Origin of the sequence: Clostridium sp. HMP27 (genome assembly GCF_000765165.1) — a bacterium.
In the GTDB taxonomy this organism is placed as follows: domain Bacteria; phylum Bacillota; class Clostridia; order Clostridiales; family Clostridiaceae; genus Clostridium_AK.
In genome coordinates this window covers 1-230686 of sequence record NZ_JMFY01000014.1, presented here as the reverse complement: position 1 = coordinate 230686, position 230686 = coordinate 1, and the positions used below count along the sequence as shown (strand labels likewise).

Sequence of the window (230686 nt, the reverse complement as noted above, 5' to 3'; positions counted from 1 at the left end):
TCTGGAGTAGATCGAGGAAAAAGTTATGGAATAAAGGTGAAACTTCAGGTCACTTTCAATATGTGAAAAATATTAGCTATGATTGTGATGGTGACACTTTGCTTATTAAAGTAGAGCAGATAGGTCCTGCTTGTCATACAGGAAGTAGAAGCTGCTTTTATAGAGAAATTGATATAAAGGGGGTTAATCATGAATAAAGAAAATGTCATAAAAGAATTATATAAAGTAATAGAGAGTAGAAAAGAAAATTCTATAGAAAATTCATATACCAGCTACCTTTTTGAAAAAGGATTAGATAAAGTACTTAAAAAGGTTGGAGAAGAATGCTCTGAGGTAATAATAGGAAGTAAAAACAACAATAAAAATGAAATGATAAATGAGATATCTGATTTAGTATATCATTTGCTTGTGCTAATGGCCATACAGGGTGTAAAGGTAGAGGATGTTGAAGAAGAGCTTATAAAGAGAACAGAAAAAATAGGTAATAAAAAACCTGAAAGAAGTGGTGAAAATACTTAAACAAGCATAAGTGTTTTCAGGAGGAGCTACTATGAACTATTCAAATTATCACACACACTGTTTTTTTTGCGATGGGAAGGGTGGGCCAGAAGATTATATAAAGAGGGCTATTAGTCTAAATTTTCATTCCCTAGGTTTTTCTAGCCATGCTCCTGTTCATGTACCGAGTTCATGGACTATGAAAGAAGAAAATCTAAATAATTATGTTGAAACAATAAAAAGACTCAAAGAAAGATATAAAAATCAGATTCAAATTTATTGTGGATTAGAAATAGATTACTTTCCAGGTGTTTCGGGACCAGATTCTGAAAAATTTAAGGGATTAGAGCTTGATTATACTATAGGCTCTATACACTTTATGAAAAATAAAGATACAGGCGAATATTTAACTGTAGATGGTGACGAAGAGGAATATACAAGAATTATTGAAGTGTTTTTTAAAGGAGATGTACAGGCTTTTGTTGCTGAATATTATGGCCTTATTCGGGGAATGTTATCTATACACAACCCGCATATAGTTGGACACTTAGATTTAATTAGAAAAAATAATAAGAATGAAAGATATTTTAATGAAACTGAAGATTGGTATAAGGAAGAAGTTATTAAAACCTTAAGAGCTATAAAAAACTCTGGAGCTATCTTAGAAGTAAATACTGGAGCTATATCAAGGGGATATTTGACTACTCCATACCCAAGTCCTTGGATACTTGAAGAATGTTATGAATTAGACATACCAATAACCCTTAACTCTGATGGGCATTCACCGGAAAATCTTGATGCATTCTTTGATGAATCATTGAATATGCTTAGATATGCTGGCTATAGACAGATTTATTTTATGAACAATAAAAGGTGGATAACAAGAAGTATTTAATTGTAAAAGGTAAATCAAATATAGAACATTAAGTTGCATATCAATATGATATGCAACTTAATACCACAGAAGCGGATAAACACCGCTCTTTTTTGTCTTATGAATATCAGTATTGCGTAAAATGAAAAAATATAGTATATTATCAGTATACCCCTATGGGGTAAATGATGATTTGTATAAAATAGTTAGCTTATTATTAATTTAATCAAATAAAGGAGAATTATTAATGACTAAAAGTTTTAAGTCCGTAAATGTCGTCTGTTTAATATCTGTCATTCTTTTAATGGGATTATTTTCAGGATGCAGCAGTAAGAACGCTAAAATTAACAAAGAAGGCTCAACCTCCTCAGAAAAAACTAGCTTTAATAATATAACTCCAGAAGAAGCCAATAAGAGGCTGGGTAGTGAAAAGGGGATTATACTTTTAGATGTAAGGACAAAAGAAGAATATGATACTGGACATATAAAAGGCTCTATGCTTATTCCTGTAGATAATTTGAACGCGGAGGCAGATAATAAGCTTAAAGATAAGAACTCACCCATATTTGTATATTGCAGAAGTGGAAATAGAAGTGTTACTGCTGCTAAAATATTGACCAATCTAGGATATACTAATGTATATAATTTGGGGGGAATAAATAACTGGCCATATGAAGTTGTAAAATAACAACAACTAGAGGCTAGAAAATGGGGCAGGAAACATTAATGTGTAATACTAACTATAATTTAATAAATATCTTAAAGAAATAATTTTAAAATAGATCATAAAAGGAGGTAAAATAAAATGATAAAAGTAACTGAAATGGCAGCAGAAAAAATTAAACAAAATATTTCAAAACAGAAAAATCCTGAAAAAGTTATGCTTAGAATTTCATTTGGAGGATATGGCTGAGGAGGCCCAAGGCTTCAATTAACTCTGGATGAGTTAAAGAATCAAGATGATGTTGTTATAGAATCACAGGGAATTACAGTTATATATAATTCTGATATAGAAGAATATGTACAAGACTCTATTGTTGATTATTCAAAAAACTGGTTCCAACGTGGCTTAGTTATTAGAGGAGCTAAAACTTCCACTTGCTAGTACTTACTACAGCAGAGAATAGAACTATTAGGGTAAGGGGATATTTACCTAAAATACATTTCTATTAAAAACAAAAGAGGCTGTCCCGCAATGCACATAATATGTATTGCGGGACAGCCTCTTTTTTTCTATTGTGCGAGTATCTTTCTCAAAACATCTTTTCCGTGTATGATATCAAGCAGTTCATCTTCTGTTCTTATTACATCCGTCCTTGTTTTGAAGTACTTATTTGCTTTTTTTGCAAGCTCCTTAGAATCTCCGTCAATGGAGGAGATAAAATCCATTACGCTTTTACCTTCATACACTGTATAAAGGTATGGAGCTACGATGTATTTTAAATCATAGAGCATGGAGTCTTCTATCCAGTAGTCTATATGAGGGAGGTCAATCTTTTTCTCCATAAGCTTTGTGTAAAATATCAAACCATCTTCTGTAGATTCCCAGAAGTCCACATACACATAGTCAAATTGATTCAGGAATTCTTCGTTATAAAAATCGAAGGCGTCTCCGTGAATGATTTTAAGTTTCTTATCAGTTTTAAACTGAGGTCTGATGTGCTTTTCAAACAAATCGATGACGTCCTTGTTGAATTCAACTATCGTTACACTTTCCACATCATCTTTCAGCAGCCAAAGATAAGGTAGAACTCCAATTCCTAGTCCCATAGTCATACATTTCCCATGGCCTTTTTCAATTCCATCTCTCATACTTTCTATTTCGCTAATGGCTGGGGACATCCACACTTTGCTGCTACCCTCTTTTAATACTGGCAAGTCAATGTCTGTTTCAAAGTAACCTATGGGATGATAGTGAAACAAGTATTTCCCCAAGGGCTGATGAAAGTTCATATTCATTAAAGTTCTTTTCTTGATGTTGGCTTTCTCATACCTTACGGTTTCGGAACACACGTTGTCAAGTTTGATATCCCTATAATACTGATTCTCGATTAGGATTCTCGAGTCGTATTTCAAACCATCATGAGGAACGTTATATTTTTTCAGTATTTCTATCAGCTTTTTTTCCATTTTTGGAGTAAGAACTCTCTCTGTATAATCTAGAATATTGGTGATGTAGTCATTCACATCTACCATGGATAGTATGAGATTCTTCATTGCTATATCCAGTTCTGTATTTCTTTCAAATCTAATCATTTATTACCTCGAATCTATGCAAATTATAATTATATTTTTTTTGATAATATCATATTTTCCACATCTTTTACAAGTATGAAATTTATAAGGAACTATTAACCCTCCTTTAAAACCCAAAATGCATCATTACAAAAAAATATAAAAAATAAACTAAAAATAATATAACTTAGAAAAATCATAGGTGTTGAAAAAAATTTGCAGATGAGAAATAAGTAAATGCTACGAAATATTTCCTGGAAAATATATACATAGGAAAAGGCGAAGATAGGTCAATATGTTTAGGAATGAACAAAAATATATCATATGTTAAAAGTTTTGCTTACATCAACCCATTTTTATGTGTTAAAATACAAAAAGTACTCTTGCTGCTTTAGCTTTATTAGAGAGTGTTAAGGAATATGTCGACACATAGATTGCTAGATTTGAGTAAATTTCCAGATTGCAGTGGGTTAATCAGCGGTTATCCAACCTTGACAGCTCAACACAAAAACATATCGCCGAAAAATATTATGGAGGTTCCATGCCGTGGAACGGAAAAATGTCTCTTCGTTCATATAGCGGATATAAGAGGTTAAAATCTTCCAAATATAAAATAAAAATTAACATATAACAAAAGGTTGCATTAAATTAATTTGAAGGAATACATGTAAACGTTTACTTAAGGTGATTATTGATTTGCATCTGAAATTACTTAAAAGGGGTAGAAATATAAAAGATTATTTTGAATAGTCCGGAGGCTATTATAAAACAGTTGTAAATAATTAATACCCTATATAAAATCTGAATAAATTTAGAGGAGGTAAATTATGAACGTAGTAAACGAGAAAGGGGAACACATAATCTTTGGAACGGGAGTTATTACAGAAGTAAAGGACAATAGGATATATGTGAAGTTTCAGGATGAGATTGGAATAAAAGTATTTTTATATCCAGAAGTATTTGAAAGAATAATGAAAGTGTTTAATCCAGCAGTTCACGAAGAAGTTTTAGAAGAACTAAATAGAAAAAAAGAGCAGATAGCAATTGAGCGAATAGAAAAGCAACGTGAAGCCGCTGAATTAGAAGAGAGAAAGGCAGAATTACAACTTGTAAAGAAAAAATCATCGTCAAAATCAACAAAAAAGAAATGATTTAAAAGGTATTTAAATCATCTCAGTAATGAAGTCATATTCGATAAAGTAATGTCATTATAATAAAAATTTACAATTTTGAGCAAAGGAGCATATAAATTAAAAGGAAATCGCAGGGAGATTGCTAACATAGCCAATACTTTGATGAGAAAAAAGAATGAAACTAAAAAATACAGAAGAAAATTTCAAGAAAGAGATGACAAGCTTTTAACCTTTATTCAAAATATATTGTTTGAAGAGTTAGCATTAGATACTACTTCTGAAGTAATATATAAAAAGATCACTAAGTTTATAATTGAAAATGAATATTAAATATTTATTAAGCAAGGCGTGGTTGTGATTGACAAAAGCTTTGCAAAGGGGATGGTGTTAATAAATGAATATAAACAATGATAAAATAACAGCAATAGAAACTGTTATGAAGCAGATAGAAAAACAATTCGGAAAAGGTTCTGTTATGAAACTTGGTGAAAGTACAGCAATGGATATAGAAGTTATATCAACAGGATGCCTGGAACTAGACATAGCGCTTGGGTCTGGTGGAGTTCCTAGAGGAAGAATAGTAGAAATATATGGGCCTGAATCTTCAGGTAAGACAACTGTTTCGTTACATATAGTTGCAGAAGCGCAAAAAAAAGGCGGCGCAGCAGCTTTTGTTGATGCAGAACATGCTCTTGACCCATCTTATGCAAAGAGATTGGGAGTTAATGTTGAAGACTTGATAGTTAGTCAACCAGATACTGGAGAACAAGCGCTGGAAATAGTAGAAGCACTTGTAAGGTCAAATGCCATAGATGTAATTGTTGTTGATTCTGTAGCAGCACTTGTTCCAAAAGCTGAAATAGAAGGGGAAATGGGTGACTCGCATATTGGATTACAAGCAAGACTGATGTCTCAGGCATTAAGGAAGCTTACTGCAGCAATCAACAAATCTAAATGCACCGTAATATTCATAAATCAATTAAGAGAAAAAATAGGTATTATGTTTGGTAATCCTGAAACTACAACAGGTGGTCGTGCACTTAAGTTTTATTCATCAGTACGATTAGATATAAGAAAAATTGATACTATAAAAACAGGTGAAGATGTTCTTGGAAGTAGAACTAGGGTAAAAGTAACAAAAAATAAAATTGCTCCTCCATTCAAACGAGCTGAATTTGACATAATGTACAATGAGGGTATTTCGAAAAAAGGTAATTTGATAGATATAGCAGTTAATGAAGAATTAGTTCAAAAAAGCGGAGCATGGTTTTCATATAAAGATATAAGACTGGGTCAGGGAAGAGAAAATTCCAAGTTATATTTGAAAGAAAATCCTGACTTAGCTCTTGAAATAGAAAATCTGATCAGAGAAAAACATAATCTTCCGTTAACGGAGATGGTTATAAAGGAAGAGCTAGCGAAAAATGAAGAATAATTCATCAGTGTAATGATGAATTAAGGAGTGAAATTGCTCCAATAAATAAAGAAAAAGAATTTGCTATATCATGGTTTGAAACTCAAATTAAAGGCTTAAGTAATTTATAAGATTAATAAGACCGCATGGTTAGCATTACGGTCTTACTATATAATTGTAATGTATGATGAAATCATACATTTTTTTTACGGCAGGGGACATACATTCTGTGTTTAGTGCAGATATACCAATAACCCTGCTAGCATCAGGTTTGATAGGATAGGTGTCTACAGGATATGAAATATCTTGCATGATCAATTTAGGTAATAAGCAAATTCCAAATCCATGACTTACCAAAGCTACGGTTGATAAATCATCTACAACATGATAAGCGGATTTTATTTTTAAATTATGAGCGGCGAAGTAGTTCTGAATGTCAGCATCACAGGTTATATGCTGAATTACAAAGGATTCATCCTTTATTTCATCTAAGGTAATGTAATCTGGTTGAGAAACTGAATAACCTTTTGGAACAATGCAAACAAGTTGATCATTATATAGAGGATAAATTGGAAGTTTTCCTGCACTTGAAACAGACAAAAAACCAAGATCAACTACTCCTGATTTAATCCATTCGATGATATCAACATAGGTGCCTTGAAAGATTTCTATAGAAATACCTGGGTATATAGCATTAAAATCACGAGTTAATGCTGGAATCCAGTTGGTGCAAACACTATTGAAGCAGCCAATCCTCACTGTACCTTTTTCTAACCCATTGATTTCTAAAATAGCTTGTTTTAAAGATTCATCGCTATTTACAACATTTCGAAAAGCAGGTAGTAGATTTTCTCCATAAGAGGTTAGAGTAACGCCATTTTTGCTTCTAATGAATAGGGAGAATCCTAATTCTTGTTCTAACTTAGAAACTGCATGGCTGACTGCAGATGGTGTCATGTGCAGAAGTTCCGATGCCTTTTGAAAACTTTTTTGTTCATAAACAGTTATGATAATTTTATACGAAGCAAGTTGCATATATTTTCTCCTTTAGTTGAATAAAATTCATTTATAACATGAAAAAAATGAATTTTACTAATGTATATAAGTATATTATAATAAGTGAAATGAATCAAGGCATTATCAAAATGTGGAAACAGAAACATTGTAGTGAAAAGATTGGCGAAAACTTTCACAATATTAGAACGTTAGAGGAGGGCTATAATGAAAGAAAAACTAAGTTTTCAGCAAAATTTGTTGATAGGCTCATTGCTATTTGGATTATTTTTTGGTGCAGGCAATTTAATTTTTCCAGTTCAAATGGGACAAGAAGCAGGAAATCATGCTTTTACAGCCACTATTGGATTTTTAATTACAGGAGTAGGGCTGCCTATGGTTGGGATTGTTGCATCAGCCATTTCAAAAAGTGAAAGTTTATTTGATATGGCTAAACCCATTAGTTCACGTTATGCAAGCATATTTACTTGTTTGTTATATTTAACAATTGGTCCGCTATTTGCAATTCCGCGTACGGCGACAGTTGCATTTGAGGTAGGAATTCATCCTTTTATTTCTGATGAATATTTGAAGTTAGGATTAATTATTTTCTCATTTATATTTTTTGCCATTACCATTTATTTTTCACTGCGACCAGGGCAAATCTTGGATTGGGTAGGTAAATATCTTACACCTATTTTTTTGGCACTTTTATCAATTTTATTAATTGCAACATTTATAAATCCAATGGGACAAGTAAGTACATATGCTGCTCTCGGGAATTATGCTGATAAGCCTTTGTTTACTGGTTTATTGGACGGGTATAATACTATGGATGCCTTAGCTTCTGTAGCTTTTGCAATCATTATTATTTCGAATATACAAAAGTTAGGTGTTAAAAATTCTAATTCAATTGCTATTGAAACATGTAAATCAGGTTTAGTTAGTGTTCTTGGTATGACTGTTATTTATGCTTCATTATCGTATATGGGAGCTACAAGCTTGGGCAGTGTGAATCGTGCTGATAATGGAGGCACCATTTTATTCATGGTAAGTAATCATTATTTTGGTTTCATTGGTACGCTATTGTTAGCAGCTATTGTAGGAATTGCATGTATAAAAACAGCGATTGGTTTAATAACTTCCTGTTCTGAAATGTTCAGTGAAATGTTTCCAAAATCAGTTTCTTATAAAAATTATGCTATTTTATTTACAGCTTTTTCTTTCGTTATTGCTAACTTTGGATTAAGTAATATCATTCAGCTATCTGTACCAGTACTTATGTTTCTTTATCCATTAACAATTACGTTAATCTTATTGTCTTTATTAACTCCAGTTATTAATAAACAAAGTGATGTTTATAAATGGACAACTGGTTTAACAATTATGGCAGCATTTTTTGATTTATTCAAATCATTACCACAGTCCCTACAAGAAAATACTGTAGTTTCACAGATTGTTAATTTTGCGCATTTATATTTACCAGGATTTGATTATGGATTTGGATGGATAGTACCAGCATTTTGTGGCTTCTTCATCGGATTAATCATTTGGATTACACGCATGAAAAATGTTGTGAATTCAAATGGTGTTTTGGATAATAAGAGATGCAAGTAGTAGATATACTTTATAAATTAAAAGGCAAGAGATTTTAATAATACATAATTAAAATAGATTAGCACTTATGGGTAATTTCACCTTTTATAGAACACATCAATGGATTGATTTTAGACTTAGAAGGTAGAAATGATATTTGCAAAATCTATATTTATATGAAACATATTTCTTAATTATAAATAGAAAAATTAATATACATAATAAATATTATGTATATTAATTTTAATTGTAAACCATAACCCATACAACTATTAAATAATAGTACAGATACTTTATCTCATAAAAAATAACAATATAAAAAAATTAGGTGTATAACTTTAGTTATTATTACTAATGATTTAAATATATATTAATACTTTAAACCACAGGCAATAATAACGTTATAGAAGATAGAAAGGAAAATTTTTATGTCAGAGATATTAGATAAAGTTAAATCGATTGAAGAATATATCATTAATTTTAGAAGAGATTTACATGAAAATCCTGAACTTAGTAATCAGGAATTTAAAACTCAAGAAAAAATTATGAAAGAATTAGATAAACTTGGAATGCCATATAAGAAAATAGGAAACACTTCGTTAATAGCTATATTAAATGGTAGAAAAAGTGGAAAAACTATAGCTTTAAGGGGAGATATAGATGCACTTCCAGTAAAAGAAGAAACAGATGTTGAATTTAAATCTAAAACTCATGGGCTAATGCATGCTTGTGGTCATGATGCTCACGCTGCTATGCTTCTTGGTGCTGCAAAAATCTTATCTGAAATGAAAGATGAAATAGAAGGCGAGATTAGATTCTTCTTTCAAGAAGGTGAAGAGACATTCTCCGGTGCAAAAAAAATAATAGAAGCAGGAGGAATGGATGGAGTTAATGCTTGTTTTGGTATGCATGGGATGCCAGAGCTAGATACAGGACATGTAAATATTGAATCAGGTTATAGAATGGCAGGTTGTGATACGATTTATGTTAAGTTTGAAGGAGTATCAGGTCATGGTTCAGTCCCACATCTTGCAAAGGATACAATTCATCCTGCCTGTATTTTTGTTACAGACCTTCAAGGAATAGTTGCTAAAAATATTAATGCTCAAGATCCAATAGTTCTTTCAGTAGGAAAGTTCATTGGAGGTACAAAAGCAAACATAGTTTCAAAATATACAGAAATTGATATTTCTATGAGATACTTTAGCCTAAAGGTCAGAGAGACAGTCCATGAAGCGATTAAAAGACATGCGAAAGCTATAGCAGATTCTTATGAACTTAAGGTTGATATTAGAATAGAAGAAAGTGCCCCAAGTCTTTATAATGATGAAGAGTTAGTAGCACTAGCAGATAAGTCTGCGATAAAAGTCTTTGGAGAAGGTAAAAATAAAACTTTACCTAGATATATGGGATCAGAGGATATGCCTTATTATTTCCAACATGCTAAGGGTGTATATGCATTTCTTGGATATAGAAATGAGGAAAAAGAAGCTATATATTTCCCACACCATGAGAGATTCAAAATTGATGAAGACTATATGAAATATGGCACAGCACTTCATATACAATTTGCTCTTGATTTCTTAAATAAATAGAGTATAAATCTTAAAAACTCGATGAATCTAGTGTTAATTTCATATAATGCCAGTCTTGTATTCACCAGGCATCTATGTTGAGTTATAGGATCCAACCACCTAACCAGTGAGATTACTATTAAATTAATTATAGTAATCTTTTTTATTTAGGGAATAATACTTAAGAGTGCAATATGAAAGATGGTGGTGTTATGCCTAATAATAAAACAGCTAATAGATTAATCAATGAAAAATCTCCTTATTTATTACAACATGCGCATAATCCAGTGGATTGGTATCCTTGGGGAAATGAAGCTTTTGAAAAAGCCTTAAAAGAAGATAAACCTATATTTTTAAGTATAGGCTATAGTACATGTCATTGGTGCCATGTTAGATTCGTGAACTCGTCCAAATGTATTAAAATATAATCTTTAGTCAACTCCCCAAGAATAATACATATAATTTTACACCTCAAGTCCCTATAGAAAATTTATATCTATAACAATATGGTTATCATTTCTCTCCCAAACAATATGCGATATTATGGATTTATACCAATCATTAATTTCCTCAGCAGAAAGACCTTCTTTTGCTATATTTTTCTTGAATTTTTCAATAAGGTTAAGTCTTTCCTGATTGGTTACATTTTTAGAGTTATCTAGCTTTATTTTTAGAAGATTTAACCTTCTTTCCGCTTCATCTATAAGAGTTTTTAATTTCATCTTTCTCTCTTTAGCTTCTAATAATGTATAGTAATCATCTTCTACAAGCTCATCTATTTTACATATCTTTCTTTCTAGATTCTGTAAATCGTCTAAAGTCATATTCATATCTTGTAGAATCTTTTCATCCTCGCTGTTTTTGCCGAATAAAGATTGCTTTAATTCTTGTTCATATAGAAATAATTGATTCATAATTTCTGTATGTATAATATCTGTTCCAGAACCCCTATTGCCACACTTATTGCCAGCTTCATCTATATACCAGCAAGGCTTAATGTATTCAGCGCCGGTCTTATCTGATCTGTATCCAACAACCATGGTATGTCCACATTTTGCGCATTTTATCAACCCAGATAACGGATAAGTTCTGCTACCTTTACGTTTTGGTGTCTTTGTTGTTCTATCAAAGAACATAAGAATCTTATTATGCTCATCTTGTGTCTTAATAGCTTCATGACAATTGTCAACTACTATCCATTCATCCTTTGAGAACTTTATGACACCCTTACTATCTTTGCTTCTTTTGACTTTATGACCATCGCCACAAGTTTTATTTGAGATTATTTTTCCTAAGTGGGTTTCATCAATCAATATCCTATGAATAGTATGTCCATGCCATATTCCACCTCTTGGAGATAATATTCCTCTCTTATTTAACTCCCATGCTATCTGGCTAGGAGGGGCACAATCTATAGTTATCTTATCTATCATATAACGATATACATTGTATTTATCCTTGTTAACAACAAGACCCTTTTCATTGTAATGCATTTTACCATTATTTTCGTCGAACCATTGCTGATACACATATGGGAACGGTGGAGTACCATTAGTCCAGTCACCTCTCCTTGATCCTTGCTTCTTTCCTCTTCTAAGTCTTTTCTTTATTTGTTTGTACTCAACTCTTGCCATAAGTCCTTCAAAGTCGGAGTACATATCATCACTGTCATCATTTAAATCATATATCTTATTAGGAGTCACGATAAGTGTATTTGAACGTCTTAGAGTATTCTTGATTCTTGCTTGCTCCTCTCCATCACCTCTGCTCAGCCTATCCATATCCATTACAACTACTGCGTCATAAAGTTCATTCCCTACGTCAGTTAGTAGTTCTATCATTTTGGGTCTTAAATCAATACTGTCCGAAGTACCTATTTCTGAGTATTCAGTATACCTCCATCTCTTTATCTTACAAAGTTCTTCTAGCATCATTCTATGCTTTGCTAAATCTCCTTCCTCTCCTCTAGATTTTCTGAGGTAGATAGCAACATCTTTTATATTACTTTTATTTTGTACATAATTACATACCGTAATTGATTCCATAGAGTATTACAACCTCTCGTATTAAATTTAAGTACGGGAATTCATTCCTCAATATTTCATGTAGTGTTTTTTATTAAATTGTGACATTTATTTATTGTTTAATATAAGTTAGTGTTATATGATAGGCATATAATAGTCATAAATAATCTCATGTCGCCCTATGTCGCCCTAAATAGATTATACTTAATTTCAATAGGAATATCAATTGTGAGGTAATATATATGTCATATAATTATTTATTTTCAAAGTTAATAAAGTGTTACTGTGGTAGTAATTACAGAGGTAAAATGGAGAGAAAAGTTCCAGCCTATGTTTGCTCAAATTATAGCAATTATGGTAAATGTACAAGAAGAAAGGTTAAAGAGGATATGCTTCTATATTATGTTGAAAAATTTTGTAGAGAACACAGCTTGGCTTTTGAAAAGAACATTTATTTTTTTCAGGAAATTATAGATATTATAATAATTGATGAGGAAGGTGTTACAACTATTAAATATAAAAATGGAGAAGAACAGAAAATTAGATAATCTAGAGTTTTAATGTCAGTTATACAGCTGATCATTTTCCTATTATTTTATATATTTACATTAATTAGTACCATATTGTTATGTTCAATTCTTTTACCTTAAAGCTGACTTTCTAGAATGATTTGAAGTCTAATGTAGTTTCAATGCTTTAACGTTTAGAAATTTAAAAGTAGTGATAACACTGATAGCCGTTTTCCTTTTTTAATCTTTAATATATTGATACATATAAAAATAACACTTTTAATATAGATATATGTCTGTATTGAAGGTGTTTTTTCTATCTTATTGGCAGATGTTATAAAGGAATTAAAGTTTTGTATGTAGGCTAAGAAATTCAGTGAGCGTACAACTAAGGAAGCGGTTAATAAAATATAGAGAAGGATTATTATTTATATATCTATGAGGTTAAAAAATTTATAGTCCAAAATATAGTGAGGGTAATTAAAAGCAGATGGGTATACCTCAATCTGCAACTAAATGACATCGAAAAACACGGAGAATTACAGGGCTGTATTTTCTATTGGGTCAATTGAACCACTGCAAATAAGTCGACTATAGGTACATTAAACGCTGTACCATTCTTCAGTGGTGACTGTGCAGGGCGAGAACAGACGTAAAAGGTTCGGAGGTTACTTGGCGATCAGTCATCGGGTAGGCACTAATAAGCCTGTATAGGCACTTGTAGGACAAGTATTACACGTTAAGGTTAGTGTTGCATTAACAGTAAATAAGAATGGTATTGATGGGGCATAGTGAGGCTTTAAACCAACTATGTAATTAAGAGTTTATCTACTTATGTAGTATTAAAGACTAGTACCTATTTATAAGTCTTTTTTATTGTATCAGGTAGATAAATTATTTCTAAAACAAAAGCAGACATTACCCAACTATATAAGACTAAAACCTAAAGTTAAGCTAATTATAAATAAGAATTTAAGAATATTATGGTGGAATGTAGCGGATCCCGATGGTTATAAATCGAATCGAGTTTAATCTTTTATATGAGATTCTAAGTGAAATAGTATTTCAATATGCAAAGGTCCAAGATTTTTGTCGAAATATACTTGTTACGGACCGTAAGTTATGTTAAAATGGTCCTAAAATACACGTACAATTCGAAAAATACGGACCATGTGGAAAGGATATAACTAAAAATGGAAAAAACAAGTTTTGTAAGTAAATGTTTAAAAATGCCTCATTCTCAAGCAGTTGGATACTATAATGTAGATGGAGAAAAAATATATTGTGCACTTGCGCAACATAATGAACGTTATTTTGATATAGATCAGAAAGACATAGTTGAAGATAATTATAACAAGCTGACCTTAGATAAGTTTGTAGAGCTTCCGAGAGCAGTTGTAAATGAATCAGAGTTTATAATTGGAGATTCGGTTTTAGTATGCAGTGTTTTAAATGATGGAAGAAGAGTTGTAAAAGATAAAAGCCTTTTTGGAGCTTTAGCACGTATAAGAAAAGGTGAGGTTAGAATAGATGGATTCCCACCAATAATAGGTTCTAAAACACTTGCAAACCTTTTTAATGAACTGTATCCAGAAAACATTCACGTTATTACACCATTTGATGTTGCACAATTTAATGGGAAAACAGGTAAGTGGTACGACGCAAATGCAATTCCTGTTATATGTGATTTGTATATGGCAGCTGAAGAAAAAGGCTATATAACTCCACAACAGGATCATGTGCTTAAACAAGCTAAAATTCTCTTGCGGTCTCTAGCAAAAGTAGGTATAACAGCTCTTATAGATGAAGCTACAAATTACCAGGATATAAGAGGGAAAGATGAGTTGCAACTACTACTTGCCAAATTTATTTCCGAAGAACTTCGCCCATATTCAAAGGAATTTCATAAAGAATATTTCGAGAACTTATTTAGAATTTATGGATTACCTTATGATCCTACTTCACAGAAAAGACCACGTTTTTTCGCTTTGTTTAATATAAAATACGTATATGAAATGCTTCCACCGAAAGTATGGTCAAGGCTTGATGAAATAAACCCAACCGTATGGAATGAAGAAAGACAGCGTGCAGATAGAAAACATCACATACATAGAAATCTTACAGATGAAGGTTTAAGATATCTCAGGGAGCATTTACAGCAACTTATTCCTGTTATGAAACTTTCAAGCAATAAAGAGGATTTTGTTGAAAAGTTCAATTTGGTCTTTTCTGATAAATTAAGATCACTAGAAGAAATGAAAAAAGAAGGAAAGCGAATAGAAGAAGGTATTAATCAAATGACTATATTTAACAATAATTAACATCAAAGTAATTTAAATATATTTTACAAATAAAATAAGTACAGTAAAAAGTTAATTTAGTTTGCTTTTACAGAAAGTATTTAGAAATAATTTCAAAGGAAGGTGTAATTGTCTTCCTTTGATTTTTACTTATTAATTAAACTGTTCTGAAGATATAGTGTTTTCATACCTTTTAACCAAATTATAAAATGTATTCTTTTTTAGGCTTAAATCTGCCATAGCTTCTACTGCTGTAATATTTCCAGCTTTCCATTGTGTGTAGACCTTTTCAAACTCTTTGGGATATTCTGCTTTTGGTCTACCAATACCTTTACCATTATTTCTTAGTTTTAGAGCTGCAATTCCTTCTGCTTGTCTTTGCCTGATTTTTAAACGTTCTTTTTCTGCCATATATGATAATAACTCAAAGACAATGTTGCTTATTAAGTTCTTCTCAAGGTCTGATTTATTTGCTGTATTTAATATAGGGGTGTCAATTACGATAACGTTTATTCCTGATTTAATCATATCCTGCCATTCTTCTTTTATATGCTCCATGTTTCTTCCTAATCTATCTAGTTCTTTGATTATAAGAGTATCCCCCTGTCTTAAATTAAGCTTTAATGCTTGATACTGAGGTCTATTAAAGTTTTTGCCACTTGCCTTATCTATGTAAATATCTCTGTCATTAATTTCAATATTATTTGATAGACAATAATCACTAATTGCCTGAGATTGCCTATCAGTATTTTGCTCCTTAGTGCTGACTCTTATGTAAGCAAATATTTTAGTATTCAAGTTATCCGCCCCTTAATTACTTTATAGCAATATTATATATTTATGGTTTGTAAAGGTCAATAGTATTTTACAAACGTTTATTAAGTGTTTATTATATATTTTCAAACGCTAAGTAATAGTGTTTTTATATATCTTTAAAGGTACACCTTTATAAACTATAGCACTAAGTTCAGTATATATTACGATACGTAATTGGTAATATACATTTTCAGTTAACTATTTAAAAGAAACCCCAGCAACGGAGGATCCACCCTCTTACTATCTTAAACTTAGCTATTTAAAATATATATCATAAAAAATAACTTTCAATGAGATTGACGTACGTATTACACGTGTTGTATAATATATAAGTATTAACATTACGATATTAGGAGGAAAAAAGTATGTATGAAAGTAATTATATTTTTCCAGCAATAATTGAGTACTTAGGAGAGAAGGACTATAATGTTTCTTTCGTTGACTTAAATATAATGACATATGGGCAGTCATTAGCAGAAGCTTTTGATATGGCAGAGGACGCTTTGAAGCTAGAGATTTTTGATTTGTATTCAGATAAGTTAGAGATTCCAAAAGCAACAGATGTGAAGGATATTACAGTAAAAGAAGGTCAAACATTAATACTTGTTAAGGTTAAACTGATGGATATACTAAAAGAATATGATAACAAAGCAGTGAAGAAAACTTTAACTATACCATCGTGGCTTGATAAACTAGGTGATGAGCATAAGGTTAATTATTCTCAAATATTACAAGAAGCTTTAAAAGAAAAATTTAAAGTAAATTAAGGGGACTGAAAAGTTCTCTTATTTTTTTTATCTTTTTTTAATTTTATATGTCACAAGTCTTGGGGTACTCCTACATGACTACTGAGCAACAATTTAAATTTTAGGAGGAGTTACTAATGAAAAATACATTTGATACTATTGAGAACATGGAGTTAAGAGAAGAATTAATAATGAATATAGAGGTGCTTGATAAGGTTAAAGACTTATTATTACTACCTAATACTGAACTGATGACAACTAAGATGGTGGCTGATTACTATGAAGTAGATAAAGACGCTATTACTAAAGTTATTATAAGACATGAAGAAGAATTACTTTCAGATGGAGCAGTAAAAATAAAGGGTAAACAGTTCTATGAACAGTACGGACAAGATGTCCCTTCTGTAAAAATCATTCAAACAGGAATAATGATAGATGGTTTTGATAAAATAACTTTCAGAGGTCAGTGGTTTTTTCCAAAGAGAGCAGTACTAAGAATAGGAATGCTACTTAGAGATTCTGAAGTACCCAAAGAAGTAAGAACTCAATTATTAAATATTGTAGAAAAAGTTGATGATAAAGTTAAGGTAGCAGATATAGATGAGGAAACAGATTTAATGCTTGCAATAATAAAGGCACAGACTGACGAGGATAGACTATTCGCAGTATCAAGATTAGATGGTTTCCGTAAAAGACACATCCAGCAGTTAGAAGAAACTATAGCTAAGAAGGAAGATGAGATACAGGCTCTTGTAGGTGAAAGGGTAGAATTAAATAACTCAGATAAATTTAAAAAGTAGCATCGATCAAAACATGTCATTTTATTATTTTGAAGTTTACCATAGATTGAATGATAAGTTAAACATTAATCTTTGGACTAGAAGAGGAAAGGATACTAGTAGTAAAAAGAAATCTCTACTTGCATATATCAAAGATGAAGAATGGGCAGACGTTATCGGAGCTGCAGTAGCAGTTGCAAATTATTACGGTGTAGATATTACGCACATCATAAATGAATAATCAGTAAGACAGGGAGGAATTAATTTTCTCTCTTTTTTTATACCATAAATAGAAATCACACTTACATAACATATGAAGTAAAATAAACTGTTACAGAGATTAAATAAAGAAAAAGTTATTGCTTTTAAAAAACTAAGAATTAACATAAATGAACATATTTCATATTCATAGGCAGTATCATGCAAGTATAAAGAGATACTACTGTGAAGACTGTTTTACCTTTATCTCTTCGCTACGCTACGAGTAGTCCTGTCACTAACGTTCCAGCCCTACTATAAAAAACTAATATAATCCTTATAGCGATAGTTCCATATCAATAATTTTATGACATAGAGCGATAGCGAAATGTTTAAAATTTTGATGTGCTATCTTATACTTATTCTGTTTATATACATATCTACTTCTCTTTAAGGGACAATCTCTGAAACCCAGATATATAGCCATTCCTCATATATTTTGGAACTTTTTATCCTGCAAAGGTGTCAAAGCTAATTTTAAATTATGAAGTTTTGGATGTTCTGCAATATTGTAATTGATATACTGTCACAATTTAAACTATTCCCCTACATGAATAATGAAGTAAAATTCGCAGTATAAAGTGGGAGGTAATAATCGTGAGAAGAAAAATTATTACTGTTATTGATAGTTTAATGGGAACAGGAAAGACAAGTTATGCAATTCAGATGATGAAAGAAGCGCCAGAGATTGAGAAATTTATCTTTATTACTCCATTCTTAGCAGAAGTGGATAGGATAAGGGAAGAATTACCTAATAGACACTTTAAAACTCCTTCTGTTAAAAATAAAAAAGGTAGTAAATTGGAAGGACTAAAACAATTGCTGACTAATGGAGATAACATTGTAAGCACACATGCATTATTTAAAAGATGTGATGACGAAGTAAGAAATTTATTGAAATCTAATGGATATATTTTAATACTAGATGAATGTATGGATGTAGTAGAACAGTTTGATATAGTAGAAGAAGATATTCAGATTCTATTTAAAAGTCAAACTATTTTAGAAGATAACAAAAGGTGGATTAGATGGGTGGGTACCAACAAAGAATATACAGGAGCTTTCAAAGACTTAATGGAAAGTTGTTTCAATAATAATATTTACCACTATGGGGAGCGACTTTATCTATGGACATTCCCAGTAGATATATTTGATAGTTTTAACAAAGTTTACATATTAACTTATATGTTTGATGGGCAGTTACAAAAATATTACTTTGATATCTTCAATATAAAATATGAATATAAATCTGTAATAAAAGTGGAAGATAAATATAAACTTACAGAATATAAAAAAGTTTTGGATATGAAGGCTATTGAAAACCTACTCAACATCTATGAGGGAAAATTAAATGAAATAGGCAATGCTGAATACACCTTCTCGGCAAATAATTTGAAAAATTTAAAGAAGAAACCAGCATTAATAAAGTTGTTAAAAAATAATATATCAAATTATTTTAAACATATAACAAATAGCAAATCAAGCGAAATAATGTGGACAACCTTTAAGGATATGAAAAGTTTACTAAAGGGCAAAGGATATACAAAAGGTTTTGTACCTTGTAATTCAAGAGCAACAAACGAATTTAAGGATAGAACTACAATGGCATATATTGCGAATAGGTTTACTAATCCTTGCGTAAAACAATTCTTTAAAGCTAATGGTGTTGAAATAAATGAAGACGCTATAGCCTTATCTGAATTAGTACAGTGGATTTTTAGAAGTGCTATTAGAGAAGGAAAAGAAGTCAATCTTTATATTCCAAGTAGGAGAATGAGAACATTGCTACAAAATTGGTTAAAAGGTGTATCAATTTAATATTATACTAGGTGTTTGAATTGTATTATTTAGGGCAGAAGAAAGACCAACTTAATGAAACATTTATTTTTAATATATTATAATTAAAACTATTGGTATACTAGTAAGCACAAGTATTCTGACATTTCCGAATTCCAAATAATTCAAGTAGTGTTGCATAGTTATAACTAATAGGTAACTGCTGAAATTTAATTATTAATTGTAAAATTTAAGAGGCTCGCAATGTCACAACAAAGATCTACTTCCTACATGAATCAATGAAGGGAGTTGGTTTAGTTGAACAATGTAAATGCTTATGAAAAAATAGAAATAGTGAAAGAACAGATGATAAATAGACAGATGTTTAAAATAATCGTAAGAACAAATAGACCGTCACCAGAAGCTATAAAAAGATGTGCTGAAATAATGTTGAAATTAAATCAACAAGTAGACGAAAGAGCAAAAGATTAATCCCGTTTTTATCGAGATAACACTTAAAACTATATCAATTAGTTGAGAACTACCTCTATGATTTATGCGGTTCTTTTAATGCCTGTTGGTTTACCTGACATAGATTGCTTTATATTGGTAACTTTAAGAAGTATAATATAATTGCTACCAAATTTATAGATAAGCTTTATATTAAAGTTCTATATATACTGTAGAAAGGGTGACTATAAATGAATGAGAAACAAAATGAAATTAATAATATTAAAGATTATAAATTTAGTATAAATAATGCCAAAAGTTTTGAAGATGCGATGAGGATTTATGGACTTATGAAAGAACAATGTATAAATCCCGATATTGGTGTTATAAATAGCATTCTAAGCAAGATAAAAACTATTGATGAAGCTAGAGTAATTTTAGAAGAGGCTATTAATGAAAAGGTAGATTTAAAAAGACTTAAATATAATAATTTTTTTAGAAATAATCCTTTTGAAACCGAAACATTGCTATCAGAACTAGGAACGAACAATGAAAGCTATTCTATCTACAGAAAGTTACGAAACAATACACGTAATTTAAGTAGCGAAGATAAAGTAATTAAAAAATATATAGAGATTTTAAAACAAGAAGCTGATATAAAAAATAGCGCTAAACTCTTAAAATTTATTATGGAATCCCAATTAGAGCCTAATGAAAATCTTATATATTATATTCTTAACAAAGCCACAAATTTTGAAAAATTGTTATTTATATTGAATGAGCTTATAAAAAGCCAAATAAATATTTCTCAAAATATATATTATCAAATAAGAGATACAATAAGGGATGAAGAACAATTAGAGAAATTAGTTGAATTCCAAAATAAATATAGTAAAGAAGAACATTTAATGGTATTGGGAAACTTCTCAAATATATATAAAAAATCTAACCTGCTTGATATAAGAAATAGAGAAGAAATTCAAACTAATGTTAAAGATTCGTCTGAAGAAGCACAGTTAAAGGCTGTAAGAGAGAATGAAGAGGCTATTAAATATATTAAAGAACCATCAATAAATGTCCAATTAGAATCAGTTAAACACAACCTGATATCAATCAAATATATAGATAACCCTTTTCCAGAAGTAGAACAAGAGGTTAGAAATCAACTAATGAATGTTAATCCTTATTTATCAGTTCAGGAACAATTAGAACTAATAAGGAATAATAGTATTCTTATAAAGTATATTACAAAACCAAGTGAAGCAATTAGTTTGGAAGCTGTAAGACAAAATGGATTATTAATAAAATATGTTGATACACCTTCATTGGACGTTCAATTAGAGGCTGTAAGACACAATAGCGAAGCAATTCAGTTTATAGATAATCCTGATATTGATGTACAAATTGAAGCAGTTAGATTAGATGGATGTGCTATTAGATTTATAAACAACCCGTCTTTGATAACACAACTAGAAGCTGTAATGGTAGATGGTTATGCAATAAAATATATAGAAAATCCTTATAATAGAGTTCAAATAGAAGTAGCTAAACAAGGATCTGATGTATTTCAATTGATAAAGAAACCTTCAGTTGATGCCCAAAAGGAATTTATAAAATACCACCCAGAGGAAATATTATCAGTAAATAATTTGAGTCAGGAGGTAATAAATTACTATCATAATACTAATATAAAAAATGCTGTACAAACAGATGTAACTTCATTTGATGAAAAAAATAATTCTAATCAATTTATTAAAAATGCAATATTAACTGATAAATTTGATATAACAAATCAAAACACAAACATAAATTCACATGAGTCTAAAAAAAATTATAACATTGAAATGCTACACGAGGAATTAAAAAGCAGATATGTTAACTTATTTAATAATGAAGAAAAACTAGATTGCCAATTTACAATAATAAATAATGTAGAGCCGCTAAATGAGCATATTAAATTTTTAAGTAATAAAATTGACATCCAAAATTTATATGTGGCATCAGGTTTTGTCTATAAAAGTGGTCTTAAACTAATTGAATCAGTTATAAACAATGTAAAAAAAATAAATGGAAAAATAAGGTTAATAGTTGGAAGTCTGCAAAACTATAATGAAATATGCAAAAGCAATGATAATAGAGTAGCTGGAATGAATAAGGAGACAGCTATTTATATTAACGATTTATTAAGAAAAAATTCTATAGTAATTAGGACGTTTGAAAGACAATTTTATCATGGAAAATATTACTTCTTAGAAGGATATACGAAAAGTTGTGTTATAATTGGATCATCAAATTTGAGTATATCTGGATTAGTGAATAATAGAGAATTGAATATGCTATATGTAATTGATAATAATTCAAAAACATATAACTTTTTTAAGAAGTGGTTTAATAAATTTTGGGATGAATGTATAGAAATAAACGAATTAACTGTAGATATATTCAATGATATCAATACAAATTATGATACCAATTTTGATGATGAATGTATTAAAAAATTACAAAATCAAGATGTTAAAGAATACATTAATGAACTTACAGATGAAGAAATTAAAATGAGATTAAATCTATGGATGAATAAAGAACCTGACAATATTTATACGGATCTAAACATAGATAGCTTAAAAGATTATGTACTAATTGAATATAAGAAATATAATTTAATTGTTCTTGAATCATTTAAAGCAGGAAATAGCTATTACTATTTTAAAAATAAAACAATAGAAACGCTATTAGACACAATAAGATATATGTCTAAAAGTGAGATTTTTAATTTAGCTAATATGTCAAAACGAGGATACCATACTCATAACTCTAATAAGCTTGAAGTTAATATTAATAGTTTATTTGTTAAAAAACATAAAAATACATGAAAATTATATTATTATCTGGCAAAGCTATAAATAAAGAAAAATAATAAAATAAACTCTATTAAGCATAGATAAATTAGACAAGTTTCAAAACTTATTAAACAAAAATTAGGTTACATGAAATAAAATAGTATTATTTTAGTTATTATAAAAGGCTTTTATGAAGTATGTAAACAAAGATGATTTAGTAAATATAATGTGAAGCGTATTATAATATAAATTTTACATTAATAGTATAAAGGTATAAAAGTATATGCTGAAACTATATCAAGAATTGTGCACGAGGTAGAAGCAAGAGACGAGTAGAAGTTTATTTAAGCATGGTAGAATGATTATAGGATAGATAGCATACTAGACTATCTACCTTATATTTTATTTTAAATAGTTGCTATCTAGATACTTTTAGCATTTCCCTTTGACTGTATTCTTTCATATGCTGATTCTATAGACTGTATTGTAAATAATGGATTATGGCCATTATTAATTAAATCTTTATTCTTATTTACCATATCACATATTGTGACAGAGGAATCATCCCAAATGCTTTTTAACAAAGGTGAATATCCGTATAATGCATGTGGTGCAACTGTATATAGCCGTTCAAGTATTAAATCCAAATCTTTCTTTAAATGATTGGCTGTATATATGGTTGTTTTATCCTTTAAGTGAAGAGAAATATAAAAGTTATCATACTCTCTTCCTTTAAATATGTGGAAAGGGTCTCCATAGACGTCCGTATGCTCATTACTAGTGTATACCCATACTATTTCTTCAGTTGATATTACATGAAACCCATTAAGTCCATTAAGAAAAATCCAGTTAGGAGTAATTTTAACTTTTTTTCCATTGTATAAGACTGAATACAGTAATTCATAGTTTATATTTCCGATTAGTGTAAATGGTTTTCCTGTCTTTTCTAAACGCTTAAATGCTGGATGCGTTTTATAAAAAAAAGTTCTTGTGATAAGTAAACAAAAGAGGTAAATTGGATAGAGAAACACAAAACCAATCAATGCAATAGGAGATGGATATCCTTCAATAGCAATAAATAATGGTATTGAAAATAATATAGAATAAGTAATAAACTTAATGAACAGAAAAAAATTATCCTTATATACAGCTTTAATAAAAAAATTAATCATAACAATGCTCCTTAAAAAATATTTCTTACTACATCAGATAAATTTATCTTTCTTGATATTATCCAGTCAAATTTCCATTTTGCAGTGTTCCCAATATACCTTCCTTTATTTTCCTTAACTGTGACTTCCGTAGAATATAGATTTTTTTCAGAGAGGTTTAATTGAGTAACGTCCTTACTTGTATTATTAGTACCTACATCTGGTATTTTATCAAGTTCTTCAGCTTTTACATTAAAGTTAAGTTTATCAGTTGGATTAACCAATACTTGTACAGATTCGTCCTGTTTCACTTTAATGCCATTAATATCTGCCTCGAATTTCCAATCATCTCCTACACTATCATTCTCTATTAAAGATATATTATCTAGTCTGACTGTAAATAATATTTGCTTATCCTTTGGTAAGTTATTTATAGCTTGTTTCTTCCCATGTAAGTATAAAACTATTAATACTACAATACATATAGATGTAATAATAAACATTTTCTTATATTTCTTAGTGAACTTTATTCTTAACCCCTCCTAGTAGTGTTTTTTCATAAATACGAGATAAATACATTTCAGTATATTAATATTATACTATATTTCCAATAAAGTTACAGTTGAGGATTTATTAAGATATATTGTCATTTTTATAATTAAAATGTTTATAAAAGGAATTTTACGATTAATTTAGAATAATATTATACATTACTAAATATTGGGAGGGATATAATTGAAATTTAAAAAAGCTATATTAACTTTACTAATAATCTGGTTTTCAGTTAGTTTAATAGGCTGTAGTAATAGAAATGCAACAAATAATAGTTATAAGGAAGAGACTAGTGAACAAGAGAAATTTAATGAAAAAGTTAAAAATAGTGTTACAGCAATAGCTAAATCAGAAGGAGCTATTGACGTTGAAATGTTTGAAGAAATGTCTAAGAACAATAAACTTTATTCGTTTGAATTTCAAGACTTAATTGATAATAGCAAAAATAAAACAATAGTGCTATTTTCAACGCTAAAGGATATTGAAAAAATTAACAATGGCTATTATGCTCATTTTACATATTTTGTGGATAACACAACAATACTTTTTAGATTAAAATGTAATAAAGAGCAGCTAGATAAGTTTGTAGAAGATAAAAAAAAATATAAATCTAAGGATGAATTTGGTTATATATATCCCTTAGATTATATAATTGTTGGAAAAATAAACAGAAGTTTTAAAACAAAATTAAATTTAACTTCGTATGTAACTGAAAATGATCCAGAGTTTCCAATATCTGATGTGTTTGTTGATTTTGACAATGTGCTAATAATGGAGGGAGAATTAGCAAAAGCTATTTATCATGAAAGTAAAAAGTAATATAAAATACTAATAAAGTAATAGAAAATATTAAAAGAGAAGAGATATACTGTATAAACACATATATCTCTTCCTCTTTTTTATTTTTTAGGGACTTAAAGCAGTTACCTTGGTTAATACTATAAATATTAAATATTAAATTATAGAGGAGGTGTTGCTATGAACAATTCAACAAAAATACCTAATAGATTAATAAATGAGAAATCGCCATACTTACTTCAACACGCATATAATCCTGTTGACTGGTACGCATGGAGTGAAGAAGCATTTATGAAGGCAGAATCCGAAGATAAACCTGTCTTTTTATCTATTGGGTATAGCTGAGTGGTTCACTAAAAACACTTGTCATTGGTGTCATGTAATGGAGAGAGAAAGTTTTGAAGATAAGGACGTAGCAGAACTTTTAAATTATAACTTTATATCTATTAAGGTAGATAGGGAAGAAAGACCGGATATAGATAGTATATATATGAGCTTTTGCCAAGCATATACCGGAAGAGGCGGATGGCCGATGACCATAATAATGACTCCTGATAAAAAGCCATTTTTTGCAGGGACTTATTTTCCTAAGCAAGGGAGAGGAAATATGCCAGGGATTTTAGAAGTTTTGAGTTCTGTTATATCCACATGGCAGGCAGAAAGAGAAAATATATCTTCTATGACAGAAAGGTTGGAACGAGATGTAAAAAAATATATATTATCTCATGAAAGTGGGACTATAAATTCTCATATAGCAGAAAAAACCTTTTTAAAATTTAAGATGAGATATCAAGAGGAGTATGGAGGATTTGGAAGTGAGCCTAAGTTTCCAACACCTCACAATTTACTATTTTTATTAAGATATTACTATACTACTAAAAAGAAAGAAGCCCTTGAAATGGTGGAGCATACATTAGTATCTATGTATAAGGGTGGAATTTTTGATCACATTGGTTTCGGCTTCTCAAGATATTCTACAGATAAGTATTGGTTAGTTCCTCATTTTGAAAAGATGTTATATGACAATGCAATGTTATCTTATGTGTATGTAGAAACTTATAGAGTTACAAGAAATAAATTATATAAAGAAGTAGCAGATAAGATATATACATATATTTTGAGGGATATGACAGACAGTTTAGGAGGATTTTATTCTGCAGAAGATGCAGATTCTGAAGGTGTAGAGGGTAAATTTTATGTTTGGTCTCCTGAAGAAATAATAAGTTTACTTGGTAAGGAGGCAGGAGAAAAATTTTGTGCATTATTTGATGTTACATCAAAGGGAAATTTTGAAGGAAAAAATATATTAAATTTGATATCTAAGAATTTAGAAGATATAGATTATGAAATAGAAAAAAGTAGAGAAATATTATTTGAAGAAAGAGAAAAAAGAATACACCCTTATAAAGATGATAAGATATTAACTTCCTGGAATGGTCTTATGATAGCATCTTTAGCCTATGCCGGTAGAATATTTGAAAATAATGATTATATAGATGCTGCTAAAAAATGTGCTAAATTTATAAAAAATAATTTAACAAATAAAAATGGAAGACTTCTTGGAAGATTCAGAGAAGGTGAAGCAGCAAATTTAGGTCTTTTAGATGATTATGCTTATTATGTTTGGGGGCTTATTGAATTATACGAGAGTACCTTCCAAGCAGAATACTTAAAAGAAGCTGTAAAATTAAATAAGGATATGATGAGCCTATTTTTAGATAAAGAGCATGGAGGATTTTATTTATATGGAGAAGATGCGGAAGAACTTATATTAAGGCCTAAGGAAATATATGATGGCGCACTACCTTCTGGAAACTCTATAGCTATATTTAATATGGCTAAGATTGCAAACATCTTAGAAGATTATGATATGTCAGAAGATACAAGAAGACAATTTAGTACCTTTGGAGAAACAATAAATAAAAATTCTTCTTTTTATAGTCATCTTGTAGACGCATGGCAATATGTAAGTAACTCCTATAAAAATTTAATCCTGGTTGGTAAAAAGGATGATATTTTGATGTTACAAATGTTAAAGGAAATAAACAGTATATATCTTCCTTATACTCAAGTAGTTGTTAAAGACGAAGAATATAGCATAGAAGATATCATTCCATCCTTAAAAGATAAAAAAGCATTAAACAACAATGTTACAGCTTATATATGCGAAAATTATACTTGCAAAGAACCTGTAATAGATTTACAATCTTTTAAAAAGAATATTGAATAAATTTTACCAGATAAAATAAAGGAGTGAAGTGGTATGAAGGAGATTATTTTTGCAGGAGGATGTTTTTGGGGCATAGAAGCATATATGTCTAAACACAATGGAGTTATAGAAACTAGAGTTGGATATGCAAATGGTATGAAACCGGATCCATGCTATGAAGATGTATGTACAGGAGCTACAGGTCATGCAGAGGCTTGCTACATTAAATATGATGAAAACAAAATAACTCTTGAAGAATTATTAAATAAATTTTGGAACATAATAGATCCTACTATATTAGATAGACAAGGAAATGATATTGGCAATCAATATAGAACAGGTATATATTATACAGATCCTAAAGATTTAGAACTAATAACAAAAACAAAGAACGAGCAGCAAGAAAAATATGATGAGCCAATAATAACAGAAATAGAACCACTCAAAGTTTTTCATGATGCAGAAGAATATCATCAAAAGTATTTAGAAAAAAATCCAAATGGATACTGTCATATACCATTGGATAAAATGAAATAGTTTTTATTAAAATATAAATTATCCCAAATTAATAGGCAATATAAAATCATTTCCCATATTATATATAAGAAACAAATATGGGAGATGATTTTTATGCATTATAAAGACTTGATAGTTGGGAAAGACACTCTGGTAAAAACAGCTAGAGGCAAAGTTGTTAAATATGTAAATTTTGATAATGCTGCTACAACACCAGCTTTTATTAAAGTTGCTAATGATATAAATAAGTTTTTACCTTACTATTCGTCTGTGCACAGGGGAATGGGAATAAAGTCACAGCTAACAACAAAAGCTTATGAAAGAGGAAGAGAACTGGTAGGGGAATTTTTAAATTTCAATTTAAGTGAATATGATGTCATATTTGTAAAAAATACTACAGAGGCTATAAATAAACTATCAAATATGCTGTTGCAAAAGTATAGTGATAAAATAGTACTTTCTACATTTATGGAGCATCATTCCAACGACCTTCCTTGGAGAAAATTTAAAATAGACTATATAAGAGTTGATAGTAAAGGAATGTTAATACTTGAAGACTTAGAAAAAAAACTTAAAGATTATAATGGAAAAGTAGGTATAGTTGCTGTTACAGGAGCTTCTAATGTAACTGGATACAAAAACCCTGCACACAAAATAGCAAAACTTGTTCATAGCTATGGAGCAAAGTTACTTGTAGATGGAGCACAGCTTATACCACACTGTCCTTTTGATATTAATGGAATAGCCAAAGATGAGTATATAGATTTTGCAGCTTTTTCAGCACACAAAATGTATGCTCCATTTGGTACAGGTGTGCTTATAGTTAGAAAGGATGAATTAAAAGATATTGAACCGGATTACAAGGGAGGGGGAACTGTGGACATGGTTACCCATGACTTTGTAAAATGGAGTGATACTCCAGAAAAGGATGAAGCAGGAAGCCCTAATGTTTTAGGAGTAGTTGCATTATCTTCCTCCATAGAAATGCTTAGAGCTCTTGGAATGAAAAATATAGAAAACTATGAAAAAAATCTTCAAATGTATATTTGTAAAAAAATATCAAAGATCCCTGGTATCCAAATATACTCTGAGTATTGTTCTAATTCTGTATCAATAATTACTTTTAATGTAGAAGGAATGTATCATGAAACTGTATCAAAGGCTTTGTCTTATGAATATGGGATAGGTGTTAGAAGCGGATGTTTTTGTGCTCATCCTTATATACAAGAACTTTTGAAAGTACCAAAAGAAGAGGTTATGGAGAATATAAACAATAAATTTTGGAGAAAGCCGGGAATGATAAGAGTAAGTTTTGCACTTTATAATACCTTTGATGAAATTGATTATTTTATATATGCCCTCGAAAATATATTAAAAAGAAAAGAATATTTTATAAATAAATATGATTAAATTAAAAAAGTGTTGCTTAGATAAAGTAACACTTTTTTAATTTGATGACTTTAATGAATATTTTAATTTTTCTATATATTCAGAAGGAATTTTTGTAAAATTATAGAATAAGTAATTATAATATAGATTTGCAAAAGAAGGGGAGATATACTATGAATTATAATTACCAGCAGGATAAGAGTAATCTTTTGTATGCCTTTGATAAGAGATTGATATTAAGTGAAATGTCCAAAAAATTACTAAGTGATTTACTGCTGGTTCGAAGAATTTTGCTTTTATCCATTAACAAAAGAAGTTACGATATATATAGAAAAAATCAAGATCAGTTAATTATGATACTAGCTCTATTAAGTATTAAAGATGAAGAATTAAATATAGAAAACTTTAATATAGAAGTTACAACAAGAATGAGCATAATAAAAAAATATTTTAACGTGAATAATCCAAATATATCCAAAAACACTGTATATTTTAAACCTAATTTTAAAAAAATAGAGATGTTAATAAAAAATTTTAATTATTAAAAAAATAGAAACAAATACGTATTGTATTAACAAACTGTGAATTATCTGTAAAAGGAATAACTTGCAGTTTTTATTATTTACACAATATTAACAAAAAGATAACAAGTAAGGCTAAAATTTATGAAACTTAAATGGATAATCAGTAATTACCAGTGTATTCATTATATTTTGTAAATTTAAAAAGTTGAATAAATATTAAAAAATATAGACGGATATACTGAAAATTTGATAAGATATAATAAATGGAGGAAATAATACTAGAAAGGAGGAAGTTGCAATGAAATATGGATTGCTTGTTATTTATGTGGTATTTTGGCTAATTTTGGCCGAAAACTTAAACATAGATAGGATTGCAATAGGGACCTTAATATGCATAGGTGTGTTTATATTTAACAAAGATTTATTAGGTAAATATAATATTCATAAAAAAAGTAAGAACTTATTAATATCAAATATAAAATATGCAGTTTTATATATTTTGATTTTAATTAAAGAAATATTCAAATCTAATTTTCATGTAGCAAAAATAGTCTTAAGTCCTAAGTTAAATATTTCACCAACTATAGTTACTATCACTACTAATCTCAAAAGTGATTTTGATAAAACAATTCTTGCAAATTCCATAACACTCACTCCTGGAACATTAACACTGGACATGACTGAAGAAAAGTTAATTATACATTGTCTCGAAGAAAATTCTATAAAGGATCTGCAAAATTCTATTTTTGAAAACATTCTTTTAAAGAAAGAGGAATTAAATAATGGCTAAAATTTTAACTTTTTCAATTTTGTTTTTATCTATAACCATTATGGGATGTATGTATAGAGCAATTAAGGGACCGAGTGCTGCAGATAGACTTGTGGCCATCAATGTAATTAGCACTAAAACTATAGTACTTATACTTATGATATCCTTTATACTTAAAGAAACTTATTTTATAGATGTAGCTTTAGTATACGCATTGATAAGCTTTGTTGCTTCCGTAGTCATAGCAAATTACATTGAAAAGTCAGGAGGGAAATAATATGTTAAGCGTCTTAATAGGAAGCGTGTTTGTATTTGGCGGATTATTTTTCTTTTTAGTTGGGACTGTAGGTATTTTAAGATTCCCAGATGTTTTGACAAGGGTACATAGTGCAGCTAAATGTGATACTTTAGGGGCGCTACTTTGCTTAATAGGACTAATAATTTTTAATGGATTTAATATACTATCATTAAAACTATTATTAGTGCTCATATTTATATGGATAACAAATCCAACAGCTACTCATTTAATAGGTAAGGCTGAGTATTTTAAAAACAAATTATACAATAAACAGGATGGAGGATTAAAATGAAGATATTTAGCATAATAATGCTTATATTTTTAATATTTTCCGCTATATCTGTATCTGCTATGAAAAGTCTGCTTGGAGCAATTATAGTTTTTACAGTTTATAGTTTGATTATGGCTATATTATGGCAACAGTTAAACGCTCCAGATGTAGCCATTACAGAAGCAGCAGTAGGAGCTGGTATTACAACTGTATTATTCATATTGACTTTAAAAAGAATAAGAGGGACAAAGAAATGAAAAAACTATTAGCAGTTTTGATTACTTTGGGTTTAACAATAATATTATTAACAGGTGTAAAGGATTTACCACAGTTTGGAATTGAAGATACTCCTATGAACAATAATGTGTCAAAGTATTATATAGAAAATGCTACGAAGGAAACAGGTGCTACTAATATAATTACAGGAATCATATTAGATTACAGAGCATTTGATACTTTTGTAGAAGCAAGTGTACTATTTACGTCTGCAATAACAGTAATAATAGTACTTAAAAACGAAAAAGCTAAGCAGTAATTTGAAGGGATAGATAAATATGAAGGATAAAATATTAGAAGAAATTGTCGGAATACTCACACCTTTCATTCAGATTTTTGGAATTTATGTTATTTTTCATGGACATTTAAGTCCAGGTGGAGGTTTTTCTGGGGGAACCATAATTGGTGTTAGTTTTATTCTTTACAGAATGGTATATGGAAAAGAATTTGCACAAAATAAACTAAGGTTTTCTTCATTACTTTATTTTGTAACTATTGGAATATTCATATATGGAGCTATGAAAGGGTACAGCTTCATATCAGGGGGCAGTCATCTTAATTTGCCTGGACCACCACTAGGAAATCCAGGAGATATAATAAGTGGAGGTTTTTTGCTACCGCTTAATATAATAGTTGGAACTGTAGTAGCAATAACTATGTATTTTTTCTATAGCTTATTTGAAGAAGGTGAAATCTAAAATGGAGAGGCTTTTAACTAATTATTATGAAACAGCATCTGTTATATTATTTGGAATAGGTTTTGCAACGCTTTTACTGCACAATAACCTAATAAAAAAAATAATAGGATTAAATATAATGGATACATCAATATTTTTATTTTTTATAGCTAAAGGTTATATAGAAGGAAAGGAAGCTCCTATATTAGTTAATGGGTTTAAAGGAGTCGATGGGTATGTCAATCCTATCCCTACGTCACTTATGCTTACTGGTATAGTTGTGGCAGTGAGTACTACGGCGTTTGCACTAGCGCTTACTATAAAAATGTACGAAAAGTATGGAACTATAGAATTAAATGAGATATTGGAAAAGGGGGCTGAATAGTTTTGCCGATAATTCAAAGTTTTCCCTTGATGGGTATTTTAATCCTATTCTTGGTATCATTTACCATGCCACTTATTAAAAAAAATAATATAATTAAATTCTTAAGCATTATTTCTTTTATAACCTGTCTAGTGTTATTTGGTATTTCATTAATATACACTATAGATAACGGAAGTTATTTTTATAGAATAGGACATTTTGATGCACCTTTTGGTATTGAGTTTAGGGTAGGAATTATAGAATGTATTATATCAGTGTTATTTGCATTTGTAGCACTGATGGTTACTTGGTATTCTTGTTACAGTATAGAACATGATATAGATGAAAACAAGGTTTCTATGTATTATCTTTTAGTAAATATTCTTGTAGCATCTCTTTTAGGTATTGTTTTTTCTAATGATATGTTTAATGTATATGTATTTATAGAAATAGGAAACCTAGCTTCTTGTGGGATAGTAATAGTTAAAGATAAAAAAGAAAATATAAAAGCAGGAATCAAATATATTATTATGAGTTGTCTTGGTTCAGGACTAGTACTTATGGGAATTGCATACCTGTATTCGATGACTGGACAACTTAATATGACATATATGCATGAAAGTTTAGTAAACAGTTATGCTAATTACCCCCAAGCAATTCTTATAACACTAGGATTATTTACTATAGGACTAGGAGTTAAGAGCGCTATGTTTCCTCTTCATACATGGCTTCCAGATGCACATTCCAATGCACCAACATCTTCAAGTGCACTATTATCTTCACTTGTACTAAAAGCTTATGTAATATTTTTACTTAAAGTGCTTTATAGAGTAATGGGTAAAGATATAATATCGAACTTTTCTATACTTAATATAATATTAGTTCTTGGATGCTTAGGCATGATAATGGGATCTGTATTGGCAATATTTCAAAAGAATTTAAAAAGAGTTATTGCTTATTCAAGCGTAGCTCAAATGGGTTATATATTTTTTTCCATAGGTTTAGGTACGGAACTAGGAGTTATAATGAGTATATTTCATATTATAGGTCATGCTGTGACAAAATCTGCATTATTTTTGTGTGCAGGAGCAATTATAGAAAAGTCAGGGCAAAAAGAGTTACCTAATCTTAAGGGCATAGGAAAAGAAATGCCATATACATTAGGATTATTTTTTATAGCATCTTTATCAATGCTTGGAATACCTTTGCTTCCGGGATTTGTAAGCAAGTGGTATTTAGCACTTGGCAGTATAGAAGTGGATAAACTAATACTTATAGGTGTAATACTAATAAGTAGTCTTTTGAATGCTATATACTACTTGCCAATAGCAATAAATGGATTTTTTGGTGAAGAAAATTTAAATGGCAAGATATACAGAAGTAAAGATAAGTCTATAAAAGAATTAATACCAATTATAATACTTGTTATAGCCATGTTATATGTTGGAATAGCTTCTGAAGAAATAATCAATTTGATAAGGACAGGATTAGTATAGGAGGAAATGGCTTTGAACAATATAATTATTTTACTTCCAATCATTTTCCCCTTTTTAGCTGCTATTGTAGTAGCCACATTTGGGCTTAGTGAAAAGAGAAGAAATATATTTGCAGGCTCTGTTGTATTAATAAATTTAATCTTTGTAATATATATAGCTAAAAAATTAGGAGAAGTTAGTCTGCATATTTTGAAAATAAATGAATTCTTAGATATATATTTTAAGATTGATAAGCTAAGTATGTTTTTTTCATTGTTAGTATCAGTATTATGGATGTTTACAACTGTATATGCTATGGAGTATATGAAGCGTGAGGGAAAAGAAAAACGGTTCTTTTCATATTTCATTGCTACGCTAGGAATAACACTAGGGATAGCCTTTGCAGGCAACTTAATTACATTATATTTCTTTTATGAATTTTTGACACTAGCTACCTTTCCTTTAGTAATACATTCTGGAACTAAGGGGGCATTAGAAAGCGGTAAAAAATATTTGATATATTCTTTTGGTGGAGCAACTTTAGCACTACTTGGAATGATTATTTTATTTAGTTTTACAAATAGCCTTGAATTTATTCCAGGTGGGATTATAGAAAAAAATATACTAATAAATAAAAATTACTATTTTATAAGCTATTTGGTTATGTTTATGGGTTTCGGAGTAAAGGCTGCGCTAGTACCATTTCACTCCTGGCTCCCTAAGGCTATGGTAGCTCCAACTCCTGTAAGTTCACTACTTCATGCAGTGGCAGTAGTTAAATCTGGAGTATTTGCATTAACTAGAATCACTTATTATGTATTTGGCTCAGATGTTGTAAGAGCTACAGGAGCTAATAGATACTTAATTGTATTTGTAATAATTTCAATACTTATGGGATCCTTTCTTGCATTGCATCAAGAAAATCTTAAGAAGAGATTGGCCTATTCCACAATAAGTCAGTTAGGATATATTTTACTGGGAATACTTCTTTTGAATAGAAACTCTTTTATAGGAGCAATGCTGCATTTATTAAATCACGCAGTAATAAAAATAACTTTATTCTTTTGTGTAGGAGCAATAATGTATACCACAGGTAAAACAGAAATAGGTCAAATAAAGGGAATAGGAAAAGCGATGCCATTAACTATGTGGTGTTTTACAATATCATCCATTTCACTTATAGGGATTCCTCCAACTAATGGATTTGTAAGCAAGTGGTATTTAGCTCTAGGAGGACTTTCGGAAGGTAGGGCAGCTTTTCCTGTAATACTTTTATTAAGTGCACTACTTACGGCAATGTATCTTATACCCGTTGTAACTGTTGCTTTTTTTAAAAAAGAGGAAAGTGTAGTTACAGTAAAAAAAGAGGCTCCTTTAAAGATGTTGATTCCAATAATGGTTATAACTATAATTACAACGTTTTTAGGGCTTTTTCCTAATCCAGTAATAGACTTCTTGACAAGTATGGCTCTTGAAGTTACAAATTAAATTTAAGTGAGGTGAATTATTTGAATCCAAGAATAGTACTGCTTTATATAATACTTATACCATTTATAGGGTCGTTTATTGGATTCATTATTGGTAGAAAAGAAGAAAAGTGGAGAGATGTATTTAACATTGTAATGACCGGTTTCAACTTTTTACTAATAACTTCTCTATATAAAAATGTTATGAATGGAAAAATAGAAATTTTTATACCTAATATAATGGGTACAGGGCTGCAATTTAAGTTAGATATGTTTAGGTATATATTTGTATGGTTAACTGCTTTAATTTGGTTTTTAGTAACTATATATTCTACACAATATCTTATAAGTTATAAGAATAGAAATCGATATTATTTATTTTTTATGCTTACTTACTGGAGTACCCTTGGGATATTTATATCACAAAACTTTCTAAATTTATTTACTTTCTTTGAAATAATGTCGTTAACATCTTATCCATTAATTATTCATGATGAAGATAAGTATTCTCATGAAGCAGGAGAAACATATATAATAATGGCAGTAACAGGTGGACTTGTTCTTTTAATGGGATTATTTTTGCTTTACAATTACACTCAAACTTTAGATATATACGAGCTCAGATATTTATTAAAAGATATGGGAAATATAAAATATGTTATTACTGGGCTGATAATATTTGGATTTGGTATAAAAGCAGGGATGATGCCTTTACACATATGGCTTCCTAAAGCCCATCCAGCTGCTCCAGCTCCAGCTAGTGCTATATTATCTGGGGTATTACTTAAAACAGGAATATTTGGTATTTTAATTACTGCAGAGATAATAGTTCCTGGAGACATATATGTATCATTAGTATTACTTGTTTTGGGGTTTTTAACAATGTTTATAGGTGGATTTTTAGCAATGTTCCAGAGGAATATAAAGAGGATACTTGCCTATAGTAGCATGAGCCAAATGGGATATATTATAGTTGGTATAGCACTTGTAGGAATGTTACAGGAGCACAAAGGGCTGGCGCTATATGCAACACTTTATCATATTATAAATCATATGATATTCAAGGTATTACTATTTATGGGCGCAGGTATAATATATATGGCATTACATGAATTAAGCATAAATGGCATAGGTGGATTTGGGCGTAATAAAAAGATTTTAAAAATAGCATTCCTTATTGGACTTTGCGGAATAATAGGTATGCCAGGCTTTAATGGATTTATTAGTAAGAATATGCTTCATCATGCCTTAGCAGAAGCAGTTCATTTGTACGGAGGATTTTGGCTACATTTTGGAGAAGTAATATTTACAATAAGTAGTGCGTTTACCACAGCATATCTTTTAAAGTTATTCATAGCAGTATTTATTGAAAAGAGTAATCAAGAAATAGATAATGTAAAAATGAAGATAACCGGGAGAGCTTTGGCACCTATGGCAATGTTAGCACTTATGACGGTTTTTATAGGAATTTATCCCCAATTTGTAATGAAAGTACTTGATAAAGCTGTAGAAACCTTTAATATTTATCATAAAATAGATGTTCATTTTTATACTGTTGAAAATATAAAATCCTCTTTTATTTCAATAGGGCTAGGAGTTCTAATATACGTATTTTTTATAAGAAAGGTACTAAAAAAGGGAAACGGAGAAAACTGGTGGTACGAAAATACAGTTCTCAATTGGTTTAGTTTAGAAAAAAATGTATATATACCAGTATTCAAAGTATTATTCAAGGTAAGTTCTTTTGTTCTAAAGCTATGCGATGAAGGATTATTAAAATTTATTGAATTTATAAGGAATATATTGCGTAGCTTAGGAAAAATGCCATTGGAATATAATGTAAATCCCTCGGAAATGTTTATAGAGAAAATAAATCCTATGAATTATATAAATAAATCGAAAGTTACTACTACTACAAATTTAAATAAAGAAATGGGTAAGGCTGGCTATAAAATGAATAGTATAACCTATTCTATATATATTTTTGGTGTAGTTCTTCTCATATGTTTAATAATACTTATATATTAGTAAATAAGCCCTTAATGAATGAGTTCATTAAGGGCTTATTACTTATTCTTAGTAAGTAATAATTATTATTTATTTAAATTATAAAATATGATATTATATTAAAAGAATATAGACAAGTTAGATGATGGATGGTAAGGAGTAATATATGAATATAGAAGAAAATTTAAATATTATACAAAAAGACCCATATTTTATAAAAAATATAGATAATCCCACAGACGAAATGTGCTTATGTGCTGTAAGAAATGCATGGAATGCAGTAAAATTTATAAAAAATCCTTCAATGGAGGTTATGGAAGAAGCAGTGAAGAATAGGGGATGGGCATTACAGTTTATAAAACTACCTCCTTATGAAATTCAAAAATTAGCAATACAGCGAGATGCAGATTCTATAAGATATCTAAGGGAACCATCTCTAGAACTACAACTTATGGCAGTGCAGAGAGATTGGAGTGTATTAAAATATATTGAAAATCCATTTTTAGAGGTTGAAAAAGTAGCAATAAATAAAAATGAAGAAGCAATGAGATACATTACTAACTTAAATGAGGAAAAGCTAAGAGTATTTGTAGTGGAAAATATAAAAATAGTTAAGTATATAGATGAATATAATAAAAAGCAGTTATTAGATACTATACAGTTTAAACTCGGAGAAGAGAATGTAGATAATAAGTATGTAATAGACTTTATAGAATGTGAAGCATTGAAGTTTAATAGAGTAAAATTTATTCATAAGCATGGAAGCAAGAAAGCTAAGCAAATATTAGTAGATTATAAACTTGGAACATAAGGAGAGATAAAAATGAATTTTAATGATGCACTTTTAACAGTAAAACTTACATTAGAAAGCGGTGCAGTACCACTTTTAATAGGAGAGAGCGGTATAGGAAAGACTTCACTGATAAAAAAATTAGGTACTCATGAAAATTATTATGTAGTAAATATAGATGCTAATCTTTTAAAAGAAGGAGAAATAGGGGGTCTTCCTACAGTAGAAGATTATATAATAAGTAAAGATGGTAATACAATTAAAAGCAAGAGAACAATATATGCCATACATATAAAGCTTTTGCAAGTTGAGGAATATTTGAGAGAAAATAATAATGGAAAGGTATTATTATTTATAGATGAATTAAACAGATGTGAACATACAGTCCAACAAGAGCTTATGAACTTAATATTAAACAGAGAAATAAATGGGTACATGTTACCTAAAAATGTATATGTTATTGCTGCTATGAATCCTTCTAATAAGTACAATAAGTATCATCAAAGCGAATACCAAGTAGTAGATATGGATCCGGCGCAGGAGAATAGATTTGTTTGGATTGATATTGATTCAGATACAAAATCTTGGATTACATGGGCCATGAGCGAAGAAGGAAATATACATGCAGATATTATTGAATTTATTGGAACCTTTCCAGATTATCTTCATACACCGTATATAGAGGAAAGTATTAAAGCAACGCCACGAAGTTGGGAAAGGGTTTCGAAAGCCTATGGAGTTTATTTAAGTAATAAAAATAAATACCCTAGTAAAATTTTTTATAATCTTGTAAAAGGAAATGTAGGGGGAAGCATAGCACAGGACTTTTTAAATTTTTTAGAAGAAAATAAAAATCCAATTATTAAACCTAAGGATATATTTGAAAAGGGATATTTGAGTGATGAATTATACCTAAAGGTAAAGACCGAAAGTCATTCAAGACTTTATATTGCAGCTAAAAATGCTCTCTTATATTTAAAGCACTCAGAACATGGAGAAAATGAAATAAACTTATTTTCTGAGTTTATCCAGATGTATCCTAAGGATTTAAAAGTAGGTATAATGCAAGAGATTAAATTTAATTATAGTGAGTCTTTATACAAGGAATTTTTAGATAATGATATATTTATTGAAGGGTACTTTAGTCTATATGAAGATTTGGATGATTAAGGGAGGCATTGATGAATAATAGTAGTTTTGAGGAATTAAGAAAAGAACTTTTAAAAGAAGTTTATGCTTTAGGAGAAGAGATCACCAAAAGCGAAGGCTTTGCAGTGAAGTTTAATAAGCTAATAGAATATTGTACTTTTTCGTTAATGGAGGGAGAAGATAACTTCTTTGGCTTATTTACTATGCAAATGAAAAGAAATATAAATTATAATACCCTTAGTCCGCTGGCAACCACCGTATCCCTGTCTCATTTTATATTACATTTTAATCCCACAATATTTTTACAGTGCTCATTAAAGGAAATGAGAGCTCTTATAAAACATGAAATATATCATATAATGTTTGGACATCTTAAAAGACATAGAGAACTTAGAAAGAAATATAGTGAATCTGTAGTAAATTTAGCTCTAGATATTTCTATAAATCAATATATTGAAAATTTACCATCATGGAGTTGCAGTATAAAGGAAGTAAGTTTATCCTATAATGTTGATTTAGAATATGAAGAATCGGCAGAATACTATGCTGAAAAAATTCAAAATGCCATCGAGAAATTGATTAAGGATTCAGGCACAGAAATATCAAAAGAAGTATTTAATAAAAGTGAACCTGAAACTGAATATGTATTAGATATAGAAAAAGCCCATGATATATGGACGCAAGAAAATTATGATTTTAATATGGAGCATATAAGTGAACTAACTAAAAAAACAGTTGAAAATGCAAAAAGGGGTAAAGTCCCTATATCAATAGAAAAAGCTATAAATTTATTAAATAAAAGAGCAGAAATATCTTGGAATGATTATCTGAAAAGGGCCTTAGGCACAATGCCTTCAGGATATAAGAAAACAATAACTAGAAAGGATAGAAGGCAGCCAAACAGACTTGATCTAAGAGGAAGGCTTTCCAATCATTTAGTACAAATAATAATAGCAATAGATATAAGTGGTAGTATAACAGATAAGGAAATAGACAAAATAATGATTGAAGTTTTAAATATAGTTAAAAATTATAAATCAGAAATTACAATAATAGAATGTGATAATATAATCAGAAGAGTTTACAAAGTTAAAAATAAAAAAGATGTGAAAGCAAAGTTGGAAACAAAAGGTGGAACTGCTTTTTCTCCCGTTTTCGAATATATACATAATAACAAGCTAGCAAATTATCTTCTAATATATTTTACAGATGGAGTAGGAGAAGACGAGCTTACTGTAAAGCCTATAAACTATAAAACACTATGGGTTCTTACAGGAAAGGAAGAAAATTTATCTCTTAAAAATCCTCATGGTGAAATAAAAAAATTATCTAATAAACCTACTATAAAAAATGATGTAAACATTGCAATAGAAGCAATGAAAGAAATAACTAAGGATTGGGCAGCAGCTGCAAATCAGTATATTTGATAAACTATATAATAAAATAAATTTAAAAGGAAATTATAATATATGATATTGTATTTGTAGGGAAGGATGTATACTATATGAATTTAAAAATAATAGATAAGCCTATAGCATGGCATTTGAAAAATTTAATATTTATAATTATAGGTACGTTAATATCAGCTTTAGGTATTAATTTATTTATAGTAAATGCTAATCTTTTGAGTGGAGGAGTTTCAGGTATAGCTCTTATATTACAATATGTATTTAATATACCAGCAGGATATTCTACTCTTGCAATAAATATACCTCTTCTTTATTTAAGCTACAAAAAAATGGATTTAAGGTTTACCTTGTATACTATCATAGCTACTATTTCCTTTTCTGTAATGCTTATAGTAACAAATTCACTACAAAATATAATTTCTATAGATGATACTTTGCTGTTATCCCTGTATGGTGGAATATTAAATGGAGTAGGAGTAGGTATAGCTTTCACTTATTATGGTTCTACTGGAGGACTTGACATAATATCTTCAGTTTTAAAAAGAAAAAATGAGAACTTTAATATAGGGACTACTAGTTTTATAGTAAATGCTGTAATAGTTCTAATAGGTGCGTTTATATTCGGAATTACTAGTGCATTGTATACATTAGTATCTATATATATAACAGCTTATATGATAGATATGGTTATTAAAGGCTTCGACAGAAAAAATAAGTTAATTTTTATAATAACTGAAAAAGAAAAAGAAGTTAGTGAAGCTATAATGCAAAGTTTAGGTAGAGGCGTTACCTTTTTGTATGGAGAAGGTGCATATACTAATCTTGAAAGGAAAGTATTATACTGTGTAGTACAACTTTCTCAAGTGCCGCTTTTAAAACAAATGGTAAAAGAAATAGATGAAAATTCATTTATTTCTATATTGGATGTAGCTGAAGTGGAAGGAAAAGGCTTTAGAAAAGATTCTATATAATACAAAAAAATTCTATATTTAATTTGAAAAACTATAGTTTTAGTTTATAATATAATAGAATAAGTTAGGAAGGTGATGATTACATGAATAATGTAGACAATTTAGCTGTAAATACTATAAGATTTTTATCTGCAGAAGCTATAGAGAAAGCTAATTCTGGCCACCCAGGATTACCATTAGGTGCAGCACCTATGGCATATGCATTATGGTCAAAAAATATGAAGCATAATCCTAAAAACCCTAATTGGATAGATAGAGATAGATTTGTACTATCAGCAGGACATGGTTCAATGCTCATATACTCATTACTTCATTTGTTTGGATATGGACTAACAATTGAAGATCTTAAAAACTTTAGACAGTGGGGAAGTAAAACACCAGGTCACCCTGAATATAAGCATACTGTTGGAGTAGAAACTACTACAGGACCACTTGGACAGGGATTCTGCAATGCAGTAGGTATGGCTATAAGTGAAAGTTATTTAGCTGAAAAATTTAATAAACCTGATTTTAAAATGATAAATCATTATACATATACACTTGTAGGAGATGGATGCCTAATGGAAGGTATTACTTCAGAAGCAGCATCTCTTGCAGGAACTTTAGGTCTTGGAAAACTTATTGCATTATATGATTCAAATAATATATCTATAGAAGGACATACAGATATAGCCTTCAGAGAAAATGTAGGTAAGAGATTCGAAGCTTACAATTGGCAAGTTATTAATGTAGAAGATGGAAACGATATAGAAGCTATAGATAAGGCAATTAAAGAAGCTAAGAATGAGGAAAACAAACCTTCACTTATCATAGTGAAAACACATATTGGATACGGATGTCCAGCAAAGCAAGGTAAGTCTTCTGCTCATGGTGAACCATTGGGATTAGAGAATATAGGAGCTTCAAAGGAATTCTTAAAATGGGCTTATAAAGATGAATTTTATGTTCCAGATGAAGTCAGAGACCACATGGGAAATCTTCAAAATGATTTTTCAAAAGAAGAAGGAAATTGGAATGAATTAAAGAAGAAATATGATGAAAACTATCCTGAACTTGCTAAAGAATGGGATTTATGGTTTGGTAACCAATTAAACGTAGATTTATTAAATGATGAGTCATTTTGGAGCTTTGAAAAGAAGATGGCAACACGTGCATCTTCAGGAGAACTAATAAATAGATTAACTAAAGTTATTCCTAACTTAATTGGAGGTTCTGCAGACCTTGCTCCATCCAATAAAACTTACATGAAAGATAAAGGCGATTTTTCAAAGGAAGATAGAAGCGGAGCAAATTTACATTATGGAGTTAGAGAACATGCTATGGCTGCGATAGGTAATGGTATTGCACTTCATGGAGGACTTAAAACATTTGTATCAACATTCTTTGTGTTCTCAGATTATATGAAAGCATCTATGAGATTATCAGCCCTTATGGGACTTCCTGTAACTTATGTTCTTACTCATGATAGTATAGGAGTAGGGGAAGATGGTCCTACTCATGAACCTATAGAACAATTAGCTGCACTTAGAAGTATACCTAATATGACAGTATACAGACCAGCAGATTCTAAGGAAACTGCTGCAGCATGGTATCATGCAATAACTCATGAAGAAGGTCCAACAGCATTAGTGTTAACAAGACAAAACCTTCCTTTATACGATGAAACAGGTAAGGAAGCTTTAAAGGGTGCTTATATACTTAAGGATTCTGAAAAAGGTACTCCTGATGTAATACTTATGGCTACAGGTTCTGAAGTAGAGTTAATATATGAAGCATCAAAAGTATTAAAAGAAAAAGGAATTGATGCTAGAGTAGTAAGTATGCCTTCTTTAGAAGTATTTGAAGCACAAGGAGAAGAGTATAAGGAAAAGATTCTTCCAATGAATATAAGAAAAAGAGTAGCAGTTGAAGCAGCTTCCTCATTTGGTTGGCATAAATATGTTGGATTAGATGGAGAAATAATTTCAATTGATACATTTGGTGCTTCTGCTCCAGCAGAAATACTATTTAGAGAATTTGGATTTACCGTAGAAAACGTAGTTGAAAAGGTTGAAAAGTTAATGAGTAAATAATAAAGTTTAAAAAATAGAGCATGCTCGATGACATGCTCTATTTTTTTAGCTTATAATAATATTCTTCTGTATTGTTATCTATTACTTTGAATTCATATCCTAACCCTTTATAATATCTTATTATGTGTGGAAGAGCTTTTACAGTGTTTTTATTATTAGAATTACAATGAAGCAGTACTATAAGTCTGCTATAGCTTTGCTTGTATTTTTTTGCATTTTGAACAAGTTTATTAGTGGTTAAGTTTGGATTTACCCCATCTGAAAGGTCTACATTCCAATCATAAACTTTAAAATTATGCTCATGTAAACTTACCAAAAAATCTTGAGTAAGATGATTAGAACTTCCTCCTGGAAATCTTATTACGGAAGGTGAAACATTAATAATATCCTTAACTTTACTACGCACTTTTTCCATTTCTTCTATAAATATTTCTTTACTAGAATATATACTTTTAAAATTATGAGAGTAAGTATGAAGCCCTATACTATGGCCTTCATTGTGTATTCTTTTCAGTATATCTTCTCGTCCTTCAATTTCTTTGCCTACTACAAAGAATGTAGCCTTTACATTATTTTCTTTTAAAACATCTAATAGCTTATCGGTAATTATATAAGTAGGACCATCATCAAAAGTAAGATATACAGTTTTATTATAATTTGGATCACCAGCATCGTATGTGGTTAGAGGATTTGATTTATCCTTTGCATATAATACATTTAAATCTTGAAGCTTAGTGCTAATTATAGCTACAAACACTATAATGAAACATAGTGTATATACTCTAGTTTTTTTAAGTTTAATCATTCTAATCAACTACTTTCATTATATAATTTATAATTAGTATTTCACTAAACACCATTTTTATTAAACCATAATTTTCAATTAAGATATATTTAACCTTTTATATCATAAGATAAAGTCGTTTTTAATATAATATTAAAAATAAAATCTTTATAAATTGACTTAAAAGTGATAAAAAAGTATAATAAGATATATCCCTTTTGTTGGTAATTTAAACGAGCAAAAGAGATAATATATTTTAATAGGCCTAATTGCAAGGAAATACTAAGCAAAAGGGGGAAAGACATGAATAGTGTATTTAAACCTTCTAGGGCTTTACTAGAAGGTTTTTTTATTATGCAAAGGAGGAAAGATATGGATAAAAGAATAGGTGTAGTAGGGATAGTTGTAGAGGAGCTTGAAAGTGCAGAAAAGGTTAATAGTACATTACATGAGTTCTCATCTATAATAGTTGGAAGGTTAGGTATTCCTTATAGAGAAAGAGGAATCAGTGTTATTTCACTTATAGTAGATGGTACATCAGATGAAATAAGTGCCATGACAGGTAAAATTGGTAAAATAAAAGGCGTAAATGTAAAGTCAGCTATGACAAAAAAATAATTTTATAAGGGGAATATAAATGAATACAGTGCAAAAATTAGTAAGATCATCTTTATTATTAGCTTTAGCTATTGCAGCGCAAGCTATAGGAAGAAGTTTTCCTCAAATAAGTCAATTATTCGTTGGGTCTATAGTAAATGCTGTACTTATAATTGCAGCCATAAGCTCAGGAATGCAATGGGGAATACTAGTAGGAGGACTAACACCTCTTTTAGCATGGTCTATTGGGCAATTACCGGCACCCTTTGGTCCTTTTGTACCTTTTATAATGATGGGTAACATTATATTTGTAGTAGCGTTTTCTATTATAAATAAAATGGGGGATAAAGCTGGTATTTTTGGAGTGATAATAAGTTCGTTATTAAAATTTGGCTTCCTATCTTTAGCATCATCTAAACTTATAACTATATTTAACTTAGGTATTCCAAAAAAGGTTGCAGACAAGTTAATAATTAGCATGGGAACTCTTCAGCTTATTACTGCACTTTTAGGAGGGATTATAGCACTTATGCTAACAAATTTATTAAAAAAGAGAAGAATATTATAAGAGGATAGAAATTTCTATCCTCTTATTTTTTTATAGCGTCATTTCATTATTATCGCAATGTAATTTTGTAAATGTATTGGTTAGGTTATATGCCCTTAATAGAGATTTTGCTAAATTGTTAGCCATAGAATATACATAAAATAATCTTGTTTGTTGAAGCATGTATAAATTAGCATATTTTATATTATGATATTTATTTACAACAGCTTTAATAGATACATTTCCCATGCAAAATGTACTATCACATAAGGCAGAAGCAGGAATTAACGGAGTATCTTCTATTATAAATTTCCCAATACTTTTTTTATCTCCTAAACAGGCATCTAATGCAATTATAAAATGATCTTTGTACTTATTTTTAATTATATCATTATTAGATTTAATAAAACCTAAGTCAATAATGTTTTCAAGATCTCCTAGTACATCATAAGAGCAATTGTTTTCCTTTAGAAGTGTACCGGTTAGGGGACCAAAAGAATCTCCTAAGCAATTATCAGTACCTATACAAAGTATTAATATCTTTTTTTTATCTTTAATTTTAGGGTATATAAAGTTAGAAACATTAATAATTGAATCATCACTTAAAGCATCACAGCAATACTTTTCTCCCATGATTTTGGCCCCCTTTTATACTTTGCCCAATATAACATTAAATAATATATATTATAACATATATTACCTATATATTGAATAAATTGGAATAAAAAAGAGCAGTATGTAACTACTGCTCCTAATAAGCTTTAGCATTTTTTACAAAACAAAGCTACTAAAACTAAAGGTAATAAATAACTATTGTTGTTTCCTAAAAATGAGTTGTTTCCGCAACATTGATTGCATCCACAACCTTGGCTACATTGATGGCTTTGATTACAACAGCAGCTTGACTTCTTAACATATTCATATTCACAACAACAATCTTTGTGTTTATGCTTGTGACTCATATCCTATCCCTCCTTTTTATAATATGTTTATTGTCGTAGATAGGACTACTAGTCTTAATTTATTATATTCCATTAGTGTAATTATGATAATGAATTTATTGCATATATATTAACAATTATGTTAACGAACAAAAGTAAACTTTTTTAAATATAGCATTTGGTTTATAATAATATAAAAAGAAATATAATTGCTTATAGTAATCTAAAATTTTCTATAAGTCATTCAAGGAGGTATGACAAAATGTATGTAATAGCATCTATTGGACCTAGGGTAAACAATATTGATAGTATAATAAATATTATAGAACATGGAGCAAATGTATTAAGATTTAATTTTTCTCATATAGATTATAAAAATTCTGAGAGTTTAATTAAATATGTTAAATCAAATTATCCTCATATACTTATTATGGGTGATATACAGGGAAGTAAAATACGTATAAGTGATAAGTTTAAATTTGAAATAAAAGTTTATCCAGATCAAAAGGTAGATTTCTATAATGAACGGACTAATTTGTTTGTAAAAAACGATAGACATAGAGATATGATTCCTTTAATACCATTAAACTTTAATGGTATCTCCATCGAAAATTTTAGTGGCAAAAAGCTTTTGATGAAGGATGGAACCATGGAATTTGATATTATACAAAATAAAAATTCTATATTGCATACTATAGTAAGAAAAGGTGGAATACTAAGAAGAGAAAAGGGTATAAACATTCCAGGGGTTAAAAGAAAACATTTAAAATTAAACTATAAAGATAAAGAAGATATAAAATGGGCATTAACTAATAAGGTAGATATAATATGCCTATCATATTGCTCGGTAGCAGAGCAAATTGTGGAATTAAAAAACTTTATAAAAGTCCACAAGACCAAATCGAACCTTAATACATTAATTTGGGCTAAATTAGAAGAAGAAGAAGGTATTAAGAATAGTAAAGATATATTAAAAGCAACTGATGGCGTGTTAATAGGCAGAGGAGACTTAATAAGTGAAGTGGATATAATTAAAATACCGTTACTTCAAGAAAGGATTATTAAGGAGGCAGCACTAGAAAAGAAGGACGTAATAATAGCAACTTATATATTAAATTCAATGAAAAATTCATCTACTCCCAATATAAGTGAAGTAAATGATATATATAATTTTCTTGATAAAGGAGTCAAGGGCTTTTTACTTGCAAGCGAAGTATCAATTGGTAAGTATCCTATAGAAGCTATAAAGTTTTTGAATAAAATGATTAATTTTTATAAGAATAATATTAAATAGTATTATTGGATAAATAAGTATACATAATATTTATTATGTATATACAAAAAATGTTATCCACAAATCAAATTTACTATAAAACTTATACAAAGGAGGGTAACAAATGAATAAGCACTATAAAAAAGTATTAAAAAACAATAAAAGTGTATCTACTAATTGGGGAGCATATCAAGACACTACGGATCCATTATTATTTGCTTCTAAAGAACATAATATAGACCCTTATGGAGACACAAATCAACCTTTAGGAGAGGATTCTCATACAATACCTTTAGATATGACAGTAGAGAATGATAGAATAAATCCTTCTGTAGCTCGTGAAGCTATAAATACTATAACTGGAGATCCTTATATGTATACTGGTGGTTTAAATAGCAAGATGAACGCAAATATTGCCGACTTAGGACCAGATACTATACCAGGCACCTATAAAATGCCTTATGAAAGCAGTCGAACTATAAATAAAGGTGTTAAAACTCCAATATTTGACGATACTGATGATCCTATTATTGCTTATGATGATATAAATAAAGATGTTGGAGAGGCAATATCGCAAAACGGCTTTCAATTAAATGATAGATTAGATCCAAGTTTAAATACTGAAAAAGTAAATTATAATCTTCATAATAGACAAGATCCCACTATAGAAACTCTGCAGCATACAAGATTAAATCATCTTTTAACTGAACAAAAGAAGGGCAGTGCAAATGAAGAATATAAAAATACTCGAAGTAATCGTGGCTTATTTTATAATTTAGATTCAAGGCTTAATGAAAGTATTGAAAATAGAGTAGATGTGAATATAAATCCAAAAAAACCTTGACCATTTGCAATTTTCCTGTTATTATTAATAAAAATTGAATAATATCATCCATATAATTCTGATAATACGGTTCAGAAGTTTCTACGGGAGACCACAAATTTCCTGCTATGGGTGAATCTGTTGCATCTGGTTTTAAATTTATTAAATGAACCAATATATGCTGGTAACGGGTTTACTCAAAATCCCTTACCAGCTTTTTTATTTTAATATACTAAAATTTAGGAGGTTTATTATGAATAATATTTATTCAAACAGCAATAAAAAATCATTATTTGAGTCAATTTTTAAGTTATCTCAAAATAAAACTGATGTAAAGACTGAAGTTCTTGCAGGATTTACTACTTTTGTTACTATGGCCTATGCTCTTTTAGTTATTCCTAATATATTGAAGTTTTCAGGAATGAACTCATTAGGGTTAATAGGGGACAAGGCTGCCGCTCTTTCTACTGCAAATGATCCTGTTATTGCAGCTGCATTTGTAGGCATGTGTATTACTTCAGCTATTGGCACAATTCTTATGGGATTATATGCTAATTTACCTTTTGCTGTTGCCCCTGGTATAGGACTTACAGCATTCTTTACTTATAGTGTATGTTTAACACTAGGTTATACTTGGCAGCAAGCGTTAGCTGCAGTATTTCTTTCAGGACTACTTTTTATTTTAATAACTATTACTTCCATAAGAGAAAAAATTGTGGAAGCACTACCTGAAAATTTAAAAATAGCTATTACTGGTGGTATAGGACTTTTCATAGCGTTAATAGGATTGAAAAGTGGTAGTATAATAATTGCTAACCCATCTACTCTTGTAGGTTTCGGAAGCTTTACAAATCCTAGTACAGTATTAACCTTAATAGGAATTATCTTAATGGCAGTTTTAATGGCAAGAAATATAAAAGGTGCAATGCTATTATCTATAATTATTACTACTATAATAGGAATACCTATGGGAATCACAAATATAAAAGATATAAGTTTTTTAAGTATGCCCGCAAATCCGGGACCTGTATTTATGGCATTTGACTTTAAGGGACTTATGCATCATGATGGAACAGGAGTTCTAGGCGCATTTATAAGTATATTTATGGTAGTATTAACATTTAGTTTAGTAGATCTTTTTGATACTATAGGAACACTTGTGGGAACTGCTCAAAAGGCAAATATGATTGAAGAAGACGGTAAAATTAAAAATATGAAAAAAGCGCTTTTAACTGATGCTATATCTACAACTATAAGCGCAATGTTTGGGACTACCACTACTGCAACTTATGTAGAATCCACTGCAGGAATTGCAGAAGGTGGACGAACAGGACTTACTTCTGTTGTTACAGGGATTCTCTTTATACTTGCATTATTTTTAGGTAGTTTAGTAGGTATAGTTCCATCTGAGGCAACTGCTCCAGCACTAGTAATAGTAGGAGTACTTATGATGAGCTCTGTTAAAGAAATTAACTTTGATGACTTTACAGAGGCAGTGCCTGCTTTCTTTACAATAGCTATTATGCCATTTAGTTATAGTATTGCTAATGGAATAGCTGCTGGAATAATATTTTATCCAATCATGAAAGTAGCTACAGGCAAGCATAAAGATGTACATCCTATAATATATATATTGGCTGTATTATTTGTACTAAGGTTCTTATTACTTCCACAATAATATAAGTATTAAAAGCTCAGCATAATTAATTTGTGCTGAGCTTTAACATTTATTGTTTAGTTGTATATAAATGTATTATAATAAATATTGGTTATTTTATGAAGTAATTAGTAGGAGGATGCATTAATGTCAAATATATTAGTTGGTACTTTAGCTAGCATATTTACAGGTTTAGCAACAGGTATAGGAGCCCTACCTATATTTTTTACCAAAAAGGTATCTCATAAGTATTTAGATGCAATGCTTGGATTTGCTGCAGGAGTCATGCTTGCCGCTACATGTTTTAGCCTTATAATTCCTTCGATTAACTATGGGGGCGGCAATATAAAAGCAGTGCTTATAACATCTGCTGGAATATTAAGTGGAGGAATAATGCTGGATTTAATAGATAAGTATGCACCCCATCAGCATTATTTATTTAATAAAAAGTCTGAAGGGAGAGCGTCTAATCTAACAAAAGTATGGCTGTTTATCATTGCCATAACGATACACAATTTTCCTGAAGGATTAGCAGTAGGAGTTGGATTTGGTGGTAATAATATAAATGACGGAATATCTCTTGCTATAGGAATCGCACTACAAAATATGCCTGAAGGCCTTGCAGTAGGTTTGGCCTTGATAAGAGAAAACTACTCCGCTAAAAAAGCTTTTTTAATAGCACTTCTTACGGGTCTAGTTGAACCTGTTGGAGGAGTTATAGGTGTGTCTTTAGTAAGCATAGCACAACCTATACTTCCTTTTATATTAGCCCTAGCTGCAGGAGCAATGCTATTTGTAATAAGTGATGAAATAATACCTGAGACTCACGAACATGGCTATGAGAGAATAGCAACCTATGGACTATTAATAGGATTTATAATAATGATGATTATGGATGTTACTCTAGGATAAAGGAGCGAAATAAAATACATGGAAAGATTACAAAAGTTTATGGCTAGATGCGGTATAGCTTCAAGAAGAAAATGTGAAGAAATAATACTAAGTGGGAAAGTTAAAGTAAATGATGAGGTAGTAAAAGAATTAGGAGCAAAGATAGATCCTTTAAGAGATACTGTTATAGTCAATGATAAACTTATCAAGCCCGAGGAAAAAAAGCTATATATAGCTTTAAATAAACCTGAAGGATATCTTTCAACTGTTAAAGATGATAGAGGAAGAAAAACACTATTAGATTTAGTAAAGGTAGATGAAAGAATATATCCAATAGGTAGACTTGACTATGATACATCAGGACTTATACTTCTTACTAATGATGGCGATATCTATAATAATATAATGCATCCAAGAGTAGAAAAAAATAAAAGATATATTGCAGTAATTAAAGGGTGTCCTGATGAATCAAAACTAAATAAATTTAAAAGTGGGATTGATATTGGTGGATATATTACTGCTCCATCAGATATAAAAGTACTAAAGATGGAAAATAATAATACTGAGGTATTAATAACAATACACGAGGGGAAAAATAGGCAAATAAGAAAAATGTGTGAAAAAATAGGTCACCCTGTGTTAAAATTAAAAAGAGTAGCTATTGGAAATATCAAACTTGATAATCTAGAAAAGGGGCATTGGAGATTTTTGACGGATGATGAAGTAAAATATCTTAAGGAATAATAGGAGGATGCTTATGAAAAATGAATTACAATTAATCGCCGTGAAGGAATTAAATCATTATGATGACATGTATAAAATAGTAGACTTTCTTAATAAAAATTTAAGTAATATGAATTTAGTCTTTGGATTAACAGAAAAAGAAGGTAAAGATATACTCTCCATATATAAAGAATCTTAGCAGAAATTGAAAGATATATTGATTATGTGTTCATTAGATGGTAAAATGAAATAAATGTTGCAATATTTTAGGGGATGTGGAGAAAGGATTGAATTAATATGGATGTTGGAAAACAGGATTTAATGAGAATTATTCAAAGTAGATTCCCAAGACTTAGTAAAGGTCAAAAGCTTATAGCTGAATATATATTAAAGCACTATGATAAAGCTGCTTTTATGACTGCTGCAAAACTTGGAGTTAGTGTTGGGGTTAGTGAGTCTACCGTAGTAAGATTTGCCAACGAGTTAGGCTTTAGTGGATATCCAAAACTTCAAAAAGCGCTGCAGGAATTAATTAAGAATAAATTAACTACTGTTCAAAGAATTGAACTTTCTAATGATTTTATAAGTCAAGAGTCTGCATTGAAAAGTGTTTTGAAATCAGATATGGAAAATATAAGATCTACTTTAGAAAAAATAAATCATAAAACCTTTGATGATGTAGTAAATAGCATATTTAGAGCCAGAAAGATATATATTGTAGGTCTTAGAAGCTCTACCGCTATGGCTGAATTTTTAGGATTTTACTTAAACCTTATATTAGATAATGTAAAGGTTATTGGCTTTGGAGTTAGTGATATATTTGAACATATGCTAAATATAAATGAAGAAGATTTAGTTATAGGAATTGGGTTCCCAAGATATGCAGCTCGCACTATAGAAGCTTTAGATTATGCAAAAGGTAAATATGCTAATGTGGTAGCTATTACTGATAGTTTATTATCCCCTTTAGCAGCAAGAGCAGATTATACCTTAATTGCTCAAAGCAATATGGCTTCATTTGTAGATTCTCTAGTAGCTCCTCTAAGTGTAATAAATGCACTTATAATTGCAGTAGGCCTTAGAGAAAAGGATAAGATATCTTCTACTTTTGAAAAACTAGAAAAAATTTGGGAAGACTATGAAGTTTATGCTTATAAAGAAAAGAGATCAGAATAAATGAGAGCGAACCTTTAATGGTTCGTTTTCTTAATTATAGGAGGTTTTGCAAGTGTCAAAGGTTATTGTTATAGGTGGTGGGCCTGCAGGTATAATGAGTGCAATTACTGCAGCTGAAAACCATGATGTTATTTTAATAGAAAAGAATGAAAAACTAGGTAAAAAACTTTTCATAACTGGAAAAGGAAGATGTAATGTTACTAATGCTAAGGACATAGGTGAATTTTTTGATTATATTCCTGGTAATCCTGAATTTTTGTATAGTTCACTTTATACATATACAAACGAAAATGTAATGAATTTTTTTGAAAGCCTAGGGGTAAAACTGAAAGTAGAAAGAGGCGATAGAGTTTTTCCTGAATCTGATAAGTCTTCTGACATAATAAGAGGTTTAGAACAAGAACTTATTAAAAGAAATGTTAATGTGAAATTAAATGCTAAGGTGAAGGATGTAATACTAGATGAAGGTAAAATTGCGGAATTAGTTTTACAGGATGATTCTCATATTAAAGGTGACTATTTTATATTAGCTACAGGTGGTGCTTCATACCCTCAAACTGGATCAAGCGGCGAAGGATTCAATTTTGCAAAAAAAGCAGGTCATAAGATAGTACCATTGAAGCCTTCATTAGTCCCTATAGAACTTGAAGATGAATGGGTTAAAGAACTTCAGGGATTGTCTCTTAAAAATGTAGAAGTAAAAATTAAAAAAGGTACTAAAGTTGTATATAAAGAGTTTGGAGAAATGTTATTTACTCATTTTGGCATTTCAGGGCCAATAGTGTTAAGCAGCAGTCGGTTTGTGGAATCAAATTCATCTATGCAAGCTGTAATAGATTTAAAACCAGCTTTGTCTGAAGAAGAGCTTGATAAGAGAATACAAAAGGATTTTACTAAATATATAAATAAAGATTTTAAAAATTCCTTAGATGATTTATTACCTAAAAAGTTAATAAGTATAATTATAAAACTATCTTCTATACCCGAAGATAAAAAAGTAAATTCAATAACAAAAGAAGAAAGAAAATCATTAGTTTATTTAATCAAAAATCTAACATCTAACATAAAAGGGTTAAGGCCTTTAGCAGAAGCAATAGTAACTGCTGGAGGAGTAAATGTAAAAGAGATAGACCCTTCTACAATGAAATCTAAATTAGTAGATAACTTATACTTTGCAGGAGAAGTGATAGATGTAGATGCCTATACAGGAGGATATAATATACAAATAGCATTTTCCACAGGCTATTTAGCAGGTAAAATGATAGGTGATAAATAATGTATAGCATGTCTATTACTATAGAATAAAAACGCTTACCTAAATAAAGGAAAATCGTTCTTACTATAGAATATATAAATTAAAAGTAAAAAAGAAAGGAAGTTTGCAATTGAAAGTAGCTATAGCAATTGATGGTCCTGCAGGGGCAGGGAAGAGTACCATTGCAAAAATACTCGCAACTAAATTTAACTTAATGTATATAGATACAGGTGCAATGTATCGTGCAGTAACTTTACTGGCCAAAACAAATGATATATCTCCAGATAATATATCAGCATTATGTACATTACTTGAAAATACAAACATGCATTTTGAAAATAATAGACTTATCTTAAATAATAATGATGTAAGTGAAGCTATTAGAACTCCAGAAATAAGCAATAGTGTATCCCTATATGCAGCTATTTCAGAGGTAAGAACTCTTTTAGTTAAACAGCAGCAAAAAATGTCTGAAAAGTATGATGTTATCATGGATGGCCGAGACATTGGTACTGTAGTTTTAAAGGATGCTCCTTTTAAGTTTTATCTTGTTGCATCTCCAGAGCTGCGTGCTAAAAGAAGATATGAAGAGCTCTTAGCTAAGAATATAACTGTAAAATATGATGAAATTCTCAGTGATATTATAAAAAGGGATTATATAGATTCTAATAGAGATGTAACTCCTTTAAGAAAAGCAGAAGATGCTATTGAAATAGATACTTCATATTTGACTATAGATGAAGTAGTTGAGAAAATTTCTAATATAATATTAAATACTTTAAAAGATAAAGAAAGGTGATATATTGTGGAAGTTATACTTTCAAAAAACGCAGGCTTTTGCTATGGAGTTAAAAGAGCCGTTGACATGGCCGTAAGTGTTCAAGAAAAATACAACAAAAAAATATATACATTAGGCCCATTAATTCATAATAATGATGTTGTAAGTTACTTAAAAACATTAAATATATTCCCTATAGAAATAGAAGATATAGAAAATTTAAAAAAGGATGATATAGTAATAATACGTTCACATGGTATTCCACTTGAAATATTTAATAAACTCAAGGAAAAAGAAGTTATTACAATAGATGCTACCTGTACATATGTTTCTAATATACAACAGAAGGTAAAAAAGTACTATGATTCTGGATACTCTATATTAATAGTAGGGGATAAAAATCATCCTGAAGTTATAGGTATAAATGGATGGTGTAATAATTCCGCTATAATTACAAATGATAGTGATGAACTACAGCATCTTCCAAGAAAAATATGCGTAGTTTCTCAAACTACTGAAAAACAATCTCGTTGGGAAAATGTACTTGAAAAGGTAGTTAAGTTTAGTAAAGAAATAGTTGCCTTTAATACCATATGCAGCGCCACTGAAGTAAGGCAAAAGGCTGCTTATGATCTATCAGAACATGTAGACTGTATGATAGTAATAGGAGGTAAAAATAGCTCAAATACAACTAAACTATATGAAATATGTACTAAAAATTGCAACAACACAATTCACATAGAAAATTTCAAAGAAATTCCTTTAGAGTTGTTAAATAATAAAAATATAAAAAAAATAGGAATAACCGCTGGTGCATCTACTCCGGATTGGGTTATAAATGAAACTATAAATAAACTAAGTAATAGGTAATATAGTATAATTTTATAAAATGCGTGTATGCTATTATAGTACACGCATTTTATAAGTCAATATAAAAACCATTAAACATAGTAGGAATTAAGAGAAAAATAGAACAATTACTAGTTTAAATGAAAATATTTTATAAAAACAAGGAAATATATTGACATTTCTCGTATATTTGATAAAATTTACTTGTTAATAAATTATAAAATATACTGTATCAAGGAGGAGTTTTTATAGAATGAACACTTTAGGACGCCACATTTTGGCTGAAATATATGGTTGTGATGGTGATATATTAGATAATAAAGAAATGATAGAAAGAATAATGGTAGATTCTGCACTAAAGTCAGGAGCTGAAGTTAGAGAAGTAGCATTTCATAAATTTAGTCCAATGGGAGTTAGTGGAGTAGTTATAATATCAGAATCTCACCTTACTATACATACTTGGCCTGAGCTTGGATATGCCGCTGTTGATGTATTTACATGTGGAGACAAGATAAATCCATGGGATGCATGTAACTATATGACTGAAAAATTTCAGGCTAAGAATATGACAGCTACAGAAGTAAAAAGAGGTATATTTGAACAGCCTGTATCCGTTAAGGTTTCCAATATTTAAAAGGTCATCGCTTATAGATGTCCTTTTTTTATTTGTAATAATTTCTCCTATAATTAATATAATTTAATAGATACTAATAGGAGGGTAATTATGGGAGATAGGAAGTTAATACAGTATGTAGATGAACTTACTGATAAAGAAAAATCGATGATAAAAAAAGTTCTAGAAAACTATAATTTCTCCGTAATAGATATTAGCAAAGTAAGAAGCAGCTATAAAATAGATACTAATATAGGAGCTGTATGTTTAAAAAGAGTGAAACATAATAAAACTAAAACTCTTAATAGCAATTATTTAGCTGAAGAATTAAATAAAAATGATTTTCCTTATACATCTAAATTTTTTAGAACAAAAGATAACTATTTATTTGCAGCACATAAAAAAATGTATTTTTATGTTGTTGAATGGATTGATGGAGATGAATGTGACTTAAATGATATAGAGGAAGCATGTAACTGCGTTCGTCTTTTAGCGAGGTTTCATTTATCTAGCCAATATATTGATACAAAAGTACTAAAAATTAAAAACAATTTAAAAAATTGGCCAAGAATATTTAAAAAAAATTTAGGCGATTTGGACAAAATTAAAAAACATATTGAAAAGAAACGATTAAGATCTGAATTTGATAAAGTTTATAAAAGTTACTTAGATAGTTTTTATAATATGGGAAGTATGTGTTTACAAGTTTTGAATACCTCTGATTATTATGCACTATCTAAAAAAGCTAATGAACAAAAATTTGTTTGTCATGATAGTTTTTACTATCAAAATATAATAAAAAAGGACGATACTTATTATATAGTAAATTTAGATAATATATTAATAGATCTTCATATAAACGATTTAAGTAAATTTATACGAAGGCTTATGTTTAAAAAAGAGTATCAGTGGGACTTTGAAAAAGCTAAAACAATGATAGAAGCTTATAATAGTATAAATAAGTTATCTAGATCTGAATTAGAATCTATGCTTTCTATGATTATTTTTCCACATAAATTTTGCAGGTTAGGTAAGAAAAGATATATAAAACATAAGGATTGGAGCGAAAGTAAGTATATTCGTAAACTTAACAAACTTCTTCGATATAACGAGGCTCAACAAAAATTCTTAAATGATTATCTATGTTACTTGGGGAGTTTTGATGACTTTAAGGAAAATATTGACTAAGTTTTTTTAAAGTTTTATACTTATTTATATAATATTAGGCTTATGAGGAATGTTATGTGCAAATATGTTAAGTTAAGTAAGAGTTTAATGCCACAATTTAAAGAATTAAATGCTGCTAGAAAATCATTTAACTCTTTAAACGAAGATTTTTTTCAATATTATAGCACTACAACTTTACCGCAAAAATTATTTTTGCGTAGAAATATAAGCATACTTCAGGATAATAAAAACTTATGCGGATATATTTGGACTTCTATAGATAACAAAAATTTCTATAATATAAGGGCTTTAAGTGTAGATTTATCTAGTAAAAGTGCAGACTATTTAAGACTACTTTTAAAAACTTTAAAGCCAGGTTTTACAGCAGATTTTTTATGTGAAACCAATGAATTCAATATACAACTACTAAAAGAAGCAGGTTTTAGTAAAAAAGTAGGCACAATTGAAATGGGTTTGGATTTAAAAAAGGAAATAAAATCTGTATCAGTAGAAACTATAAGTTTTGAAGTATTTAGAAAAGGATTAGATGAAAAAATAAGATGTGACATTCAAAATGAGGTATTTAAAGATAAAAATAGAGTTCCTATTTCTACAAAGGATATCTACTTTGATGAAAATCAATATTATTATTTTAGTCCCGGTGCTATATTCATAAAAGAGAATAATAAATATATTGGATATGGTCAAGTTATAATAGAAGGAGATATACCTATTATTGTAAATGTAGGTATTTTGCCTGATTATAGAGGTAAGGGTTACGGTAAACTGCTTATAAATTACCTTTTAAAAATAATAGACAATTATAGTTATAATACGGCAATTATAAATGTGGACACAAATAATACCGTTGCATTTAATTTATATAAGGATTGCGGATTTAATGTTTTAAAAGAATATGTGAAATTAGAAATAAAGACATAGTCTCACGCTGTGTCTTTTATTTATTTCTTATAATTCTACAAATTTCAATAAAAAATAGATAAACACTATAAAATATAGTATAATGTTTAATGTTACTTATGAAAACTTTAATATGAGGTGAAATAATTATGGATAATCAAAAATACTTTTATATAGAAACCTGGGGCTGCCAGATGAATGAAGAGGATTCCGAAAAGCTTTCAGGAATGCTAAAAAATATGGGTTATGCTAAAACTGAAGAAAAGAAAAAATCAAGTATTATAATTTTTAATACATGTTGTGTAAGAGAAAACGCAGAACTTAAAGTATATGGTAATCTTGGAGCGTTAAAAGCATTAAAAGAAAAAAATTCTGATTTAATTATTGCTGTATGTGGATGTATGATGCAGCAGGAGGGTATGGCTGAAGCTATAATAAAGAAATATCCTTTTGTAGATATAATATTCGGAACCCATAATGCCCATATGTTCCCTGAGTATTTAAATAGAACAAGACAAGAAAACAAATCAATAATAGAAGTATGGGATAAGGAAAAGGGTATTGTGGAAGGACTTCCTATAGATAGAGAAAGCAATACTAAAGCTTTTGTAACTATTATGTATGGCTGCAATAACTTCTGCACTTACTGTATAGTTCCTTATGTTAGAGGTAGAGAAAGAAGCAGAACTCCTGAAGAAATTGAAAAAGAAATAATGGCTCTTGTTGATAAAGGATATAAAGAAGTAACTCTACTTGGACAAAACGTAAATTCTTATGGAAAAGATTTAGTTCCAAGTCTTAGCTTTGCAAATCTTTTAAAAAGACTTAATAATATAAATGGTATAGAAAGAATAAGATTTATGACTTCTCATCCAAAGGATTTAACTGATGATGTTATAGATGCTGTAGCTGAATGTAGTAAATTATGTGATCACATTCATTTACCTGTCCAATCAGGTTCAAGTAAGATACTAAAAGAAATGAATAGAAAATATACAAGAGAAGAGTATTTAAATTTAGTAAATAAAATAAAGGCAAAAATTCCTGGAGTAGCTTTAACCACAGATATAATAGTTGGTTTCCCTGGAGAAACAGAAGAAGATTTTAGCGAGACTCTAAGCTTAGTTAGCGAAGTAGAGTATGATTCTGCTTTCACTTTCCTTTATTCTACAAGAAAAGGAACTCCCGCTTGTGAATTTGAAACTCAGGTAAGCGAAGAAGTTAAGCGCGAAAGATTTAATAGATTAGTAGAAGAAGTAAATAAAGCCTGTGCAAAGAAAAACAAGGAATATGAAGGCCGTACAGTGAAAGTTTTAGTAGAAGGTACAAGTAAAAGTGATGATGAAAAGCTTATGGGAAGAACTGAAACAAGTAAACTTGTAAACTTTGCTGGAAATAAAGATAATATAGGTAAAATAGTTAATGTAAAAATAACTAAAGCACAAACTTTTTCACTATTAGGCGAAGAAATATAAATTTGAAAGAGCATATAATGCACTAGTACGGCATTATATGCCTTTAATACTATTTAAGGAGGTTTTGTAAAATTGGCACTCACTCCAATGATGCAGCAATATCTTGAAATAAAAGAAAAATGTAAAGATTGTATATTATTTTTTAGATTAGGAGACTTTTACGAAATGTTCTTTGAAGATGCTGAAGTTGCATCTAAAGAATTAGAGTTAGTTCTTACAGGCAGAGATTGTGGTCTTGATAAAAGAGCTCCTATGTGTGGAATTCCTTATCACTCAGCAAGCTCCTATATAAGCAGACTTATATCTAAAGGTTATAAAGTGGCAATAGGTGAACAATTGGAAGATCCTTCAGTTGCCAAAGGAATTGTAAAAAGAGATATAACAAAAATAATAACTCCAGGTACATATACAGATTCCTCATTTCTAGAAGAAAATAAAAATAACTTTATAATGAGTATACATACTGATAAGGACAATGCAGGACTAAGTTTTTGTGATGTTTCTACTGGTGAATTTATCTCTACTTATACTAAAATGGAAATTTCAGTAATATTGAATGAAATTTCTAAATTTAATCCTAGCGAAATATTGGTAAATAGTAATATAAGTGAAAGCATCACTTTAGAAATTAAAGAAAGATTTAAAACTTCTCTTACTTTTATAGATGATACATATTATAACAATGAAAATGCGCTTAAAGAGCAATTTTTAGATTTTAATCCTGCTTCCTTTAGTAAATGTGTAATAAAAAGCAGCGCGGCACTGCTTACGTATATAATCGAAACCCAAAACACCTCTCTTTCTCACATAGATAAATTTGAATATTATCATATATTGGACTTTTTATCTATGGATATTAATTCACGAAAAAATCTTGAGCTTACGGAAACTTTAAGAGAAAAAAGTAAAAAAGGATCTCTTTTATGGGTATTAGATAAAACCAGTACATCTATGGGAGGGAGACAACTAAGAAAGTGGGTTGAGCAGCCGCTTGTAAATAAGGAATTAATAAATAATAGATTAGATGCAATAGAAGACATTATATCTAATATTTCTCTTCATGAAGATATAAAAGAATCTTTAAAAAGCATATACGACATAGAGAGAATAGTTGGGAAGATATCTTCTAAAAATGTAAATGCAAAAGAACTTATAGCACTTAAAAATTCCATTGGAAATATCCCTGCTATAAAGCAAATACTTAGCAACTTTAATAGTGGTCTATTAAAAGATATGTACTTAAATATTGATGGATTAAGTGATATTTATAATTTACTAGAAGAATCAATCGTAGATAATCCATCTTTATCCATAAAAGAAGGAAATATAATAAAATCAGGATATAATAATGATATAGACAGCTTAAGAGATGCTAAGGCCCATGGTAAGGAGTGGATTTCTAAGCTTGAGGCACAGGAAAAGGATTTTACAGGTATAAAGTCTTTAAAAGTAGGATATAATAAAGTTTTTGGTTACTTTATAGAAATAACCAAAAGTAATATTGCTTCAATCCCAGAAGGACGTTACATACGAAAACAAACCTTATCAAATGCCGAAAGATATATTACTCCTGAACTAAAAGAAATGGAAGAAAAGATCTTAGGAGCAGAGGAAAAATTAACTGCTTTAGAATATGATATATTTTTACAAATAAGAAGTACTATCGAAAATGAAATAGATAGAATGAAAAAATCCGGCCATATAATTTCAGAACTAGATTGTTTAAGTTCATTAGCTACTGTGGCATTGGAAAATAATTACTGCAAGCCTTCTATATCTGATGATAATGATTTATCCATTACAGAAGGCCGTCATCCTGTAGTAGAAAAGATGATACCTACGGGATGCTTTATATCCAATGATACACTTATGGATACAAAAGAAAATCAAATGATTTTGATTACAGGCCCTAATATGGCTGGAAAATCAACTTATATGAGGCAAGTTGCCCTTATTACTATTATGGCTCAAATAGGAAGCTTTGTTCCTGCAAAATCAGCTAAAATATCAATATGTGATAAAATATTTACAAGAATAGGTGCATCAGATGATTTAGCAGCAGGTAAAAGTACATTTATGGTTGAAATGTGGGAAGTTGCAAATATACTTCAAAATGCCACTAATAAGAGCTTAGTGCTATTAGATGAAGTCGGAAGGGGTACCAGTACCTTTGATGGATTAAGCATCGCTTGGTCTGTTATAGAGCATATGTGTGGAGATGAAGATTTAAAATGCAAAACGCTATTTGCTACTCATTATCACGAACTAATAGTATTGGAAAATAAACTTAAGGGCGTTAAAAACTTTTCAGTTTCTATTAAAAAAATAGATAATGAATTAGTATTTTTAAGAAAAATAGTACAGGGCGGTGCTGATGAGTCTTACGGAATAGAAGTTGCAAAGCTTGCTGGCTTACCTGACAAAGTTATAGAAAGAGCTAAAGAAATACTTAATACAATTGAAAAAAATAAAAATGTTGTAACAAATATAGATGAACTATCATGCAATACATCTGAAGTTGCAATAAGTAAAACTTTAAGCGAGCCAAAAACCAATGCTATACCTTCTAAAAATCATGAAATTAAAGAGGAAAGCCTGCAATTAAACTTTACTGACATTGAAAAAAGTAATCTTTTAGATGAGATTGCATCCATAGACATCATGAATGTAACGCCTATAGAAGGATTTAATAAACTTTATGAAATAATTAGAAAAGCTAAAACTATCTCAAAGGTGTGATGAGTTTGGTTAGAATAAATGTATTAGATAAAAATACTTCTAATAAAATAGCTGCTGGCGAAGTGGTAGAAAGACCTTTTTCCGTTGTAAAGGAGCTTTTAGAAAACAGCTTGGATGCTGGTGCTAAAAACATTGTTATGGAAATAATAGAAGGTGGCCAAAAGCTTATAAAAATCACAGATGATGGAGTAGGTATACATCCTGATGATATAGAAAAGGCATTTTTACCACATGCAACAAGCAAAATTTCGAGTATTGATGATATATTCAAATTGAGTACCATGGGTTTTAGAGGAGAAGCGCTAGCTAGCATCTCCTCAGTATCTAAGGTTACTCTCAAAAGCAAAATTAAAGATTTGGATTTTGGTAGGGAAATTCATATTGAAGGTGGTAACATACATTACCTAAAAGATACAGGAAGTAATAATGGTACAACAATTGAAGTACAGGATTTGTTTTATAATGTACCTGCAAGACTTAAATTTTTAAAATCTTCTTCTCGTGAAGCATCATTAATATCTGATATTGTACAAAGACTGGCACTTGCTCATCCAGATGTATCTTTTAAACTAATAAATAACGAAAAAGTAGTGCTTCATTCTTTTGGGACAGGAGATATAAAAGACGTTATTCGAAATGTATATGGGAAAACCGTTTTAGAAAATGTGATATATTTTGAGTCGCATAAGGATATAATTTCTGTACATGGTTTTATAGGAAATAGCGAAATAAGTCGCGGTAGCAGAAACCATCAAAGCATATTTGTAAATAAAAGATATATAAAGAGCAGGGTTATTACTACAGCTGTAGAAAATGCCTTTAAATCCTTCTTAACTATAAATAAATATCCCTTCTTTATATTATTTATAGATATATTTCCAGAGTATGTGGATGTAAATGTGCATCCTACTAAAACTGAAGTTAAATTTAAAGATGAACGTGAATTATTTGGAACTGTATTTCATTCTGTTCATGAAGCAATAAAAAATAGTGTTATAAATTCATTTAATATAGAAGAGGAAGTAAAAGAAGCAGAAAAAGAAATTAAGTCTATAGAAACATTGCAGCTACCTATAGATTTTCTAAATTCCTCAAATTCAGTTGTATCATCTGGAAACTTCAGTGAAAAAACCAATGAGAAAACTAACGATATTAATATAAACTCAAATTTAAACAATGAATATACTTCAGAACATAAAGTTATAATTACTGAGACTCATAATGATAACTTTGAAGAAAAGCCATCATTATATATAAAAGAAGATCCAGCTAAAAAAGAACAAATTCTAGAAGCCCAAAAGCTTGCAAAATTACCAGAAATAAATATAATAGGTCAGTTTAATAAAACTTATATATTAGGGGAGATGAGTGACGATCTTTATATAATAGACCAACATGCAGCTCATGAAAAGATATTATTTGAAACATATTCTAAAAACATATCACATCAGGAAGTGATTTCTCAGCTACTCATAAGCCCAGTTATAATAGAACTTCTACCTGAAGACTACTGCTATTATATAGAAAATAAAGATATATTTAATAAAGCAGGGTTTAATATTGAGATTTTTGGAGAAAATACTATAAGTATACGAGAAGTTCCTTTAATACTCGGAAAACCTGAGATAAATAAATTGTTTTTGGAAATATTAGATAATCTTAAAAATATGAGAAGCGGTAATACACCTGATGTTAAATATAATACCATAGCAAAACTTGCTTGTAAGTCTGCAGTAAAGGCAAATAATAAGTTATCTCTTGAGGAAATGAAATCCTTAATAAATGAACTTAGGTTTATCGACAATCCATTTACCTGTCCTCATGGTAGACCTACTATAATTAAACTAACCTTATATGAATTAGAAAAAAGATTTAAAAGAGTTCAGTAGAAAGGGAGATAATTTTGAAAAAGGATTTATTTATACTAGCAGGCCCTACTGGTGTTGGAAAAACCGATATATCTATTAAGCTTGCAAAAAAATTAAATGGCGAAATAATATCAGCTGATTCTATGCAAATATATAAGTACATGAATATAGGTTCTGCTAAAATTACTAATGATGAAATGAATAATATTAATCACTATTTAATTGACATAGTAGAGCCACATGAAAGTTTTAATGTAGCCCAGTTTAAAGAAGTAGCTGAAGAGTGTATAAACAAGATACATAGTGAAAAAAAGCTGCCAATGGTAGTTGGTGGAACTGGATTATATATAAACTCACTTATATATGACTATAATTTTACGGAAGCAGATAAAGATGAAGAATATAGAGTGTATATAGAAAACCTTGCAGCAGAAAAAGGAAATGATTATGTCCATGAAATGCTTAAGGATATAGATAGTGAATCTTATAATAAAATACATGCTAATAATCTAAAAAGAGTGATAAGAGCATTGGAAGTATATAAATTAACCGGAAAAACCATAGGAGAATATAGTATGGATAAAGAATGTTATGAAATCCCGTATAACCTTCATTATTTTGTACTTACTATGGACAGAGAAAAGCTTTATAACAGGATAGATAAAAGAGTAGACATCATGCTTGAAAAGGGTCTTATAGATGAAGTAGAGCGCTTAAGAGCTATGGGGTATACAGAAGAAATGCAATCTATGCAGGGAATAGGATATAAGGAAATTCTTTATTACTTAGAAGGTAAGATATCCTTAGATGAAGCTATTTATTTAATTAAAAAGGGTAGTAGAAATTATGCTAAGAGGCAGCTAACTTGGTTTAGACGCGAGAAACATGCTCATTGGATAAATAAAGATGATTTTTCTAGCGAAAATGATATAGTAAATGAAATTTTAGGTCAAGTAAATGGCAGTGCTTAGTATTTTTCATGAAAAATTAAAGGATTTTAGTATATCATATAGAATAATAATATATAAGCTATAATGGAGGGTGAGTTATATGAATAAAACAGTGAACAATTTGCAAGATATATTTTTAAATGGTGCAAGAAAAAATAAAACTGATGTTACTATACATCTTGTAAATGGATTCAAACTAACTGGTTATGTAAAGGGATTTGATAGCTTTACGGTTATATTAGATTGTTTAGGAAAGCAAATGCTTGTTTATAAACATGCCATTTCAACTATAACTCCAGCGAAAGCAATTTTATTTACACCTAATCCTCAAGATACGCAATTTAATGGCTAAGGAAATAATAGGCAAAATTTTTGCCTATTATTTTTTTATGTGGTAATATATTAAGTTGTATGTATTTTAAAAACTATATTATGAATTGTTAGGTTGGAGGATGTAATTATAATGATTAAATTAACTAAAGATTATCTTAAGAATGTCTATCACATAAAAGATAATGTACTAGATTTATATGAAAAAGCTCTAAAAGATGTAGAAGAAGAGTTTAAAAGGTATGATGAAATAAGGGAATTCAACCAATTAAAGGTCTTAAATGCGCTTCAAGAAGAAAGAATAAGCGAGTCTCACTTTACTAATTCCACAGGATATGGTTATGGAGATATCGGAAGGGATTCTTTAGATAAAGTATATGCAAGAATATTTAATACAGAAAGCGCACTAGTGAGACCTCATTTTGTAAATGGAACTCATGCCATTGGTGCAGCACTATTTGGGAATTTAAGACCTGGTGATACTATGTTATCAATAGTAGGTTCTCCTTATGATACATTACACGGAATCATTGGAATTGGAGAGCAAAAGAACATAGGTTCACTTAAGGAATACGGAGTAAATTATAAACAAATAGACTTAGATAACGGAAAAGTAAATTTAAAAGAAGTAGAAGCAGCATTAAAAGAAGATAACTCTATAAAAATCGTACATATTCAAAGATCTACTGGCTATGGTTGGAGAAATTCATTACTTGTATCTGAAATAAGCGAGATTATAAAATTTGTTAAAAACATAAGAGAAGATGTTATTTGTTTTGTGGACAATTGTTATGGAGAATTCATAGATACTCTAGAACCTACGGATGTAGGTGCAGATTTAGTAGCAGGGTCCCTTATTAAAAACATAGGGGGAGGAATTGCTCCTACAGGCGGATACATAGCAGGTAAAGAAGAGTATGTAACTCAAGCCTCATATAGGCTTACAATTCCGGGAATAGGTGGAGAATGCGGTTCTACCTTTGGTGTGATGAGAACTTTATTCCAAGGACTTTTCTTAGCACCTCATATTGCTATGGAAGCGGTAAAAGGAGCTATATTTTGTTCAAGAATAATGGAGCTTGCCGGCTTTGAGGTACTTCCAAAGTTTAATGAAAAAAGAAGTGATATTATTCAAGCAATCAAGTTTAACGATAAAGAAAAGCTTATAAATTTTTGCAAGGGTATTCAGCTAGGTTCTCCTATAGACTCCTTTGTACAATGCGAACCATGGGATATGCCAGGATATGAAGATCAAGTTATAATGGCCGCTGGAGCCTTTATACAAGGATCATCTATAGAACTTTCAGCTGATGCTCCAATTAGAGAGCCTTATATAGCATACCTGCAAGGCGGTCTTACTTTTGATCATGCAAAAACTGGAATAATCATAGCTCTTAATAAAATATTAAACTAGAAACTTAATATATAAATAAAAAACCAAGCATGATGTTATGCTTGGTTTAATATTTTCTATAAAGTCCTATAAGTTTCCCTATAATGGTACATTCTTTTACTATTATAGGCTCCATAGTCTTATTTTCAGGTTGTAGTCTTATGAAATCACTTTCTTTGAAAAATCTTTTTATAGTAGCTTCATTTTCGATAAGCGCTACTACAATGTCTCCATTTTCAGCTGAATTAGTTTTTTCTATTATAACTAAATCCTCATTCATTATTCCTACATCAATCATGCTTTCTCCATGAACTTTAAGCATAAACATTTCTTTATTGCTTCTTATAAAGTTAACAGGCAAAGCAAAGGTATCTTCTATATTTTCAACTGCTAGTATAGGCACACCTGCAGTAACTGTACCTATTACAGGAATACTAACTAGCTCTCTTTTAAATGATTCATCCATAACTTCAATAGCACGAGGTTTTGTAGGATCCCTTTTTATAAGACCTTTTTTTTCTAATCTTTGAAGATGACCGTGAACAGTGGAAGTGGATTTAAGGCCTACTGCATTACAAATTTCTCTTACGGAAGGTGGGTAACCCTTATCATGTATTTGCTGCTTTATATATTCGTATATTTCCTTTTGCTTATCCTGCCTAGACATAAGAACACCTCTTACATATAATTTTAATAAAATTATATCATAATATAAACAAAATATCAAACTTATGTTCTCGAAACTTGTGTTCTCATATGCTATAATTTCTAATAAAATTAGTTTTTATGAATACTTTCATTGAATATAGAATCATAATTTGTTATAATAAAATATTGTAAATAAAACTTAAATATCAAGTGATTCTTAGACTCAGGTGGAGTTTACTTATGAAGAATACTTATCTCCAGCTGAGTCTTAGAAAAACTTATCCAAGGGCGTATCATCCGTTACCTCCAACCTAAAAGGATGGAAGTATTACGGATGGTTGCCATCGAACAAATTTATTAGAAAAAGAGGGGTATATATGGCTAGATATACATATTGTATTTTTGAGGAAACCAAATCTTGTAATGACTGTGGAAAATGTGATATATGCGATTTAAATCCAAATAAAATATGTAATAATTGCGGGAAATGTTTAGAAAAAGATGGTTTTGATATGCGTTCTGTAACTATAGATGGCATAGCACAAGAAGAAGAAGATATCACAGATTTTGACATGCCAGATTCAACTGAGGACTCTTTTGTAGGGGATGACGACTATGATTCAACTGATAACACCGAAAAGATAGAGCTTATAGATGATATAGAAGGACTAAGAGATCTTTTAGAGGACGAAGAAAAGGCTTCTCAATATATATCTGAAGAATACCCAGGTCTTATAAGACTTAGAAAGAGAAACTAATAGGTTAGGGGAGAGGTATGAGGATTATTCCTCATACTCATCACTTAATGGATTTGATTTAACAGCTTCCCTTAATCTTTCATTATCTACATGCGTATAAATTTGAGTAGTGGAAATATTCTCATGGCCCAATATCTGCTGAAGACTTCTTATATCTACATTGCCATGTTTATACATAAGCGTAGCAGCTGTATGCCTCAATTTGTGAGGGGTGTATTTATCCGTATCCAAACCAGCTTTTCCTATATATTTTTTCACCATTACTTCTATGGAACGTTTGCTTATTCCTTTTTTATCCTTATTTAAAAACAATATATCCCTATGTTCAGGTGGAATCTTATCTAGGTACTCATTTCTAATCTTCAAATAATTATCAATTGCTTTCATGCACGCTTTATTTAAATAAACCGTTCTTTCCTTATTTCCTTTACCGATAATAGTTAATATATCACCTTTTATTTTAGAAATGTTTATACTGCAAAGTTCCGATATTCTTAATCCACAATTTAGAAATAAGGTAATTACACAATAATCTCTTGCTTGATTAGAACCATCTATAACACTTAATAGTTTTTTGCTTTCTTCTAATGTCAAATATGCTGGATTTCTCTTATCTATTTTGGGTTTCTCTAATTCTAAGGCTAAATTTTCATCTAAAATTTTAGCTTTACCATGTAAATATTTGAAAAACGATCTTAATGTAGCTACTTTTCTAGCTCTTGCATAAGCGCTATTATCTCTGTATTTTTCTAAGAAAGACATGAATGCATATAAATCAGTCAACTTTATGTTTCTTAAAAAATCATTATCAATATCATTTATAGTTATTTCTTCAAATTCCATAGAATCATCTTTATGTATTCCCTTATATAATTTCAAAAATCTAAAAAACATAGTTAAGTCAACTTTATATCCCTTTATAGTATTAGGGGATTTTCCTTTTATAGTTTCTAGATAATTTAAAAAATCCACCATACATTCTGGTAAGGTATTGCTATTTTCTCTTATTGATCCAAAATCTAATTTCATGTTTATTTTATACTCCTTTTATACTACATATTAACTTTGGCATATTAAGTTATATTAATTTTTCTCAGCATACTAGAGTACACTAATGATTTTAAGTATACTAATATCAAAATTATATATAACACCACTTATACAGTTAATCCGTTATAATTTTCATCAAATTTTTAATCTTTCTCTCCAATTCTTTGGAATAATTTAATTTAATATTATTATCTTCATCTATTATTTTATAATCATTGAGCACTTGAATTAATAAGTCATCAATTTTGCTTCTAACATATTCCTTTGATAACGAACGAGGCGATTCTCCGGATAAAAGTTTATTTTTAGGTGTTTTATTAACAGTTTTTTTACCTCTTCCTTTTGGAGATTGATTAATTCCAAGTTCTTTTAACCATACTTGTATAGTTCTTATACTTACATCGTATATTTTGGATATATCTATAGTGCTCATATTTTTCTTAATCATAAGTATGTATAAGTCCCTTATGATATATTTATAACCTCTGTCAATATTTAGAGATTCGTAATGATTATAAATTTTTTCGAGTTCATGATTATCTTTAGAATCAAGTATAGCAGAGGAGAGTGTATTTTTAATTTCATCAGTATATTTAAAGTTCTTATACTTGTATGTTATAGTTCGACCACGCATATATTACAAGACCTCCTAAAATCGTTATAACCGTTGATTTTACTGACTTATATGTATTCGCATTAAAATTATAACGCAGTTTAATAAATGTATATTTAGCGAATATGTATATTCTGCAAAAGAGGGGGGGAAATCCTATTTTTTTGACTATTTTCTTATCCCCATTTATACAAAAATTTAAGTAAATATTTAAACCTAATAATACAAATTTACATTTGAAAAAATTTAAAATTTATTTTTCGGTCAAAATTCATGTATAGATATATGGAATTATTGGTATAATATATAATAATAACTGAATAAATTTTTATTAAAATTCCCCTTCTCTTTCCAACTTCTATATCAATTGATATAGATTATCATTTAGAAGGGTATATATCTGTATTAGCAGTTATGATAATAAAATGTGTACAGATTATAAAAGTCGCTAGTTTTTATTAGCCAATTTCCAAGAGATTAGCTAGAGAATAGACGGAGGCTAAAATTACTAGCCATATATATTCATACATTATTGATTCTATATGAAAAACTAATCCAGAATCATTACATTTTGGTTTTCGCGACGGAGGAACATATGTTCTTTACACTGATAATTCTAACACATTTACAATTATAATAGTTTCTTTATTACTGTTTACTATTGTATCTTGATTCCAATGTTATAAAATTTCTTTTATATAGTGTATATCATGCATTTTAAAGGCTTAGCTGGCAATTCATTGCTTCACAGCATTGCCTGAAAATATTAAAAATGTAGTTATATTTTGTTTTGAATTCTTCATATAATTCTCTTCTTTTGCATTATAATGCCATTTTTGCGTTCAAGGAACATATGTTCGTTGACGCAAAATATTGCGGTTTATATATTATCAATAATATACCTATAAACTGAATTTAATCATTAATATTTGGCCTTATTACCTCCTTTACTCTTTATTAAAGATGCAAAAGGTCATCTGGAAGGTAGAAACTCTGGTTATTAACAAATATCTCTTGTATCTCATGATCTGAGTCGCCAGATTCTTTGAACTTACTTACCTCTTTGTTTATCCTTTCCATTTTTTTATCTAATTGAGAAACAGTATCTGCTGCTTCTTTAAGTCCTTCTATTAACTGTTGTGGAACATCTTTATTGTATTTATAATAAATTTTATGCTCTAAACTGGCCCAAAAATCCATCCCAATGGTTCTAATTTGAACTTCCACACAAACATCTTCAGTTCTATCAGACATAAAAACAGGTACTTGTAAAATCAAATGTAAACTTTGATATCCATTTGGTTTTGGATTTTTTATATAATCCTTGCATTCAATTGTTTTTATATCCTTTTGATTTTGCAGCATCTCACTAATCTTATAAATATCAGAGGAAAATGAGCATACTATGCGAATTCCAGCAATATCTTTGATATTTTCTTTTATAGAAGGTAGCGATAGCTCATATCCTTTTCTGTAGATTTTTCTCAAAATGCTTTCTGGACTCTTTATTCTAGATTTCACATGTTCAATAGGATTATAATCATGAATGTATTGAAATTCTTGCTTTAAAATATCAATTTTAGTATTTAATTCATCCAAACCAAATTTATAATACATTAGAAACCTTGTAAACTCCGCTTTAGATGCCTTTAATTGCTTTAAACCTGCCGTCGTATTTGCTTCCATTTTACACTTGCTCCCTTTCTTAATCAATATCTATACACAAGCTCACATCAGCCCATTTTCTTGCGAATAAGAGGCCTTCGGAAAGTCCCTTCAATTTATTTCGAACGTATAAGTAACTCATTATATTTATTTTTCATTTCCGCTAACTCTACTTTAGCTTCAGCCAGGGAAAGCTTTCTTTCCGCTTCCATTTTTGTTATAATTCCATCTCTAACTTCTTCTATTTCCTTTGTTTTAGCATCATCATAGGACTTAATTTTATCATTTAATTGAGAAATAATAGATCCATACCTTTCCTCCATAGCAGAAATCTCAGCTTTTTTTAATACCTCTATATTATTTATAGTGGATTGGAAATTTACATTTACAACTTCAAGGGATTTGATTTTAATTTCATTACTAGATACTTGTTCTAATAGCTTTTTATTCTCCAATTGTAACTTAGTATTTTCTTTTTCCAAAGCACTATTTTGTCTTTCTAGTTCCTTATTTTTTCTATATTGCTCCTTTATCAAGTCTTCATGCTCTTTAATTTCAATGTTTTTCTTCTCAATTACACCATTTAATTCAGCTATTTTAGAATCTAATCCATTTTTAACATCATCAAATATTTGATTAGTACGCTCTAGTTCTAAGTTTCTTTTTCTAACCTCTTCAATTTTCTTTGAAAGCGTATCCAGCTCAAGATTTAAGTTCTTTTCTGTTTGCTCTGAATTTGATTTAAATGTCATAACTGTATTTTGCGCCTTTTCAGTGATACTTTTAATATGAGATAGCACATTATTTAAATCAGAAGATATTAAACTTAACTCACTTTCATAACTTATAGCTTCTTCTTTCTTTTTCTTTTCCTCACCATTGATAAAATTCCAAAACATATATTCAAACATCTCAGTTTGGCTTAATTTTTTATCAGCAGCCATCTTTTTAAATTCACTTTCTACATAATCATCAGGTCTAATTGCTCCAAGTCCAGCTTTTTGTTTCTTTGGTTCATTATATTGTTCTTTTATCATATATACTTCACTCCTATTATATCATTATTTATATTATATCAGCGAATTTCACAATAGTATATGGTTTTTCTTATTAGCGCTCTAAAATTATATAAGTATACAATTATATACTATATAAAATTAAGATTATTAGCTGTATCAAATAGCATGCTAGTTATTTATAAAGCGATATTTAAGAGTACTTTAAAGAGTTACAAATCTCGATAGGTTAAAACAAATCATGTGGATAATTATAGAAACATAAATAGTTTATAAAAGTCCACATAAATAAAAGAATGCCTATTAGGGATTATTAAGAAATTAAAGTAATGTAATGTATAGCAAATATACGGTCTATTTGTAATACATTTACAATAGATAGAGTTTCTTTCTTTTATTACAGAACAAGACCAGCAAATTAATTTGCTGGTCTTCAGATTGATTGTATATTATACATATATAATTTGTATATATAATTTGTATAAAAGTAATATTTATATTTTTTATATTAGATTTATATTTAAGCTAGCTCTTTTAATAATCTTAGTATTAATCTTTCTTGTGTGTCTTTTTCTTATGTTTAGTTCCAGCATTATTTTCCTTCTTTTCTTTTTCTTGTTGACTAGCAACAGAAGCGTCGTGTTTTTCACCCATAGTATTTATTCCTCCTTTATAGAAATTTATTCAGAGTATTACTCTACTATTCTGTGCTAAATTATACATCTTCATTCATAGTTGCATTATGCCAAATCCTGCCGTGTTACTATGTCTAAATAATAGGATCTGTAGAAGTAATATGACCAAAGTCTATACCCATAGGTAAAGATTTTGGTCATATTTTTAATAATTCTACTTTAACAGCTTTTCTATATCACTCTTAAGCTTTAATGGTGATGTTGTAGGAGCATATCTTTTTATTACATTTCCATTAGTATCTATTAAAAACTTTGTAAAGTTCCATTTTATTTCCTTGCTGAATACTCCTTTTGATTCGTTCTTTAAATATTTATATAAAGGGTGAGCATTTTCTCCATTCACATCTATTTTTTCAAACATCTTAAATGTAACCCCATAATTCAATTGACAAAACTCATTTATTTCATCGTTTCTGCCTGAATCTTGATTTGCAAATTGGTTACAAGGGAATCCTAATATTTCAAGCCCGCTATCTTTATATTCTTGGTACAGTTCCTCTAAACCTTTAAACTGAGGAGTTAATCCACATTTACTTGCTGTGTTAACAATCAAAACTACCTTTCCCTTGTAATTGTTCATGTCTACTTCCTTACCATTCATACCTTTTGCTGAAAAATCATAAAAACTCATATCTTATTTCTCCTCTCAATTTTAACTAGTTTGTATAAATTTAATTTCATCAAATCAATTATTTTAAAAATATGGTTGAACTCCCTGAGGAATTCAACTTATTCTTCTGATACATTAAGTAACTCATCTAAGTACTTTTTTAACATAATAAGCGTTTCTTCATTGCCTTTAAATTTACAGAACATTTTATCTGGTACTTCAAGTATATCTTCTTTTAGTACTCTTCCTTCTTCTGTTAATTCTACTATTACAACTCTATCATCTTCCTTACTTCTGTATTTAATAATCAATCCCATAGACTCTAATTTCTTTATTACAGGAGTAAGGGTTCCTGAATCTAAATGTAACCTTTTCCCTAATTCTTTAAAGATAATCTTTTCTTCTTCCCATATAACTAGCATAGTTATATACTGGGTATATGTTAAATTGTATTTATCAAGTATTGGCTTATATAGCTTTATAATTTCTCTTGATAAAGCATATAGCGGAAAACATATTTGATTTTCTAATTTAATTTTATCATACTTATCCATTTTATTTACCCCGTAACATGATTTATACCAATTTAATTTAATACAATCAAACTTTAATTTTATTATATTATATACTTTTTATATTGTCAACATTAGCATGCTTCCAATATCCTTATTTAATACTTTTGATCCTATCTAAATCAGAGCTGCAAAGTATTTCAAGATTAGAGAAAATTTTTTCAGCTGAACAATCCCACCATTTTAAATCTAATAGATATTGAATTAAATCATCATCAAAACGTTTTTTAATAATTTTAATAGGATTGCCACCGGCAATATGATATGGCGGAATATCTTTTGTAACTACCGAATTTGCCGCAATAATTGCACCATCACCTATGTGAATTCCCGGCATAACAGTAACGTTTTGACCAATCCAAACATCATTACCAACAACAGTATCTCCCTTAAACGGTAAATCCTTAAGGGACGGCATTGCCTTTTCCCAACCGCTTCCCATGATATTAAAGGGATAGGTTGTCACAGAGTTCATTCGATGGTTTGCACCATTCATAATAAATTCTATTCCCTTTGCAATTGCACAAAACTTGCCGATAATAAGCTTATCACCAATAAAATCATAGTGATGTGTAACATGCTTTTCAAAGTATTCAGCGCCATTGATATCATCATAGTAAGTATAGTCTCCAACTTTAATATTGGGGTTTTTTATAACATTCTTGATATAGCAAATTTGCTTTATGTTTTCATTTGGATAAATGCTATCTGGATTTGGTCCTATTTTATTCATAAATTACACCTCATTAGTTCACATAATTATATTATCTTTTATTCTTTAATATATATTCTTTAATATATATTCTTTTAAAATTCTATTTCACACTCTACTGGACAATGATCAGATCCCATTATATTGCTATGTATTGATGCAGAAACAAGTTTTTCATCTAGTCTTTTAGAAGTGCAGAAATAATCAATACGCCATCCAGCATTCTTTTCTCTAGCTTTAAATCTATAAGACCACCAAGAATAAGCACCTTCCTTATCCGGATAAAAATATCTAAATGTATCTGTAAAACCCGCTTCTAAAAATCTACTAAACTTTGATCTTTCTTCATCTGTAAAACCAGCATTATTACGATTTGTTTTTGGATTCTTCAAATCAATTTCTTTATGTGCAACATTCAAATCCCCACACACTATAACAGGCTTATTCTTATCTAAGGCTAATAAATACTCTCTAAAATCATCTTCCCATTTCATACGATAGTCTAGCCTTGCTAATTCACTTTGAGAATTGGGTGTATACACTGTAACAATATAGAACTTGTCATACTCTAGTGTAATTACGCGCCCTTCCTTGTCATGTTCTTCAATTCCTATTCCATAGGATGCAGATAATGGAGTATGTTTCGTGAAAATTGCTGTGCCAGAGTACCCCTTCTTCTCAGCATAATTCCAATACTGTTCATATCCATCAAATGAAAGCTGTATCTGTCCTTCTTGTAATTTACTTTCCTGAATACAAAAGAAATCCGCATCTGCCTTCTTAAAAAAATCTTCAAATCCCTTTTGTACACAAGCACGTAACCCATTTACATTCCATGAGATAAATTTCATATTCTTATCCTCCAATTTCTTGATATCTATTTTACTACTATAATACAAAATTCTTATATAAATTCAAATGACTCCGCTGCTATTTTTATAAATAACGAATGTATGTTCTTTTGCCCTAAAATGGCCATTTTTATAAATTGTATCAAATAGATTATATCATTTAACACCGTAAAATCAAATGAAGTGTATTAATTGGTAATTTGGTAATAACGTAACTTTTTTCCTAGTAAACTATGGTCATGCTAGACATAAATTATAAAATTGATTAAAATAATAAGTAAACTAAAAAGAACTAGTATAAACCTGTGATTGGAGAAACAACCATGACAATTAAAAATAGTATTCGTAATATTGGAATAGTCGCTCACGTAGATGCTGGTAAAACTACTTTGACAGAGCAGCTACTTTATCAAAGCGGCTCTAGTAGAACCTTAGGAAGCGTTGATAAAGGAACAACTCATACAGATTCTTTAGATATTGAAAAGCAAAGAGGAATTTCAGTAAAAGCTTCCGAAACCGATCTTTATTGGAAAAAAACTAGTATTTATATCATCGATACTCCTGGGCATATTGATTTCAGTGCCGAAGTAGAAAGAAGCATAGCCGTTTTAGATGGTGCCGTGGTGGTACTTTCCTCTGTAGAAGGTGTTCAGCCTCAAACAGAAGTATACTTCAATGCTTTAAAACAACTTAATACTCCCACAATATTTTTTATAAATAAGCTTGATCGTATTGGTTCTTCTCCTGATAGGATTCTTGAGGATATGAAGAAGTTACTTTCAAATAAGCTTGTGCCCATACAGTTGGTTTCCAAAACAGATGATGGTTTTAGTGTAGAAAACTTATTTGATAAATTTCATAATATAAAAACCATAAAAGACATAGATAATGAAATTCATAAATTATTAGTAGAAGACATTGTTAGCATATTATGTGATAACAACGAAGATCTTCTTCAGCAATACTTAGAAGATTCTTTAGCTATAGATACTATAAAATATCAGATAGAAATTCAAGCAAAAGAAGGCAAGATTTATCCTGTTTTATTTGGAACTACGCTAAGAGGTGAAGGAGTTACTGAATTACTTGATAGTATTATAAATTATCTACCAGGTCCAGTTGATTTAGATGATAGTGAATTATCCGCACTGGTATATAAAATTTCTCATCATAAAACTTTAGGGAAAACAGCTCACTTAAAATTATTTAGTGGAAAAATGGAAAGTAGAGATGAAATATTTAATATAAACAAGGATAAAAAAGAGAAAGTTACCGTGATAAAAAAGATAGTAAGTCAAAAGCAGATAGATATAAAATCAGCTGCTAGCGGCGATTTAGTAATGGTAAGTGGACTAGATTGCAGTACCTACGATATATTAGGAAGTAAAACTCATATTCCAAAACTCCCTTCTCTTGCCTCCCCTCTTTTAACTTTAAAAATATATGCAAAAAAAGAAGAGGATTATATACCCCTAGTAGAAGCATTAAATATATTGCAAGCGGAAGATCCCCTATTAAATATGGAATGGATAAAGGAAAAGAAAGAAATTCATATTCAAATTATGGGTAAAATTCAATTAGAGATAATCCAATCTATACTAATGGAAAGATTTAATATAGAAGTTGCCTTTGATTCACCTTCTGTTATCTACAAAGAAACGCCTGTGTCTAGTGGCTATGGAGAAGAGTCCTATACTATGCCTAAGCCATGCTGGGCTGTAGTAGATTTCTTAATAGAACCCCTGCCACGAGGAAGTGGTATCATATATGAATCCAAGGTCAGAACTGAAAAGGTAAAATTAAAATATCAAAGAGAAATAGAAAATAACTTAGATAAAATATTGCAGCAAGGAATTTATGGCTGGAATGTTACTGACTTAAGGATAACCTTTGTGGAAGGCGAAGATCATGTTTTACATTCACGTTCAGGAGATTTTGCTACAGCTACTGCCATGGCACTTATGAAAGGCCTTACTAAAATAGGTACCACTTTATTAGAGCCAATGATTAATTTTAGAATTACTGTACCTGAAGATATCTGTGGAAAAGTTTTAAATGATATAATTCAGATGAGAGGAGTCTTTGAAAACCCTACCATTCATAATAATGCCGCTACTATAGAAGGAGTTCTACCTGTGGCCACCTCCTTAGAATATTCCATTACTCTAAGCATAATTTCTTCTGGAAAGGCAGTAATTAGTACTAAATTTGCTGGCTATGAGCCCTGCAGCTTAGAATTAGGGGCAAAAAGAGAACGATTTGGTGTTAATCCTTTAGATAGAGCTAAATATATACTTTACGCACGTAATGCGCTATAAATCAAAAGCCCATTTACGCTGTGCTTATTTACTTTAGTATGTCTATTACCCTATTAGAATGAGCAAAAGGAGATGATTCAGATGAATAATAAAAGATTACGTGCTAATATGATTTTATTACTTACTTCAGCTATATGGGGATTTGCATTTGTTGCACAAAGAGTAGGTTCTCAATATGTAGGAGCTTTTACGTTCAATGGAATAAGATTTGCCCTTGGAAGTATTTCTCTCCTACCCTTAATTATATACTTCGATAAGAAAAAGAAAAATGACAGCAGTAATGAAAATAATATTGAAGTAAGTGTAAAGAAAATAATTGTACCTGGAGTGCTCATTGGTGCCATTCTTTTCGCGGGTTCAACCCTTCAACAAATTGGCCTTACCTATACAACCGCTGGGAAAGCAAGCTTTATTACAGGTCTTTACATGGTGGTCGTACCGATAATTGAAATATTTTTAGGGCACAAAATTGGGAAAAACTCCTGGATTGGAGTAGGACTTGCAGTTGCTGGACTCTATCTGTTAAGCGTAAATGAAAATTTCAGTATAAGCTATGGGGATTTCCTTGAAGTTATAGGTTCCGTGTTCTGGGCTGCTCATATCTTGGTAATAGATTATTTTTCTAATAAGGTGGATTCTTTAAAATTATCATGTATTCAATGTGCAACATGCTCATTTTTAAGCCTTATATCCGCTTTAATATTGGAACAGATTACTATGAGCAGCATATCAAGTGCTTTGATTCCAATACTTTATGGTGGCTTTTTATCCGTTGGTGTAGCATACACCCTACAAGTGGTAGCTCAAAAGGATGCCAAACCATCTCATGCAGCAATTATTCTAAGTATGGAATCAGTATTTGGTGCTGTAGGCGGTGCAGTTCTACTTGGAGAAATTATGAGTACCAGGGGATATATAGGCTGTATTCTTATACTTGGAGGAATTCTGTTATCACAGATTAAATTTTCTCCAAATCAGATTATATCCCAAGGAATCATAAGAGATGAATAGTAAAAGGTAAATGCCCCAATAGGTATTTATCCCTTTACTATAGAAATTCAAGAATATCTATATAGCGTTAATATTTATTTTTTCTTTTATCCCAGTTAAATCTATACTCGCCATAATTAGGGGTATGCCCTTTTTTATCAGTATGTTTATTCTTTATCCATACTCAATAAATCTTTAATCTCTCTTGAAAATTAAAAATGAACCTTAAAAAATAATACAATAAAATATTGTAAATCATTGAAAATAAAAATATTATTGCTACCTGAATCATCATTGCACCTGGAATCTTACCTCCGAAAACAGGGATTCCTATGCCATAATTCATTATACTTAACGTAATTGTTAGTATGAAAGAACTTAAAATCCAAATAATAGGTTTCTTTTTTGTATAATAGCTGCATACTCCAAGTGAAATACCAACAATTCCGTTAGTACATAAGAAAAATAGTCCTTCATGTATGCTTAATAATAAGATAAGCATGCCAGCTACAAAATATGATAAAATACCTGCCTTTGGATTTATTCTTGAAACAATATAAATAGGCAGTGCACTAAATATAGTTAAAAATACAAACACTTCAGAAAGCAACGTAGGGATTAATTGAAACAAAGCCGCCATCACTGCAAATAGTGCCCCAATTACAATAGTCTTGGCATTCATCATTTATTCCTCCGACATTTAACTCTTAATACACATATAACCTATATATTATATGACTTTAAATTATTTTCTGTTACTGTTTCATTTATATTTTTAGTCTAATAAGTAACCAATAACCTGGTTTCAAAATATAATATTATGTATATATTAATTTTGAGGAGCTTTTAATGGAAAAAATAAATCAATCAGTTTCTAATATAAACACACCATCTAGTAAATACAAAGAGCAATATAAAAGAAAACTTGATCCTTCAGATATAAAATTACCATTAGGATATGGCATTGACGTATTTGCACAAGGATTAGATACCCCTATAAACATGATCTTTACAAATGATGGGCAAATACTGGTAGCTGATGCTGGAGTTATCTCTGGAAGTGGTAAAGTTCTTCGTCTTTTGAACAATGGATTCGAAATAGTTGCAGAAGGATTTAATCCTCCTTTAACAGGTATTAATTATTTTAATGGAAACATTTATGTATCTCACAGGGGATATATAACTATAGTTAAACCTGATGGGTCCAAACAAGATATAATTTCTGGTCTACCTAGCCTCGGTGACCATCATAACAACCGAGTAGTTTTTGGTCCCGATGGAAAAATGTATTTTGGGCAAGGAACAGCTACCAATTCCGGTGTAGTTGGATTAGATAATGGTTGGGTCGAAAATCATCCATTTTTTCATGATTATGCCGGGTGTAACATAGTTTTGAATGGGCAAAACTTTTTGACTGAGGATATTCAAACATCATCACCAAATGATTATCCCTGCACTGGTGCATATTCTCCTTTTGGTATTCAAAATGTACCTTATGAAATAAAAAAAGGAATTGTACGTGCTAGCGGAAGTATACTTAGAGCAAATCCTGATGGATCAAATCTTGAATTAGTTGCATGGGGACTTAGAAATCCCTTTAGATTAAAATTTGATAGATTTAATAGGTTATTTAGTACCAATCATGGTGCAGATGTTAGAGGTAGTAGGCCTATTGATAATTCTCCAGATGAGTTTCAGCTAATTATGCCTGGAATATGGTATGGCTGGCCAGATTATACCGGTGGACTACCAGTAACACTTCCAAGATTTAAAGCTGAAGGTAGACCTCAACCTAAATTTTTAATTGCTAATCATCCAATGTTTCCTCCAAAACCATTTAGCATCTTTACCCCACATTCTGCTATAATGGGTTTTGATTTTAATTATGATAGTAATTTTGGTCCATATGGAGATGCCTATATTGCTGAATTTGGTAGTGAAGCTCCAGAAACCACAGGAGGAAAGCCTTTACCAGGAGTAGGTCATAGAATATCAAAAATTAATATGAAGACAGGGAAAATAACTAACTTCGCTATCAACAAATCTGGTTTTGCAGCTTCTTACACTGGTGATGGAGGCTTCGAAAGACCTATTGATGTAGTCTTTGGGCCCGATAAAGCCATGTATATATTAGATTTTGCAGTTACTCCTGAGGGTGAGCCTGATGAATATTATCCAAAGACAGGGGTAATATGGAGAATTACTAGAAAATAAATTAATAGTATTCATTATACCCCCTAGAATTTAGGGGGTATTTTTATAAAAAATATCTATGAAGTGTCTGTAGCTTTTATTAAATACTGTTTTTAATGGTCTTATATTTAATTATGACATGCCTTCCTACTATTTATGAAATTTTCTACGTTTCCCAAGGAAGGAAGAGCGCTTATAGCACCTCTATTCATAGTAGTTAACGCTGCAACTGCATTAGAAAATTCGAGAATATCTTTTATATCTTTGCATGATATATTATTTATGTCTATGCAATTGCTTGAAACTTTATATAAAAAAGCTCCTATAAAAGCATCTCCTGCCCCAGTAGTATCTACCGCTTTAACCTTGAATCCCTCATCCTTTATTTGATAACCACCAAAGTAAGCTGAAGCGCCTTTACTTCCCCTTGTAATAATAAGGACTTTAATATCAAAGGATAATACCCATTGAATTGCTTTTTCTTCATCATGAATTCCTGTAATAAACTCTATCTCATCCTCACTTATTTTTAATATATCAGCGTATTTTATAAATTCACGAATTATACTTTTATATTCCTCATGATCTTGCCATAAGGGAAGCCTTATATTGGGATCAAAGGATATGAATCCTTTAGCTTTTTTAACCGCTTCAATAGCAGCTATATGAGCTTTTCTAACTGGTGCATCTATAAGACTTACAGAACAAAAGTGAAGAATATCTCCTGCTTCAAACCAGTCACTGCATATTTCACTTTCTTCCAAAAGCATATCAGCACTTGGGTTCCTATAAAAAGAAAAGTCTCTTTCTCCATCCTCCTTTAAGGAAACAAATGCAAGAGCGGTATTAGCTTTATTAGTTCTAAATATATACTCCGTTCCTACTCCAGCATTCTTTAAAGTTTCAACAAGAAAATCTCCAAAGGCATCTTGTCCTAATTTCCCTATAAAGTGGCTTCTACCGCCTAATATTGATACTGCAGCCGCTACATTAGCTGGAGCACCACCTGGAGCCTTTTGAAAGGAATTAACCTTTTTTAATTCAACGCCGCTTTGTTCAGAAATAAAATCAATCAGCGCTTCCCCAATTGTAAATATCTTTACCATTATTGAACCTCCTGCTTATTTTATATCATTACATTCAAAAATACTCAAAATCCGTCCCATCACTATAATATTTTTGTGGAAAATGATACGAAAATGCATTGAAGCTAATGTAAGAGGACTAAAAATAATCTGTTTTTGTATATATTTAAATATTATTAACCTCCAATGCCTGCTTTGCCATCTGGTCATATTCAGCAACACCAGATACGAGGGCAAATTCAGCAATCGCCACTGGATAAGCTGCAACCAATTCAATGATATGCTCTTGCATTCTAGGCCAATAGTATCCCCCTGCTTCTTTATAAGCCTTAATAAGAGATTCAAGACCTTTTTCCCCAAAGGCTTTATAATGAAATACAAAATCATCAGATACATCTGTGATCTTTGCTTCAGTCCAGTCAATTAAACCTGTTACATTTGCATCTTTATCTATTAAAATATGGCCTGCATGTATATCCCCATGAATAAAACCTGTTTCCTTAGGCCACAGCTCATCATCATTTAACCATGTCTGCCATCTATTCCATAAGGATTCTCCTACTCCAAATTTGGCCTTCACTGCATCCATACGCTCTTTCATTGACTGTCTTACCTCTTCTGATGTTTGAAATGTAAGTCCAGCATCTACTACTCTATCCTTTGGGATACCATGTAATTCTGCCAATACCTTTCCAAGTGTCTTATGAAAGCAGTCTGGCACATTATTAATATCAATTTCCCAAACATAATTTTGTATTTCATGGTCTATTGTCCCTGCTGGCACACCACCTAATTTCTTATATGCAATCAATTCATCTGTATAAATAGTCCAGTTTGGCGCTTGAAATTTAGTAATATACCCATTCACCAAATCTAATGCCTGCTTTTCAACCTTCGTTCTTGGCATGACATCCTCACGTCTAGGCAAACGAAGAACCCACTCATTTCCTTGTTTGTCTTCGGCAAATACCGCTAAAAAATCAAGCCCTGACTCATTAAATACTAAAGTATCTTCCTTTAGAGCTAACCCATGTCTTGTTGCAATTTCAATAACTTCTCTTTTACTTTTACTCATTCTTGTCACATCCTAATCATTATTATTTTATTGCCAATAAATTTCTTTTATAACGTACATGTATCTATTATAATCTTTTAAGTATCCTGTACTTTTAACATGGAAACTACAATTACTATAGAGGCTAGTATTGTCAGCAAAGTAATTTATTACTTTCTTTTCAGTTTCCATTGGCCTAGTACCTCAATTCTATTATTGCGAAAATCCTCTTGTAAGTTCATTAGCTACAGCATCAAATAGAATTTCTTGCACTCTTGGGTAAATATTCTCCCCAAGATCCTTCTTATGAAGAACCATGGCTAAAGCAGCACGAATAACGCCAGCAATAACTTGAATATCTTCATTTATTAATTTATCTGACCCCTTATTTTTCTTGATAAATTCCATAAGAGGCACAATGCTTCTTAAAGTTTTTGTTGCTGAATATTCATTATTTATCTTTCTAGTTACCATGTTGTATTCTTCAATATTTGTTATTAATCTTTGTGTTAGTATATTGGATTCTAAGGCTGAAGACATCTCCTGTAGATAAATCTTTATTGCCTTACATATATCCTTTTCTCCTTCCACCTTAGGCCAAACTCGTCTTTCAATTTCCTCACCTTCAAAAGCTAATAACTCAAGATAAAGCATTTCCTTTGATTCAAAAAAAACATAAAAACTGCTTTTTGCTATAGATACTGAAGAAGTTATTTCTTCAATAGATGTATTTTTTAACCCTTTAGCGATAAAACACTGATGAGCATTCCTCATCATTTCTAATCTAATTTTTTCTTTTTCTGCTTCTGTAAATTTCGGCATTATATTTTCACCTCTAGCTAATTAAAGTAATTAAAATATAAAAACAACTTATTTATTTGTTTTTATTATAGTAAATCCTAATTGCCTTGTCAATCAAAAATATTATTCTCTAAAAATAAAAAAACCTATACCATTATGGGTACAGATTTTATCTGTGCACTTCAAATTCCACTATTCAGCCATAAGTATATCCAAAATTTTTTTAGGATTTCCAATAAAAGATTTCATAATTTTATAATGCTCCGTATCCTGATAATTTACTACCTTAAAGTCATCATTTAATTCATAAAGTATTGAATCTGGATAAGCCATCACTATTGGAGAATGAGTAGCAATTATAAATTGAGAATTATTTTGAACCAAATCGTGAATCCTTGAAATCAGGGACATTTGTCTATATGGTGATAATGCTGCTTCTGGTTCGTCTAAGATATATAATCCATTTCCTTTAAATCTATTCATAATAACAGATAAAAAGGATTCCCCGTGAGATTGTGAGTGCAACGAAATCCCTCCATAGGAACCTATTGCATCTATTTCATCAATATTTGTAGCTACATTATAGAAACTTTCTGCTCTTAAGAAAAAACCATCCTCGGGTTTTCTTACTCCTTTAACTAGTTTTAAGTTTTCCCATAACTCTGAATGAGTGTTATTCGTTGAAAAGTTAAAGTTCTTACTTCCACCTTCTGGATTAAAACCATATGCTATTGCAATTGCTTCAAGTATGGTTGATTTACCGGTACCATTTTCACCTACAATATATGTTACTTTAGGATGAAACTCCAAAGTTGATAGATTTTTTATCGCTGATAAGCAATATGGATATCTAGAGAAAGAATCTACTTTTTCTCTACACAATTCAATTTTTCTCAAATACTGATTAAAGTTTGTAGGACTCATTATTTACACCTCTAACAGTTCATTATTAATTCAAATTTTAATTACGGTTTTTATATAGGTTGTTAATTGTTATAATTCCAACCCTATATTATAAATTATACCATAACAAAATATAAAAGCAGTTCAATATGGTAATTAGAGACAATTAATTAAAACTTAAAATAGAAGCCACTTTTATAGTTGCTCCTATTTTTATTAAATAAGATGTATTGAGATTTTATAAATTTTATTTAATAGACTCAGCAATTTTTATTAATTCATCTTTTGTAAATTCTCCTCTACCTGACAAACTATAAAGTACACCATTTGCTTCCCAATCAATATATCTATCATCAATTATTACAGCATCTACACCATTAACTTTTACTTTTTCCATTTTACCATCTGTTCCAGTTGCATATTTAGTTTCTTCATCAGCAAATCTTTGCTGCATATAAATGAATTTTCCTGTTTTTTCATTAGTGAAGAATAAATCAATATATTTTTTACTTATATCCCCTTTTTCACCTTTATAAAATTCTGCCCTGTCAAACTTATAATCTTTTGGCAAATATGAAGGTAGTTTAACATTAAAACAAGTATATTTATTTAAACTACTAGCATCTTTAACTATTAAATTATTTTCGTCCATTTTTTTCGCTTCAGCTACTGTTATTATTTTTCCGTCTACACAACTCTCAATTTCTTCCCCTGCAGCTGTATATATTTTCCCAGTATCTCTTGTAACTACTGTAAGAGGTTTTTTATTCTTATCAAAAATCTTACCTTTTAGGTTATCTGGAACTGCAACCTCTTTTACTTCAGAAGGCTCTGTTTGTACAGCTGTTATGTGTCCAAGGGATATTTTTTTGATTACCTTTTCTGCTAAATCTTTAGCAAAGGAGGTTTGACTAAAAACTCCACATACTATCACAAAGGATGCTGCTGCAATAACAACCTTTTTAAGTTTATTTGATTTTTTCATAACATTCTCTCCTTTATCTTCACTTATGTTTCCTACGGTTTTATTAAAAACAGATTGTTTGTTACTATTTTCACTGAAATCTTTATTGGCTAAGGCTTTACCAATTTCTAAAAGTTCGTTGTATTCCTCAACGTTTGATTCATTCACATTCTCTATACCATTAAAATAAGCATCTATATCTATAGAAAATTTATCTTCAATACCTTTTTTATTCATGACTATACCTCTCTTTCCATTTCAGTTTTAAGCTTTTTCATTATTCTATAAAGTATTACCCCTACATTACTTTCTGTAATATCTATAATTTCTGCAATTTCCTTATTTCTCAAGTTTCCACCAAATTTAAGCGCCACAATATTTCTTTCTCTACTACTTAAAATATTTAAAGCCTTTAAAAGTTCATCATTAGTTTCTGCTTTTACTACTATATCCTCTGGATTCTTTTCCACTGATGTGAGTTTATTAATTTTATCAATAGAGAAGAATTTATATCTTTTTAAGCTTCTGAAATAATCATTTATTACGTTTCTTGCTATAGCAAATAACCATACTTCAAAAGGTGATCTACCTTCAGAATATGTTTCTATTTTAACCATTACTTTTTCAAAAACTTGGCTTGTCAGGTCTTCTGCTTCCGCATTACAGTTAACCCTGTAATATATATAGTTGTAAACTCTTTTATAGTAGGTTTCAAAAATATAAGTAAAGCCCTTTTCTTTAATTTCTTCTTTGTCTAAAGAATTAATCAAGGCAATCTGCTCCATATTTTCAAAGACCTCCTTTCTTTAACTTTTTTACTTAGCTAAGTAATTCATATGTTAATACGTATATTCCTTTATTTCATTACATAAATTTTCAAGTTTTTTTACTCTACTAGGAGTTTTTTATATTATATAGATATCCAAGTTGGAAGCTTAACTTATACTTCGTGATATATTTCAATGTTTGAATCCGATTCTGTATTTATTTTAAAAATAAAAAAGCCTATACCATTATAAGTACAGGCCTTGTTTGATTAAATCATTTTAATTTTTATCCTTTTTCAAAAATAGTATATCAGTAAAATAAGTACCAGAGCTTAACCCAAATGAATAGGAAGACCTCTAAATAAATCTACTTTTGATGGTCTAAAAATCCAATCAAAAGCATACCCTAAAGCCCATAATGTTATAAAGGAAATAATAGATTTAAAAAATCTTTCTCTTATATTAACCCATTTTAATTTTCTTGCATTTAAAATAGTAATGATAGGAACATATAAAATTAAAAAGAAAGTTAAAAATAGATATCCCATTCCAAATTTAAAAGCTATACTACTATGTACATCTTTACAAATCATCCATAATACAACTATAGTTCCAATTATAAATAGGCTATAAAGAACTCTTGTAAAAATTAGTAATTTATTCTTTTTCAAGTTATCCCCCCATTTTGCATTACATTATGTTAAAAAACAAGAAATTTAGGATTCAAATACAGCGCAATAAAAATTATCTCCTAATGAAAATTTCTCTATAGTTTTTAGTTGGTTATCATTACAAATTTCTTCAATGTACTCTTCTGACAGCCTATGATCGATTGGTGGCCCCATTGGTGTTTTTCTCTTATGAAACTCTATTATCATAAGCCTTCCTTTTTCTTTTAAAACTCGCTTTATCTCATTTAGCATGTATTCTTTATCTTCTATCTCATGTAATACAGTTACCATTATAGCCATATCACAGCTGTTATTACCTAATGGTAGTACGTTGGAGTCAACCTTTTTAATTATAAGATTTTTAGTATTTTGTTCAGTAGTTCTATTATTTAGCAATTCAATCATACTATCTGATATTTCAAGAGCATAAATATCATTACTACTGATTTTCGCAGCTGGAAAAGAAAATATTCCCGTACCAGCACCAATATCACTTAGTATCATATTCTCTTTAAATCCTGCTTTTATTAATGTATTTCTTGGATTAAGTTCAGCTATCCTTATTGGATTTTCAAATTTGTCAATTTTACTATCATTCATTTAACTCATCTCCTGCATGTATGGTTATTAAATAGTTACCTTATACACCATATAGTACAACATAAGTATAAATTCATCTACATATTTATAAATAACATTTAATTTTTGCATATGCAAATTTACAATGTTACACAATCTTTTACTACTTATGAATAAATTATGTCATTATACTAACTATTTACATATATAATACCATGATATTATATTACATATATATATAAACTTATGGAGGTACTATTAATGTCAACCAAACATGCTATTTTAGATTTACTAAGTCAAAGACCAATGCATGGCTATGAGCTTAAATTTGAAAATGATGTTCCCGGAAAAGGTAATGGAGGAAGATGCAAAGAAAGGATTGAGTTATAATGAAAAAAATTATTATTTTCGGATTAAAGATCATTTTATTAACTATAATAATGTTTATAGGACTGGCGGTTTCTTCCGCACTTGTTGGAATTCAACATGCTTCTAAATCTTCAAGTGTTTCAATTACACCAATATTAATTTATTCCTTTATAAATACATTGATATTAACCTTGTTTATTGTTAAATCTAGATTAAGAGGCTTTAAACTTGTAGCAGCTAACTTTACGATTTTCTGGGGAATACAATATTTTATGACCCAAATAGAAACTCTATATTTTAACTATGCTGTGAAGATGCCTGTAGCAGAAATAGCAAAAGTTGTAGCTTCAGGTACTATAAATGCAATTATATTTTCACTATTAGCAGTTTTGATTATGGGTAAATTTAAGAGAGAAGTCCATTCTTATTACATTAATACTAATGTAAAAGTATCAGTTGCCAAATCATTACCTAATATTGTGATTTTATCATCTATTTATGTTATAATTTACTTTATTTTTGGATATTTCGTTGCATGGCAATTTGCCGATTTAAGATATTTTTATACCGGAAGTACAACTATTGTTAATGTATTTCAACATCTTTCAAATCAATTTAACCAAGATCCCATATTGATTTTATTTCAATTATTTAGAGGGTTTTTATGGTCCGCTTTAGCCATTACAATAATTAATTCATTAGGTAATATTAATTGGATGACTTATATAACATCAGGCCTGCTTTTTAGTATACTAATAACTACTCCATTAATATTTACTAATCCTTACATGCCAGCACCAGTTCGTTTAGGACATTCCATTGAACTATTAACTTCAATGTTAACATTTGGAGTTATATCAGTCCTTGTTTTTAAAAACAAGTTAGCTGTAAATACATTAAGTTATAATAGTGAAAAATATAATAGTTAAGGCAGCTCAAAGGCTGCCTTTTAAATTAAAAATTATATACTTGCAACATGTACGCAAGAAAATTTATCGGCCCATAGACCAACTACTCTAACTGGAAGTCTCCATGATTTTACTATATTCGTGGATGCTACTATATCATAAAAATGCTTGCAGTCACTAACATGGTTTGAAGCACAATCATAATGTCCTACTACGGCAACTACATTAGATTTACGAGCTGTTATTGAAACTATAACTTTCTCCCTTAACCTTTCAATTTCAAGCCATTTAACTTGAGATAATACTTCATATATTCCAGTTCATGCAATTAATTAATCCTTATATAATTCTAAGATTTTTAAGCAACAATTTATGCACATTGGAAAAAAGAAGTCTAGCTAATATTCTCCCAAAAATTCACTGCACCCTTGGGGATGCCTTGCTTTCATTTAAATATAAGGTGATTACCTCACTCTTATTACAAACACGTTTGGAGTCAATCCACCACTTTCAATCTTTATAGTATCAATAATCTTAAGTTTCTCATTACCTATCAAATTTTCCTTAAGTAAATTCTTTTCTACTGTATAAAGGAAGGCCATTCCTCCTGGTCTTACAAGACTAGGAATTCTATTTACAAATTCACTATATAATTTTTTATTTAAGCCACCAGCTCCTGACTTACTTTCAAAAGGCATATTTGATATCATCTCATCAAATAACTCTTCTGGGGAAAATTCCAATATGTCTTCAGCTACTAATTTTATTTTCGTATTAGCTAAGCTAGAATTTACCTCTGCATATGTAATACCTGTTTTAAATATATCCACTCCTGTTAGGCTTTGATACTCTTTTAATTTAGCCCTTTCAATTAGCATAGTTCCTACACCACAAAATGGGTCTATAACTTTAGCATTAGGTCTTAGCCATTTTTCTATAGATTTCATTGCAATAGCGGCAATTGCAGGATTTATAGATGTAGGCAAAGCTTTTTCTCTATAGTCAAATCTATTATCCTTTAATGTATATAACTTTATAAATACGCTGCATAAATTATTTTTTTCAACTACTCTAATTTCAACTTCATAAGAAGATGGGCTGTTCTTTAAATTTCCCCCTGAAGTTTCATCTAATTCTCTAGATAAGTTTTTTACAAACTCTGATTTTTTACTATTATCATTCATAGTTTTAAACTCAACTCTATACCAAAATGGAGCCTTACTATCTCCTGCATGACACTGATTTAAAAACTTTACAATATCCGCATTTACAATTGCAGCTGCTATAACCTTATAATCAAGTTCTAAATTAGTACAAGACTCTAAAGGGAAAAGAATTTCATAAAAGGTTCTACATTTATAAATCTTTTCAAAGTCCTTTTCTTTAATATATACTCCTTCACTAATAAGCTGCCCTTTAATTGATTTTTCATTAAGATCCATTAAAGTAGTTTGAAAATGATTATTCATTGTTGTTAGTATCATAGGCACAGGATTTTTAAAGCCTATAAACTTATGTTGTATAGGTGGAGATAGTTTAGATATAGCCCTTGTAAGTGCACGTTTTTCTTCATTAATATGCTTCTCATCTTTTAAGTTACTGTTTTTGTCATCAGAAGCCTTTTCTTTTATTATTAAATCTTCAAGTATTTTCGTAAGTCTTTCCGCATCCAAAGCTCCTCCACAGTTTCCTATTGCAAGTATATATGAAGATTTTACAAATAGCTGTTCTTCAGAAGCGTAGGCATCATATAAAGGCTCTAAGTACTCGGAATCTCCTATTTCACCAATAATACCACATGCATTCTTTCTAACTTTTGGATCTGAATGCTTTAGGAAATCACCAAGCTTTTGCTTAGAACTTCCCATAGCTCTTTTGAATATACCTCTAGGTTTTTCTTTTTTAATAATATCCCTTATAACGGAAAGTATTGATCTTGGATTCTCCTGGTTTAAAGCTTCCCTCCATAATAGTGGCATTGTACTATTATAATCCTTTGAAAGTTTATCTATTATTTCAGCTCTCTGTTTATCATCAGAAGTTTTTAAAGCTTCTATTAAATTCGTATAATTTATATCTTTCATTTCATTCACCTCTTATGCTTTAATTTAACAGCTTTCATTATACCCTATATTTAGAAATACTTGCAACGTTACCTTTAATCACCTAACAAATTGTCACTATTGATTTTCTTTTAATTTGAGACATTTTTATAGTTAAATTTTACATAGTATTATTTTTATAATAACCCTTACTATCTTAGCTTTTTTCAATTTGCAGCGTTAGTTGAAAAAACTATAACATCCATCATTATAAATATAAAAAAAGCCTCTACCATATAGGTAAAGACTCTAATCCTGTGGGTTCATTAGTCAATAAGTAATCCATTAACTACACCATCCATATAATTTATATATTTAATAGTCTACTCATCAAATGCTTGTAATGCTATGGGAAGCACCTTTAGAACAGTATTACCAGCAGCAGGGAGGCCAATTAAAACTGCACTCTTGATTTCATCCCTCGTTGCTCCTTGCTCTTTTGCCACTTTCACATGAAATGGTATACCGCTTTCAAGTCCTACTGCCGCCATAACTGCTATATATGCAATCTCTTCTGTCTTTTTGTTTAGGCTACTTGCCACGTCCAGTTTTTGAACTGCTTCCATCCATGCTTTCGAATGTTCTGGAGCTTCCTGTAAAAAAACTTGAAACGTATCGCTTACATTTTTTGTATTCATAAAATCAACTCCTTATTTTTATCTAATTACTATTTCCACGCTGGGAGCTTGGCCAGCAGCCCCTTTGCTGACTTTAGTGCCACGTTCTCATCCAATCCTTGAGTCTTAATAATGAATCTACTCATTGAATCCAGCTTTTCCTCATATGACTGCATTGTGCCATCTGGCCTTGCACAATGGATGCAATACTCTTTTTTCTCATCGCCCATAGCAAAATCAGTCTTAGTTTTCATTGGCATTCCGCAAGCTATACACATCTTCATCTTATTTTTCCCCTTTCTTTAACATAATTAAATTCATATAATGTTCTACTAGTTGCTGACTATACCTCTTCAAAACCGAATCTCCAGGTGCAAACAAATCTCCATTAATTAAATAGTAATGAATTAAACCAATCCAAGTATTAAACAGTAAATCAACTGGCATTTTACGTATTTTGCAAGCTTCAATCTCATGCTCTGCGATTTCAATAATATGAAATGAAATAGTCGATTGGATCATAATTAAAGAATTCCGTGCACTTTCGTGCAGTAAACGGCTTTCCGAAACCAATCGAGTATAAAAGTCCTCATATTCACTGATTCCTTTCAGATGTGCTTCAAGAGCCTCTTTCATATCACAATGACTATTAACTAGTTCATGCAATCGACTAGTAATACGTCTGCCAAATTCCTCAATTGCTTCATCCAAAAGAATCTCACGTGTTGGAAAATGTGCAAATACAGTTCCATGGGATACTTTTGCTAAATGTGCAATATCCAATGTACGCGTTGTAGTTAAGCCATATTTTGCAAATTGTTCCAATGCTGCATCAATAATATTTTTCTTTGTTTGAATTTTCTGCTTCTGCCTTTGTGACTCTGACATCCAATCGACTCCTCACTCATTGAGTTTATACTCAGTGTAATTCTTTTCTTATGATTTGTCAACTAAAATATTACATAATTCTCCAGAAAAATTAGTATCATAATTAATAGTAAGACTTATTCTACTACTTTTGCATATAAAAAAGGCTAGCCATCTATATCCGGCTAGCCCATAAATTTTAAATATCAGTTTTCATAGCTCTCATAGCATTTAGAACTGCAAGCAATGCCACTCCAACATCACCAAATACTGCTTCCCACATGGTTCCCATTCCCAATGCCACAAGGACTAATAAAATAAGTTTAATTCCTAAGGCAAAGACTATATTTTGCATCACTATAGTTCTAGTTTTCTTTGCTATTTTTATAGCAGAGGCAATTTTTGACGGCTCGTCAGTCATTATAACTACATCAGCAGCTTCAATTGCAGCATCAGAACCTACTCCCCCCATTGCTATTCCTATATCAGCTCTAGCTAAAACTGGAGCATCATTTATTCCATCACCTACAAATATTAATTTTCCTCTTAGTGATTTGCCTTTGTCTAGTAATTCCAGCTTCTCAACCTTTTGATCTGGTAGCAGCTCAGCATAAACTTCATCTAATCCTAGCTCTTTTGCAACCTTAGTTCCCACTGTGTTATTATCGCCTGTTAGCATTACTGTTTTCTTAATCCCAAGCGCTTTTAATGCCTTAATTGCTTTTGCTGAATCTTCTTTAACTTCATCAGATATAACTATATATCCTGCATATTGTTTATCTATAGCAACATGAACTACTGTACCAATAGTTTCAACCTGCTCATATGGTATATTTTCTTCATCCATTAATTTATAGTTTCCAGCTAAAATCTCTTTTCCGAGAGCTTTAACTTTAACACCATGGCCTGATAGCTCTTCGTAGTTATCAACTGAATCTTTATCAATTTGCTTACCATAAGCTCTTAATATAGAAGTAGCTATTGGGTGATTAGAATAACTTTCTGCATAAGCCGCAAAAGCAATAAGTTCCTCTTTAGTAATATTATTTTGTGGCTTTACATCTGTTACCTTAAACACACCTTTTGTAAGTGTTCCAGTTTTATCGAAAACAACAACTTCAACATTATTTAAAGCTTCTAGATAATTTCCGCCCTTAACAAGTATTCCATTCTTTGATGCTCCACCTATACCTCCAAAGAAACTAAGTGGTATGGATACAACCAAAGCACAAGGACAGGATACTACGAGGAATGATAAAGCTCTATATAACCACTGTGAAAATGTCGCTCCTTCTATAACTAGCGGTGGTATTACAGCTAATGCTATTGCTGAAAAAACAACAGCCGGTGTATAGTATCTAGCGAATTTTGTTATAAAGTTCTCTGTAGGAGCTTTCTTACTACTTGCATTTTGAACTAAGTCCAGTATCTTGGCAACAGTAGAGTCTCCAAATTCTTTTTCTACTTCAATTGTTAAAAGTCCATTTTTATTTATAACTCCACCTAAAATATTATCTCCTATTCCTACTTCCCTAGGTACTGATTCACCAGTTAAAGCGGAAGTATCTATCATAGATCTTCCCTCGATTATTTTTCCATCTAGCGGAACCTTCTCTCCTGGTTTTACAACAATAACATCACCTATTGTAACTTCTTCTGGTGTTACTTTTTTAATATCATTTCCTATTTTTAAATTAGCAAAATCCGGTCTTATATCCATTAAAGCTGTAATTGATTTTCTTGAACGATTAACAGCCATGTCTTGGAACATCTCTCCTAGCTGATAAAAAAGCATAACTGCTACACCTTCTGGATATTGTCCAATAGCAAAAGCTCCAACAGTTGCTATACTCATAAGAAAGTTTTCATCAAATAATTGTCCATTTCTTATATTTTTTATCGCCCTTAAAACTACTTCTCCACCTACAAGTACATAACTTATAAGAAATAGAATTAGTTCAATAGCATTGGAAAAATTCATGGCAGTTGCGATTCCAAATATTACGGCACCAACAGCGAACCTTATTATTTCTGTTTTATTAATTCCTTCATGTTCTTGCTCATGAGTTTTATTTTGTGATATCCTGCTTTTATTTTCAATTTCAATAACTTTAACATCAGGCTCTATTCTATGAACTATATTTGTTACCTTATCCATAATTTCATTTGTTTTAGAAGGATGGTCAATCTCCATAATAAGTTTGGTAGACACAAAATCCACAACTGCAGATTTTACACCACCTATATTACTAGCTTCTCTTTCAATTTTTCCAGCACAGTTTGCACAACAAAGTCCTTCAAGCAATATTTCTTTTTTTAAAACTGTATTTGATTGTTTTTCCTTTACTTTAACATGAGATTCAATCTTATGAACCATCTCATTAGTTGCTGCGATTAATTCTTGTGCTTTATTCATTTCTTCAATCTCTATGGTTAAAGTTTTAGTTATGAAGTTAACATTAGCTAAATTAATTCCTTTTATTTTACTAACATTTTCTTCTATCTTAGATGCACAATGGGCACAATCTAGACCCTCTAGAAGAAATTCCTTTTTAATATTATTGTTATTTGCTACATTTTTTTTCAGCCTATTGTCATTTTTGTTAATATTCTTAGCTGATAACTTTAAATTATTATTATCAGATTTTTTAACTATTTTTTTCATAATCTTGCCCCTCCAATATTAATTAGTGCTTTCATCTATATGAATTAAATCTTATACTACATCTAATCTACTTAAGTAACTTATGTAAATAATAAAGTATGTTCATTGCATCGAATGAACATATGAATAACCATTCATATAATATATTATATTCCCTATACCCATATATGTCAATAAAACTTAGTAAATATTTAAAACAAATAAAATAGAAATGATTGAAGTTATGTCGCTTATATCTTTTATATATTCGTTAATAATTAAGGACCTATAAAATTAGATAAAAGTTTTATAGGTCTTTTTATATAAATATTACATCTTGCTATTAAATTTCATAAGATTTTAGATAATTAGAAATCATATGTTTTGCTTCATAAATAATATCTGACTTTCCTTCACAGACGCACCAATGATAAAGGATTCCTCTTGAAATAATCAAAATTTCCTGTGCTAACTCAACCGCAAAAACATTATTTCGAAGCTCCCCCTTGTCCTGTGCACATTGAATCAAATAACAAAGACCACTTGGCAATCCCCTGTCCATGGATAAAAAAAATTCATTACCATCTGTAACCTGTGCTTTATATAATTGTGTAATGCAGTCGCAGCCAATATCAATTGCATACTGCATTTGATGAATAATATAATCCATGATTTTGTCACAGTAAGGATTGGAAAGCTTCAATAAAGATGGAAGAATATTTTCCGAAAAATAAGCATCACATATTGAATATAGCTCAATAATAATTCCCGCTTTATTTTTAAAATGATGATAAAAGGTACCAACAGAAACTCCTGACTTTTCACAAATGTGAATTATTTTAACATTATCATATCCGTGTTCTTTAATTAATTTTACTGAAATATTATATATTCTCTCTTTTGTTTTAATAGCTTGTTTTTGACGATTTGTCATTTTTTCCACAATATCAGTCCTTTTTTATAGATTCGTTTAATTATATCATATCAAATGTTTTTCTGACATTATAAACAGAATTCCAACACTATACTAAATATTATGATAATATTGGAAATAAGAGATATTTCAAGCTTAAGATATCTATTCTATTTGAAGAAAGGTATTTTACGATGTTTATATTTGATTAGTGAAAGTAATATTGTTATGATTTTAACATAATCAATTCATAGAATCGATTCAATTAAAATTTTAAGGAGGAATTTTCATGAATAAATATCAAAAACTTTTTGAGCCTATTACAATTGGTAAGCTAAAAGTAAAAAATAGAATTTCCATGGCTCCAATGGGATTGGTTTTCTATGCTGATCCAAATGGCGGATTTAATGAAAATGCCCAAAACTACTATATAGAACGTGCTAAAGGCGGTACGGGTTTAATTATTACAGGTATCTGCAACATAGATTATAACGAAATGACGGATTTGATAATGCCATGTCCAACTTACAGGCCAGCTTTATTTGGACAATCTGTTGGATCCATGATTGAAAGAATTCATACCTATGATTCTAAAATAATTATGCAGCTCACTGGTGGTTTGGGACGTTCCGCAATTCCAGGACTGGTAAAGACACATATCGCTCCTTCGGTTAATGAAAATCGCTTTGAACCAAAGATCATTCATCGTGAAATGACAATTGATGAAATCCATACTTTGATTAATAATTTTATAAAATCTGCAGCAATTGCAAAAAAGAGTGGTTTTGATGGAGTTGAAATTCATGCAGTACATGAAGGTTACTTGCTTGATCAATTTGCTATCAGTTTTTACAATAAACGCACTGATGAATACGGCGGAGATTTAAGAGCAAGATTAAAAGTTGCAACTGATATTGTAAAAGGCATCAAACAAGTCTGTGGTAAAGATTTTCCAGTATCTTTACGTTTCAGCGTCAAATCTTTTATCAAGGCTCTTCGTCAAGGTATTCTTCCAGGAGAAGAATGCGAAGAACAAGGAAAGGATTTAGAAGAAGGCTTGGCTGCTGCTAAGATTTTAGCTGAAGCTGGTTATGATATGTTTAATGTTGATGCAGGAACCTATGATTCCTGGTATTGGAATCATCCACCAATGTATTTTGAAAAAGGAATGTACCGTGAATTCGGACGAGCTATGAAAAAAGCTGTTGATGTTCCCATCATTCTTGCAGGTCGAATGGATGACCCTGATATTGCATTAGATGCATTGAATGGATGTTGCGATATCGTTTCTTATGGACGTCCATTACTTGCTGATCCTTACCTTCCAGAAAAAATTCGTACCGGTAATTTTGAAGATATTCGTCCTTGCCTTTCCTGTCATGATGGATGTATGGGAAGAATCGCCACAGGCTCACCTTTATCCTGCGCAGTAAATCCTGCTTGTGGAAGAGAGAAAAGTTATGGCTTGAGCAAAACGGATGCACTGAAAAAAGTGTTGATAATTGGTGGTGGTTTAGCTGGTATGGAATGTGCACGTGTCTGCAGCATTCGTGGCCATAAAGTAACCTTAGTTGAAAAATGTTGTCAATTGGGTGGCAATATTATTCCAGGTAGTGTTCCAAATTTCAAAGTAGACGATAGATCACTTATCAAATGGTATGAAACTCAGCTAGAAAAGCTTAATATCAACGTTGTTATGAATACTTCAGTTGACAAAACATATGTAGATGAATTTGATGCAGATATAATAGTAGTTGCAACTGGTGCTCATCCAATCAACATTGATTTTGGAAGTGAAAATAACGTATATACCGCAAGTGATGTGCTAATGGATGTATCCAAAGCAGGCAAAGAAGTAGTGGTTGTTGGCGGTGGACTAGTAGGCTGTGAAACAGCTTTATGGCTAGCACAAATGGGCAAAAAAGTAAGTATTGTTGAAATGCAAAGTGACATTCTTGGTGGGCCTCACGGAATGCCGATGATGAATTACTCTATGTTAGTGGAACTACTAGCATTCCATAATGTAGATGTATATAAAAATACTAAAGTTGAAAAAGTAACCAAGAGTGTAGTTATTATTACCAATACAGAAGGACAAAAAGAAATCCCTGCGGATACTGTTATAACCTCTGTGGGCTATAGTCAAAACAATGCGTTATACAACAGTCTAAACGATAGTGATAAAGTCCTCTATAACATTGGTGATTCTAGAGAGGTACACAATATCATGAATGCTATTTGGAATGGTTATGAAGTAGGTAGGGGTATTTAATTTATAAACTTAAAGATCATAAGTATATAATAGAATGTACTCTATTATTAAGAATAATTTTAAAAAGACTATTAATGATTAAGAAGATGATTCCTGTGTTGAATGGGAGTCATCTTCTTTAATCCCTATCAATCAAGAAATAAAATAAGGGGTCCTCTATCTATATTACTATATTTTGAATATGCATAAGGTTAATTTAATAATATACCCCTTCATTTTAATCCATAACATCAAACGTTACATATCATATCATATATTAATTCTGCAGGATCAAGAATAGGAATAGATGCATATTTTTTCAACTCACTATGCAGATAAGGAAAATGAGTACATCCAAGAAGAACTACATCTGCATTTATAGAGTTAAAAAACTCCATTACATTTCTAAGTGCAAACTTTTCAACTATTTTTTCAGCAGATACACCCTTTTCTATTTCCATAACTACAGGAAGTATTCCTATTCCAATAACATTACAATCAGAGTTTACGCTTTGTACAATCTTTTCAATACCTGCAGAACTTTGATTATTAGCTGTAAGCACTCCAATACTTTTATATTCAGAAGCAATATTTTTGTAAACAGTAAGTGGAGTAATTATTCTTATGTTTTCTTCTATAGATAACTTGTCCATATCGACTGCTGCACTTAAAGAATTACAATATATAATTATTGTATCAATACCTTCATGCTTTATTTTACTTATTATTTCTCTAATAATATTAGTAAGTTCAATTGGAGATAATATTTGAAGTTTAGACTGTTCTTCCGAACATAAAGATACAGGATATCCTAGTGCATTAATCCCTTTTGAATTTAAAAATTCCACTCCCATTTGAGTGTCTACAGGAGTTCCTGCAATTACTCCAACCTTTATACTATTCAAAGATATCACTCCTTCATAAACTTATTTAAGATATTTTATTTTTACTTCATTTGAATATCTTCATTAATTATATTCTTTATAATGTTGTAATATGTTTACTCTCATAGCTTCGTATTGCTTGAATTTTTAAGTTATAAGAAGTATATTTCTAAATTTTATGTTTTTATTGTATATCTATTTTTTTTAGTTTACTATTAACTTTATTTACATAATATTTATTATGTCTTATTATTTCTGCAAATATCGTTTATTATTATATTTGATTGCTAAAAATTATTATATAATATTTTGGGTTTACATTTGAACTTCATTTACATAATATTTATTATGACTACTCAACTCTGCCAATGATCTATTTTATGAAAAAATAAATAGGTTCTCATTAAAGAGAACCTAAAAAACTTGATTATTTTGTTATTTAAACTTGTATATCAGCTTGTAATCCTAATAACTTTTCATTATCTTTTAATATTGGTTTAACTACTTCTTCAACAAAGTCTATTACCTGAGAAGGCGCCCTTCCAACAAACTTATTAGGATCTACTGAGCTTAATATTTCTTCCTTAGTCAAATTAAAAAACGAATCATTTGCTATTCTGTCTAAAAGATCGTTGTTTAATCCTTCAGATTTTACTCTATGCGCAGCTTCCATAGAATGTGTTCTTATTTTTTCATGTAATTCTTGTCTGTCTCCACCTTTTTTCACACATTCCATTATTATATTTTCAGTTGCCATAAATGGTAGTTCATCATTAACATGTTTAGCTATAACTTTTTCATATACCACCATGTTGCTGCTTACATTTAAGTATAAGTTAAGCACTCCATCTAAAGCTAAAAATGCTTCTGGAACAGATATTCTTTTATTTGCAGAATCATCTAAAGTTCTTTCGAACCACTGAGTAGATGCAGTAATAGCAGGATTTAGAGCATCTACTATTATATATCTTGCAAGTGCCCCTATTCTTTCACATCTCATTGGATTTCTCTTATATGCCATTGCTGAAGATCCTATTTGATTTTTTTCAAATGGTTCTTCTACTTCTTTCATACTTTGAAGAAGTCTTATATCATTACTAAATTTATAAGCACTTTGGGCAACTTCTGACAAAGTGTTTAATACTATTGAATCCAATTTCCTTGGATAAGTTTGACCTGTAACTTTAAAAGCATCCTCAAATCCCATTTTCTCTGAAACCATCTTATCCAATGCTTTTACCTTATCTTCATTTTCATTAAATAACTCCATAAAACTTGCTTGAGTTCCTGTAGTACCTTTAACTCCTCTAAATCTCATCTTTTCAAGCACAAATTCTATGTTCTCCAAATCTAAAACCAAATCTTGAATCCATAAAGTTGCTCTTTTTCCTACTGTTGTTAACTGAGCAGGCTGAAGGTGAGTAAATCCTAATGTAGGCACATCTTTATATTTAACAGCAAACTTAGATAACTCATTAATTACATTTATTATTTTATTTTTTACTACTTTTAATGCTTCTTTCATTATGATTATATCAGTGTTATCACCAACATAGCAGCTGGTAGCCCCTAAATGTATAATCCCCTTTGCTGCAGGACATTGTACTCCATAGGCATATACATGACTCATAACATCGTGTCTTACTTCCTTTTCTCTTTTTTCAGCAACCTCATAATTTATATTATCAATATTTTTCTTTAATTCTTCTACTTGCTCATCGGTGATATTTAATCCTAGCTCCTTCTCGCTTTCTGCTAAAGCAACCCATAATTTTCTCCAAGTTTTAAATTTCATTTCATCTGAAAACAAATAACTCATTTCTTTAGATGAATATCTAGAGTTTAAGGGTGTATTATATGTATTTCTCATCTGTTAACCTCCGAATATAAAAAGTTATTTTTCGCTCTTTATTCATATTATAACATAATATTTATCCTTTTAACACTATATAGTTCGTATTTATTAATATAAAAATATGTTCTATTAAATAGTTCCTAATAATATAATCTATTAGGAACAAAAATTATATTTATTATAAGGAGGCAATTATGTACAAGTTTAATCTTTTTGACAAAATTGCATTTATATTAGTTATTATCGGCGCTCTTAATTGGGGACTATTAGGATTATTAAACTTTAACTTAGTTAGTGCAATCTTTGGAGAACCTGCAAACCTTTTATCTAGAATACTCTATATAATTGTTGGAGCCGCAGGCGTGTATCTAATATTATTACTAGTAAAAATAAAAAAATACTCAAGAACATAAATAAAAGGCGTAAAAACGCCTTTTATTATTTATTATTCCATTGTTTCTATTAATTTACTCACTTCTTCTACAGCTAAAGTTTCATCGTCACCAGATGCAGAAACAGTAATGTTTGCACCACTGGTAACAGCCAAAGAAAGTACTCCTATTAAACTTTTAACATTAGCTTTCTTGCCATTAAATTCAATGTACACATCAGATTTAAATGATGATGCCTTTTTTACGAGTAGTGTAGCTGGTCTAGCATGAAGTCCTGTAGAACTTTTTACAATTATATCTCTTGTTATCATTAGTATCACCTCTATATAAATTATAACCAATTCATACGCCAATTTCTACTTAGTATTCCATTAATTTAATAATTTATAAGTTTTATATACATATTTTTATAAAGTTTTCTATTCTATTCAATCCTTCTTGTATATTTTCCATAGATGTTGCATAAGAAATTCGTATAAAGCCGTCTATTCCAAACGCTTCTCCTGGAACAGCCGCCACCTTTCCTTTTTCTAAAAGCTTGCTGCAAAAATCTAAAGAACTTTCTATAGTTTCTTCTTCAATAGCTTTTCCTATGACTTTTGATATATCTATAAATACATAAAAAGCACCTTTAGGCTCAATACAACTTATATTGTCAATGCCATTTATTCTCGTAACTATATAGTCTCTTCTATTTTTGAATTCTTGCTTCATAACTTGTATAAACTCTTGAGTTCCTGCAAGCGCTTCTAATGACGCATATTGAGCTATAGAATTAGGATTAGATGTAGTATGGCTTTGTATATTTGACATAAGTTTTACTATTTCTTCACTTGCTGCTGCATATCCTATTCTCCATCCGGTCATAGAATATGTCTTAGAAACTCCGTTGATAACTATAGTTCTTTTATAAGCATCCTCACTTAGAGAAGCTATGCTCACATGTTCGTCGTCACCATATATAAGTTTTTCATATATTTCATCAGAAATTATAATCAAATCATGCTCTTTTGCAAATTCAGCTAATTTAATTAACTCTTCCTTTGTATAAATACTTCCTGTTGGATTATTAGGACTGTTAATTATTATAGCTTTTGTTTTATGTGTTATATATTGTTTTAATGATTCGATATCATACTTATAACTATTTTCCCTACTTGTTTTTACAAATACAGGTACTCCATCAGAAAGTTTTATAAGCTCAGGATAACTTACCCAATAAGGTGTAGCTATTAGCACTTCATCTCCAGGATTTAAGATTGCAAAAAATGCATTTGATAAGCATTGTTTAGCTCCTGTTGATATTATTATTTGAGAAGATTTATAATTTAAGTTATTATCATTTTTAAACTTATTTATTATAGCTTCCTTTAGCTCAATAATTCCTGATGCTGGAGTATATTTGGTATATCCCTTTTCCATAGCCTCTATGGACGCATTTCTAATATTAGCTGGAGTATTGAAATCTGGTTCCCCTGCACCAAATCCTATTATATCTATACCTTGAGATTTTAATTCCTTAGCCTTAGCTGTTATAGCCAAAGTTATTGATGGTTCTATATTACTTGCTTTTTTTGATAAAATCATTTGAGCACCCCCACTATTTATATAATATATATAATATATAAAATTTCAACCAATTGCAATTTTATTTTATTAAAATTCTCAAAAAAACAATAAAGGGATTAAATTTAATCCCTTTACATAATAAATATATTAACTATCTTGGTTGAATTATAAGCTTAATTGCTGTTCTTTCTTCACCATCAATTTCTATATCAGTAAAAGCTGGTATACATACTAAATCTATTCCGCTTGGTGCTACAAATCCTCTGGCAATAGCTACAGATTTAATAGCTTGATTTAACGCTCCAGCTCCAATAGCCTGTATTTCTGCCCCTCCCTTTTCTCTTAAAACCCCTGCTAATGCTCCTGCAACTTTATTTGGACTTGATTTTGCTGAAACTTTTAATACTTCCATAATAAACCTCCTATATATATAACTTTATTTATTATTGCTTTATTTATAATATTCTACATATAATGAAAAAATCCTTTTAATTTTGCAAAATTTCTAGTATTTACAAAATTAAAAGGATCTATTATTTACTTTGCATATTCTATTGCTCGGGTTTCTCTGATAACATTAACTTTAATTTGACCTGGATATTCTAATTCGCCTTCAATTTTCTTGACAATATTTCTTGCCATTTCAACTGATCCGGCATCATCTATTTCTTCTGGTTTAACTATTATTCTCACTTCTCTACCCGCTTGAATGGCATATGACTTTTCTACGCCTTCATATGAATTTGCTATTTCCTCAAGTTTTTCTAACCTTTTGATGTACGCTTCTAAAGTTTCCCTTCTGGCAGCTGGTCTTGCTGCAGAAATAGCATCTGCTGCTTGAACTAATATTCCTTCAAGGGATTGGAACTCTACATCACCATGATGAGCTGCTATGGCATTTACTATTACAGAAGATTCATGACATTTCTTAGCTATTTCCGCACCTATTAACGCATGCGGACCTTCTACTTCATGATCTACAGCTTTACCAATATCATGGAGTAAACCAGCTCTTTTAGCAAGCGTAGGATCCATTCCTAACTCAGATGCCATTAAACCGGCTAAGTAAGATACTTCTATAGAATGCTTTAATACATTTTGACCATAACTAGTTCTGTATTTCAACCTTCCAAGTAATCTTATTAATTCTGAATGAAGACCATGTACCCCAGTTTCAAAAGTAGCCTGTTCGCCTTCTTCTCTAATATTATTTTCCACTTCTTTTTTGGCCTTTTCAACCATTTCTTCTATTCTTGCAGGATGAATTCTGCCATCCATTATAAGCTTTTCAAGGGCTATTCTAGCCACTTCTCGTCTTATAGGATCAAAGCTTGAAAGAATTACAGCTTCTGGAGTATCATCTATAATTAAATCCACTCCGGTAAGAGTTTCCAAGGTACGTATATTTCTACCTTCTCTACCTATTATACGTCCTTTCATCTCATCATTAGGAAGATTCACCACATGTACTGTTGTTTCTGCAACATGATCTGCAGCACATCTTTGAATAGCATATGTTATAATTTCTCTTGCCTTTTTATCGGCTTCTTCTTTAGCTCGCGTTTCAACTTCTTTAATCATCATAGCGGTTTCGTGTTTTATTTCCTTGCTAACTTCTTCAAGCAATATTTCCTTTGCTTGATCTGAAGTTAGACCCGATAGTCTTTCTAACTCTTCTCTTTGCTTAGTGTAAACTTCTTCGATACTTGCTTCTAAGTCAGCTAATTCCTGCTGCTTTTTATTTAAATTTTCTTCTCTTTTTTCAAGCATATCACTTTTCTTATCAAGCAATTCTTCTCTCTGAAGTATTCTTCTTTCTAGACGCTGTATTTCATTACGTCTATCTCTAGATTCTCTTTCAAGATCATTTCTTAGTTTGTGGACTTCTTCCTTTGCCTCAAGAATTGCTTCTTTCTTTTGAGATTCGGCATTTTTTTCGGCCTCACCTATTATTCTCTTGGCTTCTTCCTCAGCATTTGAAATTTTTGCTATGGAAACGTTTTTTCTTATATAAAAATCCACATATATAGCAACGACTGCTATTACAACAGTTATTACTATAGCATAAACTGGATTCACATGAACACCTCCTCTGCTTCTCTTCTCTATCTATTTTTAGTAAATATAAAAGCATAGAAAGGTGTCATAGTATTCAAATGGATGTTTTCGCTAAACCAGATTTTGTATTTATTTTATATTAATTTTGTCATTATGTCAAGTTATATATGTGGAACAGCTAGTTAATTAATCATTATTTTTCTTTTATACTATTATTTATCATTTTTCGACTGTTTATTGTCTTCACTAGCTTTTTTCTCTTCTTGCGCTAAAGGCAGTTCATATTTTTGTCTTATCTTAGTTTCAACTTCCTTAAGTAATTCTGGGTTTTCCTTAAAGAATTGTTTAGCATTTTCTCTTCCTTGGCCAAGTCTTATATCATTATATGAAAACCATGCTCCACTTTTTTGAACTATTTCTTCCTTTACTCCTATATCTAAGACATCACCTGTTCTTGATATTCCTTCATTATACATTATATCAAATTCAGCATTTTTAAATGGAGGAGCTACCTTATTTTTAGTTAGTTTTACTCTCGTTCTATTTCCAACAACCTCATCACCTTGTTTTATGGAATCTATTCTTCTGATATCCATTCTTACACTGGAATAAAACTTTAAAGCTCTACCACCTGTAGTAGTTTCAGGATTTCCGAACATAACTCCTACTTTTTCTCTAAGCTGATTTATAAAGATTGCTACACATTTAGATTTATTAATAGAACCTGCCAATTTTCTTAGGGCTTGAGACATAAGTCTTGCCTGTAATCCTACATGAGAATCTCCCATTTCACCTTCAATTTCTGCTCTTGGAACTAGTGCTGCTACAGAATCCACTACTATTACATCTATGGCATTTGATCTTACTAATGCTTCTGTAATTTCAAGTCCTTGTTCACCTGTATCTGGTTGGGAAACTATTAAATTGTCGATGTCTACTCCTAATTTTTTAGCATAAGATGGATCTAGTGCATGTTCTGCATCCACATAAGCAGCACTTCCTCCAAGCTTTTGAGCTTCAGCTACTATATGAAGTGCTACAGTAGTTTTACCTGAAGATTCTGGTCCATATATTTCTATTATTCTTCCTCTTGGTACCCCGCCTATACCTAATGCTATATCTAATCCTAAACATCCAGTAGAAATAGAATCTAAATTTAATACACTGTGTTCTCCAAGTTTCATTATAGATCCTTTTCCAAATTGTTTTTCTATTTGTCCCATAGCTGCTTCAATTGCTTTTAATTTATCATTATTCATGTTATCCCCTTAAAGGGAGTCACCATCCTTTCATACTTTTCATCATTCGAACATTTGTTCTACACAATTAATTATATAATAAATTTATTACACGGTCAACATAAGAATATAGTTCCTAGAAAATCTAGGAACTATAGCCATTTAATTACCGCAGTAATTATTATATACAAATTTATATTTTCTAATCAATCCTAATCTCTATCTATCAGGTTTTATAGCTTCTTTATTTTTAACAAAATAATCTACCCCAGACACAATAGTTATTATTATAGCAAGTGCCATAGATATTTGAGCAAGTAACTCTAAATAGCTATATGGTATAACAGTAAATACTGACAAAGTACTTAAACTATCTTTGTTTAAGTTAATTAGTGCTGCTATTATAGCTACTATTTGGGTAACTGTCTTAGCTTTCCCCCATCCGCTAGCTGCTATAACTACACCTTCCGCTGCTGCTACACTGCGAAGTCCTGTTACAGCAAATTCCCTTGCTATTATTATCATAGCTGCCCAAGCAGGAAGCACTTGAAACTCTACTAATGATACCAGAGCTGCTGTAACTAAAAGTTTATCTGCTAAAGGATCCATAAACTTTCCAAAACGAGTTATTTGATTTCTACTTCTTGCTATGTAGCCATCTAGCTTATCTGTAAGAGCTGCCAGGATGAAAATAACAGTTGCTATACTTTTTCCATAAGGCATTCCTTTTATTGCCAAAAACACCAGAAATACCGGAACCAAAATCATCCTGATAATAGTTAGTTTATTTGCTAGATTCATAATATACAACTCCCATTAAATCATATTCTAAATTTTGCTCAATTTTAACTTTAACAAAATCGCCTATATTTAATATTTTATCACATTTAAAATAAATTGCACCATCTATTTCGGGAGTCATTTCATAATTTCTTCCAATATAATATTCAGAATCAAAATTTTCTACAACAACTTCGTATATCTTACCTACTTTATTTTTATTTATTTCGTAAGAATTTTCTTGCTGGATAACCATGATTTCCTTTTCTCTTTTTTCTTTTATTTCTTCATCTATTTGATTTTCCATTTCTGCCGCTGGAGTTCCTTCTTCTTGAGAGTATCTAAATACTCCTAGTTTATCAATCTTAGTATCTCTAACAAATTCTTTTAATTCCTCAAAATCGCTTTCACTTTCACCAGGGAACCCTACAATCAATGAAGTTCTTATAGCCATACCTGGTATTTCTTGTCTAAGTCTTTGTATTACATTTACTATTTCTTCTTTTCTTCCTCTTCTTCCCATAAGCTTCAGCACATTGTTACTTATATGCTGCACTGGTATATCTAAATACTTACATACCTTATCATTAACTTTTATTTCATTTATAAGTTCATCTGTTATTTCTTCTGGGTAACAATAAAGTACTCTTATCCATTTTATATCATCTATCTTAGATATTTCTCTTATAAGCTCTGGAAGCATCTTTTTATTATATAGGTCTATCCCATATCTAGTTGTATCTTGTGCAACTAATATTATTTCTTTTACTCCTTGTGCTCCTAAAGATTTAACTTCTTCTAATACACTTTCTATCTTTCTACTTCTATATTTCCCTCTTATACGTGGAATTGCGCAGTAAGTACAGAAATTGCTGCATCCCTCTCCTATTCTTACATATGCATAATGCTTAGAAGTTGTAAGTACTCTTTGACCTTCGTTTATATTTACATCACTATAATTACAATAAACTGACTTTTCATTATTTACTAAGGCCCTATCTATAGCTTCCTCTAGTTTATCATAGTCATTTACTCCAAGTATTACATCAGCTTCAGGTAAAAGTTCTTGCAATTCTTTTCCATATCTTTGAGTTAAACATCCTGTTACAACTATAACCTTACATTTACCTTTACCTTTTTTATATTCACTCATTTCTATAATTGTGTTTATTGATTCTTGCTTAGATGACTCTATAAATCCACAAGTATTTACTAGAATTATATCTGAATCCTTAGGATTATTGGTGATAGTATAGCTTCTACCTAATTTATCTAATACTATCTCACTATCTACCCTATTTTTATCGCACCCTAAGCTTATTATTCCTACCTTTAATTTTTCCATATTTGTCCTCCTACTCCATATTATCTTTATCTACTAGTATTTGCCTTGGCTTACTTCCGTCTCTACCGGAAATAATTCCTCTTTCTTCTAATTGTTCTATTATTCTAGCTGCTCTATTATAACCTATTCTAAGCCTTCTTTGCAAAAGAGATGTTGAAGCTTGACTAGTTTCTATTACTATTCTCATTGCTTCATCTAATAATTCATCCTTATCATCTTCATTTACCTTTGTAACTGTATTTATTTCTTCTATAATACTATTTTCATATTCTACTTCTTCTTGAGCGTTTTTTATAAATTCCACTACCTTTTCTACTTCTTCCTCTGAAATAAATGCACCTTGTATTCTAAGCGGCTTTGCTTCACCTGTAGGATAAAAAAGCATATCACCTTTTCCTAAAAGTTTTTCTGCACCTGCCATATCGAGTATTGTTCTCGAATCTATCTGACTGGAAACTGCAAAAGATATTCTAGATGGTATATTTGCTTTAATAACCCCAGTAATTACATCGACAGAAGGCCTTTGAGTTGCTATCACAAGATGCATACCTGCTGCTCTTGCCATTTGTGCAAGACGTCCTATATAGTCTTCTATATCATTTGGGCACACCATCATTAAGTCAGCTAATTCATCTATTATCATAACTATCAATGGTAACTTTTTATCTATTTTCCCTTTTTCATATAAGTCATTATAGCTTTCTATATTTCTTACATTATTTTCTGCAAATATTTTATATCTTCTTGTCATCTCATTAACTGCCCAATTAAGAGCTCCTGCGGCCTTTTTAGGTTCTGTAACTACAGGTATTAAAAGATGTGGAATCCCATTATATATACTAAGTTCTACCACCTTAGGATCTATCATAAGCAGTTTTACATTTTCAGGTGAATATTTAAAAAGCAAGCTCATTATAAGTGTATTTATACATACGCTTTTACCCGAACCTGTAGCTCCTGCTATAAGTAAATGTGGCATTTTAGCTAAGTCTGTAACTACACAATTTCCACCTATATCTTTTCCAAGTGCAAATGCTAAATTCTTATTAAAATTTTTATACTCATCAGATTCTAACACTTCCCTAAGATAAACAGAAGTTAGTTCTTTATTAGGCACTTCTATGCCTACAGCAGACTTACCTGGTATAGGGGCTTCTATTCTCACTCCTGAAGCTGCTAAACTAAGTGCTATATCATCAGAAAGATTTACTATTTTACTTACCTTTACCCCAGAATTTGGTTGAAGCTCAAATCTTGTAACAGATGGTCCTTTGGTTACTTGTATTACTTTAGCTTCTACTCCAAAACTAGATAAGGTTTCTTCAAGTTTGTTAGCATTATCTATAAGTTCCTTTTTATCTTCCTTATTTAACTTAGAAGCTATATTAGCATTTAAAAGATTTAATTGAGGATAAGAATATTCATAGTCCGCTTGAAAATCATCTTCTCTATTCATTTCATTTTCTAATTGTTTATGTATATCTTCATCCACAGCCTTAGTATTATTTTCACTACTAAATTTAATATTTATTTGCCTTTCTTTTTCCACCAGATTTTTTTCTGGGCTTTCATCTTTATCTCCTTCTATAGTGGAACTTTTAAATAAGTTTATAACTTTTAGTTTATTTTCCTTTTTCTCAACTTCCTCATCGCTATCATAAGCTACTAATTCTTCAGGTTTTTCCTCTATCAATTTCTTTATGTTCTTTTGTTCTCTCTTTTTATTTCTTAATTCCTCTATTACATTATATAAAGATATTTGGCTTACCATTATAAAAGATATAATATATATAGCAATAAATATTACAATACTTCCAAGCTTACCAAACAAATTATATAAAGGTATATCAATTATATGACAAAGTACTCCCCCGTGCATTATAGAATTAGAATAATATAATCTTTGCATACTAGAAATTATTCCGTTTTCTAAAGCAGGTTTATCAATAGATGCCATATGTATCAGCAAAAGAGTATTGGATATAAAAAGGACTATACCATAAAACTTACTATTAAAGTTTATTTTCCCTCTTCTAAGTATTAAACAAATGCCTATGAAAACTATTAAAAACGGGAAAACAAATGCACCCAATCCAAATATAAAAATAAGAACGTTTTTTATAAATCTTCCTATTGCACCAGATTCTCCTGGAGAAAACACACTTATTATCATCAATATTCCAATAGTAATAGAAATTATACCTTTAATTTCTTTATTGTCTTTATTATCTTTAGCTTTTCTTTTAGTTTTTTTTCTTGCCAAATAACTCACCTCCCTGTATTCCTATAACCTATTTTAATTATTATAAAGAAGCTTGTCTATACAAAAATTAACCATAGGAAGATCCTATGGTGTTGATTTCTTTTCATTTATTAATGTTTTAAGCTTATCTATTGCTTCTTTTATTCCCCCAACTTCATCTATGAGGCCTGATTGTACCGCTTCTTTACCAATAAGTATAGTACCCATATCATTTAATAAATTATCTGTTTTAGTTAATAATTCTTGCAGAGTATCTTTTTCTATCTTAGAAGTTCTTACTATGAAATCATTTATTCTTTCCTGCATTTTTTTAAAATATTCAAAAGTTTGAGGCACTCCTATCACCAGGCCATTCATTCTTATAGGATGAATTATCATAGTTGCTGTAGGAGAAATAAATGAATAATCCGAAGATGTCGCAAGCGGAACTCCGATAGAGTGGCCTCCTCCTATTACAAGTGATACTGTAGGTTTACTTAAACTATTTATCATTTCTGAAATAGCAAGCCCAGCCTCTACATCACCACCTACAGTATTTAATACTACAAGTATTCCTTCAACGTTACTGTTCATTTCTATATTAACTAATTGAGGAATAACATGTTCGTATTTAGTAGCTTTACTTTGCGGAGGAACCATGTTATGCCCCTCTATCTGCCCTATAATAGGCAATACGTATATTTTATCATCTTTTACAGGAATATTTGTTACACCTAATTCCCTTATATTCTCTAACTCTTCATTTCTTATATCTTCTCTGTGGTCTTTTTCATTAATCATTTTGTTCCCCTCCTGACACAAATTATTTTGTGCATACGGGGAAAGATTATACTATAAATTTATTTTATTTCTCCTAGTTTAAATCCTCTATGCAGAGCATTTATAGCTTGTTTAGTATATTCACTTTCTACTAAGCACCAAATAGTTGTATGAGAATCGGCTGTTTGTAATATTTTTATATTTTCCTTATTCAAATAGTTTAAAATTTTAGCCATTACTCCTGGAATTCCTCTCATACGACTTCCTATAATAGCAATCTTACTGCAATTTTCTGTATAGGTATATAAAAGATTTAGATTTTTCATTATGTGGTCAAATTTACTTATATCTTTTCCATCTATGGTAAAGACACTTTCCTCTGGAAACACATTAATTAAATCTATACTTATTCCATTCTGTGCTAGTACATTTAAAAGTTCATAGTAGTTTTCATTTTCATTATTTTCTTTTAAGCTAACTCTCACTTGAGTTCTATCACTCATATGAGTAATACCGGTTATAATATTATCTACCTTTAAATCTCCATTGTTATTTATAGTAGTTCCCTTTGAGGTACTTAAAGTATTTTTAATTACCAGAGGAATATTGGATTTCATGGCAACTTCTACTGCCCTAGGATGTATAACCTTAGCTCCTTGATCTGCAAATTGGAATACTTCATTATAACTTATTTCTTTGATTAAAGAGGCATCTGAAACTATTCTAGGATCTGCTGTCATTATACCATCAACATCAGTATAAATCTCTACTTGTTCAGCATTAAGAGCTACTCCAAGTAATGCTGCAGTTACATCACTTCCACCTCTACCTAAAGTCGTAATATATCCCTTTTTACTTATACCTTGGAAACCTGCTACTACAGGAATGTTACCTTCCTTTAAAACCTCTAATATATTTTCAGGATTTACATTTAATACATTGGCATTCCCATAATTATCATCAGTTAAAATGCCAGCCTGTCCTCCTGTTAATGGAATAGCTTTTTCCTTATGATTTAATAAGTCATCTGTCATAACAACAGTACTTATAATTTCACCACAACCCATAAGCAAATCTATACAAAGTTTATTTTCATCCTTTAGCTTATCACTTACTAACGAAAGAAGTGTATCTGTAGCGTAGGGCTCTCCCTTTCTTCCCATAGCTGAAACTACCACTACAGGAAAAAAGCCTTCCTTTTTTGCTTCACATATTTTTTCTATTACCATTTCTCTTCTTTCTTTAGTTGAAACAGATGTTCCCCCAAACTTTTGCACAACTATTTTCATCTACATCCCTCCAATTATACACGTGTCTTTTTTAAGGTTTTTTCATCCACATCTAGTATTATAGTCCTTGAACCTATCTTTTTTACATTTTCCCAAGGTACTTCTATAAATTCACTTTTGCCAAATAAGCTAAATTTGGTTTTAACATCGTTTAAAATAAGCAATTTAAAATTTCCATTTTCATCAATTACTACATCATTATTAGATAAATAGCTATATTTATCCCCATCATTAATATTTATTATTTCGTATCTTTCTATTTGACTATATAGCTTCATATCGTCATCCATACTATAAGCCCTCCTTAATATATTTCATAAAATAATATGAAATATATTAAGGAATTATTACTTCAATACTAAATACTACACAATTATATCATTATTGTCACTTTTGAATAAGGTTATATCCCCTTCTAATAATGATTTAATCCCATCTAAATCCAATTTATCTCCTACATAAGCAGAATTTAATATACCATTTTTAAAGGTATACTCCATTACTCTTTGTATTTTTTCCATGTCTATAGAATCAATTTTTTTAATTATATCTTCAGGTTTATTTATTTTATTTAAAAATAATGTGGATTTCCCATTGTTAAACATTCTGCTGCTGGTACTTTCCAGTCCTAAAATGTAATTACCCTTCATTTGTTCCTTGCCCTTTATAAGTCTTTCATTTGAAATAGTGGTTTTAGAAAATTTGATTACCTCTTCTTTGATAAGTTCTACTACTTCTAAGGAATACTTAGGATTTAATCCAGTATAAATCGATATTATTCCTGTATTACTAAAAGAACTTAAATAAGAATATATAGAATAACATCTTCCTTTTTCTTCCCTTATCTTTTGAAATAAAATAGAAGAAGCTCCACCACCTAAAATATTATTTAATAATATAAGAGCATAAGCATCCTCGTGTCCCATTTCTATTCCATTAAGCCCTAAACTTAAATGTAATTGTTCAATTTTCTTTTCTTGGAATAAATGATTATGAAGAATATTAGGTTTATTATGATTTATAGCTTCATTTTCATTGTACTTCCAATTGCCAAAATATTTTTCCACTAAACTTTCTATTTTATCTATATCAAACTTACCTGCAATAGAAAGAACACAATTTTCTGGAACATAACGAGCGTTAATATATTCCAATATTTGTTCTTTGGTAAATGATGAAACTGTCTTTATAGATCCTAAAATAGGAAGAGCAATTGCTTCTTCTCCCCAAATAGCTTTACTATGAAGATCCATAAGTACATCCTCTGGCGAATCTTCATTCATATTTATTTCTTCTATTATAACGCCCTTTTCCTTTTCTATATCTTCTTTGTCAAATTTGCTATTAAAAAGCATATCTGATATAACATCTAGAGCCAATTCAATATGACTATCTAATATTTTAATATAATAGCAGGTACTTTCCTTTCCGGTGAAAGCATTAATTTGACCACCTACATCTTCTATAGATTCCGCTATTTGTTTAGCATTTCTATTATATGTACCTTTAAAAAACATATGTTCTATAAAATGTGAAATACCATTGCTATAAGTGTTTTCATTTCTTGACCCATTTTTTACCCATAGTCCTACACTAACAGAATTTACATAATCTATCTTTTCTAATGCAATCTTTAACCCATTATTAAGCGTAACTAAATTATACATTGTTAGCCTCCCACAATTCTATAAATTATAAAAAATAAAAAGGCACAAAGCCCTTCTATTTTTTATTTATCAATTGTTTTTTCTGGTTGTTGTTGCTGATCATCTACTTCAGGTTTCATAGCATCTTTTCTTGAAAGATTTACTCTTCCTTGATCATCTATCTCTGTTACTTTTACGAGTATTTCATCGCCTACTGAAACTACATCTTCTACTTTATTAACTCTTGTGAAATCTAATTTAGATATATGCACTAATCCTTCTTTACCTGGAAGAATTTCAACAAAGGCTCCAAAATTAGTTGTTCTTGTTACCTTACCTAAATATATTTCTCCTACTTCCACAACTTTTGTTAAATCATTTATTATCTTAAGAGCTTTATTCGCTCCTATGCTATCATCAGATAAGATGTATATCTTTCCGTCTTCCTTAATGTCAATCTTTACTCCTGTTTCTGCTATTATCTTGTTTATAGTCTTACCGCCTGCTCCTATAACATCTCTTATCTTTTCTGGATCGATAGTCATAGTATATACTCTTGGAGCATAAGGAGACATTTCTTTTCTTGGCTCAGCAATACATTCGTTCATCTTTCCTAGTATAAATAAACGCGCTGTTCTTGCATCTTCTATGGACTTTCTTATACATTCATTAGATAATCCCTTGATTTTAGTATCTACTTGTATAGCAGTTATTCCTTTTTCTGTTCCTGCTACTTTAAAGTCCATATCTCCAAAGAAGTCTTCAATACCTTGTATATCAGTTAATACTTCTTCTTCTGATAAATCATCGCTAGTTACAAGTCCCATAGCAATACCCGCTGCTGGTCTTTTAATTGGTACTCCTGCATCTAATAATGCTAAAGTACTAGCACATACACTTGCTTGAGAAGTAGATCCATTAGAACTTAATACTTCAGAAACTAATCTAACTGCATATGGGAAATCTTCTTCAGACGGAATAAGAGGTTCTAATGCTTTTTCAGCTAAAGCACCGTGACCAATTTCTCTTCTACCTGGTCCTCTAAGAGGTCTAACTTCTCCAACACTATAAGATGGGAAATTATAATGATGCATATATCTTTTAGATTCTGCTTCACCAATTCCATCTAATATTTGAACATCACCTAATGGTCCAATGGTAGCTGCGGTCATAACTTGAGTAAGCCCTCTTGTAAATAAACCTGTACCATGAGTTCTTGGGAAAAGTCCTACTTCACAACTTATAGGTCTTACTTGATCGAATCCTCTTCCATCTGGTCTTCTTCCTTCTTTTAAAATCATAGTTCTAACAGTTTCTTTTTGAAGTTTATATACTACATCAGCTATATCAGCACCATTTTCAGGATACTTTTCTCCAAATTGTTCTGAAACCTTGCTGCGCACTTCATCTATAGCAACATTTCTTTGATCTTTATCTGTTATATACATTGCATCTTTTACCATTTGGAAAGCATAATCTCTAACTTCCTGTTCTAAATTTTCATCTACCTTATGTAAGACAGGTTCAATTTTTTCCTTTCCAAACTTCTGCATAGCTTCTTCCTGAAAAGCTACTATTTTCTTACATTCTTCGAAACCAAACATAATAGCATTGTACATAGTTTCTTCATCAACTTCATCTGCACCTGCTTCTATCATGGTAACTCTTTCTTTAGTAGCACAAACAGTTAAATTTAAAATACTCTTTTCTCTTTCACTTTGAATTGGATTTAGTACAAATTTTCCGTCAACTAACCCTACAGAAACTGTTCCAACTGGTGTAGTAAAAGGAATTGAAGATAGGCATAAAGCTAAAGAAGCACCATTCATAGCTAATATATTAGGTGAGTTATCTTGTTCAACTGATACAACCGTACATACTATTTGTACATCATTTCTATATCCCTTAGGAAATAGCGGTCTTAAAGGTCTGTCTATAGCTCTAGCAGTTAGTATAGCATCCTCTGAAGGTCTACCCTCTCTTTTTATAAAACCTCCTGGTATTTTACCTACTGCATAAAGTCTTTCTTCATATTCTACACTTAACGGAAAGAAGTCAATTCCCGCTCTAGGTTCTTTAGATGCATTTGCGTTTACAAGTACTACTGTTTCACCATAACTTACAAGTATAGCACAATCAGAAAGCATTCCTACCTTCCCAAACTCTACTTTAAGTTTTCTTCCGGCTAAAGTAGTTTCAAGCATATGATTCATAATTTACCTCCCTTCGATATTTACACTATTATTATCGTTTTTTTTGGTATTTTTTATACAAATTTAATTACTTAATTCAAAATAATAGAGCGGCTGAGCCGCTCTTAGTGATATTATTTTCTTAATCCTAATTCTTTAATAATAGCACGATATCTTTCAATATCTTTCTTTTCTAAGTAATTTAAAAGTCCTCTTCTCTTACCAACCATCATTAGAAGACCTCTTCTTGAATGATGATCCTTCTTGTGAAGCTTTAAATGAGCATTTAAGTGATTGATTCTTTCAGTTAAAAGTGCTATCTGCACTTCTGGTGAACCAGTGTCTCCCTCATGTCTTGCGTGTTTAGTTAATAATTCTTCTTTTCTTGCCTTTTCCATTAAAATACACCTCCAATTGTTAAATCCCCTTTCTCCAAGAATACCGACGGCAATCCAGTAATCATAGAGTAAGGTTCACTTGAATAAGTATATCAAATAAGCTTATAAAAGTAAATTGTTTTTTGAAATTAATTGTAAATTTTGCTTTTCCACGTATTCCTTATCTTTTTCTATCCTACAAGCTAATTCTTCTAGAGAATCAAATTTCTTTTCATCTCTTATTCTTCCTGTAAAATAGACTCTAATGGTTTCATCATATATATTGTTATTAAAATCTAATATATGGGTTTCTATGCTAAGTTTTTGGTTTTCAACAGTTGGGTTATACCCTATATTGGTCACCCCTTTATAAAACTTATCCTTATATTTTACAATAGTAGAATACACTCCACCCTTAGGTATAACATAATCTTTATTATAGTCTAAATTTATAGTTGGAAAGCCAATTTCTCTTCCAATTTGCCTTCCTCTTACTACTTTACCCTCTATAGAAAATGGTACATACAGCATGGAATTAGCTTTTTTAATATCTCCCTGTTCGGATATTATATTTCGTATTCGTGAACTAGATATTAATTCATTATTTTGTTTTATGGGATTTATCACATAAAGCTTAAAATTATATTTAACACTTAATTTCTTAAGAAGTGTTATATCTCCTAAGTTCTTATATCCAAATCTATAGTTAAATCCCACTATAATACCCTTTGCATTATAATTTTCAACTATATTAGAAATAAAATCTTCAGGAGAAATTTCCATAAACTCCCTACTGAAATTTATTAAGCTTAAATAATCCACTCCTATGTGATCCAAAACCCTTATTTTCATATCATTATCCATTAGTAATTTAGGCATTATCTCTTTATTTATAATAGACAAAGGATGATTTTTAAATGTATATATCATACTTTTGCCTTTATTTTTCTTTGCCACTTCTATGGCCTTTTGCACTAATGCCCTATGTCCTAAATGTAAGCCATCAAAACTTCCTAATGCTATATAAGTATCATAAGGTATTTTTTTATTTATTTCTTCTCCCAATAAATCCATATTATTACCTCTAAATCAGTAATTTTTCTACTTTAAAACCTTTTTCAGTCTTTTTTCCTATTCCTATAAATCTATCTTCTATATATACCTTATATAATATATTTTCCTCTATATCCTTAATTATAAAAGGATTTTGTATAGTAACTCCATTCAAAAGGAGCTTTTCAAATTTATTGCTAAACACCATAGATTTATACGTTAAAGCCTCATCTATAGGTATAATAAAATTCTCAATATTTTCTTCATTTAAATCTTCTAAAGCTATGGAATTTTCTATAGAAAAAGTCCCCGTCTCAACTCTCTCTAAATCCCACATAGCTCCTCCAACTTTTAAAACATCTCCTATATCATAGCATAGACTTCTTATATAAGTTCCTTTAGAACATTTAACAGTAAATTCAACATATGGGATATCTATATTTTCTATATTTATGTCATATATAGTTATCTTTCTTTTTTGTCTCTCTATCTCAATGCCTTTTCGTGCTAGTTCATAAAGTCTTTTTCCATTAACCTTTAATGCTGAATACATAGGAGGCATTTGTTCTATATCTCCAACAAAACCTTTAATAACTTCTTCTATGTCTTTATCACTTATATTATTAAGTTCACTTTCAGAAAGTATCTTTCCTTCTCTATCATAAGTATCTGTTGTAACCCCTAACTTTAAGGTAGCTTTATATACTTTATGGTTTTGCATTATGTAATCTACAATTTTTGTAGCATTATTTATGCATACTGGAAGTACTCCCGAAGCCATAGGGTCTAAAGTTCCGGTATGACCTACTTTCTTGGTTTTAGAAAGCCTTTTTATAGTTCTTACCACATCAAAAGAAGTAATACCTGAAGGTTTATATACGTTTATTACTCCATTCATCATATCAACTCTTTTTGTATAATTTTTAGTAATTCTTCCTTAGCTTCCTTTAGAGATTTGCCCTTAATAACAGCCCCCGCTGCTCTTATATGGCCACCGCCCCCAAAATTTTCAGCTATTTTTCTTACATCTACTTTTGATTTGGATCTAATACTTAATTTAACTTCATTTTGCTTTTCCTTAAATAAAACAGTTACCTCTACGCCCTCAATTTGATTACCAAAGGAAACTACATCTGAAGTATCTGTACATGGATCTATATTATATTTTTCAAACATTTCTTGAGTTACTTCCATAAAGCAAATGCTACTATTAATAAGCTCCATTTTATTAAATACTTCCCCATAAAGCTTAAATCTTACAAATTCCTTATTATCAAATATAATTCTATGTATAGCACTAAAATCTATCCCTGTATTTACCAAATCACCAGCTATAGCATGAGTAACAGAGGTAGTATTAGAGTATCTAAATGCTCCTGTATCTGTTAATATAGATGTATAAAGACACTTAGCTATATCTTGATCTATTTCTACTCCAAGTGATCTTAACATTTGATATACTATTTCAGCCATACAAGAGGAATTAGTATCTACAAAATTTAAATCTCCATATAGGCCGTTAGATATATGATGATCTATATTAATTAATGTATAATTTTTATTTTTCATATCTAAGATTGCATTTACTCTTTCAAAGTTTCCGCAATCCAACACTATAACAAGATCTGTTCCCTCTTTTACGGTACTAACATTTCCATTTATCTCAGTGCTATAAGGCAAGAAACTAAAAGTATTTTCAATTTCCTCTTTACATATAATATAAGCATTTTTATTAAGTCTTCTTAATGCTTGCAACAAGCCTAAAGAACTCCCTAATGAATCACCATCTGGAGAAGTATGAAAAGTAATACCTATTGTATTACTTTTCTTAATAAGGGATAGAATATTATTCATTATCATTTCTATCCCGCTCCTTTTTTATTTTAGATAAAATTTCATCTATATGCATTCCCTGCTCTATAGTATTATCTAGTTCTATTAGTATCTGCGGAGTAACTCTTAATTTTATTCTATGCCCTACTTCTCTTCTAATAAATCCTGAGGAGTTTTTTAGAGCTTGAAGCGTAATATTTTTAGACTCTTCATCCCCAAAAATACTTACATACACTTTAGCATAACTTAAATCCTTTGTAACATCTACCTTAGTTACACTTACCATGGTGTTTACTCTAGGATCTTTTAATTCACGCTGTATTATATCTGATACTTCTCGTCTAACTTCCTCATTAATTCTCCCTGCTCTATGCTTTGCCATATAATATCACCTCAAATTCTATAGCTTATCTTTTTTGATTTCCTCCATTGTATATGCTTCAATTATGTCTCCTTCTTTTAGATCATTGAATTTTTCTACCATAATACCACATTCATATCCAGTAGCTACTTCTTTTGCATCATCTTTAAATCTTTTTAAGGAGTCAAGTGCTGATTCACATACAACTATTCCATCTCTTACTATTCTTACACTAGCATTTCTTGTTATCTTTCCGTTTAAAACATAACAACCAGCTATTGTTCCTACATTAGATATCTTATAAAGCTGTCTAACTTCGGCTCTTCCAAGTATTACTTCTTTATAATCAGGCTCTAGCATTCCAACCATAGCTGATTTTATATCTTCTATAGCAGTATATATAACTCTATATGTCTTTACATCTACGCTTTCTTTTTCAGCGAGTGCAGTAGCATTGTTATCAGGTCTTACATTAAATCCAATAATAATTGCATTTGAAGCATTTGCAAGTGATACATCTGTTTCTGTTATAGCGCCTACTCCACCGTGTATTACTCTTACTTTAACTTCATCTGTAGACAACTTCTCAAATGATTGTTTTACTGCTTCTACAGAACCCTGTACATCAGCCTTTACTATTATATTTAATTCTTTTATTTTTCCCTCTTTTATTTGACTATAAAGATCTTCCAAGGATACCTTGTGAGATTGTAAATATTCATTTCTATCCTTTTCTTTTCTCTTTTCAGCCATTTCTCTTGCAGTTTTTTCATCCTTAACTACATGGAATCTATCACCTGCTGATGGAACTTCAGAAAGTCCAAGTATTTCAACTGGTATTGATGGTCCAGCTGATTTTATCTTTTTACCCTTATCATCAAACATTGCTCTTATTCTACCATAAGTACTTCCAACAATTATTGAATCTCCTACTTGTAAAGTACCATTTTGTACTAATAGAGATGCAACTGCTCCTCTACCTTTATCTAGTTTTGCTTCAATTACAGTTCCTTTTGCTTTTCTTTGTGCATTAGCTTTAAGTTCTAACATCTCTGAAGTTAATACTACCATTTCAAGTAAGCTATCTATACCTTCTCTTGTATGTGCAGAAACAGGAACAGTTACTGTATCTCCGCCCCAATCTTCAGCAAGTAAATTTCTTTCCGCTAACTGTTGCTTTACTCTTTCAGGGTTTGCTCCAGGTCTATCCATTTTATTTATAGCTACTATTATTGGAACATTAGCTGCTTTACAATGGTTTATAGCTTCTTCTGTCTGAGGCATTATACCATCATCTGCTGCTACTACAAGTATTACTATGTCTGTTATTTGAGCACCACGTGCTCTCATTGAAGTAAATGCTTCATGTCCTGGAGTATCTAAAAATGTTATCTTCTCATCACCTATGTTTACAGTGTAAGCTCCTATATGCTGAGTTATTCCACCAGCTTCTGAAGCTGCAACTTTAGATTTCTTTATTGCATCTAGAAGTGAAGTCTTACCATGGTCAACGTGACCCATAACTGTTACTACTGGAGGTCTCTTTTCATTTAATGTTTCCTCTTCTTCATCTTCTTCAGGTTCTACTACTTCTAAAGTTAAATCTTTTTCCTTTTGAACAACAAAAGCATTAAACTTTTCTCCTAACTTTTCTGCTGTTTGAAAATCTATCTCTTGGTTCAATGAAGCCATAACTCCTATAAATATAAGCTGTTTTATAACTTCTGTATAAGGTTTCTTTAGCTTATCTGCAAGTTCTTTTACAGTAATAGTATCTTCCATCTCTATTACTATTTCTTCACTTTCTTCTGCTAATAAATCCTGTTGCGCTTTTTCTTCCTTACCCTTTTTACCTTTAATCTTTGTAACTTTTATTTCTTCTTCTATTTTTTCTTCCTGAAGAACTCCATATTTTTCTTCTATATCGTCTTCAATCTTTACAGAACTTTTTTCACCCTTAGTATTCTCCATATACAGCTCTTTTATAAGTTGAGCATCCTCATCTTCTATTACACTCATATGGTTTTTTACTTCTACATTAAATTCTTCTTGTAGTAAGGTTATAAGTTCCTTACTTGAAATATTTAATTCTTTAGCCAATTCATAAACTCTTATTTTTGACAAAATGTTCACCCCCGAAACTAAATATTATTACCTTGTTTCCATAATTCCAAAATCTTATTTGCCATTGAACTGTCACTTATACCAATTATTCCAATACCTTCTCTTCCAATGGCGCTAGATAGCTCCTCTGTGGAATAATGATTAATTATAAAAATATCTTTTTTTTCTGATATTCTTAAGAATTTTTCTATGGTATTTGGTGCACAGGTTGATGAAACTATAAGTAAAAAACATCTGTTTTTTAATGCAGCTTCTTCACATTTGTTATAACCTTCTATAACTTTTCCAGCTTTTTTAGCAATTCCTAAAAAACTTAATAATTTATCTTTCATCCCTTATCTCTTCCTTTAACTTCTCATGAACTTCCTGGCTAAGGGTGGTTTCTAGATTTCTTTCTAGTTTTCTCGTTTTAAAAGCCTTCTCTAAACATTCTACACTTTTACAGATATATGCACCTCTTCCAGGTTTTTTTCCTGTCAAGTCTATAGAAACTTCTCCCTCTTTACTTTTTACTACTCTTATAAGTTCTTTTTTGGGTTTCATCTCCATGCATCCTGTGCACATTCTTTGAGGAACCTTTTTTACCTTCATATTAAACCACCTTCCTTCTCCAGTTTTATTCCGTTACTTGTGACTTGCTCTTTATATCTATTTTCCATCCTGTAAGTTTTGCAGCAAGTCTTACATTTTGGCCTTCTTTACCAATAGCAAGAGATAGTTGATTATCATCTACTACAACTTTTGCAGATTTATTTTGTTCATCTATAGTTACATCTAAAACATTAGCTGGACTTAAAGCATTTCCAATGTACTCTTCTGGAAGTTTACTCCACTTTATTATATCAATCTTTTCATTTTTAAGTTCATTTACTATGTTTTGAACTCTAGTTCCCTTAGGTCCTACACAAGCTCCCATAGGGTCTATATCCTCATCATTTGAATATACAGCTATCTTTGTTCTAGACCCTGCTTCTCTTGATATACTCTTGATTTCTACTACACCACTGTATATCTCTGGAACCTCTAATTCAAATAATCTTTTTACAAGACCTGGATGTGTTCTGGAAACTACAACTTGAGCTCCTTTAGTAGTATTTTTTACTTCTACTATATAAAGCTTAAGTCTTTCGTTGAAGTTATACTGTTCTCCATGCATTTGTTCATTTGGTCCTAAAACAGCTTCAACTTTCCCAAGATTTACAAAAACATTACCTTTATCTTTTCTAATAACAGTTCCTGTAATTATATCTGAAGCTTTTTCTAAAAACTCATTATATACAATTCGTCTTTCTTCTTCCTTAATTCTTTGAATAACAACTTGCTTTGCAGCTTGAGCTGCTACTCTACCAAATTTTTTAGGAGTTACTTCTATATTCACTACTTCATCTATTTCATATCTTGGATCTAACTCTTTGGCATCTGTTAATGATATTTCATTGAATTCATCTTCGACTTCTTCAACTACTATTTTTCTAGAGAATACATTTATTTCTCCAGTTTCCCTATTCATATTTACTATTACATTTTGAATATTTGCCCCTTGCTTAGCATAATTCTTTTTATACGCTGCAACCAACGCGTCTTCTATAGTACTAAATATAAGATCTTCGCTTATGCCCTTTTCTTTAACTATTTCTTTCAAAGCTTCTATGAATTCCTCATTCATTTTCTTATGAACCCTCCTTATTAAAACTCAACCCTTAAGTTTACTTTAGAAACCTTATCCCTTGGTATAACTATTTCTTTGTTTTTATCTAATAAAGTAATATCTTCATCAGTAAAGGATTTTAAAGTTCCTTCTAACTTTTTCTTACCATTAAATGCAGAAGCTAACCTTATTGTAATAGAATTATCAATGTATTTCTCCAAGTGTGCATCTGTATGTAATTCTCTTTCTATTCCTGGAGAAGAAACTTCTAAATAATAGCTATCAGTAATAGGATCTTCTACATCTAGCATTTCACTTACTTCCCTGCTTACCTTTTCACAATCATCTAAGTTTATTCCATCTTCACTATCTATGTATATTCTTAAATAATTCTCTCCATTTTCCTTTACAAATTCAACATGATATAGTTCATACCCTAATCTTTGAGTTATAGGAAAAACTAAAACTTCTATATTATTTACAATACCTTCTTTTTTCATTGTAATCCCTCCTTATGTATATATTTTGCAGTAACCTGCAATAAAATACTAAGTATCCAGTTAATTTAAAAACGCAACAATATAGTTGCGTTTCAAATAAATAGAAAGAGCGGGTTTAGACCCACTCTTCTCAGCTAATGTATTATCAGTAACTTTACACCTTTTCCATTGTATCATACAACATTTGTTATTTCAAGCAAAACTTGAATTTATAAATTAAATATAGGAGTCATGCGTTTCTGCCCTACATCTTATTTATTTCTTTTAATAGCTCTTCAACCAAATCTTCTTCTTTTACTTTTTTAAACATTTCACCTTTTTTAAATATAAGTCCTACACCTTTTCCCCCTGCTATACCTATATCTGCTTCCCTTGCCTCACCAGGCCCATTTACTACACATCCCATTATAGCTACTTTAATATCTTTATCTAAATCTTTTATCTTTTCTTCTACTTCATTAGCTATATTTATTAACCCTATTTCAGTTCTTCCGCAGGTTGGGCAAGATATTATTTCAATACCTTGCTTTTTAATTTGTAGAGCCTTTAATATTTCAATGCCCACCTTTACCTCTTCTACAGGATCTCCTGTGAGTGAAACTCTTATAGTATCTCCTATACCTTCAGATAGTAAAGCTCCAATTCCTATGCTAGATTTTATAGTTCCCCTCCAAGGGGTGCCAGCTTCTGTTACTCCTAAATGTAGAGGGTAATTTGATTTTTCCGAAATTAATCTATAGCTTTCAATCATATCCAAAACATTAGAAGATTTTATCGAGACCACTATATCTTTAAAATTTATATTCTCTAATATTTTTACATGTTTTAATGCACTTTCAACTAAAGCTTCAGAACATACTTTTCCATACTTGTTTAGTAAATCTTTATCTAAGGATCCGGAATTCACACCAATCCTTATAGGAATTTCCTTTTCCTTCGCCCTTTCAGCTACCATTTTAACTCTTTCTATACTTCCTATGTTTCCCGGATTTATTCTTAATGCAGAAACCCCACAGTCAATAGAAGTTAATGCCAACTTATAATCAAAGTGTATATCCGCTACTACAGGTATAGTCACTTCCTTTATAATATGCTTCAACGCCTCTGCGGCTTCCATATCTGGTACCGCACACCTTACAATTTCACAACCTGCCTTTTGCAGGCTATTTATTTGACTTATTGTTTCTTTTATATTCCTTGTATCAGTATTTGTCATGGATTGCACTGAGATAGGTGCATCTCCTCCAACAAATACACTTCCTACTTTTACTTTTCTTGTGTTTATTCTATTTATCATATCAATCAACTCCTAGAATTTTACGGGATATAATATATCTTTTATTGTAACTACGATCATCAGTGTTATGAGTATAACAAATCCAATATAATTTAATACCCCTACCTTGTTACTGTCAATTTTCTTTCTTGTAATAAACTCAATTAAGAATAATATTATCCATCCTCCATCTAATGCTGGGAAAGGAATTATATTAAATATGGCTAATTGAACACTTAAATACGCCGCAAAGGATAGCAAACTTAAAAATCCTGCCTTAGCAGCTTCTCCAGATACTCTCATAATGGTTACAGGTCCTCCAAAATCATCTACAGAAGCTCCTCCCGTAAATAATGTTTTAAAGAATCCAAAGGTTTGCTTGACTAATGACGTAGTTTCAATAAATCCATATTTTATAGATTCACTTACCCCTGGATTTTCTACAAGTGTTGGATAAACTCCCACTACAAATCTGTTTTCCTTTTCATCTTTAACAGGAGTAATGGTAGAGGACTTAGTTTCTTCCCCTCTTTTATAAATTACACTTATAGTACTTCCATTTGCATTATAAACTTGAGTTACAAAGTCTTCCCATGTGGTTATAGCCTTTTCATTTACTTGAATTATTTTATCACCTTTTCTTATACCCGCTAAGTCTGCTGGATTACCTGGAACCACATTATCTACTACAGGGACTAAGAACCCTCTGCTACCTGCTATTATTGAATATAAAATCACAGCAAGTATAATGTTCATGATAGGCCCCGCTGATACTACACTGAGTTTTCTTAAAGGGGATTTATTTTGAAAAGCTCTTTCATCCGATGTTACTTCTCCATCTTCTCCTAACATTTTTACATATCCACCTATAGGAAGAAGCTTAATAGAATACTCTGTTTCTCCTCTTCTTACTCCAAAAAGCTTAGGACCCATTCCTATAGAAAATTCCTCTACTTTTACTCCATTTAATTTTGCCATCATAAAATGCCCAAATTCATGCACTATTACTAAAAGACTAAAGGCAAATAATGCGCCTAGTATATAAATTATGTTCACTATATATTCCTCCTTAAAATTTATGTATGAATTATCGATATGTACTATATACGAATTCTTTAACACATCTGTCTAAATTTATTATATCTTCTAACTCATAGGAATAACTAATATCAAACTTATTCATACTTTCTTCTAATATGTCTCCGATTTTTAAAAACTTTATATGACCTTTTATAAATAAATCAACCGCTGCCTCATTTGCTGCATTTAAAACAGCTGGCATAGTTCCTCCAATTTTTCCTGCTTCATAAGCAAGTTTTAGAGGCTTAAAAGTATCTATATCTGGCTTTTCAAAAGTTAACATTGATGTCTTGAAAAGATCCAACTTATCAATGATAGATTTTTTTCTAAGTGGGTAGTTTAAAGCATATTGTATAGGAAGTCTCATATCTGCTACTGATAATTGTGCTATAATACTTCCATCCTTATACTGAACCATGGAATGTATTATGCTTTCAGGATGAACTACTACCTCAATATTATTATAATCTAAATCAAATAGAAAATGAGCCTCTATTACTTCTAATCCCTTATTCATCAAAGTAGCTGAATCTATAGATATCTTTTTCCCCATACTCCAACGAGGATGATTTAAGGCTTCTTTTACTGTTACATTTCTTAATTCATCACTTCTTTTCCCTCTGAATGGTCCCCCTGAAGCAGTAAGTATTATTTTTTCTACATCCTCTCCCTTATTTCCTCTTAAACATTGAAAAATGGCACCATGTTCTGAATCCACAGGAAGTATATTAACATTATATTTTTTGGCTTCTCTTGTTATCAATTCTCCCGCAACTACTAATGTTTCCTTATTTGCTAAGGCTATATCCTTCTTCGCTCTTATAGCCTTTAAAGTCGGCTCAAGTCCTATCATTCCAACCACTGAAGTTAAAACTATATCAACCTTTTGTAAAGAGGCTATTTCATTTGATCCATCAATCCCATATAATACATTTGTTTTCAAGCCCTTTTCTCTGCAGTATTCATCTACCTTTTCGTAAGCTGTTTGATCCATCATAGCCACATATTCTAAATTAAATTCCTGTAATATTAATAGGATTTTTTGCCAACTTGTATTCGCTGATACAGCTATTAAATTTAGTTCATCATCATTTCTTATCACATCTAAAGCTTGAGTTCCGATGGAACCAGTAGCTCCAAGTATACATATGTTTTTCACCTTTAATCTCTCCTTTTATGTCTTGCTCTCTAATATACTCTTGCATATTATAACACAAACCGGTGCCATAAATATTCCAATTAATCCAAAAGTTTTTAATCCTAAATAAAGAGATAATATTGCAATTAACGGATGTATTTTAAATTTACTGCTCATAAACCTCGCTTCCATTACTTGCCTCATTATTATCAGTAATATATATAAGCAAATAAGTCCAAATGCAATTATATAATTTTTACAAACTATTTTATAAATTACAATTGGAAAAAATACAATAATAGTTCCTACATAAGGCAGGAAATCCAGTATGCCACAGATAATTCCTAGTATAAAAAAGTTCTCTATATTAAGCGCCCATAATCCTAATATTGTTTCTACAGTAGTAACAAGTATTAATATCATCTCTATTTTTACAAACATCTTCATGTCTTTCCATTTTTCTTCTAAGATTTCATTCATATTTAATGGAAAAAACTTCTTAATAGCATTTAATATAACATATCTATCTACTAAAATAAAGTAGGCAGTTATATTACCTATGAAATAATTCAAAATACTATCGGTAGTATAAGCTGCCCCTCTTTTAAGAAAACTACTATCTAATAAACTTAAATAATAGCTTTCCATTTTTTCATTTAGTTCTTGTACATTTAAATTAAAAGTTATACTTATGTTTTCTATGGATTTTAAAAGCGAATAATAAGTATCAATAATTATACTTCTTATACTATAAATCCATCTTCCTATAAAAAATAGAGATACCATAAATAATATGTTTATAACAACTATAGTGATTACTGCACTTATTTTCTTACTTATAAAATTTGACTTAATTAATATATTATAAATTGGATAACAAAATAATAATAGCATAGCAGTTATTAAAAATGGCCTAAAGTATTTCTTGAAAATCAAAGTTAAAAATATAACTACTATTATAGATATTGCACAATATATTAATTTTAAATACATTGAGTTATTTTGATTTTTGTTTTTATATATCAATATTACAACCTCATTATAAATGTTATATAATAATATACTACCAATGAGGCAAAAAGTATGCTATCAAATCTATCTAATATTCCCCCATGTCCTGGAATTAAGTTACTATAATCTTTTACTCCTACATATCTCTTTATAGAAGATGCTGTTAAATCTCCAAACTGAGTAATGATTCCACATAGTGCTCCTAGTAAAAAGAAATGTACTAAAGGAACATTAACTCCTTTACTAATTACAAACATCCCGAATACTCCACAAGCAATGGTACTTCCTAAAAAGCCTCCTATGGATCCTTCTACTGTCTTTTTAGGGCTTACTTCTGGACATAGTTTTCTTTTCCCAAAAAATTTACCAGAGTAATACGCTGCGGTATCGCAAACCCAAGAAGATATAAAAATAAACCATACAAATAAATTTCCATATTCCTTGCTATTTGTCATTACTATAAAGCTAAAGAAAACCCCTATATATAAAAATCCTAAAAATGTAACCGATATATCAATAAAATTATGACTTTTATTTAATACAGGAATACACAGTGAAATCAAAACTCCAAATATTATTATAAAAAACAAACTATCAAAATCCATATTATTTGGATATAAATAATATATGATACAAATTACATACCCTATCCAAGAAATAGGATTTATATTCTTTTCTTTAGATACCTTATAGAACTCATACATACCACATAATGATAAAATCAAAACTAAATATTTTAAAAACATACCTCCTATAAATAAAAATATAATAAATGGAGATATTATTAGGGCTCCTATATATCTACTATTCATACAATCAGCTCCTTAAATAATTATTTTATACCTCCAAATCTTCTATCTCTATTTTGGAAATCATATATAGCCTTATGAAGATGTTGTTTTTTAAAATCCGGCCACTTTATATCAGAATACCAAAATTCAGAATAAGCACATTGCCATAATAAAAAATTGCTTATTCTTTGCTCTCCGCTTGGTCTTATAATTAAATCTGGATCACAAATATCTTTTGTATAAAGATATTTAGAAAACACTTCCGAGTTTATATCTTCTAGTATTATCTTTTCCGTATTTAAATCTTCATATAAAAGTTTTATCCCTCTTAAAATTTCATCTCTTCCGCCATAATTTAATGCTAAATTTAGTACTAAGCCTGTATTGTTTTTAGTTTTTTCATAAGCATTTTTAAGTTCTTCCCTGCAAATGCTAGGCAAACTCTCTATTTCCCCTATAGATTTAACAACAACTTTATTTTTGTGCAGTTCCTCTACTTCTTTTTTCAAGTATTCTACTAAAAGTTTCATAAGTGCATTTACTTCTTCTGCTGGCCTCTTCCAATTTTCTGTTGAAAATGCATATAAAGTTAAATATTTTACACCTAAGTTACTGCACTCTTTTACTATTTCTCTAATATTTTCTACACCTGCTTTATGTCCCATAGAACGTGGAAGATTTCTTTGCTTAGCCCATCTCCCATTCCCATCCATTATAATAGCAATATGTCTAGGTATATTATTTTCATCTAAAGAAATATCTTCACTCTCTTGATTTCTATTACTAAATAACTTCCACACAAATCATCACTCCATGTTCTCCTTATTAATAAAACCTGCGATTTCGCAGGTTTTTAATAAAATACTATACAGTCATAATTTCTTTTTCTTTTGCTTCTAATATCTTATCAATTTCCTTTATAAAGTTATCAGTTTTCTTCTGGATATCTTCTTCTGCTTTCTTAATTTCATCTTCAGATATTTCTGATCCCTTTTTTAAGTTCTTAATTTTTTCATTACAGTCTCTTCTTATAGATCTTATAGCAATTTTAGTTTCTTCAGCAGTTTTCTTAACTGTTTTTACAAGATTCTTTCTTGTTTCTTCAGTTAATTCAGGTATCATTAATCTTATTATTGTTCCATCATTAGAAGGATTTAATCCTAAATCAGACTTTAAAATAGCTTTTTCTATAGCTTTTATAGCAGTTTTATCCCAAGGCTGTATTTGTAATATTCTTGCTTCCGGTATAGTAATACTTCCAACTTGGCTTATTGGTGTCATAGTTCCATAGTATTCAATTTCAATTTTGTCAAGCATAGCTGGATTTGCTCTGCCAGCTTTCATTGAACTTAACTCTTTTTTTAATACTGCAATTGTTTTTTGCATTTTTTCATCAGCTGCTTTAAGTATGTCTTTAATCATAAAAATACCTCTCCTTATTATTTATATATTATAGTACCTATCTTTTCTCCCATTATAGCTTTTTTAATATTGCCAGGAGACTCAAGGCCAAATACTAATATAGGAATATTATTATCCATACATAAAGAAGTAGCAGTAGAATCCATAACCTGTAACCCTTTTTCTAGTACATCTATATAAGTTAGCTTATCAAATTTTACAGCATCACTATACTTATGAGGGTCTTTATCATAAACTCCATCTACCTTTTTAGCAAGTAATATAACATCTGCTTCTATTTCTGCTGCTCTAAGTGCAGCAGTAGTATCTGTAGAAAAATAAGGATTTCCTGTTCCAGCAGCAAATATAACTACTCTTCCTTTTTCTAAATGTCTCATAGCTCTTCTTCTTATAAAAGGCTCAGCTATTTCTTTCATTTCAATAGCAGTTTGAACTCTTGTGTTAACGCCCATTTGCTCCAATGAGTCTTGAAGAGCTAATGCATTTATACATGTAGCCATCATTCCCATATAGTCAGCGGTAGTTCTATCCATTCCATTGCCATTTCTACCTCTCCAGATGTTTCCTCCTCCAACTACAGCTCCTACTTCTATTCCCATATTTACTAAGTCTTTAATTTCTTGCGCTATTCTTTGGGCTACTTCAAAATCTATACCATAACCCTTTTCTCCTGCCAATGCTTCTCCTGAAAGCTTTAACATGATTCTTTTATACTTAACATTACACATATATTATACCTCCAAGTTGTTAAAAATTACATAGTAATTTTTAAAATACAGCATTTTGGTTTCAAAAAAAGAGAACACCGGGTGTTCTCTTTTAAATTATTACTTAATCTGCTTCATAACTTCTTCAACGAAGTTTTCTTCTTTCTTTTCTATACCTTCTCCTCTTTCATATCTAACGAAAGCAGAAATTTTCATTTCAGCTCCTACTTCCTTAGATTTTTCTTGAAGGTATTTTGTAATAGTATAATCAGGATTCTTTACCCAAACCTGTTCAACTAAGCAAACTTCTTTAAGATATTTTTGAACTCTTCCTTCAACCATTTTATCAACGATTTTTTCTGGTTTTCCTTCATTTAAAGCTTGAACTCTGTATATTTCTCTTTCTTTATCTAAAGTTTCGTGATCTACAAAGTCTTTGTTTAGGAATAAAGGATTTGCTGCTGCTACATGCATAGCTACATCTTTTGCTACTTCTGCAAGTACTGGACTTTCATTTTCACATTCAAGTTTAACTAAAACTCCAATTCTTCCGCCGCCATGAATATAGCTCTGGATTGCTCCACTTTCAACTGCAAATTTGTCGAATCTTCTTATAGACATGTTTTCTCCAAGTTTTGCAATTAAGTTAGTTAAAGTATCTTTAACTGTAGTATTTTCATCACCTATGTATTTTTGTTCTAGTAATTCTTCAACTGTAGCTACATTTGAATTAGCAACTTGCTTAGCAATATTTTCTGTAAGAGTCTTAAACTCTTCATTAGCAGCAACGAAGTCAGTTTCACAGTTTACTTCAACTATAGCACCGTTTTTCTTATCTTCAGAAATATAAGTATAAACTAATCCTTCTGCAGCAACTCTGCCTGCTTTTTTAGCAGCAGCAGATAGTCCCTTTTCTCTAAGAACTTCTATAGCCTTTTCTACATCTCCATTAGCTTCTGATAAAGCCTTTTTGCAGTCCATCATTCCTGCTCCAGTTATTTCTCTTAACTCTTTTACCATCTGTGCAGTTATCATAAATATTTCCTCCCGTTTTGTAGTTATTTGTAGTTATTTAAAAGGTACATGAAGCCTAAGCTTCATCTACCTTTACATTTACTAGCCTTCTAATTGTTCGCCTTGTCTTCCTTCCATGATAGCATCAGCCATTTTAGCAGTTATTAATTTTACCGCTCTTATAGCATCATCATTTCCTGGAATTACATAGTCAACTTCATCTGGATCACAATTAGTATCTACTATAGCTACTACTGGTATACCTAAAGTTTTAGCTTCAGATATAGCATTCTTTTCTTTTCTTGGATCAACTACAAATAAAGCTCCAATGTTTCTTACGTCTAATTTCTTTATTCCACCTAGATTCTTTTCTAGCTTTTCTTCTTCTAATCTTAGCTTTATAACTTCTTTCTTTGGTAAAACTTCAAACGTTCCATCTTGCTCCATTTGCTCTAATTCTTCTAATGTCTTAATTCTTCCCTTAATAGTTGAGAAGTTTGTTAACATTCCACCTAACCATCTATTGTTTACAAAATACATGTTAGATCTGATTGCTTCTTCTTGAATAGCTTCTTGAGCTTGTTTCTTAGTACCTACAAATAGAATATCTTTTCCTTCTGCTGCAACTTCTCTTATGAAGTTATAAGCTTCTTCTACTTTTCTTACAGTTTTCTGTAAGTCAATGATATAGATACCATTTCTTTCTGTAAATATGTATGGAGCCATCTTAGGGTTCCATCTTCTTGTCTGATGTCCAAAGTGTACACCAGCTTCTAATAATTGTTTCATTGAAATAACTGACATAATTTTATACCTCCTGGTTTTTTCCTCCACTACCTTCATATTATATAAACTACCTTTGCGGCACCATTTATAAAATTAGGTAATGTGTGTATTTTTTCTCACCTTTGATAGTATATCATATGAATTTCTGCTATTCAACATTATTTTAAAAATAATTGTGATAGATTGGTGAATTTTATAGCATAAAAAAACAGAGCAAGGGTTGCTCTGTTCTTTATAACTATTTTATTTTCTTTAATTCTTCCAATAACTTATCGTTTAATATCTTTATATGAGTTCCCTTCATACCTAACGATCTAGATTCTATTACTCCAGCACTTTCAAATTTTCTTAATGCATTAACTATAACTGATCTAGTAATTCCAACTTTATCTGCTATTTTAGATGCAACTAAAAGCCCTTCGCTTCCGTCTAATTCATTAAATATATGTTCTACTGCTTCTAATTCGGAATAGGATAAAGTTCCTATAGCTAATTGAACAACAGCTTTCTTTCTAACTTCTTCTTCTATTTCATCATGCTTAGATCTTAATATTTCAAGTCCAATTATAGTTGCTGCATATTCAGCAAGTACTAAATCATCATCTGTAAAAGTATCATCAAATCTGGCAATTAGAAGTGTTCCTAATCTTTCTCTATTCCCATTAATAGGTACTATAGTAGTTAGCTTATTTTCTATTCCACATTCAATGTTGTCTCCAAATACGCATTTCCCATTGTTAGTTAAATTAGATAATGATTCATGAACGTTTAATAACTTATTATTATAAAATTCAGGAAAACGCATTTCTGTCATTACCTTTTCCTTTACTTCATCACATTCAAATCCAGTAGAAAAATCATATCCCAATATTTTACCTTTTTTACTTAATATATATACGTTACAAGTTAAGACTTCACTTAAAAGCTTACATATATCATCAAATACTACCGGCTCAGTTCCTGATTTCTGAAGAATTTTGTTTAATCTTCTTGTTTTATTTAAAAGAGATGACATTTGATTACTCCTCCTCTGTTTCATCTAGGATTTTATTCTTTTCGTCTTTTCCTAAGGCTACATATATCATATATATATTATAAATCATTATTTAGAATTTATATAGCATTTTTAAGACTTTTTTAAATTTTTAGAATTGTTTTGTACATTACAATATTCATCATAGCATACACTTTAACAAAATTCAACATCATTTTTATAATTTGCATGTGTTTTTTTAGTTTTTCGACATTTATTGCAAATTATTCATTTTTCTTCTCTTCTTTATACACTTTATTTTTGCATTCTTCATTTATACATTCTAAGTAATTACCCTTAGTCTTACTATACTTTTTGACCATATGCCCTCCACAACTAGGACATTTTTCATTTGAAGGTTCAAACCAACTTACAAAGTTACACTCTGGATAATTACTACATCCATAAAATTTCCTGCCCTTTTTACTCTTTTTAGCTACAATATTACCGGAACACTTAGGACATTTTGCATCTATTTCTTCTACAATTGGTTTAGTGTTCTTACATTCAGGGTAACCAGGACAAGCTAAAAACTCTCCAAATCTTCCATGTTTTATAACCATATTTTTGCCGCATTTATCACATTTTATATCAGTAACTTTATCTTCTATTGTAATTTTCTCTACTTCTTTTTCGGCTTTTTCTATCAATTCTTTAAGTGGTTCAAAGAAATCATTCACTACCTTTTTCCAGTTTTCTTTACCACCTTCTATATTATCTAGTTTATCTTCCATTTCAGCAGTAAATTCTGCATCCACGATAGGTTTGAAATACTCTACTAATATATTGTCTACTATAAATCCTAATTCCGTTGGTTTTAGTGTTTTCTTTTCTCTTTCTATGTACTTTCTCTCTAAAATAGTAGATATAGTAGGAGCATATGTACTTGGACGCCCTATACCGTTCTCCTCTAAGATTTTTACTAAAGTCGCTTCGGAAAATCTAGCTGGCGGTTGCGTGAAATGCTGCTTACTATCTACATCTTTACATACTAATTTATCATTATCCTCAAGATTAGGAAGCTTTGTACTTTCATTTTCGTCTTCTGTTGAATACTCATAAAGCTTCATGAATCCATCAAATTTAACAATAGATCCGCTAGCTTTAAAAGAATATACTCCATTTACAATGTCTATTGCTGTAACATCAAGTACACAGGAAGACATTTGGCTAGCCATAAATCTATTCCATATCAATGTATATAACTTATATTGCTCTGGACTCAGATTTTCTTTAGCTATATCTGGAGTAATTTCCACATTAGTAGGTCTTATAGCTTCATGAGCATCTTGAATATTTTTTTTGCCTTTAAATTCCCTAAATGATTCTGGAACATATTCTTTTCCATACTTATCTATTATAAATTGTTTAGCCATTTCTTGAGCTTCTACAGAAATTCTTACAGAGTCAGTTCTCATATAGGTTATTAAACCTATAGTACCATAACCTTTAATGTCAATTCCTTCATATAACTGTTGCGCTACGGACATAGTTCTTTTTGTAGCAAAGTTCAGCTTTTTATATGCATCCTGTTGAAGCGTACTAGTGGTAAATGGCGCAAGAGGATTTTTATTCTTTTTGCTTTTCTTTACACTTTTTACTATAAATTCACCTATTTTTAAATCGTTACTTATATTATCTGCTTCTTCTTTATTGTTTATTTCTATTTTTTTATTGTCTTTAGAATGCAATCTTATTGGAAAAGTTTGCTTATCCTTTTCTTTATGTACTATACCTTCAATTGTCCAATATTCCTTAGGTATAAATTTTTCTATTTCAAGTTCTCTATCGCATATTAATTTTAATGCTACAGACTGAACCCTACCCGCACTTAATCCCCATCTTACTTTTTTCCAAAGAATAGGACTAATTTGATAACCTACTAATCTATCTAATACTCTACGTGCTTGTTGTGCATTTACTAGATTTATATTTACTTCTCTAGGAGACTTAATAGCACTTTTTACTGCTCCCTTAGTTATTTCATGAAAAACTACTCTACATTTTTTACTTTCATCTATTTTTAATGCCTGAAGTAAATGCCAGGAAATAGCTTCTCCTTCTCTATCAGGGTCCGTTGCTAAATATACTTCATCACTTTTCTTTGCTTCCTTCTTTAACTTTTCTAAAAGTTCTCCTTTACCCCTTATAGTAATATACTTAGGATTATAGTTATTTTCTATATCAACGCCTAACTGACTTTTAGGCAAATCCCTTATATGTCCCATAGATGCTTCTACTATATAATTCTTTCCCAAATACTTTCTAATGGTTTTAGCCTTTGCTGGTGATTCTACTATTATAAGTTTTTGTCCCATGCTTCCCTCTGATAACTTTTTTTATCAGAGTTGACACCCCCCTTAAATTCTAATTGCTTTCTTAATTTAAAATTTTCTTATATTAAATACTATTTGCAATTTTAACATAATAATTGCCAGAAAGGCAAGTTATTCTATTTTTTAATTGCAATTCAAATAATACCTCATATAACTGCTTTATGTCAATATTGCTATATTTTAATATATCATCAATATACATAGGTGTTTCATTTATAATTGAATATACTTTATTTTCAATCTTATCTAGCTTTATTATATCTTTCTTATCTAATCTTATTTTATCTTTTTTGTTAGAATTATATTCAATATTCAAGAAATTACATATATCTTCTACCGAAGTAAGCGGAAATGCTCCCTCCTTTATTAGTTTATTCGTTCCCTTACTAGTTTCAGATAATATCGAACCTGGAACAGAAAACACATCCCTTCCTTGGTCCAATGCATATGTGGCAGTAATTAATGATCCGCTCCGCTCCGAGGCTTCTACTACTACCACTGCTTCACTTAGTCCACTTATTATCCTATTCCTTAAAGGAAAGTTATATGAAATAGGCTCGGTACCCGGCAAAAATTCTGATACTATACATCCCTTTTTTATTATCTCTTTATATAGTTCCTTATTTTGCTTAGGGTATATTATATCTACTCCGCATCCTAGTACTGCACATGTAAATCCATTATTTTTTAACGCACCAAAGTGAGCAAAAGAATCTATGCCTTTTGCCATCCCACTAATTATACTTACTTCTTTTTGACATAGCTCTCTGGAAATTATCTCTGATAAATTTTCACCATAGTAAGAACATCTTCGTGATCCTACTATAGCTACACTTCTGTGATGGTTTAATGGTACTATATCCCCTTTATAAAATAGAGCTATAGGAGCATTGTTACATTCTTTTAATTTAATTGGATATTTTTCCTCATTAAATAGGACCATGTTTATTTCTTTATCTTCTAATATATTTAAATATTTATTAAGTTCATCTTTATTCCACTGATTTTTCATAAGCAGTTTTACTTTTCTTTCTGACTCAATATCCTTACTTATGTATAAGCTATCATTACAATACTCGTAAATTGATTTTGATGCTTTAAATTTATTTAATAAATTTATCTTCAGTTTATTATTTAATTTAATTTTCACAAGCCAAATGTCATATAAATTCATATTATACACCTCTTTTATACTACATCACTTAAAAACCTTCTATATTGAATAGCCTCAATTAAATCCTGTTCCCCTATTAAGTCTTTTCCCTCTAAATCTGCTAAGGTGCGGGCAAGTTTAAGTACCTTATGATATACTCTAGTACTAAAATTAAATTTGTTATATACTTTTTCTATAAAAACTTTTTCTTTTTCTTTCAGCACACAATATTTCTTTATTTCAGAAGATGACATTTCCCCATTTGTTCTTATTTGTAAACCTTCAAATCTTTCTTTTTGCAGCTCTCTTGCTCGTTCTATTCTTTTTTTAATAAGTTTAGAACTTTCTTCTTTTTTCCCATTTCCTATGTCTTTAAAGTTTAATTTATTTACAAATGCAAATATGTCAATTCTGTCCATTAGTGGTCCTGATAACTTTTTAATATATCTCTTTCTCTCATAGTCAGTACATATACAATTTCCTGATCCATAATTTCCACAAGGACATGGATTTAAAGAACTCACTAGCATAAAATTACACGGATACTCAACTGTTCCTGTAGATTTTGAAATCTTTACTTTCCTGTTTTCTAATGGTTGTCTTAAGGCCTCCAATGAATTCTTATTAAATTCTAACATCTCATCTAAATAAAGGATCCCATTATGAGCCAAACTTATTTCTCCCGGTAAAAGTTTTGATCCACCACCTATAAGCGCTATTTTAGAGGCTGTATGGTGGGGGCTTCTAAATGGCCTATTTGATATTAGGTTATATTCCCTATTAAGTTCTCCGGCTACACTATATACCTTAGTACACTCAAGAGATTCTTCATAACTTAAATCTGGTAAAATAGTAGGTATTCTCTCTGCAAGCATAGTTTTTCCTGTACCTGGAGGTCCGTAAAGAATTATATTATGATTTCCAGCTGCTGCTACTTCAATTGCTCTTTTAACACTTTCCTGCCCTATAACCTCCTCAAAATCAATATTATATTTTACGGTTCTTGATATAGGATCTTCTGCATAAAAAGGCATCAAATCTTTGTACTGGAGATAAGAAACTACTTCCTTTAAAGTTTCAAAAGGATATACTTCTGAGTTTTTTACCAAAGACGCTTCTATACTATTAGAAATTGGAATTATAAATTTATTAAATTTATTCTCAATTCCTCCTATTATTATAGGAAGGGTTCCTCTTATGGCTCTAAGCTCTCCCCTTAGGGATAACTCTCCTAAAAATACGTAATCATCTATATCCATAGTAATTTGTCCTGATTCTTTTAAAATTCCTATAGCTATAGCAAGATCAAATAAACAACCTTCCTTTTTTACATCTGCTGGTGCTAAATTTACCGTTATTCTTCCCACAGGAAATTCAAATCCGGAGTTTATCAAAGAAGTTCTAACTCTTTCTTTTGATTCTTTTACTGCTATATCGCCTAATCCTACAATATTAAAGCTTGGAAGTCCTCTCCCAATATCCACTTCCACAGCTACCATAATTCCCTCAACACCTGTAAAAGCAGCAGAATTAACTTTAATAGCCATTTTTATCACCTCTTTTGCAATTTTAACCAAAATATATATTTTTTAATACATACGAGAATTTCAAACACAAAAATAAGCACCAAGCATATAGATAAGCTATGCGCTTGGTGCTTATTTTGACATTGCATGAATATTAAGAATTTTTCTCTAGTATTTTGAGGTATACTTATATTATAATATAAGTAATAAAACAGTTACGTTATTTTATTTAGTTTATGATATATTTCTACTAGAATTAGGAAATAATATTAATTAGACGATTTAAAAATGTTTTAAATGAGAGGAGAGTTTTTATGTATTCCTATAAAAAGGATATAGGAAATCTAGGAGAAAATATTGCAGAAGACTATCTTATTGACAGAGGCTATATTATTTTAGACAGAAATTTTAGGAGTAAAACAGGGGAAATAGATATTATAGCAAAAGACGGAGATTATATAAGCTTTATTGAGGTAAAAACAAGGTATGGAACTCTTTACGGAACTCCTGGAGAATCTGTAAATTATTTAAAACAATATCGCATATATAAAACCGCACAAATGTATATTCTTAAAAAAAGACTTAACAAATTTAATTTTAGATTTGATGTAATAGAAGTAATCTTAAATCATCTTAATGATGATTTCTCTATAAAACTTATAAAAGATGCTTTCCAAATATAGTTTATAAAATGTTTTTTAAAAAACTCATCCTATGTATTTTGCATGGTCCAAATTTTTTCAAAGCTTCTATATGTTCAGCTGTTCCATAACCAGCATTTTTTTCAAATCCATACTGTGGATAATTCTTTGCATAATTGTCCATAACATTATCTCTGTAAACCTTAGCTATTATGGATGCACATGCTATACTAGCGCTTTTAGAGTCTCCTTTTATAACATATTCATTTTTCATATTTATGTTCTTTATTGCATATCCATCAGATAAAACAAGGTTAGGCTGTAAATTTAAATTTAAAGTGGACTGTTTTAAAACCTCATTGTTGCACCAGCCTATGCCCTTTTCATCTATAATGGTATTCTCTATTTCAACAATTTTATAAGAAATACACTTCTCCTTAATTATAGAACTTAATTCTTCTCTTAATTTTGCAGATAGCTTTTTAGAATCTTTTATACCTAAAATAATATCCTTACTATTTGATTTATTTAAATCTAAGACCACTGTAGCTCCAACAACGGGTCCTGCTAAAGGGCCTCTTCCTACTTCATCTGTTCCAGAAACATATCCATTACTAATAAATCCCTTATCAAAATTGTACATGTTATTTACTCTTTCAATTTCTTTATTAGTTTTCTCAATAAAACTTTGCAAGCTTACTGAAAGTTTCTGTACATTTTTTCTATGGTCCTTACATAATAACTGTATTATTTCTTCTACATTTACTTGAGATTTTATATCAAAATAACTTTTCTCAATACATTTTATTTTGCTTTTGATTTCATCAAACTTTAAATTATAAAAATTTATATCATTTAAATTTTCTATCATAGTTTATATCCTTCATTATATAGTATCAGGTCTCTCAAGAGATATCTTACCTAGCTTTCCAGCTCTAAATTCATCTAGGAGCATAATAGCCACTCTATTATAATCTATCTCTCCCCTTGAAATTACAGCGCCTCTTTTTCTTCCTATATTATCCATATTCTCCAATGCGCTATCACTTAATGTCTCTAACTTATATCTATTTTTAAGATTTTCAGGATATTCCTCTTGAAGTTTTTCTATAAGCTTCAATGCCAAAGTTTCTATATCCATAATTTCATCCTTTATAGCTCCTGTAAAAGCTAAGCTTAAACCTACCTGTTCATCTTCAAATTTAGGCCATAACACTCCTGGTGTATCTAAAAGCTCAACATCCATTTTAGTCTTTATCCACTGCTTGCTTTTAGTAACTCCTGGCTTATCTCCAGTCTTTGCAATGCTGGCTTTTGCCATTTTATTTATGAAAGATGACTTTCCTCCATTAGGAATACCTACCACCATTACTCTATCTACAAATTTCATTATGCCCTTATTTTTTATTCTCTCATGCTTTTCTTTTAAAAGTTCATCTAACAAACCTCTAATCTTATTAGTTCCTTCACCCGTTAAAGCATTAAAAGCTATGGCCTTTACATTTTGTTTAGATAAAGTCCTTATCCACTGATTAGTAATTTCTTTTTCACTTAAATCAGCTTTATTTAAAAGAATTATTCTAGGCTTATCACCACAAATTTCTTCTATTTCAGGATTCGCACTAGATTTAACTATTCTGGCATCTCTTATTTCAATCACTGCATCTACTAATTTAAGATTTTCTTTTATTTGTCTTCTTGTTTTTGCCATATGACCAGGAAACCAATTTATTGCCATATCCATATATATCTATCCTTTCTTTAGGTTATTAATTTATACTTCCAAAGTTTCTAAAAGGATAAATCCTTAAAGCAGCTCTTCCTACTACCATATTGTATTTTACAAACCCAACTCTAGAATCTCTACTATCTAAACTATTATTTCTATTATCCCCTAAAACAAACACTGTTCCTGATGGCACTGTTACTTCAGGAAAGTCCTCCATTTTTTGTTCAAATATATAATCCTCGTTTTGAGAAATTCCATTTATAAATAAGGTATTATTTTCTACTTTCACTTTATCGCCTTCAACTGCTACTACCCTTTTTATAAACTTTTCTTTAGGGTTTGCTGGATATTTAATAACAACAATATCCTGCATTTTTGGTTCTCTAAAATAATATGAAACCTTTTCAACAATAAGCCTATCCTTATTATGAAGAGTAGGATACATAGATAACCCATCCACATTTACAGTTTCAAATACAAAAGTTATTATTAAAAATGCAGCTATTATTGCTATAAGTATAGACTTGCCTAAATCCACTAACTCTTTTACCATACGATAACACCACCTAATATATAAAAAAGGGACTTATTAAGTAAGCCCCATTTTTATTATAATCTTTCTTTTACTTTTGCAGCCTTACCTACTCTATCTCTTAAGTAGAATAACTTAGCTCTTCTTACTTTACCTCTTCTAACAACTTCGATTTTCTCAACAGTTGGAGCATTAACTGGGAATGTTCTTTCAACTCCTACATTGTAAGCAACTCTTCTTACAGTAAAAGTTTCTCTTAATCCACCGTTTTGTCTCTTTAATACTGTTCCTTCGAAAATCTGTACTCTTTCTCTGTTACCTTCTTTAATTCTTACATGTACTTTTACAGTATCTCCGACATTAAATTCAGGTAAATCATTTCTAATTTGTTCAGCTTCTATAGCTCTTATTACTTCTAACATTGTGCATTCCCTCCTTGAAAATATGTAACGCTCATGCCTATTTTTAAGACAGAGGAACGTCCGTACTAGCACAAAGGTTATTTTAACATATATAAACTTATTTTTCAACAACAATCTATGATTTTTTCTTCCATTTTTTTAATAATTTAATATCTTCTTCTGTTAAATTATAAGTTTCAAATAAATCAGGTCTTCTTTCTTCTGTTATAATCAAAGATTGAAGTTTTCTCCATTTGCGTATATTTTCATGATGACCTGATGTTAATATTTCAGGTACCTTTTCTCCTCTAAAGACTTCAGGTCTAGTATACTGTGGATATTCTAAAAGTCCATCATAAAAGGATTCATCCATAAAACTCTCACTACTTCCTAAAACTTCTGGAATTAATCTACAAACGGCATCCACTACAGGTATACATGCCATTTCACCTCCGGTCAAAACAAAGTCACCTAATGAAATTTCCATATCTATATGATTATAAACTCTTTCATCAATACCTTCATAGTGGCCACAAACAAATATTAATCCTTTTTCCTTAGAAAGCTCTTTTGCCATTTCTTGATTAAACGTTTTTCCCCTTGGGCCCAAAAAAATAACTTTACCTGAGTTTAGCTTCTTTGCATGGCTTATAGCATCCACTAACGGTTGCGCTGACATTACCATACCTGCACCACCGCCATATGGATAGTCATCTACCTTTCTATGTTTGCTTTCAGTAAAATCTCTTATATTTATAGTATTTATATTTATAATATTATTTTTTATAGCTCTACCCATTATACTGTGGTTAAAAATTTCGAACATCTCTGGAAACAAAGTTAAAATATCTACTCTGACATCCATTGCGAAACAGGCTTTATAATTACCTTTCTTTCTTCTATATTTATATTAACCACAATATCTTTTAACGCTGGAATAAGTAATTCCTTTTTTTCTTTAATCCAGTATACATCATTGCTTTTAGTTTGTATTACATCTGCTATTTTACCTAGATCTTCACCATTTTCATCATACACTGTACATCCAATCAAATCAGCTATAAAAAAACTACCTTCTGAAAGCTTTTCAGCATCATCTCTTTTTACTTCTATGTATTTATTTTTGTATTTCATTGCTTGTTCAATGGAATCTATTCCTTCTATTCTTAAAATAACCTTATCATTTTGAAACTTAACGCTTAATATATTTGTTTCCTTATTATCAATAAATATTTTATCTAAAGCTTTAAACGCCTTTATATCATCAGTAAGAGGAAATACCTTTACTTCACCGTTCAATCCATGAGTGTTTATTATTTGACCTACACTTAGATACTCTTTCATAATAATAGTCTCCTTTCTAAAAAAAAGAGTTAGGCATCCCTAACTCTTTTATAATATCTCTACAACAACTCTCTTGTTTTCCTTAATCGCTGCTGCTTTAACTACAGTTCTAATAGCTTTAGCTATTCTTCCCTGTTTTCCTATAACTTTTCCCATGTCTTCTGGAGCAACCTTTAATTCTAAAATTACTGATTGTTCTCCAGTTATTTCATTCACTTGAACCATATCAGGGCTATCAACTAATGACTTAGCTATAATTTCAACTAATTCTTTCATTTAATGCACCCCCATATTACTTTCCAAGCTTCTCTGAAACACCAGACTTAACAAAAAGTCTTTTAACTATTTCTGTTGGTTGAGCACCATTGTTTACCCACTGAATAGCTTTTTCTTCATCTATCTTGATAGTTGCTGGTTCAGTGATTGGGTTGTAGTATCCTATTTCTTCTATGAATCTTCCATCTCTTGGGGATCTGGAATCTGCTACAACAACTCTATAGAAAGGAGCTTTTTTAGCACCCATTCTTCTTAGTCTTATTTTAACTGCCATGTTTTTTCACCTCCTTTAAAAAGTAAAACAATTAATATATTAGAAAGGTAATTTTCCAAATAAGCCTTTTTTCTTGTTAAAGCCTTTTTGCATTCCCTTCATTTGCTTCATCATCTTTTTCATTTCTTCAAATTGCTTTAAAAGTTTATTAATATCTTGAATAGTTGTACCTGACCCACTAGCTATTCTTTTCTTTCTTGAAGAAGAGCTGCTTACTAAGGAAGGATTTCTTCTTTCTTTAATAGTCATAGAACCTATAATAGCCTCAGTTTTTTTAAGTTCTTTTTCACCTTGGCTAAGATCTACTCCTTGAAGCTCCTTAGTGCTTATACCAGGAATCATTTCCACTATTTTATTTAAAGGACCCAAGTTCTTCATTTGCTGCATTGCCTGCTGGAAATCCTCTAAATTAAATTCTTGATTCATAAGACGATTGCCAAGTTTTTCTGCTTCCTTTTCGTCTATTGCTTGTTGAGCTTTTTCTATTAAAGTCAATACATCTCCCATACCTAGTATTCGAGATGCCATTCTATCTGGATGAAAAACTTCAAAGTCATTCATTTTTTCGCCTATACCTACAAACTTTATAGGCTTTCCAGTAATAGCCTTTATAGAAAGGGCTGCTCCACCTCTAGTGTCACCATCTAACTTTGTGAGTACAACTCCTGTAACATCTAATTTACTATTGAAACTTTCCGCTACATTTACTGCATCCTGTCCTGTCATTGAATCTACTACAAGAAGTATTTCATCAGGGTTTACACCTTCTTTAACATCTTGCAGTTCCTTCATCAAGTCTTCATCTATATGTAATCTTCCTGCAGTATCTATTATAACTACATTTAAGTTATTGTCCTTAGCATGCTTTATAGCAGCTTTAGAAATATCTATAGGACTTACTTTGTCGCCTAACGAAAACACAGGAATATCTATTTGTTTTCCTACTACTTGTAACTGCTTTATTGCAGCAGGTCTATATATATCACACGCTGCAAGTAATGGTTTTTTATTTTTCTTCTTTAACTGAAGAGCAAGTTTTCCAGCTAGTGTGGTTTTACCAGCACCTTGTAACCCTACAAGCATTATTACAGTGATATTATTTTGAGCAAAATTTATTTGACTTTCTGTGGTTCCCATAAGTTCTACGAGTTCTTCATTTACTATTTTTATTACTTGCTGACCAGGTGTTAAACTTTCTAACACCTCGTTCCCCATAGATTTCTCACTTACTTTTTTCACGAAGTCCTTAACTATTTTATAATTAACATCTGCTTCTAAGAGAGCAAGTTTTACTTCTCTCATGGCTTCCTTTATATCTTTTTCCGTAAGTTTCCCCTTACCTTTAAGCTTTTTTAAAGTTTCTTGAAGCTTAGAAGCTAATCCTTCAAAAGCCATACATATCCTCCCTAAATATTATCTATCAACTGAGTTTTTATACAATCAACTATTTTCATTTGATTTTCATCACAGTTTTCTTCTAATTTATCTAGTTCAATTAGAATATTTCTTTTAACATTTGCTAATTGCATATTTTTTTGCATTATCTTCAGTTTTAATTCATAATCTAGCAAAAGCTTATTACATCTCTTTATTAAATCATAAATAGCTTGCCTGCTAGTATTTGTATGTTCTGATATCTCTGCTAATGAAAAATCTTCATTATAGTACAGATTCATAATATATGTTTGTTTTTCCGTAAGTAAAGCCCCGTAATAATCTAAAAGCAATGAAATTTCTATTCTTTCATCCATGAGTTTTGTGCTAATGCACACTCACTCCCTTATCACTTATTGACGAATTATATAATATCAAATTTTTAAATAACTGTCAAGTATTTTCACTTAACAGCTATTTAAAAATTAAATTCTGATTCAAACCTTGTAAAATCAATACTTAATATAATAAAATACTAAGTTTTAGAATAACGCTTCCACAAATTCTTCAGGATTAAATTCTTGTAAATCCTCTATTCCCTCTCCTACTCCTATAAGTTTTACTGGAATATCTAGTTGATGTTTAATAGAAATAACTATGCCACCCTTAGCTGTACCATCTAACTTAGTAAGTACTATACCATCTACTTTACATACTTCCATAAACTGTTTAGCCTGAAGTACTGCATTTTGACCAGTTGTAGCATCTAAAACAAGATAAGTATGCTTTTCTGCATCAGTATATTCTCTTTCTATAATTCTATTTATCTTACTTAATTCGTCCATAAGATTTTTTTTATTATGAAGTCTTCCCGCAGTATCACATATAAGAACATCAGTATTTCTTGCTTTGGCTGCCTGTATAGCATCATATACTACCGCTGCAGGGTCTGACCCCTCTTGATGCTTTACTAAGTCAACTCCTGACCTTTTACTCCAGACTTCTAGTTGATCTATAGCTGCAGCTCTAAATGTATCTGCAGCAGCCATCAGAACCTTATATCCATTCTTTTTAAGCTTAGCTGATATTTTTCCAATAGATGTGGTTTTACCCACACCATTTACTCCAACAATTAAGAGTATTTCAGGAGTTTTTTCTGGATTAATGGATACACTTTCTCCTCCTAATATCTCTAATATAACTTTTTTAAGGCATGGCTTTACTTCTACAGGGTCTTTTATCTTTTCTTCCTTTATTTTCTCTCTCAATCTCTCAATTATTTCTAAGGAAGTTTCTACACCTATATCTGATGTAATAAGTATCTCTTCTAATTCCTCAAATAAATCCTCATCAATGCTTACATATAATTTTAGCATTTGACTAATCTTATCTGTAAAGTTTCCCTTTGTCTTAGTAAGTCCCTGTTTTAATTTTTCAAAAAATCCTCCAAACATGATATCACTCCTTATGTTGTTAAATCTACTGATACTATTTTTGAAACTCCCTTTTCTTCCATAGTAACTCCATATAAAACATCACTAGATTCCATAGTTCCTTTTCTATGAGTTATAACTATAAACTGTATATTCTCAGAAAACTTTTTTAAGAACTCAGCATACCTTGCCACATTGGCATCGTCTAATGCTGCTTCTATTTCATCTAATATACAAAAAGGAGTCGGTTTCATTTTTAATATAGCAAATAATAATGCTATGGCTGATAGAACTTTTTCCCCACCTGACATTAAATTTATATTTTGCAACTTTTTTCCCGGAGGTTGTACATTTATATCTATATTACCTGTCAGTTCATCTCCTGTTAATATAAGATCTGCACTTCCTCCTTTAAATAATTCATTAAAGGTCTCATTAAATATAGTTCTAAGCATATGGAAATTTTCATTAAAAACGACTTTCATCTTTTCAGTCATTTCTCCAATAACATTCATCAGCTCATCTTTAGCTTTTATCAAATCTTCCTTTTGGCCATTCATAAAATTAAACTTTTCTCCAATTTCTTTATACTCTTCTATGGCCCCTACATTTACTACTCCCAAACTTGATATACTCATTTTTATGTTTGAAATCTCCTGCTTATATTTGTTTATGTCCTCTATTTCAATTTTAAAATTTAATGCTTTATAAGAATCTATTTCATGTTCTTCATATAGTTTATTTTTAAGACTTTGTTCCTCGGTTTGAAGTTTAGTTAAAATTACTTCATACTTATGGAACTCGCTGTCTTTTTTCTCCTTAAGAATATGAAACTCCTCTAACTGAGCTTGATATAAATTTATTTTTTCTTTTACTTTTATAAGTTCAATTTCTCTATCCTTAAATTTAACATCTAAATTTCTTATAGCTCCATTTGTAAGTTCTATTTTTCTGTCATTATCTTTAATTTTCAATCTAAACTCATGGATATTATTTGCTGAATTTTCCATAGATATTCTTAAGTTGTCTTTTCTTTTTTTAAATTCATCGATTTCTTTATCTATTCTTTCCACTTCTTTTACATTATTTAAATACATTTCATCTATTTGAGCTTTTTCTATTTTCTTTGTCATCAAAGTTTCTTTTATTTTTTCTAGTTCATCTTGTTTAAATGAAATTGCTTTTTCTATATCTGAAATCTTAGTTACATTGTTTGTTTGTAACTTTTCCAGTTCATTAACTTTAGCTTTATTTATATCTTTTTCTTTAATATTTTCTTGTATGTCTAACTCTATAGACGTTATTTCATTTTTAGATATGCTTAAATTATTCTTCAATCTAACAGTTTCATTATCTATATGAGAAAGTTTTTCCTGAAGTTTCGTTATTTCTATATTTTCATAATAAACTTGATCTTTTAAATTCAAGTTTTCCTCATCTAGCTTTTTAACAATTTCATTTAATTTATTAACTTCATTACTATACTTATCTATTTTTAGCGAAGTTTCTCTTATGGAATTATCTATTTCTTCTATTTCTCTTTTTCTTCCTATAACACTGGTATTTTTATTACTATAAATACTACCTCCTGTTAATGAACCGCCAGGATTTATTACTTCTCCAGATAATGTCACTATTTTATAGCTATAATCGCATCTTTTAGCTAATATAAGTGCATTATCCATATTATCACATATAATCGTTTTCCCCAATACGTAATCTACCGCTGGAGTGAATTTATTATTATATTTTATAAGTTCACTTGCGATACCAATATAACCATCCACGTTTTTTATATCTTTATTTAATGAAACCCTCTTACCTTTTATAATGTTTAATGGCAAGAAAGTACCTCTACCTAAATTATTTTGCTTTAAATACCTTATAAGTGTTTTAGCAATTTCTTCATTAGAAGTTATAACATGTGAAATAGCTCCTCCTAAAGCTATTTCTATGGCCTTCTCATAAAGTTTATCAACTTCAATTATTTCTCCTAGCACATAAGCATTATTTATAGCTTCTGGAACTCTCTGCTTATCTATAGCTTGCATAAGATTTTTTATTGACTTTGAATACCCTTCATACTGCTTATCTAAATTCAATAAAAAGTTATGATTAGCTTCCAGTTTATTATAAATGGAGTGTAATTCTCTTGTTTCTTTTTCTCTTATTGATAATTTATCCTTATGTGAAGATATTTCTTTTTTGTTACTTTTCATATTTTCTTCATATGTATTTATTTTGCCCTTTAGCTTATGGATTTCAGCATTAAGCATTTCTTTAGTATTATTGTTTATTTGTATTGAATTAATAAAACTATCACAAGAAGTTTTTAGCTGAGTAAGCTTTTTATTTAATCCTTCTATATTATTATTAATTAATATCACGTTATTTTTAATAGAAGATACCCTGCTCAAGTATTCCATATGATCTGCCTTAATTTTGTTTAATACTTTTTCTTCATTTTCCAATTCAGAATTTAAGCTTAATACAAGATTCTCTTTTTCTAAAACATATTTATTTAATTCTTTGCTTTTTAAAGACATATCACTGAGTTGTTTTTCAGAAAGATTTCTAGATTTATTTAACTCATCTATTTTTTTATCTATTTCTTCTAGATCCTTTGTAGAACTCATTGTAATACTTTCTAAATTTGCTATTCTCTCTAATAGTATATTATTTTCAGATACTGTATTTGCTAGTTCTTCTTTCTTGCTATAATAAGCTTTTCTTTCTTGCAAATTTTCATCTTCAAATTTTTTCAGTTCTTCATTCCATATGTCTAGCTCTTTTTTACAGTTATCATTTTCCTTATGTAAAATATTCAAATCATTTTTTATGTGTTTTATTTTATTACTTATTTCATCTATATCAGCATTTAATTTTTCAATAGAATGAACTATTATATTTACTTCCTTTAACTTTAGCTCCTCACTTAATCTTAGAAATTTTTTAGCTTTTTCACTTTCTACCCTTAAAGGTTCTAATCTTTCTTCATAAGTGTTTAATATATCGGATATTCTAGTTAAATTGCTCTCCGAATTTTGCAATTTTTTTTCAGCTTCTTGTTTTCTTGTTTTAAACTTTACTATTCCTGCTGCTTCCTCTAAAAGGTTTCTTCTTTCCTCTGTTTTACCACTTAATATAGCATCTATTTTACCCTGTCCTATTATGGAATAACCTTCTTTTCCTATACCTGTATCCATAAATAGTTCCTGTATATCTTTTAACCTGCACTGTGTGTTATTTATATAATATTCACTGTCTCCAGATCTATAAATCCTTCTAGAAACTGTGACGTCTGTATATTCTATTGGGAGTTCTAGCTTAGTATTATCTAAAGTTAGGGATACTTGAGCAAGACTTACAGGCTTTCTAAATTGTGTTCCGGCAAAAATTACATCTTCCATTTTGCCACCTCTTAAGTTTTTAACACTTTGCTCTCCTAAAACCCATCTTACAGCATCTGATATGTTGCTTTTACCACTGCCATTAGGTCCTACTATAGATGTTACTCCTCTTTTAAACGTAAGTTCTGTTTTATTTGCAAAGGATTTAAATCCTCTTATTTCAATTGATTTCAAAAACATTTACTATAGCTCTCCTATCTTCCAATCACAAGAGGTAACAAACTTGCTACAAACATTATAAGCACTATATATACCATTATTTTTTGTATTTTATCTCTTTTGGCTTTTTTCATAAAAACACCTCTAACTTAAAATATTTAATAATATACTAGTTTATATTAAAAAAACTAAAATATCAACGCTAAAAATAAAAACCATGATTTACATGGTTTTTCATATATTATCTTTGCTGAACAATAAATTTAATTGCTGTTCTTTCTTCCCCTTCTATATTAACTTCTGCAAAAGCCGGAACCACTACTAAATCAATTCCATTAGGAGCTACAAATCCCCTTGTAATGGCTATTGCCTTTATTGCTTGGTTTACCGCTCCTGCTCCTACCGCCTGTAACTCTGCACTACTTCTTTCCTTAATTGCTGCCGCCAACGCTCCTGCTACTGATTTAGGTTCTGATCCAGATGAAACCTTTAATATTTCCATAAATACTTCCTCCCCATATACCATAAAATAATCATTCCTATTATAGTTCAATTATCTTATTCTATATGAGCTTTAAATATCCTTCTTTATGCTTATTTATTATGTACTCATGCATCGACAATTTAACGTTTTTTTCATCTAGTTTCAAAACCAAATTACCCAATTCAATATTAGAATTTTGAATAACCTTAAAATTAACTGTCTTTAAATTACCTATCATGTCATAAAAAAATTCTTTTTTATTAGCATAAAGCTTAGAAATATCCTTGTTATTAATTTCTATTATAATTTCACCATTATATTTTGAAGGAACATTTTCAATAATCATATCATTCATTATGCTGCTCTCTACAAGCTCCCTAAATGCAGGATGGAATGGTCCTTGGACGATTTCTTTTCCTTCATTTATTTCTTCTGTAGGCTGAAGACCTATTCTTATAACTTTAATATTGTTGGATATAAGCATCCCATAAATTACTTTGGTTATCTTTATTGCCTCACTTAATGAATATGGTTTATACGAATTATTTTTAAGCATAAATTCCATAGGCGTATTTTTCACCACTAGCGCTGGATAAATTCTACATATATCCGGTTTCATAGATATTACTTTTTCTGTGGTCTCTATATCCTTTTCAAAGCTATCTCCAGGTAAGCCCAGCATTATTTGATGACCTAACGTGAATCCATATTCCTTAATTAACTTAGAAGACGTATATACTATCCCTTCTTCATGCCCCCTGCCTGATAGCTTAAGAACTTCATTATCTAAGGATTGCACGCCTAACTCTATTATATCTACTCCATATTCTTTTAAGTTATTTAATATCTCTCTGTCTATGCAATCTGGACGAGTAGAAAGTCTTATGTACTTTATTTTCCCTTCATCTTTATAACTTTTAGCTACTTTAAGAAGTGACTTTTGCCTATTCATATCTATTGCAGTAAAGCTTCCTCCAAAAAACGATACTTCTACAACTGCATTATCATTCTTTATGGTCTCCAAATAACTTTTTATTATATTATGAGTATAATCCTCGTCTACCACCTCATGAATTCCAGTAATAGAGCTTTGATTGCAAAATACACAATTATATGGACATCCTTCATGAGGTACAAAAATAGGGATTATATAATAACTTTTACTCATTATGTTCCTCCATAATTTTAATGGCTTCTTTTGCTGCATTTTGCTCTGCTTGCTTTTTGCTATATCCTGAACCATGACCTAATATTTTATCATTTAGTTTAACCTGAGTATAAAACTTTCTTCTATGAGGTGGCCCCTCATATTTTAAAAGATCATAAATAATCTCAACATCTCCTCGCTCCTGAAGCTTTTCTTGGAGCTTTGTCTTATAATCTAATATTATTTCATCCTTCATAGCTTTTTCTATTATATTAAAAAAATTACGTATTACAAATTCTTTTATAACTTCAATTCCCTTATCTAAATATATTGCTGCAATAACAGCTTCTACGCAATCCGCAAGTATTGAGGTTCTATCTCTGCCTCCAGTCAATTCTTCGCCTTTACTCATATTAATATACTGACCTAATTCCCATTTTTGAGCAACTTCAAATAATGAGTTTTCACATACGATAAGGGACCTTTTTCTAGATAATTCTCCTTCTGATTTGTTCTTATAATTCTTAAACAAATATTCTGTTATAATAAGTTGTAGTACAGAATCACCTAAAAACTCTAATCTTTCATTATATCCTATATTCTTCTTTTGATTAGCATATGAACTATGTGTAACAGCTACATCTAGAAGTCTTTCATCTTTAAATATAACTTTTAATTTTCTCTGCAATGTTTTTAATTCTACATCTCTTTTCATAACCAATAACTCCTCTTAGAAGTTTATTCTTCAACTTGCTTTTTTAGCTTAAACAAATTCAAGGATAAACTTTTAGTTTATTTGTTAAATTTTAAAGTCCCGTAAATATCCACGGGACTTCAAAATTATTCTTCAGTATGAGCTTTTATATATTCTACAATATCTCCTACTGTATTAATGTTTTCAGCTTCTTCATCTGGAATTTCTAAATCAAACTCTGTTTCTAAAGCCATTATTAACTCAACTACATCAAGTGAGTCAGCTCCTAAATCATCAACGAAAGATGATTCCATTGATATTTCCTCTGCATCAATTCCTAATTGTTCTGAAATTATATTTTTAACCTTTTTAAAAATCATAATTTTACCTCCCCGAATTCTTTTAATTAGATAATATTATATATTAATCATATCGTCAATACTATTAAATTTCATTTAAGATTATAAGTTCTTCTTTTATAAGTTCAATAATATTGTTGTTATGATAATTAATACATTGTCTTACAGCATTTTTAAATGCTCTTTTATCTGAGCTGCCATGTGCTTTAACACATATTCCATTTACACCTAAAAAAGCTGCTCCTCCATATTCCTTGTAATCGAATTTCTTCTTTATATTTTTAAAAACAGGTTTTAATAAGGCTCCTCCTATCTTAGTTGAAAAAGAGCTCATTATTTCTTCCTTTAATATATCAAATATAGTAAATGCAGTTCCTTCATACATCTTAAGAACAGTATTTCCTACAAATCCATCGCATACTAAAACATTTACATCTCCGGTAGGAATATCTCTAGGTTCTACATTTCCGATAAAATTCAAATTAGATTCTTTAAGAAGAGTGTATGCAGCTTTTGTAAGCTCATTACCTTTTTCCTCTTCTGCACCTATATTAACAAGGCCTACTGAAGGATTATCTTTTTTTAATATTTTCTCAAAATACACTTTTCCCATTGCTGCAAACTGAAGTAAATTATCAGGCTTGCATTCTGCATTAGCTCCTACATCTATAATCATAAATGGTGAATTTTTCCCTGGCATTATTGGAGCTAAAGCTGGTCTATCTATCCCTTTAATTCTTCCTACAATAAATAATGCGCCTGCCATAAAGGCTCCTGTACTGCCAGCTGAAATTATTGCATCAGCTTCTTTTGATTTCACCAAATTAAGCGCCTTATTTAAACTAGAATCCTTTTTTTTTCTTATAGCCATAACAGGTGGTTCATTAGAAGATATTACTTCTTTAGCATCTATTATACTCAATAAATTTTTATCGTATTCATAATTAGATAATTCTTTATTTAAAAGGTCCTCAGGTCCTGTAATAAGAAATTTCAAATCTTTAAACTCACTCAATGCTTCTATACATCCAGCGATTACCTCTTTTGGAGCTAAGTCTCCTCCCATGCCATCCACTGCTATAATCATAGTTACGACTTTCCTTTCAATAAAAAACTTGGTATTTTATCTGTAAAAAGTATATACCAATTTTTTAATAAATACAAGATAAAATGAAATAAAAAATATAATTTTGACATAAAATAAAAGAAAGTCAAAAGACTTTCTTTTATTTTTCAGAAGCTACAACTTCTTTTCCTTTATAATATCCACAGCCTTTACAAACTCTGTGCGCAAGTTTCATTTCATGGCACTGAGGACATTCAACTATTCCTGGCAAGCTTAATTTGAAAGTTTGTGCTCTTCTAGAATCTCTTCTACCTTTAGAGAACCTTCTTGCTGGATTTCCCACAGTAAACACCTCCTTAGTTTTATCAAAACAATTCCTTTAACTTAGCCAGTCTAGGATCTATATTTTCATCTCCACAATTACAAGTTGAGTGATTCAAATTAGTTCCACAACTCTGGCAAAGACCTTTACAATTTTCACTGCAAAGCCTTCTAATTGGTAAGCAAAGTATAATGTTATTTTCTATAATTTCTGTGATGTCAATAACATCACTATCTATAAAGATGCAATCATCATCTTTATTGGCATCATCATTAGAGAATTTTTCCTCAATAGAAAACTCCATGTTTCTATCAAAATTCTCTAAACATCTTGAACAACTAAGTTCAATTTTAACCTTTGCTGTAGCATTAAATGATATTTCATTTCCTAAGGCACTTAATGTTCCCTTAACTTCGATAGGAGCTAGAAATTTAATTTCTTCTTTCCCATCATAAAAACCATCTTCTTCAAAGCAAAGATCTATATCCTTTTTGGTAATCTTTTTTCTTAATAAATCAGATATATCTATCTTCATTTTTCTCACCTCAATGAATTAGCCACAATTTATTATATAAAGATGATAACTAAAAGTCAAGTTTTATTTGTTTTTTTGTTAAAATATGAAAATTCGTGCGTTATTTATCTCCAACTATTTCCTTAGTATCTCTAGCTATCATAAGTTCTTCATTAGTTGGTATAACATATACTTTTACTGAAGAATCAGGAGTGCTTATTTCTTTAGCAAATCCTCTTCCTTCACTATTTTTCTTTTCATCTATCTTAATTCCTAAGAATTCAAGATTCTTGCATATTTCACTTCTGCTTAATGCTGAATTTTCTCCAAGTCCTGCAGTAAATACTAAGCAATCCATTCCGCCCATAGCTGCTGCATAAGAACCTATAAATCTCTTTACTTTATAGTGGAATACATCAAGTGCAAGCTCAGCTCTATGATTTCCTGCCTCAGCTGCCTCTTCTATGTCTCTAAAGTCACTGCTTACTCCAGAAATTCCATATACTCCTGACTTTTTATTTAAAAGATTGTTTATTTCATCTATGCCTAGGTTTAATTCTTTCATAAGGAAAGTTATTATAGCTGGGTCTACATTACCAGATCTAGTTCCCATAGCTACACCTTCTAATGGAGTAAAGCCCATACTTGTTTCTACTGATTTTCCTCCATCAACAGCACATACACTAGCTCCATTTCCTAAATGGCATGTAACTATTTTTAAATCTTCTATGTTCTTACCCATCATTTCTGCTGCTACATTTGAAACATATCTATGAGATGTTCCGTGGAATCCGTACTTTCTAATTCCATAATTTTTGTATAATTCGTATGGTAAAGCATATAAGTATGCATACTCTGGAATAGTTTGATGGAATGCAGTGTCAAATACCGCTACCATAGGAGTATTTGGCATAAGAGCTTTACATGCATTTATTCCTATTATGTTTGGAGGATTATGTAATGGTGCAAGTTTTATACAATCTTCTAGGGATTTCATTACTTCATCGTCTATTAAAACAGAATTCGCATACTTTTCTCCACCATGCACAACTCTGTGTCCTACTGAAGATATTTCTGACATGTCTGAAATAACTCCATGTTCTTTATCTACAAGAGCACCTAATACTAATCTTATAGCATCTGTATGATCTTTCATTGGCTCTTCAATTATATATTTTTCTCCATTAACCTTTTGAGTAAGTATAGAACCCTCTATTCCAATTCTTTCAACAAGTCCTTGTGCTAGAGCACCTTCATTGTTCATATCTATTAGCTGATACTTTAAAGATGAACTTCCACAATTAATTACTAATATTTTCAATTTAACATTCTCCTTCCAGGTCTATATTTATATTTAATATAATTAATAAAATAAATCTTACTGATTTTGAGCTTGAACTGCTGTAACTGCAACAACGTTTACTATATCTTCTGGGCTGCATCCTCTTGACAAGTCATTTATAGGTTTTGCAAATCCTTGAGTTATAGGTCCTATTGCTTCTGCCTTAGCAAATCTTTGAACTAGCTTATATCCTATATTTCCTGCCTGTAAATCAGGGAATATTAGTACATTTGCCTTTCCTGCTACTGGGCTATTTGGAGCTTTAAGATTTGCAACTTTATCAACTATAGCTGCATCTAACTGTAATTCACCATCAATTTTAATGTCTGGTCTCATTTCTTTTGCAAGCTTAGTTGCTTTAGTAACTTTTTCAACTAATTCATGACTAGCACTTCCCATAGTTGAGAAAGAAAGCATAGCTACTTTAGGTTCCATATTGCAAAGTGTTTTTGCAGTTTCTGCAGTACTTATAGCTATAGATGCTAATTCTTCTGCAGTAGGATTTGGATTAACAGCACAATCTGAGAAAAGTAATAACCCATCTTGGCCATATACAGAATCCGGAACTACCATGATAAATGCACTAGATACAACTGAAGCTCCAGGAGCTGTTTTAACTATTTGAAGCCCTGGTCTTAATAGATCTCCTGTAGTATGAATTGCACCAGAAACCATACCATCAGCATCGTTTTGCTTTACCATCATAGTACCAAAATATAACGGATCTTTTACAACTTTAAGTGCTTTTTCAATAGTCATACCTTTGCTTTTTCTTAACTCATATAATTCTTTTGCATAGCCTTCTGTCTTATCACTTGTTTCAGGATCTATTATTTCTGCTCCATCAACACTAACACCGAATTTATTTGCTATCTCATGCACTCTTTCTTTATTTCCTACTAAAATTATATTTGCAAGATCATTTTTTATTATCATTTCACAAGCTTTTATATTTCTTTCTTCTTCTCCTTCAGGAAGGACAATGTTCATTTTATTAGACTTAGCTTTTTGCCATATTTGTTCCATTAATTTCATAACAAATATTACCTCCATCTTATACATTTTAATTAATTAAAGCACAATATATAATATAGGCCTTTTACCAAAGCTTTTCAAGGGTAAATTTTAAAAAAATATATATTATTTTAAAATTACCCATCCACTTTTTCCCTGAATTTTATGAAAAAGTATAGTATTTTTCAAAAAACGTGTTAAATAATTATCAATGTTTGTATAATTTGAAAATTTGTCTATAATAATTTATGTAAACAATATAAAATAATTACTAATTTTTGGAGGATAATTATGAAAATAGCAGGTATTGTTGTTGAATATAATCCCTTGCATAACGGCCATGTACTTCATATAAAAAAAACTAAGGAAGTTACTAAATGTGATGGTGTTATTGCGGTAATGAGTGGCCATTTTGTTCAAAGAGGTACTCCTTCCATTTTAGACAAATGGACCCGTGCCAAAATGGCACTTCTAAGTGGAGTAGACTTAGTAATCGAGCTTCCTTTAGTATATAGTATTTCTTCAGCTGAATTTTTTGCCTGGGGCAGCATGAGCCTGCTTAATAGCTTAGGTATAGTAGATTCTTTATGTTTTGGCAGTGAAAGTGGTAATATACTAGATATTATGAAGATATCTAATATTCTTGTTAATGAACCTTTAGAATTTAAAGCAAGTTTAAAAAAACATTTAGATAAAGGAACTCCCTTTCCATTGGCTCGAAATTTAGCATTGTACGAATATTTAGGAAATAACGAAAAAAATTGTTTGTCCTTTAACAATTTTTTCACCTCATCTAACAATATTTTGGGAATAGAATATTGTAAAAATTTATTGAAATTAAATAGCAGTATTGAACCCTTTACCATTTCAAGGCAAGGAAATTCTTACAATTCATTGGATTTGGATTCAAAATTTTCCAGTGCCACTGCTATAAGAAATTATCTACAAAGCAATACAGATATAAATCATATTAAATATTTTACCCCTGATAGTGTGTGGAATATACTTGAAAGTTTGAAAAAAAGCTCTTATTTATTTGATTTTGAGGATAAAGTATTAAATTATATAAAATATAAATATATTTCTGGAATTGGAGATACAGAAAAAATACCCGAAGCTTCTGAAGGACTTTCTAATAGAATTAACTCCTTTATTATTAGTTCTAATAATATGAAAGAACTTATACTGAATATAAAAACTAAGCGATATACCTATTCAAGAATAAGCAGGATTTTATATCAATACTTTTTAAATTTTGATACCTTTAACTATGATGCGCTTAGACGAAACCCATGCCCTTATGCTAGAATTTTGGGCTTTAATAGTATAGGAAGAGAAATGCTTAAACAAATGAAAAAAAGCTCTTCTATTCCTATATATACTAAGCTTCCGAAACATCTTCCTGAAATATTAGAAATAGATGTTAAAGCAACTAAATCCTACAGTTTAATTAATAATTTTGTAGACCCATTTGCAGATTATAAAACCAAGCCTATAATTCTAGAGTAATAAAATTCAATCCTTACAATATATTTATATTAAAGTATTTTTATAAGGATAGTTTTATGATAAGAATTATATTATATTTAATGATTATAATATCAATAATACTAATTTGTTTATTACTAAAAAATAAGTCTATGTTAATAACTTTAATTTGTTCCATATTGATAATAAGTTTTGCCTTAAATCCTAGTATTTCAATAGCTGGCACCATAGAAGGAGCTCATTTGTTTTTTTATAAAGTGTTTCCTTCATTATTCCCGTTTTTAACTATATCAAATATAATGTTGTACTGTAACGGCGTATTTATATACTCTAAATTTTTCGGAAAGTTTCTTTGCCTTCCTCTTAGGTTACCAGTACAATGCAGTTTTGTTGTAATAATAAGCACCTTGTGTGGATATCCGCTTGGAGCAAAATACGCCTGTGAGCTATATGAAAAGAAGATTATAGATTTCAATACTTGTAAAAGACTTCTAAATATAGCCTCTAATGCTAGCCCCTTATTTGTTATTGGTTCCGTAGGAGTATCAATGTTCAAAAGTTTAAGAATGGGTTATATATTATTAATTGCCAATTATCTGTCCTGTTTCATTATGAGCTTAATAATAAAACCCGATGAAAAAAAGATCCCATATAAATCTGCTGTAAATACTACCTATGATTTGAATTTAGGGTCAGCACTTAGAACTTCTATTGAAGATTCTATAAAAACTTCTTCATCTGTAGGTGGGTTTATAATATTGTTTTCAGTCATAAATAGCATAATAAAAAATAGCATCATTTTTGATGCTATTTTAAAAAATATTAGTATACTATTTAATATTCCTACAAAAGTTATACAAGGACTTTTACTAGGACTTATTGAAATGACAAATGGATGCAATATACTCTCTACTACAGATGTTAATCCTGCAATAAAGCTAAGTATTGCAAGTTTTTTAATTGGATTTAGCGGACTATGTATACTTTGGCAGTGTAATTCTTTTATGAGTAAATTTGATTTTTCCCTTATTAGGTATAGCAAATATAAATTATTACAAGGGATAATAAGTTCAATCATATGTTTTTTAACATATAATATCTTTTATACTACTTCCCCTACATTTAATAACTCATATTATAAGATATCTACAATCAATTTATATATGTACATTTTTTTAATTATTATATTACCAGTGGTAATTTATAAAATTATTATTACACTTAAAAAGTTACTTTTTCATACTTCTTAGTTCTTGTATATTTTCTCTTATGGTATCAGATGTAAACTTTACTTCGCCCTCTAAGCTACTTATAAAACGCTCCATTTCATCTTTGATGCTATTTAACATTTTATCGCTTTTTTCTGAGATTTCTTTTTCTAGCTCAGTTAAAATTTCATCTGCATATTCTCTAGCTCCAAGCCTTAAAGCTTTCGCATCATTTTGGGCTGAAGAAATTATTTCTTCGGCTCTTTCCTTTGCTTCAATGGTGATATCATGGCCTTCTATTTGCCTTTTTAAAACTTCAATGTTCTCTTTTTTTATCTCTTCTGCTTCCTTTTGCGCTTCACTTATTATTCTATCCTTTTCTTCATAAACCCATTGAGCTTTCTTAAATTCTGATGGCATATAATTTATTATTTTATATACCGCTTCAGTAATTTCTTTTTTATCTACCATTATCTTGCCGGTCATAGGCACTTTTGATGCCGTTTCTATTATCTCTTGAATATATTCAAGTAACTTAAGTACGTCCATAATTAAATCCCCCTATTTTTCTCTATCCTTTCTAGTACATCTTGTATAATTTCATCAGGCACTAATCCCTGTATACATCCTCCAAACATAGCTACTTGTTTTACAGAAGATGAACTTAAAAATGAATATTCTGCCGCTGTCATCATAAATATTGTTTCCATATCAGGATTTAATCTTTTATTCATTAATGCCATTTTAAACTCATACTCAAAATCTGATACTGCTCGTAGTCCTTTTATAATAACTTTTATGTTTCTTTCCTCCATAAAATTAACTAAAAGTCCACTAAAGCTTTCTACTTTTACATTTGGTATATCCTTAGTAGCTCTTTTTATAAGCTCTACTCTCTCATCTATTTCAAACAATCCTTTTTTATCGGGATTTACCAGTACTCCTACTATGACTTCATCAAATGTCTTGGATGCTCTTTTAATTATGTCTAAATGCCCATTAGTTATAGGATCAAAACTACCTGGGTAAACACCTATGTTCATTTTATTCCTCCCTATACTCGTAAAAGCAAACAGTTGTATTGCCATATTTTCTATAATCAGTTAACTTAATATTATCTGTTCCCTGATATATTTCTTCAATTGAATCAATTTTACTCACTATAATCCCATCTCTATTAAGCAAGTTGTTATCGTCAATTATCTGCATAGCTGGTGGAATCATTTCTCTTACATAAGGTGGATCTATAAAAATCAAATCAAAAACCATTCCCTTACTTGCTAGCATCTTTAAGGCCTCATAAGAATCCATATTTAAACATGTACATTTATCTTCAAAATTCAAACTTTTTACATTTTGCTTAAGAATACTAAAGCTTTTTTCTCCCATATCTACTAAATAGCACTCCTTAGCACCTCTACTTACTGCTTCCAATCCTAAGCTTCCTGTACCTGCAAAAACATCTATTGCCTTTGTTCCATATACACGAAATTGAATCATATTGAATATATTCTCTTTTACTCTATCTAAAGTAGGTCTAGTTCCCATACCTTCAGGAGGTAAAATCTTTTTTCCTTTTGCAATACCTGCAATTATTCTCATACAAATTCCTCCTCTTCCTTTTTTCGTTAATTTCTCTAACATTTTATCACATTTAGTTCTTTATTTAAAGAATAACCTATTTTATTTAATAAGGTTGTTAATAATATTATAATGAGGCATCTAATTAAAGCATATATATTTTGAGCTATTTTGTAACTTATTATAAATATAATTTATAAGTTGCTTATAATTTTCATCTTCACTTTTAATTATATACTTTGCCTCTTTATTAGCTTCTTTTAATAAATTCATATCTTCAGCTAAATTAGAAAGAATAAATCCTTCATCCCCATGCTGCCTTAATCCAAATATTTCTCCAGTTCCTCTGATTTTCAAATCCTGTTCTGCTATATAAAATCCATCACTGCTGTTTACCATAGTCTCCATTCGCTGTTTAGTAACCTCATTTTTAATTTCTGATAAAAGTATACAATAAGACTTATATTGCCCTCTTCCTACTCTTCCTCGCAACTGATGAAGTTGTGCAAGACCAAACCTTTCCGAATTTTCTACTACCATCAGCGATGCATTTGGAACATTAATCCCAACTTCTATAACTGTTGTAGAAATTAAAATCTTTATTTCATTACTTTTGAACCTTTCCATAATAGCATCCTTATCTTTAGATGACATTTTACCATGCAAAATAGCAATTTCTATATTTTGAAAATAACTTTGCTTTAATTCATTATAAAGTTTTTCTACTGAACTCAATTTTAAATCTTCATTTTCCTCTACCAAAGGACAAACTATATATACTTGTCTTCCTTCATCTATCTCCCTTTGCGCAAAATTATATGCTCTATCTTTTTTCTTAATATCTATACAGTATGTATGAATTTTTTGCCTCCCAGGAGGAAGTTCATCAATTAATGATATATCTAAATCTCCATACAAATATAATGCCATTGTTCTTGGTATTGGAGTTGCCGTCATAACTAGCACATCTATATTGGCTCCCTTATTAAAGAACTTACTTCTTTGCATAACTCCAAATCTATGCTGCTCATCGGTAATAATCAATCCTAAATTATAAAACTCCACATCATCTTCTATTAATGTATGAGTACCTATAATTATATCAATATTCCCAGCCTTTAAATCTTCTTTTATCTTTTCTTTTTGTTTTTTAGTAGTACTTCCTGTCAAAAGTTCTACTTTAACATTAAAGGCATCTAAGATTTTTAACATTTCTTTATAATGCTGTTTTGCTAAAATTTCTGTAGGCACCATAAATGCACCCTGATATCCATTTTTAACTATGTTAAACAATGCTATGATTGCAACTATAGTTTTTCCACTTCCTACATCACCCTGAACTAGTCTATTCATGCATCTACTTTGCTTTTGATCTGCCAATATTTCCGTTATAACTCTTTTTTGTGCATTTGTAAGCTCATAAGGTAGTGAAGACATCAACTCATTCACTTCATCATAAATTTTAAATGCAGTTCCATTATTACTCTTGTTTCTATAATTTCTTAACAATAATGTTTTTAATGAATATGTAAACAATTCTTGAAATTTCAATCTTCTTTTTGCTTCATGAAGTTCATTTATATCTTTAGGCTTATGAATTATTGATATAGCCTTATTTAAAGAACAAAATTTATACCTATTAATTATTTCTTCTGGCAAGTTTTCTTCTATAGAAATTTCTTTTAATACCTGGTCTATTAAATTAACTAACAGCTTATTTTTTACCCCTTCTTTTAAAGAGTAAATAGGCATTATACTTCTTGTTAAACTAGTATCCTTACTTAAAATATTTTCTTTCACAACTGAAGGATTTATAAGAGTATTTTCACCCTTGTAAATTTGAATTTTCCCCTTTAATAAATATATGTTTCCAATAACAAAATGATTTTTCATGTATGGCTGGTTAAACCATTGACACTTAAATATATTTTCTCCCTCACTGAATAAAAGAGTAGTAAGTACCTTCCCACCTTTGGTACGTATGTCTCTTTTTATCTCCAATAAAGTAGCATTAATTATTACCTCTTCTTTATTATTTGCATCATTTAAATTTCCATATAGAGTTACCTCTTTATAATCCCTAGGAAAGTATAATAAAAGGTCTATAACAGTAAATATGCCACACTTATTTAAATTTTCTCTAGCTTTAGGTCCTACTCCCTTTATACAGCTTATATCACTGTACACATTCATATTATCACTCCATATATTAAGTTAAAATAATCTATACTTTCCTATACAGTAAAAAAAGCCTTAAGGCTTTTTTTACTCAACAGAAAATATAAAATAATATAAAGGTTGATTTCCTTCATAATATTGTATATCTATATCGCTATATTTATCTTCTAACTCATTTACAAAAGTTTCTACCTGTGCCTTATCACAATCTTCTCCATAAAAAATTGTTATAAGTTCACTATTTTCATTAACCATTTTTTCTATAAGATTTTTACAAACCTCGAATTTATCGTCACCTATTTCTTCTATTTTTCCTTCTCTTAGTCCTATTATATTGCCTTCTTTTATAACCTTGTCATCAATTTCTGTATCTCTTACTGCATAAGTAATAGAACCTGAAGCTACATTTTCTATAGAAGTATTCATAGCTTCGATATTATCTTCAACTGTGGCATCTGCATTAAAAGAAGTAATTGCAGTGATTCCTTGAGGAATTGTCTTTGTAGGAATTACATGTACACTCTTTTCTGCAAGCTCTGCAGCTTGAGTTGCTGCCATAATTATGTTTTTATTATTTGGAAGTATAAATATATTGTCTGCCTTTATTTCATTAATAGCATTTAATATATCTTCAGTACTTGGGTTCATTGTTTGGCCACCTTCTATCACCACATCAATACCTAAGTCTTCAAATATATTTTTTATTCCTTCTCCTAAAGAAACAGATACAAAACCATACTGCTTATTTGGTAAGTTTTCTTCTTCCATTTCATTATTATCTTCTTTGTAATCATCTTCTAAAATATGTCTATGCTGTTCTCTCATATTATCTATTTTTATTTTTGAAAGTTCTCCAAGGCTTACAGCCTTAGATAATATAAGACCTGGATCATTTGTGTGTATGTGAACTTTAACCAGTCCTTCTCCACCTACCACTATCATAGAATCTCCAAGTGGTTCTAACTCTTCCTTAAATTTGTCTATATTTACTTTTTCAGAAAGAATAAAGAACTCAGTGCAATATCCATATTTTATGTCTTCAGTAGATAATGTTTTTTGAACTGAAGCTTTATTTTCTTTTACTGTTTCATTTATTATTTCCACAAACTCTATATCATCTTTAAGAACCTCAAGCATTCCTTTAAATATTACTAAAAGTCCTGCTCCACCAGCATCTACTACCTTAGCCTGTTTTAAAACTGGAAGCATCTCAGGAGTTTTCGCCAAAACATCTTCACTATGAGAACATACTTCTTCCATAAGCTTTGTAATATCTGTTTCAGTGCTCCTTATAGCAGCTTCTCCTGCTGCACGTATAACGGTAAGAATTGTTCCTTCTGTCGGCCTCATTACAGCCTTATATGCAGATTTTGAACCTTCCATTATACCTTCTGCAAGTTCCTTTGCTGTTATCTCTACTTTACCTTCTAACCCCTTTGACAATCCCCTAAGTATTTGAGAAAGTATAACTCCAGAGTTTCCTCTGGCACCCATTAACGCTCCCTTAGCAAGTATTCTAGCAATTTTACCTATATCTGCTCCGTTTAAATTTTGTATTTCGTTAACTGCTGACTTAAACGTCATTGACATATTTGTCCCAGTATCACCATCCGGTACTGGAAAAACGTTTAACGAATTAACATATTCCTTTTTTTCCTCTAGTTTATTGCTAGCATTTACCATCATATTATAGAAATGCTGTCCATCAATACTTAAGTGCTGCATATTATGTTACCTCCTTAAACTCTGACACCCTGCACATTCACTGTTATACTAGATACTTTTAAACCTGTATAATTTTCTACATTATATTTTACCTTTTGAATTATATTATTTGCAATTACAGAAATTTTAGTTCCATATCCCACTATTATATATAACTCTACAACTAGTTTATTTTCCTTCATACTAATTTTTACACCTTTGCTAAGGTTTTCTCCTTTTTTTAAAAGCTCCCATAATCCGTCCTTTGCATTTTTAGAAGCCATTCCAACTACTCCATAACATTCCATTGTAGAAACTCCTACAATATTTCCTAAGATTTCTTCAGAGTAATTAATATATCCATATTCATTAGAAATATTTCCAATCATAATAATCCTCCTTATAAATAACCGCTTTATAAAATATTTTATATTAAATAACGGATTTATTCAAGGAAATATAAATTATTATAATAATTTTCGTATTATAATTTATATTATACTTGCAAAAATTACATGACTTATGATAAAATGATATAGGCTTAAATTGAGAAGATTTTACTTTTCTCAATTTATAAAGGAGGTGTTTTTAATGTCAAGAAAATGTGAAGTATGCGGAAAAGGAGTTGTAGCTGGAGTTCAGTACAGCCACTCTCATCGTCAATCAAAAAGAACTTGGGCTCCAAACATAAAAAAAGTTAAAGCTATAGTTAAAGGAACACCTAAGACTATACATGTTTGCACAAGATGCCTACGTTCTGGTAAAGTACAGCGTGCTATATAATATAAAAAATGCAATTGTTAACCAATTGCATTTTTTATTTTTTTCTAAGTATACATTTAACTATATTAGATATAATCTTTGGGAGCTTGATTGCAACTATCCTCATATAATCCCCCTTAATCATCATGATTTTCAATTAGATACCAACCTACATATATAAATCCTGCCCCTGCTATCAGTATCCATCCCCATATAGGTACTAAAAAGGTAAGTACTATACCAATTCCTACAGATCCTATTATGAGTCCTGCTTTCTTTTTTGCTTTATTCCAGCCTTTAGACATAGTATTTCCTTTATCATAATTGCTTATAATATAGTATATGAATAAAGTACCGTTAATGGCACAAAAAACTTTGCTTATTTTAAAATAAGCAAAGTTCTAAAATCAATCTCTACTTTCAACTATTAAAAGTAGTCCATTTTTAAATTTTACATTTACAACTTCATCTAATAAAAACTCATTAGATACGGCTAAAGGATCTCCGAGTTTCAGCTCATAATTATTTAAAGGATATTTCCCACCTTGAATAGTTAATCCCTTAACTGTTTCGCCATAGCTTAAAAGAGAAAAATATTTATATCCTCTATATTTTAATGTTATATTTTTATCTGTTAATAAAATTATATTGTTATTATCTCTTATATAACATTTTACATTGTGTTCTAAAAATTTTACTAATAAACCTACATTCCCTAATACATGATCCATTCTAGTTCCAGTAGCACCAAGTAATACTACTTCATCTGCTTTTCTTTTCAATACTTCTTCTACTGCAATAGATGTATCTGTATCATCCTTTTCTACAGGAAACTTTATTATAGATACATTTCTATCCTTAAAGCTTTGCAATATAGATTTATCTATGGAATCAAAATCTCCAATTATGTCATTAGGCTCTATTCCATACTTATATGCAGCTTCTGCTCCCCTATCTGCACATATTATGTACTCAGCATCTTTTACTTCTTCTTTTACTATATCCCTAGAAGGCATTTGCCCTCCAGCAATTATTACTGCTTTCATTTTAAAGCCTCTCTAAGATTTTTTATATTCCCCTCTACATCATTATTTTTAAATACCGCAGATCCAGCAACTATTACATTTGCCCCACTTTCAACTACTTCCCGTATATTGGATACATCTACTCCTCCATCCACCTCAATTAAAAGGTTAGGATTAAATTTATCTTTCAACTCTTTTACTTCTCTTATCTTGTTTGAAGCATACTTAATATATTTTTGTCCTCCAAAACCAGGATTAACACTCATTATTAAAACCATATCTAGTTCTGGTATCAGGTCCTTTATGTTAGATACAGGCGTCCCTGGATTTAATGCTACTGCAGCTTTAACTCCAAAGCTTTTTATGTAATTTATAGTTCTATCTATATGCTTATCAGCTTCATAATGGACTGTTATTATATCTGCTCCAGCCTTTACGAAATCCTCTATGTACCTGTCAGGTTTTTCGATCATCAAATGAACATCAAAAGGCATTTTTGTAACATTTCTTATGCTTTTAATTATTGGCATTCCAAAAGTAATATTTGGCACAAACATACCATCCATTACATCTATATGTACTATATCCGCTCCATGAGCTTCAATGTTCTTTACCTCTTCCCCTAACTTTGAAAAATCAGCTGATAATATTGATGGAGCTATGTTTATCATCTTCCATCTCCTCCTTTGTAAGATTTCTTCTGTGAAACTTCTTCAATAATTTTTACGTAAAAATCATATCTTTTAGAATTTATATTTCCATTCTCAACTTCCTTTTTTATAGCACAACTAGGCTCCTTATAATGAAGACAACTATTAAATTTACATCCTCCTAAATAATCATTAAATTCCGGAAAACAATCCTGTACATCTTCTTTATTAATAAAACTTGTATCTAATGAAGAAAATCCAGGAGTATCTACTATAAAGCCTTTACCTATTTGTAAAAGTTCACTGTGTCTTGTAGTATGTTTACCTCTTTTTAATTTTTCACTTATATTACCTGTCTCCATTAGGGTTTTTCCTGCCAATGTATTTATTATAGTTGATTTACCTACACCAGAAGGTCCGCATAGCACTGTAACGTTGCCGTCTAAATAGTCTCTTAGTTCTTCTATGCCTTCTCCTTCTTTAGCCTTTAAAAACACCACCTTATATCCCGCACTTTTAACCATATTCACAACTTCATTTTCATGTATACAATCTGTCAAGTCTGTTTTATTAAAGCATACTATTATATCAAGCTTATTAAATTCACATAGCATTAAAAATCTATTTAGTAAGTCCTCATTAATGTCAGGATTCTTTATTGCAAATACAACTAGTGCTTGAGTAACATTTGCAACAGAAGGTCTTATTAGCATATTTTTCCTTTCATATATGTCTTCAATAACACCTTTCCCATTTTTCTCTTTTATCTCTACTTCATCCCCTACCATTGGAGAAAGTTCGTTGTGTCGAAACTTTCCCCTAGCCTTGCATTCAATAATTTTATCTTCACTCTTTACATAATAAAATCCGCCTATGCCTTTTATTATAATTCCCTGCATAAATCCTCCTTTAAAATCATCTATATTCAATTGTTTATTGAATTATAATTCCCTTTGGTTTATTTTCTTGGGTTGTGGTTTGATTATTTCCTGCTTGGTTATCTTGTGACTGATCGTTATTTCCATCAGTCTTATCATCTTCATTTCCATTTTCCTTATCTTCGTCTGGATTTGTCACAAGTTTCGGATCAAATACATAATAGGTTACATTTAATGTGGTTCCCTCTTTTACTTGAACTCCAGGTTCTATACTTTGATCAAAAATCTTTCCTTGTAAAGTCTCATCCCCAGTTGCTTGAGTGTTTGTATTCCCTAATTTTAAATTAGAATTAGCAAGTAATATCTTTGCTTGCTCTATTGTTTTTCCATTTAAGCTTGGAACAGTTGAATATTTAATTTCAACGCCTTTACTTACCACTACATCCACCTTTGTATTTTCATCTACTTTTTCATCACGAGATGGACTTTGACTTATAATACAATTCTTAGGAATAGTATCATCATATGCATATTGAACATTACCTAATTGCAAATTATATCTACTTAAAATGTCTTTAGCCAATTGTAAATCTATTTCTTTTAAATCAGGGACCCTTGGCTTATCTTTGCCTGCACTTAATGTAACTCTTACTTCTGAATTTGTCTTGACAGAAGTCCCTTCCGTTGGATAACTTCTTAGAACAGTGCCTTCAGGTTTATCATTTTTTTCTGTACCAATCACTGTAAATACCAAGTTTTTACCTTCTATAATATTTTTAGCTTGATCTTTGCTTAATCCTTCTATTTTAGGTACTATAACATCCTGGGTTTTCTTTTCTCCCTGAGAAATATAGTTATTAAATATCACATATCCTGAAGCAAATGCAGTAATTAAAACAAGTATTATAGCTGTAATAGCTATTATCATTCCTCTTTTTTTCTTATTTATTTTATTTTTCCCTTCATAATCATCATCATCTTCATCTACAAGAACATCATTTGCAGATTTATTATGATTCAATGGATCTACTTTTATAGCTTCCATAACTCTAGTTCTATCTTCATCCATATCAAAAAAGGTTACATTAATTTTTTCTTTGTTTTTTACTTTTCTTAGATCCTGTAACATTTCCTTAATACTTTGATATCTCTTAATAGGTTCTTTTTCTATAGATTTTAGAATCATATTATTAATGCTTTCAGATATATTAGGAACTATATTTTTAGGCGGAATCGCTTGTTCCTGTATATGCTTCAAAGCTACCGAAACAGGGCTATCAGCATCATAAGGTACTTTCCCTGTTATCATTTCATAAATCACTATACCAAGTGAATATATATCAGTTCTTGCATCTACATAACTTCCCTTTGCTTGCTCAGGCGAAAAGTAATGTGCAGATCCCATAACTTTACTAGTATTTGTAATAGTCACAGAATTAGTAGCCTTTGCTATACCAAAATCAGTAACTTTTACTAAGCCTTCTTCAGTTACCAATATATTATGAGGCTTAATATCTCTATGTATTATATTGTTTCTATGAGCACATTCAAGAGCTTTAGCTATTTGTATAGCTACATTTATTGCTTCTTCTTCATTTAATTTGCCTTTTTCTCTTATAAATTCTTTTAGTGTCTTTCCCCTTACATATTCCATAACTATATAATGTATATTATTTTGAGAACCTACATCGTAAATATTTACTATATTATTATCTGAAAGACTTGCTGCTGCAGTAGCTTCTCTTTTGAATTTATCTACAAATTGAGAATCCTTTAATAACTCATCCTTTAATATTTTTACTGCTACAAATCTATTAAGTAAATGACATTTAGCTTTATAAACTTCAGCCATGCCCCCTTCACCTATTTTTTCTAGCAGCTCATATCTATTCCCTAGTAAAGTTCCTACCATCTTTACACTCTCCTTCAAAAACTATAACTGAAATGTTATCTCTACCGCCTCTTTGTTTACTACATTCTATAAGCAATCTACATGAATCTTCTTGGGTATGATTAAGCACTATTTCACAAATCTCTTCAGGAGCAACGTCATTTGTCAATCCATCCGTACATAATATTATATTTCTAATTTCTTTAAGATTTAAATCAAACGCATCCACTTCTATTTGTTTGTTAGTTCCAAGTGCCCTTGTAATAATATTTTTGTTTGGATGCTTTTTAGCCTGTTCTTCAGTTATAGTTCCATTATCAACTAGCTGCTGTACCAATGAATGATCTTTTGTAATCTTTTTTATTTTGTTATTCTTATCTATAATATAGCAACTACTATCACCTATATTGGCAACAATAGCTTTACCTTCACTGATTAAACATGCGGTTATGGTAGTACCCATCCCAGAAAGGTTTTTTCTGCATCTTGATAAATTAAATATTTCCTCATTAGATTTTTGAACTGCTATAGTAATTTCTCTCTTTAAATCTGTAATATTACTTAACCCTTTAATATAATCAATAGTAAGATCAACTGCTACTTTACTAGCTACTTCTCCTGCGCTGTGTCCCCCCATGCCATCGGCAATAACGTATATAGATCTATCTTTAGCTTTATAATAACCGACGGAATCTTCATTGATTTCTCTTACGTTTCCTACGTCTGACAGTATACCCACCATACAACTCCACCTCTTCAATTTAAACTTTAGTTTTTATTGGTATAGCTTCTTCTTAGTTGTCCGCATGCTGCATTTATATCAGATCCCATTTCTCTTCTTACTGTAGCTTCTATACCATTTTTAATTAATATATTACTAAATCTTTTTATATTTTCATTTGTAGACCTTTCAAAACCACTTTCCTTTACTTCATTTACAGGTATTAAATTTACATGACACAACATACCCTTAAGTTTTCGGCTTAATTCTTCTGCATGATTGTCACTATCATTTACACCACTAACTAATGCATATTCAAATGTGATTCTTCTATTTGTCTTTTTTATATAAAATTCACAAGCTTTTAAAAGCTCTTCTATACTATACTTATATGCTACAGGCATCATATTTTTTCTTATATCATCACTTGGAGCATGAAGTGATATAGCCAAAGTTATTTGTAACTCTTCATTTGCTAGATCAATTACCTTAGGTACAATCCCACAGGTTGATAGGGTTATGTGTCTTTGCCCTATGTTTAAACTATAGGAAGAATTCACTATATGTATAAACTTTAAAACATTATCATAATTATCTAAAGGCTCTCCGCTTCCCATCATTACAATATTGGATATTCTCTCCCCTGTAGCCTCTTCAGCTCTTAATATCTGCCCTAGTATTTCTCCTGATGTTAAATTTCTAATTACGCCATCTAATGTAGATGCACAAAATTTACAACCCATCTTACATCCTACTTGAGTGGAAACACATATAGAATTACCATGATTATATTTCATAACTACGGTCTCAATAACATTGTTGTCCGCATATTCAAATAAAAATTTATAAGTATCTTCATTTTTTGATTTTAACATTTTTACTACTTTAGGTAAACTAAAATAAAAATTATTTTTCAATTTAGTTATAGTGTTTTTAGGAATATTATTCATATTGTCAAAATCAAACGTCTTTTTATATACCCAATCAAAAACTTGTTTTGCTCTAAAATCCTTTTCTCCGTTTTCTCTCATCCATGTTTTAAGCTCTTCTAAAGAAAAATCTAGCATATTTATCATAAAAACACCTATCCTTGTTTCCTTAATTTAGCTATGAAAAATCCGTCCATATTATCATCAGGCAAAATGGTTACAGTTCCCACTTCATTATAGATTATATTATCAATATTACCATAAAATAGAGGTTCTATTTTAAATTCCTTAAAATTTTCTAAAAACCACTTTATGTTTTTTTCATTTTCTTCTTTATTTAAAGTACATGTTGAATAAAGAATTATTCCTCCTGGTTTTACATATTGGGCAGCATTTTCCATTATATCTCTTTGTATAGGAATTAAACTTTTCAAATCTTTATTTGTTTTATTCCACTTTATTTCAGGTTTTTTTCTTATTATTCCAAGTCCTGAGCAAGGAACATCTATAAGTACTCTATCTGCTTTATTTGAAAGTTCTTTATTAAATACAGAAGCATCCATTGCATCTAAATTTATACTGGTCACACCAAGCCTTTCAATGTTTTGCTTAATTAAAGTCAATTTATTTGGATGTATATCAAAAGCATAGATTGATCCTGTATTATTCATTATTTCAGCTATATGAGTTGTTTTTCCTCCTGGTGCACTACAAAGATCAAATACCACCATATCATCTTCTAGTTCCATACTTGGAGCTACAAGCATTGCACTTTCATCCTGCACTGTAATATATCCTTCTTTAAAAAACGGATTTTTTTCTATACTTCTTCCCTTTATTATTTGTATAGCTTCTGGGCAAACTTTTCCCTCTTGTATGTTATATTCGTTACTCTCAAGATTTTGCCAAACCTCATCATAGTTAGTTTTTAAATTATTAACTCTAACAGTATTTGATGGAACTGAATTTAAGCCTATTAATATACGTTCAGCAATTTCTTTATCATATTGCTTTACGAATAATTCCACCATCCATTCTGGAAATGAATATTGAAAACTTAATCTTTTTATATCATTTTTAAATTCTATTTTTAAATCCTTATTACGTATGAAATTTCTTAAAACTCCATTTACTAATTTAGAGAATTTAAAGCACCTTTTCTTGGCAAGTTCTACACATTCATTTACAGCCGCAAAATCCGGTATTCTATCTAAATACTTTATTTGATAAACTCCTATTCTTAGTATATTAACTATTTGCTTATCCAACTTATTTGTACCACTTTTTAGGAAGTTATCTAATATTTTATCTATAGTATATTTGTACTTTATGGTACCATATACTATTTCAGTTACTAATGCTTTATCTCTTTCTTCTAGTTTAGAAGCATTTAATTTATAGTTTAATATAATATTTGAATATGCATCCTTGTAAAAAACTTCATTTAACGTATCTAAAGCTATTTCTCTAACATCATTCATATTTATACCTCAATTCATTAAAATTACTCTTTATAAAGCGAAATAGTTTTCCAGAACTCATACTTTCCGGAAAACTTATCTTTCACTAGTCATCTCTTCTGCTATTACTTAAAACTATAAGCCTTAAAAGTTGTGCTACAGACATAAGGGTAGCCGCCACATATGTCATTGCTGCTGCGCTTAAAACCTTTTTTGCTCCTGCGACCTCATCTTTATAAAGAATCCCTGTATTTTCAATCATTTTTAACGCTCTATTAGATGCGTTAAATTCTACAGGAAGAGTTATAAGCTGAAATATAACTACTGCCGAAAACAATAGTATTCCTATATTTAGAAGTCCTGGAAGTCCTAAAACAAAACCCAGTAAAAATATAACCCATGAAGCATTTGAGCTAAAGTTTACAATAGGTACTATGGAGTTTCTGATAATCAAAGGAGAATATCTTTCTTGATGTTGAAATGCATGCCCGGTTTCATGAGCTGCTACTCCAATAGATGCTACAGAAGTTCCATAATACACTTCTTCCGAAAGCCTCATAACCCTGTGCACCGGATCATAATGATCTGTTAATTTCCCTCCTACAACCTGCACCGGAACATCAAATAACCCTTGGCTATCCAGCAATTTTCTTGCTACTTGTGATCCTGTATACCCATTTACACTTCTTACGGCAGAATATCTTTGAAACGTTGAATTTATTTTTAACTGGGCCCATCCTGATATTATAATAGCAGGAATTAAAATTATCATACTACTATCAAAATAAAACATATGGTATAGCCCTCCTCTATTTTAAACGTACTCCTTTTTCTATAGTGTGTCCTTTAATGTATTCTTGTACATATAAAGGCTTTCCTGAAGGAAATTGTACTTTCTTTATTAGTAAAACTTTATTTCCTGTAGATACTTTTATACCACTTTTATCTACATCAATAATAGTTCCGCACTCTTTATTACTATCTTCGTTTGTTAACTCTGCTTCAAGTATTTTCATTCTTTCATCTTTATAATAAGTATACGCTATAGGCCAAGGATTTAAACCTCTTATCAAATTATTGATTTCTTTGCTATCTTTCTCCCAGTTTATTTCAGCTAATTCTTTATTTAGCATAGGAGCGTAGCAAGAATCCTCTTCAATTTGCTCAACTCTTGATATTTCCCCATTAACTATTCCTATAATAGTTTTTACTAAAAGATCAGACCCATCTATCATTAACAAATCATGAAGCTCACCAGCAGTCATATTATTTGTTATCTGTACTTTGCTTTTTAGAAGCATATCACCTGTGTCAAGGCCTATATCCATAAACATTGTTGTATTCCCGCTTTCGCTTTCTCCATTTACAATTGCCCAATTAATAGGAGCTGCCCCCCTATATTTAGGTAAAAGCGAAGCATGTAAATTTATGCATCCATATTTAGGGATTTCTAAAACTTCCTTTGATAAAATTTGTCCATAGGCTACAACTATTATAAAATCTGGAGAAAGTTCTTTTAACGCTTTGATACATTCTTCATCTTTTTTTAAGTTTTCTGGTTGATATACTTTTATATTATTTTCTAAAGCTACTTCCTTAACTGGGGACATAGCAAGCTTTTTCCCTCTTCCTTTAGGCCTATCTGGTTGAGTGAAAACTGCATTTATATTAAATTCATCTATAAGTCTTTTTAAAGCTGGTACCGCAAATTCTGGGGTACCCATAAATACTATATTCATAATACTTACCTTCCATCTTCCTTTATAATCTTATCAACATATAGTATTCCATCTAAATGGTCTATTTCATGACATAGTGCTCTTGCCATTAGTTCTTCACCTTCTACAACAATTTCTTTACCGTTTCTATCTAAAGCTTTAACCGTTACTTTATATGGTCTTTCCACTGGTCCCTGTTCTCCAGGTATGCTTAAACATCCTTCTTCATCTATGTAGGATCCTTCAGATTTTATTATTTCAGGATTTATTAAAAATACTGGTCCTTCTCCTATATCTATTACTACAACTCTTTTAAGAATGCCTACCTGTGGAGCTGCAAGACCTACTCCATTACTTTCATACATAGTTTCTAACATATCGTCTAAAAGTATTTGAATTCTATCATCTATCTGCTCTATTTTTTTACTTTTCTTTCTTAATAATTCGTCTCCAATTTTTCTTATACTTCTTAATGCCATAATAAAATTACCTCCATATATTTATATTAAGCTTAGTGGATTTACATCTATGCTTATTCTTATATTATTATAACTTTCTTTTACTGAATCATATATACTATTTTTTATTTCTTTTTTTATATTTTGATTTAATTCGCCTTTTATTATAATTTGCCACCTATAATTATTTTTTATTTTAGAAATTTCTGAAGGACATGGTCCTAATATCTCTACTTTATTTGTATTTTGTAATAGTGATTTTAAATTAACCGCCACATTTTGTATGTTTTTAATCAATAGATCCTCATTGGGACTACTCATATTTATAAGCATTAACTCTGAAAATGGCGGATAATTCATAAGTCTTCTAAGTGAAAGCTCCTGTTCAAAAAACTCCTCGTAGCTGTTTTCTGCAGCACACTGAATACTATAGCTATCTGGATTATAAGTTTGAACTATAACTTCTCCCTTTTTCTTTCCTCTTCCTGCTCTCCCAGCTACCTGTGTTATAAGCTGAAATGTTCTTTCTGAAGAATGAAAATCAGGGATGTTTAAAGATAAATCCGCTGCAATAACCCCTACAAGTGTTACATTTTTAAAATCTAATCCCTTAGCAATCATTTGAGTTCCAACCAACACATCAGCCTTTTGTTCTTTAAAAAAGTTATATATATTTTCATAAGAATTTTTGCGACGAGTTGTATCAAAGTCCATTCTTAACACCCTGGCAGCCGGAAAATATTTCTTCACTTCTTCTTCAACTTTTTCCGTTCCAACTCCAAAGTATTTTACATACTTGCTCCCACATTCAGGGCATATTTGTGGAACCTTCTCAGTTTTACCGCAGTAATGGCAGCTTAAATTATTGCTGTTATTATGATATGTAAGTGAAATATCACAATTACTGCATCTAAAGACATATCCACATTTTCTACAAGATACAAAAGTTGAAAATCCTCTTCTATTTAAAAATAATATTATTTGTTCATTTTTTTCAAGTCTGTCCTTTATACCTTCGAAAAGACTACTACTAAACATACTTTTATTATTTTTAACAAGTTCTTCTCTCATATCCACTACATGAGTATCAGGTAATAAAGCCCCGTCTGCTCTTTTCTTAATTGTAATTAGTTCTAACTTATTATTAATAGCTCTATAATATGTTTCTATGGATGGAGTGGCGGAACCTAAAACTAGTTTGCAGCCATATATATCACTTAACATTTCTCCAATTTCCCTAGCATGATACTTAGGATTGCTATCAGATTTGTAGCTATTTTCATGTTCCTCATCTATTACAATAAGACCTAAGTTTTTAAATGGCAAAAATATAGCCGATCTAGCACCTATTGCAACCTTTACTTTTCCGTCTTTAACTCGAAGCCATTCATCATATCTTTCGCCTTCGGAAAGCTTACTATGAAATACTGTAATATCCTTTCCAAATCTCCCCTTAAATCTTTCAACCATTTGAGGCGTAAGAGAAATTTCCGGAACTAATATTATAGATTCCTTCCCCTTGTTTATCATTTCTTCAACTAAATTCATATATATTTCTGTTTTACCGCTGCCTGTTACACCATGAATTAAAAACAACTTATTTACAGAATAAATTATTTTATTTAAAGCAGACTTTTGGTCATTATTTAAGGCTTTCTTTTCATAAAGTTCATATTGTCTTGAATTATATCTATTTATTATATTCTCTTCTTGGGTTAAAAAATTGTGTTTAAGCATTGTATTAACGGAAGACAATGAAATATTAAATTTATTACTTAGAGCACTTTTAGTATATAATCCATTATTTTCACTTACTACTTTATATATTGAAATATAAGGTTCCTTACTAAATTTTTCATTTAGGCTATCTGAAGTATAAATTAAGTTTTCCTTCTTATTTTTCATCCCTTTAAATAATGCTGATGGAAATAGTGCTCTTATCACTTCCATATGAGTAGATAAATATTTTTCCCTCATATTTTTTATAAGTGTAAGATATTCTGGTGTAAGTAAAGGAAAAGAAGTATCAACTTTTACTATTTCTTTGATATTTTTTATATCCTCAATTTCCTTATAGATTTCCATTATAAACCCATCTATTTTTTTGTTACCTAATCCAAAGGGCACATATACCCTAGAGCCTACTACAGCCTTTTCTATTAAATTATCAGGTATTTTATATGTAAATACTTTATCCAATTGAATGGATGTACTATTTATAATTACACCAGCATATTTATCCACTTAATCACCCTTTAGCAAATATTTTAGTAAATAAAAGAGGCTATCTTTACAATTCCATTTTGCAAAGTAACGCCCCTTTTATCTTAACAACTTATACTTCTTTGTTTTTATTATTGATAATATCAAATAATTTCTGTGCTACTTCTCTTTTACTCATTTTTTCTAATGAAAGTTTTTTTCCTTCTCTAGTAAGTATAGTTACTCTATTTTCACTAGATTGAAATCCTGTATCTGATGAGGTTATATCATTAGCAACTATGTAATCTAAATTTTTCTTTTTCAGCTTAGATTCTGCATTACTTATTAAATCATTGCTTTCTGCTGCAAATCCTACTAACACTTGATTTTGTTTTATTTCCCCTAATTTTTTCAATATGTCTGTATCTTTTGCAAAATTTAAAACAAGTTCATCAGAGGCCTTTTTAATTTTATTTTGTGAGTACTCTACTGGCTTATAATCTGCTACAGCAGCAGCTTTTATAACTATGTCTTGAGAGCTAAAGTGTTCTAAAACCTCGTTTAACATTTCTTCATTAGTTGTTATATTTATAGTATTTATTCCAAAGGGAGCCTTTAACGATGTAGGACCTGACACCAATGTAACTTCAGCTCCTCTATCTCTAGCTTCCTCCGCTATAGCATAACCCATTTTTCCTGAAGATCTATTTGTTATAAATCTAACAGGATCTATTAAAGACCATGTAGGTCCTGCTGTAACTAATACCTTTTTTCCTGCCATATCTTTTATTGGATAAAGCATACTTATTACCTTATCTGCAATAAGTTCTGTATCAGCAAGCTTTCCAGCTCCCACATCTCCACAAGCAAGCCTTCCACTTTCAGGTTCTATAAACTTATATCCATAATCTTTAAGTTTTTGAATATTATTTTGAACTATTGGATTTAAATACATATTTGTATTCATTGCAGGTGCAAATACTACTGGAGCGTGAGTCGCCATAATAGTAGTGGAAAGCATATCATCTGCTATTCCATTTGCTACCTTTCCTATTATATTTGCAGTAGCTGGTACTATAAGCATTAAATCAGCTTTTTTAGCAAGAGATATATGCTGTATTTCCCAATGTTTAGGCTCATCAAACATATTAGTTACAACCATGTTTTGGCTTAAACTCTGGAAGCTTAAAGGATTTACAAATTCACCTGCAGATTCAGTCATAATTACGTGAACATCTATGTTCTTTTTTCTTAATCTGCTGATTACATCTAAAGCCTTATATACAGCTACTCCTCCTGTAACACCTATAACTACAGTTTTTCTCTCCATTTTTACTTTATACCTTCCTTAACAGTTTCATAAGTAATAGCTGTTGCCTCTATTTCATTTATAGCTACAGTTACTGGTTTTGTTAAATCAGTATTTATAAGTGGTGCATCACCATCTATAAGCTGTCTTGCTCTTTTTGAAACTACTACTACTAAAGAATATCTGTTATCAACTTTTTCTAATAAATCCACTATTGATGGATTAATCATAGAGTTGTTCATGCATCAATCCCTCCTTACAATCAAATATTGTCTCTTTCATTCTATCTACTCTGCATCTTTCTGCAGATACTATAGATTCAATTTTCCTAACTGCATCTTCTACATTATCATTGACTACTGCATAATTATATTTAGAAACATAGTTTATCTCCTTATAAGCAGACTTAAACCTAGTCATAAGGGATTCAGGTGTTTCTGTACCTCTTTTAGTAATTCTATTTTTTAATTCCTCCATAGAAGGTGGTAATATAAATATAAATACTCCCTCTGGATAATTATCCTTAACCTTTAATGCTCCCTGAATATCTATTTCTAAAATAACATCTCTTCCTTGTTCTATCATTTCTAGAACTTTGGATTTAGGTGTTCCATAGAAGTTTCCATAAACCTCTGCGTATTCTAGGAAATCATCGTTGCTAATTTTAGATACAAATTCCTCTTTTGCAAGAAAATAATAACTTTTACCATCTATCTCTCCCACTCTAGGGGAACGAGTAGTTGCAGAAACAGATATCCAAAAATCATTTTTATCTAATAAAGCTTTGCATACTGTTCCTTTACCTGTACCTGAAGGGCCTGAGATTACTATTAAAAGTCCTTTTTCCTTCATTAGCTGTCAACCTCTTCTGTATCTTCAACCTCTTCTTTAGAAGATAATCTATGTGCCACTGTTTCTGGCTGAACCGCTGATAAAATTACATGATCACTATCTGTAATAATAACTGCTCTAGTTCTTCTTCCATAAGTAGCATCTATAAGCATTCCTCTATCCCTTGCCTCTTGAATTATTCTCTTAATTGGAGCTGATTCAGGACTTACTATAGCCACTAACCTATTAGCTGAAACAATATTTCCAAATCCTATGTTTATTAGTTTAATACCCATTACTTGCCTCCAGTACTTACTCTATATTTTGTATTTGTTCTCTTATTTTTTCAATTTCGTTTTTTATTGAAATAGCTAAATTAGATATATTTAAATCATTAGCTTTTGAAGCAATTGTGTTGGTTTCTCTATTCATCTCTTGTATTATAAAATCTAACTTTCTTCCAATAGATTCGTCTAACTTAAGTGTTTCTTGCATTTGAATTATATGACTATTAAGTCTAACTATTTCTTCATCTATGCATGCTCTATCTGCAAGAATAGCTACTTCCATAGCAATTCTGTTTTCATCTATATTATAGTCTTCTAAAAGTTCTTTTAACCTATCTTGAAGCTTTTGCTTATATGTTATAGGAACCAAAGGAGCTCTTTCTTCTATATTATCTAATATATTTTTTATATTATTACATTTTTCTATTATATTTTCTTGTAACTTATTTCCTTCTATTTGTCGCATTTTAAGCAACATATCAATAGCTTCATTAAGCGGACCTGATAAGCTTTTCCAGAGTTTCTCTATGTCCTCTTCTTGCTGCTGAATTGTAACTACTTCAGGAAATTTTGCAACTAAAGAAAGTGATATATCATCTTTTATATCATATCTGTTTTTTATGCTGCGAAGACACTCCACATAACTGTCTGCCAAAGTTTCATTAAAAACAGTTCTTATATCTTTCTTATCATATGTAGTAAGATTTATAAATACATCTACTTTACCTCTACTTATTTTCTTTTGTATAGTAGACCTTATCTTATCTTCTATAGAAATTAAACTTTTAGGCATTTTTAGATTTATGTCACAATATCTATGATTTATGCTTTTAATTTCTACAGTAAAACTTCTACTGTCATCCTCAAAGGTTGCCCTTCCAAATCCCGTCATGCTTCTAATCATAATTTTCATCCTTCCATATAACTAAGCTTAACACACATATTCATTATACATACATATTTATAATAAATTCAAGCATATTTTGCAATAACACAAAATATGCTCGTTTTTTCAGCTATTAATTTAAATTATATCATAAATCTTGCATTATTGAACTTTATTTATTTAAATTATTTAATTTACTTAATCCTTTTTCCAATTCTGTTTTATCCTTAGTAAGTGACATTCTAAAATATCCATGACATAGGTTTCCAAATACATACCCAGGAGTCACTATAATTCCACACTTATTTAATAATTCTTCACAAAATTCATCTGTTGTATACTCTCTAGGAACTGTAGCCCAAATATAAAATGTGCCTTTACTCTTAAAAAACTTTATATTACATTCTTTTAGCTTTTTTTCTGCAAATTCTATTCTTTCATCATATATCTTTCTTACTCCATTTATATAATCCCTGCCAAGTTTAAATGCTTCAACGCCTGCCCATTGAACTGGTACAAACTGACCAGAATCCATATTCATTTTTATTTTTAGTATGGCATTTAATACTTCTCTATTTCCCACTACGTATCCTAATCTAAATCCTGCCATGCTAAACATTTTAGAAAAACTGCCAAATTCTATAAATCTTTTTTGATAGTCAAACTGCATTAAACTTAAAGGGGCTTCAGTTCCTCTTATAATCTCATTATAGGCTCCGTCATTACATAATACTATATTATTTTTATAGCAAAACTCAATAATTTCCTTGAAAAAATAAGGATTTGCTGCAGCACCTGTAGGATTATTGGGATAATTAATTAAGAACATCTTAGATTTATTGATTATTTCATTAGGGATAGCTGAAAGATCTGGAAGATATTCATCCTTTTCTTTTAAAGGTATTTTATATGAAACCGCTCCCCATAACTTTGCTGATAAATCATATACAGGATAAGATGGCTTAGGAATTATTGCATAATCACCTGCATCGCATAATGCAGGTATTAAGTTACTTATTCCTTCTTTAGACCCAATTAATACAAGTACTTCTTCTCTATCTAGTGTTACTCCATATACATCCTTATAGTATTTAATTATCCCATCTTTTAACTCCTTTATCCCAGCATATGGAGGATAATTATTGTACCCCTTGTAAGTTAAAGACTTTTTTAAGCCTTCAATTATTGTATTATCAGTTAGTAAATCAGGGTCCCCTACTCCTAAGTCTAATACTTCTTTTCCTTGACTTAATAAATTTTCCTTTATTTTATCCAATTTACCTAATTGATATTCGGGAAGGCTATTTAATCTGTTATTTATTTTTAACATTTGTCCTCCTAAAATATTTCTTACTATTCTATTATTTTATTCATTTTTTCTTTTATGTGTTACAGTTTACATTTAGCTCCTATTTACATAATGTATATTATGTAAATAAGGCCTCGAAAAAATAAAGGTCTGAATATTCAGACCTTTAACATGTATTTTTGATTTTATCAATATATTCCTCATCATCACTTATTCTAATCAAACTCTCTATGAAATATTTATCTCTATTTTTAGGTAATCTTTTATGACTTATAAGTTTTATCATTATCATACATATATCATATTTATGCACATGTGTATGTCCGCTTTTAAAGCTTTTTTTCGTGTTGTGTATTATAAAACCGCTTCCTGCTTTATATACCTTAAAATTAAGGTTTTGGTATATTTGAACACTCAAGTCTATCACCTCTTGGTTTTATAATATCCCGATGAAATTAAAAGTCTATTTAAAAGACATCTATTGTTTAATACATATTATGAGATATTTGATAAAATGTTAAAAATAAAGCTTGATTTTAAAAAGCATTCTCTTTATATAAAATCAAGCTTTATTTCTTATACATCTACATCTTCATTTTTAATCTTTAGCACATTTTTATGTGTTAAATTAGTATCTTGTAGAACATCTGATATTTCTTTATTATCATCTATCATTTTTCTTGCTCTTTTACAAGCTTGTGTATAAGGTAATTTTTCATTTTTCTTAACCATAATACTTTCCTCCTCTTTTGTTATATACTAAATTTATTTTAACCATAGATAAAACTATTATTCTTCCCAAAATCTTACTAAATTAGATTGAGCTTTGTTGATATTCCATGCGTACCCATCTCTATGATAGCTAAATACTTTTATACTATGTTTATCTTCATACCATTCCTTAAACTTTTTAAATTGTTCATTACTCATTTTATGAATTTCAGTTCCCCATTGACCATTTAATTCTATCATCATATATAAACACCTCCACTTTTATATATTCATAAATTTATAATTTTATTCTAACTCTTTAATCTATCACAGCCTCAAATCCCTTTTCCTTTAGCTTTTTAACCATTGCTTCAGCATTATTTTTATCTGTAAATGCTCCTAACTGAACTTTATATATCTTATTTCCCTTATTATCATCTTTTACAGGAACACTTTCTGAGGGCATCTTTCCTGTAAGTCCTTTAACTATAGCATTGGATATCTTTTCTGCATTATATTTATTCATATCCTCCTTGCTATCTATAAAAGATACTTCAATTAATATAGCAGGAGCCTTTGTGTTCTTTACCACATAAAGCCTACTTCCATTCTTTATCCCTCTATTTTTATATCCTAATTTTACGAGTTCACTTAATACACTTTTTGAATATCTCTCACCTGCAGTACTTCCTGGATAAAAGTATACTTCTGACCCCTGTCCACCTCCAGCATTAAAATGAATAGATACATATAAATTTACATTATTTAAATTTGAAACTTGTACTCTCCTATTTAAACTATCTGTAACACTATTACATCTTACTGGAAGCACGCTTATAACTTCATGTCCTAGATTTTTCAACTTTTCTATGACCTTTAATCCAACTTCTTTTGTTAAATTATCTTCAAACTTTATTCCTTTAGCTCCAATGTCTGGTGTGCAGTTATGCCCTATATCTATAGCAAATTTCATTACAATCACTTCCTTAATTAAATTGTCACTACATAATATGCAAAAGTAATTGTAAGTGCTCAAGTTTTAACTGTTAACAATTATTTTTAAACTATTTTTCCCAGACTAATGAGTATCTCCAAAAAAGCTTACGTTTAACTTTTGCTGTTGGTATATGTTTTTTAACAAATAACTTAATCTCATCTATTGTCATATATGTATCATGTTCACCATGTTTTTCCCAAACTTCTTTTGAGTGAGCATCATCTTTTTGCAATCTACCGTTTTTTATTAAATTCATTGCAATGTTAGGGATAAAAGCACTACCCCATATAATATAATCACTTAAGGTCTTGGCTTCTGCAAGGTCTAGTATAATTAGTTTACCACCTTTCTTAAGCTTATCCTTTGCAAAGCATAAAAGCCACTCATAGGGCAAATGATGTGCTGTGGCTGTTGTTATAATAACATCGATACTATCGTTTTGAAATTTCATATCCAAAATATTTCCGCAAATATACTGGATATTTTTATTAGGGTGTAAAACTTTTGCCTTCTCAATCATCTTATCTGCAAGATCAACTGATATCACCTTCTTAGATTTTTTTGATAACATAAGTGAAAGTTCACCCTTACCACAACCTATGTCAAGACAAGTCTCAACATTATTTGGTATAAATTTTATTAGATGCTTGAAATAACAATTGTTATGATTCCATTTTAATTCGTCAAGCTCAGAAATTTCATTAAAATCAGTTTTCACTACATTATAATCTTCCATTTTCACACCTCTCTTAATAAATAAACTTCTTGCTATAACATTCCACATCACTATACACAATCCTCTATAAAATAAAAAAAGCCCAGCTGCCTAGGCTAAACTTGTCTGATAAATGTAAATAAGTTTGTCCAATTTCTGACTAAGTTGCACCACTTCATCAGAACATAAGCATATGTCTTCTTCAGTTAATCGGTTTAATTCCTCTCTAAGAACCTCAATTTCCTCTTCCATTTGTAATAACCTCTCACTTACAATTTTACACAACATTAGCAATTATAGTACTAAATTCAAAACAATTCAACAAAATTAAGTTCATTTAACACTTTTTTAACAATATGTGCTTGTTGCTAGAAAAATTAAAATATATATAATAGAAAACTCGAGCCTAGGCTCGAGATAAATTAATCCTCTTTCAAATCTTTTATATCTACATTTAATTCTGTATCTGTGTTAATATCTTTAACTTTAACTGTATCGCTTTGTTTATCAATATTTTCAAGCCAAACAGGGTTTCCTTTATAGCTTACTCCTATTACACCTAATGATTCAATAATTTCAGCAGCTCTTTTTGTATCCATATTTGTTTCTCCTTTTTAAAGTATTTATTATATATCTTACCCCTTACTTCAAATAGTTATTAATTTAAAATCTCAATTCTTACAAAACTTATATTTATATTTTATTTGTGCAATATAAGTTATGGAGGTGTTGTTAATGGATACAGATAAAATTACTACAAATAAACATGATACTCTGATAAAAAATTAAAAAATTATTCTCAAGTAAAAAGCTTTGATAGACTATCAAATGAAGATTTTGAAATTGCTTCTGCAATAACTGCAGGTGGTGATGAATCTATGATTAGTATAGACATAAATGATTAAAAATACTAAAAGTAATTTGCTACTCTCTTCTTAACTTGGTCTTTACAGAACATTGTATTTATAGAAATCGCGCTAAAATTAGAAAAGCCCGTAGTTCCTTAAAACTACAGGCTTTCTTATGGTCTGGGTAACAAGACTTGAACTTGCGACCTCATGCACCCCATACATGCGCGCTACCATCTGCGCTATACCCAGGTATCACCGAAATTATATCATATATTGAATAATTTGTAAATATTTCATTCAAATTAATCAAAACTTTCTTAGTTTCAGCTATAATTGCCTTATGATAAATACTTTCCATCTAAATTCATCGAATAAAAATTATAAATTAGGGACTTCGCAACGAAAATCCCTAATTTATATAGAATTACTAAAGTATTATACAGATAAGTCCTCCATTACCTTCATTTATTATTTTCTGCAATGTTTTTTGAATCTTTATCTGTACATCTTCTGGCATCTTATAAAGCTTGTTTTGCAATCCATCTTTAACCAATACCTCTAATGATTTACCAAAAATATTGCTCTGCCATATCTTTGAACGATCATTTTCAAATTGCTCTAATAGAGCTTTTACCATTTCTTCACTTTCTTTTTCTGTTCCCATTATAGGTGATATTTCTGTTTCTATATCTGCTCTTATGAAATGGAGTGATGGTGCACTTGCTTTTAGCTTAACCCCACACCTATTACCATTTTTAACTATCTCAGGCTCTTCTAGCTTCATTTCTGAAAGTTCTGGAGCAACTAGACCATATCCTGTTTCTTTGACATCCTTTAATGCTTGTGCAACCTTATCATACTCTAATTTAGCCTTACTCATTTCTTCCATTATAGATAATAATTGATTTTCACCTTTTATTTCTCTATTACATATTTCACCTAATATATTATAGAATAATCCCTGTCTAGGTTTTAAATCAACTTTTGCTGTGCCTTCCCCCATATTTACTTCATTTAATTTTGATTCCCCTAAGAATTCAAATTCTTTAAATCCATCTAAAGTCTTTCCTATATCTCTTACTTTGTATATGGATGTACACATATCTTTAACTAAATTAATAAAATCTACTTTTAGCCAGTGAGCTTTATCTAAGTTTTCTATCCATTCTGGCATATCAATATTTATTTCTTTTACTGGGAATTCTTTAAGTACTCTAGTAAATATGTTTGTAATATCCTCTTCTTTCATATTTAACACATCCATTGTTTGTACAGGAACGTCATATTTTGCTTCTAATTCTTTCTTAAGTTCTATTGTATTTGGATCATACATATGCTTTGTATTTAATACAATAATAAAAGGTTTATCTATTGCTTTTAACTCATTTACAACTCTCTCTTCTGTTTCTACATAATCTTCTCTAGCAATATCAGTAATTGATCCATCAGTAGTTACAAGCAATCCTATAGTTGAATGTTCATTGATAACTTTTTTAGTTCCAATTTCTGCTGCTTCTTCAAAAGGTATTTCGTAATTGTACCAAGGAGTTGTAACCATTTTAGCTTTTTCTCCATCCATGTACCCTGAAGCGCCTTTCACTATATAACCTACGCAATCTACCATTCTTACTTTAAACTTAGTGTTATCTTTTAGCTTTACTTCTACAGCTTCGTTAGGAACAAATTTGGGTTCTGTAGTGTGAATGGTTTTGCCTGATGAGCTCTGAGGCAGTTCATCTTGAGCCCTCTTCTTTTTGAATTCATTATCCATATTAGGCAAAACCATCATTTCCATAAACTTCTTTATAAACGTTGACTTTCCAGTTCTTACTGGACCTACTACCCCTACATAAATATCACCTTGGGTTCGTTCTGCAATGTCCTTGTATATATCAAAATTTTCCAAGATAATTTACCCTCCCAATCTATAATTTTAACAGTATATATATATTAGTTAAAAGCTTAAAATATTACTAATAAAATAAAAAGCATATGGCGCATAAAAATATCATATACTTTTATGCGCCATATGCTTTTAAGCACTATATAAACTTTAAAACTCTTCTTTTTTATCCCTAGACATTAACTCATATACAGCATATTTGGGATCTTTTTCTTCAAAAACAACCTTATAAAGCACATCAGTTATAGGCATGGAAACATCCAGCTTTTCCTTTAAATTATAAAATGCTTTGCAAGCCTTTATACCCTCTACTACCATTCCTATTTCCTTAACGGCCTCCTCTGGTGATACACCTTTACCAATTAATATACCAGCTCTTCTATTTCTGCTATGCATACTAGTACAGGTAACTATTAAATCCCCAAAGCCAGTAAGCCCAGAAAAAGTTTCAGCTTTTCCTCCCAGCTTTTCACCTATTCTAATTATCTCGCTCATTCCTCTGGTCATAAGTGCAGCCTTTGCATTATCTCCGTAGCCTATTCCATCAGATATACCTGCAGCCAGTGCTATTATATTTTTAACTGCTCCACCTATTTCAACTCCTATTAAGTCTGAATTGGTGTACACTCTAAATTTATTAGTCATAAATACATTTTGTATTTCCTTTGCATAGCTCATGTCTTCTGAAGAAGCTACAACTGTTGTTGGGATATCTAATGCAACTTCTTCAGCATGGCTAGGTCCAGAGAGAATTACTATCCCATTATCTGAAATTTCATCTCTTATAACCTCAGATAACCTCTCTCCTGTATTCTCATCTATTCCCTTTGCAATACTTATTATAATACTATCCTTTTTTAAATAAGGTCTTATCTTACTAGCTACTTCTCTTATAGCTTGAGAAGGAACTGATAACACTATATACTTACTCTTTTCTAATGCTTCTTCTAAATTTAAAGTTGCATAAACATTATGTGGAACCACAACACCTGGGAGATAATTAATATTTTCCCTCTTATTGTTTATGTTATCTATAGTTTCATAGCTTCTATCCCATACGAATACGTCGAAACCTTTTTTAGCCATCATAATAGAAAGTGCTGTTCCAAAACTTCCTCCCCCAAGAAAAGTGATAGAATTCCCCATCATATTAACTCTTCCTTTCTCTAAACTCCATCTTTATACCTGTTCCGCTAAAGTCGAAACTATCTCTTAATTGATTTTCTAAATATCTTGAATAAGAAAAATGTAATGCATCAGGATTATTTACAAAGAATATAAATGTAGGAGGCTTTACTCCTGTTTGAGTAGCATAGTATATTTTCATTCTTGTAATCCCTACTATAGGTGGTTCCTGCATAGTAACCGCTCTTGATATTACATCATTTAAAACTCCTGTTTTAACTCTCTTATTATAGTTATCATAGCACATTTTTGCCATTTCTAAAACCTTATGTACTCTCTGTCCTGTTTTAGCTGAAATAAATAAATATGGAGCATATGACATAAACGCAAGTTCATGCTGAAGTCCTTTTTTAAATTCAATCATAGTATTTGTTTCTTTTTCAATTAAGTCCCACTTGTTTACAATTACCATAATTGCTTTACTCATTTCATGAGCATATCCTATTATTCTCTGATCCTGTTCACTTATTCCATCCTCTGCATCTATCATAAGTATACATACATCCGCTCTTTCTAGAGCAGCATAAGTTCTTACTACACTATATCTCTCTATTTCATCTTTAATCTTACTTCTTCTTCTTATTCCAGCAGTATCTACAAGAATAAACTTGCCTTCTTCTGTTTCTATTACGCTATCTATTGCATCCCTTGTTGTTCCAGGAATGTCACTTACTATATTTCTTTCTTCACCAAGTATTTTATTTACTAGTGAAGATTTTCCTACATTTGGCTTACCTACAAATGCAATTCTTACATATTCATCTTCTTCATTTTCTCCAATTATGCTATCAAAGTGTTCTACAACTCTATCAAGCATATCTCCAAGACCTAAGCCCTGAGAAGCTGAAATTGCTATAGGATCACCTATTCCTAAATTATAAAATTCATAAGCATTGTCTTCTTCAGCTATTCTATCTACCTTGTTTACAACTAGTACTATAGGCTTCTTAGACTTTCTAAGCATTTGGGATACTTCATAATCTGCAGGAGTTATTCCTGATTTTCCATCTACAAGGAAAACTATTACATCTGCTGTTTCTATAGCTATCTGCGCCTGTCTTCTCATTTGAGATATTATAACATCATCACTTTCTGGTTCTATACCACCAGTGTCTATCATAGTAAAGTTATACTTAAGCCATTCTGCTTCTGCATAAATTCTATCTCTTGTAACCCCCGGTGTATCTTCTACTATAGCTATTCTTCTTCCTGCTAATTTGTTAAATAAAGTAGATTTGCCTACATTTGGTCTTCCTACTATGGCAACTATTGGTTTAGGCATTTTTACTCCTCCTCACTATATTCATTTATTTTATCTATTAAATCTTCTCCAGTATACTCACATATTAATATTTTTTTATTAAAATGTTTTTCTAATTCTTCCACTGTTACATCATCTAAAAACACTTCTTCCCCTGCTCTTAGTATGTTCCTTGGGATTATTATATAATCACCTAATTCATCATCTTTTAACTGTTTTTTTATATCACTACCCGTTAAAAGCCCTGCAACAGTTATAGTACTCCCGAAAAAGTTATTTACAATAGGATTAACCTGAACTTTTATATTAGTATTTACCTTTTGAATTTCTTCAGCTGCTGCTTCTATTTCTTTATATGCTGATGTTCCTGTAATTAAAGTAAAGCTTCCTTTTTTATTAGGCATTAAATTACCTAATCCTTCTTTAATATTTTCTCTAAAGATTCTTATCATTCCTACCCCATCTTCTAGTTGGTCAAATTTATCATAAAAATCTTTAGTTGGAACATCTACTTCCGCTGTAACATAAAATTCGTCAGAAAGTCTTACAAACGGATATCCTATTTCATTTATGTATTTTTCCTGAATCTTTTTCAAACCTTCAATTTCCATTAAAGAAGTTTCTTTATTATATAATGTCATATCAAAAAGCCCTTCTCTAAATTTTGTAATTCCAACTGGAACTACTGCCACATTTTCAATTGAAGGATGTAATTTATAAAGATCTTCAACAGTTTTTATAAGTTCTTCGCCATTATTTACTCCTGGACAAGAAACCACTTGGCAATTTACTTTTATGCCTCCACGAGAAAGCTTTACGAGTCTTTCATATACATTGCCGGCAAATCGATTACTTAACATCTTTTGTCTAAGCTCAGGATTTGTAGTATGAACAGATACATTTATAGGACTTATCTTATATTCTATAATTCTATTTATATCCTCATCTGTCATATTGGTTAATGTTACGAAATTTCCTTGTAAAAAAGACAGCCTTGAATCATCATCCTTAAAATATAATGTTTCTCTCATTCCCTTAGGTAACTGATCTATAAAACAAAATATACACTTGTTAGAACAACTTCTAGCTTTATCCATTATAGAATCTTCAAATTCTACTCCAAGATCCTCATCATAATCCTTCTCTATTTCAAGTTCCCATATCTCTCCATCAGCCTTTTCTATTAGAGCAACTATTTCTTCATCTGCCATTAAAAACTTATAATCTATTATATCTTTTACTTCTTTTTCATTTATGGAAATTAGTTTATCACCTACTTCTATTTCTAATTCTTCTGCAATACTCCCAGGCTTTACCTTTGATATGGTATTTTTCATTAAATCACTCCTAATTATTATGTTTACCCCTTAATTCTATAATATTACCTTAATCTTCATATTTAGTCAATCCAAAAGGATTTATTGAGTATTTTCTATCAATTTATATACATGGCAAGCCTTCTACAAACTTATAAAACTCCTCATAGTTTCCCTCATAATCAGTAACATAACTTTTATCATTTTTATTTAATATATTATCTTTTATGAGATATGTTTTTATGCCTATATTTTTAGCCACTAAATCCTCTACTGTATCATTTCCCACCATAAGACATTCCCCTGGTTTCTTATTTATATCTTTTAAAACTTCCTCATAAAGCTTAATTTGCGGCTTACAGTAATGATTTTTTTCAAATGAAGTTATATATGTAAAATCCTCTGGTTTAAACCCAGCCCACCTAATTCTATGATGTATTGCCTTTATCGGAAACAGCGGATTGGTCACAACTACAACATTATATCCCTTTTCCTTTAACAGCTTTACACTTCTTATCATCTTCTCTTCTGACTTCACTGAACTTTGTACCCTTAAGAATTCATTATCATAAAAGTTATCAAATCTATGCCAAAATTCATGCAATCTATTATTAACCCTTATATTAAAATCTTGCATAAACACTTCTTCATTTGTTCTTTCATCTAGGCTTGACACCATAGTCTTTGTAGATGCCCATATATGTTTGCCTAATTCCATTGGATCCATTAGGTCACTAAAGGACTTTCCAATTTCATTAAAATAAACCTTTTCAAATTCTTCTGCATCCATTGATAGTAATGTTCCATCTAAATCAAAAAGAATAGTATTCATTATTCTGCACCTCTTTATTCTGAATTATTTTTTATAAAATATCAAGTGATTCTTAGGTTTAGATGGAGTTTGCTTGTAAGGAATATCTTTTCTCCATCTAAACCTTAGAAGAACTTATCCAGGCGCGTATCAGTGCTTATGCACAACATAAGAACTCTAACTGATTGAAGTCAAAGAGTCCTAATATTCCCCGCTTTGAAGAAGATGGGGGTGTTAGCAATGGTAGCGATCGGACAAATCTATTTTATCAGATTTCATATAAAAAGGAAAAGACATACAACAATTAATATATCGCATGTCTTTTTAATACTATTCATTTAAATCTATTTGTTCTCCAGTAACAAGATAAATAGTCCACTCGCATATATTTGTAACGTGATCTGCTATTCTCTCTAGGTATTTACATATAAATAAAAATTGTGTTGCTTGATTAATAGTACTGTTATCCGCTGCCATTATAGGAAGCATTTCTTTAAATACCCCTCTATATATGGCATCAATCTGATCATCCTTTTTACACACAATATAAGATCCTTCTACATTTCCATCTACATAACAATCTAAAGATTCTTTTATCATTTCATTAACTAAATTAGACATCTTAGGAATATCAACTAATGGCTTTATAAAATTTTCGTCTTTAAGTCTAATAGCAATTTTAGCAATATCTACAGCATGATCAGCCATTCTCTCTAAATCTGTTACTATTTTAGTAGTAGTAAATATCATACGTAAATCCTTAGCTAGTGGCTGCTCTGTAGCTATAAGCTTTATACATTTGTCTTCAATTTCCTTTTGAAGATCATCAACCAAGTCATCATCTTCAATTATTTTTTTTGCCAAAACAACATCATGATTTACTAGAGCCTCTATACAAAGATGTATTTGTTTTTCTACAATACTGCCCATTCTCAATAAATCATTATGAAGTTCTGTAAGTCTTAAATCAAATCCTCCTCTTGTCATAACCCTCACCTCTTATATCATTTTAAGTTTTAACCAAATCTACCTGTAATATAATCCTCTGTTCTCTTATCTGTCGGCTTGTAAAATATATCTTCCGTTTTATTAAACTCCACAACTTCTCCACTTAAGAAAAATGCTGTATAATCAGATATTCTTCCTGCCTGCTGCATATTATGAGTAACTATTATTACTGTATATTCCTTTTTTAACGTATCCATAAGCTCCTCAACCTTTAATGTGGAAATAGGATCTAGTGCTGAAGTTGGTTCATCCATTAAAAGTATCTCCGGTTCAACAGCTAATGTTCTTGCAATACAGAGCCTTTGTTGCTGACCTCCAGATAGTCCCATTCCATTTTTCTTTAATCTATCCTTAACTTCATCCCAAAGTGCCGCTCCTTTCAAGCTCTTTTCAACTATTTCATCTAACTTCGATTTGCTTGTTATACCATGAATTCTTGGTCCATAAGCTACATTATCATATATAGACATTGGAAATGGATTAGGTTTTTGGAATACCATTCCAACCCTTTTTCTAAGTTCTATTTCATCATAATCCTTATATATATTTTTCCCCTCAAATAATACTTCCCCTTCAATTTTTACGTTTTCTATCAAGTCATTCATTCTATTTAACGTTCTTAAAAATGTAGACTTTCCACATCCTGAAGGGCCTATCAAAGCAGTTACTGCATTTTTTTCTATTTCTAAATTTATATTCTTAAGTGCTTTTGTAGCACCATAATGAAGTTCAAGATTTCTAGTTTGTATTATGCTCATATTAATCCTCCCTATTTACTCCCCGTATAGGACTCATAAATCTTCTTACCTATTATACGCGCCAATATATTAAATATTAATACCATAATTATAAGTACTGCTGAAGCTCCATTTCCTACTCTAGTAGCATCTGGAATCATTCCCTCAGAATTAACTTTCCAAATATAAACAGCTAAAGTTTCTGCCGGCCTAAATAAATTAAATGGAGATGATTTACTCATTAAAGTAGACGCCTTAAAAGACAGAGATGGAGCACTCATTCCTGCGGTATAAAGTAATGCTGCAGCTTCTCCAAATATTCTTCCAGCAGCTAGAATTACCCCTGTAAGTATTTGAGGCATAGCTGATGGCAGTATTACTCTTTTTATAGTTTGCCATCTTGTAGCTCCAAGCCCTAAACTTGCTTCTTTAACTCCACGAGATGCAGCTTTTATAGCATTCTCACTTACTCTTGTTAATGAAGGTAAATTAAGTATTGTTATTACTAACGCTCCTGCAAATAATGTAAATCCCCATTTGGTCATTTTTACAAATACTAACAATCCAAATAATCCTACCACTATAGAAGGCAATGATGCCATAGTTTCTATGCAAAGTCTAATAAAATTAAGAATTCTTCCCTCTTTTGCATATTCTGCTAAATATATACCCGCTCCTACACCTAAAGGTATAGTAATTAAAAGAGAAACTATAAGCATATAAAAAGAGTTAAATAACTGAGGACCTATTCCTCCACCAGCTTCCCCTATCTTTGGTTCTCCAAACAAGAAAGATGGAGTAATTGTTCCAATTCCTTTAAATAATATATATCCTATTAAAGCTACTAGAAGGAGTACCACAAAACTTGAAATTACATATAAAATACCAGTCCACATCTTATCTTTAAATTTAGGATTCATTATTTAACTTCCCCCCTTTTGCCAATAGCTCTAATTACTAAAATAAATACAAATGAAACTATTAAAAGAATTAATGCAAGCGTCCATAACGCATCATTCCAAGCAGTTCCTGATACGGTATTCGCCATATCCATGGTTAATACTGAAGTTAATGTACTAGTTGGAGTTAACAAACCTTTAGGTAATTTAATAGTATTTCCAATTACCATTTGCACCGCTAATGCTTCTCCAAAAGCTCTTGCAATTCCAAGTACTATAGCAGTAAGTATTCCATTTTTAGCAGCTGGAAGTATTACCTTGCTTATGGTTTGCCATCTTGTAGCCCCAAGTCCATAAGATGCCTCTATAAAATCCTTTGGGACTACCTTTATCGCATCTGATGAAAGACTTGCTATAGTTGGAAGTATCATTATACTTAACACTAAAACACCTGCAAGTAGGCTAAAACCAACTCCTCCAAATATACTTTTTATAAAAGGAAGCAGTACAGTTATACCTATCCATCCATAAACTACTGATGGTATACCTACAAATAATTCTAATGCTGGTTGCAATACTTTGTTACCAAGCCTTGGGGAGATATAATTCATAAAAATTGCAAGTGCAATGCTTATAGGTGCACTTATTAAAACTGCTCCAATAGATACAAGTGTTGAGCCTATTATAAATATACTTGCTCCAAAAGTTGGATCATCTGCATCCGGGGACCACTTTGATGAAAATATAAAATCACCAATTGAATATCCGTGTTTTGTAAAGGTACTAATACCTTTTGATGCTATAAAAAATATTATGCTCAATGTTAAAACCACTATTAAAATTCCACAAAATGTTGCATAAGATTTCCCTAAATATTCAGTTCTTAATCTGTTAAATTTTCTATTTTTACTCACACTTATCATCATCCCTATTTTACTATTTGAGTTAAAACTGCCACATATTATTTACACAATAAGGCTAGTTGCATATATAAATGCACCCAGCCTGCTTTAATAATTAAATTATTTTATATCAGTTGCTGCAATATATCCTAATTTTTCAACTACAGCTTTATTTTCATCACTCATCATATAATCAATGAAAGCTTTTGTTAATCCTGTTGCTTCGCCTTTAGTGTACATATGCTCATAAGACCAGAAAGGATATTTTTTTGCTGTTATATTTTCTTTTGTTGCTTCTACATTATTAATTTTTATAAGTTTTAAATTTTGTCTTTTTTCCTCTGTTAAATAAGATAATGCAATATAACTTATTGAACCTGGTGTAGATGTTATAGTCTTTTCAACTGATCCGCTGGAATCCTGAGTAGTTCCAAGTCCTTCTTTCTCACTTTTTCCGTCCATAACAGTCTCTATAAAAGTAGCTCTAGTTCCTGAGGACTTTGGTCTATTAACAACTTGTATTACTAAGTCTTGACCACCAACTTGATTCCAATTTGTATATTTTCCTTCGAAAATACCTTGAACCTGTTCTTTTGTTAAGTTATCTGTTTTTATATCCTTATGAGCAATAACCGCAAATCCTATTGCTGCTACTTTATGATCTACTAACTGTTTAGCTATTTCTTTATCCTTAAGCTTTGATTCTGCAGTTACATCAGAATTCCCTATTTCTACTGAACCTTCTGCTACTTGATTTAATCCTGCTCCGCTTCCTCCACCTTGCACATTTATAGTTGCTTCTGGATTTTTAGCTTTAAAGTTTTTAGCCGCCTGTTCTACTAATGGTTGTAATGCTGTAGAACCTACTGCAGTTATTGTTCCTGAAATTTTATCACCATTTTTTGTATCTCCAGCTTCTTTATTGTCTCCACCACATCCTACAAATGCTCCTGCAACCATAGTAATAGCTAAAGCCGCTATGATTGTTTTTAAACTTTTTCTTTTCATTTAAGAAAAACCTCCATTCAGTTTAAAATTATTTTAAATGATTGCTACAAGAATAATATTAATCTATTAAGGTTAAGTGACTATTATCGGAATGTTAAGGACAAGTTAAACTAATAGTTCTTGTTTTATACAAGAACTATGCCCTAGTTTGAGTTTAAGCCTTAATCCCTTTACTATATTAGTATCTTCATTCATTAAACTTTCTATGTGCTATAGCTGGTATTTACTCTAGGTATGTTATGAAAAAATTATAAAGGGACATCCTATATAATTAGGACTGTCCCTTTATAATTGGTATGCTAACTGTAAACTTACTTCCTTTTCCTACTTCACTTTCTACTTTTATCTCGCCTTTAAAATTTAATACTATGTGCTTTACTATAGCAAGACCTAATCCAGTTCCGCCTTGTGCCCTGCTTCTAGCTTTATCTACTCTATAAAACCTTTCAAAAAGCCTTGGAATATACTCCTGATCTATTCCTACACCTGTATCCTGTACCCATATGCTACATTTATTATGTATAGCTTCAGTACCTATAGTTATACTTCCACCTTTTTCAGTATACTTAATTGCATTATCTATTAGGTTTATAAGCATTTGCTTAAACTGATCCTTACTTCCAAAGATATTAGGAATCTTTTCTCCTACTATTTTTAAAGATATGTTTTTATTATCTGCTGAATTTTTAACTAAATAACATATATCTTCTATATTTTTATTTATATCTATACTTTCTTCATTTATTTCTGCTGGGTTAGCATTTTCTATATGAGATAAAGTTAAAATATCATTAATAAGCCTTGTAAGTCTTCCAGCTTCTTCATTTATTATATCTAAAAATCTTTCCTTTGTTTCTTTATTTTCTACATATTTTAATGTTTCTGCAAATCCTTTTATAGACGTAAGTGGTGTTTTTAACTCATGAGATACATTAGTTACAAACTGCGATCTCATACTCTCAAGTCTTTTTATGTCTGTTACATCCTGTACTACCGCCACTGTACCTATAAGATTTTTACCACTATTTATATCTGCGGTTTTTATTCTTAAATCTCTTTCCTTTGGCCACAATATTTTTATTTCTTTATATTCATCGGTCTTACTTTTAAAGATATTTTCTAATTCAAAATCCCTTATATTATCTAAAAGATTTTGACCTATTATATCCTTACTTATACCAAATATATTTTTAGCGTACGGATTAATCATTATAACTCTAAAATTCTTATCTACTGCTATTACTCCGCTATCCATACTCTTCAGTATTGCCTCGAGCTTATTTTGCTTATCCATTGAGTCATTTAAGGTAACTTGTAGCTGCCTTGCCATATTATTAAAGGTTTTCCCAAGCTCTCCTATTTCATCAGAAGAATATATATTTACCCTTCTATCTAATTCTCCTGCAGCTATTCTTGAAGTCATAAACTCTAGGTCTTTAATAGGGCTTACAAGCCCCTGTGAAAGTCTGGAAGCAAATAGAAAGCAAATAACTATAGAAAATAGCGCTATACCCATATAGTAATGCACATACTTCCACTTGAAACCTATAACACTAGTCATTTCAGCTGCACTTCTTATAACATATCCATCTCCAAAATAAGTTGCAAAGTACATAGTGTCCTTATTTGTAGATTCACTATGCCGTACCCTATACCCCATGCCATATTTTCTGGCTTCTTTCACTTCATCACGTGTATTATGATTATCCATATTTCTTGGATTAGCTTGAGAGTCTAGAAGTACGTTCCCTTCCCTATCTATTAGAGTTATTCTAGTATCTCCACCTGTAAAATCTCTTTGTATAAATTCACTTACATTATTTACATTTTCCTTTTGGATTAATTTTATAATTAAATTGTTATTTGATTTTAATATTTTTTTTGTGCTTTCAACATATTGATAGTTTATCATAATAACAAATAAAGTTATAACTATAACTAGACTTATTACAAGAGTTGTAAGCATATAAAACATCAATTTTTTTTTCATATTATCACCTATTCAGATATATTAAATCTATAACCTACACCTCTTATAGTTTCTATAAACTGAGGACTTTTATCATTTTCCTCGATTTTTTGTCTTAAATGTCTTATATGAACATCAACAGTTCTAGTTTCTCCCACATATTCATATCCCCATATCTTATCTAAAAGAAAATCTCTTGTTAAAACCCTTCCCTTATTTTTTATGAGTATTTCTAGTAATTCAAATTCTTTTAGTGTTAATTCTACTTTAAAATTGTCTTTTATAACTTCATGCTTTTCTAAATCAATAATAACATTTCCAAACTTATAGGATTTATCAATATTTTGTACCGATGTCCTTCTAAGAACAGCTTTTACCCTAGCTAAAATTTCTCTTATTGAGAAGGGTTTTGTTATATAATCATCTGCTCCTAATTCTAATCCTAAAACTTTATCAAATTCCTCTCCCTTAGCTGTTATCATAATTATAGGGGTAGTGGATATATTATTATCTTTTCTTACTTCCTTACATACATCGTATCCATCCATTCCAGGAATCATTAAATCTAAAAGAATTAATTGAGGTCGCTCACTTTTTATAAGCTTTAATGCATCGATTCCATTATCAGCATATATTGTAGAATACCCAGAGTTTTCTAAGTTGAATTTTAAAAGTTCCCTTATATGTTCCTCATCATCTACTATTATTATCTTTTCTTCTGCCATACCCTGCCTCCTAATTATTGAAATCTTTAAATATATTTTACCATTCCTAATTCACAATTATAATATATTATTGTGTGAAATATAACTTTTTTAACTATATATTAACTTTAATTAAGAATAAATTAACAAATAAATAAAATTTCTCATAGAAATTTATTCTATGAGAAATTTTATTTACTTTCTATAAGTCTTTTTATTTCTTCCATAAATGTATTAACATCCTTAAACTGTCTATATACGGATGCAAATCTTACATAAGACACTTCATCTATATTCTTTAAGCTTTCCATTATTAGCTCTCCAATATATTCAGATCTTACCTCAGTTAACATCTCATTATTTATCCTTTTTTCTACTTCATCAGCTATAGACTCTATTTGGCTTCGTGATATAGGTCTCTTTTGGCAAGCCTTTATAAGTCCATTTACTATTTTAGATTTATCAAAGTATTCGCGACTCATATTCTTTTTAATAACGAGTATTGGTACTGTTTCTATTTTTTCATAAGTGGTATATCTTTTAGAACACTTAAGGCACTCCCTTCTTCTTCTTATAGATGCATTATCTTCTGCTGATCTGGAGTCAACTACCTTACTTTCCGTATATCCACAATAAGGACATTTCATAAATACAATCCCGCCTTTTATTATAGTTTAATTCGTAATTTTTCTGTTATTTATATTATACACAAATTTTATTATTTTTCTACTCTATATTAGCTTCAAGAATATCTGCCCCATCTACTAATATAACATCTACACCTATTTTCTTCACTCTACTCCAAGGTACTTCTATATCATTAATTTTACCAAACCAACTCATCTTTTGGCTAGGTAATATAAACGATAATACCTTGCACTGCCCTATATCTATCTTAAAATCCTTTATGTATCCAAGCTTACATCCGGAATTAATATCTATAAGTTCCATGCTTCTTAAGCTATTTATAGAGTAAAAAGTATTGTTCATAAATTCTTCCCCCCAGATTATATTTATTTTATATATTATATTGTATGAAAAAAATCTATATCCAATTACGGATATAGATTTTTTTATTTAAATAATAAATATTTAAACATATTTTTTCATGTGCTTTAATGCTGTTTTCTCAAGCCTAGATACCTGTGCCTGAGAAATTCCTATTTCATCTGCTACCTCCATCTGAGTTCTTCCATCAAAAAACCTAAGTGTAAGAATTAATTTTTCCCTATCATTTAACTTTTTCATAGCTTCTTTTATGGAGATATTTTCAAGCCAACTGTCATCTACATTTTTATTGTCACTTATTTGATCCATTACATAAATTGCATCTCCTCCATCATGGTAAATTGGTTCAAATAAGGATACAGGATCCTGTATAGCATCTAAAGCAAATACTACTTCCTCTCGTGGAACATCTAACTCCTTAGCAATTTGGGTTACTGTTGGTTCCTTATTATTTTCTGATACCAATCTATCTCTTACCTGTAGTGCCCTGTATGCAATATCTCTTAAGGAACGACTTACTCTTATTGAATTATTATCTCGAAGATATCTTCTTATTTCTCCAATAATCATCGGCACTGCATATGTAGAAAATCTTACATTTTGACCTAAATCAAAATTATCAATTGCTTTAATAAGCCCTATACATCCTACTTGAAATAAATCATCTACATTTTCCCCTCGATTATTGAATCTTTGTATTACACTCAAGACTAATCTTAAATTTCCCCTTATAAAAGTTTCTCTAGCCTCCGTATTACCGTCTCTCATACTTAATAAGAGCTCTTTCATTTCCTTTTCCTTCAATACAGGCAGCTTAGAAGTATTAACTCCACAAATTTCTACTTTGTTAATCATCATTAATAATCAGCCCCTTCGTATTATTGCATTTAAATTATTTCCCCAGAAGCTGATTTTTATACTAGAGACAAGTTTATAACATTTTATTTATTTCTTTTTTTAATCTTTTTATTATTCTTTTTTCTAATCTGGATATATAGGATTGAGATATACCAAGCATATCCGCTACTTCCTTTTGAGTCTTTTCTCTTCCTCCTTGAAGCCCGAATCGCAAATGCACAATTTCTCTCTCTCTATTACTAAGCTTATTCATAGCTAGGAGTAAAAGCTGCTTATCAACCTCATCTTCTATCAAATTATATACTTCATCTGTATCTGTTCCCAATATATCTGATAATAATAGCTCATTTCCATCCCAATCAACATTAAGTGGCTCATAAAATGATATTTCTGATTTAACTTTACTATTTCTTCTAAGGTACATAAGTATTTCATTTTCTATACATCTAGAAGCATATGTTGCAAGTTTAATCTTTTTATCAGGATCAAAGGTATTTACAGCTTTTATAAGTCCTATGGTTCCCACAGAAACTAAATCTTCTATGCCTACTCCAGTATTTTCAAATTTTCTTGCTATATAAACAACAAGCCTTAAATTTCTTTCTATCAAAATTGATCTTATGCTTTCATCTCCAGCCATAAGTTTTATTACTAAATCTTCTTCTTCCTCTTTGGTTAGTGGTGGTGGAAGTGCATCATTTCCCCCTATATAATATAACTTTTTAGTAAATAACTTTAGCTTTGCTAGTATTCTGTTTAATAACAATTTAATTTTTAACATATTTCTTCCCCCAATGCTTAAATTATTCCCCTGCTTAACAATGCATTATAATCCCCACTTTGACTTAATTTATTATCACAAAAAGCTATTAATGCTTCTCTATCTTCAAAACATCCATTTATGTTGACTTTTATTTTCCCCGGCTTTATAGCCTGGAGTTTTCCACTATATCCATTTATAACACTATAAGGTATGTAAAACATTTCTTCACTTTTAAAATTAGTTTCCTTAAACATATTTCTTTCTACAATTATTACCGGATACCCCGTAACTGGTTCTACAAGCTCATTTCCTGTGTCTAGAAAAGCTTTGATTTTCTGCGAATTATTATTTAACACAATTTCTAAATCAAATATATAGCTTTGTAAACTTTGGCGATCTTTTATAAATAGGATTACTCTCCTTAAAATTACATACATAATCATAAAGGACAATATAAGCTTTTTATAAGAAAAATCATATATTATCATATTACTATCTAGATCCTTAACTGAATTTAATTCTATAAATACACATAAGCCTGCAAGTACCATAGAATATAATATAAATAATACAAAAGTTTTTAAGTTGAACATTATATCTTTTCTTCTAAAAGTTATTAATATCATTATTAGAGCTATAAAAAATTTTACAGGAAAACTTTTGAGATAATTTAAGCTGTCTTGCAATATAATTAATATATATAGACTTCCAATAAATGCTGCCAAGTTTATATACAGGCGATTTATGGATACTCTTATAGTTTGTGCTGTAATTTCTAGTAAAAATCTATTAACTATAAAGTTCTCCAAGAGTAATACATCTAGATATAAAGTCATTGCTTTCACCTCTTAAATAATATTATATACTTATATTTTTCAAAATTTTGTCATATTATGATATCGATTCCTTTTTTTATTTATTATAATTTTCTACAAAAAATAAAAAATCCGACTTTTTATTTCTAAGTCGGATTTTTTAATATTATTAAAATTATTTTCTTTGTCTTCTTAAAAATGTAGGAATTTCTAAGTCATTTTCATTATAACTATCAATTCTATCTATTCTATCTACAGTTGCTGCTACCTCTGTTTTAGTATCATTTTTTATGTTTACAGAAGAACTTGGTGTACTTATACTAAAACTATCACTATTCTTCCTTATTCTTTCAGTTTCAAATCCTGTTGCAATTACTGTTATTCTTATTTCTTCTTTTAAACTTTCATCTATTACTGCACCAAATATTATATTAGCATCTGGATCTGCAGCTTCCTGAACAATTTCAGCCGCTTCATTTATTTCAAGTAATCCTAAATCTGATCCACCAGTTATATTTAATAAAACTCCAGTAGCGCCAACAATGGAAGTTTCAAGTAATGGGCTTGAAATAGCTTCTTTCGCTGCCTGCTGAGCCCTATTATCCCCTGTTCCTGTACCTACACCCATATGAGCGAGTCCCTTATCTATCATAATAGTTCTTACATCCGCAAAGTCCAAATTAACAAGTCCTGGTATAGTGATCAAGTCAGATACACCCTGTACACCTTGTTTTAATACATCATCTGCTAATTTAAAAGCGTCTACAAGCGTTGTTTTTTTATCTACTATATTAAGAAGTTTTTCATTAGGTATAGTTACTAATGTATCTACGCTTTCCTTTAAGTTTTTAACTCCCATTTCAGCATGAAGCATTCTTTTTCTGCCTTCAAATGGGAAAGGTTTTGTTACAACACCTACTGTAAGTATTCCCATTGATTTAGCTATTTGTGCAATTACAGGGGCTGAACCTGTACCTGTACCGCCTCCCATACCAGCAGTTATAAATACCATATCTGCGCCTTTAATTGCTTGAGATATTTCTTCCTTACTTTCTTCTGCAGCCTTTTGGCCAATCTCAGGATTTGCACCTGCTCCCAAACCTTTAGTGAGCTTATCCCCTATTTGTATCTTTTGAGAAGCATGAGATAATATCAACGCTTGTTTATCTGTATTTATCGCAATGAACTCAACATTCTTTAATCCTTCTTTTATCATTCTATTAACAGCATTATTACCGCCGCCACCGCAACCTATAACTTTTATCTGAGCAAACTGTTTTACATCAACATCGAAATCTAGCACAATAATACCTCCCTTTATATTAGAAAAAATCTGCAAAAAAGTTTCTTATTTTTGAAAAAACTCCATTACTGCTTTCTTCTGTATCTTCTTCATCTTTTTCATCATCCCAAACAATTGATTTTTTTTCATATTTCTTAGACTTATGATTTCTCATTTCATCTAAAGCTTCTTCTTTACAAAGGTTTACTTTCCCTGAATCAACAACATCTTTAACTACACCTACTGCAGCTGCACATATAGGACTACCTACTCCAGTATAATCTGGAATACCTATTCTGACAGGCTTGTCTAATATTTCTTTACACAAATCGCTGCAACCTTTTAATAAAGCTATACCTCCTCCTACTACTACTACTCCAGAGACATTGTCCATTTCCTCACTTATCATAAGCTTTTTCTTTATTAGTAGGAGTATTTCCTCCACTCGTGCAGTTATTATCTCTGTAAGTACATTATAATCTATTTCTACAATATTGTCATAATTTGTGTTTATTTTTATTTTAAAATCTTCGTCAATAAAATTGGACTTTCCACTTCCATAGTTTACTTTCAACTTTTCTGCTTCAGAGAAAGGAATCCTTAAACAAAGAGAAATATCGTTAGTTATTATATTTCCTCCTAAAGCTAAGTTATCACTATAACAAAGCTTTCCATTCTTAAAAACAGATATATTGGTATTTTCTGCTCCTATATCTAAAAGAAGTGTACCTATTTTCATTTCCTCATCTTTTAAAACTACATTTGCTGTTCCTAATGGTTGAAATACCATTCCACTTAAATTCAGCCCTGCTTTTTTGATACTTTTGAACAAATTATTTATCACTGTAGATTGAGATAATATAAGTTGAGCATCAACTTCCAATCTTAAGCCACTCATGCCAATTGGATCTGTAATATTATCATATCCATCCACCATAAATTGTTGTGGTATTACTCCTATAATTTCTTTATCGGATGAAATCGTAATAATTTTAGCGGCTTTTAGTACTCTGTCCACATCATTTTTTTTAATTTCTCTATCTTCCGAAGATACTGCTACAACTCCTCTATTTACTATAAGTTCACATATCTCCCCTGGTATTGATATAAATATATCACTTATATCAAAGTCTATCATTCTCTCCATTTGTTCTATGCAGTCTTTAATACATTCAGCTGTACTATCTATATCAACTACAATGCCTCTTTTTATACCACTACACTTAGTAGAAGTAACGCCCATTACTTGCATTTTTCCATACTTGTCTAGCTTACCTGCTATAGCGCATACTTTGGAAGATCCGATATCCACTCCTACTACATATTCCTTCATTAAGCTTTTCCCTCCTTAAGAGAACCATTACAAATTTATATATTCAACAAAAAAGAGTTTTTTCCTCTTATATATAATAATTTTTTTTATAAAATATAATTTTAATGAAAATTATTTGCATTTATTAGTACAACTACTAAAAAAAGAAAGATTTATTAAATCTTTCTTTTTTTATATTTTGTTATACACTTAGTTAATTAGCTTTTTCTAGTTCTTTAATATCTACACTTCTAGTATGTAATGTATGACTCCATTCCTTGTCATTCTTACGAATTATTCCTTGGATTGATATAGGTAGCCAAGTAATAGAGTATATAGGATATATCAAATAATACAAGAATATTTTAAAATTTAATTTTTTATCTAATATTAATATAAAAGGAGTATATATAAATTGTAATATGGCAATAAGAAGTCCAATTATAGTTACCATATTAAAATTCAAATTAGCAATTCCATTCATATTCTGTAAATTAGAAATTATATTGAATACCTTAACTCCTTGGTTAAATCCTGCTATTGCCATAGATATTCCAAGCAATATTATTACGATTGGCTGTATACTGTAAAGTGCACAATCTAATGCAATAAAATTGAACTCTTTTATAGCTTTCTTTAAAAGCTTAAAGAAATATCTGTCAGCCACATCTGCAAACCCCTGCATCCATCTTCTTCTTTGAAACCAAGATTGAACTAAAGTTAATGGCTTTTCATCATAAATTTTAGCATCATGAGCCCATCCTACTTTATGCCCATTAAGAACTAACTTGCAAGTAAACTCTAGGTCTTCTGTAAGACAAGTAGCTCCCCATCCAAGTTCTCTTAATATGTCAGTTTCAATACAAAAGCCTGTTCCGCCCAATTGATTTGAAAGTCCCAAATTGCTTCTTGAAAGCTGAAACATTCTATTTGATGTCCAAAATGAAATAGAATAACTCCCTGTTATCCATGTATCGGTAGGATTTTTACTGTCTAAATATCCCTGTACCACTCTAAATCCTTGACACATTTTCTTGTTAATTTCATTCAAAAAGTCCTTATGTACGAGATTATCAGCATCAAATATTGCGACAGCATCGTATTTTTTATCCATTTTAAATATATTATTGAACATCCATTCTAGAGCGTAACCTTTTCCTCTTTTTTCTTTATTAAATCTTTCATAAACTATAGCTCCTTTTGAGCTTGCCTTTGCAGCAGTCTGATCTGTACAATTATCAGCTATAACAAATATATCATACAATTCTCTAGGATAATCCAGCTTGTGTAAACTATCCACAATATTACCTATAACTATCTCCTCATTATGGGCTGCTACAATTAAGGCAAAACTTTTTTGTGGATTTACTTTTGTATTATCCCTCTTTCTCCAAATCCCAAAAAAAGATATGCAAAGATAATACATAGAAATTGTAAAGACCACTAATGTAAATACTCTGGAAGTAAAATATATTATATTTCCTATTAACTCCACTTAAAAATCCCCCCTAATTCACAGATATTTTAGCATAAATACACCGTAATTACTATAGAGATGTTATAATATTTTTTAATTATTTTATATTTATAAGAAAAACTATGGAATAGTTAGATAAACAATAAAATTATTATTTTAATCCCATATAATCTTAAGTATTCCTTTATAATTAAATATTATCCATTTTAAACTCTTTTATAACCTTTGATATATATTAATAAAAATGTTATAATATTATAAATAAAGTATATAATATTATTATATATCTAAAAAAGGGGGTAGAGCCTTATGAGGCGCTACGAACTGATTTATTTTGTAGACTTGAGAAGGCTTCATAAAAAAGATGAATCCTTCTGGTAAACCTAAAATCCTTTTTTAAATTAATATTCTTAAGGAGGATTTAGGTATGGAAACTTTAATAAAAAAAGAAGAAACTTTATTGGTATCAAATAATAAAAAAAATGAATCAAAAAAAGAGATAAAGACTTCAAAATCACTTACTTCACGTGAAGTAAATTTAAAAATGTATGATTATATGATATTTTAACTAGAGGAGGGATTACTACAATCCCTCCTTAATTTTATAACATCGTTAACTTTTGAAACATTTCTCTATCAATAGAATATAATACAGCATCTTCATAACTTATTGCTTGCTTTTTATAAAGCTCTGCTAAATTCATATCCATAGTTTTCATCCCATATTTTGAACCAGTTTGAATCGAGGATTCAATTTGATATGTTTTTCCTTCTCTTATCATATTTTGTATCGCAGGCGTAGATATCATAACCTCTAAAGCTGCAGTTCTTCCATTTTGATCCAAACGCGGCACAAGTTGTTGAGATATTACTCCATTCAGCACCGCTGCCAATTGAATCCTTATTTGTTGTTGTTGATAAGGAGGAAAAACATCTACTATTCTATCAATAGTTTTACTTGCTCCTATAGTATGTAATGTTGAAAATACTAAGTGCCCTGTTTCTGCAGCGGTAAGTGCTACAGATATTGTTTCTAGATCTCTCATTTCTCCTACTAATATAACATCTGGATCCTCTCTTAAAACAGATTTTAATGCTGCTGCATAACTCCTACTATCTTTACCAATTTCCCTTTGATTTATTATAGACTTATTATGCTTATGAAGGTATTCTATAGGATCTTCTAGGGTTATAATATGAGATGCCCTATTTAAATTTATCTCATTTATCATTGCCGCCAGTGTAGTACTTTTACCAGACCCTGTAGGTCCAGTTACAATCACAAGTCCCCTTTGCTTCTCTGTAAGTTCTTTTACAACTGATGGAAAGCCCAATTCGCTTAATAAAGGAACCTTAAGACCTACCGCTCTTAAAGCTATTGCATCACTACCTCTTTGTTTAAATACATTCACTCTAAATCTGCCAATTCCTGATATAGAATAAGATGTATCAGCTTCACCTATTTTTTCATACTCTTCATAACTGTCTTGTAGTATCTCTTTAGCATAATTTTGCACATCTTCTGGTGTTAATTTTTCCCTGCCTATAGGTACAAGTTCACCATTTACTCTTACTATTGGAACTATACCTACTGTTAAATGTAAGTCAGATGCTCCTTCTTTGATAGTAATTTGTAATAAATCATTTAATAATATCAATTTATTTCTCCCTTCTTCCTATGTACCTTTCCAAATTGAAATTTCCTTATAATACTTAACCTTAACATAAGTTTAGAATTTATTTATTTACTCCTAGAGTATTAGATTCTAAAAAATATAAAATCTTAAGAGAACACTTTAAATCATAATGCGATTAATACTGTTTTTACTTATGTCAATTACTTTTTTAGCTTTAGTAGAAATCTTCTTATCACTCCCTACATAGAGCATAGCTACAAAAATCCTATCATATTATTATTCGTAGATTTTTTAATAAAATTTAACAATTTCTTTGTTTTTATATTAAACATTTTGTTTTTAATGATATTTTATTACATCTCTAAATAATATTCAAAATATATTTACCATAAAATCAATAACTTACCAAAATACCACTTTATCATTTACCACCATTCATTTCCTTATATAACTTTTTCAAAGCTCTTTTTTCAATACGTGACACATAGGAGCGTGAAATCTTTAGCATTACTGCAATTTCTCTTTGTGTTTTAGGTTTTCCATCTATTAGTCCATATCTCATTTCTATAACTGCTCTTTCTCTTTCCTGTAGCACTGAACCTATTTTACCATATAGCTTCTTTACCTGAATCTTATTTTCTACTATTTCTATTATAGAATCTTCCTCACTGCTAAGTATATCCATTAATGAAATTTCATTGCCCTCCTTGTCTACTCCAATGGGATCCTGTAAATATACTTCCCCTTTAGATTTTTTGTTATTTCTTATAAGCATTAATATCTCATTTTCTATACATTTAGCAGCATAGGTGGCAAGTCTTGTTCCTTTTCTTGTATCAAATGAATCAATGGCCTTAATTAATCCCACTGTACCAATAGAAATTAAATCATCCATATCTTTACCTGGATATGCATATTTTTTTACTATATGTGCTACGAGCCTTAAGTTTCTTTCCACTAATACTCCTTTTGCTAGTACATCTCCATCTTTTAATTTGTTCAAATAATATTCCTCTTCTTTTTCATCTAGTGGCTTAGGGAAAGAATTAGAACCTGTTACATAAGCTGATAAAAACAATCCATTTCCCAATAAATTAAGGAGACAATCAAGTATAAACATAGTGCTTCCTCCAAACAATGCTTATTAATATAATATGTGTGTTTATACAAAAATGTGCTTGGCCACCTATTAGTTAACAAGAAATATATAGTCTATTAAAATTAAAGAAACATTTTTTATGCTAATACATTAATAAAAAATCGGATTAAATCCGATTTTTTATCATTTTAATATCCTTTATTGATTTTTATTTATTAGATACTCTGCTATATCCCTAAATATTGGCGCTGCTGTAGTTCCACCACCTTGTGTATCCTTATTTATATTCTTTACAAATATAACTACTGTATAAGATATATTTTCTTTTTTTAAAAATCCAATAAACCAACCATCTGAAAACTTCTTGGTGATGTTTTCTCCTTTGTCATTTTTTATGACTTCATATCTTTCTGTAGTACCAGTTTTTCCGCCTACTTCTACTCCTTCTATACTTGCAGCCTTTGCTGTTCCATTTAGAACTACATTTTTCAAAGAATTTTCTATAATACTTGCTTGATTCTCAGTAAGTACTTGCTTGGGTTTTAAGCTAGGTGTATATGAAATAGTTTCGTTATCCTTTACAAATTCATTCAATATAACTGGCGGTACATACTTCCCTTTATTTACTATAGTATTTATTAAATTTAATGCTTCTAGAGGTGTAATTCTTAAATTTTGTCCTATTGACATAATTCCTAAAGTTCCATCTTCTGCCTTAGGATTCTTAACTTCAATATTCCCCTTTTGTTCCTTACTAAGCCCTAATACCTTTTCCAACAAATGCTGGTCATTGCATAACTGGTTTAGTTTATCGAAACCTACGTTTACTCCTATCTGTGAAAAGGTATCATTGCAGGAAACCTCAAAGGCTTGATTTATATTTAACTTACCATGACGCTTATCTGTCTTTTTTTCATGAACTCCTGTACAAGTAAAGATTTTATTTTGAATATCTGGATACCTTATTATTGCCCCTTCATATACTAGCGTTTTAAAAATTGATCCTGGGAAAAATCCATTTAAAGTTTCTGCACCTATAAGCACATTAGGTAAAGTCTCATCCTTCTGTACTAAGGTTCTTATTTTTCCCGTTGATGGTTCAGAAATTACTACTCCTACTTGTTCATAATCACTATATTTTTCTTCAAGAAGCTTTCTTATATCATCTTGAAAATCACTATTCAATGTTGAAATTGTTTTATTTAACGAATCCACATTGTCACTTTTTTCTTCCGTTATATTTCCATCTAGATCTGAATTATATATGTAAGAATTATTTGTGGAATCTTTAAACTTTTCATTTATGATCATTTCTAGACTATTTTTTTCTTTTAATGAACTATCTTGGGTATTTCTTATGTTAGTTAATACATTTTCTATTTTCCACACGTCTTTTCTTTCTACTTCATCATATTTATATAAATAAAATCCCTTTACACCTTTTATATTTTTCAATTTATCATAAGTGTTTTTATCAATGTTAAAATAAAGCTTCTGACTGTTATTATTGTAATTTCCATTACTCAAATCATAACTTTCATCATAATTTTTTAATATGTATATAAATTTTAGAAACTCCTCATAGTTAGTATCTAAATTGTTTTTAGAAAAAACAGATGGCAATACAACTACACTATACTTAGAATTATAAGCTAATAAATCTTTTCCGCTGTCATCTACTAACCTATAATTTAATTCCTCTCTTTTTTCCTTAAATTGATATTGAGAATCTGCCATTACACTATATTTTTCTCCATTACTATATTGTATATGAAATATTCTTATATCCAATAAAAAAAAGATCATAAAAAATAAAAGACCTATTATAATACATCTTTTTTTCATATTACCACCTCCTGCAAGTTATAATAAAGATTAATTTTAACTCCTATTATATCCAACACAGCCTCTTTTATACTAAACACAAAAAAGGTATACAAAGCTGCTATTATTTAGAGCTTTATATACCTTTTATTTAACAAGCTTAGAACTAGTTCTCGTTATTTAAAAGAAGTTGCCTTATATTCCCTGCAATTACATCTATGGCCACTTTATTCTGTCCACCTTCTGGTATTATTATATCAGCATATCTTTTACTTGGTTCAATAAACTGCATATGCATCGGTCTTACTACATTTAAGTATTGATTTATAACAGAATCAAGTGTTCTTCCTCTTTCTTTGATATCTCTTAGAAGTCTTCTTATAATTCTTACATCTGCATCAGTGTCAACATATATCTTAATATCTAAAAGTTCCCTTACAGTTGGTTCTTGCAATACAAGTATGCCTTCTACTATTACTATATCTCTTGGTTCAACTTTAACAGTTTCTTTTTTTCTATTATGCGCTTCAAAATCATATATAGGTTTTTCTATATTCTCTCCTTGCATAATAGATTTTAAATGCTTTACTAATAAAGAAGTATCAAAAGCATCTGGATGATCATAATTAGTTTTTATTCTTTCTTCAAAAGAAAGATTACTTTGATCTTTATAATATGAATCCTGCTCTATCATAACCATGCAATTATCAGGAAACCTCTTACATATTTCTCTTGCAATAGTGCTTTTACCTGAACCAGTACCACCTGTAATACCTATTAAAACTGGACGCTTCATATTATTTTCTCCCCTTAGATATAATATAATTTAACTATTACTTTTGCTTAATAAGCATATAATCTTTTTCTAGAACTTCATTAACCTTTGCTTTATAAATCATCTGTGCTACTGGGGTAGAATCTATCTTTTCTCCATCTTTATTAGTCAAGTCTTCAAGCTTTATTTTAAAATTTGCTCCTGTAGGTCTTAAAATCTCTACAGTGTCCCCTTCAAATATCTTATTTCTTTGTTCTATAGTTGCAGTTTCACTATTTTTATCGTAATCCCTTACTATTCCCACTATATCATAATCCCTTATATAGGATGAATTTTCGTATATCTGACTATCCTTATCACCAAAGTAGAAGCCTGTATAATAATCTCTATGACTTGTCTTTAAGAGATTATCCATCCATTCTTCCTTGAACTTGTACTTTTCAGGATCTTCCATGTAACTATCTAAAGCTTCTCTATATGATTTCACTACAGAAGCTACATAATAAGAGCTCTTCATTCTTCCTTCAATTTTAAAGGAATTTATGCCAGATTGCACTAGCTCTGGTATGTGTTTTATCATACATAAATCCTTTGAATTTAATAAATAAGTACCTTTGTCATCTTCAACTATTGGGAAATATTGATTTGGTCTTTTTTCTTCCACTAAAAAATACTTATATCTGCAAGGCTGAGCGCACTCACCTCTATTAGAATCTCTACCAGTCATGTAGTTAGATATTAGACATCTTCCTGAATAAGACATGCACATAGAGCCATGTATAAAGGCTTCTAAATCACAATCCTCTGGTATGTTTTCTCTAACTCCTTTTATTTCTTCAAGGGATAGTTCCCTTGCTAGTACTATTCTTTTTACTCCTTGTTTATACCAAAAAGTAGCCGATTTATAGTTTACATTGTTTGCCTGAGTGCTTAAATGTATTTCTAAATTAGGTGCTACTTCCCTTGCCGTCATTATAATACCTGGGTCTGAAACAATTATAGCATCTACACCTGTATTGTATAAATTAACTAAATATTCTTCTAATCCATCTAAATCTTCATTATGTGGAATTACATTTACAGTAACATACACCCTTTTCCCTCTTGTATGTGCAAACTCTATTCCTTCTTTTAACTCATCATCACTAAAATTATTTGCAAAAGCTCTTAAATTAAGCTTACTTCCACCTAAATATACTGCATCTGCACCAAATGTTATGGCGGTTTTTAACTTTTCCAAACTTCCTGCTGGTGCAAGTATTTCTGGTTTATTCATTTTCAAACCTCCTTTTTATAACTGCTACCCCATCTCCCATAGGAATAACTGATGTTATAAAATCATCTTCAGAAACCATATTCAAAAATTCCCTCATACGTTTTACTATTGTAATTTTCCTTCTCTTTACGAGTTCGTCAGAGGCTACCATTCCTCTAAATAACACATTATCTGCTACTATAATACCATCTTTATTTAAAAGCCTTAAACAATGAGGTAAAAAATGGTTATAATGGCCCTTACCTGCATCCATAAAAATTAAATCATATTTTTCATCTAATTTTTCTAGGATTTCTAAGCAGTCTCCTTCTAAAATATCTATATTTTCTTTAAAACCAAAGTTTTCTATATTTTCTTTAGCCTGTTTTATCATTTCAGCATCTCTTTCAATAGTATCTATATGGAAGTCACCCTTAGAAACACTTGCCATAAGTATAGCTGAATATCCTATAGCTGTTCCTAATTCTAGTATTCTTAGAGGTTTTTTTATATCTATCATAAGCTCTAAAAATCTTCCTACTTCCTTGTGTATAATAGGCACTGAATTATCTCTAGCATATTTTTCTAAAGCATCAAGCTTTTCATTATTTCCCTTTATGAGACTTCTTATAAATTCCTCCATATAATCATAGGCAATTGTGCTCATTATAACCTCCTACCTAAAAGCCCTGGGTCTTTTCTTTGACTTTTAAAAACTCTTGATAATCTTTTGTAAAAAAGTGTGTACCATCATTATATGATACAAAAAACAAATAATCTGTTTTATCTGGATTTAAAGCAGCTTTTATTGATTCCTTGCTAGGACTTGCTATCGGTCCTGGTGGCAATCCATCATTGATATAAGTGTTATAAGGAGATTTAACTTCTAAGTCTTTATAATAAAGTTTATCTTTATGTTTACCTAAAGCATAAAGTACTGTAGCACAAGACTGCATCTTCATTTGCTTTTCTATTCTATTGTAAAAAACAGAAGCAACTTTACCTTTTTCGTTTACTCCAGCTTCCTTTTCTACCATAGATGCTACAGTTATTATTTTATCTATATCGTCTTTTGTGAGTTTACTGTCTTTACTTATATCATTAAATACTTCTTCAAATCTTTTAATCATAGTTTCTATTATATCTTCTGCTTTACTTCCCTTTAAAAATTCATAGGTATCAGGATAAAGATATCCTTCTAAAGCATATTTTTTCTTAGAATTACTATTTATAAACTCAGGCAAGGGATGCTTTTTCACTGCAGCTATAAATTCCTCTTTAGTTAAAAGTCCCTTTTCCTGAATAATATTTGCTATAAGATCAATATTAAATCCTTCTGGAATGGTTAATTTTACAAGGCTTTTATTGTGAGTCCCCTTATTTAAGGCCCGCATAAAATCCGTTAATGAAACATCCGAGTTAAATTCATAACTGCCTTGCTTTATAGATACAGGAAGGTTAGCTCTTTTTATATAATGTTTTATTATATACTGATTTTTTATTTCCTTATCATTATATAATTTAGATAATATTTTATATAAGCTATCTCCCTTTTCTACGGTTACTTCTATATTACCATCCTTTTGAGTAAAAGGATGGCTAACAGTATTGTTATAGTAAATTATAAAATATGCTGAAGCACTAATTAAAATTAATAAAGTTATAATTAAAAAAGTTAACTTCTTTTTCATAATTCCTCCAGAGTAACTTAACCTTTTCTTGCTGCTCTCTTTCTTTGTTCAGAATTTAGTATTTTCTTTCTCATTCTTACAGTTTTAGGAGTAACTTCAACAAGTTCATCAGAAGCTATAAATTCTAGACACTGCTCTAATGACATAGGTACTATAGGAGTTAGTTTTAAAGCATCATCAGATCCTGAAGATCTAGTGTTTGATAGATGTTTTTTCTTACATACATTTACATCAATATCTTCAGCTCTAGAACATTGTCCTGCAATCATTCCAGCATAAACATCTGTTCCTGGTCCTATAAATAAAGTTCCTCTTTCTTGAGCATTGAAAAGTCCATAAGTTATTGCTGTACCTGTTTCAAATACTGTAAGTGATCCTCTTGATCTTTCAGCTATATCTCCCTTATAAGGCTCAAAGCTATCGAAAACGTGATTCATTATTCCGTTACCTTTTGTATCTGTCATAAATTCATTTCTAAATCCTATAAGTCCTCTAGCTGGTATTTTAAATTCAAGTCTTGTATATCCATTTACAGCAGATGTCATATTTACCATTTCTGCTTTTCTAGGTCCTAGCTTTTCCATAACAACACCCATAAATTCTTCAGGCACGTCAATAGTTAAGTATTCTATAGGCTCCACTTTTTTGCCATCCATTTCTTTAAATATTACTGTTGGCTTAGAAACCTGGAACTCATATCCTTCTCTTCTCATTGTTTCTATAAGTATAGATAAGTGAAGTTCTCCCCTTCCACTTACTTTAAATGACTCTGCAGTATCTGTTTCTTCCACTCTTAAACTTACATTAGTTTCGATTTCCTTCATAAGTCTATCTCTTAAATGTCTAGAAGTTACAAACTCTCCATCTTGACCTGCAAAAGGAGAATCATTAACCATAAAGTACATGCTAAGAGTTGGTTCATCTATTTCTACGAATGGAATTGCTTCAGGTCTAGTTACATCTGCAACAGTTTCCCCTATATTTATGTCAGCAATACCTGCAATAGCAACTATATCTCCAAGCATAGCTTCCTCTGTTTCTTCTCTCTTAAGTCCACTATAAACATAAAGACTGCTTACTCTAACATTTTCAACTTTTCCATCTTTTCTTATAAGTGCTACTGTTTGATTTTTCTTTATAGTTCCTCTTTCTATTTTTCCAATACCTATTCTTCCAACATATTCACTGGAATCTATTGTAGTTACAAGCATTTGAAGAGGCTCATCTATATAACCTTCTGGTGCTTTAACATTTTTTATTATAGCATCAAATAAAGGCTCCATATCTGTACTTTCATCTTCCATTTCCTTCTTAGCTATTCCTTGTCTTGCAGAACAATAAACTACAGGGAAATCTAACTGATCATCATTTGCTCCTAGCTCTACGAATAGGTCAAAAATTTCATCTAACACTTCTTCAGGTCTTCCATTAGGTTTATCTATTTTGTTGATAACAACTAAAGGCTGAAGATTTAGTTCTAGGGCCTTTTTAAGTACAAACTTTGTTTGAGGCATAGCTCCTTCATAAGAGTCAACAACTAAAAGAACGCTATCTACCATTTTAAGTACACGCTCAACTTCTCCACCGAAATCCGCATGTCCTGGAGTATCAACTATATTTATCTTAGTACCATTGTAGTTTATTGAAGTATTCTTTGATAATATAGTTATACCTCTTTCTTTTTCAAGGTCATTTGAATCCATTACTCTTTCTTGAACTTTTTCATTTTCTCTGAAAACATGGCTCTGCTTAAGCATTGCATCTACTAAAGTAGTCTTACCATGGTCAACGTGAGCAATTATTGCTATATTTCTTATATCATTTCTAGTAAATATTTTCATATATTTTCCCCCAATATATCTTCTTAAATTTTTTTTTCAAAAAAATTGGATACATTTAAGTATCCAACATCTCCAACATATCTATTTTAATAGTATAGTAATAAAAAGTCAACTTATGTAAAGTATTTTTGCTATTTCGACATTTAAACTTTAATTTGACTCTTCATTCAATAATTGAATAATTTAGATTTCCATAATTATAGGAAGTATCATCGGCTTTCTTTTAGTTCTTTCATATAGGAATCCTCTAAGAGAATCTTTTATACTAGACTTAATAGAAGCCCATTCTTTAATATGTTTTTCTTCACATTGTCTTAATGCTTCTTTAACCACATTTCTTGCTTGTTCCATTAAATCTTCTGACTCTCGTACATATACAAATCCTCTTGAAATGATATCTGGACCTGCAATTACACTTCCAGATTCCTTTTCTATAGTTACTACAACTGTAAGTATTCCATCTTGAGATAAGTGTTTTCTATCTCTAAGTACAATATTACCTACATCTCCTACTCCCAGGCCATCTACGAATACTTGCCCTGACGTTACCATTCCATTTTTTCTTATGCCATCCCTACTTACTTCTATTACATCGCCATTTTCTGGAATAACTACACTACTCGCTGGTAACCCTAATTTTTGAGCTAGCTCTGAATGCTGTTTTAAATGTCTATATTCGCCATGAACAGGCATGAAATATCTTGGTTTTACTAGAGTATGCATTAGCTTGAGTTCTTCTTGGCAAGCGTGACCGGATACATGAATATCCGCTAAAGCCTCATATATTACCTCTGCCCCTTTTTTAAATAGCTGATTAATAACTCTTGATATGAGTTTTTCATTTCCTGGAATAGGTGAAGCAGATATTATAACCATATCTCCTGGCACTATATTTACTTTTCTATGGTCTGATGCAGCCATCCTTGATAAAGCAGCCATTGGCTCTCCTTGGCTACCTGTGGTTATTATTACTATCTTGTTACTTGGATATTTATTTATAGAATCTATATCTATAAGTATATCCTTAGGAGGATTAATGTATCCTAGCTCCTTAGCAACTTCAACTATATTTTCCATACTTCTTCCGGAAACAGCAACTTTTCTGCCATATTTATCTGCTGCATTCATTATTTGCTGAACTCTATGAATATTTGAAGCAAAAGTAGCAACTATTATTCTACCCTTTGCTGTAGCAAATATACTTTCAAAGGCCTCCCCTACTGTGCTTTCAGACATTGTATATCCTGGTCTCTCTACATTTGTACTGTCAGCAAGCATAAGCAGCACGCCTTTTCTTCCAAGCTCTGCAAATCTATTTAAATCCGCTACACATCCATCAATTGGAGTAAAATCTATTTTAAAATCTCCTGTATGAAGAACAACACCAATAGGAGTATGTACTGCAATCGCTACTGAGTCTGCGATACTATGACTTGTTCTTATAAACTCTACAGATATATTAGTAAGTCTTACTATATCTTTAGCACTAATTCTTTTAAGTTCTACAGACCCTAATAGGTTATGTTCTTTAAGCTTCGTTTCCACTATTCCAAGTGTAAGTTTTGTTCCATATACAGGTACATTTAGCTCTCTTAATACATACGGAAGAGCGCCTATGTGATCTTCATGGCCATGAGTTAAAAATATTCCTCTAACTCTCTCTTTGTTTTTAATTAAATATGATACATCAGGTATAACTACATCTATTCCGAGCATTTCTTCATCTGGAAACTTAAGACCGCAATCTATAACCATTATATCATTTTTATATTCTATAGCAGTTAAGTTCTTTCCAATTTCATTTATTCCACCCAGCGGTATTATCTTTATTTTTTCTTTTTCTCTGCGCATTTTATCCCTCCTTTGTATTTTATTATTGTCTACTGGTTTATTATTGTCTACTGGTTTGTGATTGTCTGTTGGTTTGTTATTTTCTTGAACATTCATTACATAATCCATAAAATTTCACACTATGATCCTCTATCTTAAAATTATATTTTTTTTCTATATTCTCTTCCAATTCTTCTAAAAGGTCCCCTTGTACTTCTATGACCTTACCACAATTTCTACATATTAAATGATGATGTTGATGATTTTCATCTTCGTGTATCAATTCATATCTGCTGCATCCATCATTTAAATCCAATTTTGAAAGTAAACCCATTTCCTCTAAAAGCATAACTGTCCTATATACAGTTGCGAGTCCTATTTCTGGACATTCATCTTTAACTAAATTATATATTTCTTCAGTAGTTAAGTGACTACCCTCATTCTTTATTATAATTTCTACAATAGCTCTTCTCTGTGGAGTAAGCTTATATCCTTTTTCTTTTAAAACATTTTTTAAATTTTCCACATCTTCATAAGGAACCTTTGCCATGAAATTACCTCACTTTATTAACCCATATATTTTAGTATTTGCCTTAATTTTCTATACTTTATTATAATTTTAAAAGCTATGTATTGGAACATAGCTTTCCCTTAAGTATTAATTCAGCTCTTCCCTAAATATTAATTCAAATCTTCATCATCAAATAATGTTTCATAAGCTTCTACCACAATAGCAAATTCATCTTCATCATCTACTGTAACAAGTAGATCGTTTCCATCTTCATCTTTATCTATTCTAAGCGCTACAGCTTCATCTGTATCTTCATCCTTTGGCACTACAATTACATATTCTTTATCTTCAATATCTAATTTTGTAATAACCTCAAATTCTATTTCTTCGCCATTTTCATCTGTAAGAACAATATTTGTTATATCGTTTTCCATAATATACACCTCTTTCAATTTATTTTTATTTTATTTTATTTTGAAATACTATCTAAATATCCCTGTAGTATGTAAGTTGCAGCAATTTTATCTACTAATTTTTTTCTTTTACTTCTTGATAAATCTGCTTCTAACATAACTCTATGAGCTGCTACAGTAGTTAATCTTTCATCCCACATTATTATTTCTAAATTTAAAATTTCTTTTAATTTATCACAAAAGGCTACTACCTTTTCACTTTGTGGTCCTAGCGTTCCATTCATGTTTTTTGGGAGTCCTGATACTATCTTTTCTACTCCATATTCTTCACAAATCTTTTTCAATTCCTCAATATCTATTTGCTCAGTTTTTCTACGTATAGTTGTAATTCCTTGTGCGGTAAATCCTAATGGATCACTTAAGGCCACCCCTATAGTTCTATCTCCTACATCTAGTCCAAGTATTCTCATAAATTTCTCCTTTTGATTTGCTTCTTTTTAAAAATAAAAATGCCCTAAGGGCATTTTTATTTTATACCTAAATAGGTTTTTAAAACTTCTTCTAAGATTTCATCCCTTTCAAGTTTTCTAACTAGAGCCCTTGCACCATTATAGTTAGTTATATAGGTAGGGTCACCTGATATTAAATATCCTACCATTTGATTTACAGGGTTATAACCTTTTTCTTTAAGGGCACCATACACCTGTGTCAAAATTTCCTTAGTTAAATCTTCTTTGTCCTTGATCACATCAAATTGAATGGTGTTATCATTCCCCATTTTCCTTCACCCCACTTAAGTAAAAAGTTTATATTTTATATACTCGTATATTTATTATAAAACATAATACTTAAAATGTATACTATTTTGCTAAATTTGCCACTATAGTTTCTACTACCCCTATAGCTTCTTCTAGTTTTTCCGGTAATTTACCACCAGCTTGAGCCATGTCTGGTCTTCCACCGCCGCCACCGCCAGCAACTGATGCTACTTCTTTTATTATCTTTCCGCAGTGTATTCCTTTAGCTATTACATCTTTAGTTGCCATAGCTACAAACTGCACTTTTTCATCTGCATTACTTCCAAGAACTACTACACCTGATTCAATCTTGTTACGTAATTTGTCAGCTAAGTCCCTTAATGCATTGGCATCTACTCCACTTAACGCACCTGTAACTACCTTTATTCCATTTACTTCTTTTATACTATTTAGTATTTCATCCTCTGATCCGCTAGCAAGCTTTGACTTTAGCTCTGCTATTTCTTTGTCTTTGGTTTTCATTTCATTTAACTGAGAACTTATCTTGCTTAAGATTTCTCTTTCAGAAGTTTTAAGTAATGCTGCTGCTTCTTTTAATGTTTTTTCTTTTTCTTCAACATACTTTATAGCATTTAATCCAGTGAAAGCTTCAATTCTTCTTATACCTGCAGCTACACCACTTTCAGATATAATTTTAAACAATCCTATTTCTCCAGAATTAGTTACGTGAGTTCCTCCACAAAGTTCCTTGCTGAAGTCACCTACATTTACAACTCTTACATCTTCTGCATACTTATCATCAAATAATGCTGTGGCACCACTTTTCTTAGCATCTTCTATAGACTTAACTTCTGTGACAACTCCACTAACTTTCATTATATTTTCATTTACTAAAGTTTCTACTTCTTTAATTTCTTCTTCAGTTAACCCTTGAAAATGATTAAAGTCAAATCTTAATCTTTCACTATCCACATAGGAACCAGCTTGCTGTATATGTTCTCCTAATATTTTTCTTAAAGAAGCATGTAAAATATGTGTAGCAGTATGATTTCTTCTTATGTTATTTCTTCTTGGCTCATTTACTATTAAGGTAACTCTACCTTCTTTTAGTATTTCCCCTTTTGTAATTTTTATAAAGTGTAATATCTTTCCACCCACATTTTTTTTGCAATTTAAAACCTCTCCTGTAAATCCTTCGCCTTTAATGATACCTATGTCCCCAACTTGACCTCCCATTTCAGGATAAAAAGAAGTTTTATTTACAACAAGTACTCCTTCATCTCCTTCTTTAAGAGAGCTTACCATTTCTTCATCTTTTATAAGAAGTAAAACTTCTGATTCTTCCTTTAATGAGCTGTAGCCAGTAAACTCAGTATTCAATTCCTTTGGAAGCTTATTTAATATAGTATCTTCTGCTCCCATGTAGTTACTTTCTCCTCTAGCAGCCCTTGCTCTTTCTCTTTGTTCCTTCATTTCCTTATTAAATCCATCTATATCTATAGCTATTTCTTTTTCTTCTAATATTTCTGCCGTAAGTTCTAGAGGGAATCCATAAGTGTCATATAGTTTGAAAGCTTTATCACCAGAAAGAACCTTTTCTCCATTTTTAATTAACTCATCTATATATTCATTTAATATATCTATACCTGAGTCTATAGTTTCAGAAAATCTTTCTTCTTCAAGCTTAATAACTTTCTTTATGTATTCTTCTTTATCCTTTAATTCTGGATAAGCCTTATAAGAATTTTCTATTACTACATCACATATTTTATAAAGGAATGTTTCTTTAATTCCAAGAAGTCTTCCATGTCTTGCAGCTCTTCTTAAAAGTCTTCTTAAAACATATCCTCTGCCTTCATTAGATGGTAAAATTCCATCTGATATCATAAATGTAACACTTCTTATGTGGTCAGTAATTAATCTTAAAGATATATCCTGTACTCTATCTTTTCCATAAGCTATACCTGCAGCTTCACTAACCTTATCTAAAATAGCCCTTATTGTATCTACTTCAAATATGCTGTTAACTCCCTGCATTATAGTAGCCATTCTTTCAAGTCCCATACCCGTGTCTATATTAGGACTAGCAAGTCTATTATAATTTCCATCTTCATCTTTATCAAATTGAGTAAATACTAGGTTCCAAAACTCTATTACTCTATCTTCTTCCGCCGCCTGTAAAAACTCTTCTACAGTATTTAACTTTCCTTCTCCTCTATCAAAGTGTATTTCAGAACAAGGTCCACAAGGTCCTTGACCTATTTCCCAGAAGTTATCATCTTTTCCTAGCCTAAATATTCTAGTAGGATCTACATCAGTAGTTTTAGTCCATATATCAAAAGCTTCATCGTCTTCTAAATATATAGTTACATATAACTTATCCTTTGGAATATTTAAAGCTTTTGTTATAAACTCCCATGCCCATGGAATAACTTCTCCCTTAAAATAATCTCCAAAAGAAAAGTTTCCAAGCATTTCGAAGAATGTACCATGTCTTGCTGTCTTGCCTACGTTTTCAATATCTCCTGTTCTTATACACTTTTGACAAGTTGTAACTCTATTTTTAGGTGGAACTTGAACTCCTGTAAAGTAAGGCTTTAATGGTGCCATACCTGCATTAATTAAAAGTAAGCTCTTATCATTTTGAGGTACTAATGGAAAGCTTGGTAATCTTAAATGTTCCTTTCCCTCAAAGAAGCTTAAATATGCTTCTCTTATTTCGTTTAATCCCATTTTATTCATATAAACTTCATTCCTTTCTTTGAATGTTTTAAATAGTATACTAAAATAAAGGTAAATAAAAAAAGCTCTAGTCTCCTACAAGGGACGAAAGCTTCCGTGGTACCACCCTAATTATATAAGTCACATAACTTATATCTCTCAATATAATAAAGGCTCCAAAACAGCTTCAATACTTATACTAAGAAGTTTTCACCATCCACTTCCTCTCTTAATAGTAAAATAGTATCTACTCATTTTTTTCATAGCCAAAATATTCATTTTGATAAAAATTATAAATTAAAAAATATTAAATGTCAATATTTTAGTCACTATGTGGCATAAATTCACAGGCTTTTATCATAAAAATTTACGCTAAAACTATTGTAAAATCATATGTTTTATATTAGTATAAATATCGCTGTGTAAATTTAAAATGAAATATAACTTATTAAATAAACTTAAATTAAGGAGGCAACTATGACAGAAATAACTAAAGATAGAGGAGCGAATAGATATTCTCTTAGAAATTTCCTGAAATTTTTGATACCATCGTTAATAGGTATGTTATTATTTATGACACCTATTACACTAGGTGGAGAAGTTACAATACCCGTTGCATTTTTTTCTAAAAATGTACAAACCTTATTAGATGGATTTTTACCATTAATAATGACTATCTTAATAACAGTTTCATCTTTTATTACTATGATAACAAAAATATTTAAACCAAAATTTATAATAAACAACGGATATTTAAAGAATCTCTTTGATGTAACTCCCGTTTGGTTTGCAACAAGAGTTATTGGTATGGTTATTGTATTAGCTACTTTCTTCAAAATAGGAAGCGAGGCTATATATTCTGATAACACCGGAGCACTTTTATTATATGATCTTCTTCCTATTTTATTTGCAGTATTTTTATTTGCAGGTTTACTATTACCTTTAATATTAGATTTTGGATTACTTGAGTTTTTCGGTTCCCTACTAACTAAAATTATGAGACCTGTTTTTAATTTACCCGGACGTTCATCAGTAGATTGTATAGCTTCTTGGCTGGGAGACGGAACTATAGGCGTTCTTTTAACAAGCAAACAGTATGAGGACGGATATTATTCCTCTAGAGAAGCAGCTATAATAGGTACTTCTTTTTCAGCAGTATCTATAACCTTTTCTTTAGTAGTTATTGCTCAAGTTGGACTAGGACATATGTTCGTTCCATTTTACCTTATAGTAACATTCTCTGGTTTAATAGCTGCATTCGTTGTTCCTAGAATCCCTCCTCTTTCTAGAAAACCTGATTCTTATTACAATAATAATAAGAAAGCCGCAAGTGAAATTATTCCTGATGGATATTCATCCTTTAGTTGGGGACTTTCTCAGGCTGTAGAAAGAGCCGAGCAAAATAATGATATAAAGAAATTTTTTATAGATGGGCTAAAAAATGTTTTTGATATGTGGCTTGGAGTTACTCCAATAGTTATGGCTCTAGGCACACTAGCTTTAATAGTTGCTGAATATACCCCTGTATTTCAGATACTTGGAATGCCTTTCATTCCACTACTTAAGCTATTAAGGCTTCCAGAGGCTTCTGCTGCTGCTTCTACCCTAGTAGTTGGCTTTGCGGATATGTTTCTTCCTTCTGTTATAGCTGCAGGCAGTATTAAAAGTGAACTTACTCGTTTTGTAATAGCTGCTGTATCTGTAACTCAGCTTATATATATGTCTGAAGTTGGTGGACTTTTGATAGGTTCTAAGATACCTGTTAACTTTAAAGAGTTATTTATAATTTTCATAGAAAGAACCTTAGTAACTCTTCCAATCATAACTTTATTTGCACATTTCCTATTTTAATTAAAAACCCTAGAAACAAATCCATTTGTTTCTAGGGTTTTTTACTTTATATTTAAACTTGCCACTTGCCATGTGGGTGGCACTTTTTTTATTTATAGCTGTCAAACCCAAACCATTTCATTGAAAGCTTTGATAATGTACCATCCTTTTTCATGTCTTCTACTATCTTATCTATCGCTTCTCTTAATTCTTTATCTTCTTTTCTATAGCCAATTCCCATAGGCTCTTCGCTTATTATTCCTTTTAACACTTCATATTCTCCTGGCTTTTTAGTAGTGTAATATCCACCAACTTGAGCATCCATAACTACAGCATCTACTCTTCCACTAGATAGCTCATAAAAGGCCTCAGTTATCTTATCATACTTCTTTAATTCTTTTATTCCTTTAATAGTTGATGCTACATTTTCTCCTGTTGTTCCAAGCTGACAGCCAAGCACCTTTCCTTGTAAATCATTTACACCTTTAATACTTGTATTTCCCTTTTTAACTGCTAATATTTGTCCACCCATTATGTAAGGTTCTGAAAAATCTATGGATTCTTTTCTCTTATCTGTTATGCTTATACTTGCTATTGCAACATCGAATTTCTTAGCATTAAGAGCCATTATAAGTCCACTGAAATCAACTACAAAAAATTCAGTAGTTACACCTAATCTTTTTCCTACTTCATTAGCAAAGTCCACATCAAATCCTACTAGATTTTTATTTTCATCTCTAAACTCCATAGGGGGGTAGCCTTCTTCGATTCCCACCACTAGTTTTTTTGTCTGCTTAACTTTTTCCATGGTACTTAAATTTTCCTGCTTTTTACCGCAGCCTGCAAATACAGTTACAATGAAAAATAAAGGAATAAGAATTTTAATAATTTTTTTCATAAAAAGTCCCCCTTAAGTTATATTTAAATATTCACTTATGAATATTTACACAGTCGCATTTTTTTATTGTAAATTGGTAAATCGAATTAATCCTTTATAATTATAGTTAAGTATATATAATTATTCAATGTTTTTTTTAATATTTATGTAAAAAATAGAGTTCCCTTTAGGATACTCTATTTTTAACAACCATTATACTAGAACATATAATAATTTAAATCCTCATATATAACTTTAGCTACTACACCTACAGGAACTGCTAGCACCATTCCAAAAAAGCCTCCTACCTTACCTCCTATAACGAGAATTAGTATTACAGCTAAAGGATGCATACTAATATTATCACCTATAAACTTTGGAGATATAAAATCTCCTTCCACTTGTTGAATAAGATAAAGCCAAAAGGCTACCCAAAGAGCTGCTTGAGGTGATTTAAGTAGCGCCATAACTATTGCAGGTATTGCACCAAATATTGGTCCAAAGTAAGGTATTATATTAAAAAAAGCATTTAAAAGCGATAGAGTCAGTGAAAACTGAACTTTAAAAGTTATTAACACTATAAAAGTACATACCCCAATTATAAAACATAATAAAAACTGAGTTATTACATATCTGCTTAATATTCTATCAGTATCCTCTAATATCTTATCTATAATATTTCTACTTTGAATAGGAAAAAGAGCAAGAAACCTATTTTTAAGCTTTAAACTATCTGATAAAAAATAATAGGCTATTATTGGTATAATAGCAATAGATAGTAAATTTTCTCCAAGGGTAAGTGCCTTATTTAGCCAACTATTTAGAAATAATTCAAAGGCCTTACTTCCTCTTATATATATATTTTGAGTAATACTATATGCAATTCCTCTATTTATCTTAATATTTTCATAAATTCTATTTGTGTAACTTCCTAAATTTTTTAATGAATCGTATAAATTTAAGCTTTCTTTAATAATGGATGGAATTATAAAGATAAATATTGATACAAAAACGGTAACTACTATAAACATTATTATTAGTGATGAAACTCTTCTTCCAAGGCCTTTATTCATAAGCATATCTCTAAATGGCTTAAAAACATAAAATAATATAAAGGATACAAATATAAGATTAAACATATCTCTTATAAATTTTACTTTTAAAAGCAATATAAAGGCCAAAATAAATACAAAAACTACTATGAATCCCTTTTTATATTTTTTTATTACTTCTAGCATAACCATCCTCTTCCCTAAACAGCTTGCTTGGTAAGTTAATAAAGTTAATATTATAGCTTTTTCTATGATACAGTATGTGGCTATCACCAAGTAGCAAATCTTTTAATAATAATATCTTCTTGCCATAAAGAAAATTGGTAGCATAGCCTGTAGAAACTATTACTCCTTGTATAACAAATGTATCTTCATTAAATATTATATCTTCTACCATGCCTATCATATTTCCCTTAATATCTATTACATTCATTCCCTTTATATCCTCAAAGTTTAAACATTTTCCTTTATGATAAGAGCCTGCAATCATGTGCTTATCAAAGGAAATTATATCTTCTTTAAATACATAGAGCGATGACTGAAATAGAGAATAAGAAGATACTAAAAAGCCAATTACTCCTCCTATGTTAAAATCTACAGCTAAATCTTTAACAAATCCCATGGATTTTCCTTTTACATTGCTTACATTCATAAACAAGAAATCTTTTTTTCTATACACTTCATATCACTCCAAAGATAGTATAAATATATTCTTACCTATTATGTAAAAAATATGATGTATATATAAATAAAAGGAGATTAGATAA

General features: G+C 30.3%; 235 protein-coding genes, 1 tRNA gene, 2 pseudogenes, 1 riboswitch and 1 other annotated feature (1 of these 240 cut by a window edge). Of the genes and pseudogenes, 74 read left to right on the top strand and 164 right to left on the bottom strand.

All coding sequences use genetic code 11. The annotated features are described in order from the left end of the window. From hisI to DP68_RS19865, 5 genes are all read left to right on the top strand, one after another. A protein-coding gene (hisI, locus tag DP68_RS07080; protein WP_035307845.1) for a phosphoribosyl-AMP cyclohydrolase crosses the window boundary here: on the top strand, nt 1-197 show its 3' portion. Its footprint begins 142 nt before the window's first position; only the last 197 of its 339 coding nucleotides appear in the window; its start codon lies beyond the left edge, outside the window; it ends in the stop codon at nt 195-197. Then, on the top strand, nt 190-519 hold the full coding sequence (gene hisE / locus DP68_RS07075; RefSeq protein ID WP_035307842.1) for a phosphoribosyl-ATP diphosphatase: 330 nt from the start codon (nt 190-192) through the stop codon (nt 517-519). Before hisI ends, hisE begins: the two co-directional genes overlap by 8 nt. Nucleotides 520-550: 31 nt before the next feature. Next, nucleotides 551-1393, top strand: coding sequence for a histidinol-phosphatase HisJ (gene hisJ / locus DP68_RS07070; protein WP_035307840.1), 843 nt, complete (start codon nt 551-553; stop codon nt 1391-1393). A gap of 226 nt (nt 1394-1619) precedes the next feature. Then, the gene (locus DP68_RS07065; protein WP_035307837.1) at nt 1620-2060 is read left to right on the top strand and encodes a rhodanese-like domain-containing protein; all 441 of its coding nucleotides are present in this window, start codon (nt 1620-1622) and stop codon (nt 2058-2060) included. Between the two features lie 117 nt (nt 2061-2177). Continuing rightward, the gene (locus DP68_RS19865; RefSeq protein ID WP_363330946.1) at nt 2178-2477 is read left to right on the top strand and encodes an iron-sulfur cluster biosynthesis family protein; all 300 of its coding nucleotides are present in this window, start codon (nt 2178-2180) and stop codon (nt 2475-2477) included. 128 nt (nt 2478-2605) lie between these two features. Here the strand turns inward: DP68_RS19865 and DP68_RS18880 are convergent, their stop codons facing one another. Continuing rightward, nucleotides 2606-3628, bottom strand: a complete 1023-nt coding sequence (locus tag DP68_RS18880) for a hypothetical protein (protein WP_052085689.1) — start codon at nt 3626-3628, stop codon at nt 2606-2608. An 806-nt stretch (nt 3629-4434) separates the two neighbouring features. Between DP68_RS18880 and DP68_RS07055 the strand changes: the two genes are divergently transcribed. From DP68_RS07055 to recA (DP68_RS07045), 3 genes are all read left to right on the top strand, one after another. Continuing rightward, nucleotides 4435-4758 (top strand): hypothetical protein, encoded by a 324-nt coding sequence (locus tag DP68_RS07055; RefSeq protein WP_035307834.1) that lies wholly within the window; start codon nt 4435-4437, stop codon nt 4756-4758. A 78-nt stretch (nt 4759-4836) separates the two neighbouring features. Further along, on the top strand, nt 4837-5070 hold the full coding sequence (locus DP68_RS19480; RefSeq protein WP_291547829.1) for a hypothetical protein: 234 nt from the start codon (nt 4837-4839) through the stop codon (nt 5068-5070). A gap of 64 nt (nt 5071-5134) precedes the next feature. Next, on the top strand, nt 5135-6175 hold the full coding sequence (recA, locus tag DP68_RS07045) for a recombinase RecA (protein ID WP_035307832.1): 1041 nt from the start codon (nt 5135-5137) through the stop codon (nt 6173-6175). A 135-nt stretch (nt 6176-6310) separates the two neighbouring features. On the opposite strand, the gene DP68_RS07040 is transcribed toward recA (DP68_RS07045), so the two are convergent. After that, the gene (locus DP68_RS07040; protein WP_035307830.1) at nt 6311-7189 is read right to left on the bottom strand and encodes a LysR family transcriptional regulator; all 879 of its coding nucleotides are present in this window, start codon (nt 7187-7189) and stop codon (nt 6311-6313) included. Between the two features lie 186 nt (nt 7190-7375). On the opposite strand from DP68_RS07040, the gene brnQ reads away from it, so the two are divergent. The 3 genes and pseudogenes from brnQ to DP68_RS07025 form a co-directional block, all read left to right on the top strand. Then, complete coding sequence (brnQ, locus tag DP68_RS07035; protein ID WP_035307828.1) at nt 7376-8764, top strand: branched-chain amino acid transport system II carrier protein; 1389 nt, start codon at nt 7376-7378, stop codon at nt 8762-8764. 407 nt (nt 8765-9171) lie between these two features. Then, complete coding sequence (locus tag DP68_RS07030; RefSeq protein WP_035307826.1) at nt 9172-10338, top strand: amidohydrolase; 1167 nt, start codon at nt 9172-9174, stop codon at nt 10336-10338. Nucleotides 10339-10529: 191 nt separating this feature from the next. Next, nucleotides 10530-10709: pseudogene (locus DP68_RS07025) on the top strand (DUF255 domain-containing protein); the annotation flags it as partial. Between the two features lie 87 nt (nt 10710-10796). Here the strand turns inward: DP68_RS07025 and DP68_RS07020 are convergent. Then, nucleotides 10797-12362: a recombinase family protein gene (locus DP68_RS07020; RefSeq protein ID WP_035307823.1), complete on the bottom strand. Its 1566-nt coding sequence runs from the start codon at nt 12360-12362 to the stop codon at nt 10797-10799. Between the two features lie 221 nt (nt 12363-12583). Between DP68_RS07020 and DP68_RS07015 the strand changes: the two genes are divergently transcribed. Next, nucleotides 12584-12889 carry a recombinase zinc beta ribbon domain-containing protein gene (locus DP68_RS07015; protein WP_035307821.1) on the top strand — a complete coding sequence of 102 codons (306 nt, stop codon included), beginning with the start codon at nt 12584-12586 and terminating at the stop codon, nt 12887-12889. Nucleotides 12890-14043: 1154 nt separating this feature from the next. After that, nucleotides 14044-15171 (top strand): P63C domain-containing protein, encoded by a 1128-nt coding sequence (locus DP68_RS07010; protein WP_035307820.1) that lies wholly within the window; start codon nt 14044-14046, stop codon nt 15169-15171. A 132-nt stretch (nt 15172-15303) separates the two neighbouring features. On the opposite strand, the gene DP68_RS07005 is transcribed toward DP68_RS07010, so the two are convergent. Next, entirely contained in the window at nt 15304-15948 is a 645-nt protein-coding gene (locus DP68_RS07005) for a recombinase family protein (RefSeq protein WP_052085688.1), read from the bottom strand. Between the two features lie 383 nt (nt 15949-16331). On the opposite strand from DP68_RS07005, the gene DP68_RS07000 reads away from it, so the two are divergent. The 6 genes from DP68_RS07000 to DP68_RS06985 all read left to right on the top strand — a co-directional run bounded on the left by DP68_RS07000 (nt 16332) and on the right by DP68_RS06985 (nt 22848). After that, nucleotides 16332-16733, top strand: a complete 402-nt coding sequence (locus DP68_RS07000; protein WP_035307819.1) for a type II toxin-antitoxin system HicB family antitoxin — start codon at nt 16332-16334, stop codon at nt 16731-16733. A 116-nt stretch (nt 16734-16849) separates the two neighbouring features. Next, nucleotides 16850-17512: a hypothetical protein gene (locus DP68_RS06995; RefSeq protein ID WP_052085687.1), complete on the top strand. Its 663-nt coding sequence runs from the start codon at nt 16850-16852 to the stop codon at nt 17510-17512. A 46-nt stretch (nt 17513-17558) separates the two neighbouring features. Next, entirely contained in the window at nt 17559-17732 is a 174-nt protein-coding gene (locus DP68_RS19475; RefSeq protein WP_291547822.1) for a hypothetical protein, read from the top strand. A gap of 614 nt (nt 17733-18346) precedes the next feature. Then, nucleotides 18347-19567, top strand: a complete 1221-nt coding sequence (locus DP68_RS06990; protein ID WP_052085686.1) for a DEAD/DEAH box helicase family protein — start codon at nt 18347-18349, stop codon at nt 19565-19567. A gap of 276 nt (nt 19568-19843) precedes the next feature. Continuing rightward, nucleotides 19844-20017, top strand: a complete 174-nt coding sequence (locus tag DP68_RS19470) for a hypothetical protein (protein ID WP_291547820.1) — start codon at nt 19844-19846, stop codon at nt 20015-20017. Between the two features lie 209 nt (nt 20018-20226). After that, entirely contained in the window at nt 20227-22848 is a 2622-nt protein-coding gene (locus DP68_RS06985; RefSeq protein ID WP_035307818.1) for a phospholipase D-like domain-containing protein, read from the top strand. A gap of 389 nt (nt 22849-23237) precedes the next feature. On the opposite strand, the gene DP68_RS06980 is transcribed toward DP68_RS06985, so the two are convergent. Then, a complete protein-coding gene (locus tag DP68_RS06980) occupies nt 23238-23987 on the bottom strand; it encodes a hypothetical protein (protein WP_035307817.1) in 750 nt (249 codons plus the stop codon). Nucleotides 23988-23998: 11 nt separating this feature from the next. After that, nucleotides 23999-24469 (bottom strand): hypothetical protein, encoded by a 471-nt coding sequence (locus DP68_RS06975; RefSeq protein WP_035307814.1) that lies wholly within the window; start codon nt 24467-24469, stop codon nt 23999-24001. Nucleotides 24470-24701: 232 nt separating this feature from the next. On the opposite strand from DP68_RS06975, the gene DP68_RS06970 reads away from it, so the two are divergent. From DP68_RS06970 to tkt, 20 genes and pseudogenes are all read left to right on the top strand, one after another. Beyond that, nucleotides 24702-25337 (top strand): hypothetical protein, encoded by a 636-nt coding sequence (locus DP68_RS06970; RefSeq protein ID WP_035307812.1) that lies wholly within the window; start codon nt 24702-24704, stop codon nt 25335-25337. A gap of 159 nt (nt 25338-25496) precedes the next feature. Next, nucleotides 25497-27546, top strand: a pseudogene (locus DP68_RS06965) (thioredoxin domain-containing protein). 33 nt (nt 27547-27579) lie between these two features. Next, nucleotides 27580-28062 (top strand): peptide-methionine (S)-S-oxide reductase MsrA, encoded by a 483-nt coding sequence (msrA, locus tag DP68_RS06960; RefSeq protein ID WP_035307810.1) that lies wholly within the window; start codon nt 27580-27582, stop codon nt 28060-28062. Nucleotides 28063-28155: 93 nt separating this feature from the next. Next, a complete protein-coding gene (locus DP68_RS06955; protein WP_291547816.1) occupies nt 28156-29451 on the top strand; it encodes an aminotransferase class V-fold PLP-dependent enzyme in 1296 nt (431 codons plus the stop codon). Nucleotides 29452-29603: 152 nt separating this feature from the next. Continuing rightward, nucleotides 29604-29975, top strand: a complete 372-nt coding sequence (locus DP68_RS06950; protein WP_035307806.1) for a hypothetical protein — start codon at nt 29604-29606, stop codon at nt 29973-29975. A 277-nt stretch (nt 29976-30252) separates the two neighbouring features. Continuing rightward, nucleotides 30253-30744, top strand: coding sequence for a Na+/H+ antiporter subunit E (locus DP68_RS18875; RefSeq protein ID WP_052085685.1), 492 nt, complete (start codon nt 30253-30255; stop codon nt 30742-30744). Beyond that, nucleotides 30737-31000: a monovalent cation/H+ antiporter complex subunit F gene (locus DP68_RS06940; RefSeq protein ID WP_052085684.1), complete on the top strand. Its 264-nt coding sequence runs from the start codon at nt 30737-30739 to the stop codon at nt 30998-31000. The genes DP68_RS18875 and DP68_RS06940 overlap by 8 nt, the downstream gene beginning before the upstream one ends. Nucleotide 31001: 1 nt before the next feature. Then, on the top strand, nt 31002-31313 hold the full coding sequence (gene mnhG / locus DP68_RS06935) for a monovalent cation/H(+) antiporter subunit G (protein WP_035307802.1): 312 nt from the start codon (nt 31002-31004) through the stop codon (nt 31311-31313). Beyond that, the gene (locus DP68_RS06930) at nt 31310-31549 is read left to right on the top strand and encodes a hydrogenase subunit MbhD domain-containing protein (RefSeq protein ID WP_035307800.1); all 240 of its coding nucleotides are present in this window, start codon (nt 31310-31312) and stop codon (nt 31547-31549) included. Before mnhG ends, DP68_RS06930 begins: the two co-directional genes overlap by 4 nt. Next, nucleotides 31546-31827 (top strand): hydrogen gas-evolving membrane-bound hydrogenase subunit E, encoded by a 282-nt coding sequence (gene mbhE, locus DP68_RS18870; protein ID WP_052085683.1) that lies wholly within the window; start codon nt 31546-31548, stop codon nt 31825-31827. Before DP68_RS06930 ends, mbhE begins: the two co-directional genes overlap by 4 nt. Before the next feature lie 19 nt (nt 31828-31846). Next, nucleotides 31847-32266: an MnhB domain-containing protein gene (locus tag DP68_RS18865; protein ID WP_052085682.1), complete on the top strand. Its 420-nt coding sequence runs from the start codon at nt 31847-31849 to the stop codon at nt 32264-32266. Between the two features lies 1 nt (nt 32267). Next, complete coding sequence (locus DP68_RS06920; protein ID WP_035307798.1) at nt 32268-32630, top strand: cation:proton antiporter subunit C; 363 nt, start codon at nt 32268-32270, stop codon at nt 32628-32630. Nucleotides 32631-32632: 2 nt separating this feature from the next. Continuing rightward, nucleotides 32633-34105: a proton-conducting transporter membrane subunit gene (locus DP68_RS06915; protein ID WP_052085681.1), complete on the top strand. Its 1473-nt coding sequence runs from the start codon at nt 32633-32635 to the stop codon at nt 34103-34105. Between the two features lie 12 nt (nt 34106-34117). Continuing rightward, complete coding sequence (locus tag DP68_RS06910; RefSeq protein ID WP_035307796.1) at nt 34118-35572, top strand: proton-conducting transporter membrane subunit; 1455 nt, start codon at nt 34118-34120, stop codon at nt 35570-35572. A 20-nt stretch (nt 35573-35592) separates the two neighbouring features. Continuing rightward, nucleotides 35593-37578, top strand: a complete 1986-nt coding sequence (locus tag DP68_RS06905) for a proton-conducting transporter membrane subunit (RefSeq protein WP_052085680.1) — start codon at nt 35593-35595, stop codon at nt 37576-37578. A 145-nt stretch (nt 37579-37723) separates the two neighbouring features. Beyond that, on the top strand, nt 37724-38368 hold the full coding sequence (locus DP68_RS06900; protein WP_052085679.1) for a hypothetical protein: 645 nt from the start codon (nt 37724-37726) through the stop codon (nt 38366-38368). A 12-nt stretch (nt 38369-38380) separates the two neighbouring features. Then, entirely contained in the window at nt 38381-39517 is a 1137-nt protein-coding gene (locus DP68_RS06895; protein ID WP_035307794.1) for an AAA family ATPase, read from the top strand. Nucleotides 39518-39528: 11 nt separating this feature from the next. Continuing rightward, nucleotides 39529-40923 (top strand): VWA-like domain-containing protein, encoded by a 1395-nt coding sequence (locus DP68_RS06890; RefSeq protein ID WP_035307792.1) that lies wholly within the window; start codon nt 39529-39531, stop codon nt 40921-40923. Nucleotides 40924-41000: 77 nt separating this feature from the next. Further along, nucleotides 41001-41876, top strand: coding sequence for a YitT family protein (locus DP68_RS06885; RefSeq protein WP_052085678.1), 876 nt, complete (start codon nt 41001-41003; stop codon nt 41874-41876). Between the two features lie 83 nt (nt 41877-41959). Continuing rightward, nucleotides 41960-43948: a transketolase gene (gene tkt, locus DP68_RS06880; protein WP_035307790.1), complete on the top strand. Its 1989-nt coding sequence runs from the start codon at nt 41960-41962 to the stop codon at nt 43946-43948. A gap of 37 nt (nt 43949-43985) precedes the next feature. Here the strand turns inward: tkt and DP68_RS06875 are convergent, their stop codons facing one another. Further along, the gene (locus DP68_RS06875; protein WP_052085677.1) at nt 43986-44753 is read right to left on the bottom strand and encodes a polysaccharide deacetylase family protein; all 768 of its coding nucleotides are present in this window, start codon (nt 44751-44753) and stop codon (nt 43986-43988) included. 351 nt (nt 44754-45104) lie between these two features. On the opposite strand from DP68_RS06875, the gene DP68_RS06870 reads away from it, so the two are divergent. Together DP68_RS06870 and DP68_RS06865 are read left to right on the top strand one after the other, a co-directional pair. After that, nucleotides 45105-45350, top strand: coding sequence for a TM1266 family iron-only hydrogenase system putative regulator (locus DP68_RS06870; RefSeq protein ID WP_035307924.1), 246 nt, complete (start codon nt 45105-45107; stop codon nt 45348-45350). Nucleotides 45351-45369: 19 nt separating this feature from the next. Further along, on the top strand, nt 45370-45897 hold the full coding sequence (locus tag DP68_RS06865) for an ECF transporter S component (RefSeq protein ID WP_035307788.1): 528 nt from the start codon (nt 45370-45372) through the stop codon (nt 45895-45897). Between the two features lie 30 nt (nt 45898-45927). Here DP68_RS06865 and yyaC read toward each other — a convergent pair whose 3' ends face one another. Together yyaC and DP68_RS19465 are read right to left on the bottom strand one after the other, a co-directional pair. Further along, nucleotides 45928-46509, bottom strand: coding sequence for a spore protease YyaC (yyaC, locus tag DP68_RS06860; protein WP_052085676.1), 582 nt, complete (start codon nt 46507-46509; stop codon nt 45928-45930). A 128-nt stretch (nt 46510-46637) separates the two neighbouring features. Next, nucleotides 46638-46838, bottom strand: a complete 201-nt coding sequence (locus tag DP68_RS19465) for a hypothetical protein (protein ID WP_186430133.1) — start codon at nt 46836-46838, stop codon at nt 46638-46640. A 241-nt stretch (nt 46839-47079) separates the two neighbouring features. Here DP68_RS19465 and DP68_RS06855 point away from each other — a divergent pair, with 241 nt between their 5' ends. From DP68_RS06855 to DP68_RS06770, 19 genes are all read left to right on the top strand, one after another. After that, nucleotides 47080-48111 carry a pyruvate kinase gene (locus tag DP68_RS06855; protein ID WP_035307786.1) on the top strand — a complete coding sequence of 344 codons (1032 nt, stop codon included), beginning with the start codon at nt 47080-47082 and terminating at the stop codon, nt 48109-48111. A gap of 103 nt (nt 48112-48214) precedes the next feature. Beyond that, nucleotides 48215-48934, top strand: coding sequence for a hypothetical protein (locus tag DP68_RS06850; protein WP_035307785.1), 720 nt, complete (start codon nt 48215-48217; stop codon nt 48932-48934). A gap of 28 nt (nt 48935-48962) precedes the next feature. Then, nucleotides 48963-49062, top strand: a riboswitch (purine riboswitch). A 104-nt stretch (nt 49063-49166) separates the two neighbouring features. After that, nucleotides 49167-50591, top strand: a complete 1425-nt coding sequence (locus DP68_RS06845; protein ID WP_035307784.1) for an NCS2 family permease — start codon at nt 49167-49169, stop codon at nt 50589-50591. A gap of 126 nt (nt 50592-50717) precedes the next feature. Next, a complete protein-coding gene (locus DP68_RS06840; protein ID WP_035307782.1) occupies nt 50718-51482 on the top strand; it encodes a ZIP family metal transporter in 765 nt (254 codons plus the stop codon). An 18-nt stretch (nt 51483-51500) separates the two neighbouring features. After that, entirely contained in the window at nt 51501-52205 is a 705-nt protein-coding gene (locus DP68_RS06835) for a pseudouridine synthase (RefSeq protein ID WP_035307780.1), read from the top strand. A gap of 13 nt (nt 52206-52218) precedes the next feature. Beyond that, nucleotides 52219-52383, top strand: a complete 165-nt coding sequence (locus tag DP68_RS19175; protein WP_081957109.1) for a DUF4264 family protein — start codon at nt 52219-52221, stop codon at nt 52381-52383. Nucleotides 52384-52481: 98 nt separating this feature from the next. After that, nucleotides 52482-53360 carry a MurR/RpiR family transcriptional regulator gene (locus DP68_RS06830; RefSeq protein ID WP_035307778.1) on the top strand — a complete coding sequence of 293 codons (879 nt, stop codon included), beginning with the start codon at nt 52482-52484 and terminating at the stop codon, nt 53358-53360. Between the two features lie 52 nt (nt 53361-53412). After that, nucleotides 53413-54636, top strand: coding sequence for an NAD(P)/FAD-dependent oxidoreductase (locus DP68_RS06825; protein ID WP_035307777.1), 1224 nt, complete (start codon nt 53413-53415; stop codon nt 54634-54636). A gap of 109 nt (nt 54637-54745) precedes the next feature. Then, the gene (gene cmk / locus DP68_RS06820) at nt 54746-55414 is read left to right on the top strand and encodes a (d)CMP kinase (RefSeq protein ID WP_035307775.1); all 669 of its coding nucleotides are present in this window, start codon (nt 54746-54748) and stop codon (nt 55412-55414) included. 6 nt (nt 55415-55420) lie between these two features. Beyond that, the gene (locus DP68_RS06815; RefSeq protein WP_035307773.1) at nt 55421-56263 is read left to right on the top strand and encodes a 4-hydroxy-3-methylbut-2-enyl diphosphate reductase; all 843 of its coding nucleotides are present in this window, start codon (nt 55421-55423) and stop codon (nt 56261-56263) included. 232 nt (nt 56264-56495) lie between these two features. Beyond that, a complete protein-coding gene (gene speD, locus DP68_RS06810) occupies nt 56496-56876 on the top strand; it encodes an adenosylmethionine decarboxylase (RefSeq protein WP_035307771.1) in 381 nt (126 codons plus the stop codon). A 90-nt stretch (nt 56877-56966) separates the two neighbouring features. Beyond that, nucleotides 56967-58043, top strand: coding sequence for a CotS family spore coat protein (locus DP68_RS06805; RefSeq protein WP_035307770.1), 1077 nt, complete (start codon nt 56967-56969; stop codon nt 58041-58043). A gap of 54 nt (nt 58044-58097) precedes the next feature. After that, nucleotides 58098-58964 (top strand): GNAT family N-acetyltransferase, encoded by an 867-nt coding sequence (locus tag DP68_RS06800; protein ID WP_035307768.1) that lies wholly within the window; start codon nt 58098-58100, stop codon nt 58962-58964. A gap of 128 nt (nt 58965-59092) precedes the next feature. Beyond that, nucleotides 59093-60418 (top strand): tRNA (N6-isopentenyl adenosine(37)-C2)-methylthiotransferase MiaB, encoded by a 1326-nt coding sequence (gene miaB, locus DP68_RS06795; RefSeq protein WP_035307766.1) that lies wholly within the window; start codon nt 59093-59095, stop codon nt 60416-60418. 72 nt (nt 60419-60490) lie between these two features. Then, complete coding sequence (mutS, locus tag DP68_RS06790) at nt 60491-63157, top strand: DNA mismatch repair protein MutS (protein WP_035307765.1); 2667 nt, start codon at nt 60491-60493, stop codon at nt 63155-63157. A 5-nt stretch (nt 63158-63162) separates the two neighbouring features. Further along, nucleotides 63163-65046 carry a DNA mismatch repair endonuclease MutL gene (mutL, locus tag DP68_RS06785; protein ID WP_035307764.1) on the top strand — a complete coding sequence of 628 codons (1884 nt, stop codon included), beginning with the start codon at nt 63163-63165 and terminating at the stop codon, nt 65044-65046. Between the two features lie 14 nt (nt 65047-65060). Beyond that, nucleotides 65061-65996 (top strand): tRNA (adenosine(37)-N6)-dimethylallyltransferase MiaA, encoded by a 936-nt coding sequence (miaA, locus tag DP68_RS06780; RefSeq protein WP_035307763.1) that lies wholly within the window; start codon nt 65061-65063, stop codon nt 65994-65996. Between the two features lie 79 nt (nt 65997-66075). Further along, complete coding sequence (gene hfq, locus DP68_RS06775; protein ID WP_035307762.1) at nt 66076-66327, top strand: RNA chaperone Hfq; 252 nt, start codon at nt 66076-66078, stop codon at nt 66325-66327. Between the two features lie 111 nt (nt 66328-66438). Next, complete coding sequence (locus tag DP68_RS06770; protein ID WP_035307760.1) at nt 66439-67719, top strand: methionine gamma-lyase family protein; 1281 nt, start codon at nt 66439-66441, stop codon at nt 67717-67719. Nucleotides 67720-67765: 46 nt separating this feature from the next. On the opposite strand, the gene lexA is transcribed toward DP68_RS06770, so the two are convergent. After that, a complete protein-coding gene (gene lexA / locus DP68_RS06765; protein WP_035307758.1) occupies nt 67766-68365 on the bottom strand; it encodes a transcriptional repressor LexA in 600 nt (199 codons plus the stop codon). 358 nt (nt 68366-68723) lie between these two features. On the opposite strand from lexA, the gene DP68_RS06760 reads away from it, so the two are divergent. Further along, nucleotides 68724-69104, top strand: a complete 381-nt coding sequence (locus DP68_RS06760) for a hypothetical protein (RefSeq protein WP_035307756.1) — start codon at nt 68724-68726, stop codon at nt 69102-69104. Between the two features lie 24 nt (nt 69105-69128). Here the strand turns inward: DP68_RS06760 and DP68_RS06755 are convergent, their stop codons facing one another. The 8 genes from DP68_RS06755 to DP68_RS06720 all read right to left on the bottom strand — a co-directional run bounded on the left by DP68_RS06755 (nt 69129) and on the right by DP68_RS06720 (nt 76888). Further along, nucleotides 69129-70133, bottom strand: coding sequence for a tyrosine recombinase XerC (locus DP68_RS06755; protein ID WP_035307749.1), 1005 nt, complete (start codon nt 70131-70133; stop codon nt 69129-69131). A gap of 136 nt (nt 70134-70269) precedes the next feature. Further along, nucleotides 70270-70788 carry a hypothetical protein gene (locus tag DP68_RS18860; protein WP_052085674.1) on the bottom strand — a complete coding sequence of 173 codons (519 nt, stop codon included), beginning with the start codon at nt 70786-70788 and terminating at the stop codon, nt 70270-70272. Between the two features lie 936 nt (nt 70789-71724). After that, nucleotides 71725-72453 (bottom strand): GTP pyrophosphokinase family protein, encoded by a 729-nt coding sequence (locus tag DP68_RS06745; RefSeq protein ID WP_035307736.1) that lies wholly within the window; start codon nt 72451-72453, stop codon nt 71725-71727. A 95-nt stretch (nt 72454-72548) separates the two neighbouring features. Beyond that, nucleotides 72549-73469: a hypothetical protein gene (locus DP68_RS06740; RefSeq protein ID WP_035307726.1), complete on the bottom strand. Its 921-nt coding sequence runs from the start codon at nt 73467-73469 to the stop codon at nt 72549-72551. 828 nt (nt 73470-74297) lie between these two features. Continuing rightward, nucleotides 74298-74774 carry a glutathione peroxidase gene (locus DP68_RS06735; RefSeq protein ID WP_035307724.1) on the bottom strand — a complete coding sequence of 159 codons (477 nt, stop codon included), beginning with the start codon at nt 74772-74774 and terminating at the stop codon, nt 74298-74300. A 98-nt stretch (nt 74775-74872) separates the two neighbouring features. Next, on the bottom strand, nt 74873-75307 hold the full coding sequence (locus DP68_RS06730; protein ID WP_035307723.1) for a MarR family transcriptional regulator: 435 nt from the start codon (nt 75305-75307) through the stop codon (nt 74873-74875). A gap of 112 nt (nt 75308-75419) precedes the next feature. After that, nucleotides 75420-76058, bottom strand: coding sequence for a Vat family streptogramin A O-acetyltransferase (locus tag DP68_RS06725; RefSeq protein WP_035307722.1), 639 nt, complete (start codon nt 76056-76058; stop codon nt 75420-75422). A gap of 74 nt (nt 76059-76132) precedes the next feature. Further along, on the bottom strand, nt 76133-76888 hold the full coding sequence (locus DP68_RS06720) for an exodeoxyribonuclease III (RefSeq protein ID WP_035307721.1): 756 nt from the start codon (nt 76886-76888) through the stop codon (nt 76133-76135). Nucleotides 76889-77211: 323 nt separating this feature from the next. Here DP68_RS06720 and DP68_RS06715 point away from each other — a divergent pair, with 323 nt between their 5' ends. Together DP68_RS06715 and DP68_RS06710 are read left to right on the top strand one after the other, a co-directional pair. Next, entirely contained in the window at nt 77212-79206 is a 1995-nt protein-coding gene (locus tag DP68_RS06715) for a TetM/TetW/TetO/TetS family tetracycline resistance ribosomal protection protein (protein ID WP_035307719.1), read from the top strand. Nucleotides 79207-79287: 81 nt separating this feature from the next. After that, nucleotides 79288-80217, top strand: a complete 930-nt coding sequence (locus tag DP68_RS06710; protein WP_035307717.1) for a DMT family transporter — start codon at nt 79288-79290, stop codon at nt 80215-80217. A gap of 163 nt (nt 80218-80380) precedes the next feature. Here DP68_RS06710 and DP68_RS06705 read toward each other — a convergent pair whose 3' ends face one another. Then, nucleotides 80381-80881: a hypothetical protein gene (locus DP68_RS06705; protein ID WP_291547783.1), complete on the bottom strand. Its 501-nt coding sequence runs from the start codon at nt 80879-80881 to the stop codon at nt 80381-80383. A 164-nt stretch (nt 80882-81045) separates the two neighbouring features. On the opposite strand from DP68_RS06705, the gene DP68_RS06700 reads away from it, so the two are divergent. Then, nucleotides 81046-82410: a PQQ-dependent sugar dehydrogenase gene (locus tag DP68_RS06700; protein ID WP_291547781.1), complete on the top strand. Its 1365-nt coding sequence runs from the start codon at nt 81046-81048 to the stop codon at nt 82408-82410. Between the two features lie 107 nt (nt 82411-82517). Here DP68_RS06700 and DP68_RS06695 read toward each other — a convergent pair whose 3' ends face one another. The 8 genes from DP68_RS06695 to DP68_RS06660 all read right to left on the bottom strand — a co-directional run bounded on the left by DP68_RS06695 (nt 82518) and on the right by DP68_RS06660 (nt 89234). Further along, complete coding sequence (locus tag DP68_RS06695; RefSeq protein WP_035307713.1) at nt 82518-83495, bottom strand: carbohydrate kinase; 978 nt, start codon at nt 83493-83495, stop codon at nt 82518-82520. 145 nt (nt 83496-83640) lie between these two features. After that, nucleotides 83641-84549, bottom strand: coding sequence for a macrolide 2'-phosphotransferase (locus DP68_RS06690; protein WP_035307711.1), 909 nt, complete (start codon nt 84547-84549; stop codon nt 83641-83643). A gap of 192 nt (nt 84550-84741) precedes the next feature. Then, the gene (locus tag DP68_RS06685) at nt 84742-85350 is read right to left on the bottom strand and encodes a TetR/AcrR family transcriptional regulator (RefSeq protein WP_035307709.1); all 609 of its coding nucleotides are present in this window, start codon (nt 85348-85350) and stop codon (nt 84742-84744) included. Nucleotides 85351-85521: 171 nt separating this feature from the next. After that, nucleotides 85522-86253 (bottom strand): AAA family ATPase, encoded by a 732-nt coding sequence (locus tag DP68_RS06680; protein WP_035307707.1) that lies wholly within the window; start codon nt 86251-86253, stop codon nt 85522-85524. 226 nt (nt 86254-86479) lie between these two features. Further along, the gene (locus tag DP68_RS06675; protein WP_035307705.1) at nt 86480-87433 is read right to left on the bottom strand and encodes a DUF4367 domain-containing protein; all 954 of its coding nucleotides are present in this window, start codon (nt 87431-87433) and stop codon (nt 86480-86482) included. A gap of 2 nt (nt 87434-87435) precedes the next feature. Next, nucleotides 87436-87981: an ECF subfamily RNA polymerase sigma factor, BldN family gene (locus tag DP68_RS06670; RefSeq protein WP_035307703.1), complete on the bottom strand. Its 546-nt coding sequence runs from the start codon at nt 87979-87981 to the stop codon at nt 87436-87438. Nucleotides 87982-88295: 314 nt separating this feature from the next. Further along, nucleotides 88296-88634, bottom strand: a complete 339-nt coding sequence (locus DP68_RS06665; protein ID WP_291547777.1) for a hypothetical protein — start codon at nt 88632-88634, stop codon at nt 88296-88298. 45 nt (nt 88635-88679) lie between these two features. Beyond that, a complete protein-coding gene (locus DP68_RS06660; protein ID WP_035307701.1) occupies nt 88680-89234 on the bottom strand; it encodes a methyltransferase domain-containing protein in 555 nt (184 codons plus the stop codon). A 240-nt stretch (nt 89235-89474) separates the two neighbouring features. Here DP68_RS06660 and DP68_RS19460 point away from each other — a divergent pair, with 240 nt between their 5' ends. Together DP68_RS19460 and DP68_RS06655 are read left to right on the top strand one after the other, a co-directional pair. Continuing rightward, nucleotides 89475-89603 (top strand): hypothetical protein, encoded by a 129-nt coding sequence (locus DP68_RS19460; protein ID WP_291547774.1) that lies wholly within the window; start codon nt 89475-89477, stop codon nt 89601-89603. Beyond that, on the top strand, nt 89603-90511 hold the full coding sequence (locus tag DP68_RS06655) for a hypothetical protein (RefSeq protein ID WP_035307698.1): 909 nt from the start codon (nt 89603-89605) through the stop codon (nt 90509-90511). Before DP68_RS19460 ends, DP68_RS06655 begins: the two co-directional genes overlap by 1 nt. A 32-nt stretch (nt 90512-90543) precedes the next feature. On the opposite strand, the gene DP68_RS19860 is transcribed toward DP68_RS06655, so the two are convergent. The 7 genes from DP68_RS19860 to DP68_RS06625 form a co-directional block, all read right to left on the bottom strand. Then, complete coding sequence (locus DP68_RS19860; protein ID WP_363330947.1) at nt 90544-90804, bottom strand: carbonic anhydrase; 261 nt, start codon at nt 90802-90804, stop codon at nt 90544-90546. A 150-nt stretch (nt 90805-90954) separates the two neighbouring features. After that, nucleotides 90955-92574 carry a HEAT repeat domain-containing protein gene (locus DP68_RS06650; RefSeq protein WP_035307696.1) on the bottom strand — a complete coding sequence of 540 codons (1620 nt, stop codon included), beginning with the start codon at nt 92572-92574 and terminating at the stop codon, nt 90955-90957. A gap of 341 nt (nt 92575-92915) precedes the next feature. Beyond that, nucleotides 92916-93230 carry a carboxymuconolactone decarboxylase family protein gene (locus tag DP68_RS06645; RefSeq protein ID WP_035307694.1) on the bottom strand — a complete coding sequence of 105 codons (315 nt, stop codon included), beginning with the start codon at nt 93228-93230 and terminating at the stop codon, nt 92916-92918. A gap of 29 nt (nt 93231-93259) precedes the next feature. After that, on the bottom strand, nt 93260-93493 hold the full coding sequence (locus DP68_RS06640; RefSeq protein WP_035307692.1) for a zinc ribbon domain-containing protein: 234 nt from the start codon (nt 93491-93493) through the stop codon (nt 93260-93262). Nucleotide 93494: 1 nt separating this feature from the next. Then, nucleotides 93495-94097 carry a TetR/AcrR family transcriptional regulator gene (locus DP68_RS06635; protein ID WP_035307690.1) on the bottom strand — a complete coding sequence of 201 codons (603 nt, stop codon included), beginning with the start codon at nt 94095-94097 and terminating at the stop codon, nt 93495-93497. Nucleotides 94098-94275: 178 nt separating this feature from the next. Beyond that, complete coding sequence (locus DP68_RS06630; protein WP_035307688.1) at nt 94276-96741, bottom strand: heavy metal translocating P-type ATPase; 2466 nt, start codon at nt 96739-96741, stop codon at nt 94276-94278. Between the two features lie 322 nt (nt 96742-97063). Continuing rightward, entirely contained in the window at nt 97064-97654 is a 591-nt protein-coding gene (locus DP68_RS06625; RefSeq protein WP_291547859.1) for a TetR/AcrR family transcriptional regulator, read from the bottom strand. A 268-nt stretch (nt 97655-97922) separates the two neighbouring features. On the opposite strand from DP68_RS06625, the gene DP68_RS06620 reads away from it, so the two are divergent. Then, nucleotides 97923-99905, top strand: coding sequence for an FAD-dependent oxidoreductase (locus DP68_RS06620; RefSeq protein ID WP_035307684.1), 1983 nt, complete (start codon nt 97923-97925; stop codon nt 99903-99905). A gap of 230 nt (nt 99906-100135) precedes the next feature. On the opposite strand, the gene DP68_RS06615 is transcribed toward DP68_RS06620, so the two are convergent. Both DP68_RS06615 and purB read right to left on the bottom strand, forming a co-directional pair. Then, nucleotides 100136-100789, bottom strand: a complete 654-nt coding sequence (locus DP68_RS06615; RefSeq protein ID WP_052085673.1) for an aspartate/glutamate racemase family protein — start codon at nt 100787-100789, stop codon at nt 100136-100138. 418 nt (nt 100790-101207) lie between these two features. Beyond that, nucleotides 101208-102638 (bottom strand): adenylosuccinate lyase, encoded by a 1431-nt coding sequence (gene purB / locus DP68_RS06610; protein WP_035307681.1) that lies wholly within the window; start codon nt 102636-102638, stop codon nt 101208-101210. Nucleotides 102639-102817: 179 nt separating this feature from the next. Between purB and DP68_RS06605 the strand changes: the two genes are divergently transcribed. Then, nucleotides 102818-103036, top strand: a complete 219-nt coding sequence (locus DP68_RS06605; protein ID WP_035307680.1) for a DUF378 domain-containing protein — start codon at nt 102818-102820, stop codon at nt 103034-103036. A gap of 32 nt (nt 103037-103068) precedes the next feature. On the opposite strand, the gene DP68_RS06600 is transcribed toward DP68_RS06605, so the two are convergent. The 37 genes from DP68_RS06600 to DP68_RS06420 form a co-directional block, all read right to left on the bottom strand. Continuing rightward, complete coding sequence (locus DP68_RS06600; protein WP_035307678.1) at nt 103069-103326, bottom strand: HPr family phosphocarrier protein; 258 nt, start codon at nt 103324-103326, stop codon at nt 103069-103071. Between the two features lie 82 nt (nt 103327-103408). Next, complete coding sequence (locus tag DP68_RS06595) at nt 103409-104602, bottom strand: pyridoxal phosphate-dependent aminotransferase (RefSeq protein ID WP_035307676.1); 1194 nt, start codon at nt 104600-104602, stop codon at nt 103409-103411. Between the two features lie 133 nt (nt 104603-104735). Continuing rightward, entirely contained in the window at nt 104736-104996 is a 261-nt protein-coding gene (locus DP68_RS06590; RefSeq protein WP_035307675.1) for a stage V sporulation protein S, read from the bottom strand. Nucleotides 104997-105121: 125 nt separating this feature from the next. Further along, on the bottom strand, nt 105122-106663 hold the full coding sequence (gene rny, locus DP68_RS06585) for a ribonuclease Y (RefSeq protein ID WP_035307673.1): 1542 nt from the start codon (nt 106661-106663) through the stop codon (nt 105122-105124). A 191-nt stretch (nt 106664-106854) separates the two neighbouring features. Beyond that, nucleotides 106855-107901: a recombinase RecA gene (gene recA, locus DP68_RS06580; RefSeq protein ID WP_035307672.1), complete on the bottom strand. Its 1047-nt coding sequence runs from the start codon at nt 107899-107901 to the stop codon at nt 106855-106857. 198 nt (nt 107902-108099) lie between these two features. After that, a complete protein-coding gene (gene pgsA, locus DP68_RS06575) occupies nt 108100-108681 on the bottom strand; it encodes a CDP-diacylglycerol--glycerol-3-phosphate 3-phosphatidyltransferase (RefSeq protein ID WP_035307671.1) in 582 nt (193 codons plus the stop codon). After that, the gene (gene rimO / locus DP68_RS06570; RefSeq protein ID WP_035307670.1) at nt 108665-110005 is read right to left on the bottom strand and encodes a 30S ribosomal protein S12 methylthiotransferase RimO; all 1341 of its coding nucleotides are present in this window, start codon (nt 110003-110005) and stop codon (nt 108665-108667) included. The genes pgsA and rimO overlap by 17 nt, the downstream gene beginning before the upstream one ends. A gap of 10 nt (nt 110006-110015) precedes the next feature. After that, on the bottom strand, nt 110016-112268 hold the full coding sequence (locus DP68_RS06565; RefSeq protein WP_035307668.1) for a DNA translocase FtsK: 2253 nt from the start codon (nt 112266-112268) through the stop codon (nt 110016-110018). An 84-nt stretch (nt 112269-112352) separates the two neighbouring features. Next, on the bottom strand, nt 112353-113048 hold the full coding sequence (locus DP68_RS06560; RefSeq protein WP_035307666.1) for an ATP-dependent Clp protease proteolytic subunit: 696 nt from the start codon (nt 113046-113048) through the stop codon (nt 112353-112355). A gap of 59 nt (nt 113049-113107) precedes the next feature. After that, the gene (gene dapG / locus DP68_RS06555) at nt 113108-114316 is read right to left on the bottom strand and encodes an aspartate kinase (RefSeq protein ID WP_035307664.1); all 1209 of its coding nucleotides are present in this window, start codon (nt 114314-114316) and stop codon (nt 113108-113110) included. Nucleotides 114317-114330: 14 nt separating this feature from the next. Continuing rightward, entirely contained in the window at nt 114331-114606 is a 276-nt protein-coding gene (locus DP68_RS06550; RefSeq protein WP_035307662.1) for a YlmC/YmxH family sporulation protein, read from the bottom strand. Nucleotides 114607-114681: 75 nt separating this feature from the next. After that, nucleotides 114682-115983 (bottom strand): pitrilysin family protein, encoded by a 1302-nt coding sequence (locus DP68_RS06545; RefSeq protein WP_035307660.1) that lies wholly within the window; start codon nt 115981-115983, stop codon nt 114682-114684. A 62-nt stretch (nt 115984-116045) separates the two neighbouring features. Next, entirely contained in the window at nt 116046-118175 is a 2130-nt protein-coding gene (locus tag DP68_RS06540; protein ID WP_035307658.1) for a polyribonucleotide nucleotidyltransferase, read from the bottom strand. Between the two features lie 113 nt (nt 118176-118288). Beyond that, on the bottom strand, nt 118289-118552 hold the full coding sequence (gene rpsO / locus DP68_RS06535; protein WP_035307656.1) for a 30S ribosomal protein S15: 264 nt from the start codon (nt 118550-118552) through the stop codon (nt 118289-118291). 102 nt (nt 118553-118654) lie between these two features. Continuing rightward, nucleotides 118655-119605 carry a bifunctional riboflavin kinase/FAD synthetase gene (locus tag DP68_RS06530; RefSeq protein WP_035307654.1) on the bottom strand — a complete coding sequence of 317 codons (951 nt, stop codon included), beginning with the start codon at nt 119603-119605 and terminating at the stop codon, nt 118655-118657. A 10-nt stretch (nt 119606-119615) separates the two neighbouring features. Then, the gene (gene truB / locus DP68_RS06525) at nt 119616-120482 is read right to left on the bottom strand and encodes a tRNA pseudouridine(55) synthase TruB (protein WP_035307652.1); all 867 of its coding nucleotides are present in this window, start codon (nt 120480-120482) and stop codon (nt 119616-119618) included. Beyond that, nucleotides 120482-121444 carry a bifunctional oligoribonuclease/PAP phosphatase NrnA gene (locus DP68_RS06520; RefSeq protein ID WP_035307650.1) on the bottom strand — a complete coding sequence of 321 codons (963 nt, stop codon included), beginning with the start codon at nt 121442-121444 and terminating at the stop codon, nt 120482-120484. The genes truB and DP68_RS06520 overlap by 1 nt, the downstream gene beginning before the upstream one ends. Next, nucleotides 121431-121799, bottom strand: a complete 369-nt coding sequence (gene rbfA, locus DP68_RS06515) for a 30S ribosome-binding factor RbfA (protein WP_035307648.1) — start codon at nt 121797-121799, stop codon at nt 121431-121433. The genes DP68_RS06520 and rbfA overlap by 14 nt, the downstream gene beginning before the upstream one ends. Nucleotides 121800-121817: 18 nt before the next feature. Then, entirely contained in the window at nt 121818-123902 is a 2085-nt protein-coding gene (gene infB, locus DP68_RS06510) for a translation initiation factor IF-2 (RefSeq protein ID WP_035307646.1), read from the bottom strand. 17 nt (nt 123903-123919) lie between these two features. Beyond that, on the bottom strand, nt 123920-124234 hold the full coding sequence (locus tag DP68_RS06505) for a ribosomal L7Ae/L30e/S12e/Gadd45 family protein (protein WP_035307644.1): 315 nt from the start codon (nt 124232-124234) through the stop codon (nt 123920-123922). Continuing rightward, nucleotides 124224-124493, bottom strand: a complete 270-nt coding sequence (locus DP68_RS06500) for a YlxR family protein (RefSeq protein ID WP_035307643.1) — start codon at nt 124491-124493, stop codon at nt 124224-124226. Before DP68_RS06500 ends, DP68_RS06505 begins: the two co-directional genes overlap by 11 nt. Before the next feature lie 25 nt (nt 124494-124518). Continuing rightward, nucleotides 124519-125568 (bottom strand): transcription termination factor NusA, encoded by a 1050-nt coding sequence (nusA, locus tag DP68_RS06495; RefSeq protein ID WP_035307642.1) that lies wholly within the window; start codon nt 125566-125568, stop codon nt 124519-124521. Between the two features lie 20 nt (nt 125569-125588). After that, complete coding sequence (gene rimP / locus DP68_RS06490; RefSeq protein WP_035307640.1) at nt 125589-126050, bottom strand: ribosome maturation factor RimP; 462 nt, start codon at nt 126048-126050, stop codon at nt 125589-125591. Nucleotides 126051-126294: 244 nt separating this feature from the next. Continuing rightward, nucleotides 126295-127344, bottom strand: coding sequence for a flavodoxin-dependent (E)-4-hydroxy-3-methylbut-2-enyl-diphosphate synthase (gene ispG / locus DP68_RS06485; protein ID WP_035307912.1), 1050 nt, complete (start codon nt 127342-127344; stop codon nt 126295-126297). Nucleotides 127345-127359: 15 nt separating this feature from the next. Beyond that, nucleotides 127360-128373 carry an RIP metalloprotease RseP gene (rseP, locus tag DP68_RS06480; RefSeq protein ID WP_035307911.1) on the bottom strand — a complete coding sequence of 338 codons (1014 nt, stop codon included), beginning with the start codon at nt 128371-128373 and terminating at the stop codon, nt 127360-127362. A 40-nt stretch (nt 128374-128413) separates the two neighbouring features. Then, a complete protein-coding gene (dxr, locus tag DP68_RS06475) occupies nt 128414-129565 on the bottom strand; it encodes a 1-deoxy-D-xylulose-5-phosphate reductoisomerase (RefSeq protein WP_035307638.1) in 1152 nt (383 codons plus the stop codon). 15 nt (nt 129566-129580) lie between these two features. Continuing rightward, nucleotides 129581-130570 (bottom strand): AI-2E family transporter, encoded by a 990-nt coding sequence (locus DP68_RS06470; RefSeq protein ID WP_052085672.1) that lies wholly within the window; start codon nt 130568-130570, stop codon nt 129581-129583. A 2-nt stretch (nt 130571-130572) separates the two neighbouring features. Then, entirely contained in the window at nt 130573-131367 is a 795-nt protein-coding gene (locus DP68_RS06465) for a phosphatidate cytidylyltransferase (RefSeq protein ID WP_035307636.1), read from the bottom strand. A gap of 20 nt (nt 131368-131387) precedes the next feature. Further along, nucleotides 131388-132146 carry an isoprenyl transferase gene (locus DP68_RS06460; protein ID WP_035307634.1) on the bottom strand — a complete coding sequence of 253 codons (759 nt, stop codon included), beginning with the start codon at nt 132144-132146 and terminating at the stop codon, nt 131388-131390. A gap of 64 nt (nt 132147-132210) precedes the next feature. Further along, nucleotides 132211-132768 (bottom strand): ribosome recycling factor, encoded by a 558-nt coding sequence (gene frr / locus DP68_RS06455; protein WP_035307632.1) that lies wholly within the window; start codon nt 132766-132768, stop codon nt 132211-132213. 17 nt (nt 132769-132785) lie between these two features. Further along, the gene (gene pyrH, locus DP68_RS06450) at nt 132786-133496 is read right to left on the bottom strand and encodes a UMP kinase (protein ID WP_035307630.1); all 711 of its coding nucleotides are present in this window, start codon (nt 133494-133496) and stop codon (nt 132786-132788) included. A gap of 99 nt (nt 133497-133595) precedes the next feature. Continuing rightward, entirely contained in the window at nt 133596-134510 is a 915-nt protein-coding gene (tsf, locus tag DP68_RS06445; RefSeq protein WP_035307628.1) for a translation elongation factor Ts, read from the bottom strand. An 81-nt stretch (nt 134511-134591) separates the two neighbouring features. Next, nucleotides 134592-135293, bottom strand: coding sequence for a 30S ribosomal protein S2 (rpsB, locus tag DP68_RS06440; RefSeq protein ID WP_035307625.1), 702 nt, complete (start codon nt 135291-135293; stop codon nt 134592-134594). A 220-nt stretch (nt 135294-135513) separates the two neighbouring features. Next, entirely contained in the window at nt 135514-136290 is a 777-nt protein-coding gene (codY, locus tag DP68_RS06435; protein ID WP_035307623.1) for a GTP-sensing pleiotropic transcriptional regulator CodY, read from the bottom strand. 242 nt (nt 136291-136532) lie between these two features. Then, complete coding sequence (gene topA, locus DP68_RS06430) at nt 136533-138626, bottom strand: type I DNA topoisomerase (RefSeq protein WP_035307621.1); 2094 nt, start codon at nt 138624-138626, stop codon at nt 136533-136535. 82 nt (nt 138627-138708) lie between these two features. Beyond that, on the bottom strand, nt 138709-139818 hold the full coding sequence (gene dprA / locus DP68_RS06425) for a DNA-processing protein DprA (protein ID WP_035307618.1): 1110 nt from the start codon (nt 139816-139818) through the stop codon (nt 138709-138711). A 14-nt stretch (nt 139819-139832) separates the two neighbouring features. Next, the gene (locus DP68_RS06420) at nt 139833-141344 is read right to left on the bottom strand and encodes a YifB family Mg chelatase-like AAA ATPase (protein WP_035307616.1); all 1512 of its coding nucleotides are present in this window, start codon (nt 141342-141344) and stop codon (nt 139833-139835) included. A 293-nt stretch (nt 141345-141637) separates the two neighbouring features. Between DP68_RS06420 and DP68_RS06415 the strand changes: the two genes are divergently transcribed. Continuing rightward, nucleotides 141638-142006 (top strand): YraN family protein, encoded by a 369-nt coding sequence (locus DP68_RS06415; RefSeq protein ID WP_035307613.1) that lies wholly within the window; start codon nt 141638-141640, stop codon nt 142004-142006. Between the two features lies 1 nt (nt 142007). Here DP68_RS06415 and DP68_RS06410 read toward each other — a convergent pair whose 3' ends face one another. From DP68_RS06410 to pta, 22 genes are all read right to left on the bottom strand, one after another. After that, a complete protein-coding gene (locus DP68_RS06410; RefSeq protein ID WP_035307611.1) occupies nt 142008-142835 on the bottom strand; it encodes a ribonuclease HII in 828 nt (275 codons plus the stop codon). Nucleotides 142836-142850: 15 nt separating this feature from the next. Next, a complete protein-coding gene (gene ylqF, locus DP68_RS06405) occupies nt 142851-143702 on the bottom strand; it encodes a ribosome biogenesis GTPase YlqF (RefSeq protein WP_035307909.1) in 852 nt (283 codons plus the stop codon). A gap of 31 nt (nt 143703-143733) precedes the next feature. Next, nucleotides 143734-144246: a signal peptidase I gene (lepB, locus tag DP68_RS06400; RefSeq protein WP_035307609.1), complete on the bottom strand. Its 513-nt coding sequence runs from the start codon at nt 144244-144246 to the stop codon at nt 143734-143736. A 56-nt stretch (nt 144247-144302) separates the two neighbouring features. After that, nucleotides 144303-144647: a 50S ribosomal protein L19 gene (rplS, locus tag DP68_RS06395; RefSeq protein WP_035307606.1), complete on the bottom strand. Its 345-nt coding sequence runs from the start codon at nt 144645-144647 to the stop codon at nt 144303-144305. A 115-nt stretch (nt 144648-144762) separates the two neighbouring features. Next, nucleotides 144763-145491, bottom strand: coding sequence for a tRNA (guanosine(37)-N1)-methyltransferase TrmD (gene trmD / locus DP68_RS06390; RefSeq protein WP_035307604.1), 729 nt, complete (start codon nt 145489-145491; stop codon nt 144763-144765). Then, on the bottom strand, nt 145476-145970 hold the full coding sequence (gene rimM, locus DP68_RS06385; protein WP_035307602.1) for a ribosome maturation factor RimM: 495 nt from the start codon (nt 145968-145970) through the stop codon (nt 145476-145478). Before rimM ends, trmD begins: the two co-directional genes overlap by 16 nt. A gap of 48 nt (nt 145971-146018) precedes the next feature. Next, entirely contained in the window at nt 146019-146246 is a 228-nt protein-coding gene (locus DP68_RS06380; RefSeq protein WP_035307601.1) for a KH domain-containing protein, read from the bottom strand. A gap of 16 nt (nt 146247-146262) precedes the next feature. Next, nucleotides 146263-146520, bottom strand: a complete 258-nt coding sequence (rpsP, locus tag DP68_RS06375; protein WP_035307600.1) for a 30S ribosomal protein S16 — start codon at nt 146518-146520, stop codon at nt 146263-146265. A gap of 39 nt (nt 146521-146559) precedes the next feature. Next, complete coding sequence (gene ffh, locus DP68_RS06370; protein ID WP_035307599.1) at nt 146560-147915, bottom strand: signal recognition particle protein; 1356 nt, start codon at nt 147913-147915, stop codon at nt 146560-146562. An 11-nt stretch (nt 147916-147926) separates the two neighbouring features. Next, nucleotides 147927-148271, bottom strand: coding sequence for a putative DNA-binding protein (locus DP68_RS06365; protein WP_035307597.1), 345 nt, complete (start codon nt 148269-148271; stop codon nt 147927-147929). Between the two features lie 165 nt (nt 148272-148436). After that, on the bottom strand, nt 148437-149348 hold the full coding sequence (gene ftsY / locus DP68_RS06360) for a signal recognition particle-docking protein FtsY (protein ID WP_035307595.1): 912 nt from the start codon (nt 149346-149348) through the stop codon (nt 148437-148439). A gap of 11 nt (nt 149349-149359) precedes the next feature. Further along, a complete protein-coding gene (smc, locus tag DP68_RS06355) occupies nt 149360-152917 on the bottom strand; it encodes a chromosome segregation protein SMC (protein ID WP_035307593.1) in 3558 nt (1185 codons plus the stop codon). 14 nt (nt 152918-152931) lie between these two features. Next, nucleotides 152932-153030 (bottom strand): DUF4044 domain-containing protein, encoded by a 99-nt coding sequence (locus tag DP68_RS19455; protein ID WP_186430201.1) that lies wholly within the window; start codon nt 153028-153030, stop codon nt 152932-152934. A 107-nt stretch (nt 153031-153137) separates the two neighbouring features. Continuing rightward, nucleotides 153138-153398: a stage V sporulation protein S gene (locus tag DP68_RS06350; protein WP_035307590.1), complete on the bottom strand. Its 261-nt coding sequence runs from the start codon at nt 153396-153398 to the stop codon at nt 153138-153140. Between the two features lie 61 nt (nt 153399-153459). Then, complete coding sequence (locus DP68_RS06345) at nt 153460-154548, bottom strand: radical SAM protein (protein WP_035307588.1); 1089 nt, start codon at nt 154546-154548, stop codon at nt 153460-153462. Then, complete coding sequence (gene rnc, locus DP68_RS06340; protein ID WP_035307587.1) at nt 154541-155242, bottom strand: ribonuclease III; 702 nt, start codon at nt 155240-155242, stop codon at nt 154541-154543. The genes DP68_RS06345 and rnc overlap by 8 nt, the downstream gene beginning before the upstream one ends. 125 nt (nt 155243-155367) lie before the next feature. Continuing rightward, the gene (acpP, locus tag DP68_RS06335) at nt 155368-155601 is read right to left on the bottom strand and encodes an acyl carrier protein (protein ID WP_035307585.1); all 234 of its coding nucleotides are present in this window, start codon (nt 155599-155601) and stop codon (nt 155368-155370) included. A 64-nt stretch (nt 155602-155665) separates the two neighbouring features. Continuing rightward, nucleotides 155666-156667 (bottom strand): phosphate acyltransferase PlsX, encoded by a 1002-nt coding sequence (gene plsX / locus DP68_RS06330; protein WP_035307583.1) that lies wholly within the window; start codon nt 156665-156667, stop codon nt 155666-155668. 139 nt (nt 156668-156806) lie between these two features. Beyond that, nucleotides 156807-156989 (bottom strand): 50S ribosomal protein L32, encoded by a 183-nt coding sequence (gene rpmF, locus DP68_RS06325; RefSeq protein WP_035307581.1) that lies wholly within the window; start codon nt 156987-156989, stop codon nt 156807-156809. A 22-nt stretch (nt 156990-157011) separates the two neighbouring features. Beyond that, nucleotides 157012-157503, bottom strand: coding sequence for a DUF177 domain-containing protein (locus DP68_RS06320; protein ID WP_035307579.1), 492 nt, complete (start codon nt 157501-157503; stop codon nt 157012-157014). A gap of 100 nt (nt 157504-157603) precedes the next feature. Next, nucleotides 157604-158803: an acetate kinase gene (locus DP68_RS06315; RefSeq protein ID WP_035307578.1), complete on the bottom strand. Its 1200-nt coding sequence runs from the start codon at nt 158801-158803 to the stop codon at nt 157604-157606. Between the two features lie 57 nt (nt 158804-158860). Next, nucleotides 158861-159859 carry a phosphate acetyltransferase gene (gene pta / locus DP68_RS06310; protein WP_035307576.1) on the bottom strand — a complete coding sequence of 333 codons (999 nt, stop codon included), beginning with the start codon at nt 159857-159859 and terminating at the stop codon, nt 158861-158863. Between the two features lie 270 nt (nt 159860-160129). Here pta and DP68_RS06305 point away from each other — a divergent pair, with 270 nt between their 5' ends. After that, entirely contained in the window at nt 160130-161347 is a 1218-nt protein-coding gene (locus DP68_RS06305) for a nucleotidyltransferase (protein WP_035307573.1), read from the top strand. Between the two features lie 56 nt (nt 161348-161403). Then, nucleotides 161404-162576 (top strand): sporulation integral membrane protein YlbJ, encoded by a 1173-nt coding sequence (gene ylbJ / locus DP68_RS06300; protein ID WP_291547718.1) that lies wholly within the window; start codon nt 161404-161406, stop codon nt 162574-162576. Here the strand turns inward: ylbJ and DP68_RS06295 are convergent. The 6 genes from DP68_RS06295 to DP68_RS06270 all read right to left on the bottom strand — a co-directional run bounded on the left by DP68_RS06295 (nt 162556) and on the right by DP68_RS06270 (nt 168386). Then, on the bottom strand, nt 162556-163083 hold the full coding sequence (locus tag DP68_RS06295) for an ATPase (RefSeq protein WP_035307571.1): 528 nt from the start codon (nt 163081-163083) through the stop codon (nt 162556-162558). The genes ylbJ and DP68_RS06295 overlap by 21 nt on opposite strands. Nucleotides 163084-163085: 2 nt before the next feature. Further along, the gene (gene coaD / locus DP68_RS06290; RefSeq protein ID WP_035307569.1) at nt 163086-163577 is read right to left on the bottom strand and encodes a pantetheine-phosphate adenylyltransferase; all 492 of its coding nucleotides are present in this window, start codon (nt 163575-163577) and stop codon (nt 163086-163088) included. 1 nt (nt 163578) lies between these two features. After that, nucleotides 163579-164136, bottom strand: coding sequence for a 16S rRNA (guanine(966)-N(2))-methyltransferase RsmD (rsmD, locus tag DP68_RS06285; RefSeq protein WP_035307567.1), 558 nt, complete (start codon nt 164134-164136; stop codon nt 163579-163581). A 120-nt stretch (nt 164137-164256) separates the two neighbouring features. Beyond that, nucleotides 164257-166308: an ATP-dependent DNA helicase RecG gene (recG, locus tag DP68_RS06280; RefSeq protein ID WP_035307565.1), complete on the bottom strand. Its 2052-nt coding sequence runs from the start codon at nt 166306-166308 to the stop codon at nt 164257-164259. Between the two features lie 72 nt (nt 166309-166380). Then, nucleotides 166381-168018, bottom strand: coding sequence for a DAK2 domain-containing protein (locus tag DP68_RS06275; RefSeq protein ID WP_035307563.1), 1638 nt, complete (start codon nt 168016-168018; stop codon nt 166381-166383). A 14-nt stretch (nt 168019-168032) separates the two neighbouring features. After that, entirely contained in the window at nt 168033-168386 is a 354-nt protein-coding gene (locus tag DP68_RS06270; RefSeq protein ID WP_035307561.1) for an Asp23/Gls24 family envelope stress response protein, read from the bottom strand. A gap of 202 nt (nt 168387-168588) precedes the next feature. Here DP68_RS06270 and rpmB point away from each other — a divergent pair, with 202 nt between their 5' ends. Beyond that, nucleotides 168589-168780, top strand: coding sequence for a 50S ribosomal protein L28 (gene rpmB, locus DP68_RS06265; RefSeq protein WP_035307559.1), 192 nt, complete (start codon nt 168589-168591; stop codon nt 168778-168780). Between the two features lie 116 nt (nt 168781-168896). Here the strand turns inward: rpmB and DP68_RS19450 are convergent, their stop codons facing one another. The 46 genes from DP68_RS19450 to DP68_RS06050 form a co-directional block, all read right to left on the bottom strand. Beyond that, nucleotides 168897-169064 carry a hypothetical protein gene (locus tag DP68_RS19450; RefSeq protein ID WP_186430212.1) on the bottom strand — a complete coding sequence of 56 codons (168 nt, stop codon included), beginning with the start codon at nt 169062-169064 and terminating at the stop codon, nt 168897-168899. A 102-nt stretch (nt 169065-169166) separates the two neighbouring features. Next, nucleotides 169167-169805, bottom strand: a complete 639-nt coding sequence (locus DP68_RS06260; RefSeq protein WP_035307557.1) for a thiamine diphosphokinase — start codon at nt 169803-169805, stop codon at nt 169167-169169. After that, a complete protein-coding gene (gene rpe / locus DP68_RS06255; protein WP_035307555.1) occupies nt 169802-170455 on the bottom strand; it encodes a ribulose-phosphate 3-epimerase in 654 nt (217 codons plus the stop codon). Before rpe ends, DP68_RS06260 begins: the two co-directional genes overlap by 4 nt. Next, on the bottom strand, nt 170452-171333 hold the full coding sequence (gene rsgA, locus DP68_RS06250; protein ID WP_035307552.1) for a ribosome small subunit-dependent GTPase A: 882 nt from the start codon (nt 171331-171333) through the stop codon (nt 170452-170454). Before rsgA ends, rpe begins: the two co-directional genes overlap by 4 nt. A 34-nt stretch (nt 171334-171367) precedes the next feature. Next, entirely contained in the window at nt 171368-173224 is a 1857-nt protein-coding gene (pknB, locus tag DP68_RS06245; RefSeq protein ID WP_035307550.1) for a Stk1 family PASTA domain-containing Ser/Thr kinase, read from the bottom strand. Continuing rightward, a complete protein-coding gene (locus DP68_RS06240; RefSeq protein WP_035307548.1) occupies nt 173199-173945 on the bottom strand; it encodes a Stp1/IreP family PP2C-type Ser/Thr phosphatase in 747 nt (248 codons plus the stop codon). Before DP68_RS06240 ends, pknB begins: the two co-directional genes overlap by 26 nt. Nucleotides 173946-173971: 26 nt before the next feature. Next, nucleotides 173972-175000, bottom strand: coding sequence for a 23S rRNA (adenine(2503)-C(2))-methyltransferase RlmN (gene rlmN, locus DP68_RS06235; RefSeq protein ID WP_035307545.1), 1029 nt, complete (start codon nt 174998-175000; stop codon nt 173972-173974). Between the two features lie 8 nt (nt 175001-175008). Beyond that, nucleotides 175009-176334 carry a 16S rRNA (cytosine(967)-C(5))-methyltransferase RsmB gene (gene rsmB / locus DP68_RS06230; RefSeq protein WP_035307543.1) on the bottom strand — a complete coding sequence of 442 codons (1326 nt, stop codon included), beginning with the start codon at nt 176332-176334 and terminating at the stop codon, nt 175009-175011. A gap of 85 nt (nt 176335-176419) precedes the next feature. After that, nucleotides 176420-177106, bottom strand: a complete 687-nt coding sequence (locus tag DP68_RS06225; protein WP_035307541.1) for a zinc metallopeptidase — start codon at nt 177104-177106, stop codon at nt 176420-176422. Nucleotides 177107-177122: 16 nt separating this feature from the next. Then, a complete protein-coding gene (gene fmt / locus DP68_RS06220; protein ID WP_035307539.1) occupies nt 177123-178052 on the bottom strand; it encodes a methionyl-tRNA formyltransferase in 930 nt (309 codons plus the stop codon). Nucleotides 178053-178057: 5 nt separating this feature from the next. Continuing rightward, complete coding sequence (gene def / locus DP68_RS06215) at nt 178058-178510, bottom strand: peptide deformylase (RefSeq protein WP_035307538.1); 453 nt, start codon at nt 178508-178510, stop codon at nt 178058-178060. A 21-nt stretch (nt 178511-178531) separates the two neighbouring features. Continuing rightward, nucleotides 178532-180733, bottom strand: a complete 2202-nt coding sequence (gene priA / locus DP68_RS06210) for a primosomal protein N' (RefSeq protein WP_035307537.1) — start codon at nt 180731-180733, stop codon at nt 178532-178534. 91 nt (nt 180734-180824) lie between these two features. Further along, nucleotides 180825-182021 (bottom strand): bifunctional phosphopantothenoylcysteine decarboxylase/phosphopantothenate--cysteine ligase CoaBC, encoded by a 1197-nt coding sequence (coaBC, locus tag DP68_RS06205; RefSeq protein WP_035307535.1) that lies wholly within the window; start codon nt 182019-182021, stop codon nt 180825-180827. A gap of 2 nt (nt 182022-182023) precedes the next feature. Further along, nucleotides 182024-182242: a DNA-directed RNA polymerase subunit omega gene (gene rpoZ / locus DP68_RS06200; protein ID WP_035307533.1), complete on the bottom strand. Its 219-nt coding sequence runs from the start codon at nt 182240-182242 to the stop codon at nt 182024-182026. Continuing rightward, nucleotides 182223-182852, bottom strand: coding sequence for a guanylate kinase (gene gmk / locus DP68_RS06195; RefSeq protein WP_035307530.1), 630 nt, complete (start codon nt 182850-182852; stop codon nt 182223-182225). Before gmk ends, rpoZ begins: the two co-directional genes overlap by 20 nt. Next, nucleotides 182852-183127, bottom strand: coding sequence for an extracellular matrix/biofilm regulator RemA (remA, locus tag DP68_RS06190; RefSeq protein ID WP_035307528.1), 276 nt, complete (start codon nt 183125-183127; stop codon nt 182852-182854). The genes gmk and remA overlap by 1 nt, the downstream gene beginning before the upstream one ends. Before the next feature lie 16 nt (nt 183128-183143). After that, nucleotides 183144-184022, bottom strand: coding sequence for a YicC/YloC family endoribonuclease (locus tag DP68_RS06185; protein ID WP_035307526.1), 879 nt, complete (start codon nt 184020-184022; stop codon nt 183144-183146). A gap of 154 nt (nt 184023-184176) precedes the next feature. Then, nucleotides 184177-185334, bottom strand: coding sequence for an aminotransferase class I/II-fold pyridoxal phosphate-dependent enzyme (locus tag DP68_RS06180; RefSeq protein WP_035307525.1), 1158 nt, complete (start codon nt 185332-185334; stop codon nt 184177-184179). A gap of 145 nt (nt 185335-185479) precedes the next feature. Further along, the gene (locus DP68_RS06175) at nt 185480-185740 is read right to left on the bottom strand and encodes a hypothetical protein (RefSeq protein WP_242966455.1); all 261 of its coding nucleotides are present in this window, start codon (nt 185738-185740) and stop codon (nt 185480-185482) included. Between the two features lie 149 nt (nt 185741-185889). Further along, nucleotides 185890-186045, bottom strand: a complete 156-nt coding sequence (locus tag DP68_RS19445) for a hypothetical protein (RefSeq protein ID WP_186430223.1) — start codon at nt 186043-186045, stop codon at nt 185890-185892. A gap of 57 nt (nt 186046-186102) precedes the next feature. Next, nucleotides 186103-186288 carry a hypothetical protein gene (locus DP68_RS06170; protein ID WP_035307520.1) on the bottom strand — a complete coding sequence of 62 codons (186 nt, stop codon included), beginning with the start codon at nt 186286-186288 and terminating at the stop codon, nt 186103-186105. A gap of 55 nt (nt 186289-186343) precedes the next feature. Next, nucleotides 186344-186997, bottom strand: coding sequence for an N-acetylmuramoyl-L-alanine amidase (locus DP68_RS06165; protein WP_052085671.1), 654 nt, complete (start codon nt 186995-186997; stop codon nt 186344-186346). A gap of 91 nt (nt 186998-187088) precedes the next feature. Further along, nucleotides 187089-187757, bottom strand: a complete 669-nt coding sequence (locus DP68_RS06160) for a class I SAM-dependent methyltransferase (RefSeq protein WP_035307904.1) — start codon at nt 187755-187757, stop codon at nt 187089-187091. A gap of 90 nt (nt 187758-187847) precedes the next feature. Further along, nucleotides 187848-187988 carry an aspartyl-phosphate phosphatase Spo0E family protein gene (locus DP68_RS19170; RefSeq protein ID WP_081957107.1) on the bottom strand — a complete coding sequence of 47 codons (141 nt, stop codon included), beginning with the start codon at nt 187986-187988 and terminating at the stop codon, nt 187848-187850. Nucleotides 187989-188158: 170 nt separating this feature from the next. Then, nucleotides 188159-188335 carry an H-type small acid-soluble spore protein gene (locus DP68_RS06155; protein ID WP_035307518.1) on the bottom strand — a complete coding sequence of 59 codons (177 nt, stop codon included), beginning with the start codon at nt 188333-188335 and terminating at the stop codon, nt 188159-188161. 425 nt (nt 188336-188760) lie between these two features. Continuing rightward, nucleotides 188761-188836: transfer RNA gene (locus tag DP68_RS06150), tRNA-Pro, on the bottom strand. Nucleotides 188837-189014: 178 nt separating this feature from the next. Then, on the bottom strand, nt 189015-190493 hold the full coding sequence (spoIVA, locus tag DP68_RS06145; protein WP_035307516.1) for a stage IV sporulation protein A: 1479 nt from the start codon (nt 190491-190493) through the stop codon (nt 189015-189017). A gap of 147 nt (nt 190494-190640) precedes the next feature. After that, nucleotides 190641-191636 (bottom strand): NAD(P)H-dependent glycerol-3-phosphate dehydrogenase, encoded by a 996-nt coding sequence (locus DP68_RS06140; protein ID WP_035307902.1) that lies wholly within the window; start codon nt 191634-191636, stop codon nt 190641-190643. Nucleotides 191637-191640: 4 nt separating this feature from the next. Further along, nucleotides 191641-192957, bottom strand: coding sequence for a ribosome biogenesis GTPase Der (gene der / locus DP68_RS06135; protein ID WP_035307514.1), 1317 nt, complete (start codon nt 192955-192957; stop codon nt 191641-191643). A gap of 2 nt (nt 192958-192959) precedes the next feature. Next, nucleotides 192960-194273: a radical SAM protein gene (locus DP68_RS06130; protein WP_035307512.1), complete on the bottom strand. Its 1314-nt coding sequence runs from the start codon at nt 194271-194273 to the stop codon at nt 192960-192962. A 103-nt stretch (nt 194274-194376) separates the two neighbouring features. Then, a complete protein-coding gene (locus DP68_RS06125; RefSeq protein WP_052085670.1) occupies nt 194377-195084 on the bottom strand; it encodes an HAD family hydrolase in 708 nt (235 codons plus the stop codon). Nucleotides 195085-195393: 309 nt separating this feature from the next. Next, nucleotides 195394-196050: a phosphate signaling complex protein PhoU gene (gene phoU / locus DP68_RS06120; protein WP_035307509.1), complete on the bottom strand. Its 657-nt coding sequence runs from the start codon at nt 196048-196050 to the stop codon at nt 195394-195396. Between the two features lie 29 nt (nt 196051-196079). Then, nucleotides 196080-196829: a phosphate ABC transporter ATP-binding protein PstB gene (gene pstB, locus DP68_RS06115; RefSeq protein WP_035307506.1), complete on the bottom strand. Its 750-nt coding sequence runs from the start codon at nt 196827-196829 to the stop codon at nt 196080-196082. A gap of 11 nt (nt 196830-196840) precedes the next feature. Continuing rightward, nucleotides 196841-197728, bottom strand: coding sequence for a phosphate ABC transporter permease PstA (pstA, locus tag DP68_RS06110; RefSeq protein WP_035307504.1), 888 nt, complete (start codon nt 197726-197728; stop codon nt 196841-196843). Then, nucleotides 197728-198630: a phosphate ABC transporter permease subunit PstC gene (pstC, locus tag DP68_RS06105; RefSeq protein ID WP_242966480.1), complete on the bottom strand. Its 903-nt coding sequence runs from the start codon at nt 198628-198630 to the stop codon at nt 197728-197730. Before pstC ends, pstA begins: the two co-directional genes overlap by 1 nt. A gap of 99 nt (nt 198631-198729) precedes the next feature. After that, on the bottom strand, nt 198730-199617 hold the full coding sequence (locus DP68_RS06100) for a phosphate ABC transporter substrate-binding protein (RefSeq protein ID WP_035307499.1): 888 nt from the start codon (nt 199615-199617) through the stop codon (nt 198730-198732). A 271-nt stretch (nt 199618-199888) separates the two neighbouring features. Next, nucleotides 199889-201607 (bottom strand): two-component system histidine kinase PnpS, encoded by a 1719-nt coding sequence (gene pnpS / locus DP68_RS06095; RefSeq protein ID WP_035307497.1) that lies wholly within the window; start codon nt 201605-201607, stop codon nt 199889-199891. Between the two features lie 8 nt (nt 201608-201615). Then, nucleotides 201616-202311: a response regulator transcription factor gene (locus tag DP68_RS06090; RefSeq protein ID WP_035307495.1), complete on the bottom strand. Its 696-nt coding sequence runs from the start codon at nt 202309-202311 to the stop codon at nt 201616-201618. A gap of 170 nt (nt 202312-202481) precedes the next feature. Beyond that, nucleotides 202482-202937 carry a transcriptional regulator NrdR gene (nrdR, locus tag DP68_RS06085; protein WP_035307494.1) on the bottom strand — a complete coding sequence of 152 codons (456 nt, stop codon included), beginning with the start codon at nt 202935-202937 and terminating at the stop codon, nt 202482-202484. A 79-nt stretch (nt 202938-203016) separates the two neighbouring features. Further along, entirely contained in the window at nt 203017-203280 is a 264-nt protein-coding gene (locus DP68_RS06080) for a YlmC/YmxH family sporulation protein (protein ID WP_035307492.1), read from the bottom strand. A gap of 102 nt (nt 203281-203382) precedes the next feature. Then, nucleotides 203383-204156 carry an RNA polymerase sporulation sigma factor SigG gene (sigG, locus tag DP68_RS06075; protein WP_035307489.1) on the bottom strand — a complete coding sequence of 258 codons (774 nt, stop codon included), beginning with the start codon at nt 204154-204156 and terminating at the stop codon, nt 203383-203385. A gap of 73 nt (nt 204157-204229) precedes the next feature. Then, nucleotides 204230-204937: an RNA polymerase sporulation sigma factor SigE gene (sigE, locus tag DP68_RS06070; protein WP_035307487.1), complete on the bottom strand. Its 708-nt coding sequence runs from the start codon at nt 204935-204937 to the stop codon at nt 204230-204232. Nucleotides 204938-204954: 17 nt separating this feature from the next. Further along, the gene (gene spoIIGA, locus DP68_RS06065; RefSeq protein ID WP_035307486.1) at nt 204955-205755 is read right to left on the bottom strand and encodes a sigma-E processing peptidase SpoIIGA; all 801 of its coding nucleotides are present in this window, start codon (nt 205753-205755) and stop codon (nt 204955-204957) included. A gap of 154 nt (nt 205756-205909) precedes the next feature. Then, the gene (ftsZ, locus tag DP68_RS06060) at nt 205910-207037 is read right to left on the bottom strand and encodes a cell division protein FtsZ (protein ID WP_035307485.1); all 1128 of its coding nucleotides are present in this window, start codon (nt 207035-207037) and stop codon (nt 205910-205912) included. Between the two features lie 19 nt (nt 207038-207056). Next, nucleotides 207057-208349 carry a cell division protein FtsA gene (ftsA, locus tag DP68_RS06055; RefSeq protein ID WP_035307484.1) on the bottom strand — a complete coding sequence of 431 codons (1293 nt, stop codon included), beginning with the start codon at nt 208347-208349 and terminating at the stop codon, nt 207057-207059. Between the two features lie 193 nt (nt 208350-208542). Next, a complete protein-coding gene (locus tag DP68_RS06050; RefSeq protein ID WP_035307482.1) occupies nt 208543-209823 on the bottom strand; it encodes a glycosyltransferase family 2 protein in 1281 nt (426 codons plus the stop codon). 409 nt (nt 209824-210232) lie between these two features. Between DP68_RS06050 and DP68_RS19440 the strand changes: the two genes are divergently transcribed. Beyond that, nucleotides 210233-210373: a hypothetical protein gene (locus DP68_RS19440; protein WP_186430234.1), complete on the top strand. Its 141-nt coding sequence runs from the start codon at nt 210233-210235 to the stop codon at nt 210371-210373. 34 nt (nt 210374-210407) lie between these two features. On the opposite strand, the gene DP68_RS06045 is transcribed toward DP68_RS19440, so the two are convergent. From DP68_RS06045 to alaS, 14 genes are all read right to left on the bottom strand, one after another. Further along, nucleotides 210408-211463 carry a type IV pilus twitching motility protein PilT gene (locus DP68_RS06045; protein ID WP_035307480.1) on the bottom strand — a complete coding sequence of 352 codons (1056 nt, stop codon included), beginning with the start codon at nt 211461-211463 and terminating at the stop codon, nt 210408-210410. Between the two features lie 400 nt (nt 211464-211863). After that, nucleotides 211864-212562, bottom strand: a complete 699-nt coding sequence (sigK, locus tag DP68_RS06040) for an RNA polymerase sporulation sigma factor SigK (RefSeq protein ID WP_035307478.1) — start codon at nt 212560-212562, stop codon at nt 211864-211866. Nucleotides 212563-212739: 177 nt separating this feature from the next. After that, a complete protein-coding gene (locus DP68_RS06035; protein WP_035307476.1) occupies nt 212740-214386 on the bottom strand; it encodes a penicillin-binding transpeptidase domain-containing protein in 1647 nt (548 codons plus the stop codon). Nucleotides 214387-214531: 145 nt separating this feature from the next. Further along, complete coding sequence (gene udk, locus DP68_RS06030; protein ID WP_035307474.1) at nt 214532-215161, bottom strand: uridine kinase; 630 nt, start codon at nt 215159-215161, stop codon at nt 214532-214534. Between the two features lie 37 nt (nt 215162-215198). Beyond that, a complete protein-coding gene (locus DP68_RS06025; RefSeq protein ID WP_035307472.1) occupies nt 215199-216416 on the bottom strand; it encodes a U32 family peptidase in 1218 nt (405 codons plus the stop codon). Continuing rightward, nucleotides 216409-217062, bottom strand: coding sequence for an O-methyltransferase (locus tag DP68_RS06020; protein ID WP_035307470.1), 654 nt, complete (start codon nt 217060-217062; stop codon nt 216409-216411). Before DP68_RS06020 ends, DP68_RS06025 begins: the two co-directional genes overlap by 8 nt. A 13-nt stretch (nt 217063-217075) precedes the next feature. After that, a complete protein-coding gene (gene mltG / locus DP68_RS06015; protein WP_035307468.1) occupies nt 217076-218086 on the bottom strand; it encodes an endolytic transglycosylase MltG in 1011 nt (336 codons plus the stop codon). Between the two features lie 17 nt (nt 218087-218103). Beyond that, a complete protein-coding gene (gene typA, locus DP68_RS06010; protein ID WP_035307466.1) occupies nt 218104-219927 on the bottom strand; it encodes a translational GTPase TypA in 1824 nt (607 codons plus the stop codon). Nucleotides 219928-220110: 183 nt separating this feature from the next. Beyond that, nucleotides 220111-221778 carry a ribonuclease J gene (locus DP68_RS06005; protein WP_035307900.1) on the bottom strand — a complete coding sequence of 556 codons (1668 nt, stop codon included), beginning with the start codon at nt 221776-221778 and terminating at the stop codon, nt 220111-220113. Between the two features lie 76 nt (nt 221779-221854). Then, on the bottom strand, nt 221855-222307 hold the full coding sequence (locus DP68_RS06000; protein ID WP_035307464.1) for a Fur family transcriptional regulator: 453 nt from the start codon (nt 222305-222307) through the stop codon (nt 221855-221857). 131 nt (nt 222308-222438) lie between these two features. Continuing rightward, the gene (locus DP68_RS05995) at nt 222439-222702 is read right to left on the bottom strand and encodes a DUF1292 domain-containing protein (protein ID WP_035307462.1); all 264 of its coding nucleotides are present in this window, start codon (nt 222700-222702) and stop codon (nt 222439-222441) included. Nucleotides 222703-222737: 35 nt separating this feature from the next. Then, nucleotides 222738-223151: a Holliday junction resolvase RuvX gene (gene ruvX / locus DP68_RS05990; RefSeq protein WP_035307460.1), complete on the bottom strand. Its 414-nt coding sequence runs from the start codon at nt 223149-223151 to the stop codon at nt 222738-222740. Between the two features lie 56 nt (nt 223152-223207). Beyond that, nucleotides 223208-223459 carry an IreB family regulatory phosphoprotein gene (locus tag DP68_RS05985; protein WP_035307458.1) on the bottom strand — a complete coding sequence of 84 codons (252 nt, stop codon included), beginning with the start codon at nt 223457-223459 and terminating at the stop codon, nt 223208-223210. A gap of 82 nt (nt 223460-223541) precedes the next feature. Further along, a complete protein-coding gene (gene alaS / locus DP68_RS05980) occupies nt 223542-226181 on the bottom strand; it encodes an alanine--tRNA ligase (protein ID WP_035307456.1) in 2640 nt (879 codons plus the stop codon). Between the two features lie 77 nt (nt 226182-226258). Continuing rightward, nucleotides 226259-226433: a binding site (T-box leader), on the bottom strand. 204 nt (nt 226434-226637) lie between these two features. Here alaS and DP68_RS05975 point away from each other — a divergent pair. Then, nucleotides 226638-228011 carry a YjiH family protein gene (locus DP68_RS05975; protein ID WP_035307454.1) on the top strand — a complete coding sequence of 458 codons (1374 nt, stop codon included), beginning with the start codon at nt 226638-226640 and terminating at the stop codon, nt 228009-228011. 88 nt (nt 228012-228099) lie between these two features. Here the strand turns inward: DP68_RS05975 and DP68_RS05970 are convergent, their stop codons facing one another. The 3 genes from DP68_RS05970 to DP68_RS05960 all read right to left on the bottom strand — a co-directional run bounded on the left by DP68_RS05970 (nt 228100) and on the right by DP68_RS05960 (nt 230598). Further along, a complete protein-coding gene (locus tag DP68_RS05970; RefSeq protein WP_035307452.1) occupies nt 228100-228888 on the bottom strand; it encodes an ABC transporter substrate-binding protein in 789 nt (262 codons plus the stop codon). A 197-nt stretch (nt 228889-229085) separates the two neighbouring features. After that, on the bottom strand, nt 229086-230105 hold the full coding sequence (locus tag DP68_RS05965; protein WP_052085669.1) for an AI-2E family transporter: 1020 nt from the start codon (nt 230103-230105) through the stop codon (nt 229086-229088). Beyond that, nucleotides 230080-230598, bottom strand: a complete 519-nt coding sequence (locus DP68_RS05960; RefSeq protein ID WP_035307451.1) for a PRC-barrel domain-containing protein — start codon at nt 230596-230598, stop codon at nt 230080-230082. Before DP68_RS05960 ends, DP68_RS05965 begins: the two co-directional genes overlap by 26 nt. Between the last annotated feature and the right edge of the window lie 88 nt (nt 230599-230686).

What these genes read in the sequence shown, in the direction of transcription:
- DP68_RS06660 (WP_035307701.1), bottom strand. Translation starts at nt 89,234, where the DNA reads ATGAATGATAGTAAAATTGACAAATTTGAAAATCCAATAAGGATAGCT.
- DP68_RS06000 (WP_035307464.1), bottom strand. Translation starts at nt 222,307, where the DNA reads ATGGCAAAGGTTCCTTATGAAGATGTGGAAAATTTAAAAAATGTTTTA.
- DP68_RS06720 (WP_035307721.1), bottom strand. Translation starts at nt 76,888, where the DNA reads ATGAAATTTATCTCATGGAATGTAAATGGGTTACGTGCTTGTGTACAA.
- coaBC (WP_035307535.1), bottom strand. Translation starts at nt 182,021, where the DNA reads ATGGAGAGAAAAACTGTAGTTATAGGTGTTACAGGAGGAGTAGCTGTA.
- DP68_RS06130 (WP_035307512.1), bottom strand. Translation starts at nt 194,273, where the DNA reads ATGAAAAATACCATATCAAAGGTAAAGCCTGGGAGTATTGCAGAAGAA.
- DP68_RS06650 (WP_035307696.1), bottom strand. Translation starts at nt 92,574, where the DNA reads ATGAAAGATATAAATTATACGAATTTAATAGAAGCTTTAAAAACTTCT.
- mnhG (WP_035307802.1), top strand. Translation starts at nt 31,002, where the DNA reads ATGTTAAGCGTCTTAATAGGAAGCGTGTTTGTATTTGGCGGATTATTT.
- miaB (WP_035307766.1), top strand. Translation starts at nt 59,093, where the DNA reads ATGGATAATCAAAAATACTTTTATATAGAAACCTGGGGCTGCCAGATG.
- DP68_RS06125 (WP_052085670.1), bottom strand. Translation starts at nt 195,084, where the DNA reads ATGAATACTATTCTTTTTGATTTAGATGGAACATTACTATCAATGGAT.
- coaD (WP_035307569.1), bottom strand. Translation starts at nt 163,577, where the DNA reads ATGAACATAGGTGTTTACCCAGGTAGTTTTGATCCTATAACTAATGGG.
- rimP (WP_035307640.1), bottom strand. Translation starts at nt 126,050, where the DNA reads ATGAAAAAAGAAGGTATTGTAAATAATATAGAAGTTTTAGTTTTTCCT.
- sigE (WP_035307487.1), bottom strand. Translation starts at nt 204,937, where the DNA reads ATGTTAAAAATTAAATTGTTATTAAACAGAATACTAGCAAAGCTAAAG.
- dprA (WP_035307618.1), bottom strand. Translation starts at nt 139,818, where the DNA reads ATGAATTTATATGACATTTGGCTTGTGAAAATTAAATTAAATAATAAA.
- DP68_RS07015 (WP_035307821.1), top strand. Translation starts at nt 12,584, where the DNA reads ATGTCATATAATTATTTATTTTCAAAGTTAATAAAGTGTTACTGTGGT.
- recA (WP_035307832.1), top strand. Translation starts at nt 5,135, where the DNA reads ATGAATATAAACAATGATAAAATAACAGCAATAGAAACTGTTATGAAG.
- DP68_RS06955 (WP_291547816.1), top strand. Translation starts at nt 28,156, where the DNA reads ATGCATTATAAAGACTTGATAGTTGGGAAAGACACTCTGGTAAAAACA.
- DP68_RS07000 (WP_035307819.1), top strand. Translation starts at nt 16,332, where the DNA reads ATGTATGAAAGTAATTATATTTTTCCAGCAATAATTGAGTACTTAGGA.
- msrA (WP_035307810.1), top strand. Translation starts at nt 27,580, where the DNA reads ATGAAGGAGATTATTTTTGCAGGAGGATGTTTTTGGGGCATAGAAGCA.
- DP68_RS06080 (WP_035307492.1), bottom strand. Translation starts at nt 203,280, where the DNA reads ATGAACAATACTTTTTACTCTATAAATAGCTTAAGAAGCATGGAACTT.
- der (WP_035307514.1), bottom strand. Translation starts at nt 192,957, where the DNA reads ATGCCTAAACCAATAGTTGCCATAGTAGGAAGACCAAATGTAGGCAAA.
- DP68_RS06590 (WP_035307675.1), bottom strand. Translation starts at nt 104,996, where the DNA reads ATGGAAGTATTAAAAGTTTCAGCAAAATCAAGTCCAAATAAAGTTGCA.
- DP68_RS06705 (WP_291547783.1), bottom strand. Translation starts at nt 80,881, where the DNA reads ATGATGAATGCCAAGACTATTGTAATTGGGGCACTATTTGCAGTGATG.
- DP68_RS07010 (WP_035307820.1), top strand. Translation starts at nt 14,044, where the DNA reads ATGGAAAAAACAAGTTTTGTAAGTAAATGTTTAAAAATGCCTCATTCT.
- topA (WP_035307621.1), bottom strand. Translation starts at nt 138,626, where the DNA reads ATGGGACAAAAACTTATAATAGTAGAATCACCAGCAAAGGCTAAAACC.
- DP68_RS06560 (WP_035307666.1), bottom strand. Translation starts at nt 113,048, where the DNA reads ATGATTAATGAAAAAGACCACAGAGAAGATATAAGAAATGAAGAGTTA.
- DP68_RS06930 (WP_035307800.1), top strand. Translation starts at nt 31,310, where the DNA reads ATGAAGATATTTAGCATAATAATGCTTATATTTTTAATATTTTCCGCT.
- DP68_RS06415 (WP_035307613.1), top strand. Translation starts at nt 141,638, where the DNA reads ATGTATTCCTATAAAAAGGATATAGGAAATCTAGGAGAAAATATTGCA.
- DP68_RS06545 (WP_035307660.1), bottom strand. Translation starts at nt 115,983, where the DNA reads ATGTATAATTTAGTTACGCTTAATAATGGGTTAAAGATTGCATTAGAA.
- pstA (WP_035307504.1), bottom strand. Translation starts at nt 197,728, where the DNA reads ATGAATCCTAAATTTAAAGATAAGATGTGGACTGGTATTTTATATGTA.
- DP68_RS06680 (WP_035307707.1), bottom strand. Translation starts at nt 86,253, where the DNA reads ATGAGTCCTACAAACTTTAATCAGTATTTGAGAAAAATTGAATTGTGT.
- recA (WP_035307672.1), bottom strand. Translation starts at nt 107,901, where the DNA reads ATGAATAATGATAAATTAAAAGCAATTGAAGCAGCTATGGGACAAATA.
- DP68_RS06735 (WP_035307724.1), bottom strand. Translation starts at nt 74,774, where the DNA reads ATGAGTTTTTATGATTTTTCAGCAAAAGGTATGAATGGTAAGGAAGTA.
- DP68_RS06940 (WP_052085684.1), top strand. Translation starts at nt 30,737, where the DNA reads ATGGCTAAAATTTTAACTTTTTCAATTTTGTTTTTATCTATAACCATT.
- smc (WP_035307593.1), bottom strand. Translation starts at nt 152,917, where the DNA reads ATGTTTTTGAAATCAATTGAAATAAGAGGATTTAAATCCTTTGCAAAT.
- DP68_RS06730 (WP_035307723.1), bottom strand. Translation starts at nt 75,307, where the DNA reads ATGGATAAGTATGATAAAATTAAATTAGAAAATCAAATATGTTTTCCG.
- DP68_RS06620 (WP_035307684.1), top strand. Translation starts at nt 97,923, where the DNA reads ATGAATAAATATCAAAAACTTTTTGAGCCTATTACAATTGGTAAGCTA.
- pnpS (WP_035307497.1), bottom strand. Translation starts at nt 201,607, where the DNA reads ATGAAAAAAAAATTGATGTTTTATATGCTTACAACTCTTGTAATAAGT.
- truB (WP_035307652.1), bottom strand. Translation starts at nt 120,482, where the DNA reads ATGAATGGAGTAATAAACGTATATAAACCTTCAGGTATTACTTCTTTT.
- sigK (WP_035307478.1), bottom strand. Translation starts at nt 212,562, where the DNA reads ATGTTTATACTTGATTGTCTCCTTAATTTATTGGGAAATGGATTGTTT.
- ftsY (WP_035307595.1), bottom strand. Translation starts at nt 149,348, where the DNA reads ATGTTTGGAGGATTTTTTGAAAAATTAAAACAGGGACTTACTAAGACA.
- DP68_RS18880 (WP_052085689.1), bottom strand. Translation starts at nt 3,628, where the DNA reads ATGATTAGATTTGAAAGAAATACAGAACTGGATATAGCAATGAAGAAT.
- DP68_RS06025 (WP_035307472.1), bottom strand. Translation starts at nt 216,416, where the DNA reads ATGAATAAACCAGAAATACTTGCACCAGCAGGAAGTTTGGAAAAGTTA.
- tsf (WP_035307628.1), bottom strand. Translation starts at nt 134,510, where the DNA reads ATGATAACTGCACAGATGGTAAAAGAGTTAAGAGAAATAACTGGAGCA.
- pstC (WP_242966480.1), bottom strand. Translation starts at nt 198,630, where the DNA reads ATGATAAGTGTGAGTAAAAATAGAAAATTTAACAGATTAAGAACTGAA.
- DP68_RS06995 (WP_052085687.1), top strand. Translation starts at nt 16,850, where the DNA reads ATGAAAAATACATTTGATACTATTGAGAACATGGAGTTAAGAGAAGAA.
- tkt (WP_035307790.1), top strand. Translation starts at nt 41,960, where the DNA reads ATGAATAATGTAGACAATTTAGCTGTAAATACTATAAGATTTTTATCT.
- dapG (WP_035307664.1), bottom strand. Translation starts at nt 114,316, where the DNA reads ATGAAAATAGTTGTGCAAAAGTTTGGGGGAACATCTGTTTCAACTAAA.
- DP68_RS06295 (WP_035307571.1), bottom strand. Translation starts at nt 163,083, where the DNA reads ATGGACGTACTTAAGTTACTTGAATATATTCAAGAGATAATAGAAACG.
- pyrH (WP_035307630.1), bottom strand. Translation starts at nt 133,496, where the DNA reads ATGTGTAATGTTAAGTATAAAAGAATCATGTTAAAGCTTTCAGGAGAA.
- DP68_RS05995 (WP_035307462.1), bottom strand. Translation starts at nt 222,702, where the DNA reads ATGGAAAACGATATAACAAATATTGTTCTTACAGATGAAAATGGCGAA.
- DP68_RS06855 (WP_035307786.1), top strand. Translation starts at nt 47,080, where the DNA reads ATGTATGTAATAGCATCTATTGGACCTAGGGTAAACAATATTGATAGT.
- DP68_RS06380 (WP_035307601.1), bottom strand. Translation starts at nt 146,246, where the DNA reads ATGAAAGAATTAGTTGAAATTATAGCTAAGTCATTAGTTGATAGCCCT.
- rsgA (WP_035307552.1), bottom strand. Translation starts at nt 171,333, where the DNA reads ATGCAGGGAATTATAATAAAAGGCATAGGCGGATTTTATTATGTAAAG.
- DP68_RS06155 (WP_035307518.1), bottom strand. Translation starts at nt 188,335, where the DNA reads ATGGATACAAAAAGAGCTGCTGAAATTATTGAATCATTAGGTGTAATA.
- DP68_RS07030 (WP_035307826.1), top strand. Translation starts at nt 9,172, where the DNA reads ATGTCAGAGATATTAGATAAAGTTAAATCGATTGAAGAATATATCATT.
- phoU (WP_035307509.1), bottom strand. Translation starts at nt 196,050, where the DNA reads ATGACAAGAGGAGGATTTGATTTAAGACTTACAGAACTTCATAATGAT.
- DP68_RS06530 (WP_035307654.1), bottom strand. Translation starts at nt 119,605, where the DNA reads ATGGATTTATTGGGAGAAGAAATAAATAAAAAAATACCTTATGATACT.
- DP68_RS05965 (WP_052085669.1), bottom strand. Translation starts at nt 230,105, where the DNA reads ATGCTAGAAGTAATAAAAAAATATAAAAAGGGATTCATAGTAGTTTTT.
- rpe (WP_035307555.1), bottom strand. Translation starts at nt 170,455, where the DNA reads ATGATAAACATAGCTCCATCAATATTATCAGCTGATTTTTCAAAGTTA.
- pknB (WP_035307550.1), bottom strand. Translation starts at nt 173,224, where the DNA reads ATGGTAGGAACTTTACTAGGGAATAGATATGAGCTGCTAGAAAAAATA.
- DP68_RS18860 (WP_052085674.1), bottom strand. Translation starts at nt 70,788, where the DNA reads ATGCGTGGTCGAACTATAACATACAAGTATAAGAACTTTAAATATACT.
- rbfA (WP_035307648.1), bottom strand. Translation starts at nt 121,799, where the DNA reads ATGGCAAAGCATAGAGCAGGGAGAATTAATGAGGAAGTTAGACGAGAA.
- DP68_RS07065 (WP_035307837.1), top strand. Translation starts at nt 1,620, where the DNA reads ATGACTAAAAGTTTTAAGTCCGTAAATGTCGTCTGTTTAATATCTGTC.
- DP68_RS06180 (WP_035307525.1), bottom strand. Translation starts at nt 185,334, where the DNA reads ATGTTAAAAATAAATAACAGATTAAATAGCCTTCCCGAATATCAATTA.
- DP68_RS06800 (WP_035307768.1), top strand. Translation starts at nt 58,098, where the DNA reads ATGTGCAAATATGTTAAGTTAAGTAAGAGTTTAATGCCACAATTTAAA.
- DP68_RS19460 (WP_291547774.1), top strand. Translation starts at nt 89,475, where the DNA reads ATGTCAACCAAACATGCTATTTTAGATTTACTAAGTCAAAGACCAATG.
- DP68_RS19170 (WP_081957107.1), bottom strand. Translation starts at nt 187,988, where the DNA reads ATGGAAGAGGAAATTGAGGTTCTTAGAGAGGAATTAAACCGATTAACT.
- DP68_RS06975 (WP_035307814.1), bottom strand. Translation starts at nt 24,469, where the DNA reads ATGTTTATTATTACATCTATATGTATTGTAGTATTAATAGTTTTATAC.
- DP68_RS06165 (WP_052085671.1), bottom strand. Translation starts at nt 186,997, where the DNA reads ATGAAATTTGCTATAGATATAGGGCATAACTGCACACCAGACATTGGA.
- nrdR (WP_035307494.1), bottom strand. Translation starts at nt 202,937, where the DNA reads ATGAAATGTCCTTATTGTGGATATACGGAAAGTAAGGTAGTTGACTCC.
- ylbJ (WP_291547718.1), top strand. Translation starts at nt 161,404, where the DNA reads ATGATAAGAATTATATTATATTTAATGATTATAATATCAATAATACTA.
- DP68_RS06890 (WP_035307792.1), top strand. Translation starts at nt 39,529, where the DNA reads ATGAATAATAGTAGTTTTGAGGAATTAAGAAAAGAACTTTTAAAAGAA.
- DP68_RS06500 (WP_035307643.1), bottom strand. Translation starts at nt 124,493, where the DNA reads ATGAAGGTAAAAAAGGTTCCTCAAAGAATGTGCACAGGATGCATGGAG.
- DP68_RS06875 (WP_052085677.1), bottom strand. Translation starts at nt 44,753, where the DNA reads ATGATTAAACTTAAAAAAACTAGAGTATATACACTATGTTTCATTATA.
- DP68_RS06185 (WP_035307526.1), bottom strand. Translation starts at nt 184,022, where the DNA reads ATGATTAGAAGCATGACGGGATTTGGAAGGGCAACCTTTGAGGATGAC.
- lexA (WP_035307758.1), bottom strand. Translation starts at nt 68,365, where the DNA reads ATGTCTAGGCAGGATAAGCAAAAGGAAATATACGAATATATAAAGCAG.
- DP68_RS06540 (WP_035307658.1), bottom strand. Translation starts at nt 118,175, where the DNA reads ATGAATCATATGCTTGAAACTACTTTAGCCGGAAGAAAACTTAAAGTA.
- DP68_RS05975 (WP_035307454.1), top strand. Translation starts at nt 226,638, where the DNA reads ATGACAGAAATAACTAAAGATAGAGGAGCGAATAGATATTCTCTTAGA.
- DP68_RS18875 (WP_052085685.1), top strand. Translation starts at nt 30,253, where the DNA reads ATGAAATATGGATTGCTTGTTATTTATGTGGTATTTTGGCTAATTTTG.
- DP68_RS06725 (WP_035307722.1), bottom strand. Translation starts at nt 76,058, where the DNA reads ATGAATAAAATAGGACCAAATCCAGATAGCATTTATCCAAATGAAAAC.
- DP68_RS06550 (WP_035307662.1), bottom strand. Translation starts at nt 114,606, where the DNA reads ATGGATGACGATATGAAGCTATATAGTCAAATAGAAAGATACGAAATA.
- DP68_RS06670 (WP_035307703.1), bottom strand. Translation starts at nt 87,981, where the DNA reads ATGGAGCAGATTGCCTTGATTAATTCTTTAGACAAAGAAGAAATTAAA.
- trmD (WP_035307604.1), bottom strand. Translation starts at nt 145,491, where the DNA reads ATGGATGTCAGAGTAGATATTTTAACTTTGTTTCCAGAGATGTTCGAA.
- sigG (WP_035307489.1), bottom strand. Translation starts at nt 204,156, where the DNA reads ATGATGATTAACAAAGTAGAAATTTGTGGAGTTAATACTTCTAAGCTG.
- DP68_RS06520 (WP_035307650.1), bottom strand. Translation starts at nt 121,444, where the DNA reads ATGATAATGAATAATATTCTATCCCTTATTAAGAAAAGTAATACAATA.
- plsX (WP_035307583.1), bottom strand. Translation starts at nt 156,667, where the DNA reads ATGATTATAGCAGTGGATGGCATGGGAGGAGACTTAGCTCCAAAAGAG.
- DP68_RS06465 (WP_035307636.1), bottom strand. Translation starts at nt 131,367, where the DNA reads ATGAATAGTAGATATATAGGAGCCCTAATAATATCTCCATTTATTATA.
- DP68_RS06305 (WP_035307573.1), top strand. Translation starts at nt 160,130, where the DNA reads ATGAAAATAGCAGGTATTGTTGTTGAATATAATCCCTTGCATAACGGC.
- DP68_RS06275 (WP_035307563.1), bottom strand. Translation starts at nt 168,018, where the DNA reads ATGCAGCACTTAAGTATTGATGGACAGCATTTCTATAATATGATGGTA.
- DP68_RS07055 (WP_035307834.1), top strand. Translation starts at nt 4,435, where the DNA reads ATGAACGTAGTAAACGAGAAAGGGGAACACATAATCTTTGGAACGGGA.
- rpmB (WP_035307559.1), top strand. Translation starts at nt 168,589, where the DNA reads ATGTCAAGAAAATGTGAAGTATGCGGAAAAGGAGTTGTAGCTGGAGTT.
- pstB (WP_035307506.1), bottom strand. Translation starts at nt 196,829, where the DNA reads ATGAGCATAATACAAACTAGAAATCTTGAACTTCATTATGGTGCTACA.
- DP68_RS06225 (WP_035307541.1), bottom strand. Translation starts at nt 177,106, where the DNA reads ATGTTTTATTTTGATAGTAGTATGATAATTTTAATTCCTGCTATTATA.
- codY (WP_035307623.1), bottom strand. Translation starts at nt 136,290, where the DNA reads ATGTCATCTCTTTTAAATAAAACAAGAAGATTAAACAAAATTCTTCAG.
- mbhE (WP_052085683.1), top strand. Translation starts at nt 31,546, where the DNA reads ATGAAAAAACTATTAGCAGTTTTGATTACTTTGGGTTTAACAATAATA.
- DP68_RS06320 (WP_035307579.1), bottom strand. Translation starts at nt 157,503, where the DNA reads ATGAAGATAGATATATCTGATTTATTAAGAAAAAAGATTACCAAAAAG.
- nusA (WP_035307642.1), bottom strand. Translation starts at nt 125,568, where the DNA reads ATGAATGAGGAATTCATAGAAGCTTTGAAAGAAATAGTTAAAGAAAAG.
- DP68_RS06740 (WP_035307726.1), bottom strand. Translation starts at nt 73,469, where the DNA reads ATGATAAAAGAACAATATAATGAACCAAAGAAACAAAAAGCTGGACTT.
- ruvX (WP_035307460.1), bottom strand. Translation starts at nt 223,151, where the DNA reads ATGAGAATACTTGGACTAGATGTAGGAGATAGAACTATAGGGGTGGCC.
- fmt (WP_035307539.1), bottom strand. Translation starts at nt 178,052, where the DNA reads ATGAATATAGTATTTATGGGTACCCCAGAATTTGCGGTACCAGCTTTA.
- DP68_RS06640 (WP_035307692.1), bottom strand. Translation starts at nt 93,493, where the DNA reads ATGAAGATGTGTATAGCTTGCGGAATGCCAATGAAAACTAAGACTGAT.
- DP68_RS06700 (WP_291547781.1), top strand. Translation starts at nt 81,046, where the DNA reads ATGGAAAAAATAAATCAATCAGTTTCTAATATAAACACACCATCTAGT.
- rpsB (WP_035307625.1), bottom strand. Translation starts at nt 135,293, where the DNA reads ATGTCAGTTATTTCAATGAAACAATTATTAGAAGCTGGTGTACACTTT.
- DP68_RS06675 (WP_035307705.1), bottom strand. Translation starts at nt 87,433, where the DNA reads ATGAATAAAAAAGGTATTGAAGATAAATTTTCTATAGATATAGATGCT.
- rimO (WP_035307670.1), bottom strand. Translation starts at nt 110,005, where the DNA reads ATGGAAAAATTAAAGGTAGGAATAATAAGCTTAGGGTGCGATAAAAAT.
- DP68_RS06345 (WP_035307588.1), bottom strand. Translation starts at nt 154,548, where the DNA reads ATGAGTAAAAGTTATTATATAATCCCTATTTTTGTACCTCATGAAGGA.
- DP68_RS06630 (WP_035307688.1), bottom strand. Translation starts at nt 96,741, where the DNA reads ATGAAAAAAATAGTTAAAAAATCTGATAATAATAATTTAAAGTTATCA.
- rnc (WP_035307587.1), bottom strand. Translation starts at nt 155,242, where the DNA reads ATGAAAAGAGATGTAGAATTAAAAACATTGCAGAGAAAATTAAAAGTT.
- DP68_RS06760 (WP_035307756.1), top strand. Translation starts at nt 68,724, where the DNA reads ATGGCTAGATATACATATTGTATTTTTGAGGAAACCAAATCTTGTAAT.
- DP68_RS06035 (WP_035307476.1), bottom strand. Translation starts at nt 214,386, where the DNA reads ATGAAAAAAAGATGTATTATAATAGGTCTTTTATTTTTTATGATCTTT.
- rimM (WP_035307602.1), bottom strand. Translation starts at nt 145,970, where the DNA reads ATGAAAGAGTATCTAAGTGTAGGTCAAATAATAAACACTCATGGATTG.
- DP68_RS06840 (WP_035307782.1), top strand. Translation starts at nt 50,718, where the DNA reads ATGTCAAATATATTAGTTGGTACTTTAGCTAGCATATTTACAGGTTTA.
- pta (WP_035307576.1), bottom strand. Translation starts at nt 159,859, where the DNA reads ATGAAATTAATGGAACAAATATGGCAAAAAGCTAAGTCTAATAAAATG.
- DP68_RS06980 (WP_035307817.1), bottom strand. Translation starts at nt 23,987, where the DNA reads ATGATTAATTTTTTTATTAAAGCTGTATATAAGGATAATTTTTTTCTG.
- DP68_RS06350 (WP_035307590.1), bottom strand. Translation starts at nt 153,398, where the DNA reads ATGGAAATATTAAAGGTTTCATCTGGATCAGAACCTAAATCAGTAGCA.
- ftsA (WP_035307484.1), bottom strand. Translation starts at nt 208,349, where the DNA reads ATGAAGGAATATGTAGTAGGAGTGGATATCGGATCTTCCAAAGTATGC.
- DP68_RS06950 (WP_035307806.1), top strand. Translation starts at nt 29,604, where the DNA reads ATGAATTATAATTACCAGCAGGATAAGAGTAATCTTTTGTATGCCTTT.
- brnQ (WP_035307828.1), top strand. Translation starts at nt 7,376, where the DNA reads ATGAAAGAAAAACTAAGTTTTCAGCAAAATTTGTTGATAGGCTCATTG.
- DP68_RS06100 (WP_035307499.1), bottom strand. Translation starts at nt 199,617, where the DNA reads ATGAAAAGAAAAAGTTTAAAAACAATCATAGCGGCTTTAGCTATTACT.
- alaS (WP_035307456.1), bottom strand. Translation starts at nt 226,181, where the DNA reads ATGAATAAAATGGGATTAAACGAAATAAGAGAAGCATATTTAAGCTTC.
- rplS (WP_035307606.1), bottom strand. Translation starts at nt 144,647, where the DNA reads ATGTTAGAAGTAATAAGAGCTATAGAAGCTGAACAAATTAGAAATGAT.
- hfq (WP_035307762.1), top strand. Translation starts at nt 66,076, where the DNA reads ATGAATAAAACAGTGAACAATTTGCAAGATATATTTTTAAATGGTGCA.
- DP68_RS06365 (WP_035307597.1), bottom strand. Translation starts at nt 148,271, where the DNA reads ATGGATGAAAGAATAGAAATTTCATTGCTTTTAGATTATTACGGGGCT.
- frr (WP_035307632.1), bottom strand. Translation starts at nt 132,768, where the DNA reads ATGATTAAAGACATACTTAAAGCAGCTGATGAAAAAATGCAAAAAACA.
- DP68_RS06645 (WP_035307694.1), bottom strand. Translation starts at nt 93,230, where the DNA reads ATGAATACAAAAAATGTAAGCGATACGTTTCAAGTTTTTTTACAGGAA.
- DP68_RS06260 (WP_035307557.1), bottom strand. Translation starts at nt 169,805, where the DNA reads ATGAAAGCAGTAATAATTGCTGGAGGGCAAATGCCTTCTAGGGATATA.
- DP68_RS06690 (WP_035307711.1), bottom strand. Translation starts at nt 84,549, where the DNA reads ATGAGTAAAAGTAAAAGAGAAGTTATTGAAATTGCAACAAGACATGGG.
- DP68_RS06270 (WP_035307561.1), bottom strand. Translation starts at nt 168,386, where the DNA reads ATGATTGGAAATATTTCTAATGAATATGGATATATTAATTACTCTGAA.
- spoIIGA (WP_035307486.1), bottom strand. Translation starts at nt 205,755, where the DNA reads ATGACTTTATATCTAGATGTATTACTCTTGGAGAACTTTATAGTTAAT.
- DP68_RS05970 (WP_035307452.1), bottom strand. Translation starts at nt 228,888, where the DNA reads ATGAAAAAAATTATTAAAATTCTTATTCCTTTATTTTTCATTGTAACT.
- DP68_RS06240 (WP_035307548.1), bottom strand. Translation starts at nt 173,945, where the DNA reads ATGGTGGGTATACTGTCAGACGTAGGAAACGTAAGAGAAATCAATGAA.
- DP68_RS06835 (WP_035307780.1), top strand. Translation starts at nt 51,501, where the DNA reads ATGGAAAGATTACAAAAGTTTATGGCTAGATGCGGTATAGCTTCAAGA.
- DP68_RS19445 (WP_186430223.1), bottom strand. Translation starts at nt 186,045, where the DNA reads ATGGTTAAGAAAAATGAAAAATTACCTTATACACAAGCTTGTAAAAGA.
- hisJ (WP_035307840.1), top strand. Translation starts at nt 551, where the DNA reads ATGAACTATTCAAATTATCACACACACTGTTTTTTTTGCGATGGGAAG.
- DP68_RS06805 (WP_035307770.1), top strand. Translation starts at nt 56,967, where the DNA reads ATGGGAGATAGGAAGTTAATACAGTATGTAGATGAACTTACTGATAAA.
- recG (WP_035307565.1), bottom strand. Translation starts at nt 166,308, where the DNA reads ATGAATGTGTACAGTGATATAAGCTGTATAAAGGGAGTAGGACCTAAA.
- DP68_RS06695 (WP_035307713.1), bottom strand. Translation starts at nt 83,495, where the DNA reads ATGGTAAAGATATTTACAATTGGGGAAGCGCTGATTGATTTTATTTCT.
- DP68_RS06845 (WP_035307784.1), top strand. Translation starts at nt 49,167, where the DNA reads ATGAATAATATTTATTCAAACAGCAATAAAAAATCATTATTTGAGTCA.
- DP68_RS06850 (WP_035307785.1), top strand. Translation starts at nt 48,215, where the DNA reads ATGAATAAGCACTATAAAAAAGTATTAAAAAACAATAAAAGTGTATCT.
- DP68_RS06685 (WP_035307709.1), bottom strand. Translation starts at nt 85,350, where the DNA reads ATGCCGAAATTTACAGAAGCAGAAAAAGAAAAAATTAGATTAGAAATG.
- DP68_RS06420 (WP_035307616.1), bottom strand. Translation starts at nt 141,344, where the DNA reads ATGGCTATTAAAGTTAATTCTGCTGCTTTTACAGGTGTTGAGGGAATT.
- DP68_RS06830 (WP_035307778.1), top strand. Translation starts at nt 52,482, where the DNA reads ATGGATGTTGGAAAACAGGATTTAATGAGAATTATTCAAAGTAGATTC.
- DP68_RS06885 (WP_052085678.1), top strand. Translation starts at nt 41,001, where the DNA reads ATGAATTTAAAAATAATAGATAAGCCTATAGCATGGCATTTGAAAAAT.
- typA (WP_035307466.1), bottom strand. Translation starts at nt 219,927, where the DNA reads ATGAAAATATTTACTAGAAATGATATAAGAAATATAGCAATAATTGCT.
- DP68_RS06870 (WP_035307924.1), top strand. Translation starts at nt 45,105, where the DNA reads ATGGATAAAAGAATAGGTGTAGTAGGGATAGTTGTAGAGGAGCTTGAA.
- rsmB (WP_035307543.1), bottom strand. Translation starts at nt 176,334, where the DNA reads ATGAATGATGTTAGAGAAATAGCTTTAGATACGTTAAATGAAGTTTTT.
- remA (WP_035307528.1), bottom strand. Translation starts at nt 183,127, where the DNA reads ATGGGTATTAAACTAATAAACATAGGATTTGGAAATATTGTTTCAGCT.
- purB (WP_035307681.1), bottom strand. Translation starts at nt 102,638, where the DNA reads ATGAGAAATACATATAATACACCCTTAAACTCTAGATATTCATCTAAA.
- DP68_RS06745 (WP_035307736.1), bottom strand. Translation starts at nt 72,453, where the DNA reads ATGGAAGCAAATACGACGGCAGGTTTAAAGCAATTAAAGGCATCTAAA.
- DP68_RS06895 (WP_035307794.1), top strand. Translation starts at nt 38,381, where the DNA reads ATGAATTTTAATGATGCACTTTTAACAGTAAAACTTACATTAGAAAGC.
- hisE (WP_035307842.1), top strand. Translation starts at nt 190, where the DNA reads ATGAATAAAGAAAATGTCATAAAAGAATTATATAAAGTAATAGAGAGT.
- ylqF (WP_035307909.1), bottom strand. Translation starts at nt 143,702, where the DNA reads ATGGCAATAAATTGGTTTCCTGGTCATATGGCAAAAACAAGAAGACAA.
- DP68_RS06005 (WP_035307900.1), bottom strand. Translation starts at nt 221,778, where the DNA reads ATGCGCAGAGAAAAAGAAAAAATAAAGATAATACCGCTGGGTGGAATA.
- DP68_RS06600 (WP_035307678.1), bottom strand. Translation starts at nt 103,326, where the DNA reads ATGATAACAAGAGATATAATTGTAAAAAGTTCTACAGGACTTCATGCT.
- rpsP (WP_035307600.1), bottom strand. Translation starts at nt 146,520, where the DNA reads ATGGCAGTTAAAATAAGACTAAGAAGAATGGGTGCTAAAAAAGCTCCT.
- def (WP_035307538.1), bottom strand. Translation starts at nt 178,510, where the DNA reads ATGGCATTAAGAAGTATAAGAAAAATTGGAGACGAATTATTAAGAAAG.
- DP68_RS06715 (WP_035307719.1), top strand. Translation starts at nt 77,212, where the DNA reads ATGACAATTAAAAATAGTATTCGTAATATTGGAATAGTCGCTCACGTA.
- DP68_RS07020 (WP_035307823.1), bottom strand. Translation starts at nt 12,362, where the DNA reads ATGGAATCAATTACGGTATGTAATTATGTACAAAATAAAAGTAATATA.
- gmk (WP_035307530.1), bottom strand. Translation starts at nt 182,852, where the DNA reads ATGAAGGAAAAAGGACTTTTAATAGTAATCTCAGGCCCTTCAGGTACA.
- DP68_RS19450 (WP_186430212.1), bottom strand. Translation starts at nt 169,064, where the DNA reads ATGTCTAAAGGCTGGAATAAAGCAAAAAAGAAAGCAGGACTCATAATA.
- udk (WP_035307474.1), bottom strand. Translation starts at nt 215,161, where the DNA reads ATGAAGCGTCCAGTTTTAATAGGTATTACAGGTGGTACTGGTTCAGGT.
- DP68_RS06595 (WP_035307676.1), bottom strand. Translation starts at nt 104,602, where the DNA reads ATGATTTTATCAAAAAAAGCAAGTAATATAGAACCATCAATAACTTTG.
- pgsA (WP_035307671.1), bottom strand. Translation starts at nt 108,681, where the DNA reads ATGAATCTAGCAAATAAACTAACTATTATCAGGATGATTTTGGTTCCG.
- ffh (WP_035307599.1), bottom strand. Translation starts at nt 147,915, where the DNA reads ATGGCTTTTGAAGGATTAGCTTCTAAGCTTCAAGAAACTTTAAAAAAG.
- DP68_RS06770 (WP_035307760.1), top strand. Translation starts at nt 66,439, where the DNA reads ATGATTAAATTAACTAAAGATTATCTTAAGAATGTCTATCACATAAAA.
- DP68_RS06635 (WP_035307690.1), bottom strand. Translation starts at nt 94,097, where the DNA reads ATGTCAGAGTCACAAAGGCAGAAGCAGAAAATTCAAACAAAGAAAAAT.
- rpsO (WP_035307656.1), bottom strand. Translation starts at nt 118,552, where the DNA reads ATGGAAAAGGCAAGAAAAGAAGAATTATTAACTAAACACGCAAGACAT.
- DP68_RS06090 (WP_035307495.1), bottom strand. Translation starts at nt 202,311, where the DNA reads ATGGCAGAAGAAAAGATAATAATAGTAGATGATGAGGAACATATAAGG.
- speD (WP_035307771.1), top strand. Translation starts at nt 56,496, where the DNA reads ATGAACACTTTAGGACGCCACATTTTGGCTGAAATATATGGTTGTGAT.
- DP68_RS06655 (WP_035307698.1), top strand. Translation starts at nt 89,603, where the DNA reads ATGAAAAAAATTATTATTTTCGGATTAAAGATCATTTTATTAACTATA.
- yyaC (WP_052085676.1), bottom strand. Translation starts at nt 46,509, where the DNA reads ATGGGAGAAAAGTATTGCTGTGATGCTTTAAGTGATGATTCAATTATT.
- DP68_RS06985 (WP_035307818.1), top strand. Translation starts at nt 20,227, where the DNA reads ATGAATGAGAAACAAAATGAAATTAATAATATTAAAGATTATAAATTT.
- DP68_RS06900 (WP_052085679.1), top strand. Translation starts at nt 37,724, where the DNA reads ATGAATATAGAAGAAAATTTAAATATTATACAAAAAGACCCATATTTT.
- DP68_RS06505 (WP_035307644.1), bottom strand. Translation starts at nt 124,234, where the DNA reads ATGAAAGATAAATTATTAAGTTTTTTAGGAATTGCTAAAAAAGCTGGA.
- DP68_RS06710 (WP_035307717.1), top strand. Translation starts at nt 79,288, where the DNA reads ATGAATAATAAAAGATTACGTGCTAATATGATTTTATTACTTACTTCA.
- DP68_RS05985 (WP_035307458.1), bottom strand. Translation starts at nt 223,459, where the DNA reads ATGGGGAATGATAACACCATTCAATTTGATGTGATCAAGGACAAAGAA.
- DP68_RS06140 (WP_035307902.1), bottom strand. Translation starts at nt 191,636, where the DNA reads ATGGGGAATTCTATCACTTTTCTTGGGGGAGGAAGTTTTGGAACAGCA.
- DP68_RS06020 (WP_035307470.1), bottom strand. Translation starts at nt 217,062, where the DNA reads ATGAGCACAATTGCCTATGATTATATGGAGGAATTTATAAGAAGTCTC.
- acpP (WP_035307585.1), bottom strand. Translation starts at nt 155,601, where the DNA reads ATGATTTTTAAAAAGGTTAAAAATATAATTTCAGAACAATTAGGAATT.
- DP68_RS06865 (WP_035307788.1), top strand. Translation starts at nt 45,370, where the DNA reads ATGAATACAGTGCAAAAATTAGTAAGATCATCTTTATTATTAGCTTTA.
- rsmD (WP_035307567.1), bottom strand. Translation starts at nt 164,136, where the DNA reads ATGAGAATAATTGCAGGTATTGCAAAAGGAAAAAAGATTTTACCTCCT.
- DP68_RS06755 (WP_035307749.1), bottom strand. Translation starts at nt 70,133, where the DNA reads ATGAAATTAGATTTTGGATCAATAAGAGAAAATAGCAATACCTTACCA.
- DP68_RS19440 (WP_186430234.1), top strand. Translation starts at nt 210,233, where the DNA reads ATGGAAACTTTAATAAAAAAAGAAGAAACTTTATTGGTATCAAATAAT.
- DP68_RS06410 (WP_035307611.1), bottom strand. Translation starts at nt 142,835, where the DNA reads ATGATAGAAAATTTAAATGATATAAATTTTTATAATTTAAAGTTTGAT.
- DP68_RS19455 (WP_186430201.1), bottom strand. Translation starts at nt 153,030, where the DNA reads ATGAAAAAAGCCAAAAGAGATAAAATACAAAAAATAATGGTATATATA.
- DP68_RS06160 (WP_035307904.1), bottom strand. Translation starts at nt 187,757, where the DNA reads ATGGAAGATTATAATGTAGTGAAAACTGATTTTAATGAAATTTCTGAG.
- mltG (WP_035307468.1), bottom strand. Translation starts at nt 218,086, where the DNA reads ATGAAAAAGAAGTTAACTTTTTTAATTATAACTTTATTAATTTTAATT.
- DP68_RS19465 (WP_186430133.1), bottom strand. Translation starts at nt 46,838, where the DNA reads ATGAGTCACAAGCATAAACACAAAGATTGTTGTTGTGAATATGAATAT.
- DP68_RS19175 (WP_081957109.1), top strand. Translation starts at nt 52,219, where the DNA reads ATGAAAAATGAATTACAATTAATCGCCGTGAAGGAATTAAATCATTAT.
- rpoZ (WP_035307533.1), bottom strand. Translation starts at nt 182,242, where the DNA reads ATGAACAACTCTATGATTAATCCATCAATAGTGGATTTATTAGAAAAA.
- DP68_RS07040 (WP_035307830.1), bottom strand. Translation starts at nt 7,189, where the DNA reads ATGCAACTTGCTTCGTATAAAATTATCATAACTGTTTATGAACAAAAA.
- rlmN (WP_035307545.1), bottom strand. Translation starts at nt 175,000, where the DNA reads ATGATAAATATGCTAGATTTTTCTTTAGAAGAGCTTAAAACATGGATG.
- DP68_RS06625 (WP_291547859.1), bottom strand. Translation starts at nt 97,654, where the DNA reads ATGACAAATCGTCAAAAACAAGCTATTAAAACAAAAGAGAGAATATAT.
- DP68_RS18865 (WP_052085682.1), top strand. Translation starts at nt 31,847, where the DNA reads ATGAAGGATAAAATATTAGAAGAAATTGTCGGAATACTCACACCTTTC.
- DP68_RS06605 (WP_035307680.1), top strand. Translation starts at nt 102,818, where the DNA reads ATGTACAAGTTTAATCTTTTTGACAAAATTGCATTTATATTAGTTATT.
- DP68_RS06170 (WP_035307520.1), bottom strand. Translation starts at nt 186,288, where the DNA reads ATGATGATAGAATTAAATGGTCAATGGGGAACTGAAATTCATAAAATG.
- DP68_RS06920 (WP_035307798.1), top strand. Translation starts at nt 32,268, where the DNA reads ATGGAGAGGCTTTTAACTAATTATTATGAAACAGCATCTGTTATATTA.
- lepB (WP_035307609.1), bottom strand. Translation starts at nt 144,246, where the DNA reads ATGGTAAAAGAGTTAGTGGATTTAGGCAAGTCTATACTTATAGCAATA.